Below are 212,497 nucleotides of genomic sequence, written 5' to 3' on the forward strand. Positions count from 1 at the left end.
CGACGCACTTTTGGTTGCGCACAAGGGCAGCGCGCAACAAGTCAAGAATGTCGTCGATGCGCTCAAGGCGCGCCAGCACGAAACGGTGCAGTCGCCTGCAGTGGTCAACCGCCCATGGGGCACCTACACGGCACTCAAAGAAGAAGAGGGCTACAAGGTGAAGCGCATCACGGTCATGCCGGGCGCATCACTCTCGTTGCAATATCACCATCACCGCGCGGAGCACTGGGTCGTTGTCCAGGGGCGGGGTATCGTGCAAATCGGCGAAACCGAGCACGAGACTCTATCGGGCCAGTACCGCTATATCCCATTGAAAGAGAAACACCGCTTGACCAACATCGGCGACGAAGAACTGGTGCTCATCGAAGTCCAGTGTGGCAGTTACCTGGGCGAGGACGACATCGTCCGCCTGGCAGACACTTACGGACGGGTATGAGTCAAGTTCAATCCAATCTACATCGAAGCGCCCTATCTGACTGGTGGGAAGGCACGCGCCGCACGGACATCTGGTGGACGCTGGCCTGGTTCGACATCGTTCTGCGCTATCGGCGCTCGATGCTAGGCCCATTGTGGCTCACGCTGAGCATGGGCGTCATGATCAGCGGGATGGGGCCGCTGTATGCCTCGCTCTTCGGCACCAAGCTGAGCGAGTTCTTCCCTCACTTGGCGCTCGGGGTCATCTTCTGGGCGTTCTTCTCCAGTGTGGTCACGGATGCTTGCAATGCCTTCGTCGGGTCCTCCAACTACCTCAAGCAAGGCTACTTTCCAATCAGCCTTTTCGTCTGGCGCAGCCTGGCACGCAATCTGATCCAGTTCGCCCATCAGATCGTGCTTTACGTGCCGGTAGCGCTGTGGGCGGGCATCTCGCTGTCGTGGTCGACGCTGCTGGTGTTGCCAGCCTTCCTCATCTTGATAGTCAATGCCCACGCCCTCGGGCTCTTGCTCGGACTGATCTGCACGCGCTACCGCGACGTGACTCAGATCGTGACCAGCGTGATGCAAATGCTGATGTTTCTCACCCCAGTGTTCTGGGTGCCTTCGAGCCTGCCCGCACGCGCCAAATACATCCTCTGGAACCCCTTCGCCCAGATGCTGGACCTGCTTCGCACTCCGCTGATGGGCGGCGTCGCCGATGCCCATAACTGGTGGGGCATCCTGTGCTGGACAGCCGTCAGCCTCGTGATCGCCACCTTGCTGTTCGCCAAATACCGTCGCCGCGTTGTCTACTGGCTCTGATTCATGGCATTCATTTCTCTCAAAAACGTCGCCGTCAATTTCCCGATCTACGGTGCTGGCGCGGCATCGCTCAAAAAGACGCTCGCGGCCTCGGTCACCGGTGGACGCTTTGGCAAGGAAACCGGCGTTACCGTCGTGCAGGCGCTCAGCGACATCAACATCGAACTCAAGAGCGGTGACCGGCTGGGCCTCATTGGCCACAACGGTGCCGGCAAATCGACGCTATTGCGTACGCTCGCGGGCGTCTACGAGCCTTCGGTCGGCGAATTTACCCGACAGGGTTCGGTAGCCAGCCTGATCGACCCCTCGCTCGGCATCGAGATGGATGCCACCGGCGTCGAGAACATCATGTTGCGCGGCCTCGTGATGGGCATGAGCAAGAAAGAGGTCGACCGGCTCACGCCCGAGATCTGCGAGTTCAGCGGCTTGGGCGAATATGTCAACATGCCTGTGCGCACTTACTCCACCGGCATGATGATGCGGCTAGCGTTCTCGATCTCGACCAGCGTCCAGGCCGACATCCTGCTGATGGACGAATGGCTCTCGGTCGGCGACGCCGAGTTCACCGAGAAAGCCGAACAGCGCATGCGCGACGTGGTGTCCAAGTCCGGCATTCTGGTGCTGGCCTCGCATTCGCCGGAGCTGATCGCCAAGGAATGCAATCGCGTGATCCACCTGGAGCACGGACGGATCGTCGAGGCGTCCTGATCAGTCGTGCTGGCGCCCGCTGCGTGCGTCACGCCGCTGCGCACGGATCTCCGCCAGCCGGGCCGCGGCCTTCTGCCCTGCGACGTCGAGCGACAGAGAACTTTGTGCGCTGACCCTGGCCGCAGCGCCCAGTTCTGCCGCCCAGACCTTGTTGTCGAATACCCGCCGCATAAGTTCGGCCGCATGCGCCTCGGAAGGCTCAGCCCATTCAAGGTGCGCGTCATAAGGGGGAATCGACTTACCCAGCTTCACGAGCTCGTAGTCCACCAGCAGGCTATTGCTGTTGTCCATGAAGTCGACGTTGCCCGAGAAATTGGTGGCGATGACGGGCTTGCCCATGAGCATGGCTTCTGCCATGGTGAGACCCAGGCCTTCGCTGCGATGCAGCGACACGTAGGCATCGCAGGCATCCATCAACGAAAGCACATCGTCTGCACTGTAGACCTCGTTGATGATCGTCACGTTGGCCGCTCCAGCCGCAGCCGCCTGCAGGGCCGCGAACTGCTGCGGATGACGATCCCCAAACGATGTCTTGAGCACCAGTTGCACCTTGTCGTCAGCACCAAAGGCGCGCTTGAACGCCCGGATGAGTCCAATAGGGTTTTTGCGCTCCATCACGCTCATCATGTGGAAGGTGAACAGGAAGGTGTAGGGCTCGTCCTTCAGGCCGAAGTACGACCGCGGACGGCGCTCGAATGCCCCCAACTGCACGCCCGGGAATAGCGTGCGCACCGGCTGCGCAAGCCGAGCACGAAGGCCGCGCGCCACGAATTCGGTGGCAGCCCACACTTCGTCGAGATTCCCGGCATGCGCCACCCAGGACTCGGGGATGGAATCGAACTCCCAGTACCAGTAGCCGATACGGTAGGTGCGCGGCGAGCGCTCGTGGAGATCGCTGCGGGCGAACGCCTGGTCGAAGAAGGGCTCGGGTTGCACGTGAATCAGTGTGGTCTCGAAATCTTCGAAGCCATCAAACTTCGCATGCGTCGGGTCGTCCTTTCGGTCTGTTTTCAAGTCGCGCAGCGAGGTCCGCACCCCCACACGCTGCAGGCCTTCGACCAGCGCCTCGACCGACACGCGCAATCCCGAAGGATAGGAAAAATGCCCGATCACGTTGACACCGGGAGCAACCATCTCCGTCGCGACCTGCGCGATGTCGAGCGCGGCACACCATGCAGCAACCTCGGACGACTGCGCTGCTTGGGGTGTGCAAAGCCATTCGATCAACGCGGCAGCATGGCTCGCACTGTCGAGTGCGTACGGATGCTGCAGGCGCCAGTCCTCGCGCGCGAAGTAGGCCCTGCGGATCTGAACTGCGGGCGCGAGGTCCACGCGCCAATGGGCTGGATCGACCCACGCATCCTTCACGCGGTATGTCGCCCTAAACCACGCCTCAAACGCACGCTGGCCGAAAATGGTGAGGCCGTCTGGATAGAGCGACTGCCAAGCGGGAGTAAAGGCATAAGCCCGCAGCAACTCGACGGCAGGCTGCTCCGACGCCTGGCGAAACAACCACCAGATCTCTTCGAGCCGCAGTCCCATGAACTGACGCCCCACCCGCATGAACCACTGAAACAACTCGAACTGCCCCATCGGCAGCAAGCCGTGGGGCAATGCGTTTTTGATGTCGTCGTGAAAGAGATAGGCTTGGCGTGCACGAGCGCCAAGATCCATCGAAAGACACTCGGCAACCAAAGCCCGCGCGCCATCGGACAGGTGCAGCGCTTTACCCCCTTCGTTCGCAATCCAGCGACCAAATTCCCCATTGATGCCCCCGGACAGCGCTGCCGGAAAGCGCCGGGCGATATCGGGTCGTGTGCGCAACAGGTCAAGGCACCATCGCGCCGCAGACCACGTGTCGACGATTCGATGCGGTGGCTCCGGTGTCCACACAACGTCTCCCCGCGGCAGGCCCGCAGCCTCCAGGCAGGTGCGGTCGTTGGACAGATCGAGCACCGTGGCCGGCAACATCAAGGAGCCGAGAGCGCGCGTATCAGCCGTGAGACTCTCTCGCACCGTGGGCGCGCCACCCAGCCGCAACGCGGGAATCGCCTGGCGGGCATCGAGCTCCGGATGCAAGTAAGGATCTTCGTCAATGCCCAGCAAGCGAATGTCATCGGCGAGACGCTGCATGTCGGGCGCCGGATTGACTGTGCCACGCGTCGCCCCCTCATGGTGACGCAGCCGCGCATGTGGAGCATAGGCCGTGCGGTAGCCTGCACGCCAGATGTTCAGGCATAGCGCAACGTCACTGCAGGCCACCAGGTAGGCTTCGTCGAAACCACCTACGCGCTCGAAGGCCTCGCGGCTCACCAGTTGGCATGCGCCCATGATGGCCAGCCAGTTGCGGGGATGGTTCGCAGAACCGAAAACACCCCACGCTTGGTTCTGCGCTGTGCGGTACATAAGCCCGCACAGATGAACCCCTACGCCGACACCGCCATGCTGCAGCTGTCCGTCGAGATAGAGAAGCTGAGTGCCGACGACGCCAACCCCGGGACGCTGGGCAAAACGCACCATTTCCTGAAGCCAGTCGCGGGACAGGACCTCGATATCGTTGTTGAGGAACAGCAACAATTCGCCGCGCGCAAACGATGCACCGTGATTGCACGCCGCCGAGTAGTTGAATTTCTTGCTGAAGTGAACGATCGACACCTTCGCATGATGTCGGAGCTCTTCGTAGTAGGTCTGTGTCTGCGGCTCGACCGAGCCGGTGTCCACCAAGATGATTTCCGCGTTGTCGTAGTCAGTTCCGTTGAGCAGCCCATCAATGCAGATGCGCAGCAACTCGACCTTGTCCTTGGTCGGAATGATGATCGACACCAGCGGCGGATGGACCAGCCCCCATGTGGCGCGCTGCGTGCCGTCAGGCTGTGTCTCGATGGTGGCCTCAATGCCTTGACGCGCCCAGTGCCTGCGCAGTGCCTCGCGATGTCCGGCGGACGCTTCAGTCCGCGGGTTGGGGCGCTCCCCCGTGCTTCCGTTCTTCCGGTGGCACAGCACCTTGGGAACTCGCGTGATGATGCCAGCCTCTTCGCTGGTCCGGAGGTTGAGATCCCATTCGCTTCCCGCTTCGAGGGTCGGATCAATGCCACCTGCCGCCCGAGCCACGCTCGCGCGCAGCAGCGTCAGGCGCCCGAAGTAGTTGAATGCATAAAGTAGATCGGGAGACCAGCCAGGCTTGAAATACGGATTCTGGCGGAACCCCTCTGAGGAGATCTCGTCCTCGTCACCATAGACGATGTCGCTGTGCGGTGCGCGCGCCAACGCACCGGCAATTTCGTCGAGCGCACCTGCCGCCACGATGTCGCCAGCGTCGAGCAAGGCGATGAACTCGCCAGTCGCCAGCGCCGCACAAGCGGCCAGGCTGCGCGAGCGTGAACCTTGCTGGACCACAACGCGGAGGATGCGGGGATCCTTGGCCAGCGTGTCCAACGCACTCTGGATGGCCGCCTCGGTATCGTCCGCCTCAATGGCGACGACCGCCTCCCAACGCCTGGAGGCTTGGGAGCGCAGCGACGAAAGGGTTCGCAGAAGAGGCTCGGGATCGCGTCCTGCCGCCAAAAGAAAGGACAACTGCGACGCCTGGGACGCGTCGCCAATGACGGTTGATCGGGCCTCGGTGCTGGCGATCCATACACCATAGGCATCCGCGGGATCGGACGTACCACCGAGCGACTCTTCTTCTGGCCGCTTCGTGCGCAGGGCGCGAAGGCGCTCGGGCATCCGCCAGGGCGTCAACGCCCACCAGGCAGCCTTGGCACCACGCCGCAGGTTGTTGCGAACAGGCCCGGGCATCGCGTCAGCCGCCTTGCGCAACGGCGCCGTGATCCGCCACGAGATCGAGTTTTGGATCTCGCGCTGTTGAATCAACGCAGCATTCGCCCGCTCGTTCGCGGCCTCGAGCAAGACCTCGAAGGCAGACGCACTCCCGCCTTCGATCTTCTCGGTGTCAACAGTCGCCATCTTTCCCTCGAAGGTGGGACGGTTCTGGTTCGATTCGCTCTTGTTCATTGCAAAGGCGTGACGAGTCGAAGGCGAAAGCGTACGACTTTCTTAGTCGATTCGAGTCGGTTCCAGTTCACCGTTTTCCCTCATGATCTCTTCGAAGAACCGCTGCTGCCGGTACGCTTGCCGTGTGAACCAGGCACTGTCCGCCAAGGACAGTGCCTGCATGCAGGTCTTCAACGTGGCTGCCCTCGAGTAGTTCTGCTCGACATAGGTGAGTCCGGCCTCGCGCATGCGCAGCCATGACGATTCGTCTTGATAGATGCGCAACACCTCCGCGGCAAATTGCGCGGGATCATCCGTGATCGAAAGATGATCCTCGCCCGACGCGGCGATACCCTCCGCGGCAATCTGGGTCGCCACGCTCGGAACACCGTGGGCAAGCGCCGTTACAAGCTTTCCCTTGATGCCCGCCCCATAGCGAAGAGGCGCCACGAACACGCGCGACGTCAGAAAATATGGCTCGAGTTCCTCCACGAAGCCCGTCACGATGACACGCTCCGACGCCAGGTCCTGTACCTCCTTGGGCGGCCGATTGCCGACGAGGAGCAGCTTGGCGTGCGACGGCAAATCTCGCTGCAGCAGGGGCCAGATCGACTGCATGAAGAACAGCACGGAATCAACGTTCGGGGCATGCGGGAAGTTGCCCAAGAACATGATGTCCGCCCGCCTTGAGAAACCAGGGGTATTGCGAAACACCTCCGAGATCCAGGGCAGTACGACCATGTTGTCCAGCTGGCGCGGCAGCGAAACCTGGATCAGGTCCTTCTCGATCTGCGTATGGACGAACGAAGCGTCCGCGCGCAGAAACATCTCAAGTTCGTTCTTCTTGGTGGATTCGGACCGCAGCAGTGCCAGTTGATCGTTGGCGTTTTCGGCGGCACGTGCCTCGCGCAGAAAATGAAGATCGACGTTGGCGAAAATCAAGCGCGTGGCCGGAGCCCTCGCACGCAGTTCATCATGAACCACCTGCGCCACGTTGTAGCGATAGAGCAGCGCGTAGTCAAAGCAGTTGTCAAGTTCGACTGCTTCGCCGATGTCGTTGGAAAACGGCTTGTAGTGACAGCAGACGCCACGGCGCTGCAGCGTGGCGGTGTATTTTTTCGACCAGTACGGCGAATGCAGTGGAAAAAAGCTCTCGCCGAACCCGGCCTCACGGTAGGTGGCCATGACCTCGTTGGTCACGATCGAGCCTGAGTCCTGGTCCGGTGTAGGCGTCAGAGCATCGACGAAAAGAATATTGCGCCTGCTGCGCCAGTTGGCCGCACGCACAGAACTCGAGCCAGGCTGCGGGTGTCCCGCCAGCTCAGCGCTGAAGCGGTCGGCGAATTTTCTCAGGTTGGTGACCTGGTAGGCCTTGATGCCCTGCGTAACGTCGCGCCCGTGCGTGATGCCTTCGTAGTGGATCACGCGAGAAGTCGGGACGAACCACGTTTCGTAGCCGGCGCGGCGCAGCCGGAACGCGAGATCGGCGTCCTCGCAATAAGCCGGCTTGTAGACCGGATCGAAACCACCCAACGCATCCCAGACTGACTTGCGGATCGCGATAGAGGCGCCGGAGATGAAATCAGCCTGGCGCGCAAAACAGTATTGCGGCCGGTTGGGGTCGTCCCCCCGCCCGTAGTTATGAGCGGAGCCGTCACGCCAGAAGATGCCGCCAGCCTCTTGCAGCGTGCCGTCATCGTTGAACAGCTTCGAGCCGACCATGCCGGCCTTGGGAAACAGCTCAAAAGCCTCGACGAGCTCATCCAGCCAGCCATCAACGACCCGCGTGTCGCTGTTCAGCAGCACGATTACTTCCCCCCGTGCGAGCTGCACGGTCGAGTTGCAGCACTCGAGGAAGCCACCATTCTCGGCACGGCGCTCATAGCGGATCCAGGGAATGGCCTTGAGGACATCCGTGCGTGACGCTGCAGGCGACGCATCGTCTGCAACAATCACCTCGACCGAATACTTCGAGCGCAGCCGCGCAAGCGAATCGAGGCAATTTAACGCAAAGTGTGTCTGCCCATACACCGGGATGATGATCGAGACCTTGGGTGATGCGGCGTCGATGGTGAGAAGCGGCGTCCTCGATGCCATCGCCCTGGCCGCCTCTGCGACCGTGGCGCCGGCTTCGCGCTGTGCGAAGTCGAAGCCTGCACCGCCGAGGTACGCGCGGCCGGCCATCAGTTCGTAATGCACCCCGTCGTCGGGTAGAGGGTACGGCCTGTCATCTTCGAACCATGGAGTCTCGACGTCCGAGGCCTGCGGAAGAATGCGGCCATCTGTCTTTCCATAGCGCACCCAGTGCGCTAGCGGATTAAGGCCTGCTTGACGCACATCGGGATTCCTGCCGAGATAAGCCCGTACCGAAAATCGATCCGAGGGCTCCATCGCGTGTTTCCACCCGTGCGTCAAGTAGTGTCGCAAGGGGTCGGACACTGCGGCGGCAACGACGGGGTACTCGCGACGATAGAAATCGGCGTCGAACAGCCCTTGTTCCTTGATCCCACGAACAATGGAAGCCCTGAAGCCAAGGTTCCTGCCCAAGCTGCGCGCCTGCCTTCCCAAGCGTCGGACAACCTTCTTGAGTTGGTTGATCACTGTTCTTTTCCTTCGGCGTCTTGGTGCGCCTGTTTCGCGTTGCGGACGTGCGGGCCGGCCAATCCGGCCTCGATCAGAACGAGTGACCGCTCTTGTTGCGGCGAAGGTCTGCTTCCACCATCATCGTGCACAGCTCTTCGAGCGTTGTCGTGGGCTCCCAGCCGAGCTTTCGCTTCGCCCGCTCCGGGTTGCCGATGAGCAGGTCTACCTCGGATGGGCGATAGAACTTCGGGTTCACCTTGACCAGCGTCTTGCCGCTGGCGATGTCGATGCCGACTTCGTTCTGCTCTTCGCCTTCGAAGCGCAGCTCATAGCCCGCCGCCTTGAACGCGAGATCGACGAAGTGCCGCACCGTCTCGGTCCGGTTGGTGGCCAGCACGAAGGTGTCGGCTTCATCGGCCTGCAGCATGCGCCACATGCCTTCGACGTATTCCTTGGCGAAGCCCCAGTCCCGCTTGGCGCCGAGGTTGCCCAGCTCCAGCACGTCGAGCTTGCCCAGCTTGATCTTGGCCACCGAGTCGGTGATCTTGCGGGTCACGAATTCGCGGCCGCGCAGCGGGCTTTCGTGGTTGAACAGGATGCCGCTGCTGCCGAAGATGTCGTAGCTCTCGCGGTAGTTGATCGTCATCCAGTGCGCGAAGAGCTTGGCGACGCCATAGGGGCTGCGGGGATAGAACGGGGTGTCCTCGACCTGGGGGATGGCCTGCACCTTGCCGAACATTTCGGAGGTGGACGCCTGGTAGAAGCGGATGCTGCGGTCCGTGAGGCGGATGGCTTCGAGCAGGTGCAGCGCACCCATGCCGGTGATCTGCGCCGTGGCGTCGGGCTGGTTGAAGCTCACGCCCACGAAGCTCTGCGCCGCCAGGTTGTAGACCTCTTGCGGCTTGGCTTCCTTGATGAGCGTCAGCGAGCTCCCGAGATCGGTGAGGTCATGCTCCACGAGCACGAGGTTGGGATCGTCCTGAATGCCCAATTCCTCGATCCGCCAGAAATTGACGGAACTGGTGCGGCGGAAGGTGCCGTGCACGACATAGCCTTTGCTCAAGAGCAGTTGGGCCAGATAGGCGCCGTCCTGACCTGTAATACCGGTGACTACTGCGTGCTTTTTCATATTCAATCTCAATCTTCTTCAGTTCAGGGGCGGGGCATGTAATTGTGCCGTAATGCTTTGCGCTCCCCCGGCGAGGCGGCGCGCCCACCCGGCTACCCAGAATGCGCCTCGCAAGGCCGCGCCACGACAACAACGCGCCTGCCCGCCAAAGGGCTGTCAGAAAAACGTAATACGTGTGACGTTTTTGCCCAATCCTCCGATCTTCTGCCTTACCGCGCGATTCAGCGAACCCGCTTCAGGTACCCGTCGGGCGCCACGCTGATCATCAGCTTGTTGTCGACCGCGCGGTCGATCTCGAACTCCGGATGCGTCTTCAGGTATTCGTGGACGGCCGTTTTCGGGTTGTCACCCGGGCCCCAGGGGCGGTTGGGGTACATCTCCTTGGGAAGGTCTTCCACGATGGTGTCGAACACCACGCAGTAGCTGCCGACCGTCGCCAGGGGTGCGTAGGCCTCCAGCTCCGCCAGCACGTGGGCATGGGTGTGGTTGCTGTCCAGGCAAACCAGCACGCTCTTCCTGCCCGATGCGAACTGCCGTACCTGCTCGATCACCTCCGGCGCGGTGCTGGAGCCCTCGATCATCGAGATGCGGCGAGACATCGGATGCACCTCGATCGCCTGGCGGTTGTGCGCGCGGATATCGATGTCGAGCCCCAGGACCTTCGCATCCGCCGGGCCGCCGCAAGCCGCATTGAGCTCGAGCATCGCGGCCGAAAAGATCAGCGAGCCGCCGTGCGCGATGCCCGTCTCGATGATCAGATCGGGCTGTACCCGCCAGATGATCTCCTGCATCGCCATCACGTCCTGCGGATACTGGATGATCGGGCGGCCCATCCACGAGAAGTTGTACGAGTAGCCGGCCCTGATGGACGAATTCATCAGGTTCTGCGCATCCTTCTTGAGCGTCAGGTTGGTTTCGTTGGCCGCGACGCGTTGCGCGACCTCTGCTTCAAAAGTCATGTTGGTCTACCTTGACGAGATGGAATCGGTGATGAGATTGCTGCGCGATCTCATCGAAGTAGTTGGAGTTCATCACGAACACCAGCGAATTTGCGGGAAGGGTTTGGAGCGCGTCCGAGGGCGAGAGGATTCTGAGGCCGGTGCCGGCCATGTACCGCTGCTGCTTGACGGGGTTGATGTCGATCGCAAGGTCGAGCGTGATGCCCTCGCGCTCCAGGTGGTGCGCAAAGATCACGCCCTTGGACGATGCGCCCCAGATGGCCTTCGGGCCCTCGGTGCTGCGGGCGAGCGCCTTGCTTCGTTCGATGCCGCCCAGAAAATCTTCGGGCAGTGCGAACTCGCTCGCTTCGGGCGCGAGATCCTGCAACGTCGACAGGTCCGCCACGACGTACTGGTATTGCCCGCCGAAGAGATGACCCATCTCGTCGATCCGGCCGAACATGCGCCGGAAATCCGCCGCGCGAAAGTAGTTCACGTGCTCGTAGAAGATGTCGAACCAGGCACGCCGCTCGCAGATCCAGTCGAAGCAGGGCACCTCGATGTAGATCTTTCCCTGTCCGCCATTGGCACGGGCCACGGCGCGCAGAAACGACAGCGGATCCCGGATGTGCTCCAGCACGTGGCGCAACACGATGGCTTCGGCGGTCATGCCGAGCGCCTCGGAAAAGGCCGCCTTCACGACATGCGGGCTGTCGCCCTCGTAGGCCGGGTCGATGCCGGTGGCGTCATAGCCGGCCGCGCGCAGGTGCTCCAGGAAATAGCCCTTGCCGCAGCCGACCTCGATCAACGAAGGCGTACGGAAATGGCGCCGGACGATGCCGAGCACGTTGTCCAGGTGCTCACGGAACACCGGCGAGCACGCCTGCTCGTTCTGGTAGTCGGCGTCGTAGCTCAGCAGGTCGGGATCGAATGCACTGTTGAAGATCAGGCCGTTGGTCCGGCTCTGCGCGAGCACCATGCGGCCCCTGGGCGCGCTGCGGGCCGCTTCGGCATGCGGGTAGACCTTGTTCTGAAGCACCGGCAGGTCTTCGACGCGGAGCAATTCATGGTCCATCAACGGTTCTCCAGGCATTGCGTCAATCGCGCGTTGCTTCCCCAGAACGCCATCGGTTCGTAGGTGGGATAGGGAAAGTGTCCGAGCGCGAGCTTCATGGGCCACGCGTGCGCCGCGAGCCACCCTTCGACCAGCGCGCGGACCGACACGGGGCGCCCCGAGCAGACATTGACGACACCGGCCCCGCTGGTACGGCACGCTAGCGCAACCAGCGCCGAGGCAACCTCGGACACATGCAGGTAGTCGCGCAGCTGCTCGCCACCCGACATCTTGAAGACGTCGTCGCCGCGAAGACCTGCCGCCATGAACTGGCTGTAGAGCGAGTTGGGCGCCTGCCCTTCGCCGTACATGTAGAAAAGACGCGCCCAGGTCAGCTGGAGCTTGCTGCCGCTCTGCAGGAACTCGAGCTCGCGCCGCAAGGCATCCTTGGCAAAGCCGTAGGGATTGCGCGGGTCCGTCACCAGCGACTCGTGCAGCTCGCCCGACTGCATGCCGTACTCGAAGCAGGTGCCGGTACACAACAGCGATGGCAGGCCGGCATCGACAAGGCCTCGAAGGAAGCGGTACTGCTGCCCCAGCTGCAATTCGAAATGATGCAGCGCCTGGTAGTTGGGCAGTCCGTCCCAGGCCAGATGCATCACCACATCGGGACGCCCGAGCCTTGCGAACGCATCAGCGGGTGGCGCGGCGATGTCGAGCGAGACATGCCGCATGCCGGTAGGCAGCCAGTCGCCCGCAGGGCCGCGCGACGCGGCGACCACCTCGACGCCGTCGGTGCGGGAAAGCGCCTGCAGCACGTGGCGCCCCACGAAGCCGCTGGCGCCGGTGACCGCGATCTTCATGAGACCTCGATCCCAGGCACCGCCCACACGAACCGGCCGCCCCACTCGCGGATATAGGCCAGCTGACTCATGACTTCGGTCTTGAGATTCCAGGGCAGGATCAGCACATAGTCCGGGCGCTCGCGCTTCAGGTGCGCTTCATCAACGATCGGGATGCGGCTGCCGGGCATGAAGAGCGACTGCTTGGCCGGATTACGGTCCACCACCCAGGGCAGCAGGCCGGCGCGAACACCGGCGTAGTTGAGCAGCGTGTTGCCCTTGGCCGCGGCGCCATACGCGCCGGTGCGCTTGCCCGCGCGCCGTGCTTCGATCAGGAACGACATCAGCCCGTCGCGCACGTCGTCGGCGCGCTGCTGGAAGCCCTCGTAGTAGGCCGCCGTCGAGACGCCCGCCATGTCTTCCAGGGCCAGCACCCGGGCCACGGCGGGCTCGACCGCCCGCTTGCCCGTGTCCCGCCGCTGCGCGAACACGCGCAGGCTGCCGCCATGGGTTTCGAGCTGCTCGACGTCGAACACCTGGAGCCCATTCGCCTCGAACATCCGGCACACCGAGGTGAGCGAGAGGTACGAGAAATGCTCGTGATAGATCGTGTCGAACTGGCACTCTGACACCAGCCGCAGCAGGTGCGGAAACTCGAAGGTCGCCACGCCCTGCGGCTTGAGGACCGCGGCAAAGCCCGCGACGAAGTCGTTGATGTTCGGCACGTGGGCCAGCACGTTGTTCGCCGCGGTCAGGTCGGCGCTCTTGCCGGAGGCGACAAGCTGCTCGGCCAGGGCCACGCCGAAGAATTCCTCGACGATCTCGATGCCCTTCTCGCGCGCAGCCTTCGCGGTGCTGGCCGTCGGCTCGATGCCCAGGCACGGAATGCCCGCGTCCCGCACGTACTGGAGCAGGTAGCCATCGTTGGCCGCGACCTCGATCACATGGGCGCTGCGGTCCAGCGCAAAGCGCTTCACCATGTCGCGCACATAGCGCTGCGAATGCGCGAGCCAGCTGGACGAGAAGGAACTGAAGTAGGCGTACTCGCTGGAAAACAGGTCGGCGTGGTGCGCGTAGTCGTCGGTCTGCACCAGCCAGCATTGCGTGCAGGTGAAGACCCGCAGGGGATACCACTTCTCAGGCGCGTTGAGCTGATCGCCGTGCAGATAGGCATTGGAAGGCGGCGCCGTCGCAAGATCGATGAACGGCAGATTCAGCTCGGCGTGGCAGTGGCGGCATTTCATCCAGGAAGACCCGTGAACTCGTCGGTGATGAAGGGATGGCTGGCGTCCCGGTCCGACACATCGGTGAAGGCAAGAGGCCAGGCGATGGCGAGCGCGGGGTCGCGGGCGTTCAGTGCGCCCTCGGCCGCCGCGGCATAGGGCGCCGAATGAAGATACAGCAGTTCGGCGTCGTCGCTGAGCGCTTGAAAACCATGGGCAAAGCCCTTGGGAATGAGCAGGCTCGTGGCGTTCTCGGCGCTCAGTATTTCGCCGTGCCATTGAAGGAAGGTCGGCGAGCCCCGGCGCAGGTCGACCGCAACGTCGAAGATCTGGCCGTTGAGGCAACTCACCAATTTGTCTTCCGCGTGCGGCGGGTGCTGGAAGTGCAGCCCGCGCACCGCGCCGCGCCGCCGGGTCAGGGTGTGGTTGATCTGGGCAATGGGCTCGGAGAACCCTGCGGCACCCAATTCCTCCGCGCAGAAGAAGCGGCTGAAGAAGCCACGCGAGTCTTCGAGCTTCTGCCGCTGGATGCGCATCACGCCTGCGAGCGGCGTCGCATGGACATCAAACCTGACCATGCCCGCCGTCGCCCTGGTAAGCCCCGATCTGCGAACGGCAGACCTTCTGCATGTCTTCACCGGCGCGCCAGGCCCGATGCCACTCGACCGTCTTGTCGAGCGCGTCATCGAGCGTCCAGCGGGGACGCCAGCCCAGCGCCGCGCGCGCCTTGCTGCTGTCGAGCTTCAGGTAGTTGGCTTCGTGCACGCCGCCAGGGGATGTTTCCCGCCACTGCGCACCGGGCACGCGGCGCGCGAGCCGGTCCAGTAGGTCGCGCACCGGCACCGCATCGTCGTCGGCGGGGCCGAAGTTCCAGGCCTGCGCGAACGAGGGGTCGCCGCTTGCGAGGCGCTCCGCCAGCAGCAGGTAGCCGCCGAGCGGCTCCAGCACGTGCTGCCATGGCCGCGTGGCGCCGGCATGGCGCACCTCCAGCGGCAGGGCCTTGTCGGTGGCGCGAAAGAAATCCGGGACCAGGCGATCCTCGGCCCAGTCGCCACCGCCGATCACATTGCCGGCGCGCGCCGAGGCCACGGCCACGCCGGCCTCGGCGAGAAACGAGGCGCGGTAGGACGCGGTCACGAGTTCAGCGCACGCCTTGCTGCTGGCATAGGGGTCCAGCCCTCCGAGAGGCTCGTCTTCGCGATAGCCCCAATGCCATTCGCGGTTCTCGTAGACCTTGTCCGTCGTGACGCTGACCACGGCCCGGACACCACCAGCGGCGCGCACCGCTTCGAGCAGATGCACTGTGCCCATCACGTTGGTGGCGTAGCTTTCCACCGGGTCTTTATAGGAAGGACGAACCAGGGACTGCGCGGCCAGGTGCAAGACGATCTCCGGCGCGGCTTGCCGAACGACCTGCCGCAGCCCCGCGAGATCGCGTATGTCGCCCAGTGCGTGTCCCGCCATGAGATCGGCGACACGGGCCTCTGTGAACAGGTTGGTCGACGTCGGCGGCGCGAGCGAGTAACCGTGGACCTCGGCGCCGGCAGCCTGGAGCCAGAGCGCCAGCCAACTGCCCTTGAAACCCGTGTGCCCCGTGACCAGGACCCGCTTGCCGCGCCAGAACGCGGGGTTCACGCCCACACCTTCCAGGGCGCAGCCTGGGTCGCCCACAACTGCTCGAGGTGCATCTTGTCGCGCAGCGTGTCCATCGGCTGCCAGAAGCCCGCGTGTTCGAAGGCGCGCAACTGGTCGCCCTTCGCAATCTGGGCAAGGGGTTCGCCCTCCCAGCTCGCGCGGTCGCCTTCGATGTAGTCCAGGCACTTCGGGGACAGCACGAAGAAACCGCCGTTGATCCAGCCGCCATCGCCGCGCGGCTTTTCGACGAAGCCACGCACCGCGTCGCCATCGAGCTCGAGCGCGCCGTAGCGTCCGGCCGGCTGCACGGCGGTGACCGTCGCCAGGCGGCCATGGGCGCCGTGGAAAGCAATCAGCTTGCCGATATCGATGTCCGCGACACCGTCTCCATAGGTGAAGCAGAAGGCCTCCTCATCGCGCACGAACTCCGCGACCCGCTTGAGCCGCCCGCCCGTCATGGTGTCTTCGCCGGTGTCGACCAGCGTCACCTGCCAGGGCTCGGCCTTGCGCTGATGGACATGCATCTGGTTGCTGCGCATGTCGAAGGTCACGTCGGACATGTGAAGGAAGTAGTTGGCGAAGTACTCCTTGATCATGTAGCCCTTGTAGCCACAGCAGATGACGAAGTCGTTGATGCCGTGGGCGGAGTAGAGCTTCATGATGTGCCACAGCACGGGCTTGGCACCGATCTCCACCATGGGCTTGGGCTTGAGGTGCGTTTCTTCCGAAATCCGGGTGCCCAGGCCGCCCGCGAGGATGACAGCTTTCATCGGAGGAGCGCCTTTTGGGGATGGCCCGGCAGCCGGCGCGGACCTGCCTTACTGGCAGCGTACGCGCCGTCAATGGCTTTCGTCATGTTCACGAATTTCATAGGGCGACATTGTGCGCTGGACACGCTCTGCGGATCGCAGTTTTTCCAGCACTAGACTCGCATCAGGCGGAGCTTGCGAAGGATTCTGAAGAGCAGTTTGCCCTGGAGTGCCGACACCCTGGCATTGACGGCGTCGAACTTCGAGTGCCACTCATCGGCCTCAGCCCGAGTGACGGCGGTCTGCACCTTCTGATCAGCGAGGTCGGCTTCCAGGGCGGTGCACTTCTGTTGCAGTTGCACAGCCAGCGTCCTCTGCTCGGACAGGGCGAGCTCCTGTGTCGTGCAAGTGACCTCCAACTGCGCCGCAGTGCGCTTCGCGGAGGCGATCACCGAGCTGGCAGCCTTGAAACTCCACAGAACCGACGCGAGGAATCCCTGTGGACGGCTCGGCTTTGCGCCCTCAGCCACTACGTCTTCGGGCAGCAACAGGACCGAAGTCTCGTCGGAGCCATCCAGCCCCTGCGCACGGGGCTTCGCAGCAAGAAGGGTATCGATGAGCGAAAAAGCCAGCGGCCAATCGCCCAGCCGGAACCCGGCGGCGGAGGCGGACGATACCAGCTGCCGGGAATCGAGCTCTCCCTTGGCAGCGATGTTCCAGGTGCTCCGGTAACGCTGCTGCATCTTCGCGCGCAGAGGCAGATACTCCTCCACCGAAAAGAGGCCCCGGTCGAGGATCGCGCGGTCCAGCCGCTTGAACAGCGCTCCCCAAGACTTGATATGCGACAGGTCGTACCCCATGCTCGCCTGGTTCTCGTGCTGCGTGTAGACAGCGCCGAGCCGGTTGACGATGTAGACCGGATACGTGCAGAAGATCTGGGCCTGGAAGTCGACGTCGCTGGGCAATCCGACGTGCAGGTAGGGCGCCCCCGCTTCGGCGAGCACCCTCGAGCGCCAGAGGACCGAGCTCCAGCTGTAGTGCCCATGGTTGAGCCAGTCGCGCATGTGGTCATGCGGGTTCACCAGCCCGAGCCGTATCTTGTCGGGATGCTCCGGGTATGTCATCCCGATGGCGCCGTCGTCAGTGCGTGTTTCCGTCACGAAGACGGCCGCCCCCACGCTCTCATGCGCCTCAAGGATTCGATAAGAATCGTGCAGGAAATTGGGCAACAGGTAGTCGTCGTCGGCCAGCGGGACGAAGTAAGCAGCCTTGACGCTGTCGAGCGCCTTCACGTAGTTCGCGTGACCACCGATATTCGATGCATTGCGCGTATAGACCACCCGCGCATCGCGCACCGAAAGCTCGCGCGCGTAGAGCTCGGTTTCGTCCGACGAGGCGTTGTCGAAAATATGCAGGACGATCGGGATCCGCGTCTCCTCCAGCACACTTTCCACCGCACGCTGAAGGCGTTCGCGGCGATTGAATGTGGGGATGACAACGGCGATCGCATTCTGAGCGCCATGAAACATCTAGTTAACAGTTGTTTTTTGTTACGCACAGTTTATCCGCGAACCTTAGTTTTCAGTAATTCATCACAAATAGGCTTAAATTAAAAGCGATCACGCGCTTGCAATTTGCATATACGTGATATGCGCGACTCCTTCCAGGGCCGCCGGTCCGAGGACCGGGGCACCGGACGCGCTCAGCGCTCCCGTGGAGGGAGCGTCAATGCGATTCGCTGCAACTGCTCCCGATAACGCAGACCTTGCCTGCGGTACGAGAAATGCGTGCGCATGTGGATGCCAGCGCGCTTACCCACTTGCCGGCCGAACTCGGGGTTCTCGAAAAGGGACAGCACCTTCTGAGCCGCGTCATCGATATCGGCATCAGCCCACACTTGGTCTTGCCAGTACGGGTAGTCGCCCTCAACCAGCGGGACAAGGTTGTAGCGAACGCCGAACGAGTTGTCCGCCGTCATGTAGTCCATGTTGCCTGACCAAGCCGTTGCGACGACTGGCTTGTCGAAGAACATGGCCTCGGCCGGCCCGAGTCCGAAGCCTTCGGCGCGATGCAGCGAGAGGAAGCAATCGCAGACCCTGACGAGACTCTTCACCTCTTCTTCGGACACCGTCTTGTCGATCAGCGTGACCCGGTCGTGTATAGGCTCGATCGCCGCTTTCAGACGCTCCAGCGCTTTCGCATCGCGCGCCGAGTTGTTGACCTTCAGCACCAGCTGGAGCTTGGCGAGCGGCCGCTGCACAAGCACGCGCTTGAAGACATCGATCGCGGCCCACGGATTCTTGCGACTCGCAAAGGACAACGCGTCGAAGAAAAACAGCATGGCATAACGCGACTCCGGAATGCCGAAGTACTTGCGGTCGAACAACTCATGGACCCGTGGCTCGACGGCGATAGGCAGATGGACGATGGGCTTTTTCACCGTTGCACGCAAGGCCGCATCCACGTGAAGCGAGGGCGACCACACCTCGTCGAATTTCTCGAGCTGACGCGCCCACTCCTGCGGATATCTGGGTAGCTCCCACATTGGATAGATGATGTTGTAGCCCTTCGCGAATGCGCCTGGCTGCTTCTGCTCGATGGTGCGAATCACGGGTTCGACCTCGTCCCCATTGATGCAGAAGACTCGCACCGGCGCAGTGAACTGCTCGGTCAGCAGCGGCCCGAATTCACGCGCCTCTCTCGGCATGGGTTGCGTGTACTTATAGACATCGTGCACCGCGAGGCTGCCGTACGCAGCGGCCAGCGAACGCACCACGCCCCTGCAGTGAGCGCCCATTCCGATTGCCGTATACGGGTGGCCGACAATCAGGCAGTCCGGATTCCTGGGGTGGTCAGTGGCGGCCATGCTCATCCGTTTCTCTTCTGGTATTTGTGTGATTCGAGCGCATCCCGCAACGCGGTCAGGTAGGCGTGGCCATAGCGCTGGTCAGGTTCGAGGTAGGCCCCCTCCCCCCATTCGTTCCAGGCGTTGATGAAGACCATTCGGCGCTCTGGCGCATTGAAGTCTCGCGAAAACTCCAGCGCATGCTCCAGCCAGGCACGGAACGCGCCGGGACTGGGGTTGTCCAGAATGAAAGGCGCGTCCTGGCGGCGCGGCGTGTTGTCCCACCCCGGCAGCACGCCCGGAAAATGAGTGTGTGGTCGCAGGGGCAGTTCGGTTGCATAGCGCGTGCCCACAGTCTCGTAGTCGTCAATAGTCCCGGTGAAACTCGGACTGACTGCTGACGGCTTCTTGGGGACGGGCGAGCCCATGTTGTGAGGCGGAAAACCGATACTGGCATCGAGCCCGAAATCCGCCGCATCCTTGAGCTTCCAGGCCAAATCGAACGAGTCCACACTCGCAACGAAGATCTCGCCAATGCCAGCTTGCCTGCACTCCTCGCGCCAGACTTTCACCGTGTCCGCAATGGAGGGCAGCAGGTCCCATCGATAGATGATCACCAGCGGCTTACCTTCGACCCGTATATAGCGCGTGTCGCGCATGAATCGCATGAGATCCTGAATGATCGCCTTGTCGTCCTCGGTCGAGTATTCCTGCTTGAGCAGCAGGTCTTGGTCACGACCGTCCCAGCGCCGACTCCAATTCTCGTTGGCCCAGCACAGGCAGAACGGAAAATCGAGCGATTTGTCCTCTAGGTACAACTCCAGCGGCGCCTCCAGGATGCGGCGACCGTTGAACCAGTAGTAATAGAAGCAGAAGCCGTGCAACCCGTACTGCATCGCAAGCTCGATCTGCTTGCGGATGCTCTTGGGGCTCGTGAGGTCGTAGTGCCCCAAGTCCGCCGGCAGACGCGGCTGGTCGTGCCCCGGGTAGTTGGGCTTGGCCTTGGACACGTTGGTCCACTCGGTAAAGCCCGGTGCCCACCACAGGTCGTTCTCCGGAACCATGTGGTACTGCGGCAGATAGAAGGCGATGGCCTTGACCGCGTTGTTGGCCTCCAACTGGGCCTGCCAGCGTTCCGCGAAGTTCTGCGCGCTGCGCGCCGATTGCCCGTGCTTGTAGGCCGGTGCCAGCGATGACATCGTCTCACTCATCAAGTGGACAATGCGAGCGGTCGGCTCATACACCACGCGAAGGCCGCGCGCACGCACGCGGAAGCACAGGTCCACGTCTTCGTAGTAGGCCGGGTGAAATATCGGATCGAAGCCGCCCAGCTCATCAAACAGCGCCCGCTCGATCAGGAGGCAAGCGCCAGAGATGTACTCCACGTCGCGCCGATAGTTGAACCGCGGGTCCTCCGGACTCGCGCCATGCCCGACAAGTGCCGCGGAGCAATCCACGCGAATCCGGCCACCAGCCTCCTGCAGCCGGCCCGACGGGTAAAGCACTTGCGGGCCCACGATGCCGACGCCTGCCTCATGCGCAGCCACCATGGCATCCAGGAAGCCCGCCTGCACCAGCGTATCGTTGTTCAGAAACAGCACGAACTTGCCACGCGCAGCGGCGGCCGCCCGGTTGCAATTGCCGCCGAATCCCAGGTTTTCTTCCGAGCGCAAGAATCTGAGGCCGGAAACGCTGGCGAGTTCGAGGCAATCCGGGTCCACCGATGCGTCATCGGCGACGATCACCTCGTAGGGGGTCTGGCAGCCACTTTCGACGATGGTCCTCAGGCAGGTCCGCGTCAACGCCACCTTGTTGTAGACGGGAATCACGATCGAAACAAGCGGCTGCTCGAACGTCGGGATTACGAGGGCCCTGGTGGGCTCGCTCGCCGAGTCCTTGCAAACATCGAGCACCAGCGTCTGTGCACGAGGGTATTGCTCCGTGCGCCGCTGCTCGGCCTGCGCGAGCCGCGCTCTCATCGCGCCGTAACGAGACCACTCCCACTTTCCATTCGCGACGCGCGCCAGGCCCTCGTGCATCCGTGCGCGCGGAATACCGTCCTTGGCGAAGGCCTCGGCAAAGTCATCATCGACGACATAGGAGCTTTCCATCACTCGGAAATGAACGAGTTCATGCACCCTGTCAGTCCCGGCAGCCGGAAACTTGCGCGCATGCTCGACCAGGTCGGTCGACGAAGACGGATTCCTCAAGGTATCGTGCCGATGCGAGAGGAAATGCGCCAAAGGATCGACGCCATCATCGACGTCGCCATAAGTTGCACAGTACCACTCTGCATCGAAGCTCGGATGCGGCATCCTGTGCTCGGACGCACCGAACAACACATAGTGCAGTAGCGGATTGAGGCCTGCCGCCTTCACGTCCAGGTATTGATCCAGATACCACGTCGTGCTGAACAAAGGATGCGGATCGCGCCCCTCCTTCCAGCCGAAATCCAGGTAGTGCAACAAGGGGTTCCATCCAACCTTCGCGACATCCGGGTTTTGCGCCAGGTACCACGCCACGTCAAACAGCGGGTGGGGATTGCGCCCCTCCTTCCAACCGAAGCGCATGAAATGACGCATCGGATTTGAGCCGGCCTTCACGATATCTGGATTGCGCTTGGCGTACCAATCCGCGTCGAACAGCGGATGTGGTTCCGCCAAAGTCTTCTCTCCAAATGAAATGCGCCCCCTGGTCGCTCGACTTATTGCCCGGCCCGAAATTGACTTCAATCGACGATACCAATTAGTTGGATTTTTTTTCATATTTCTTCAGCCCGCACGCCATCCGCAAGGGTTGGCATTTTTGTGCGATGAGATTTGAATTAGTGATTGTATTTTTCAAAATCACTCTTCAGGTACGGTACAGATTTTTGGTCAAGCACAAATTCCAATTTTATTAAAATCAACCAATTGAAGCAAATGCAAGGTTGGAATTTTGAAATCTGAAATTTACCGAACTGATGGCACATGCAGACTCATTGAGTCGAATCGAAATTGAATTCAGCAAATCAACTCACCTCGGCCAAAACACCCACTCATTCAAAAAATCTCGTTGAAACACATCACACGGGACTCCTCTTCATGCGACAGCATTGAAGGCGCCGGCTCAAGGTTGCAACAAGGTCAAGGTTACGGTCGTTGACGATCATAGCAGCCAGACTTTGACCAGTTGAATCATCGTTGGAGCTTGACTGCGGGCAAACGAGCGATCTGCGGCAATATTTCGGCAACAATGCTCGCAGTCAGCGGAGGCTTTCGCCATGCACCTCCAACGCTGCGCCTCGATCTCCAGTCCAAGATTGGACTTCAGGTATAACACCAGACTACTCAACACCCTCCCGCAGGAATCGCATCAACGCAGCGAACTATTTGATGAATCTCAGGTTTACGCCACAAATTGTAAAAATAGCCACCATTGGCATATTCATTGTTTTCGCGCTTTGCATATATCCCGTTTCTCGCGCACACCCGTGGTCAGACGATTGGATTTACCCGGAAATTTACGGGGCGAGTTGGAGCGATTTTTTTCACTGGGTTATTGCGCAGCATGTCGATCACCGTATTCCGATCATCAAGCTCGCTCAATACACTCTATTGAAAATTAGCAAATTCGACTTTCGAGTACTGCTTCTTTTCAACGCAGCCATGGCAACCGCGGGCGCCTTGGCACTGGCCGGAGTGGCGCGTTTGCACAGGGGTTCGGCGCACTGGGGTGATCTGGTCATTCCATTGACGATTCTTAATTTCGGATTCGGTCTTTATGCATGGGCGTTCTCAGCCCAGTTCAGCTTCTGCATTGCGCTCAGCTTCTTGTTTCTATATCTGCTCATCAAGTCGCAATCCACGAACTCGAAGCTGCAGCTCTTGGCGGCAATGGCAGCCCTGTGGGCATGCGCTCTGTGCGGCATGAATGGCGCCATCGTCGCGACCGTGATCGCGGCAGCCATCCTGGCGTTTGCACTTCGTTGCAAGGCCTGGAAGACGCAGCCCGCCATGGTCTTCGGTCCCGCGCTCGTGCTTGTAATGAACGCAACGATCTTCCTCACCTGGCAACCATCAGGAGCAACGCTCGCTACACAGGCCGATCCCGCAGCACACATGCTGTCATGGGCGCGCCATCTCGTCGAATCCAGCTTCATCGTGGATAGCTGGCTACAGGGCGCCTGGCGCCCCATCCTCTGTGCGCTACTTTTCGCTGCGGCATTGGCGCGTGCGCTGATCTATCTGGTACAGACTCTGCGTCGCGGCAATGCCGATATGGCGAGGGTCGCGATCTACGCGACCATCCTTGCGTACGCAATGCTTTTTCTCTCGATCGTTCTCGGACGCTCTCGTAGCGGCGAATGGTCGCCGGGGCTGGAGATGCACTACGGCTACCTCGTCATAGCCCTGGTCCCGCTCTCCTGGATCATCGTGACGGAATCGGGACAAAAGTCCCTGGCGCGGTGGGCACTCGCGGCGGTGCTGCTCGTGGCCTATGGGCATGCCTTCAGATGGGGGGCGCTCTATCGCTTTCATGATGTGCGCGACAACAATGTCCAATACACCAACGCCACCCTTGCCATCGGATCGGAGGAGGCACCGCAGGCACTGGCCAAGCGCAAGATCGACAGCTACTTCTTCGTCGACACACCGGACACCCAGGAGACCGTCGCGCAGGGGATCGCCAAACTGCGCCAAGTGGGCGGCCCGCTCTACAAGGCGCCAGCCGCCGCATCGAACTGACCCTCGAGACACCACTCGCCCCCATGCACAGCAACGCCCCCCATCTCGTCACCACACGCTACGGCCGGATGCATCTGCTTGGAAAGGACTCCATCGTGTCGGAGTCACTGGCACTGTATGGCGAGTGGGCCCAGCGAGAAATTGACTTTCTCGCCCGGTTCATCGCGCCGGGATCCACGGTGCTGGACATCGGCGCTTTCATCGGAACGCATACGCTCGCCTTCTCCGCGCTGGTGGGCGAGCACGGTACTGTGATTGCGTTCGAGCCGCGTGCCGAGGCCTTCGACCTGCTTTCCAGGAACGTGCAGGAAAACCAGCGCGCGAACGTCCGCCTGCGCCAGCAAGGCGTTTGCGACGCACCGGCCAGCATCGAATTGCATCGGATACCGCCCGACGCGCTGACGAACTTCGCAGGGCTCGCGCTCGACGACGACGGCGGCTCGGCATCGGGGCTTGCATACGAGGTGCCGCTGGTGACCGTCGACAGCCTGGCGCTTGCCACGGTCGGCTTGCTGAAGATCGACGTAGAGGGCATGGAAAAGCAGGTGCTCGACGGCGCACGCGAAACGATCGCATCCTTCAAGCCAGCGGTATTCGCCGAGGCCAATTCGATCAGCGCCGGACTGAAAATCCTCGACTGGTGCCAAGCCAACAGCTACGAATGCCTCGGGCACCTGACAGACGCATTCAATCCGAACAACTTCAACGGTGAGGCGCGCAGCATCTTTGAAGGCGGCAAGGAACTCAACCTGCTCCTGCTGCCAGCGGGACGGGCATTGCCCGAGGGCCTGCCGCAGGTGTTCCCGATCGACAACGCGGACGATATCGCGGCCTTGCTGCTTCACAAGCCGCAATATCCCAACGAGGTACTAAGGCTCGCGAACAGGGCCGAGGGGCCAGGTCTGTCCTATCCCTCGCCAGCCGCACAGGCTGCGGTGCAAGCTCACAGGGAACTCGAGCAAGAAATGTCGGACCTTCGGTCCGAGTTGCAGGCTACTCAGACCACGCGGCTCGCTCAGACTACCGCCTTGCAAGCCGCGGCAGAGGCGGCCTCGCAGACGTGCGAAAAGCTGCGGGACGAACTGGAGACAAGGCAGTCCGCACTGGATGCGGCGCAAGGCAAGGCGGATGCGCTGACGACGCAATTGACTCAAGCGCTCATGGCCCAGGACCGTATTGGCCTCCAGCTCGCAGACGCCACGAGCGGCCTCGTGCATGCGAAGGCGCACCTCGAAACGCTGTTGAGCCAGCACCAAGCAGCACTGGCCGAATTGGCCGCCCTTCGCAACAGCCGCTCGTGGAAATTCACCGCACCGCTGCGCTATGTTGGGCGCAGGATCCGGGTTGTACTGAACCGTTTCAGGCGTCGCTGACGCGGGATGAAAGGCCGTGCGAGCCCGCGGCCGAGAGCTTGCACAGGGGGTTTCCCCCTCGGGCAATGCCAATAGAATCCCGGTTCCTGTTTCTCTTCCCGCGAATATGCGCACCGTCGCTGAAAACCAAGTCTTGCAGCCACGGCCGATCAACCCGTCGCGACGCCCTCGAGACGCCAAGGTTGCCCCTTTGCCATGAGCGCTTTGCCACACGTGCAAGATGGCAACGGCACGCTCCCGTCCTCCACGCGCCCCCCGATCGCGGGGCAACGGATCATCGCGGTCGACCTCGATGGAACACTGATCCGCTCGGACCTGCTGGTCGAGAGCGTTTTCCTGCTGCTGCGATACCACCCCCTGCTCTTCGTGAAAGCCTTGTTTTGGGTCCTGAAGGGCAAGGCTTATTTCAAGCGAAGAATCGCCGACGCGGTCACGCCGATCATTGAGACACTGCCGTACAACCAGCCACTCATCGCATGGCTACAGGCACAGAAGAAGACCACCGGCGCCCGCCTCGTGCTGGCGACCGCATCCGAGACACGTCTTGCCAAAGACGTCGCCGCGCACCTCGGCATCTTTGATGAAGTCCTCGGGACCGAGAACCAGAATCTCGCGTCCACCAACAAGCGCAAGGCGCTGGTCGCGCGCTACGGCGAACTGGGCTTCGAGTACGTCGGCAACTCGTCGGCTGACCTGAACGTGTGGGGCTCAGCAAGCGTCGTGCATGTGGTGAACCCAGAGTTCGGCGTGCTTGGGCGCGCGCGCCAGTTGAGCCGCATGGGACAGGTGTTCGATGATCGCGTGAGCTACCTGCGTGTGCTTCGCAAAGCGCTGCGCCTGCACCAGTGGGCAAAGAACCTGCTGGTTTTCGTGCCGTTGCTGGCGATCCATCAGATCACGAACCTCGACCTGTTGCTCAACGGCGTACTCGCCTTCATCTGCTTCGGCATGTGCGCTTCGAGCGTGTACATCCTGAATGACCTGCTCGACCTGAAGGACGACCGGCAGCATCGCACCAAGCGCAACCGACCTCTCGCGGCCGGCACCTTCCCGATGGTGCACGCCATGGTCTGGATGGTGGCGCTGCTTGTGGTGGCGTTCGGCGTGGCGCTCCTGTCGTTGCCGTGGCGGTTCGCGCTCGTGCTTTGCGCCTACTATGTACTGACACTGGGCTACTCGCTCTGGCTCAAGCGGCTGGTGATGGTCGACGTGATCACGCTGGCGATGCTCTACACAGTGCGCGTAGTTGCCGGCGCAGCGGCCATCGTCGCGCCCCTGACGTTCTGGATCCTCGCGTTCTGCATGTTCATGTTCCTGAGCCTCGCGTTCGTCAAGCGCTACACGGAGCTTTACGACGCCAAGGAACAGCGCAAGGGCGACGCCGTGCCCGGTCGCGGCTACCAGCTGCAGGACTTCGAACTGCTCGCGTCCCTCGGCGGCTCCTCGGGCTACCTGTCGGTGCTGGTGCTGGCACTCTACATCAACGACACCACCGCATTGACCCTCTACGGGCACCCCAAGCTCCTGTGGATGGCCTGCCCGCTGCTCCTCTTCTGGTTGAGCCGCGTCTGGCTGATCGCGCACCGCGGCCAAATGAACGATGACCCCATCGTCTTCGCGCTGCGCGACCGTGTGAGCCAGTTGATCGGCCTTGCGTTCGCAGGCACTTTCATCCTCGCTTCGCTTTGAACCCGCGCACTCGCCTGTCCTGGGGAAGGTACCCGCAGCACCCGCAGACGGTCCATCCTGTCCAGTGGCCTTCGGAAGTCGGCGGGGCCGTTACTGCCGCGCTCGAGGCCGGCCCAGGCGGCACCCTGGCTTTCGGCATGGGCCGCAGCTACGGCGACTCGTGCATGGCCGAATCGGACCACGTGGTCGCTACGGCAGGTTTCGACCGCGTGATCTCGGCGGACTGGGACACCGGCACGATCGTGGCCCAGCCGGGCTTGACCCTCGGCGCACTGATCGACATGGCCCTGCCGCGCGGCTGGTTCCTGCCCGTCACGCCCGGCACCAAGTTCGTCACGCTCGGCGGCGCGGTCGCCAACGACGTGCACGGCAAGAACCACCATGTGACGGGCACCTTCGGCCGCCATGTCAGGCGCCTCGCGCTGCTGCGGACCGACGAGGGCATCGTCGAGTGCTCGCCCGAAGTGAACACCGACCTGTTCGAGGCGACCGTCGGCGGGCTCGGGCTCACGGGCATCGTGCTGTCGGTCGAACTTCAACTGCGCCGCGTTGCATCGGCCTACGTGGACCAATGCGCCATCAAGTTCGGCGGCCTCGACGAGTTCTTCGCACTGTCGGCCGAGCTCGATACGCGCCACGAATACGCGGTCGCCTGGGTCGACTGCCTGGCCACAGGACGGCAGGCGGGACGGGGCCACTACATCGTCGGCAACCATGCAACCGACGGCCGGCTGCAGATCGCGGCACCACGGCCCAAGAGCATGCCGGTGGACCCGCCCTTCTCGCTGGTCAACGGGCTGACGCTCAAGGCCTTCAACGCCCTCTACTACCACCGCCAGCAAACGAAGCGCGTGACGTCGGTCGCGGGCTACGACCCCTTCTTCTATCCGCTGGACGGACTGCTGCACTGGAACCGCATGTACGGACGTGGCGGTTTCCAGCAATACCAGTGCGTGATTCCCCACGCGAACGCCCGGGACGCGATCCGCGCGATGCTCTCGGAGATCGCGCGCAGCGGCAGCGGCTCCTTCCTCGCGGTGCTCAAGCGCTGCGGCGACATCCGCTCGCCGGGCCTGCTCTCGTTTCCGCTGGAAGGCGTATCGCTCGCGCTCGACTTCGCCCAGCGCGACACCGCCAACGCCGCCCTGTTCACGACGCTCGACGCATTGGTCGACGAAGCGGGCGGACGCCTCTACCCGGCCAAGGATGCGCACATGGGCGCCGCCCATTTCCAAAAGGCCTACCCCGCATGGCCCCGCGTCGAAGCGCTTCGCGACCGCCATCTGCAATCCCGCTTCTGGAAGCGGGTCACCCAACAGGTCATCAGCACCTCATGACGATAAAAAACATCCTGATCATCGGCGCGACCTCCGGCATTGCCGAAGCCGTGGCGCGTCGCTATGCCGCGTCGAACTGCAACTTCGTGCTTGTGGGCAGGGACACCGCCAAGCTCGACGTCATCGCCGGCGACCTCGCGGCGCGCGGAGCGGCAAGTGCTCACGTGCTGCCCTGGGATGCGAACGACGTGTCGCAGGCCGGCGCGACGATTGCGAGCGCATGGCAAGTCCTCGGGACGGTGGACCTCGCGCTGATCGCGCACGGCTCGCTGCCGGACCAGGCACGTGCCGAGGAAGACCTCGCCTATGCCATCGAACAGTTCCGCCTCAACGGCGAGAGCGCCGTCGTCTGCATGCTGGCGCTGGCGCAGCATTTCCGCAAGCAAGGCAACGGCACGCTGGCGGTGATCGGCTCGGTGGCCGGCGACCGGGGCCGGCCGACCAACTACGTGTATGGCGCGGCCAAAGGCGCCGTGGAAGACTGTGCATCGGGCCTCCGGGCGAACCTCTTCAAGCAGGGCGTGCACCTGCTGCTCATCAAGCCGGGCTTCGTGGCCACGCCGATGACGGCGCATCTGGAACTGCCGGGTGCGTTGACGGCCTCGGCCGACCAGGTGGCGCAGGACATCCAGCGCGCGGTGGCGCGCGGCAGCGACGTGCTCTACACGCGCTGGTTCTGGCGCTGGATCATGCTGATCATCAAGAGCATCCCCACCAGGATCTTCAAGCGCCTGAGCCTCTGACGCGCTCCGCGCCCCCAAGACAAATCACGCACAACCCATGAACAAGAAAATCGTACTGCCCGGCGGCGCCGGCCTCGTGGGCCAGAACCTGGTGGCCCGGCTGCGGGCCCGCGGCTACACGGACATCGTCGTGCTCGACAAGCACGAGCACAACCTCGCCGTCCTGCAGAAGACACAGGCTGGCATCACCGTGGAGAACGCCGACCTCGCCAAGCCGGGCACCTGGCAGCGGCACTTCGAAGGCGCGCACACCGTCGTCATGCTGCAGGCGCAGATCGGCGGCATCGACTACCAGGAGTTCGAGGACAACAACGTCTCTTCGACCGAGCTCATCCTCGAAGAGATCCGCAAGCACAAGATCCCGCAGCTGGTCCACATCAGCTCGTCGGTGGTGGAGTCGGTCGCGGACGATTTCTACACGCGCAGCAAGAAGGAGCAGGAGCGCATCGTGCTGGAGAGCGGCATCGAGTGCCCGATCCTGCGGCCGACGCTGATGTTCGGCTGGTTCGACCGTAAGCACCTGGGCTGGCTGTCGCGCTTCATGGCGCGCGTGCCGGTGTTCCCGATTCCCGGCAACGGCAAGTTCATGCGCCAGCCGCTGTACGTGGGGGACTTCTGCAACGTGATCATCAGCTGCATCGAGAACAACGTGCGCACCGGCATCTTCAACATCACGGGCCATGAGCAGGTCGACTACATCGACATCATTCGCGAGATCAAGCGCGTGACCAAGGCCAAGGCGCACATCGTGAAGATTCCCTACAGCCTGTTCTACGCGCTGCTGTGGGTGTGGTCGCTGTTCGACCGCAACCCGCCCTTCACCACGCAGCAGCTGCAGGCGCTGGTAGCGCGCGACGAATTCGAGGTCATCGACTGGCCCGGCATCTTCGGCGTGCGCAGCACCCCCTTTGCCGAGGCGGTCGAGGAAACCTTCAATCACCCGGTCTACAGCCAGGTTGCACTGGAGTTCTGAATGACAGCGTCCTCCACCTCGACCTCCACCCCCACTTCAGCCGCGCCGTCCCAGCGCATCGCGGTGCTCGGCGCCGGCCCCATGGGCCTGGCGGTGGCGTACCAACTGACGCTCGAAGGCCATCGGCCGGTGGTCTTCGAAGCCGACGACCGCGTGGGCGGCATGACGGCGGCGTTCGACTTCAGCGGATTGCAGATCGAGCGCTACTACCACTTCCACTGCATCTCCGACGCGGCCTTCCTGCAGGTGCTCGGCGAGCTGGGCCTCGCCTCGAAGATGAACTGGGTCGCCACAAAGATGGGCTACTGGTACCAGAACCGCCTGCAGGCCTGGGGCAACCCGGTCGCGTTGCTGCGCTTCAAGGGCCTGGGCCTCGTGGCCAAGTTCCGCTACGGCCTGCATGCATTTCTCTCCACCAAGCGCAACGACTGGAAGCCGCTGGACCGCCTGGACGCTACGGAATGGATCAAGCGCTGGGTCGGCGCCGAGGCCTACGAGGTGCTGTGGCGGCGTTTGTTCGACTACAAGTTCTACGACTACAGTTCGAACCTCTCGGCCGCCTGGATCTGGAGCCGCATCCGGCGCATCGGGCGCTCGCGCTACAGCCTCTTCAAGGAGAAGCTGGGCTACCTGGAGGGCGGTTCGCAGACGCTGCTCGACGCGATGAAGAAGGCCATCGAAAGCAAGGGCGGCGAGATCCGCCTGTCGTCGCCGGCCTCGAAGGTCGTGATCGAAGCGGGCGCGGTCAAGGGCGTGCAGACCGCGGCCGGCATGGAAGCCTTCGACAAGGTGATCAGCACGGTGCCGCTACCCTACGTGCCGCGCCTCATGCCGGACCTGCCGCCCGAGGTGCTGGCGTCCTTCGCGGCCCTGAAGAACATCGCGGTGGTCTGCGTGATCGCCAAGCTGCGCAAGCCGCTGACCGAGAATTTCTGGCTCAACATCAACGACCCCGAGATGGACATCCCAGGCCTCGTGGAATACAGCAACCTGCGGCCCCTGAGCCCGCACGTGCTGTACGTGCCGTTCTACATGCCAGGCGAGCACCCGAAGTTCCAGGACGCCGACGAGGTGTTCCTGGCCAAGGTGCGCGCCTACTGCATGAAGATCAACCCGAGCCTCACGGCGGACGACTTCGTCGACATGCGCGCGAGCCGCTACCGCTACGCGCAGCCGATCTGCGACCCGGGCTATCTCGACCACCTGCCGCCGGCCGCGCTGCCGGTGAAGGGTCTGTGGGTGGCCGACACCTCGTACTACTACCCTGAAGACCGCGGCATCTCGGAGAGCATCGGATTCGGCCGCCAGCTGGCGACCTCCGCGGCCCTCGCCACGCTGCAGGCCGCCAACGCATGAGGCACATGCCGTGGTGATTCCCCAGTTCCTGCGCTTCCTTGTCGCCGGTGGCATCGCGGCGGCGGCCAACTACGGATCGCGCTTCGTGTTCAGCATCTGGCTGAGCTACAGCACCGCGATCGTGCTGGCCTACCTGGTGGGCATGATCGTCGCGTTCGCACTCATGCGGCACCACGTCTTCGATGCCAAGGCCGGCGACCTGCGCACGCAGGTCGCCAAGTTTGTCGTCGTGAATGTCTTCGCGGTGCTGCAGACGCTCGCCATCAGCCTGGTGCTGGTGCACTGGGTGTTTCCCGCCTTCGGCATCCAGAACCATGCCGAGGCCATCGCGCACCTGGTGGGCGTGCTGGTCCCCGCAGTCACGAGCTACTTCGGACATCGGATGCTGACGTTCAAATGAACTTCGGCGTTACTCAAACCCAGCGTTCCTTCTGGCCGACCCTCGTCTGCATCGGGGTCATGCTCTGCGTGATCGCTGGAGTTGCCACATCCGGCATCCCCGTCGTCCAGACGCTGAAAGACGCCAAGCCCTATGTACTGTTCTCGGTGGTGCTCGGGAGTGTCGCCCTCGCAGGCGCATGGTGGCGTGTGCACCCCTCCGGGCTTCTGCTCGCACTCTTCATCATCGTGTCAGCGCAGTTCATCGAGGTGTCCGCCTTCATTGCGATGCCGGCCCTTTTGCTGGCGTGTGCCGTCGTGGGGAGAAGAGTCGCCAAGCGCTTCGGGGTGGACGACCTGCTGCTCACCACATTCATCGGCATCTTCGTTCTAACCGGTGTCATCGGCTGGACGTTGCCTTACAAGGTCCACACTCGTTTTGTCTACACGGTCTTGCTGGTCGGGCTGCTCTGGCTGGAGCGCCGTGCGGCGCGCGACGTGCTTGCAGTGACATGGCGCGGATGTGCCCAGGCCCTATCGAGCTCCAGGACTGCCGCAAGCCTGGCTCTCGTCGTAGCCATCGCATCACTGTCCACCTCATGGCTGCCGAGCATCTTCTTCGATGACCTGGCCTACCACTCGATGCTGCCGACGCAGCTGATCCACCTGGGCTTCTACCGGTTCGACGTGGCAACACAGGTCTGGGCGATCGCACCCTGGGCCTCCGACATCGTGCACGCGGTGGTGGGTGTCCTGGCCAACACGGAATCGCGTGGGGCCGTCAACATCGGATGGTTCTGGCTCGCCTGCTGTGCGCTGTGGCGCTTCAGCACCCTCATCGGACTTGGCGACAAATGGAAGTGGCTGGCCATTGCCCTTTATGCCAGCCAGCCCTACATCAGCGGCCTCTTCGGGACTGCGCAGGTCGAGAACGAGCTGGTTCCTCTTACGCTCGCGCTGGCTATCCTCAGTGTGCAAATCTGCAGAGACAAAGACCCGAACGCGATCTATCTGGTCGTGATGCTCGCGGGATTGTTCGCCGCCCTGAAGGCATCGCAGGCGTTGGTGATTGCGCCCTTCATCCTTGTCTGCGCGCCCGCACTGTTCAGGGCCAACCTGCGCAAGCTGCTGATCGCAGCGGCCATCGCCCTCGCCTTGGGCAGCTCGAGTTATGTCTATGCCTGGCTTGCCACGGGCAACCCCCTACTGCCCCTGTTCAACGCCTACTTCAAGTCACCGTTTTTCCCGGTCACGAATTTTCATGATGGACGTTGGTCGCAAGGCGTGAACTGGCGCAGCGTGTGGGACCTCACATTCGCGACCGAGAGATACCAGGAGACCAGTGCTGGCGGTGCGGGGCTTTCGGTTCTCGCGCTGAGCGTCCCGCTGCTCGCGACGCTGGCCATTGCGGCGCTGCGCCGAACGACCCTCTGGCTGCTGCTTGCGCTGGTGGGCATGTTCGCCGCGATCCAATACCTGCGCTACATCGCACCGCTCCTGATTGTTGCGATTCCGCTCGCACTGTTCGCCGTCGACAAGTATGTGGCCCCGAAGATCGCGATGAGTGCCATCGTCGCCCTGGTCGCCGCCAACCTGGTACTCATCCCGACGTCGATCTACCTGCTCAGAAACAAGCTGCTTCACACCCAGCTGAGTTCGTTGGTCAAAAAATCAAAGGGCGATGCAAACGAACAGATTCTTCGGAACTACGCCTTCGAGACCATCGCCGCCGCACATCTGCTCAAGGACCCCACTGAAGCCAAGGCCGTCTTCCTTGCTGACAAGGAGCGCCCATTCACGGCACCGTTCGCAGGCCGCGCCTTTGCTGAAAGCTGGTACGACACCTACTTTTCGACAGCCGGCGCCCAGGCGGACATTGACCTCACGGGCGAGCGCTGGAAGCAGCTTCTGTCGCTCAACGGTGTCGGCTTCGTGCTGGCGAAGAACGACCCGGCCGATCGCCCTGCCCTGCGCGCCATGCTGCAGACGGAGGCCGTGACCACACTGGTGGGCCCGACCCACACGCTCTATTGCCTGTGCAAGCCGCAGTCTGCGGCCGCCGGTGACACGCTCTACAAAACCCGAGACCTGAGCGCCCGACTCAGGCTGTTCTGAAACCCATGCGGCAACTCTTCCTCTTCGGCGTGGTCGGCGTGACGCAGCTCGTTGCCGACACGTTGATCTTCTACCTGCTGCTCAAGCTGTCGCTCACACCGTGGATCGCGAACTCGCTCTCCAGGTTTCTCGCGCTGACGCTCGGGTTTGCATTGAACGGTGCCATCACCTTCAGGCAGCCCGACAACACCGCATCGACCTCGAAGAAGAGCTTCGTGCGCCTGCTGATCCTGTGGTGCGTGCTGACCCTGGTGAGCTCGGGACTGGTCACTTTGGCAAGCCACCATGTCTCGGACCATCGCCTGCTCGCGGCCAAGCTGCTGGTCGAGCTGGTGCTGGCGTTCGTCTCGTTCCTCATTTCAAAGACCTGGGTCTACCGATGACGCCAACACCCGACACCCCCACCTCGCGCGCCATCGCAGTCGTCATCCCGTGCTACCGGTCGGGCGAACTGGCGCTCGACGTCATACGGCGCGTCGGCCCGGAGGTTGGCTGGATCTTCGTCGTCGACGACTGCTGCCCAGTCCAGACCGGCCAGACAGTGTCGAAGCACAGCACCGACCCACGGGTCAGCGTGCTTTTCCACAGGGAGAACCAGGGCGTGGGCGGCGCCGTGATCACCGGCTACGTCGCGGCGATGAAGACGGGTGCCTCGGTCGTCGTCAAGATCGACGGCGACGGGCAGATGGCACCGGAACGCATTCCACAGCTTTGCAGCCCGATCCTTTCGGGACAGGCGGACTACGTGAAAGGCAACCGCTTCCACATCGCGGGCGGCGTCGCTGCGATGCCGCCGCTTCGCCTCATCGGGAACGTCGCGCTCTCGTTCATCACCAAGGCGTCCAGCGGCTACTGGCAGCTGTTCGATCCGACCAACGGATACACCGCGATCCACACCCGTGTGCTTGCCGAACTGGACACGGAAAAGATCGCGAAGCGCTACTTCTTCGAGTCCGACATGCTGTTCCGGCTGAACCTGCTGCGGGCAGTGGTTTCCGAGATGCCGATGAAGGCGGCCTACGACGGCGAACCATCAAGCCTGAGCCCAATGAAGGTGATCGCCCCCTTCCTCAAGGGCAACACGCGCAACTTCTTCAAGCGCGTGCTCTACCGCTATTTCGTCTCGGACTTCTCGCTCGCCTCGCTGGAGCTGTTGTGTGCGATACCGCTGCTGGCGTTCGGCATCCTCTATGGTGCAGAGCATCTGCTCTCGAACCGCATCAGCGGCGGCATGGCCTCGGCCGGGACGGTGATGGCATCGGCCTTGCCGATCATCTTGGGGTTTCAGCTGCTGCTGTCGTGGCTCAACTACGACGTGTCGAGCCAGCCCACGCAGGCATTGCACCCGCAGCTGCCGCCGCTGATGGACGACGCACGGCAGCAAGGGGAGCAGCGCCCGCAAGCGCCACTCTGACCAGATCGATCAGTCGAACAGCGAGGCATTCGCCAGCAGCGAGGCCGCGGCGTCCTTGCCCGACAACTGCGGCTCGACGCCGGTCGCGGGCCATTCGATGGCCAGCTGCGGGTCGTTCCAGACAATGGCGCGCTCGTGGGCGGGCGCGTAGTAGTCGGTGGTCTTGTAGAGAAACTCCGCAGTCTCGCTCAGCACCAGGAAGCCGTGCGCAAACCCGGCAGGCACCCAGAGCTGCTTGTGGTTGTCTTCGCTCAGCTCGACACCCACCCACTGGCCAAAAGTCGGCGACGACTTGCGGATGTCGACGGCCACGTCGAACACCGCACCGCGCACCACCCGCACGAGCTTTCCCTGCGGTTGCTGGATCTGGTAGTGCAGCCCACGCAGCACGCCCTTGGCAGAGCGCGAATGGTTGTCCTGGACGAAATCGACATGCTTGCCGATCGCTTCGTCGAATGCTTTCTGATTGAAGCTCTCGAAGAAAAAGCCGCGCGCGTCGCCGAACACCTTGGGTTCGATCACGAGCACTTCGGGGATCGCGGTGGGCGTGGCCTTCATGAACGCACCTCGTCGCTCAGCAGGTGCTTCAAGTATTTGCCGTAGCCACTCTTCTCGAGCGGTGCGGCAAGCTTTTCGAGCTGCTCGGTCGAGATGAAGCCGTTGCGCCACGCGATTTCTTCGGGGCATGCGATCTTCAGGCCCTGCCGATGCTCCAGCGTGGCGATGAACTGCCCCGCTTCCAGCAGGCTGTCGTGCGTGCCGGTGTCCAGCCACGCATAGCCGCGCTGCATGATCTGCACGTTGAGCTGATCGCGGTCGAGGTACGCCTGATTGACCGCGGTGATCTCGAGCTCGCCGCGCGCGCTCGGCTTCACAGCCTTGGCGATGTCGACGACCTGGTTGTCGTAGAAGTAGAGGCCCGTGACCGCATAGCTGCTCTTTGGCTTGAGCGGCTTTTCCTCGATGCTGCTCGCCCTCCCCTTGGCATCGAAGGCCACCACGCCGTAGCGCTCGGGATCATGCACGTGGTAGGCGAACACCGTTGCACCCGAGGTCTTGGCGTCCGCATCGGCCAGCAGGTGGGCAAAGTCGTGGCCATAGAAGATGTTGTCGCCCAGTACCAGCGCACTCGGGTCATTGCCCACAAACTTGTCGCCGATGATGAATGCCTGCGCCAACCCATCCGGACTCGGCTGCACCGCGTACTGCAGGTTGATGCCCCACTGGCTGCCGTCGCCCAGCAGTTGCTGGAAGCGCGGCGTGTCCTGCGGCGTGCTGATGATCAGGATGTCGCGCATGCCGCCGAGCATCAGCGTGCTGAGCGGGTAGTAGATCATCGGCTTGTCGTACACCGGCAGCAACTGCTTGCTGAGCGCCAGCGTCGCAGGATGTAGACGGGTGCCCGAGCCACCGGCGAGGATGATGCCTTTGCGTTGCGTCGTCTTGGTCATGGATGTTCGTGTCTCTTGGCTTGCTCTGAGGATCTCAGAAGGTTTCGCGCAACATGCGAGCGACGCCGGACTGCCAGTCGGGCAGCACGAGGCCGAAGGTCGATTGCAGCTTGGAGGTGTCGAGGCGCGAGTTGTGCGGCCGCTTGGCCGGCGTCGGGAATGCGGTGGTGGGCACGGGCTCGACCGCTTCGGGGCTTGCCTTGAGTTCCACGCCTGCCGCCTTCGCCTGCTCGATCACGAAGCGCGCATAGCCGTGCCATGTGGTGATACCACCGGCCACCGCGTGATAGAGCCCGGACTTGGACGGGTCCTGCAGCGTCGCCCGAATGGCATGTGCCGTCACGTCGGCCAGCAGTTCCGCGCCCGTGGGCGCGCCGAACTGATCATCGATGACGGTCAGCTTGTCGCGCTCCTTCGCCAGCCGCAACATGGTCTTGGCAAAGTTGCCACCGCGCGCCGCATACACCCAGCTGGTGCGAAAGATCAGGTGCTTCGCACAGTGCTTGGCCACCAGTTGCTCGCCTTCAAGCTTGGTCTGGCCGTACACGCTGAGCGGCCCGGTTGCGTCGTCTTCCTTCCAGGGCTTGCTGCCACTGCCATCGAAGACGTAGTCGGTGGAGTAGTGAACCATCAGCGCGCCGATCTGCTGCGCGGCCTCGGCCACGACGCCCGGCGACGTGGCGTTCAGCTTGCGCGCGAACTCGGGCTCGCTTTCGGCCTTGTCGACGGCGGTATGCGCCGCTGCATTGACAACCACGTCAGGACGCACCTTGAGCACCGTTTCGGCCAGTTGCTCGGGACGGCTGAAGTCGGCGTTGAAATCCGTGCTGTCGAAATCAAGAGCAACCAGCTCACCCAGGGGCGCCAGGCTGCGCTGCAGCTCCCAACCGACCTGACCACCCTTGCCCAGCAGCAGCAACTTCATGCCGCAGCCTTCGTGTCGTACTGCTTCTCGACCCACTCGCGGTACGCGCCGCTTTGCACGTTGCGCACCCACTCACCGTTCGCGAGGTACCACTCGACGGTCTTGCGAATGCCGCTGTCGAAGGTTTCGGCTGGCTTCCAGCCCAACTCGGCCTCGAGCTTGCGCGCATCGATGGCATAGCGGCGATCGTGCCCCGGGCGATCGGTCACGTAGGTGATCTGCTCCTTGTATGGCTTGCCGTCGGCCTTGGGACGCAGTTCGTCGAGCAGCGCGCAAACGGTGTTGACGATCTCGATGTTGGGCTTCTCGTTCCAGCCGCCCACGTTGTAGGTCTCGCCGAGCTTGCCTGCTTCGAGCACGCGGCGGATGGCGCTGCAGTGGTCCTTCACGTAGAGCCAGTCGCGCACCTGCATGCCGTCGCCGTACACGGGCAGCGCCTTGCCGGCCAGCGCGTTGACGATCATCAGCGGGATCAGCTTCTCGGGGAAGTGGAACGGGCCGTAGTTGTTCGAGCAGTTGGTGGTCAGCACCGGCAGGCCATAGGTGTGGTGCCAGGCGCGCACGAGGTGGTCGCTGGCAGCCTTGCTGGCCGAATACGGGCTGTTGGGCTCGTACTTGTTCTCTTCGGTGAAGGCCGGGTCGGTCTTGGAGAGCGAGCCGTAGACCTCGTCGGTCGAGACGTGCAGGAAGCGGAAGGCAGCCTTCTGGTCGGCCGGCAGCGCGCTCCAGAAACCACGCACGGATTCGAGCAGGCGGAAGGTGCCGAGGACGTTGGTCTGCACGAAGTCTTCCGGGCCGTGGATCGAGCGGTCGACGTGGGACTCGGCGGCGAAGTTCACCACGGCGCGCGGCTTGTGCTCTGCCAGCAGGCGGTCGAGCAGCGCGCTGTCGCCGATGTCGCCCTGCACGAAGATGTGCTTCGGGTTGCCCTTGAGCGACGCCAACGTTTCCAGGTTGCCCGCGTAGGTCAGTTTGTCGAGGTTCACGACCGGCTCGTCGCTGTTCGCGATCCAGTCGAGTACGAAATTGGCGCCAATGAAGCCGGCGCCGCCGGTAACCAGGATCATGGAGTCCCCTGTTGTTGTGGAACGATTGCCCTTCGGCAGATCAACGGGCGATTATCCCATTGGCCAGAGGGGGCCAAGTCGCAGGTTTGGCGTCCACGCAAGCCCCGCCTACAATCGCGCCCAATGCAGGAGAGCGGGCCACCCAGGTGGCCCTACCGAAGGCGCAAACTCCCATAAACGCTCAGGTCGGTCCGAACAAGGGATCTGTACTGCACCAACTGATACAGCCGTCTGGAGAGCCACCACCCCACGAAACATGGCGGTGGTGCACCGAAGGAGCAAACCCGCTGCGGGTGCAGCAGGGTGAATCTCTCAGGTACCGAGGACAGGGGGAGCGGCAACTTGGACGGCGGCCGCCCGGTTGCTTGCTATTGAAAAAATAGCAAACCACGCCCGCCATTCAAGCGCTGCAACCTCAAAGGTACTTGAAATGCGCGTGATCGTTCTTGGCGCCGGCCTGCTCGGCGTGACTTCGGCTTACTACCTCCAGCAACTCGGCCACGAAGTGACCGTCATCGACCGGCAGGCCACGCCCGCCGCCGAAACCAGCTTCGCCAACGGCGGGCAGATCTCTGTCAGCCATGCCGAACCCTGGGCCAACCCGAGCGCACCGCTCAAGGTGCTGCAATGGCTGGGCAAGGAAGACGCGCCGCTGCTGTTCCGCATCCGCGCCGACATGCGCCAGTGGCTCTGGGGCCTGCAGTTCCTGCGCGAATGCACGCCGGCGCGCACAAAACACAACATCGAGCAGATCGTTCGCCTGGGCACCTACAGCCGCGACACGTTGCAGCAGTTACGCCGCGATACCGGCCTGAACTACGACCAGCGCACCCAGGGCATCCTGCATTTCTATACGACGCAGAAAGAATTCGACGGTGCCCTCAAGCCCGCCGAGCAGATGCGCGCCCTGGGCTGCGAACGCCTCGTGATCTCCGCCGACGAAGCCGTGAAGATCGAGCCCGCCCTCGCCCACATCCGCCCGAAGCTGGCCGGCGCCACCTATACGGCCGAAGACGAATCGGGTGACGCCAACCGCTTTGCGCGCGAACTCGTGGGCCTGGCCGCCGCGGCCGGCGTCAAGTTCCTCATGAGCCACACGGTCACCGCCCTGCGCGAAGCCGGCGGCAGCATCGACCACGTCGAAGCCACCGACGCCGAAGGCCGCTTCCAGCGCATCCGCGGCGACGCCTTCGTGCTCGCGATGGGTTCGCTGAGCCCGCTGTATGCCGCGCCGCTGGGCATCCGCCTGCCGATCTACCCGGCCAAGGGCTACTCGGTGACGCTGCCCGTGAAGGACGCCTCCAAGGCCCACCAGGTCTCGCTGACCGACGACGAATTCAAGCTCGTGTTCTCGCGCTACACCTCAGAGTCGGGCGACCGCCTGCGCATCGCCGGCACGGCCGAGCTCAACGGCTACGACCGCGACCTGAACCGCGTGCGCTGCGAAGCCATCGTGCGGCGCGTCGAAGAGCTGTTCCCCGGCGCCGGCGACACCACGCAGGCCCAGTTCTGGACCGGCCTGCGCCCCGCCACGCCGAGCAACGTGCCGTTGATCGGCAAGACCAAACTGCCGAACCTGTACCTGAACACCGGCCACGGCACGCTCGGCTGGACGCACGCCTGCGGCTCGGGCAAGTCGATCGCGCGGATCGTGAGCGGGCTGGTGCCCGAGGTCGATTTCGCGTTCACCGGCATGCCCGCACCCCAGCCGCGCATTTCGCAGCCCGCGATGGGCTGATCCGCCATCGAGCCCCAGGTCACGCCTTGAACGTGACCCAGGGCTTGAGCCGCACGGCGCAGCGGATCAGCCCCGCGCGCTCCTGTGCATCGATCACGGCGCCGATGGGCTTGTAGGCCTGCGGCGCCTCTTCGATCCGGCGCTCCTCGCGCAAGGTGACGCATTGCCAATCGGCGCTCTCGTCGCCGGGCGTTGGCCGCATCGCGCGCACCTCCTGCCGCCGCATGCGCCGCCCGGCGCCATGGCTGCACGACCACAGCCAGTCGTCATGGCCCAGCCCGGTCGCGAGATACGAGTGATCGCCCATCGAACCAGGAATCAGCGCGAGGTCCCCCTCGTGCGCCGGCGTCGCGCCCTTGCGGTGGATGTTCATGCCGTGCTCGCGCAGCACCACGTTGTGCGGCATGTCGACCACGAGCCTCGACGCGGTGGCACCGAGCAGTTCCGCAAAGTCCTTGCGCACCAGCTCGGCCAGCACAACACGGTTGGCCCACGCATAGCGTGCCGCCACGCCCATCGCCTCCAGGTACTCCTGCGCCAACGGTCCCGTCAGGCCGTACAGGCCGCTCTTCGGATGGCGCAGGCCCTTGGGCCATTCGTTGCGGGCGCGATCCATCCATCGGCCGCCGACATGAAAGCCGATGTCGCGCGAGCCGCTGTGGATCATCACGACCACCTCGCCCGCCTTCAAACCCGCACGGTAGGCCGCGTGCCGGTCCATCACCTGGTCAACCACCTGGAGCTCGACGAAATGATTGCCGCTGCCCGGCGTGCCCAGGCACGGGTCGCGGAACACTTCATGCCGCGCACCGGTGTAGGCCTCGGGCGCATGCTGGGCGCTGCCGCCGAAGCTCGCCAGGCCAATGCAAGCGTCGATCTCGGCCTGCATCCGCTCGCGGTCGCACGAAGACCACAGGCCATCGCTTCGCACAGCCTCCAGGAACGCCGATGGCCCCACGTCGAACAACGCCTTGAACGCCGTCGTGTGCACCGGCACATCGCGCCCGTTGTCGAGCAGGCTGCGCGTGAGCCGCTCGATCAGCCGCGTCTTGTGCGGCGCCACCTGGTCCAGCGTGAGGCCGGTGGTCAGCAGCCGCATGCCGCAGTTGATGTCGGTGCCCACCGCAGCGGGAATGACGAAGTCGGCGTCGGTCGCCACGACGCTGCCGACCGGCGCGACCGAGCCCGGATGAAAGTCCGGCGTCGCGCAGGCCTTGCACACGCCCTGCGCGCCGTCGGGCGAGCGCACGCTGGCAAAGGCCAGCAACTGGTTGACCGCCTTTTCTTCCAGCGGAAGGCTGGGCGGCAGGAGCACCGTGGCCTGCGAAGCCTCGTTGTGCAGGTGATAGACGCCGTCGCGGTAATCGACGGCAATGCCCGCGCGCGAAAAGGCACGCTGGAGCCTGGAGAAATGAGGGTTGCTCATGGCTGCTGTTCCATTGCGGAAACCGTGTCGGTTTCCTGCCCCGGACCACATCGCGTGGCGAGGCGAAAGAGATCGACCGCGCGCTTTTTCAGAACACGCGGTTGGCTCTTTCTTGCAGCAGCAGAGATTCAAGAAAGCGGGCGGATTTTAGCGACGCTTGCCGCCGTCCGAAACCCGCCCGTCGTTTTTTTGCCCGTCGAAGGCGCCAGGTCAGTCGGGCGCCGTAAACACCGTCAGCACACCCGTATACCCATACAGATGGTGCCGGGCGATCTCGCCCGCCGCGAAGAAGCCGACCAGCGGCACGTCGCCGAGTGCGTGGCGCACGATCTGCAACTCGGCGCCGGGTGCGCCGAAGTGCGGCCCGCCGCGCCCGGAGCAGCTCACGTACACCGCCCCCGCGATGCGTCGCGCCGGATGCGGCGCCGCTTCGGCCTCGCCCGCTGCGACCGCGCGCGCGGTCGCCAGCGTCTGCTCTTCCGGCTCCAGCTCCTCGCGGATTTCCGCGCAGATGCGCATCAGGTCGGCGCGCGCGGCCTGCGCATTCCGGCGGCAGAAAGTCAGCCGCATGCCGGCTTCGGCGTTGTCGGCAATCGCGATGCCGCGCCGCGTGGGGTCCAGGCCGATGATGTGGCGCACCAGCACGTCGGCCCCCAGGTCGCCGGTGCGGCGAATGCCGTCGCTGCCCGCGTCGGCCAGGCCGACCAGCGTGCTGCGCACCGCGTCGATGGCCTCCTGTGGCCGGTCGAGCGACACCTGCAGGTCGGCCAGCAGCACGTCGAGCGCGGGCTCGCCATCGAGCTTGAGCAGCAGATTGCCGTCAGCCTCGGTGATTTCGCGTTCGCGCACGGCGCCCGAGCGCAGCGGCTGGCAGCCCTGCGTGACACGCGACACCAGCCGCACGCCCTCGCCGAACACCACCCCCGACAGGCCGCCCGAGAACACACCACCCGCCGCGCCATGGCCGCGGATGTTGCCGTTGCCGCCGACCGCGAACTGCAGCGCGCTGCCGCGGCCCGACGAGAGCCCGCCGAACAGGTAGCCGGTGTCGGTGCGGCCCGCCATCTCGGCGATCAGCTCCGACAGGTCGGGCGTGGCCGGGTCGGCGTGCACGAGCGCGGTGTGCGCCTCGAAACCGCTCATTTCGGAATTGCCCAGCGGCGCCACGCCCGAGAACACCCGGTACTGGTCGCTCGGCAAGGCGCAGAGCATCAGGCTCATGCCGGGTTCGTCGAAATACTCGGCGTTGTTGGCCGACACCCCGATGCCGACCGTGCCCGACCAGTCGGTCACCTCGGGCAGCTCGGCGCTCAGGTGGTCGAGGATTTCCTGCGCATCGCTCGCATAGTGATCGGTGATGTAGAGCAGCCCGAGCGTCGGCGACGGCGCGTAGTCGGGCAGCGCCATCTGCGCGCGCAACTGGGCCAGCACGAGGCCGGCCGCCATGCGCCATTGCGGATGGGTGGCATGACCGGAGGGAAACAACTTCATGATGCGTGCCGACCCGTTCTCTTCAAAAAATATAGGTGTATGACGTCAGCGCCGGCTGGAGGTTCGCTTGCGCGCGGCCGTCGACGTCTTCTTTTTGGCGGCGACCGGCGCCGCCGCTTTCTTCGCAGCCGCGGCTGGCCTGCGGGCCGCCGCTGCCGGCTTGCCCATCACCTTGCCGACCGCGTCAGCCAGCGGCTGGGCCATGGCCGGCACCTTGAGCTGGGCCGCGTCCTGCAGCGCCGAGCTGGCGATCTGCTGGAACTGTTCGGTAAGCGAGCCCCACCACTGCATCGGATCGACCACACCGGCGCCATCGGCAGCGGCAGCCGCCTTGGCCGCTGGCCTGCTGCGCGGCTTTTTCGGCGCTGGCGCTTCCTCGGGTTCGGCGTGGTCCTCAGCCTCGACCTCGGCCGGTTCAGGCTCTGGTGCTGCCGCAGCCGTCGCGGCCGCAGCAGCCGCAGGTGCCATCGCGGCCGCCTGCTTGGTGAACGCACTAGCGATGTCTTCCATCCGCACGTTCATGCCGCGCAGGGTCGACAGCGTCATCTTCTGCACTTCGAGCGCCTGGATCGTGGCCTTGAGCGCATGGCCGTTCTGTTCGAGCCAGTACTGGACGGTCTTCAGTTCCTGGATGCGCTTGTCGACCTCTTCCACGCTCAGCGTGGGCGCGACCCAGCTTGCAAGGCTCGGAATACCGGGCACCGAGCCGGTCCCGGCACCTGCCGCCGCGCCGCCGGCGAGGTTCTTCAGGAAGTCGAATCCGGGAACGAACTGGCTGAAGTCGAAGGGTTGATTGGCTTTGCTCATGCGGGAGGTCTCCTGGCTGGGTTTTCTTGTGTTGCCAGCTTACTCCAAGCCCCTGGCCATTGACCTCCACGCGCCGCCTTTTGGCAACGGCCCCATCCCTTGGCGAAACACCACGGAACCGGCTCTGCCGGGCCGTCGGTGTTGCCCCCGGCAGGGGGCTGGAGAAGCAACACGAAGTGCGCGAAGCCTGGGGCGAGTCAGAGCTCGCTGCGAACCTTGCTGAAAACCTTCCAGAACGTGGCGTCCTGCGAAGTCGCGAAGTTGATCCGCATCATGGTGCTCGGCGGCCGCCGCGCATGGAACAGCGAGCCCGGTGCCAGCAGGTAGCCCTGGTCGAGCATGCGCTGGGTCAGCGCGTCCGTGTCGACGCCGGTGTCGACCCAGCCGAACAGCCCCGCCGGCTCCGATGCGAAGGTGCAGCCATGTGACATCGCCAGCTTCACCGCCCGCCCCCGCGCCCCGTCGAGCCGGATGCGCACGCGCTCCGAATGCCGGCGCAGCTGCCCCTGGTCGATGCACCACGACAAGGCCCGCTCGAACAGCGTGGGCGAGGTCAGCGTGGCCAGCAGCTTGGTCTCGAGCAGCCGCTCCTTCAGCGCGGGCGGCGCGGCCAGGAAGCCGATGCGCCAGTTGGGCGCCAGGATCTTCGCGAAGCCGCTCACGTAGATCGTGCGCTGCAACCCGTCGAGCGCACTCAGCCGCGTGGCGTGCTCGGGCGCGAGGTGGCTGTAGGTGTCGTCCTCGACGATATGGAAGTCGTGCTCGTTGGCCAGCTTCAGCACGCGGTGCGCGCTGCCGGGCGTCAGGCTGTAGCCGGTCGGGTTGTGCAGCACGCTCACGCTCACGAACAGCTTGGGGCTATGCAGCTTGCAGTACTGCGCCATCACTTCCAGGTCGGGCCCGTCGGCGCGGCGCGGCACCGGCAGGATGCGCATGCCCAACGCCTCGAGCCGCGCGAATTCGAGCGCCCATCCCGGCTCTTCGACCATCACCGGATCGCCCGCGCGCAGCAACGTGCGGCTCACGATGTCCAGCGCGTGCGTGGCGCCGATGGTGGTGACGATCTGGTCGGGCGTGGCCGGCACGTTGATGCCTACCAGCTTTTGCGACAGGCTGCGGCGCAGGCTGATGTCGCCGGACGGCTCCCCGTACTGGAGCGACAGCTCCTGCAGCGCCGCTGTACTGGTCATGCGCCGCACGGCCGTCGGCATGAAGGTCGATGCCATCCAGTCCGGCGGAAAAACGCCCATGCCCGGCTGCGGCTTGTCGCTCGGGCGGTGGAACATGCTGCGGATCAGCGAGCTGGCGTCGGCCGGTACACGCGAGGCCATCATCTGCACCGCCAGCGCCGCCGGCATAGCGCTCACGCCGTTGGCATCCGCGCCGTGGCCGGAAGGGCGGCCGTCCTGTGCCGGCGCGGAGTCCCGCACGTAAAAGCCGCGCTGCCGGCGGGCCTCGACCAGCCCCTGCGCCAACAACTGGTCATATGCCGCGACCACCGTGTAGGGGCTCACGCCCTGCTGCCGCGCGCACTCGCGCACCGAGGGCAGGCGGGCCCCGGGCGGCAGCAGGCGGGTGCGGATGCGCTCGGCCAGCCGGTCGGCCAGTTGCCCGGTCAGCGACTGTGTGGAGGTGCGTGTCAGCATGCGGCTCGGGGGAGAAAAGGCGCTGTGTCGAAAGAATGACCAATACAGATGCCGTGATTGTTCGACCATCTGTACCGGAACTGTAATGGTCGCAAGTTTAGAGTGTGTGTCATGAACTGGCAAGAATTCACCGCGCTGCTGGTGCTGGCCACGGCGATGAGTTTTTCGCCCGGGCCCAACACCACGCTGTCCACCGCCCTCGCGGCCAATGGCGGCCTGCCGCGCGCCATGCGCTTCGTGGTCGCGGTGCCGATCGGCTGGACCTTGCTGCTGGTGCTGTGCGCCGCCGGCCTTGGCGCGCTGGTGGTGGCGGTGCCGTCGCTGCGCCTGGCCATCAAGGCCGTGGGCATCGGCTACCTGCTGTGGCTGGCCTACAAGCTCAGCGGCAGCGCCACGCTGGGGCGCGCCGACGGCGCCAAGCTCAGCGTCGGCTTCGGCCAGGGCGTGATGCTGCAGTTCGTCAACATCAAGGCCTGGCTGCTGGCGCTCACGCTGGTGGCCGGCTGGATCGCGGGCCAGTCCGACGCGCTCGGCCGCTTCGCCATCGTGGCGCCCGTCATGCTGTTCTATGCCTTCGTCAGCAACTTCACCTATGCGCTGGTCGGCGCGCTGCTGCGCGAATGGCTGGCCAAGGGCGCGCGGCTGCTGTGGTTCAACCGCGCAATGGGCCTGGTGCTGGTGCTCACCGCCTGGTGGATGGTGAGCGTATGAAGCTCGACATCAAGGACGAAACGCTGGGCATGTGGCTCGGCGTTCTCGGGGTGGCCATGTTCGCCATCACCCTGCCGATGACGCGGCTGGCCACCGGCACGCAGGCCGCGCCGCAGCTGTCGCCGTGGTTCGTCACGCTCGGGCGCGCGGCGCTGGCGGGCCTGCTGTCGGCCATCTTCCTGTTGATCACGCGCTCGCCGCGGCCTGCATCGCACCAGTGGAGGCCACTCGGCATCGCGGTGCTGGGCAACGTCATCGGCTTTCCGCTGCTGCTGGGCTACGCGCTGCGCGTGGTCACGGCCAGCCATGCGGCGGTGGTGACGGCGCTGCTGCCGCTGGTCACGGCCGCCGTGGCGGCCTGGGTGCTGCACCAGCGCGCGCGGCTGGGTTTCTGGCTCTGCGCCATCGCGGGCAGCCTGCTGGTGGTGGTGTTCTCGGTGCTGCGCGCCAGCCAGAGCGGACACGGCTTCGGCTTCGAATGGGCCGACCTGCTGCTGGTGGGCGCGGTCATCGCCGCGTCCTTCGGCTACATCTACGGCGCGCAGGTCACGCCGTCGCTGGGCGCCGAGCGCGTGATCTGCTGGGTCTGCGTGATGGCGCTGCCCGTCACGCTGCCGGCCACGCTGGCGATGTGGCCAACGCAGCCCATCGCCACGTCGTCCTGGCTGGGCTTCGTCTACGTCGGCATGTTCTCGATGTGGATCGGCTTCTTCGCCTGGTACCGCGGCCTGGCGCTCGGCGGCGCGCTGCGCGTGAGCCAGACGCAGCTGCTGCAGCCCTTCCTTTCGATCCTCGTGTCCATTCCGCTGCTGGGCGAGCCGCTCGACGTGGTGACGCTGGGCTTTGCGATCGCCGTGGTGGGCACGGTGCTCATCGGCAAGAAGCTGTCGCAGCCGCAGGCCGCGCCTGCACCCGGCGCATCCGCAGCATCCACCGCCGCGCCGCGCGCCGGCGTCGTCGGCCAGGGAAGAAGCTGATGTTCAGCCACATCACCGTCGGCTGCACCGACCTTCCCCGCGCCGCCGCCTTCTACGACGCGCTGCTCGCGCCGCTCGGCCTGAAGCGCCGCGCCGTCACGCCCGACGGCGGCCCCGAGGCGGCCTGCTGGGTCGCGCCGGCGCAGGCGCTGCCGCGTTTCTATGTGTACATCCCGCTGGACGGCGAACCCGCCAGCGTCGGCAACGGCAGCATGGTCGCGTTCAGCGCGCCGGCGCCGCATGCCGTCGATGCCGCCCACGAGGCGGCCCTGCGCCACGGCGGACGCGACGAAGGCGCGCCTGGCCCACGCCCACGCTACGGCCAGGGCTATTACGGCGCCTACCTTCGCGACCCGGACGGCAACAAAATCCATGTTGTGTACCGTGGCGACCTCCCGCCGGACTGAAAAACCCCGGCCAGCCCCGATCCGACTCTTTTTTGAATCTCACCTCACCGACTGAAAGAAGAAAACCATGAACTGGAAACTCGCCGCCCGCGCCGCCAAGATGAACCCCTCGGTGCTGCGTGAAATCCTCAAGGTCACCGAGCGCCCCGGCATCATCAGCCTGGCCGGCGGCCTGCCCTCGCCCAAGACCTTCCCGATCCAGGCCTTTGCCGATGCCTGCGCCGACGTGCTGCACAACGACGGCCAGGCCGCCCTGCAGTACGCCGCCAGCGAAGGCTACGCGCCGCTGCGCCAGGCCGTGGCCGACATGCTGCCGTGGGACGTCGACGCCTCGCAGGTGCTGATCACCACCGGCTCGCAGCAGGGCCTGGACCTCGTGGCCAAGGTGCTGATCGATCCGGGCAGCAAGGTGCTGGTCGAAACGCCCACCTACCTTGGCGCGCTGCAGGCCTTCGGCCCGATGGAACCCAACCCCGTGGGCGTGGCAAGCGACGACGAAGGCGTGATCGTCGACGACCTCGTGGCCAAGGCCAAGGACGCGCGCTTCGTCTACCTGCTGCCCAACTTCCAGAACCCGACCGGTCGCACCATGACCGAGGAGCGCCGCGCCGCCGTGTCGGCCGCTGCCGCAGCCGCCAACCTGCCGATCGTCGAAGACAACCCGTATGGCGAGCTCTGGTTCGACGAAGCCCCGCCGCTGCCGCTGGCCGCGCGCAACCCCGAAGGCGTGATCTACCTGGGTTCGTTCTCGAAGGTGCTGGCACCCGGCCTGCGCCTGGGCTTCCTGGTGGCGCCGAAGTCGATCTACCCCAAGCTGCTGCAGGCCAAGCAGGCCGTCGACCTGCACACGCCGATCTTCACGCAGCGCATGGTGTCGGCCGTCATGAAGGACAAGTTCCTCGACCGCCACGTGCCCACCATCCGCGCGCTCTACAGGCGCCAGCGCGACGCGATGATCGCCGCGCTCAAGCGCGAGATGGCGGGCCTGGACGTGAAGTTCAACGCGCCCAAGGGCGGCATGTTCCTGTGGGCACGCCTGCCCGAGGGCATCGACACCGTGACGCTGCTACCCAAGGCCGTCGAGCGCAACGTGGCCTTCGTGCCCGGCGCGCCGTTCTACGCGGGCCAGGGCGATCCGCGCACGCTGCGCCTGTCCTTCGTGACGGCCAGCGTCGAAGAGATCGACGTGGCCATCGCCGCGCTGGCGCAGACGCTGCGCGAAGAACTGGCGCTGCTGGGCGGCAAGCAACTCGCGGCCGCGCAGGCTTAGGCCCCCTCCACCGCCCCTGGCCATGACGACCGTCACGGCCAGGGCGGCCCGACAACAGACCCGGACCAGGATCATCCTCATGATCGGACTCGCAACCCTCTCGCTCTTCCTGCTCGCGGTGCTGGCGCTGTTCCTCTCGCCGGGCCCGAACATGGCTTTCGTGATGTCGCATGGCGTGGCCCACGGCCCGCGCGGCGGCTTCGCGGCGGCCGTCGGCATCACGGCCGCCGACCTGGTGCACACGCTGTTCGCCGCCACCGGCGTGACCGCGCTGATCGCCGCATGGCCGCCCTCGTTCGACGTGCTGCGCTATGCGGGCGCGCTGTACCTGGTCTGGCTCGCGGTGCAGGCGCTGCGCAGCGGCAATGTCCTTCGCACGGGTGCGCAGGCAGAGGCCGCCGGCTTTGGCCGCATCGTGCGCATGGCGCTGCTGAACAATCTCGTCAATCCGAAGGCGCTGCTGTTCTTCATGGTCTTCCTGCCGCAGTTCGTCGATCCGGCGCGCGGCAGCGTGCCGCTGCAACTGGTGCAGCTCGGCGTGGTGCTGTCGATGGCCGCATTGGCCTTCAACACGCTGCTTGGCGCCTGCAGTGGCCAGGTCGGCCGCTGGCTGGAACGCCGCCCCGGCGCCGCCAGGCTGCAAAGCAACCTGCTCGCCGTCGTGATGCTCGGACTGGCCGTGCGCCTGCTTTTCCTCGACCGACCCACGCCCCGCTGAAGGCGAACACCCCATGAACGTTCTGAAGATCGCAGCCTTCTCGGATGGCGAGACGGGCGGCAACCCTGCCGGCGTCGTCATTGGCGATGCATTGCCGCCTGAAGCCCGGATGCAACGCATCGCGGCAGAGGTCGGCTTCTCTGAAACCGCCTTCGCCGCACCCATCGGCAACGGCTGGCGCGTGCGCTACTTCTCGCCGCAATCCGAAGTGCCGTTCTGCGGCCACGCCACCATTGCGCTGGGCGCCGCACTCGCACTGCAACGCGGCGACGGCGTGTTCGCACTGACGCTCAACCAGGCGCAGATCACCGTGGAAGGCCGGCGCGATGGCGATGTGATCGCGGCCGCGCTGCAGTCACCGCCCACGCACAGCGCGCCCGCGGCGCCCGAACTGGTCTCCGACGCACTCGCCCTGTTCGGCTATGCGCCAGGCGATCTCGATCCCCGCATTCCACCGGCCGTGGCCCATGCCGGCGCGAACCACCTGGTGCTGGCGCTCCGGAGCCGCAAGGCGCTGTCCGCCATGCACTACGCGCTGGAGGCCGGCCGCGCGCTGATGCAGCGCGCGGAGTTGACGACCATCGTGCTGGTCCATGCCGAAAGCCCGCAGCGCTTTCACACGCGCAACCCCTTCGCCTCCGGCGGCGTCTATGAAGACCCGGCCACCGGCGCCGCGACGGCCGCGCTCGCCGGCTACCTGCGCGACATCGCGTGGCCCCACGGCGGCGCCATCGACGTGGTGCAGGGCGAAGACATGGGCATGCTGTCGCGCCTGCACGCCGACATTCCGCCCACGCCGGGCAGCTCGATCCGCGTGTCGGGCACGGCGCGCGTCATGGCCGCCTGAGCCCCCGTTGAACCGAACGAACAAACAAAGAAACAAGCAAGGAAAGAACCTCATCCATGCTCAACATCTGGGGCCGCATCAGCTCGATCAACGTCCGCAAGGTGGTGTGGTGCGCGCAGGAACTCGGGCTCGATTTCCAGCGCACCGAGGCCGGCGGCAAGTTCGGCGTGGTGCAGACGCCTGAATACCTCGCGCTCAATCCGAATGCGATGGTGCCCACCATCGACGACGGCGAAGGCGCCGGGCACGTGACGCTCTGGGAGTCGAACGTGATCGTGCGCTACCTCTGCGCCCGGCACTCGCATGGCGAGTTCTATCCGGCCGAGCTGCCCGCGCGCTTCGACGCCGAGCGCTGGATGGATTGGCAGCAGACCACGCTGAACCGCGCCAGCCGCGATGCTTTCGTGCAATGGGTGCGCACGCCGCCGTCGGAGCGCCAGCCCGCGCTCATCGATGCCTCGGTGCGTCAGAGCGAAGCGCTGTTCGCGATGCTCGATGCCCACCTCGCGCAGCGCCCCTACATGGCCGGCGAGCGCTTCACCATGGCCGACATTCCCGTCGGCTGCGAAGCCCACCGCTGGTTCGGCCTGCCGGCCGCCGAGTACCACCGGCCGAGCTGGCCGAATGTCGAGCGCTGGTACGCCGATCTGCTTTCCCGCCCGGGCGCACGCGGTGTGCTCGACCTGGGACTGGAATGACCCCCAGTCTTCGCGCACTTCGTGTCGCTTCGCCAACCCCCTTGCAGGGGGCGACACCAGTGGCCCGGCAAAGCCGGTTCCACGGTGTCCCCCTGACTGACATTGCCCATTGACCTGACCCGTTTGAATTCGATGAAATCCCGCCCCTTCCAGCAAGTCGACGTCTTCACCGCCACGGCCTACCGAGGCAACCCGCTTGCCGTGGTGGTCGACGGCACCGACCTCGACGATGCCGCGATGCAGCGCTTTGCGCAGTGGACCAACCTGTCCGAAACCACCTTCCTGCTGCCGCCCACGGCACCGACCGCCGACTACCGCGTGCGCATCTTCACGCCCGGCGGCGAGCTGCCCTTTGCCGGCCATCCGACCATCGGCAGCTGCCATGCCTGGCTGCGCGCCGGCGGCAAGCCCAAGGCGGCCGGCCTGGTGGTGCAGGAATGCGGCGCGGGCCTCGTGCCGCTGCGGCGCGAAGGCGAACGGCTGGCCTTTGCCGCGCCGCCGCTCAAGCGCAGCGCACCGAGCCCCGCGCTGCTGGCCAAGGTGGCCGGCGCGCTGGGCCTGAAGGCGCAGCAGATCATCGCGGCGCAGGTGCTCGACAACGGCCCGGTCTGGTTCGGCCTGCTGGTCAATGACGCAGACGCGGTGCTGCAGTTGCAGCCCGACCACCGCACGCTCCGCGAACTGGGTGTGAAGGCTGGCGTGGCCGGCGTGCCCACGGCGCTCGACACCTCGCCGCTGATCGGCCGCTCGAACCGCGAGGCGCGCGCCTTCGGCAACCGCCGTGCCGCCGAGTACAACGACGGCGCGAAGATCGACCTCGAAGTGCGCGCCTTCGCCGAGCCGGTCGGCGTGCAGGAAGACCCGGTCACCGGCAGCCTCAACGCCAGCCTGGCCGAATGGCTGATCGCCGACGGCCACATGCCCGAGCGCTACCTGGCCGCGCAAGGCCAGTGCCTGGGCCGCGCCGGCCGCGTGTACATCGAGCGCGACGCCGAAGGAAAGATCTGGGTCGGCGGCGACGCCGTGACCTGCATCGACGGCACCGTCACGCTATAGCCCGCACCGCGCCATGCACGCCCGCATCGACCACCTCGTGATCGCCGCCGCCTCGCTCGCCGAAGGCGTGGCGTGGTGCGAAGCCACGCTCGGCGTCGTGCCGGGGCCGGGCGGCTCGCATCCGCTGATGGGCACGCACAACCGGCTGCTGAACATCGCGAGCGACGCCTTTCCGGCCACCTACATGGAGCTCATCGCGATCGAGCCCGGCAAGCGGCCCTCGCGCCCGGGCACGCGCCGCTGGTTCGATCTCGACGATGGCGCGCTGCAAGCGGGCCTGGCACAACGCGGCCCGCGCCTGATCCACTTCGTCGCGCGCGTGCCCGATGCGCATGCCGCGTTGCACGCGCTCGCGCACGACGAGCACGCGCACATCGACCGCGGCCCCTTGCTCGAAGCCTCGCGCGACACGCCGGCCGGCCGGCTCGAATGGCAGATCAGCGTGCGCGACGACGGCCAGCGGCTCTTCTACGGCGCGCTGCCCACGCTGATCCAGTGGGGCCCGGTGCACCCGACCGACACGCTGCCGGACGTGGGCCTTGCGATGCGCGCGCTGCGTGCCGCGCATCCGCGCGCGGCCGACCTCTCGGCGGCGCTGTCGACCATCGGCATGACCGACATGGCGGTCACCGCCGGCCCGCCCAACCTCGTGGCCGTGCTCGACACGCCACTCGGCCCTGTCACCCTCGAATCCCAAGGACTCTGACCATGTTGAGCCTCACAGAAATCGCCTGGTTCGCCCTCGCCTCGCTGCTGCTCGCGCTCACGCCGGGGCCCAACATGATCTATTGCGTTTCGCGCACGCTGATCCAGGGCCGCCGCGCCGGCTTGATCTCGCTGGGTGGCGTGCTGATGGCCTTCCTGGTGCACCTGCTCGCGGCGGCGCTCGGCCTCACCGCGTTGCTGCTGGCCGTGCCGATCGCGTTCGACGCCATCCGCCTTGCCGGCGCGGCCTACCTGCTGTGGCTCGCATGGCAGGCCGTCAAGCCCGGCGGCAATGCGCCCTTCGAGGCCCGCGTGCTGCCGGCCGATCCGCCGGCCAAGCTGTTCCGCATGGGCTTTCTCACGAACCTGCTGAACCCGAAGGTGGCGATGTTCTACCTCTCGTTCTTTCCGCAGTTCATCCACCCCGAGCGCGGCTCGGTGCTGCTGCAGAGCCTGCAGCTGGGCATCGCGCAGATGACCACCAGCGCGGCGGTCAACACGGTGATGATCGTCGGTGCCGCGAGCATCACCGCCGTGCTGTCGCAAAGCGCGGGCTGGCTGCGCGCGCAGCGCTACGTGATGGGCAGCGTGCTGGCCGCACTGGCCGTGCGCGTGGCGCTGACCGAACGCAAGTAACTCCCCCGACCAAGGACGCCCGTGAGATTCACCCGTGAAGAGATCGAAGCCGCGCAGCGCACCGTGCACGCGGCCATGCCACCCACGCCGCAATACGCATGGCCGCTGCTCGCGCAGCGCCTGGGCGCCAAGGTCTGGGCCAAGCACGAGAACCACACGCCGGCCGGCGCCTTCAAGATCCGCGGCGGCCTGACCTACTTCGAGACCGTCGCGCGCGAGCAGCCCCAGGTGCGCCACGTGATCAGCGCCACGCGCGGCAACCATGGCCAGTCGGTCGGCTTCGCGGCGCGGCGCCACGGGCTGGCCGCCACCATCGTGGTGCCGCACGGCAACTCGCTCGAAAAGAATGCCGCGATGCGCGCGCTGGGCGTCACGCTGATCGAGCATGGCGACGACTTCCAGGCCGCCGCCGAACACGCGGCCGTGCTGGCCGAGCGCGATGCGCTGCACCGCGTGCCTTCGTTTCACCGCGAGCTGGTGCGGGGCGTGTCGACCGCGTATGTGGAGTTCTTCAGCGCACTGCAAGACACGCCGCCCGACGTGCTTTTCGTGTCCATCGGCCTGGGCTCCGGCTTTGCCGCCGCGGCCGCCGCGCGCGCGCATTGCGGCGCAAAGACAAAGCTCATCGGCGTGGTGTCCGCGCATGCCACGGCGTACCGCGATTCCTTCCGCGCGCGCAAGCCCGTCGAATCGCCGGTGACGACGCGGCTGGCCGACGGCATGGCGTGCCGCACGCCGGTGCCCGAATCGGTCGAAGTGATCCTGCGCGAAGCGGACGACGTCATCACCGTCACCGACGACGAGATCGCCGAAGCCATGCGCATCCTCTTCAGCGACACGCACAACGTGGCTGAAGGTGCGGGTGCTGCTGCGTTGGCTGCCGCGCTTCAGCAGCAGGAGCGTTGGCGCGGCAAGACGGTGGGCATCAGCGTAAGCGGCGGCAATGTCGATTCGGACATGTTCGCCGGCGTGCTGGGGCGCAGCGCGTCTTAAAGCATCGACTCGGGAATCACCAGCGACTGCAGATAGAGCTTGGCGCGCGTCGCCAGGTCCGCGCCGGGCTCTTCGTCGGTCTCCTTCACCGGCGGGTCGCTGTCCACGCGCCACCACTCCAGCGCGCTGTCGCTGCCCGGCTTGAGCCGGACCTGGAAGGCCGCGTGCTGCATCAGTTCGCCGAAGAAGGCGTGCGCCTCCTCGGCCAGCGCGGGGCAATCGATGCGCAGGCCGAACTCGGTGTTCAGTGCGTCCGAGCGCGGGTCCATGTTGACCGAGCCAAGGAAGAGAGTCTGGCGGTCGATCACCAGCGCCTTGGTGTGCAGCCGCACCTGAGCGCCCGCGCCGATGTTGCCGACGAACAGCGCCCGGCTCGCGTTCGGATGGATCTCGTAGATCTGCATGCCGTCCTGCAGCAGGCGGGCGCGATAACGGCGGTAGCCGGTGTGGACCACCGGCTCGTCGGTGGCCGCCAGCGAATTGGTGATGAGGGTCTGGCGGATGCCCCGCGCCGCGTTGCGGCGCATGCCCTCGAGTGCCGCCGCGCCCGGCACGAAGTACGGCGACGACGTGAGGATTTCGGATTGCGCCTGCTGCGCCGCCTCGCCCAGCAGCCGGCGGCTGGTGTCGACGAGCGCACCGCTGGGCAGGCGCCGCGTCTCCATCTGGCCCCAGGCCTTGGCCGGCGAATCGGCGAAAGCCTGCGCCGTGCCGAAGGCGAGCTTCACGCGGCCCGCCTTCAGTTCGTCGCCCAGGGTGACGCGACCCGACGGATCGGCCGTGCGAAACGGCACCGGCTCGGGTGTGTCGGGGCCATCCACCCGCGCGTCGAAATCGCGGTGGGCCGCACCGGGGTCGGCCGGCGCGTGCAGCACCGATGCCGCGATGCGCACCTGCGGCGCGTTCCAGTATTCGTCGAAGAGGCTCCCCATCTGCGGCAGCACCGCGCCCGCCACCAGCACGTCGTAGTCGAAGAAGTTGTCGTCGGCATCGCGCATGAAATACACGTCGCCGAGGTTGCGCCCGCCGGCCACGGCCAGCACGCCATCCGCCACGAACAGCTTGTTGTGCATGCGGCGATTGACGCGCGCGAAGTCGAACAGCGCAAGGCCGAAGCGCGTGGCCGTGGCGCCGCGCGTGGGGAAGGGATTGAAGATGCGCACTTCCACGTTCGGGTAGGCGCCCAGCCCTTCGAGCAGGGCGCCGATGTCTTCCGTGTAGAGGTCGTCCACGAGCAGCCGCACGCGCACGCCGCGCTGCGCCGCATTGCGCAGCTCCCGCAGCACCAGCCGGCCGGTCGCGTCGTTGTGCTGGTGGTAGTACTGCAGATCGAGCGAGCGTTGCGCGCCGCGCAGCAGCACGAGGCGCGTGTCCATGCTGGCCAGGCCCAGCATCAGCCGAAAGCCGCTGGCGCCGGGGTCGGCCCTCTCCATCGACGCGGCGGCGATGCGGTCGAGCGGCGTGGCCGGGCCCTGCACGGGCAACGAGGTGCTGGCGGTGCGTGGCCCTTCGTCGGGCAATGTCGCGCACCCGGTGAGCCACAGGACGCCGCACACCGCAACGGCCAGCAGGAGCTTGCGCGTCAGCGTGGCAATCAAGGCAGAGGCGGCGGCGTGCATGGCAAGGTGGCGGCGCGTGGCAACGCCGCCATTCAAGCATGCACCGGCAAGCCCGGCAGCAGCTTGTCGAGCGTGATCGGGTAGTTCCGCACGCGCACGCCGGTCGCGTTGTAGATCGCATTCGCCACCGCTGCGCCCGAGCCGCAGGTGCCCAGCTCGCCGATGCCCTTCGACTTGATCGGGCTCGCAAGGTCGTCGGCGTCTTGCAGGTACACGGCGTCGATGTCCGGAATGTCGGCGTGCACCGGCACCAGGTACTCGGCCATATCGTGGTTGACGAAGTAACCGTGGTGCACGTCGACCACCGCCTCTTCGGTCAGCGCCGCGCCCACGCCGAACACCATGCCGCCGATGGCCTGGCTGCGCGCGGTCTTCATGTTGAGGATGCGCCCCGCCGCGAACACGCCGAGCATGCGGCGCACGCGCGTCTCGCCGGTGTCGATGTCCACGCCCACCTCGCAGAAATGGGCGCCGAACGCAGCCTGCGCATAACGGCGGTGCAGGTCGCCGGGCTCGACGTTGCCGAGCACGCTGAGGCCTTCCACGCCGGCCAGTTCGCCGAGCCCGTGCGAGCGGCGCCCGAACGCGATGCGGCCACGCTCGAAGCGCGCCTTCTGCACGTCGAAGCCGGCGCGCTGCGCGAGCAGGCGGCACAGCTGCTGGCAGCCATCGAACACCGAGGCACCCGCGCTCGACGCACCCACCGAAGCGATCGACCCCGCGCCCATGGGAAGCGCCGTGTCGCCCAGCCGCACGCCGATGTGGTCCATCGGAATGCCGGTCATCTCGGCGGCGATCTGCGCCAGCACGGTGTAGGTGCCGGTGCCGATGTCGGTCATCGAGGTTTCGATCAGCAGCCGGCCCTGCGCATCGAGGCTCAGCTTCGCGCTCGACGGCCGCACCGTGTGGTGATGGATGGCGCTGGCCACGCCCATGCCGACCAGCCAGCGGCCATCGCGCATCTGCGCGGGCACGGGGCTTCTCTGGGCCCAGCCGAAGCGCCGCACGCCTTCGCGCAGGCACTCGATCAGCTTTCGCCCCGAGTACGGGCGCGAAGGCCCGCGCTCGGGGTCGTGTGGGCTGTCGTTGAGGATGCGCAGTTGCACCGGGTCGATGCGCAGCTTTTCCGCGAGTTCGTCGAGCGCCACCTCGAAGGCCATCTGGCCGCTGGCGGTGGCCGGCGCGCGCATCGCGGCAGCTTCGGGCAGGTCGAGCGCGGCCACGCGGTGCGCCGTCATGCGGTTCGGGGCGGCATAGAGCAGGCGCGTCTGGCGCGATGCGCCCTCGTAGTAGCTGCGGCCTGGCAGGTTGCTGGTCCAGGTCTCGTGGCCGATGGCGGTGAGCCGGCCGTCGCGCGTGGCACCGAGCCGCACGCGCTGGATGGTCGCGGCGCGGCGTGTCGTGTGGTTGAGCAACTGCTCGCGCGCCAGCGCCGTCTTCACCGGCCTTCGCAGTTCGCGCGCGGCGAAGGCCGAGAGCACCGCGTCGGCATGCGTGCGCAGCTTGGAGCCGAAGCCGCCACCGACGAAGGCCGAGACCACGCGCACCTGCTCGGCCGGCACATCGAGCATCGCGGCCACGTCGCTCGCGGCCCAGTTCGGCATCTGGTGCGAGGTGTAGAGCGTGAGCCGGTCGCCGTCCCAGCGCGCGGTGGTGGCCTGCGGCTCCATCATCGCGGGATGCTGGTCAGGCGTGGTGTAGGTCGCATCGAGCGTGACGGGCGCCGTGTCGAACGCGCCCTGGAAGTCGCCCACCGCCGTGTCGGCCGCGCTCTCGCTGCCGGCGCTGGGGTCGTCGCCGGGCTTCGGGGCACTCGCCTGCGCGGCCGCGAGGTCGAAGCGGCCCGCGCCGCGCTCGTAGTCGATGCGGATCAGGAACGCCGCCGCGCGCGCCTGCTCGAAGGTCTGCGCCACGACGAAGGCCACTGCCTGGCCGTGCTGCTGCACTTCCGGCCCCGAGAGCTGCGACACCACGTTGGCGCGCCCCTTCGGTGCCATGCGCGGCACGTTGGCGTAGGTGTAGACCAGCAACACGCCCAGCGCGCGCTGTGCTTCGGCGGTGTCGATGCGCGCAATGCGGCCCTTGCCGATGCCCGCGAGCACGATCCAGCCGTAGGCGGCATCGGGCACTTCGTCGTGGTACTCGTAGCTGTAGCGGGCCTTGCCGCTGACCTTGAGCGGCCCATCGATACGGTCCAGTGGGCGACCCAGCACGCGCTCACGGTCCAGGGCGCTCGGCCCTGTGGCTTCGGTGAATTGCATGGTGCCTGCTCTTTTCTTCTTCAGGTGGTTTCTGCGATCGCCTGCGCCAGCGTGGCATGCAGGGTGCGGCGCAACAACGGGATCTTGAAATCGTTGTGCCCGTGGCCGCGCGCGTCGGCGAGCAGCACGTCGGCAACGGCGTCGCGTGCCTGCGTGCCGCCATCGGTGCCGATCAGCCGCCGTTCGGCTTCCTCGTTGCGCCACGGCTTCGCGGCCAGGCCGCCGAAGGCCAGCCGAGCGCCTGTGACCGTGCGGCCCTCGCGCACCACCACGGCCGCGACCGAGACCAGCGCGAAGGCGTACGACGCGCGGTCGCGCACCTTGCGGTAGCGCTGCGTGCCGCCGAGCGGCGCGGGCAGGGTCACGCCGGTGATCAGTTCGTCGGGGGCCAGCACAGTCTCGATGCCGGGCGTGTCACCGGGCAGGCGATGCAGCTCGGCGATGGGAATGCGGCGCGCGGTGCCGCTGGCCGACACGGTCTCCACCTGCGCATCGAGCGCACGCAGCGCCACCGCCATGTCGGACGAATGCACCGCGATGCACTGCGCACTGGCGCCGAGGATCGCGTGGATGCGGTTGAAGCCCGCCATCGCCGCGCAACCACTGCCGGGCGTGCGCTTGTTGCAGGGCTTGGTCGTGTCGTAGAAGTAGAAGCAGCGCGTGCGCTGCAGCAGGTTGCCTGCGGTGGTCGCCTTGTTGCGCAGTTGCGCGCTGGCACCGGACAGCAAGGCGCGCGACAGCAACGGATGCTCGCGCCGCACGCGCGGGTCGGCGGCAAGGTCGCTGTTGCGCACCAGCGCGCCGATCTTCAGTCCGCCGCCGGGCAACGCCTCGATGCGGTCGAGCCCGAGGCGATTGACGTCGATCAGGTGCGTGGGCTGCTCGATGTCGAGCTTCATCAGGTCCAGCAGGTTGGTGCCGCCCGCGATGAAGCGCGCGCCCGGATGCTGCTGCATCGACAGCGCGGCAGCGGCGGGTGTCGGCGCGCGCTCGAAGGTGAAGGCTCTCATGTCGCTGCTCCTTCCACTTCGCGGATGGCCGCGATGATGTTCGGATAGCCCGCGCAGCGACAGATGTTGCCGCTCATGCGCTCGCGCATTTCCTCGTCGCTGAAGACCACGGGCGCCGCAAGATTCCGCGTGACATGGCTGGGCATGCCGCCGCGCATTTCGCCCAGCATGCCGACCGCCGAGCAGATCTGGCCCGGCGTGCAGTAGCCGCACTGATAGCCGTCGTGCTTGACGAAGGCCGTCTGCATCGGGTGCAGCTTCTTCGGCTCGCCCAGGCCTTCGATGGTCGTCACCTCGTCGCCCTCGTGCAGCACCGCCAGCGTGAGGCAGCTGTTGATGCGTCGCCCGTTGACCAGCACCGTGCAGGCGCCGCACTGGCCGTGGTCGCAGCCCTTCTTGGAACCCGTGAGGTGCAGTTGCTCGCGCAGCAGGTCGAGCAACGTGACCCTCGGGTCGATGGACAGCGTATGCGGCTGGCCATTGATGCGCAGCGCGACATCGGCCAGCGGCAAGCCTGCAGTTGCGGCCGTCGCGGGCACCGCCGGCTGTTGTGCCTGCGCCTGCCCCGCATGCGGCAGCGTGGCGGCGGCCACGCCGGCCGCGCTGGTGATCAGCACGGTGCGGCGCGTGTAGCCGTCCTTCTGTTGTTCGGCATCCATCGTGGGTTCCTTGGGCGCCTGGGCGTCAGAAGCGGCTGGCCGGGGCCTCGCCGATCGCCGAGCGCACCGGCGGCATCGTGGAGATGACGACGCTGTTCACACGCGAGCCGCTGGTCACGTTCTGGTCGGGCGCATGGGCCGCCGCCACCGCGACCTGGCGCATCGCTTCGCGCGAGACGGTGGGGGTGAAGGGATCGGCCCCGCGCGAGCCGCGCGTCACGTTCTGGTCGGGCGCGTGGGCCGCCGCAACCGCCTGGGCCGCCACGTCGCCGCGCTCGAGCAGGCCGGGGCCCCGGTGCACGCCGTCGTAGGTTTCGGCGTGAGCCGCAGCACCGGCCAGGGCAAGGATGGCCAGGAGGCCGAAGGTCTTTCGCATGTGAACTCCTCGTTGAACACTGGGTTGGCGCCTTGCGGCGCGGCCGTTGTCGCGGCTGGAGTCACTGTAGGAAGGCCGTTTTATGCGACCTTTAAGCGAGAGTTACCTGAGCGTTAAGCCGACGCGCGGCCCGCCACGCCATCGCGCAGGTACACGCGGGCCTGCAGCCCGGCCAACCGGCCCTGCGCGTCACGCCGGTTGGCCAGCTCGATGCGCAGGCCATTGCGTTGCGCGGCCATGCGGGCGATGGCAAGGCCCAGGCCGCTGCCTTCGGCCACGGTGCCCGGCACGCGAAAGAAACGGTCGAAGGCGCGATCGATCAGCGCGGGCGGAATGCCCGGCCCGTTGTCCACCACGTCGACCACCGCTTGCCCTTCCACCTCGTGCAGCCGCACATCGACCACGCCGCCTTCGGGCGAATGGCGCAGCGCGTTGTCGATCAGGTTGTCGAAGATGCTGCGCAACTCGGCCGGTGGCGCGGTCACCGTTGCACTGGTACTGCCTTCGAAGCCGATGTCGATGCGGCGGCGGTCGGCAATGACCATCAACTGCGCCACGCTGTCGCGCAGCACCGAAGCCACGTCGAGCGGCACCGGCGCCTCGGCCTCGGTGCTGCTTTCCTGGCGCGACAGGCGCAGCAGTTGCTCGATCAGGTGCTGGGCACGCGTCACGCCGCCCTTCAGGTGCACGTAGTGCTCGGCGACGGCCTCTACCGGCACTTCGGCGCGCATGTTGTCCAGTTGCAGGCCGATGGCGGCGATGGGCGTGCGCAGCTCGTGCGCGGCGTCCTGCACGAAGCGGCGCTGCACGGCGAAGGCCTGGCGCAGGCGCCCGAGCAGGCTGTTGAAGGCCTCCACCAGCGGCGCGATCTCGTCGGGCACGCGCGACACCGACAGCTCCGACAGGCTGCGCTCGTCCTGCGCCGCCACGTCGAGCGCCACGCTGCGCAGCTTGCGCGACGATGCCCACACCACCAGCCACAGCGCCGCCAGCGACAGCGGCAACAGCAGCGCGATGGGCGCGGTCGACGACAGCGCGCGCTTGGCCACCATGCGGCGCACGAAGCCGCCGTTCTGGATCACCTGCACCTGGAAGCGGCCCGCTTCGGCCACCGGCGCGGTGGAATAGATGCGCCACACGCCGTCGTCGCCGGGGCCCATGCGCACGGTGGTCAGCCCTTCCGATGGCTGACGGGCCACGGCCAGCGCGGGCCACGAACTCACCAGCAGTTCGCCCTGCCCATTCCATACCTGGATGACGAAGGCGCCGCGCTCGAAGATGCTGCGCTCGTCGGCCGGTCGCAGCTCGGGCACGACCACGTTGCTGGCGTAAGAGTCGGCCAGCATCTGCATCTGGTCGTCCTTGAAGGTGACGATGAGCCTGTCGTAGCTGGCGTAGGTGAACCAGGCCACGCCCACCGCCGCCAGCAGGTGCACCAGCACCAGCCACATCAAGAGCTTGTTGCGCAGCGAACCCGGCGAGTACCAGGGCCGGCCGTGCGTCGCACGCATGTTCATGAATCCACCACGCGCCAGCCCAGGCCGCGCACATTGCGGATGGTGTCGGCACCGAGCTTGCGCCGCATGTTGTGGATGATCACGTCGACCGCGTTGCTCATCACTTCCTCGCCCCATCCGTAGATGCGGTTTTCCAGCTGCTCGCGCGAGAGGATGGCGCCCGGGCGTTCGAGCATGGCGTGCATCAGCGCGAACTCGCGGGCCGAGAGCGTTTCGCGCGTGCCACGAAAAAGCACCTCACGCGTGGTGAGGTCGAGCTGCACGCTGCCACTGCCGATGATGGAGTTGGACGCGCCATGGCGCCGCCGCACCACCGCGCGCATGCGCGCCAGCAGCTCGGGCAGCTCGAAGGGCTTGAGCAGGTAGTCGTCGGCGCCGAGGTCGAGCCCTTCCACGCGCTGGCCGAGGCCGTCGCGCGCGGTGAGGATCAGGATCGGCGTGTCGTTCTTCAGGCCGCGCGCCTGGCGCAGCACCTCGATGCCGTCCATGCCGGGCAGGCCTAGGTCGAGCAGCACGCAGGTGTAGTCGCCATCGGCCAGCGCGCTGCGCGCGAGCAGGCCGTCGCGCACCCAGTCGACCGCCCAGCCCGATCGTTCGAGGCCGCGGACCAGGCTCTTCCCGATCATTTCGTCGTCTTCGACAAGCAGCACGCGCACGCCGGCTCCCGTGGGTTGATTGGTTGGTTGATGCGCCGGGAAGGTAGCGCAGAACCGTTAGGTCAACGTTAACGCTGCACGGTCATCGAGGCGAGCCCTTGCCGTGCCGTGCTGTGCCGCGTCGGGTCAGGGTAGCGGGCCGGTGTTGGCCGTATCGAGCGGCAGGCGCGACACCTCGGCCAGCAGCAATGCCAACTGCTGCGCGGCGGCATCGATCACCGCCTGGCCGCTCGCTGCGGTGGCCGCGGCGGCGTTGCCTGCCGCGCCGTGCGCGTTGTAGTCCTCCATCGCCCAGCCGAGCTTGGCGCTCTTGCCGTTGCCGAGGATCGCGTAGTTGGCCGCGCGCTGCTCCGACGTCGAGCGGAAGTCTTGCGCCTCGCCCATGCGCACCAGTTGCGGCGTCAGCGCCAGCATCATCGAGGTCTCGATCTCGCCCGCATGCACGCCGAAGCGATGCTCCTGCGCGCTGAACTGCGCGCCCGCATCGCCCAGCGGCAGGTTGAACCAGCTCACGCTGTAGACGATGAGCCCATGCGCCGCGCGCAGCTCGCGCGCCACGATGTCCATCGCGCCCACGTGGCCGCCGTGTGCATTGAAGAGCACCAGCTTCTTCACACCGGCGCGCGCCACGCCCGCGCCAATTTCATTCCACATGCGGATCAGCGTTTCGGCCGACAGCGTGAGCGTGCCCGCGAAGCGCGCGTGCTCCGGGCTCAGGCCGATCTGCTGCGTCGGCAAGAACAGCACCGGCAACGCAGCCGGCAGCAGCGGCAGCGACGCGGCCACGATGCCGTCGGCCAGCACCGTGTCCACACCCAGCGGCAGGTGCGGACCGTGCTGCTCGGTCGCGCCCAGCGGCAGCACCGCGACGGTGGCCGACGCATCGAGCGCGGCGAAATCGCGCGTGGTGAGTTGGGACCAGAAGCGGGGCAAAAGGGCTGCAGGGACGTTCATCGCGCGATCTTAGGCCGGACACCTATCCGCATAACGAGGCGTTGTCCGACATGGCTTGCTGACAGCGACGGAAATATCGCCAAACACTTCACAGTTATAACGATTTCAGAGCACTTTGGTTTGCGATTATTAACAATCGTGAATAAAGTCGTTCGCAAAGTCATCTTTCAGAACCGCCCGCTCTGATCTTTTCCAGAGGGGTGGTTCGGCTTCCATCGCGGCAGCTTGCCGCAGGAAGGCCTCGGTCAAAGGGAGCAGTGTGTTCATCCAGAAAAAACCTGGAGGCACGGTCACGGCTGGGCGCAATTCGGCGCCCTGCCGTTCGTTGTCTCAACACCTCGCATCGGCTGCGCGGGGATTTCCATCGATAGTTTGCGTACTGGCCTTCGGCGCATCGCCGGCATTGGCCCAGTCACTTGCCGCGACCCCACCTGCCGCCGATCGCGGCACGGTCGCTTACGGCCCGCAGGCGCACGACGCGCTGATCCTTGCGCGCCGTGCCGGACGCGTCACGCCGGCGCAGGCATTGCAGCAGTTGAAAGACTGGCTCGCGGCGCCGCTGGGCGAAGCCGACCGGCAACGCGTGGCGTCCGACGCCATCGCGATCGCCACCGGTGACAGCCAATTCGCAGAAGCCGCGGCCCTGGGCCGTCAACAATCGCCGGCCAGGCTGCGCGACTACGCACTCGGCCCGCTCGCGCTGGCCGCCCGGCGCACGCACGACACCGCGCTGCAGGGCGACACCATCGCCGTCTGGCGCGCACGGCAACCGGCGGCGCGCGAGCCGCGCCTGCACGAAGCCTTCTGGCGGCTCGACAGCGGCGATGTCGCAGGCGCGAAGGCGATCTGCGACGCGCTCTCACGTGAGCCCGCCCGACAGATCGAAGACCGCGTCGCGCTGCTCGAACTGCGCGCGGCCGTGAACCGCGCCGAGGGCAAGCCGCTGCAGGCACTGGCGGCCTACACCGAGGCCGGCGCGCTGCGCCCCGAGCGCCGCGACCTGCGCCGCGAAACCGACTTCCTGCTCGCCGACAACGGCGCCGCATCGACCGCCTTCGACGACGCCGAGGCGGCCGAGCGCGCGAACCCCGGCAGCTTCTCCGCGCTGGCCCTGTCCACGCTGCAGCAGAAGGCGCTGGCGCAACGGCTGCACTGGGCCATCGAGGAACGCGACCAGCGCCTGGGCCCGGCCCGCGTGGTTGCGCTCGACCGCGTGCTGGCAGACCAGGACGTCGCACTGGCCCGGCTCGACGCCGCCGCGCAGCAAGCCGGCGTCACTGGTGCGGACGCCGACACCGATGCATGGCGCGCCCTCCGCGTGCGCCTGCAGTCCGACCGCATGCTCGCGCTGGTCGAACGCGGCCGCCCCGCCGACGCCATCGCGCTGTACGACACGCTGCGCGCCGCCGGCACCGACCTGCCGTTCTACGGCCTCGGCGCCGCGGCCCGCGCCTTCGCGCAGGAGCGCCGCTCGGTCGAGGCCGTGCCGCTGTACGAAGCGGCCGTCATCAAGGGCGGCGTCGATCTGCCGATGCCCGACGACATCCACTTCGGCCTGGTCTACGCCTACCAGGACACCGGGCGCTTCGAAGAAGCCGAAGCGCTGCTCAAGCAGATCGAAAACGGCACGCCCGCCCTGCTGCGCCTCACGCCCGAAGCCGGCCGCCCCAACGGCCAGTACACCGACGTGAGCGGCATGCGCGCGCTGATGCAGCTGTACACCGACCGGCCCGCGCTCGCACAGCAGCGCTTTGCCACGCTGACGCAGGAAGCACCGCTCAACGCCGGTTACGCCTACGGCGCGGGCCTCACCGAGCGGCTGCGCGAGCACCCCGAGGCCGCGCTCGCGCGCTTCGAGGCACAGGCGGCCGACCAGCCTTACGACACCAGCGCGCGCGTCGGCCATGTCGAGGCCTTGCTCGACGCAGGCTGGTACGGCAACGCCCGCCAGCGCGCCGAATCGCTCGTGGCCGATGCGGCCGACAGCGCCGAGGTGCGCGACATGGAGCGCAAGCGGCGCGCCGTCGTCGGCCCGCGGCTCGACGTGGACGCCGAAGCCTCCAGCGGCGGCGCGGCCATCGCCAGCCACGAATGGCGCATCGACAGCCGGCTCAGCTCGGGCCTCATCAACGACGAATGGCGCGTGTTCTACGACCAGACGCTGGGCCGCGGCAGCACCGACATCGGCAACGCGAACTGGGCACGCGGCGGCATCGGCCTCAACTGGCAACGCGGCCCCTGGCTGGCCGAAGGCGCGCTGCAGCACGCCAATGCCGGCCCCTACCGCAACAGCGTGGCCGGCCGGCTGGACTACCGCGTGAGCGACGCATGGCGCCTGTCCGCCACCTACGACGGCGACAGCAAGGAGCTGCCGTGGAAGGCGCGCGTGGCCGGCATCGGCGCACGCGAAACCGCCGCCAGCGTGGGCTACGTGGTGAACGAATCGCGCCGCTTCGACCTGCAATGGCAGCGCCTGGACTTCAGCGACGGCAACGTGCGCGACGGCCTGGGCCTGGGCTGGCGCGAACGCTGGATCAGCACGCCGCGCTTTCAGCTCGAGACCCGGCTCGAAGCCGACACCGGCCGCGGCCGGGCGATGGACACGCCCTACTTCAACCCGTCGCGCGACGGCAGCGTGCAGCTCACCGCGCGTGCGCAATGGCTCAACTGGAAGAGCGACGACCGCCAGTTCTTCCAGGCCGTCGAACTCGCCGGCGGCAGCTACCACCAGGCCGGCTTCGGCAGCGGTCCGATGTGGACCCTGCGCTACGAACACCGCTGGAACCTCGGCCCGAAGCTCACGCTGCGCTACGGCCTGAGCATTTCCAGCCACCCCTACGACGGCGTGCGCGAACGACAACGCGGCGTTTTCCTGAACCTCTCGATGCCCCTGCCGTGATGCCAACGAAGAACCCATCCACCTTCCTGCGCGTGGCCATGCTGTGGCTGCTGCTGGCGCTCGCCCTCGGCGCCCTGCCCCGCCTTGCCCTGGCCCAGCCGCTGCCGCCGGCCGACCCCGACGACGGCGTGAGCTTTCGCGTGCTCTCCTTCCACGACGTGCGCACCGGCGTGCGCGCCAGCTTCGAGACCTCGCCCGACGAGACCGCCATCGACGACCGCTCGCTGATCGAAGTGTTCGCATGGCTGCAGCAGAGCGGCTACCACCCGGTGAGCCTGCAGCAGATCGTGGACGCACGCGCCGGCGGCAAGCCGCTGCCCGCCCGGCCGGTGCTTCTGACCTTCGACGACGGCTACCGCAGCGCCTACACCAAGGTGTTTCCGCTGCTCAAGCGCTACAACTACCCGGCGCTGTTCGCGCTGGTGACGAGCTGGCTCGACGTGCCGGAAGGCCAGATGGTGCATTGGGGCGACAAGCCCGCGCCGCGCGAGAACTTCCTGCTCTGGAGCGAGGCCGCCGAGATGGTGCGCTCGGGCCTGGTCGAACTCGCGAGCCACAGCGACGCCATGCACACCGGCATCCAGGCCAACCCGCAGGGCAACATGCTGCCGTCCGCGGCCACGCACCGCTACGACCCCAAGACCGGCCGCTACGAAGACGACGACGCCTACCTGCGCCGCGTCGAAACCGACCTGCGCCGCAGCCGCGAGATCATCGAGGCGCGCACCGGCGCCAAGGTGCGCGCCACCGTCTGGCCCTACGGTGCCTACAACGCGATGGCGCTGAAGGCGTCGGAGCGCGCGGGCATGCCGATCACCTTCACGCTGGACGACGGATCGAACACGCCGGCCGTGCCGCTCACGCGCATCCGCCGCGCACTGGCCGCCTACGACAACACCGCGCCCGAATACGCCCAGCTGCTGCGCAGCCCGGTGGGCGGCGAAGTGCGGCCGGTCAACCGCGTGATGCACGTCGACCTGGACTACGTGTACGACCCCGACCCGGCCCAGCAGGAGCGCAACCTCTCGGCGCTGATCGACCGCGTGGCCGCCGTGCGCCCGCGCTCGGTGTTCCTGCAGGCCTATGCCGACCCCGACGGCGACGGCGTGGCCGACGCGCTGTACTTTCCCAACCGCCACCTGCCGATGCGCGCCGACCTGTTCAGCCGCGCGGCCTGGCAACTGCGCAGCCGCACCGGCGTGAAGGTCTACGCCTGGATGCCGGTGACGGCCTTCCGGCTGCCCGCATCGAACCCGCTGGCCACCCACACGGTGACCACGCAGGGCGGCAAGATGCCGGCCGACCGCTACCACCGGCTCACGCCCTTCGACCCCGAAGTGCGCAAGCTGGTCGGCGACATCTACGAAGACCTGGGCCGCCAGGCTTTCTTCGAGGGCCTGCTGTTCCACGACGATGCGATGCTGTCCGACGACGAAGACGCCAGCCCCGCCGCACTCGCCACCTATGCGAAGTGGGGCCTGCCGCCCGACGTGGCCGCGATCCGCGCCAACCCGGAACTGATGGCGCGCTGGACCACCGCCAAGACCCGCTACCTGATCGAGTTCACGCAGGAGCTGATGGCGCGCGTGGGCGTGTGGCGGCCCAACCTGGAGACCGCGCGCAACCTCTATGCGCGGCCGGTGCTCGAGCCCGAGGCCGAGCAGTGGTTCGCGCAGAACTACGAAGCCTCGCTCGCGGCCTACGACTACGTGGGCCTGATGGCCATGCCGCGCATGGAAGGCGAAGCCCGCAGCGCGGCCGCGAGCGACGCTTGGCTCGCACGCTTGGCGCGCCGCGCCGCCGACACGCCGCGCGGCCTGGACGGCACCGTGTTCGAGCTGCAGGCACGCGACTGGCGCACCGGCAAGCCCGTGGCCGACGACGAACTGACGCGCCAGTGGACGCTGCTGCAGCGCGCCGGCGTGCGCCACCTGGGCTACTACCCCGACGACTTCCTGAACAACCAGCCTTCGCTGGACGTGGTGCGCCGCGCGATCTCGGTGCGCACGCTGCTGCCGCGCGCGCTGCGCTCGCCCGGTGCCGCCGCCGCGGAGACACCGCCGCAAACGGCACCGGCAACCGCACCGGTGCAACCCGTGCAGGGAGAGCGACGGCCATGACCACCAGCCACTTCCTCCTGCAGACGCTGCCCTCGCTGCTGTTCGGCTTCGTCTTCTACTACCCCTTTTTCATGGCCTATGTGTGGATGGCCGGCGGCCTCTCGCATGCGATGGTGTTCGAGCGCAAGCGCGACGTCGACGTCGATCCGCTCGAGCTGCTGCCCGTCCGTCCGCTGGTCACCGTGGTGGTGCCGTGCTTCAACGAAGTGCCGCACCTGCGCGAGGTGATCGAGCAGCTGATGCGCACGCGCTACCCGAACTACGAAGTGATCGCCGTCAACGACGGCAGCACCGACGGCACCGGCGAGCTGCTGGACGAGATGACGAAGGAATACAGCCGCCTGCGCGTCATCCACAACGCCAGCAACCAGGGCAAGGCCGTCGGCCTCAACACCGCCTGCCAGCTCGCGCGTGGCGAATACATCCTGGGCATCGACGGCGACGCCTTGGTCGACGCCGACGCCATCGCCTGGATGCTGCAGCCCATGCTGGCTTCGGAGCGCATCGGCGCGGTCACCGGCAACCCGCGCATCCGCACCCGCACCACGCTGCTGGGGCGCATGCAGGTGGGCGAGTTCTCTTCGATCATCGGGCTCATCAAGCGCTCGCAGCAGCTGGTGGGCACGCTGTTCACGGTGTCGGGCGTGCTGGCGATGTTCCGCCGCCGCGCCGTGATCGAGGTCGGCTTCTGGAGCCCCGACGTGCTCACCGAAGACATCGACATGAGCTGGAAGCTGCAGCTCTCGGGCTGGCAGCTGCGCTTCGAGCCGCGCGCGCTGTGCTGGATCCTGATGCCCGAGACCTTGCGCGGTCTCTGGAAGCAGCGCCTGCGCTGGGCCATCGGCGGCATCCAGACCATGCTGCGCTACACGCCGCGCATCCTGCGGCCGCGCAACTGGCGCATGTGGCTGATCTATGCCGAGTACATGACCAGCGTGGTGTGGGCCTATGCCATGGCGCTGGTGCTGGCCATCAGCGTCGTGCGGCCCTTTCTGCCGACCGATTCGCCGTGGCACTCGGCGCTGCTGCCGCACTGGCAGGGCACCTTGCTGGCCATGACCTGCATCCTGCAGATGCTGCTGAGCCTGTGGATCGATCGCCGCTACGACCGCGACCTGATGCGCTATTTCGCCGGAACGATCTGGTACCCGATCGCTTTCTGGACGCTCACGATGGCGACCACCGTCATCGCCCTTCCCAAAGCCCTGATACGCCGACGCGGCAAGCGCGCGGTGTGGACGAGCCCCGACAGAGGAATCTCCGATGCCCCACCATGAGTCCCACGCCCATTCCCTGCCACCCGAGACGCACGCCGACGTGAGCCCGCCCACGCGGCGGCGCTCCTGGGGCCAGCCCGCGGGGGAAGAACCGATCATCGACGCCGCGCGCATTCCGCTGCGCGCCTTCGGCAACGGCCGCTCGCCGCAGCGCACGCTGGCCATGTACCTGTGGCTGCGCGTGCTGCGCCCGGCAGTCACCGTCGCGATCTGGTTCTGCGCCATCTGGTACGCATGGCCCTACGTGCTGGGCGCGCGCTCGCAACCCGAAGTGCTGCACCTGCTGGGCCTGTACGCGGTGGTGATCGGCGTGATCCTCGTGTCGATGCTGGTCATCGCGCCGTGGCGCCGACGCCAGCAAAAGCGCGAGGCACCGCCGGATCAGGAGCAGTCGTCGCTGTTCGCGCTGGCTTCCTACATCGAGGTGCCGCCGGCGCGCCTGTCGACCTGGCAGCGCACGCGCCAGCTGCTGGTGCACCACGACCACGACGGCCAGCTGCGCGACGCCACCGACACCACGCCCGGCGCGCTGGAGCCCGAGCCCCCGCGGCGCGCGGCGGGGCAGCGCTGACACGGCGCTGCGGCGCTCTCCAATTCCTTCCAAATCTTTCCGGTCCTTGAGCGAATGTGTGCGTTCGGCCGCGGGCGTGCAGGGGCTTCGCGACCATGCTGCAATCGCCGCCCAACCCCACCCACCAAGGACACTTTCATGGATCTCCAGCTTCAGGACCAGCACGTACTCATCACCGGCGGCAGCAAGGGCATCGGCCTGTCCTGCGCGCTGGGCTTCCTGCGCGAAGGCGCACGCGTGAGCCTCGTGTCGCGCGATCTGCAGAACCTGCAGCAGGGACTGCAAACGCTGATCGAGGCCTTCCCACAGGCCGAAGGCCGCGTGTCGCTGCATGCCGCCGACCTCAAGGACCCGGCCAGCGCCGTGGCCGCGCTCGATGCGGCCGAGAAGGCCTTCGGCGCCGTCGACGTGCTCGTCAACTCGGCCGGCGCCGCGCGCCTCACCCTGCCCGACGACCTGGCGCCCGCCGTCTGGCACGACGCGATGGACGCCAAGTACTTCACCTACATCCACATGATCGACCCGGTGGTCAAGCGCATGGGCCAGCGCGGGCGCGGCGCCATCGTCAACGTGATCGGCCATGGCGGCAAGGTCGCAAGCCCCGTCCACATGGCCGGCGGCGCGGCCAATGCGGCACTGATGCTGGTGAGCGCCGGCATGGCCGCGGCCTATGCGGCCAAGGGCGTGCGCGTGAATGCGGTGAACCCCGGCGTCACGCTGACCGAGCGTCTGCAGGAAAGCGTGAAGGCCGATGCGAAGCTCAAGGGCATCGGCGCCGACGTAGCGTTGGAACACATCACCGCGCGCCTGCCGCTGGGCCGCATCGCAACGCCGGAAGAAGTCGCCAACACGGTGCTGTTTCTGGCGTCGGCAAAGGCCAGCTACGTGACGGGCGCGATCGTGGCGATGGATGGGGCGGTCACGCCGATGATCTGATCCGCTAGGCGGTAGCCGCCGTCAGCGCCTCGAACTTCACCGCCAGGAAATCGACCAACGCCCGCACGCGCGCCGGCACGAAGCGGCCGCTGGGCAGCAGCGCATGCAGCGGATAGGGCTCGGTGTCCCATTCGGGCAGCAGCCGCACCAGCCGGCCTTCGCGGATGTCGTCGCGCACATCCAGGGCCGACTTCAGCGTGATGCCGTGGCCGGCCACCGCCCATTCACGTGCGAGCGAGGCGTCGTCCACGCTGCGGTTGCCGGTCACGCGCACCTCGGTCCACTGGCCGTTCTGCGCGAAGCGCCAGACGCGATGCATGCGCCCGCCGCGGTTGAAGGCCAGGCAGTTGTGGTGCACCAGGTCTTGCGGCGTCTGCGGCGCGGCATGGCGGCGCAGGTAGTCGGGCGAAGCGGTCAGCAAGGGGTTGGTCATGGCGAAGGGGCGCGCGACCAGGCGCGAATCGGCGAGCGCGCCATAACGCAACGCCACATCGACCTCGTCGCGCATCACGTCGAGCGGCCGGTCACCCACCGACAACGAAAGCTGCACGCCGGTGTGCAGCGCGAGGAATTCGTCGAACCACGGCAGCAGTGTGCTGCGCGTGAGGTCCGAGGGCGAGGCCACGCGCAGCGTGCCTACCAACTCGCCGCGGTCGGCAGTGACCAGCGATTCACCCTCGTCCAGCAGCTCGAAGGCGCGCACCGCGTAGTCGAGCAGCGTCTGGCCCTGCGGCGTGAGGCGCATGGCACGCGTGGAGCGCTCGAACAGGCGAGCACCGAGTTGCGCTTCGAGCCGCTTGAGCGTGGCGCTGGCAGCGGCCGGCGTGATGCCCAGCGCATGGGCCGCGGCCGTGAGCGTGCCGCCGCGCGCGGTTTGCACCAGCACCTGCAGGTCCGAGGTATTTTCAATTTTCATTTGAAAGTATTGCTGGTTTCGCGGGACTTATCAAACCATCCTTGCGATCCTACAGTTCAGGCATCGTTCCAGAAAGGTCCATTGCCATGAAAGCCATCGGCTACTACCAGCCCCTTCCCATCGACAACGCCGAATCGCTGCAGGACATCGAACTGCCCGCGCCCGTGCCCGGCACACGCGACCTGCTGGTGCGCGTGAAGGCGGTGTCCGTCAACCCGGTCGACACCAAGATCCGCAAGAACGCCGCGCCCGAGGCCGGCCAGGCCAAGGTGCTGGGCTGGGATGCCGTCGGCACGGTCGAGGCCATCGGCAGCGGCGTGCAGAACTTCAAAGTGGGCGACCGCGTGTACTACGCCGGCTCGATCGTCCGGCCCGGTGCCAACTCGGAGCTGCACGCGGTCGATGAGCGCATCGCCGCCCTCGCACCGAAGAGCCTCGATGACGCGCAGGCCGCTGCCTTGCCGCTGACCACCATCACCGCCTACGAACTGCTGTTCGACCGCCTGCAGGTGCCAAAGGGCGGCGGCGAAGGTCAGACGCTGCTGATCACCGGCGGTGCGGGCGGTGTGGGTTCCATCCTGATCCAACTTGCGCGCCAGCTCACGAAGCTGCGCGTGATCGCCACCGCCTCGCGCGCCGAAACGCGTGCGTGGTGCCTGGCGCTGGGCGCGCATGCGGTCATCGACCACTCGAAGCCGCTCGCGGCCGAACTCAAGGCGGCCAGCATCGGCGAGGTCGATATGGTCGCCAGCCTCACGCAGACCGAGCAGCACTACGCGCAGATCATCGAAAGCCTCAAGCCCCAGGGCCAGTTGGCGGTGATCGACGACATGAAGGTCTTCGACGCGATGCCGCTGAAGACCAAGTGCATCTCGCTGCACTGGGAAATGATGTTCACACGCTCGCGCTTCGAAACGCCCGACATCGCCGAGCAGGGCGCGCTGCTGGCCGAAGTGGCCGCGCTGGTCGATGCGGGGCGCATCCGCACGACGGCGAATGCGAGCTTCGGCACGATCAACGCGGCGAACCTCAAGAAGGCGCATGCGCTCATCGAGAGCGGCAAGGCGCAAGGCAAAGTCGTTCTGGCCGGGTTCTGAGCTAGGTCGACTGCCACGGCAGTCCGCGCATGCGCTCGCGCTTTTCCTCTTCGTCGAAATGCGCGAGCGATGGCTTGATGAGGTCGCTGCGCGCCACGATGCCGGCCAGCGCGAGCGACTGCGCATCCTTCACCACGGGCAGCCGTTCGAGCCGGTGGCGCGCCAGGCGCGTGGCGACGGCGCGGCAGTTCTCGCCCGGCAACGCGTAGTACAGCGGCGCATCGGCGCATGCGTCACCGACGGTGCCGATCGGGTCGCGGGTGCCATGCGCGGCCAGCATCGCGCGGTCGGCCACGCCGATCACCGCGCCATTGCGCAGCACCGGAAACGCGCGGTGCGCCTGCCCTTCGCCGAAGTACTCGAACAGCGCCTGCGCCACCGGCAGGGCCGCGTCGATGCTGCGCACCTCGCGCGTCATCACCTCTTCGACCGAATGCCGCTCCAGCGGATCGATGCCGTATTCGCGGTAGATGTGATAGCCGCGGCGCGCGATCTTCTCGGTGAGGATCGAGCGGCGCATGGTCAGCACCGTGAAGCCGTAGGCCACGGCCGAGGTGGTGAGCAACGGCAGCAGCGCGTTGCTGTCGTGCGTGAGGCCGAAGGCGAAGATGGTGGCGGTGAGCGGCGCGCGCATCACGCCGCCGAGCGTGGCCGCCATGCACACCAGCGGCCACAGCATCGGGTCGTTGCCGGGCAGCACGTGCGACAGCACCGCGCCCAGGCCGGCGCCCATCATCAGCAGCGGTGCGAGCACGCCGCCCGAGGTGCCCGAGCCCAGCGAGATGACCCAGATGACGGCCTTCACCGCCAGCAGCGCGGCCACCACGCCGAGCGCGAGGTGGTTGTGCAGCAGGTCGCCGATGACGTCGTAGCCCACGCCCAGCGCGCGCGGCTGGAAGTACCCGCCGATGCCGACCGCCAGGCCGCCGATGGCGGGCCACCACATCCAGTGCACCGGCAGCTTGCCGAACCAGTCCTCGACCTTGTAGAGCGAGAGCGACAACGAGGCCGACAACGCACCGCACAGCACGCCGGCCACCACGCACGACAGCATGGCCAGCGGGCCGGGCACGGCCGTCTGCAGCGGGAACAACGGGCCTGCGTCCATCAGCAGTGGCCGCGTGAAGCCCGCCACCGCGCAGGCCACGGCCACCGGCAGCAGGCTGCGCGGGCGCAGCTCGAAGAGCAGCAGCTCGACGGCCAGCAGCACGGCCGCCACCGGCGTGCCGAACACCGCCGTCATGCCGGCCGTGGCGCCGGCCACCAGCAGCGCCTTGCGCTCGGCCGCCGTGAGGTGAAAGTGCTGCGCGATCAGCGAGCCGATGGCGCCGCCGGTCATGATGATCGGCCCTTCGGCGCCGAATGGGCCGCCGCTGCCAATGACGATGCCCGACGACAGCGGCTTGAGCAGCGCGACCTTGGGCGACATCTTGCTTTTGCCGAACAGGATCGCCTCGATCGCTTCGGGGATGCCGTGGCCGCGGATCTTGTCGGAGCCGTAGCGCGCCACCACGCCGACGATGAGCCCGCCGATCACCGGCACCCCGATCACCCAGAGCCCCAGCGTGTTCGTGGCCGGCGAGTGGTCGGCCAGCGAGAAGGTCTGGAAGAAGAACAGGTTGGTGAAGAAACGGATCAGGTCGAGCAGCACGCGCGCGGCCACGGTGCTGATGGCGCCGATGACGGCGGCCATGACGGTGATGCGCAAGAGGCGCGTGTTGAGCGCGAAGTCGCCACGCGGCGGATGGGCAGAAGAAGAAGCCTTGGAGGTCATGGTTGCTCAGTGGGCATCGGGAAGATCGATCTGCGGCACGTCGAACACGCCCTTGAGCGAGCGCAGTTCCGCGCGGTGAAGTTCGGCCAGCCGCAGCAGCAGTTGCTCGCCCTTGGCCAGCAGGTGCACCTCGACCTGCCTGCGGTCGGTTTCGCTGGGCCGGCGCTGCACGAGTTCGAGCGCCTCACAGCGCGTGACGAGCGCGACCACGCCGTGCGGCTGCAGTTGCAGGCGCTCGGCGATCTCGCCCACCGAGGCCCACTCGCGCCCCGGCACGCCCTTGATGTGCAGCAGCACCAGGTACTGCTGCGGCGTGAGGCCCTCGCCCTGCGCGGCGCGCTCGGAGAAGCGCTCGAAGCGGCGCATCTGGTAGCGGAACTGGGACAGTGCCTCGAAGTCTTTCTTGGCGAGCTTGCGTGATGAGGCCATGTCTTGGGGTGCGATCGGAACGGTCGCGAATATATCACGTCACGATATATATGCGCTGCGACACAATCGGCGGCATGAAGACAGAACTCATTGAATTCGAAACCGAACGCCTGCGGCTGCGCCAATGGCGCGACAGCGATCGTGCGCCTTTCGCGGCACTGGCCGCCGACCCGCTGGTCATGGAGTACCTGCTCCAGTTGCCCACACGCGCCGACAGCGACGCGCTGGCCGAGCGCATCAAGACGCGCATCGCCGACAACGGCTGGGGCTTGTGGGCCGTCGAAGACAAGGCGTCGGGCGAATTCATCGGCTTCACGGGGCTCAACGTTCCGGTGGCCGAACTTCCCTTCTCGCCCTGTGTCGAGATCGGCTGGCGCTTTGCCCGGCAGGCATGGGGCAAGGGCATCGCGAGCGAAGCGGCACGCGGCGCGCTTCAGGTCGGGTTCGACCGCCTCGGGCTCGACGAGATCGTGGCCTTCACCGCCGTCGGCAACCTGCGCTCGGCCGCGGTGATGGAGCGCATCGGCATGCACGAAGACGTGGCCGGCGCCTTCGACCATCCAGCCGTGCCCGAGGGCCACGCGCTGGTGCGCCACCGGCTCTACCGCATCAGCCGCGCGGCATGGCTGGCTTCGTCGCGCAGCGCCTCAGAATGAATGCAGCAGCAGCGCCGCGCCCGACACGATCGCGAAGACCTGCACGAAGATGCGCAGCACGCGGCCGTTGATGCGGCGATGCACCACGCGGCTGAGCACCGCGCCCACGACCAGCGCGGGCAGCAACTCGGCCGCTGCATAGAGCTGTGAGCCGCCGATGCGGCCGGCCACCATCAGCGTGACCAGCGACACCAGTTCGCCGACCAGAAAGCACAACGCGATGGTCGAGCGCATGGTGGGCGCCGGCTGGTGCTGGTAGACCAGCGCGAGCGGCGGGCCGCCGATACCGGTCGCGGTTTCGGTGATGCCCGTGACGAGCCCCGCCGCCACGAAGGCGCTGCGGCCCGGCGAGAAGGCCGGCATCATCAAGGTGACCAGCGCGGCCGCGATGGTCGAGGCGCCGACGAACAGCGACAGATGGCTCGCGCTCAGCGCCGCCAGCACCCACAAGCCACCGAGGGTGCCGAGCATGCGCCCACCGGTGATCCAGCTCGCGCCGACACGGTCGATGGCGCCGCGCTCGCGCCACATCACATAGAAGTTCAGCGGCAGCATCAGCACCAGCACGCACACGGGCAGCAGGTCGGGTCGCACGATGCCGATCACCGGGGCGGCGATCAGCGCAAAGCCGACGCCGGTCGCGCCCTGCACGAAGGCGGCGATCAGCACGGCGATGGAAACCAGAAAGAGGTGCTGCGCGCTCACTGCGAGTTCCGTGCGCTGGTGGCGGCTGCCATGGTCAGGCGGCGGTGTTCGGCCGCCGTGGGGTGCAGGCGCACGATGGGTGCGCGCTCCATCGCCGCATGGGCGACACGCGCGAGCCGCTCCTGCAGCGCGCGCGCGTCCCAGTCGGGCGGCCAACCTTCCCACAGGCGCAGGCGCCCCGCGACGAACACGGCGGTGATCTGGTCGCGGTTGCCCAGGCGCACGAGGTCCCATGTGAGGTCGACAGACGTGCACATCTCGGGCGTGTCGACATCGACGATGAGGAAGTCGGCCGCCTTGCCCACGGCGATCTCGCCGGTCAGGTGATCGAGACCCACGGCGCGCGCGCCTTCGTGCGTGGCGTGGTCGAACCAGGTCCAGCCGCCACCGCTCGATGCGTCGCCGATGGCCATGCCGAAGGCCAGCTTCTGCGCGGCCTCGGCCGCATCCATCAGGCGGAAGGCGTCGCTGCGCGTGGCGTCGGTGCCGAGCCCGAACCTGATGCCCATGGCGGCCATCAGGTTCGCGGGCGCCACGGCGTTGCCCTTCCACTGGCTGGCGACGGGGTTGTAGCTCACGGCGGTGTCGGTGTCGCGCAGCAGCACGAGTTCGGACGGCGTGACCAGCGTGCCGTGTGCAATGAGCACCTGCGGGCCGAGCGCGCCCAGTTGCGCCAGCAGTTCGAGCGGCCGCCTGCCGCGCTGCACCACCGAGCGCTCGACCGATGCGAGGTGTTCGTTGACGTGCGTCTGGAAGATGGTGCGCGCCTCGGCACACAAGGCCGACACGGCTACCAGCATCTGGTCGGACGCGGCCTCGGGCACCGAGATGGCGAGCGAGGGATGCACCAGCTCTGCATCCGACCACTGCCGCAGGAATTGCGCGGCGTGCGACTGGATGGCCTGCCGATCGGCGGCGGTGCTGTCGTTGCCGCCGTCGTTGCAGATCAGGCCCAGCACGCAGCGCAGCCCGGCCTCTTGCACGGCGGCCGCGACGGCGCCGATGTCGCCCGGCGCACGCGTGCCCGCATCGCAGACGGTGGTGAAGCCGCCGCGCAGCGATTCGAGCGCCGCGAGCTTGGAGGCCATGTAGACGAACTCGTCGTCCAGGCTCGATTCGAGCGGCACCCACACGCGCCGGAAGATTTCAGACGGCTCGCCATAGGCCAGCGACTTGCCGAAGGACTGCGTGAGGTGGTGGTGCGCGTCGATCATTCCCGGCATCAGCAGCTTGCCGGGCAGGTGCAGCGGCGTGAGGTGTGGGTGGCGGGCGATGAGCGCATCGGCGGGCCCGACGTCGCGGAACCGGCCGCCCGCCATCAGCACGGCATGGCCGGTTGCGGGGCCATCGCGCAGCATCAGGTGATCGGGAACGAGCAGCAGCTCGTCGGCCGCGAAGAGCGCGGCATCGAGTTCAGAAGACATGGTGAAGAGAGAAAGAGAGAGGCAGGAAAGAGAAAGAAGGAAGAAGCGGCGCGGCGCCTCACTGCGATGCAGGTGCTACCACGGGGCTTTCGGCGCTATCGGCAGGCACGCGGTTGAACACCATGTTGAGCACCACCGCCGTGAGCGAGCCCATGGCCAGGCCGTTGCCCAGCACGAGCTGCAGCGTGTCGGGGAAGCGGCTGTACAGGCCCGGCACCACAATGGGCAGAAGGCCCATGGTCAGCGCGCCGGCCAGCACGAACATGTTGCCGCGCTCGTGCAGGTCGACCTTGCGCAGCATGTCGATGCCCATGGTGCCGATGATCGCGAACACCACCATCGCGGTGCCGCCGACCACGGCGGAGGGAATGGCGCTGGCCAGCCGGCCCAGCGGCGCCGACAGCGCGATGAGGATCAGGATCACGCCGGCCGTTGCCGTGACGTAGCGCGAGCGCACGTTGGTGGCGCGCACGATGCCGATGTTCTCGCCGCTGGTGATGATCATCGAGGTGCCGAAGAGCCCGCCCGCCAGCGACATCAGCGCGTCGCCGCGGATGGTGCGCGGCACCACGTCGCGCGCATCGATCTTGCGGCCCACCACTTCGGCCACCGCCACGGTCTGCCCCGTGGCCTCGACCATCGAGATGACGCTGAAGATCAGCAGCGGCACGGCCGCCACCAGGTCGAAGCGCGGCATGCCGAAGGGCAGCAGCGTCGGTGCGCTCCAGAAGGGCCCGGCCGCCACGGTGCCGAAGTCCATCAGCCCGCAGACGGCCGCCAGCACCGTGCCGGCCAGCAAGCCCAGCAGCACCGAGAGCTGGCCGAGCGTGCCCTTGAACATGCGCGCGAACAGCACGGTGAAGCCGATGGTCGCGAGCGCCAGGCCGATGTTCACCGGGTCGGCAAAAGCGGGCGAGCCGGCCTTGCCCGCGATGATGCCGCCGTACACCTTCACGAGGTTGATGGACACCAGCAGCAGCAAGGTGCCGATGACGATCTTCGGAAAGTAGCGCAGGCAGCGCGCGAACACCGGCAGCACCAGGAAATAGAACAGCGCCGTGAGGATCACCGCGCCCGAGGCGGTCTGCAGGTCGCGCTGCTGGGCGATGGTCACGAACATCACGATCGGCGCGCCGCCCGGCACCATCACGAAAGGCAGGCGCGCACCGAACTTCCACGGCCCGAACGACTGCAGCAGCGTGCCCACGCCGCACAGCAGAAAGGTGGCGCTGATGAGGTTGACCGTGAGCGCGGACGGAAGGCCCAGCGCTTTCGCCACCAGAAACACGGACGTGATGGGCACGGCCGCCATCACCAGCACATGCTGCAGGCCGAACAGGAGCAGTTGCGAAACGGGCAGCACTGCGTCGACGGCGGGGGCGTCGCAAGCACGGGACATGATTCGAATCCTTTGAGCTGGCTATGCCCAAATCGATTTGGGCGCACTGGCAAAAAAAGCCGCCGAAGCGGGTGAAGTACATTCCGGAACAGCGAGCCCCAAAACGATTTGGGAATTGAATCACCGCTTTTTGAAAAGGTCAACGGGATGAGCCCCAATCCACCGCCGCGGGTCACCATCAAGGACGTGGCCCGGGAAGCGGGCGTGTCGCCGACCACCGTATCCCATGCGCTCAACGCCCGGGGGCAGGTCGATGCGGAAACCCGCGCGCGCGTCGAGAAGGCGGCGCTGACGCTGGGCTACCGGCCCAATCGCAATGCGCAACGGCTGCGCACCGGCGAGGCGCACATGATCGTGCTGCTGTCGTCGATGCCGTTCGCGGTGGCGGGCGGCCCGTCGCGGCTCGGCTTTCTGATGGAGGTGGCGGCGGTGGCCGCCGCGGCGGCGCTCGACCGCCGCCTGGCGCTGGTGCTGGCGCCGCCCATGGAAACCGGGCGGGTGCCGATGGAGCTGCTGGACGTGGACGGTGCGCTGGTCATCGAGCCTTCGGCGGGCGACCCGAACATGGCCTACCTGCTGCGGCGCGGCCTGCCGGTGGTGGCCATCGGCAAGCCAGCGGAGGAAGCCGCCGACGGGCTCGCTTTGCCCCCGTATGTCGACATTCACTCGGGGCACACGACGCGCCTGCTGCTCGAACACCTGCAGGCGCAGGGCGCGCGCAAGGTCGCGATGATCCTCGGCTCGGCGCAGCGCAACTCCTATGTGGAAGGCCAGGCGGCTTACCTGGCGTTCGTCGCTGCGCGCGGGCAGGCGCCGATCCTGTCGCTGGTCGACGAGGTGAAGGGCGAGAGCGGTGGCCGCGAAGCCGCGCTCGCGCTGCTGGCGGCGCACCCCGACATCGATGCCTTCTGCGTGCCTGTGGATGCCTTCGCTACGGGCGCGGTCGCGGCCATCCTCGAATCGGGCCGGCGCATTCCCGACGACGTGATGGTCGCCACGCGCTACGACGGCGTGCGCGCCCGCACCTGCGTGCCGCCGCTAACGGCCGTGGACCTGCACCTGGATGAGATCGCACAGCAAGCCATTGCGCTGCTGTTCGACCACCTGCGCGGCGACACCAGCCAGCGGCGGGTCGACGGGCCGGTGGCGCAGCTGGTGCCGCGCCTGTCGTCGGCGCGCCGAGGCTGACGCCAGCTCGGGCTCAGTTGGGCCTGGTGCGCGCCACGCGCCACACGGCGTTACCCACGTCGTCCGCCACCAGCAGCGCGCCGCTCTTGTCGAGCGCCACGCCCACCGGCCGGCCCTGGGCCTTTTCATCGGCGGTCAGGAAGCCCGTGAGCACATCGACCGGCGGCCCGCTCGGCTTGCCGCCGATGAAGGGCACGAACACCACCTTGTAGCCCGACTTGGGCGTGCGGTTCCACGAACCGTGCTCGCCGATGAAGACGCCGCTGGCGAACTGCTCGGGCATGCCGCCCGGGCGCGAGAAAGCCATGCCCAGCGGCGCGACATGCGAGCCCAGCGCGTAGTCGGGCGCGATGGCCTTGGCCACCATGGCGGGGTTCTGCGGCGTGACGCGCGCATCGACGACGCCGCCGTAGTAGCTCCAGGGCCAGCCGTAGAAGGCGCCGTCTTTCACCGAGGTGAGGTAGTCGGGCACGAGGTCGCTGCCGATCTCGTCGCGCTCGTTGACCACGGTCCACAGCGCGTTCGTGTCGGGGTCCCAGCCCATGCCGTTGGGGTTGCGCAGGCCGCTGGCGAACAGGCGCTTCTCGCCGGTCTTGGTGTCGACCTCCCAGATGGCGGCGCGGCCTTCTTCGGCCGCGAGGCCGTTCTCGCCGATGTTGCTGTTGGAGCCGACCGTCACGTAGAGCTTGCTGCCATCGGCGTTGGCGATGACGTTCTTGGTCCAGTGGTGGTTGATGCCCGCGGGCAGCGGCGTCACCATCGTGGGCGTGGCGGTGATGGCGGTCTGGCCCTCGGTGTAGGGCACCTTCACGAGCGCATCGGCGTTGGCGATGAAGAGTTCGTTGCCCACCAGCACCATGCCGTAAGGCGACATCAGGTTGGACATGAACACTTGCTTCACCTCGGCCACGCCGTCGCCATTCGCATCGCGCAGCAGGGTGATGCGATTGGCGCTGGGCACGCCGGCACCGGCGCGGCCCATGATCTTGCCCGTGACCCAGTCGCGCACCTTGGCGATGGGGCCGCTGCCGCCGTCGGTGCTGCCGGCGGGCCGGGGCGGCTTGTTGCTCTCGGCCACCAGCACATCGCCGTTGGGCAGGGTGTAGACCCAGCGCGGGTGGTCCAAGCCGCGCGCCAGTGCGGTCACGCGCAGGCCGTCGGCGGGGATGGGCGTGGCGGCGTCGGTCCAGCCGACGGCGGGGGCCACGTTGATGGTGGGAATGAGGGTCTTGTTCGGCTCGGCCAGTTGCGGGCGCGGGCCGACCGTGAGCTCGGGCGAGAGCTTGGCCGCCTCGCCGCAGCCGGCCACGAGCAGCGCCGTGGCGACGGCAGCGATGGCGGTGAGGGCCACAGCCGGCATCCGCCACGCGGAATCGGCCCTGCAGGTGGGTGCTTGCTGCGGTGCTTTCATGCGTAGTCCTTGCGCGGCCTGGCGCCGCATACCGGGCGGATCATCCACAGCCGGCGCGCCCGGGATTGTCGGCCGTGGGCGCTTTCGGGCGTGGGTGCACCTTGTTTGCGCATCGCCGCTACCATCGCCGCATGACCGACGACCTGTTCCGCGCCGACGCCTATCTGCGCACCTGCGAAGCCCGCATCCTGCGCATCGACGACACCGGCATCGTGCTGGACCGCACCGTGTTCTATCCCCTGGGCGGCGGCCAGGCCGGGGACACCGGCGTGCTGGTGCTGGCCGATGGCCGCGAACTGGCGATCGCCGACACCCGCAAGGCCAAGAACGAAGAAGGCCAGCCGACCGACGAATTCGTCCACGTGCCGGCGCCCGAACAGGCCGAACTGCTCGCCGCGCTGAAGCCCGGCGACAGCGTCACCGCCCGCCTCGACTGGGAGCGCCGCCACCGGCTGATGCGCTTTCACACCGCGTCGCACCTGCTGTGCCACCTCGTGCCGGTGCCGGTGAACGGCTGCTCGATCACGCCCGACTACGCGCGCATCGACTTCCACATGACCGACCCGCTCGACAAGGAAGCGCTCACGGCCGGCCTTGCGCGGCTGGTCGAGGCGGCCCATCCGCTGGTCGTCGGCGCCATCACCGACGAAGAACTCGACGCCAACCCGGCGCTGGTCAAGAGCATGAGCGTGCAGCCGCCGCGCGGCTCGGGCACGGTGCGCACCATCCGCATCGGCGGAACGGGCGAGGGCGACGCGCAGATCGACTTCCAGCCCTGTGGCGGCACGCACGTTGCCAACACCGCGGAAATCGGCGCGGTGATCGTCACCAAGATCGAGAAGAAAAGCGCCAACAGCCGGCGCGTGGTGCTGGGCTGGGCGCCCGCCACGGCCTGAGAACAGCCGGAACTTCGCCCCCACTGAATGCTCCGACTGACGGCATGATCTTTTCGCGCATCCATTTCGCTACGCTTCTGATAGCAACAGCCGCAACCTGCATGCCGGCTGCGGCCCAACTGACGCCCAAGGCCGGCGCGGTGGTCACCACCCCCCATGTGCGCGCCGAACTGATCGCACATGCGCCCGACGGCGTGGCGCCCGGCTCGCCGGTGTGGGTGGGCCTGCAGATCACGCACCAGCCCGAGTGGCACACCTACTGGAAGAACGCCGGCGATTCGGGCCTGCCCACCGAAATGACCTGGACGCTGCCCGCCGGCGTCTCGACCGGCGAGATCGCCTGGCCCGTGCCAGAGAAGATCCCGGTCGGCAGCCTCGCCAACTACGGCTACGAAAACACCGTGCTGCTGCCGGTGCCGCTGGAGGTATCGACGCTCTACAAGCCGCCCGTGGCGCTCGCCGGCGGCACGCCGTCGATGGACATCCAGCTCAAGGCATCGTGGCTGGTGTGCCGCAAGGAATGCATTCCCGAAGAGGGAGAGTTCACGCTCTCGCTGCCGTTGCAGGGCTCGACCGCGCTGCACAAGGCCGATTTCGACACCGCGCAGGCCGCCCAGCCGCAGCCGCTGGCCAAGCCGGGCGCCATCGAGGTCAATGGCAACAACCTGCAAGTGCGCCTCGAAGGGCTGCCCGCCGCCGCGCAGGGCAAGACGCTGGCCTTCTTCCCCGAGACCCCCGAGGTGATCCGCACCGCGGCCGTCTCCGGCAAGGACTGGACCCAATCCTGGCAAGGCAGCACCTGGACCGCCACGCTGCCGCTGGCCGACCAGCGCAGCGCCAGCCCCACGGTGATGCCGGTGGTGGTGGCGCTGGCCCCGGCCGACCGGCAGGCCGGCCAGCCGGTCGCGTGGCGCGCCGAATCGCCCGTTACGGGCAACTGGCCCGCCGCGCCGCAGCGCGCCGAGGTGTCGCCGGCGCTGCAGGCCGCGCTGACCGCCAACGCGGCCAATGCAGCCGCCGCCACACAGCCCACCCCCAACACCACCCCGTCTTCGACCACCTTCATGGCCGCCCTGCTGGGCGCCCTGCTCGGTGGCCTGCTGCTGAACCTGATGCCCTGCGTGTTCCCGATCCTTGCGATCAAGGTGCTGGGCTTCGCGCGGCAGGCGGGCAACGCCAGCGCGCACCGCAAGGCCGGGCTGGCCTACACGGGCGGCGTGATGCTGTCCTTCCTCGCGCTGGGCGGCGCCATGCTTGCGCTGCGCGCGGCCGGTGCCGGGCTCGGCTGGGGCTTCCAGCTGCAGTCGCCGGGCGTGGTGGCGGCGCTGGCGGCGCTGTTCACGCTGATCGGCCTGAACCTCGTGGGCGTGTTCGAGTTCGGCCGCGCCGCGCCGTCGTCGCTCTGCAGCGCCCAGGCCAAGCACCCGCTGGCCAACGACTTTCTTTCGGGCGTGCTCGCTGTGGTGATCGCCTCGCCGTGCACCGCGCCCTTCATGGGCGCATCGCTGGGCTTCGCGATCGGCCTGCCGGCCGGGCAGGCGCTGCTGTTGTTCGCGGCGCTGGGCTTCGGGCTGGCGCTGCCTTATCTGGCGGCCAGCTTCGTGCCGGCCATTGCACGCCTGCTGCCCAAGCCGGGCCTGTGGATGCACACGCTGCGCCGCCTGCTGGCCTTCCCGATGTTCGCCACCGTGGCCTGGCTGGTCTGGGTGCTGGGCCAGCAAAGCGGCATCGACGGCGCGGGCACGCTGCTGGCGCTGCTGGTGTGCATGGCCGCGATCGTCTGGGCGCTCACGCTGCGCGGCCGCACGCGGGTCGTGATCGCGACCGTGCTGATCGCCTTCACCGCCCTGCTGACCGGTGCCATCGGCCGCAATGTGCTGCAAGTGGTAGAGCCCGCGAAGCTGGCTTCTGCCAATGGAGGCAGCACGCAGCGCTGGCAGCCTTGGTCGGCCGAGCGCGTGGCCGAACTTTCGGGCGCCGGCCAACCGGTGTTCATCGACTTCACCGCCGCCTGGTGCGTGACCTGCCAGTACAACAAGAAGAGCACGCTGTCCGATGCCGAGGTGCTGGCCGACTTCGACGCCAAGAAGGTCGCGATGCTGCGCGCCGACTGGACCCGGCGCGACCCCGCCATCACGGCCGCGCTCACCACGCTCGGCCGCAGCGGCGTGCCGGTCTATGTGCTGCAGGCACCGGGCAAGGCACCGGTCGTGCTGACCGAGATCCTGAGCAAAGACGAAGTCCGCGCCGCACTCGCCGCGCTCTGACTTGACCACCGTCGTGACATGGCTTGTCACACGCACTTGAAGAAACCGTTCTAAGCTGCAGTTGTTGTTTGGAATTTTGTTTTGGAGTTCAAGCTGGCCATGTCTCTCTCGCCATCCACCGACTCGCGTTCCCTGCGCGCTGCGCGCCATGCCCGTGCGGCCCTGAGCCGCGCTTCCCGCCGCGCCGTCGTCGCCGCCGCCGTGGCGCTGGGCGCCACCTTCCTGATGGGCACCCCCGCCTTCGCCGCGCCCGCCGTGGGCCAGCAGGCGCCCGACTTCGTGGCCGTCGACACCACCGGCGCCAAGCACAAGCTGTCTGATTTCGCCGGCAAGTTCGTCGTGCTCGAATGGACCAACCCCGGCTGCCCCTTCGTGCGCAAGCACTACGGCAGCGGCAACCTGCCCGCCACGCAAAAGGCCGCCACCGACAAGGGCGTGGTGTGGCTCGCCATCAATTCCACCGAGCGCGCCTCCACCGATTACCTGCAGCCCGCCGCGCTCGATGCGTGGATGAAGTCGCAGAAAGCCGCGCCCACCGCCGTGCTGATGGACGAAGACGGCCTCATCGGCCAGGTCTACGGCGCGCGCACCACGCCGCACATCTTCATCATCGACCCCAAGGGCACGCTGGTGTACGCGGGCGGCATCGACAGCATCGCGTCGGCGCGGGTCGAAGACATCAAGACCGCCACCAACTACGTCAACCAGGCACTGGGCGAGGCCTTCGGCGGCAAGGCGATCTCGGCGGCCACCACGCGGCCCTACGGCTGCTCCATCAAGTACAAGACCTGACGACGGCGGCGCCCCTTGGCGCGTCCCGCAGCGCGTGACAGCTACCTGACTCGCGCAGTCAGGCAGCGGTCGGGAAGCCCGCCTACCCTTGGCAAACACACACACGCCACAGGGGACAACAAGATGAATCCCGCGCCTTCCGCCGCGCAAAAGGGCACTGCCACCGCGCACGCCTCGCCCGCACCCTCCTCGAAATTCGCCACCGTCCTTCGCGTGACCGGCGGCAACTTCATGGAGATGTTCGACTTCTTCCTGTTCGGCTTCTACGCCACGCAGATCTCGAAGGCGTTCTTCCCGGCCGGCAACGAGTTCGCCTCGTTGATGCTCACCTTCATGACCTTCGGCGCAGGCTTCCTGATGCGGCCGCTGGGCGCAATTTTTCTCGGCGCGTACGTCGACCGCGTCGGCCGCCGCAAGGGCCTGATCGTCACGCTCGCGCTGATGGCAACGGGCACGCTGCTCATTGCCTGCGTGCCGGCCTACGCCACCATCGGCCTGGCGGCGCCCTTCCTGGTGCTGATCGGCCGGCTGCTGCAGGGCTTCTCGGCCGGCGTCGAACTCGGCGGCGTGTCGGTGTACCTGTCGGAAATGGCCACGCCGGGCCACAAGGGCTTCTACGTGAGCTGGCAGTCGGCCAGCCAGCAGGTGGCCATCGTCGTCGCGGCCGCGCTCGGCTACTGGCTCAACGTGACCTTCACCCCGCAGGAGATCGGCGACTTCTACTGGCGCGTGCCCTTCTTCGTGGGCTGCCTGATCGTGCCGGTGCTGTTCATCATCCGCCGCTCGCTGCAGGAGACCGAAGAGTTCATGGCGCGCAAGCACCGCCCCGATGCGCGCGAGATCTTCCAGTCGATGATCAGCAACTGGGGCCTCGTGGTCGCCGGGATGATGCTGGTGTCGATGACCACCGTGTCGTTCTACCTGATCACGGTCTACACGCCCACCTTCGGCAAGGCTGTGCTGCACCTGAGCACCACCGATGCGCTGGTCGTCACGCTGTGCGTGGCCATCTCCAACTTCATCTGGCTGCCGATCATGGGCGCGCTGTCGGACCGCGTGGGCCGCAAGCCGCTGCTGATCCTGTTCACGGTGCTGACCATCCTGACCGCGTACCCCTCGCTCAAGTGGCTGGTCGGCGCGCCGAGCTTCGCGCGCATGCTCGAAGTCGAGCTGTGGCTGTCCTTCCTCTACGCCAGCTACAACGGCGCGATGGTCGTGGCGCTCACCGAGGTGATGCCGGTCAACGTGCGCACCGCCGGCTTCTCGCTGGCCTACAGCCTGGCAACGGCCCTGTTCGGCGGCTTCACGCCAGCGATTGCGACCGGCCTGATCGAGATGACCGGCGACAAGGGCGCGCCGGGCCTGTGGATGACGGCCGCCGCCGTCTGCGGGCTGATCGCCACGCTGGTGCTGTACCGGCGCAACGCGAACCCGGCCGATGCCGGACGCGTGCCGGCGGTCTGACGCTTTTCAAATTTTTTCAGACCAGCCGCAACCCGCCATCGCACTCGATCACGGTGCCGGTGGTGTAGCCGTTCTCGATCAGGAACTGGATCGCATGCGCCACGTCCTGCGGCTGCCCCACGCGGCCGACGGGCAGCGTCTCGACCTGCTGGCGGAACAGTTCGCTCTTGAGCGCGGCGGGCACGCGGTCCCACCACGGCGTATCGACCAGGCCCGGTGACACCGCATTCACCCGGCTCGGCTTCAACTCCCGCGCCAGGCTGCCCACCATCGCTTCGAGCGCGCCGTTGATCGCAGCCAGCCCCGCCGTGCCGGGCAACGCATTGCGCGCCGAGATCGCCGTCACGAAGGTGATGCTGCCGCCCTTGCGCAGCACCCGCGCACCCGCCTGCGCCGCTTCGAGCTGCGGCCAGAACTTGGCCTCGAAGCCGCGCCGCAGCGATTGCAGGTCGAGCTGCGCGAACTCGCCCGCACCCTCGCCGCCGCTGAGCGTGAGCACGAGGTGGTCGACCGGCCCCGTCTTTGCGAAGAAGGCGTCGAGCGCCACCCGGTCGCCGGCATCGAAGGCCGCGCCGCTCACGTTCGCTCCCATGCCGCCGATGGCGTCCTGCAGCTTGCCGTTGTCGCGCCCCGTCGCGATGACGCGCGCACCCGTCGCCGCGAGCCGGCGCACGGTTTCCAGGCCCACGCCCGACGAGCCACCGAGCACCACCACTGTCTGTTGTTCCGAAGCCATGTCGATTCCTTTGGTTGACTGATGAGCCTTCAGGTTAGGGATCGGCGGCCTATCATTCAAATCGTTTGAAACCATGAAAAGCATCAACGAAAGTGATTTCAGGCGGCTCGACCTCAACCTGCTGCTGGTGTTCCACGCGCTGCTGCACGAGCGCAACGTCACCCGCGCGGCCGCGCGCCTGTTCATCGGCCAGCCGGCGCTGAGCGGCGCGCTCAAGCGGCTGCGCGCGGCCGTCGGCGACGAACTGTTCGTGCGCACCTCGCACGGCATGACACCCACGCCACGGGCACTCGAACTCGCCCAGGTCATCGAGCCGCTGCTGCTGTCGCTGCAGCAAGCCTTGCAGGCCCGCCCGGCCTTCGACCCCGCCCGTGCCGAGCGCGTGTTCCGCATCGGCCTGAGCGATGCGCTCGAAGTCGCGCTGATGCCGCCGCTCATGCAGCGGCTGGCCACCGAAGCCCCGGGCGTGCGGCTGATCGCCAGCGCGGCCGATCGCACCACCGCGCCCGGCCAGCTCGATGCGGCCGACATCGAACTGGCCGTGGGCGTGTTCCCCGGCTGCGCCGCATGGCACCGCCAGCGCGCGCTGTTCGACTGGCACTTCGTCTGCGTCTACAACCCTGCGCTGGTCAAGGCGCGCGGCAAGCGGCTCACGCTGAAGGAATACCTGCGCCACCCGCACCTCCTGACCTCGTTCAGCGCCGACCTGAGCGGGCTGGTCGACGAACTGCTGCACGAGCAGGGGCTCACGCGCCAGGTGGTCTTTTCAAGCCGCAACTTCGCGACCAACCCGTTCATCGTGCGGCAGATGGCCGCCATCACCACCGTGCCCACCTTCGCGGCCGCCACCTGGCGCGACGCGCTCGGGCTGGCGGTGAGCCCGCTGCCTTTCGACACGCCGCGTTACGCCGTGTCGCTGCTGTGGACGGCGGCCCGCGACGGCGACCCCGGGCTGAAATGGCTCATCGCGCTGATCGGCGAGGTCTTCGGCGGCAAGCCCGTCGATTGATCCAGCGCGCACCCGTTGTTTACCGGGAACGCACCGCCGCGCCGGTCCGGGTGGAAACACCGATGATGGCGAGCCCCCGCATGCCTATCCTGCGCAAGCGCCTTCGGCGTGCCCACAGAGACCCCACGGCATGAACGCACACCACTTCAGCACGCTGCTCGAACACCCCGCCGACCGGCAGGCCTGCTGGGGCCGCATCAACGAGTCGTACTTCGGCGCGCTGCGTGTGCAATGCCTGGACACCGGCACCTTCGATGCGCGCATGGACGCCTACGAACTCGGGCCGCTCGGCATGTTCATGATCGAGGCGCCCTCGCACCGCGTGGCCCGGCCCGACACGCGCCACGAGATCGTGCTGGACGAGCACTACAAGCTGGTGCTGCAGCTCGAAGGCCACGGCCACATCTCGCAGCGCGACCGCGAGTTCCACCTGCACCCCGGCGACTGGAGCCTGTACGACCCGCGCGTGCCCTACGCCATCACCAACCCGGAACGCTCGCGCCTGCTCGCCATCACCATTCCGCGCCAGCAGTTCAAGGGCATGAAGATTCCCGACCTGCACACCTGCGAGGCGCACACACCCGCCATGCAGGGGCTCTACGCGGTGCTCGGCTCGTTCCTGACCTCGCTGGCCGACCAGTTGCCTTCGTTGCCCAACGCGGTCGGCCGCTCGGTCAGCGACACCGTGCTGGGCCTGCTGGCCTCCACGCTCGCCACGCATTCCGACGAGCAGTTCGGCATGCACCCGGTGCCGGGCGTGCTGAAGGCGCGCGTGAAGCAGTTCGTGCACGCGCACCTGGCCGACCCCGCGCTGTCGCTCGACCTCATCGCGCAGCAGCTGCGCTGCTCCAAGCGCTACCTGCACCGCGTGTTCGAGGACGAAGACCAGACGCTCGACCGCTTCATCTGGCAGATGCGGCTGGAGCGCTGCAGCGAGGCGCTGCGCAACGCGGCGGGCCGCCGCACTTCGGTGTCGGAGATCGCCTTCGCCTGGGGCTTCAACAGCAGCGCGCATTTCTGCCGCGTGTTCAAGGCGCAGTACGGCGTGTCGCCGCGCGAGTTCCAGCGGCGCGAGGCCGAGCAGGCAGCGTCGCCCGCGCTCACGCACTGACCTGCTCCGTTCCGCAAAGGGCCACGCACACCTGCGCGGCATGACAAAACCGTAATCGCAGTGACGGCCAGCGAGCGGTTGGCCTTTCTAGAGTTGGGGCGTGATGTGTTTCGTTGAGGAAACGGCCACATCACACAGCCATATCCAACACAGAAAGGACCTCCTCGTGAAACGCACCCTGCTCGCCTTGGGCACCCTCGCCTTCTTCTCCACCGCCTTCGCGCAGCAACCGCACAGCCACAGCGCGGAAGCCGAGGCCGACTTCGACAGCAAGCCGCAGGCCGCCGCCGAAGCGAAGAAGAACAACAAGCAGCCGGGCGCCGTGCGCATCAAGGACGGCGGCACCGCACGCGGCGAAGGCTCGGCCGTGGCAACGCCCAGCAAGACGGAAAAAGCCGGCGAAGCCCGCGCCGAGGCGCGCGAAGCCAAGCCCCACTCCGTGCCCACGCCCGGCGGCACGCCGAAGTAAGCAGCGCCAGCAGGCGTTCTTCAGGCCGCCGCGAGATAGCTGCTGTGCAGTATCTCCGGCCGGCTTCGCAGTTCTTCCGATGAACCCGCGAAGGCCATGCGGCCGCGCTCCAGCACATAGGCGCGGCTCGACACAGCCAGCGCCACCGTCGTGAACTGCTCGATCAGCAGCACGCCCACGCCTTCGCGCGCGACCTGCTGCACCACCTCGACCAATCGCTTGACCACGGTGGGCGCGAGCCCCAGCGAGAGTTCGTCGATGGCCAGGTAGCGCGGCTTGCCGATCAGCGCCTGCGCGATGCACACCATCTGCTTTTGCCCGCCCGACAGCGATCGCGCGGGCAGCGCGAGCTTCACGCGCAGTTCGGGGAACACCGCGAGCACCTGCTCGACCGCCTCTGCCACGCGCGATGCCGGGAGCGACGTCGCAGCGGCGCGCAGGTTGTCGAGCACCGACAAGTCACCCAGCACGCGGTGCCCTTCCGGCACCACCGCGACGCCCAGCGCGCGCACGCGCTCAGGCCGCTGGCCGTGCAGCGCGTGGCCTTCGACCTCGATGCGTCCGCTGGTGAGCGGCAGCACGCCACCGATGGCCATCACGGTGCTCGACTTGCCCGCGCCATTGGCACCGAGCAGGGCGGTCACTTCGCCGGGCGGCACCTGCAGGTCGATGCCGTGCAGCACGGCCTTGCCGCCGCGCTGCAGGCGCAGGTCGTTCACGCTCAGCATGGTGTGAAAGCTCCGTGGTTCATTCCGTTCCCAGGTAGGCCTTGCGCACGGCCGGGTCGTCGAGCACCGCGCGCGTCGGGCCGAGCGCAAGGCGGCGGCCGAAGTCGAGCACCAGCGTCTGCGAGCAGGTGGCGGCGATGAGGTCGACGTCGTGGTCGATCAGCAGCACCTGTGCACCGCAGAAGGCATGCACAGAACCGATCACGCGGCGCAGCGCACCGGCCTCCTGCTCGGTCAGGCCCGCGCCGGGTTCGTCGAGCAGCAGCAGGCGCGGCGCGCCGACCAGCGACTTCGCGATTTCGAGCATGCGGCGCTGGAACAGGTTCAGGCGATGGCCCATCACCGTGGCCACGTCGAGCAGGCCGGTGTGCGACAGCGCACGCGCCACCTGCGCCACCGCTTCGCCGCGCGCATGCGGCACGTGGTCGAGCAGCGCGCGCACGTTGTCCCACACGCTGAGGTCTTCCACCACCTGCTCGGTCTGGAACGAGCGGCGCAGGCCGAAGCGCACGCGCTCGATGGGCTTCAGGTCCAGCAGGTCGGTGCCGTCCACCGCGACGGTGCCGGCACGCGGCAGCACGAGGCCGCTGAGCACGTTGACCAGCGTGGTCTTGCCCGCGCCGTTCGGCCCGATGAGGCCGCACACGGGTGCGTCGAGTTCGGCGCTGAGTCCGTCGATGGCCTTGACGCCGCCGAAGGCGACGGTGAGATCGCTCACGCGGATCATGGGGTGGCCCCCTTGCCATCGCGCGTGAGACGCCTGCGCACCGCATCGAACGCCCCCGCCAGTTGCCCGGCGATGCCGCTCGGCGCGGTGATGAGCGCATGCAGCAGCGCCACGCCGAAGAAGATCATCGCCAGGTAGCCGTTCACGCCGAAGTCGGTCAGCAACGCAGGCACTGCGCGCAGCAACAGCCCCGCGATCAACGCGCCGGCCCAGTGGTACACGCCGCCCACCACGGTGAGCGCGAACAGCATCACCGAATCGCCCGCGGTGAAGGCGCGCCCGTCGAGCTGGCCCACGCCGCCCGCGAGCAGCGCGCCCGCCACGCCGGCGCAGAAGCCGGCCAGGCCGAAGGCCCAGGTCTGGTAGCGCAGGATGTTCACGCCGGCCGCCACGGCCGCCGCTTCGCCGCGTCGGATCAATGCCCACGAGCGGCCCGCGCGCGTGCGCCGGTGCAGCTCGATCAGCGCCAGCACCGCCGCCAGCCACACGGCCACGTAGCGGAAGTACGCCGCGTCGGACAGCGCCAGCGCGGGGCGCGGCATCATCAGCCGCTCGCTGCCGAACACGCGGCCCAGCCAGCCTGCGCCGCCATCGGGAAAGCCCATGACGTTGATGACGACCTGGAAGCCGCCCGCCATCATCATCGTGACCAGCGCGAGGTACAGCCCCTTGAGCCGCAATGCAGGCAGGCCCGCGAGCATGCCCACCACGCACGACAGCAAGCCACCCGCGAGCACCGACAGCTCGAAAGGCCAGCCCAGCCCGTGGCCCGCGCGCAAGGCGATCCAGCCGCCCGCGCCGAGCAGCGCGTACTGGCACAGCGACACCAGCCCCAGTTGGCCGTAGAGCAGTGCCACGCCAGCCGCGGCAATCGACAGTGCCAGCGACGACGTGAGCGTCTTGATCCAGTAGGCATTGGCCAGCCACGGCACCACGAGCCCGATGAGCAGCACGCAGCCCACCATCACGGCCAATGAAATGCGGGCACGGCGCGTTGCCTCGGCCAGCGAGGCCGGCAGTTGCGCGATGTCGTCGGGTGCTTGTGCCGCCCCGGTGAAGATCGAAGCGCTCATGCCTGCCGCGTGCCCGTGCGAAAGAAGACGATCATCGCCAGCGCGATCAGGAACGGCGTCGCCGTGCGGAAGGCCGCGAAGCCCGGCACGGTGATCGCCAGCGCCTCCAGCACGCCGATGGCGATACCGCCCGCCACCGTGGCCGGCAGCGAATGCAGGCGGCCGATGATGGCGGCGGCAAAGGCCGGAATCACCAGGAAGGTCAGCAGCGTGGCCTGCAGCCGCACGATGTTGGCGAGCAGCAGCCCGCACACACCGGCGAAGGCGCCGCTGAGTATCCAGGCCACCGTGTCGACACCGAGCACGCGGATGCCGAGCAGCGCGCTCAGGTCGCGGTCGTTGGCCAATGCGCGCATCTTCAGACCCACGCGCGTCTTCGACAGCAGCAGGCCGACGCCGCCCATCATCAGCACCGCAAGCGCAAGCCCCAGGGCACGCGTGTGGGTGAGGCGCACCTCCACCTCGCCCAGCACGAAGTCGATGGCGCCCGAGTCGGTAGGCAGCACCAGCCGGCGCGGCTGCTCGCCCCAGTACCACTCGGTGAAGCCCACCACCACCAGCGCAAAGCCCAGCGTGGCGATGCTGCGGATGGTCGGGTCGCGGTGCGACAGCCGCGGCGCCAACAACCGGCCATAGGCCAACGACAGCAGCATCGAGGTGACGATGGCCGCGCACCACGCCAGCCCCTGCGGCCAGTCGGCTTCGAGCATCGACCAGGCCACGTACGCACCGATGGCGCCGATGGCACCGAAGGCGAAGTTCAGCACGCCCGACGAGCGGTAGAGCACCACCAGCCCCACGCCCGAGAGCGCATACACCGCGCCCAGGCCCAAGCCCGAGATGACGAAAGGCAGGTAGTCCTCCATGGCCCGGCGCGCTTACTTGAGGCCCATCTTCTGTTCGTCGGCGCGGATGTCGACCAGCTCCGGGTCTTCCGCCGTCAGGCAGCCGCCGGGCGCGAAGCGCCAGCCGTTGCCGTCGGGGCTGGCGACAGGGCCGCTGTTGTTGGCGTTGTGGCGGTTGCCGTTGCCCACGTAGAAGGGCTTGCACAGGATGTCGCTCTTGAAGTCGCTCACCTTGCGCAGCGCATCGGTCACGCCGGCGCGGTCGATCTTCTTCGGGTCCATCTTCAGCAATGCTTGCGTCACGATGCGCGCGGCCACGTAGCCGCCTTGCGAGAAGGTGTCGCGCGGATCGCTCTTGGCGCCGTACTTGTCCATGACCGCCAGCCAGTTCTTGTTGTCGGGCCCGGCCGATTCGAGCGGGTTGAATTCGAGGTTGACGTCGAAGTTGCCCTTCCAGTAGGGGCCGATGGCCTTGGGCACGTCGGTGTTGTAGGCCGGCGCGGCAGAGACGAAGTGGATCTTCTTGCCCAGGTTCTGCTGCTCGGCGGCGGCCAGCATCGGCACCAGGATGCCCTTGGGCACGTTCATGATGATGGTGTCGGGCTTCTTGGCGGCGGCCTGCAGCATGGTCGAGGTGGCATCGGCCGAACCGGGGTCGATGGTGATGGTCTCGACCTCCACGCCGTTCTTCTTTCCCCATTCCTTCGGCCCTTCGCAGGCCCAGTTGCCAAGGCTCGGAATGTTCGGAATGACGCAGACCATCTTCTTCGCCTTGTACTTCTGCGCGGCGTACATGGCGGCGATGGTGGCCGACACGCGCGGCCCCGCATTCACCGGCACGTAGTTGCGCGCGTTGAAGCATTCGCGCGGCACGCCGGTGCCGGCGATGACCATCACGCCTTCGTCGGCGTACATCTTGGCGTTGGCGCCGCACTCCACGAAGCTGGTGCTGCCCGCAAGCGCGACCACCTTGCGGTCTTTCACGAGCTTGGACGCGACCTGCGCGGCGGTCTCGGGGTTCCACTGGTCGTCGACCACGATGTAGTCGACCGGGCGGCCGTGGATGCCGCCGTTGGCGTTCACGCACTTGAAATACGCGGCCGCCGCCTGTCCCGAGGCGCTGAAGTCGTCGGGGCCGGTCTTGCCGACCACCGCGCCGACGGGGATGGGCTCGCCGGTGGCGGGCTTGCCGGTGTTGAGGCCGCAGTCGGGGCCCGATTGCGCCCATGCGCCGCCAGCGCCCGCAAGGCCGAGGGCACCGACCAGCGCACCGAGTGCGGAACGCGCGATCTTCTTCTGCTTGAACATGCTCTTGTCTCCTGTTGTGATCGGAACCGTTGCAGTGCCTACACCGCCATGCACACGCTCTTGAGCTCGGTGAAGCTCTCGACCGCCGCGCGCCCCAGGTCGCGCCCGTAGCCCGACTGCTTGACGCCGCCCAGCGGCAGCGCGTTGTCGAGCACGTTGTGCGCGTTGACCCAGACCACGCCCGCCTGCAGGCGCGGCACGATGCGATGCACGGCCGAGAGGTTGTTCGACCAGACGCTCGCGGCCAGGCCGTAAGCGCTGTCGTTGGCCAGGCGGATCGCGTCCTCGACGTCGTCGAAGGGCACCACGGTCGCGACCGGCCCGAACACTTCCTCGCGCACGATGCGCATCGAAGGCCGCGTGTCGACGAACACGGTCGGCCGTACGAAGCAGCCGCCGTCGAAGGCGCGGCTGCCGCCGGTGACCAGCGTCGCGCCCTCGGCCACCGCGCCGTCGATGTGCGCCATCACGCGGTCCACATGGCGCTTGGAAACGAGCGGGCCGAACTGCGCCTGCGGATCGAAGCCCGAGCCGATGTGCAGGCCTTCGGCCGCCTGCGCCAGTTGCTTGACGACCTCATCGAAGATGCCGCGCTGCACGTACACGCGCGAGCCCGCCGTGCACACCTGCCCCTGGTGAAAGAAGATGCCGTTGGCCGCGCCCTGCGCCGCTGCCACCGGGTCGGCATCGTCCAGCACGATGAGCGGCGACTTGCCGCCCAGCTCCAGCGTGAAGCGCGCCATGTTGTCGACCGCCGCGTGGCCGATGCGCTGGCCCACGGCGGTCGAGCCGGTGAAGCTGATCTTGCGGATGTCCGGGTGCGCGGCGAGCGCGGCACCGGCGGTGGCGCCGCGTCCGCACACCACGTTGAGCACGCCGGGCGGAAAGCCCGCCTCGATGGCCAGCTCGGCCAGCCGCAGCGCGGTAAGCGGTGTTTCTTCCGAAGGCTTGAGCACCACCGTGCAGCCGGCCGCGAGCGCGGGCGCCACCTTCCACAGCGCGATGGCCAGCGGAAAGTTCCACGGCACGATGGCGCCCACCACGCCGACGGGTTCGCGCCGCGTGTACGTCACCCATTGCGGGCCGGGGATGCCGATGGAGTTGTCGAGCGTCTGCCCTTCGAGCTTGGTGGCCCAGCCCGCCATGTAGCGCACGAACTCGGCACCGCCGCCCACGTCGACCATGCGCGCGATGCCGCGCAGCTTGCCGCTTTGCAGGGTTTCAAGCGCGCTCAATTCATCGGCGTGCGACTCGATGAGCGTCGACAGCGTGTACAGCATGCGCTCGCGGTCGGCGGGGCGCAGCGACTTCCACGCGGCGCTCTCGAAGCTGCGGCGCGCGCTGGCAACGGCGGCGTTCACGTCGGCCGCGTCGCTGTCGGGGGCTTCGGCCACCGTCATCTCGGTGGCCGGATCGACCACCGGCAGGTAGGTGCCGTTGGCGGGCGCCACCTCGCGGCCGTCAATGTGGTTGCCGCGCCGGCGCTGCGCCAGCAGGCCCACCTGGCCGAGATGCTCGATCGACAGGTCTCGCAGATTCATGGGTTGGCTCCAGGGCAATGCGTTGAATGGAAAAAAAGAGGGGCAACTCAGGACATGGCCCGCGCCACGAGCAGCGTGTCGGTGAACTGCTCGAAGCGGCGCACCTTGCCGCCCTGCACCTGCCACACATGCGTCACGCGGGCGTGCATGGTCTTGCCGGTGGCACGGTGGCGGCCGTGGTAGTCGCCGATGCCGACCACGGTGTCGCCGCCATTGACCAGCCGTTCGAGCACGAAGCGGTAGCCCTCCCATTCGGTGCCCAAGACCTTGAAGACCTTCTCGACCACCTGGGCCGGCCCGACGTGCGTGCCGGCACACGGAAAGCCGGCCATCTCGGTCCACTGCACGTCGTCGGCCACGTCGGCGAACATGGCTTGAAGGTCGTGGCGGTCGGAGGCGGCGTAGTGATCGGCAACGATCTGATAGGGGGTGCGCATGAAGAAAGGCTCCTGGTGTGACAGCAAGAAATGAAGGAAATCAGACCGGCCCGAACTCGGGCGGATAGAAGGTCTGCGAGGCCTTGCGCATGAAGGCGCCGGCCGGGTTGTTGGCCACCTCGCCGTTGCCGGTCACGCCGAGGAACTTGCCGGTGGAGCGGCCGCTCGCGAAGTCGAAGAAGAACACCGACGCGACGGGAATCAGGAACTCGCGGAAGGTGAAGACGTACTGGTCGTCGTCGAACTTGTAGTAGCTCGCGAGGTCGACGTCGCCATGCCCGCGCTGCACGCCCACCAGGCATTGCCAGGCGTAGCGCTCGGCGCTCAGGTAGGTGTGCTCGTAGGTGTGGTTGGGGCTGTAGGTCTGCCAGGTGCGCAGGCCGATCAGGTCGCGCGTGGGCTGTGGCACGGGGCCGCTGGCGGTACCACCCTCCAGCGTGCCGACCCAGAAGTCCTGCGGCACGCGCGGCTGGCCTGCGGCTTCTTCGACGCTGACGATGCGGCAGCGGATCGCGAGCACGCGGTGGGTGCGCGTGTTGAGCACGATGCTCAAGGCTTCGGTCGGGCGGCTGGCCTGGGTGATGTCGAGGAAGAAAGTGTCGGGTGCGACCTCGATGGCTTCGTACCAGTCGCCTGTGCCTTGTCCGCCGCGCGCGCCCTGCTCGCTCCAGTCCAGCACATGCTGCGAACGCGGCTGCAGCGTGAGCTGGAAGCCGGGCAAGGCGAGCTTCAGTGTCTGGCCGGCGAGTGCGTCGGTGGCGGGCAGGCGGTTGGTGGCGATGCCGAGGGCGAACTGGTCGTAGGTCTTCCAGTCGGCGGGCCTGGTGGCTTCGTGGGTGCTCATGGCGTTTTCTTTCCTGCCCTCTCAGGCGTCGTGCGCGAAGGCGATGGTGGGCAGGTCGACGGCAGAGGCACCGCCATCGACCATGAGCGAACTGCCGGTGACCATCGCGGCCAGCGGCGAAGCGAGGAACAGCACGGCGTTCGCCACGTCTTCGGGGCTGGCGGCGCGGCCCATGGGCACGTCGCGCGTGACGAGGTCGTAGGCCGCATCGGCACCCGGCAGCCGGTACTTGTCGACCAGCACCTGCATCTGCTCGTCGGCCATCTCGGTGCGCACCCAGCCGGGGCACACGGCGTTCACGCGCACGCCCTGCTTGCCGTAGTCGCGTGCCAGCGAACGCACGAGGCCAATGAGCGCGTGCTTCATCGTCACGTAGCCGACGACGCCCGGCCCTGCGAAGTGGCCGGCGAGCGAAGAGAGCACGACGATGTTGCCGCGCCGCTCGATGAGTTCGGGCAACAGCTCGCGTGCGCAGACGAAGGCGGTGTCGAGGTTCAGGCGCGTGGAGAGCGCCCACGACGCGTCGTCGGTGGAGAGCGCATCGCCCACCCCATGGCCGCCCGCGTTGGCGACGAGCACGTCGATGCGGCCGAACTTTTCGCGCGCGGCCTTGAGCGCGTGCCGCACATCAGCGGTGCTGGCGGCATCGCCTGCAACGGCGAGGCCGCCGAGCTTCGAGGCAACCGCTTCGAGCTGCGCGAGGCGGCGCCCCATCAGCACGACACGGCCGCCCGCCGCGACGAACTGCGCGGCCACCGCCGCGCCGATGCCGGTGCCGCCGCCGGTGATGAATGCGACCTTGCCGGCCATTGAATTCGTGGACCCTGTGGAACTCATTCGCTCTGTCTCCTTGTTGGAAAGGACTCTAGGTTTCAGCGCACATCGGCGATTGACCGAACGCGCAGTGTTCGTTGCCCGACAGCGCGGCCTTGGCCGAGCGCGGTCACGCCGTCTGCCCCAGCACGAAGGCCGCGCAACGCTCGGCCAGCATCACGGTCGGCGCATTGGTGTTGCCGCTGACCAGCGACGGCATCACCGAGGCATCGCACACGCGCAGCCTTGCCACGCCATGCACGCGCATCTGCGCATCGACCACGGCCATGTCGTCGCTGCCCATGCGGCAGGTGCCGCTCGGGTGGTAGACGGTCTTGGCGCGTTGGCGCACATAGGCCTCGATGGCGTCGTCGGCCATGTCGTCAGCCGCTGAAGGTGCGAGTTCCTCGGACACCACTTCACGCAAGGCCGGCGCACGCAGGATGCGGCGCGCCAGCTTCACGCCGCGCACCAGCGTGTCGACGTCTTCCTGCGCGCGCAGGTAGCCGCCGTCGAACAGGATGGGCGCCATCGGGTCGGGGCTGCGCAGCCGCACGCTGCCGCGCGATTTCGGCCGCAGGAAGCAGGGGTTGATCGACATGCCGTGGCCGGCCAGCGGCTCGCGGTCGACGTCGCCCACGAGCACCGGCAGCACATGGAACTGCAGGTCGGGCCGGCCCGCGCCGGTGGTGTCGACGAAACCGCCGCTCTCAACTACGTTGGAGGTGAGCAGGCCGGTGTTGAAGAAGGTCCATTGCAAGCCATGCCTGAGGGCAGCCAGGCCGCGGTCGTTGCCCAAGAGGCTGATGGGCTCGCGCGTGCGGCCGTAGACCGACACCTCCAGGTGGTCCTGGAAGTTCTCGCCCACGCCGGGCAGCGCGTGCGTCACCGGAATGCCGTGCGCCTGCAACTGCGCGCCGGGGCCGATGCCCGACAGCATCAGCAGCTTGGGCGAGGCCAGCGCGCCGGCCGAAAGAATCACCTCTTCGCGCGCGGTGGCGACGACTTCTTCGCCACTGGCGTCGCGGCCGGTGCGATAGACGACACCGGTCGCGGCGCCGTCCTGCGTCAGCACGCGCATGACGTGCGCGCCGGTGACCACCGTGAGCTTGGGGTTGTCGCGCACCGCCGCAAGGTAGGTGGCGGCCGTGCTGGCGCGGCGGCCTTCGAAGGTGGTGGTCTGGTAGAAGCCCACGCCAGCCTGCTCGGCGCCGTTGAAGTCGTCGTTGTAGGGCAGTCCGGCCTGCTGCGCGGCGCGCAGGAAGGCCAGGCTCAGCGGATGGCGAAAGCGGGTGTCGCTCACCTTCAGCGGGCCGGTGGTGCCGTGCAGCCCGCAGGCCAGCCGTGCATTCGACTCGGCCTTGCGGAACCACGGCAGCACGTCGCGCCAGCCCCAGCCTTCGCAGCCCTGCGCCTCCCAGCCGTCGTAGTCGGCCGGCGTGCCGCGGATGTAGACCATGGCGTTGACGGAGCTGCCGCCGCCCAGCGTGCGGCCCTGCGGCACGAACATCCTGCGGCCGCCGGCAGCCGCCTGCGGTTCGCTCTCGTAGGCCCAGGTGCGCTCGGTGCCGATCACGCGCACGAAGGTGGCGGGCATGTGGATGAAGCGGTCGTTGTCCGGCGGGCCGGCCTCCAGCAGCAGCACGCTGCGCCCCGCCAGCACCAGCCGGTGCGCCAGCACGCAGCCGGCCGAGCCGGCCCCCACCACCACGAAGTCGAAGACCTGTTGCGCCATGTTGCTTGTCCCGTTCCTTGATCCGAAGTTCTTTTGTTGTCTCGAAGGTGGATGCTCGGGGCTGCGGCGCGCCGTGGCGCACCGGGGCGGGTTGGTGCAACTCAAATTGCGCTGTCGGTCAATGCGCGGGCCCCTGCGACAATCGCGGGATGCCTTTCGCCCCATTGCAAAACGACACTTTCCTGCGGGCCTGCTGGCGCCAGGCCACCGATCACACGCCCGTCTGGCTGATGCGCCAGGCCGGCCGCTACCTGCCCGAGTACGTCGCCACGCGCGCCAAGGCGGGCAGCTTCATGGGCTTGGCGACCAACACCGACTACGCCACCGAAGTCACGCTGCAGCCGCTGGAGCGCTACCCGCTCGACGCGGCGATCCTGTTCTCGGACATCCTCACCGTGCCCGACGCCATGGGCCTGGGCCTGTCGTTCGAGGCCGGCGAAGGCCCGCGCTTTGCCCGTCCATTGCGCGACGAAGCGGCGGTGAACGCGCTCGAAGTGCCCGACATGGACAAGCTGCGCTATGTGTTCAGCGCCGTGGCCTCGATCCGCAAGGAACTGAACGGCCGCGTGCCGCTGATCGGCTTTTCGGGCAGCCCGTGGACGCTGGCCTGCTACATGGTCGAAGGCGCGGGCTCGAGCGACTACCGGCTGGTCAAGGGCATGCTGTACAGCCGCCCCGACCTGATGCACCGCATCCTCGCGGTCAATGCCGATTCGGTGGCCGCGTACCTCAATGCGCAGATCGACGCCGGCGCGCAGGCCGTGATGATTTTCGACAGCTGGGGCGGCGTGCTGGCTGACGGCGCGTTCCAGGAATTCAGCCTCGCCTACACGGCGCGCGTGCTGGCGGGCGTGAAGCGCACCGGCGCCGACGGCCAGCCTGTGCCGCGCATCGTGTTCACCAAGGGCGGCGGCCTGTGGCTGGACGCCATGCGCCCGCTCGATTGCGAGGTGCTCGGCGTCGACTGGACGGTGAACCTGGGCGCCGCGCGCCGCCAGGTCGGCGAAGGCACCGACGGCAAGGCCAAGGCGCTGCAGGGCAACATCGACCCGAACGTGCTGTTCGCGCCGCCCGCGCAGATCGAAGCCGAAGTGGCCAAGGTACTGCAGGCTTTCGGCAAGCCGCACGCCGACCGCCACACCACGGGGCCGACCCACATCTTCAACCTGGGCCACGGCATCAGCCAGTTCACGCCGCCGGACCACGTGGCAGCGCTGGTCGAGGCGGTGCACACCCAGTCGCGCGCGCTGCGCGGTTAGAACTGTCACAAAAAGGGCCGAACCGCGTGCAAGCCGCACCGGCCCTCAAAAGTGGGTTCGCAGCCGTTTGTCAAGCGCAAAAACGGCATATGGGTCCCGACTTATGCACAAAACCCGTGTTGCAGTGCGCAAGATTATCTGAGGCGGCCCTCTCTTTGCTACGAAAGAGATAGCGACGCTAAGTTGTTGATTTATATAGGATTTGAACTTTGCTTTTTTTCCGGGCAATCCAGTCAGAGCCTTGATTTTCAAGGCTTGCCAGCGTGTCGAGCCCGGTTGTCAACAAAGTTATCCACAGAAACTCTGGATGGCCGCCAAAGCACTGAAAAATCAACGACTTAAGTGAAGTTGCTCAAAGTCGCATTAACAAACCTTTCCAACAGGCACCTCCATTTCCAAAGCCAGCCCAGCCCCTGAAACGGGCGCCACGACGACCGACGGCAGCGCTGCGCCGGCGGCCCTGTCCTGGCGGCTCGACATCGCGGTCCAGACGCCGGCACATGCCGCGCTCGGCGACCTGTTGAGCTACGCCAGTGCCGCGCCGCTGGTGCCCGGCACGCTGGTGCGGGTGCCGCTGGGCCGGCGCGAGGTGCTGGGCGTGGTCTGGAACGAGCCCACATCGCTGGCGGGCGCGGAGCCCGACATGGCGCTCAAGCCCGTGGGCGCGGCGCTCGACGCACTGCCCCCACTGGGCGAGGCCTGGCGCGACCTCGTGGCCTTTGCCGCGCGCTACTACCAGCGCTCGATCGGCGAGATCGCGCTGGCCGCCCTGCCGCCGCAATTGCGCGACCTGACGACCACGCAACTGGCCCGGCGCCTGAAGCGCAAGACGACGGCCGGCCCGGTCGCCGAGACGGCGGAGGCCGCCAACCTGATCGCGCTGAGCGCGGAACAGACGGCTGCCCTCGCCCGCATCGAAGCGGAAAGCGGCACCTTCCTCCTGGTCGGCAGCACCGGCAGCGGCAAGACCGAGGTCTACCTGCGCTGCGTGGCCGACCTGCTGGCGCGCGACCCGGAAGCGCAGGCGCTGGTGATGGTGCCCGAGATCAATCTCACGCCGCAATTGGAAGCACGTTTCAAGGCGCGCTTCGGCGACGAGGCGGTGGTGTCGCTGCACAGCGGCATGACGAACCCGCAGCGCCTTGCAAGCTGGCTGGCGGCGCACAGCGGCGCCGCGCGCATCGTGCTGGGCACGCGCATGGCGGTGTTCGCATCGATTCCGGGGCTCAAGCTGATCGTGGTCGACGAGGAACACGACCCCAGCTACAAGCAGCAGGAAGGCGCGCGCTATTCGGCACGCGACCTCGCCGTGTGGCGCGGGCAGCGCGAAGGTGCGAAGGTGATCCTCGGCTCGGCCACGCCCTCGCTCGAAAGCTGGCACCAGAGCCGCCCCGCCGAAGGCGAAGACCCGGGCGGGCGCTATGTGCGGCTGGCCATGCCCTCGCGCATCGGCGCGGGCGAGCTGCCGGCGGTGCGGCTGGTCGACATGAACCTGCAGCCACCAAAGACGGTGATCTCAGGAGCGCTGCTCGACGCCATCGGCCAGCGCATCGCGCGCGGCGAGCAGAGCATGATCTTCCTGAACCGGCGCGGCTATGCGCCGGTGCTGGCCTGCAGCGACTGCGGCTGGAAGAGCGAATGCCCGCACTGCAGCGCCTACCGCGTGTTCCACAAGATCGACCGCACGCTGCGCTGCCACCACTGCGGCTTTACGGAACGCGTGCCGCGCGCCTGCCCGGCCTGCGGCAACCCCGACATCGCGCCCGTGGGCCGCGGCACCGAGCGGCTCGAAGAGCACCTGGCAGAGCTGTTCGCCACGGTGAAGCGGCCCGACGGCCATGCGGTGCGCATCGCGCGCATCGACGCCGACAGCACCAAGAAGCAGGGTGCGCTCGAATCGCAGCTTGCCGCCGTGCATTCGGGCGAGGTCGATGTGCTGGTCGGCACGCAGATGATCGCCAAGGGCCACGACTTCCGGCGTATCACGCTGGTGGCCGCGGTCAACCCCGACGGGGCGCTGTTCTCCAGCGACTTCCGCGCACCCGAGCGCCTGTTCAGCCTGCTGATGCAATCGGCGGGGCGGGCGGGCCGCGACGCCGCCTACCTCGCGGCGCAGGGCGCCACGGCCGAGATGTGGATCCAGACGCACCATGCGCAGCATCCGCTGTTCATAGCGCTGCGCAGGCACGACTACGCGGCGTTCGCGCAGCAGCAACTCGACGAGCGCCGTGCCGCCGGCATGCCACCCTTTGCGTTCCAGGCGCTGCTGCGTGCGGATGCGCGCGAACAGTCGGTGGCGCAGGCCTTCCTGAACATCGCCGCCGACCAGGCCGAGGCGCTGCCCGGTGGCGATGTCGTCACGCGCTATCCGGCGGTGCCGCTGACCATCCAGCGCGTGGCCAATGTGGAACGCGCGCAGATGCTGATCGAAAGCCCTTCGCGCGCCGCACTGCAGCGCCTGCTGGCGGGCTGGCAGCCGCTGCTGCATGCGCTGCGCCGCACGCCCGAGGGCAAGGGCGTGATCCGCTGGCTGATCGACGTCGATCCGCACAGCATCTGAGGCGGCTGTGTTGTTGCAAGGCATGCCCCGGCGGGTCCGGCGGCATTCCTGATGCTCCGATGGTCAGTGGTAGCCCGTCGGTTCCTTGCCCATGTCGACGTAGCGCAACTCGTCATGTCGTCGCCGCGCAATGCCGTGGGGCCACGCGAACACCACGAGGCTCAGCGCGGCGATCGCGATCGCGCTGGCGGTGCCGACCTTGCCGGCATGCCAGAACCAGCCCGCGCCAGCGAGCCAGACCACCCACACCAGGATGCGAACCAGTATTGCCATGTCGCGCCCCATTCACATCTTTGACTGGCAACCACTGTAGCAGCGCGCCTGCAAACTGAAGCATTCAACTGAAGTGGTAGCGGCCTCTATGCCTTCTGGCCTGCCCTTCGTCCTACCCCAAAATTTCCGAAAAAACAGTTGACGGCACGGCATGCGGCTGCACAAGCTGTAAAGGTGCGAACTCATCCCGGCTCGCACGTTCCAAACATGCTCGCTCATCGCAAAGGTCGCCGTGAAACCGTCGTCTTTTTCTGGTTGGGTTTTGTCATTCGCGTGCCTCGCCTGCGCCATGGGCGCACCCGTTTCCGCGGCCGAGCTCGAGCTTCAGGGCAGCCGGCTGGTGGTGTCCGGCGCGCTCGACGGCAGTGCGATCAAGGACTTTACAGAGCAGCTGGGCGGCGGCGCGGTGCACACCGTCGTCTTCCAGGACTCGTTCGGCGGTACTGCTGAAGCGGCCGGCGCCTTTGCCGATGCGATCCGCCTGAGCGGCGTGCAGACCGAGGTGCGCGGCCAGTGCATGGCCGCCTGTGCCTACGCCTTCCTGGCCGGCAAGACCCATCGCTTCGGCTATGGCCTGCAGGTCAACGGCATCCTGCTGCCGGTGGCGACGCGGCCCACGGCGGCCGAACTGGCGGTGCGCTGGCGCGGCGACGAAGCCCACAAAACACTGGCCGACTTCACGCCGCCCGCCGCCGGCACTGCCACTGCCACGACGGTGGCCTCGGCCTCCACGGCGCCCAAGCCGGTCGAGGCCAGCGCCCCGCCCGCCAAGGACAACTGGCAGCCCGACCACGGCGTGCTGTTCACCGCCAGCCCTTCGCTGTTCGGGCGCATCTACAACACCTACTACTGCGACGGCACGCAGGGCCGCGACTTCTCGAAGTGCGAGCGCCTGCCCGATGCCGACCCGTACAAGCTCGGCGTGCTGACGCCGTAGCCGCCCATCGGTTCAGCGCAATGCGCCGACCGCCAGCGGAAAACTGAAGAACGCCACCACCGTCGTCCACAGGATGATGCGGGCGATGCGGCCGTTGTCCGCGCCGAAGCGCTCGGCCAGCATCGACACATTGCTCGCGCTCGGCAGCGCCGCGACCAGAACGATCACCACCAGGGCGGCCGGCGTCAGCGGCAGGCTCAGCGCGATGGCACCGAGCCCCAGCCCCCACACCAGCAGCGGGTGCACCAGCAGCTTGACAGCCACCACCGGCAGCACGTCGCGCCAGGGCGCCTTGCCCGGCGCCGGGCTGGCCGTGCCCATGGCCTCGGCCACGGCCGCGCTGGCGCCGTGCTCGCGCGCCAGCAACGCCGAGCGGGCCAGCACCGCGCCGATGGTGAACAGCGCCACCGGCGACGCGGCATCGGCCAGCATCGCCACCGTGCGTTCGAGCGGCCCCGGCAGACGCCAGCGCATGGCCGACAGCAACACGCCCAGCAGGATCGACCACGGCATCGGATTGACCAGAATGCCCCGCAGCGCCTTGCGCGCCGCCTGCGTCGCGCCGTGCCGGCCCGCACCGCCGGCGCCATCGAGCCGCGACAGCGCAATGCACAGCGACGAGGTGATGACAAGGTCGAACGCGATCGTGATGATCATCGGCCCGGCCGCCTGTGCCCCCAGGATCGCCACCAGCAGCGGCACGCCCATGAAGCCGGTGTTCGGAAAAGCCGCGACCAGCGCGCCGAAGGCGGCGTCGTTCCAGCCGACGCGCGCGTTGCGGGTGAACACGACCACGCCCGCCACCACCGCCAGCGCGCTGATGCCCCAAACCAGTGCCACGCTGCCGTCCAGCAGCTGCCCGATGGGCGTGCCCGCGCCGAAGCGCAGCAGCATGCACGGCAGCGCGAAATACAGCACGAAGGTGTTGAGGCCGGCAATCGCGTCCAGCGGCAGGATGCGGGCGCGCGCCGCGCCGTAGCCGGCCGCGATCAGCGCGAAGAAAGGGAAAGTAACAAGGAATACAGGCAGCACGCGGCGATTGTCGTTGGCGGCCCGGGAACGCGTCTTGCGATGCCCGCTGACACTGCGGCCGAAGCCCGCCCCCGTATCATTGCCCGCTTTTGCGCCTGCCGTTCCCCACGGCGTTTTCCGGTTCCCTCTCCCCCATGTCCCACGGTCTCAATCTCGCGCAGCAAGAAGCGGTCAACTACATGCACGGTCCCTGCCTGGTGCTTGCCGGCGCAGGCTCGGGCAAGACGCGCGTGATCACCCACAAGATCGGCCGGCTGATCCAGTCGGGCCTCGACCCCAAGCGCATCGCGGCCATCACCTTCACCAACAAGGCCGCCGCCGAAATGCGCGAGCGCGCCAAGGACCTCATCGGCAAGGACGCGCGCAAGGTGGTGGTCTGCACCTTCCACGCGCTGGGCGTGCGCATGATGCGCGAAGACGGCGCGGTGCTGGGCCTGAAGCCCGCCTTCAGCATTCTCGACAGCGACGACGTGACGAAGATCCTGAAGGACGCCGGCGGCACCACCGACATCGCCACCGCGCGCATCTGGCAGTGGACCATCAGCAAGTGGAAGAACATGGGCCTGAACGCCGAGCAGGCGGCGGCCATTGCGGTGGACGACAACGAGCGCATCACCGCCGAAGTCATGGGCCACTACCAGGAGCGCCTGCAGGCCTACCAGAGCGTCGACTTCGACGACCTGATCGGCATGCCGCTCAAGCTGCTGCACGACTTTCCCGAAGTGCGCGCCAAATGGCAGGCCGCGCTCGGCCACATCCTGGTGGACGAATACCAGGACACCAACGCCACGCAGTACGAAGTGCTCAAGGCCCTGGCCGGCGAGCGCGGCCGCTTCACCGCGGTGGGCGACGACGACCAGTCGATTTACGGCTGGCGTGGCGCCACGCTGGACAACCTGCGCAAGCTGCCGGTCGACTACCCGACGCTCAAGGTCATCAAGCTGGAGCAGAACTACCGCTCCACCAGCGCCATCCTGCGGGCCGCCAACAACGTGATCGGCCCCAACCCCAAGCTGTTTCCGAAGACGCTCTTTTCCGAGCTCGGCGAAGGCGAGCCGGTGCGCATCGTCGATGCCGACAGCGAGCTGCACGAAGCCGAGCGCGCGGTGGCGCGCATCGTCAGCCTGCGCGCGGGCGACGCCACCACACAGGGCAAGCAGTACAAGGAGTTCCGCGACTTCGCCATCCTGTACCGCGCCAACCACCAGGCCCGCGTGTTCGAGCAGGCGCTGCGCAAGGCGCAGATTCCGTACAAGGTGTCGGGCGGCCAGAGCTTCTTCGACCGCGCCGAAATCAAGGACCTGTGCGGCTGGTTCCGCCTGTGGGTCAACAACGACGACGACCCTGCGTTCCTGCGTGCCATCACCACGCCCAAGCGCGGCATCGGCCACACCACGCTGGCCAGCCTGGGCACCTTCGCGAGCCAGTACAAGCTGAGCCTGTTCGCGGCGCTGTTCAGTCCGTCGCTGCCGAGCGTGATTCCCAAGCGCACGCTGGAAGGCGTCTACGAATTCGGCCGCTACATCAACGACCTCGAATACCGCGCGCGCCGCACCATGGGCGCGGAAGATTCGCGCGCGTTCATGCTCGAGTGGCTCAAGGAGATCGACTACGAGCAGCACCTCTACGAGGGCGAAGACAGCGAAGCGGCGGCCGCCTCGCGCTGGAACAACGTGATGGAGTTCGTCGACTGGATGTCGCAGCGCGCCGGCGGCTCGCTCGACGACGCCTCGGGCGCCAACGACAACGAGACCGAGCGCAAGAGCCTGCTCGAAGTGGCGCAGACCATCTCGCTGCTGTCGACCATCAGCGAGCGCGAGCAGGACCAGGACGTGGTCACGCTTTCCACGCTGCATGCCTCCAAGGGCCTGGAGTGGCCGCACGTGATCCTGATCGGCGTGACCGAAGGCCTCTTGCCCTTCAAGCTCGACGACGACAACGGCCGCCAGAAGATGGTCAGCGACGACACCTTGCAGCGCCTGCAGGAAGAACGGCGCCTGATGTACGTGGGCATCACCCGCGCACAACGCAGCCTGGCCGTGAGCTGGACCAAGAAGCGCAAGCAGGGCCGCGACATGGTGCCCTGCGTGCCGAGCCGCTTCATCGCCGAGATGGGGCTGGACAAGGAAACGACGAAGGAAGACCCGCGCGAAAAGCTCAAGGCGCTGCGCGCCGAGTTCGCGCGCAAGGCACAGGACAGCGCGGCCGCCAAGGCGGCTGCCGCCGCATCATGAAGGCGGTCATCGCGGCACTGTTCGTTGGCACCGCCTGCGTGCTTGCGGGTTGCGCCACCGGCCCCGTCGGCGGGAGCGGAGGCGGCGATGCCAACTGCCCCGCCGACGCGCGCGAGCTGCCGCTGCAGTCGCTCTACGGCCGCTGGGACGCACGCTTCGACGACCTGCCCGCCGTGGCCACCGTGCAGCTGGGCAAGCACCCCGACTACGAGGGCGTGCGCGGCACCATCACGCGCAACACCGGCAACCCACCGAAGGCTTCGGTCTCGCAGCTGGCGGGCGATGTCGACGACGAAGGCGCGCTCTCCATCGACGAGTCGAAGGACGGCCGCGCCATCAGCGGCGTCTGGTCGGGCAAGCTGCAGGCCGGCTCGTGCGGCCGTGAATTCAGGGGGACGTGGCGCGATGCCGCGAACGAGAGCACGCACCCGTTCGTGCTCCGCAAGACGGGAGGTCCGGAAGGAAAGCCATGACGACACGACCACACTTCAACCTCGGTGCGCTGGCGGCCGTCGTCGCCTGCCTCGGCGGCGGCGCGGCACACGCGCAGGCCGTCGACAAGCCGGCGAGTCCGCTGGCCGATGCGCAGCTCACCTGGCAGCAATGCACGGCACTGGGCGCCAACAACGAGGCACGGCTGGCCTGCTTCGACCGCTGGGCGCAGCAGCAGACGCTGCCCTCGGCATCGGTGCCCGTCGCGCCGCCGGTGCTCGCGAGCACGCAGCCGCCGGTGGACAGCTCGATTCCCGCCACGCGCGTGGTCTCGGTCGCCACCACCGAAGGCTGCCGCGACCGCCAGTACTCCACGCTCTCGCGTTTTTGGGAACTCGAGAACGCCACCGACTGCGGCACCTTCGGCTTTCGCGGCTACCGCCCGCTGAACGTGTCGGTCTCGGCGGCCACCAAGAAGCCGCAGACACCGACCTCGCCTTCGCCCGACCACACCGGCGAGCCCATCGCCTACCAGGCCAACGAGATGCGCATCGGCCTGTCGGTGCGCACCAAGCTCGCGCAGGGCATGCTCACGCAGAACGACCCGGTGCGCAAAGACTCGCTGTGGTTCGCCTACACGCAGCAGTCGACGTGGCAGCTGTTCAACGGCGCGATCTCGCGGCCGTTCCGCACCACCGACCACGAGCCCGAGCTGATGTATGTCTACCCGACCGACTTCAAGCTGCCGGGCGGCTGGCGCTGGCGCTATGCCGGCGTGGGCATCGTGCACCAGTCGAACGGCCAGAGCCTGCCGCTGTCGCGCAGCTGGAACCGCGTGTACCTGATGGGCGGCGCCGAACTGGACGACCGCTTCACCATCACCGGGCGCGTCTGGAAGCGCATCTCGGAGAACCCGCTGAGCGACGACAACCCCGACATTGCCGACTACATCGGCCGCGCCGAGGTCACCGGCCGCTGGAACCTGAACCGCGACAACCAGCTCGGCATCACCGTGCGCAACAACCTGCGCGCCAGCGGCCGCGGCTCGGTGCGGCTCGAATGGCTCAAGGCCATTGGCGATCCGACCAAGAGCAACCTGCGCTTTCACACCCAGCTGTTCTCGGGGTACGGCGACACGCTGGTCGACTACAACCGCAAGCGCACGGTCCTGAGCATCGGCCTGAGCCTTGTGGATTTCTGATTCCTTCTTTCCGTCTTTCTTCACACGCAGGCAAACCCATGAGTGCAGATCTGTCCCCCGTCGATGCCACGCAGCGCGAGATCATCGCGGCGCTGCACGTTGCGCCCGTCTTCGATGCCGCGCGCGAACTGGAGCGGCGCGTCGACTTTCTCGCCGGCTACCTGAAGCAGACCGGCCTGAAGACATTGGTGCTGGGCATCAGCGGCGGTGTCGATTCGCTGACCGCCGGCTGCCTGGCGCAACGCGCCGTCGAGAAGCTTCGCGCCACGGGCTACGACGCCACCTTCATCGCGATGCGCCTGCCTTATGGCGTGCAGAAGGACGAGGCCGAAGCGCAGGCCTCGCTGGTGGTGATGAAGCCCGACCGCACGATCACCGTCGACATCCGCCCCGCGGCGGACGGCATGCTCGCCGCGCTGAAGGCCGGCGAGCTGAAGTTTCGCGATGCGGCGCACGAAGACTTCGTGCTGGGCAACATCAAGGCGCGCCAGCGCATGATTGCGCAGTTCGCTGTGGCGGGCGCGCACGACGGCCTCGTGATCGGCACCGACCACGCGGCCGAGGCGCTGATGGGTTTCTTCACCAAGTTCGGCGACGGCGCGGCCGACATCACGCCGCTGACCGGCCTGAACAAGCGGCGCGTGCGCGCGGTGGCGCAGCTGCTCGGCGCGCCCGATGCACTGGTCTACAAGGTGCCCACGGCCGACCTCGAATCGCTGGTGCCGGGCAAGCCCGACGAAGACGCCTTCGGTGTGAGCTACGAGCAGATCGACGATTTCCTCGAAGGCAAGCCGGTGTCGGCGGCGGCGCGCGCCATCATTCTTTCGACGCATCGCAAGAGCGCGCACAAGCGGGCGTTGCCGGTCGAGCCGCCCGTTACCGACAACTGAGCGGCGGCCGAGGCCTCAGTCGGCCGTTCCCGGCTCCGCCTCGGCGGGCGCGGCAGGCTCGCGCGGCTCGATCACCTCGGGCAGGAAGGTGCGGCAATAGGCCACCGCGACGGCCAGCGCCTCTTCCTCGAACTGCGCCGTGATGGTCCGGTGCTTGCTGAATGACAGGCTCCAGACCGAGTCCACCAGCGTGAGCATGATCAGGAACTTGTGCTCCGCATCGCGGATGTGCGGCATGTGGAAGAACTGCTCGTAGAAACCGAGCATCCGCCGCGCCAGCAGCTCGTTGAAGCCCGCCTCCGACTGCACCAGCTCGCGCGTGGTGTGGCTGCCCAGGAACAGCTTCTGGATCGGCGGGTTCTGGTTGTAGATCTGCACAGCCGCCGACAGGCGCAACTGCAGCAGGGCCTGCCAGCTCTTCACTCCGCGCGTGTCGACCTTGCGCGCAAGCTCGCTGAACTCCTCGTGGTAGCGCTCGGCCAGCGCCAACAGCAGCGCCCCCGGCGTGGGGAAGAAGTGATACGCCGACGCGGGCGGCACGCCGGCCTTCTTCGCGGTCTGGTAGAGGCCGATCTCGTCCAGTTCGTTCTCGATCAGCAGGGCATGCGCCGCGTCGAGCAGCTTGTTGTAGCGCGCCACGCCGCGCTCCTGCGAGGGGCGCTTGCGCGGGGTGGGAGGGCTTTTCTCGCCAGGGCGGGGGTCGTCGTTCATTTCAGGCAAATCGGGCGGCCACGAAAGGCTCGCATCTTCACACGGGGCCACCGGAATCCGGCGCGTCGGGTTCGACACGGTGCAGGGTGCACTCTTTTGTCAAAAATCGATATTAATCGGTTTCCCTAATGCCACCCTTCCTATCGCTGGCTACGATCCTTCTTGAAACACGATAAATATCGTATTTAAGAAATCCTGCATCCGAAGAAGCAATGCAGGAAACGATCAACTTCCAGCATGGAAAGAGGTGTCCGGATGGTTTGGAGCAACCAGCGCAACAAGGCCTTGCAGGAGCGCGCGCAGCGCGTGATCCCGGGCGGCATGTATGGCCACATGTCGACCGGGCTGCTGCCGCAGGAATTTCCGCAGTTCTTCCAGCGCGGCAAGGGCTGCCGCATCTGGGATGCCGACGGCAACGAGTACGTCGATTTCATGTGCGCCTACGGCCCCAGCCTGCTGGGCTACAACGATCCGCAGGTCGATGCCGCCGCCGCCGCACAGCAGAAGCTGGGCGATGCGCTCAACGGCCCCGGCGAGGTGATGGTCGAACTGGCCGAGGCCTTCGTCTCGCTGGTGTCGCACGCCGACTGGGCCATGTTCTGCAAGAACGGCACCGACGCCACCACGATGGCGATGGTGACGGCCCGCGCCCACACCGGCCGCCGCGTGATCCTCGCGGCCAAGGATGCGTACCACGGCGCCGACCCGTGGTGCGTGCCGGCACCGCGCAGCAAGGGCACGCTGCCGGAAGACCGCGCGCATGTCGCCTACTACGAATACAACAACGCGCAGAGCCTGGCCGATGCAATGAAGGCGCATGCCGGGGACGTGGCCGCCGTCTTCGCCGTGCCCTTTCGCCACGACGTCTTTCGCGACCAGGAAGCGCCTGACCTTGAATACGCCGCCGCCGCGCGCCGCCTGTGCGACGAGACAGGCGCGCTGCTGGTGGTGGACGACATCCGCGCGGGCTTCCGGCAAGCGCGTGACTGCAGCTGGTCGCTGATGGGCATCGAGCCCGACCTGAGCTGCTGGGGCAAGTGCTTTGCCAACGGCCATCCGATCTCGGCCCTGCTCGGCGCCGAGCATGTCCGCGAGGCGGCCCGCAGCATCTTCGTGACCGGCTCCTTCTGGTTCTCGGCGGTGCCGATGGCCGCGGGCATCGAAACGTTGCGGCAGATCCGCGACACCGATTACCTGGAGCGCCTGCAAAGCGCCGGCCAGGCCCTGCGCGAAGGCCTGGCCCGGCAGGCCGCCACGCACGGCTTTGCGCTGCGCCAGAGCGGCCCGGCGCAGATGCCGCAGATCTTCTTCGACGAAGACCCGGACTTCCGCATCGGCTACGCCTGGACCGCCGAGTGCCTGAAGCACGGCGCGTACTTCCACCCGTACCACAACATGTTCCTGTCGGCCGCGCACACGCCGGCGGACATCGCACGTGCGCTGGAGGCAACGGACCAGGCCTTCGAAGCGGTGCGCCGCCGGCGCGACGCGCTGCAGCCGGCCCCGCAGATCAGGCCCGTCCTCGACCTGCTCGCCCGCGCCTGACCGCACCCGACCACGCCTGAACACGCCCCGTTCCCCGAAGGAGTACGCCCCATGACCCCCTCACGCCTCCTGTCCGCCGTCGGTGCCGCGCTGCTGGCCGCGGTGCTTCACCAGCCGGTGCATGCCGGCAAGGCCGACGACACCCTGCGCATGCCGGCCGACCAGGTCCTGCCCGACATCGATCCCTACTTCAACAATGAACTGCTGGGCTCGATCATCGGCCAGCAGGTGTGGGACACCCTGGTCACGCGCGATCCGGCGACGGGTCAGTTCAAGGGCCAGCTGGCCACCGCGTGGCGCGTCATCGACGACACCACGGTGGAGTTCGACCTGCGCCAGGGCGTCAAATTCCACAACGGCCAGCCCTTCACCGCGGACGATGTGGTCTACACGATCAACTTCATCGCCAACCCGGCCTCGGGCGTGACCAACCAGCGCAACGTCAACTGGCTCAAGGGCGCGGAGAAGATCGACGACTTCAAGGTGCGCCTGAAATTCAAGGCCCCCTTCCCGCCGTACCTGGAGTACCTCGCGGTGCCGATCGTGATCCACCCGCATGCCTACTACGCGAAGGAAGGCCGCAAGGGCCAGAACGTGAAGCCGGTCGGCTCAGGGCCTTACAAGATCACGCGCTACGAGCCCGGCAAGATCATCGTGATGGAGCGCAACACCGCCTACTACGGCGGCACGCCGAAGTCGAACGCGAAGATCGGCAAGATCGAGATCAGCTTCGTGCCCGACGTGCAGACGCAGCTCGCGGGCCTCATGACCGGCAGCGCCGACCTCATCACCACCACGGTGCCCAAGGACATGGTCGACAACATCGCGACCAACCCCGCGCTGCAGGTCTTCACCGTGCCGACCATGCGCGTGAACTTCCTGCAGTTCAACGTGCTCGACACCACCGCGAGCCCCGCGCTGAAAGACGTGCGCGTGCGCAAGGCGATCATGCATGCGATCGACCGCGAAGCCATCGCCAAGGCGACCATGGGCAAGGGCTACACGCTGCTAGGTGCCTTCTGCTATCGCGACCAGTTCGGCTGTACCGACAAGGGCGTGCCGACCTACGAATACAACCCGCAGAAGGCCAAGGACCTGCTGAAGGAAGCCGGCCACGCGAACGGGGTCGACGTGGTGCTCAACGCCTTCTTTTCGCGCGAAGCCGGCGAGATGATCCAGGGCTACCTGGCCAAGGTGGGCATCAAGGCCAACCTGGTCTACGAACAGTACCCGGCCGTGCGCGAGAAACAGCGCAAGGGCACCTCGGGCATCACCTTCGCGAGCTGGGGCTCCTACTCGATCAACGACGTCTCGGCGCTGCTGCCGGTGTACTTCGGCATGGAAGGCGACGACACCGCGCGCGACAAGGACATCGCCACGCCTGTCAACCGCGCGAACACCACCATGGACCCGGCCGCGCGCGCCAAGGACTACGCGCAGGCGCTGCAACTCATCGGCGACCGGGCGCTGGTCTATCCGATGTATTCGGTCGGCCGCAACTTCCCCGCCACCAAGGAGCTGAACTTCGGCCGCCAGACCAGCGACCGCGTGCAGTTCTACGAGATGAGCTGGCGCTGAGCACCGCATGACACGCTATCTGCTCGGCCGCATCGCGCTTGCGCTGATGGTGGCCCTTGCCGTGTCCGCACTGGCCTTCCTGGTGCTGCGCCTGTCGGGCGACGTGGCCATCGCCATCGCCGGCGAAGGCGCGCGCGACGAAGACCTGCAGCTCATCCGCAACACCTACGGCCTCGACCGGCCGCTGCTGGTGCAGTACGCCGCGTGGCTCTGGCAGACGCTGCGTGGCGACTTCGGCAGCTCGATCTACTTCAAGGTACCGGTGTCCGAACTGGTGCTGCAGAAGCTGCCCACCACCGTGATCCTGGGCCTGAGCTCGCTGGCCTTCGGGCTGCTGCTGGCGGTGCCGCTGGGCGTGGCCGCCGCGCTGTGGCGCAACAGCTGGATCGACCGCATGGCCATGGGCATCACGGTGATCGCACAGGCGCTGCCCACCTTCTTCGTGGCGCTGGTGCTCATCATGGTGCTGGCGGTGTGGGCACGCTGGCTGCCCGTGTCCGGCAGCGGCAGCTGGCTGCATTTCGTGATGCCGACCATCGCGCTGGGCTACTACGTGATGCCCCCGTTCATGCGGCTGATCCGCTCCAACATGATCGAGGTGCTGTCGGCCGACTACGTGCGCACCGCGCGCGCCAAGGGCCTGCCGGCCTCGCGCGTGATCTTCCGGCATGCGCTTCGCAATGCGATCGTGCCGGTGGTGGGTCTGGCCGCGGTGCAGCTGGGCTTTCTGCTCGGTGGCTCGGTGGTCATCGAGTCGGTCTTCGCGCTCGACGGCCTGGGCTACCTCGCCTTCCGCAGCATCTCGTACAAGGACTTCCCCGTGCTCCAGACCATCGTGCTGCTGCTGTCGGTGCTGTATGTGGCGCTGACCACGCTGTCGGACATCGCGAACGTGTGGCTCGACCCACGCCTGAGGAACGCCTGAGATGGCTGCCGTCGCGCCCCCGTCCTCCATGCCGCCGGCCGCCGCCGTGCCGGCCGTGCCACCGGCGCTTTCGCGCCGCCGCCAGCTCTGGCGCCGCGCATGCGCCAACCGGCCCTTCATGTTCGGCCTGGGCCTGCTGGTGCTGATCGTGCTGCTGGCCCTGGCGGTGCCGCTGTTCTACCCGCACGACCCCTACGCACAGGACCTGACCCGGCGCACCGTGCCGCCGGCCTGGTACGCGCGCGGCACCTGGGAACACGTGCTGGGCACCGATGCCCTGGGCCGCGACTACCTTGCGCGGCTGCTGCACGGCGGCCGCGTGTCGCTGCTGATCAGCCTGTCGGTGGTGCTCATCTCGGGCTCCATCGGCACCACGCTGGGCGTGCTGGCCGGCTACTTCGCCGGCAAGGTGGACCTGGGCATCACCTTCCTCATCACCGCCTTCCTCGCGATGCCGAGCATCCTGATCGCGCTGGTGATCGTGTCGATGGTGGGGAGCTCGCTCACCGTGGTGATCCTGGTGCTTGGCCTGCTGATGTGGATCCGCTTCGCGGTGGTCACGCGCACCGCGACGCAGCAGATCCGCGCGCTCGACTACGTCGCTGCGGCACAGGCCGTCGGCGCCTCGCGCTGGCGCATCGTGTTCGGCGAGGTGCTGCCCAACGTGATGCCGCAGGTGATCGTGGTGGCAACGCTCGAGGCTGCCAGCGCGATCATGGTCGAGGCCGCGCTGTCGTTCCTCGGCCTGGGCGTGCAGCCGCCCACGCCGTCGTGGGGGCTGATGATCGCGGAAGCGCGCAGCTACATGTTCTTCTCGTTCTGGCTGATCGCGATCCCCGGCATCTCGCTGGGCCTGCTCGCGCTGGCCATCAACCTCGTCGGCGACGGCCTGCGCGACCTGTTCGCCGCGGGCAGCAGGAACTGATCGCGATGGCAGCCGTTCTTTCTCCTTCTCCCGGTGCCTCGGCACCCGCGCTCGAAGTGCGTCATCTCAGTGTCGACATCGGCACGGGCCACGGCACGGTGCATGCCGTGCGTGACGTCTCGTTCTCGGTCGATCCCGGCCAGACGCTGTGCATCGTCGGCGAATCGGGCTGCGGCAAGTCGATGACATCGCTGGCCGTCATGGACCTCTTGCCCGGCAGCGCGCGGCGGCGCGCGCAGACGCTGCGCGTCGGTGGGCAGGACCTGGCCACGGCCAGCCGGCGCACCGTCAACGCGCTGCGCGGCGAACGCATGGCGATGATCTTCCAGGAGCCGATGACCGCGCTCAACCCGGCACTGACCATCGGCGACCAGATGACCGAGGTGCACCGCCACCATCGCCGCTCGTCGGCGGCCGAAGCGCGCGAGCGCGCCATCCACCTGCTGGGCCGCGTCGGCATCGCATCGGCGGCCGAGCGGCTCGGCCAATACCCGCACCAGCTCTCGGGCGGGCTGCGCCAGCGCGTGATGATCGCGATGGCGTTGATGTGCGACCCCGACGTGCTGATCGCCGACGAGCCCACCACCGCGCTCGACGTGACGATCCAAGCGCAGATCCTGCGGTTGCTGCTCGACCTGCAGCGCGAGCTGGGCATCGCGATCGTGCTGGTCACGCACGACCTCGGCGTGGTGGCGCGCGTGGCGCACAAGGTCGCCGTGATGTATGCCGGGCGCATCGTCGAGGAAGGCAGCACCGCGCAGGTCTTCGGCCAGCCGCGCCATCCCTACACGCGCGGACTGCTGCGCTGCATTCCGGTGCCTGGACGCACCGCGCCGGGCGGGCACCTGGGCATCATCCGCGGCACCGTGCCGGCGCTGACCGGCGAACTGCGCGGCTGCAGCTTTCGCGAGCGCTGCGAGTTCGCGCAGCCGCTGTGCGAGACGGCGCCGCCGCATCGCAGCGACGCGGCCGGCCACGCCTGGCACTGCCACCTCGACAAGGACACTGCCATGGGAGCCGAGCAATGAACACACTGATGTCCCTGCAGGGCCTGCACCGCGCCTTCCCGGTCGGTGGCGGCGTGTTCAGGCCCAAGCGCATGCTGCATGCGGTCAACGGCGTGTCGCTCGACATCCAGCGCGGCGAGGTGCTGGGCATCGTGGGCGAGTCGGGCTGCGGCAAGTCGACGCTCGCGCGCATGCTGCTCGGCCTGATGCCCGCTACCGCGGGCCAGGTGCGCTTCGATGGCGAAGACATCGCGAAGATCGACCGCAAGCAGCTCGCCCGCCGCGTGCAGCCGGTGTTCCAGGACCCGTACTCTTCGCTCAACCCGCGCCAGACGCTGCTGGAACTGGTGAGCTTTCCGCTGAAGGTGCATGGCATCGGCGACGCCGCGCAGCAGCGCCAGCGCGCGCTCGAGATGCTCGACCGCGTGGGCCTGCCGGCCCGCTTCGCCGACCGGCAGCCGGGCGAACTGTCGGGCGGCCAGCGCCAGCGCGTGGCGATTGCACGCGCGCTCGTCATGCGGCCGGAGGTGCTGGTGTGCGACGAACCGACCTCGGCGCTCGACGTGTCGGTGCAGTCGCACATCCTGAACCTGCTGGTCGACCTGCGCCGCGAGTTCGGCCTGACCTACATCTTCATCAGCCACAACCTGGCGGTGGTCGAGCACATCGCCACGCGCGTGGCGGTGATGTACCTGGGCCGCGTGGTCGAGCTGGCCGACGCCGCCACGCTGTTCCGCGCGCCGGCGCATCCGTACACGCAGGCGCTGCTGATGTCGGTGCTGACGCCCGAGCCCGGCCTCGGCATTCCCGACCCCGGCCTGGGCCTGGCCTACCCCGATCCGCTGAACCCGCCGAGCGGCTGCCCCTTTCACCCGCGCTGCGCGCACCGCCTTGCGCAATGCGACCGCGTGGTCCCGCAGCTGCAGCCCCACCCGGGCGGCGCCGTGAGCTGCCTGCTGGCGGACGCGCAGGCTGCGGCCCGTTCTTCCTGAGTCGACCCGAATCTTTCCGAAGCCTTGAAGCGAAACCAACGATTGCCATGAATCTTCCTGTCGTCGATGCCGCGCCGGCCCCGGTGCACGTGCCCGAAATCTGCCACCTGCCTGCGCGCCAGCTGGCCGCGATGATCCGCAGCCGCGCGCTGTCCTCGCGCGAGGTGGTCAGCGCCTTCCTGCAGCAGGTCGATGCGTTGAACCCGCGCTTCAATGCGATCGTCTCGATGGTCGATCGCGCGCAGGTGCTGGCGCAGGCCGATGCGGCCGATGCCGCGGTGGCCGCCGGCCAGGCGCTCGGTCCGCTGCATGGCCTGCCGCAGGCTATCAAGGACACGGCGGCGGCCAAGGGCATCCGCTCGACCTTCGGCTCGCCGCTGTTCGCGAACAACGTGCCGGCCGTCGACGCCATCATGGCCGAGCGCATGCGCGCGGCCGGCGCGATCTTCATCGGCAAGACCAACGTGCCGGAGTTCGGCCTGGGCTCGCACACCTACAACCCCGTGTTCGGTGCCACCGGCAATGCATGGAACCCCGACTTCAGCGCGGGCGGATCGAGCGGCGGCACGGCCGTGGCGCTCGCGCTGCGCATGCTGCCGGTGGCGGACGGCGCCGACATGGGCGGCTCGCTGCGCAATCCGGCGGCCTTCAACAACGTGCTCGGCTTTCGCCCTTCGCAGGGCCGCGTGCCCTTCTGGCCGCGCAACGAAACCTTCATGGGGCAACTGGTCACCGAAGGGCCGATGGGGCGCAGCGCCGACGACCTCGCGCTGCTGCTCTCGGTGCAGTCGGGCTACGACGCACGAGCACCGCTTTCGCTCGACAGCGCGGTGCCCGACTGGCACGGCCAGCTCGACGCCGACCTGAAGGGCAAGCGCATCGGCTGGCTCGGCGACCTGGGCGGCCACATGCCGTTCGAGGACGGCATCCTGGCGCTGTGCGAAACCGCGCTCGGCCGGCTCGATGCGGGCGGCGTGCGGGTCGAGGCGATCGCGCCAGACTTCGACTGGCACCGCATCTGGCGCGCCTTCGTGGTGCTGCGGCAGTTCGGCATCGGCAGCAACCTCGGCGCTGCCTACGACAAGCCCGAGGCACGCGCGCTGATGAAGCCCGAACTGCAATGGGAGATCGCGCAATGCCGCCAGCTCGCGGTGTCCGACGTGCAGCAGGCGCTGGTCGATCGCACCGCCTGGTACGACCACCTGCTGGGCCTGTTCGAGCACCACGATTTTCTGGCATTGCCGACGGCGCAGGTCTTTCCGTTCCCGGTCGAGCAGCACTGGCCACGTGAGATTGCGGGCCGCACCATGGACAGCTACCACCGCTGGATGGAGGTGGTCACGCCGGGCACGCTCTCGGGCTGCCCGGTCATCAGCCTGCCCGTGGGCTTCAACGCGAAGGGGCTGCCGATGGGCGTGCAGATCATCGGCCGGCCACGCGCCGACCTGTCGGTGTTGCGGCTCACGCGGCTCTACGAGCAGATCACGCCGTGGCTGCAGCAACTGCCGCCCGTGCTGCGGGCCGATGGCGCCAAACAAACTCATGGCGCGCAAGGAGCCCACCAATGACCGCCGCCACGCAACAACTGCCCGGCCTGCACGCGCCAGTCGATCTCTGGCGCGATGCCTGGGGTGTTCCGCACCTGCGCGCCAAGGGCGCCGACGATGCCTTCTTCGCGCTCGGCCATGTGCATGCGAGCGATCGGCTGTGGCAGATGGACGCGCTGCGCCGCCGCACGCTGGGCCGGTACGCCGAGTGGATCGGCCCCACGGCATTGCCCTCGGACATGCTCGCGCGCCGCATGGGCCTGGCCGAGTGCAGCAGGCGCGATGCCGCCGCAGCCAATGCTGAAACCCGCGCGATGCTCGCGGCCTACACCGCCGGCGTGAATGCCTTCATGACCAGCGGCCCGCTGCCGCCCGAGTACGCGCTGTTCGAAGAAACGCCCGAGCCGTGGGAAGACTGGCACTGCATCGCGGTGCTGCGCCAGACCAGCCTGCTGCTCAACCCGGTCTACCCCAAGCTCTGGCGTGCGATCGCGCTGCCGGTGGTCGGTGCACAGGCGCTGGGTGCGCTGCGCATGGACGACGGCGGCGACGAAATGCTCTGCATGCCACCTGGCAGCACCGCCGCGCGGCTGGCGCCCGACCTTGCGGCGCTGGCCGATGCGATGGCCACCTTCGTCGACGGGAACACGCCCGAAGCCACCGGCGGCGGCAGCAACAACTGGGCACTGCACGGCAGCCGCACGGCCAGCGGCCGGCCATTGGTCGCGGGCGATCCGCACCGGCTGCTCGACATGCCCAACATGTACCTGCAGTGCCACCTGGCCTGCGACGACTTCGACGTGGTGGGCCTGACCTCTCCGGGTGTGCCGGGCTTTCCGCACTTCGCGCACAACGCGCAGGTGGCGTGGAGCGTGACGGTGGCCTTCGTCGACACCGCCGACATCTATCTCGAACGCTTCGACGCGGACGCCGCGCGCTACCTGCTGCGCACCGAAGCCGATGGCAGCGGTGCGCAATGGGCCGACGTGGCGCGGCGCACCGAGCGCATCCGCGTACGCGGCCAGGACGCCGTCGAATGCGAAGTGCTCGTCACGGCGCGCGGCCCGGTGGTCGCGGGCGATGCGCGCAGCGGCACGGCGCTGGTGCTGCGCCACGCGCCCGACGTGGAGACCGACCGCTCCTTCGACTGCATGCGGCCGATGATGCGGGCCACGAGCGTCGACGCGCTCTACGAGGCCTGCCGCGGCTGGGGGCTGGTGGACCACAACCTGGTCGCGGCCGACACCGCCGGCCACATCGGCCACTTGGTGCGGGCCAAGGTGCCGCGCCGGCCGGCCGCCAACGGCTGGCTGCCTGTTCCCGGCTGGCTCGACAGCCATGCATGGCGGGGCTGGATCGAATGGGAGCGCATGCCGCGCCAGATCGACCCCGCACCGGGCGTGATCGTGACCGCCAACAACCGCGTGGTGGCCAAGCACGCCGACTACCTCTGCACCGATTGCCATCCGCCGAACCGTGCGCGCCGCATCTGGGAGCGCCTGGCCGAACTGGGGCCCGCCGGCGTGGACGACATGGCGGCCATCCACCGCGACACGCTGAGCCTGCCCGCGCGCGAACTTTGCGCACACCTGGCCGCGCTGCCGCTTGCCGATCTCACCGACCCCGATGCCGCCGCGCTGCGCGACCGGCTGCTGGCCTGGGACGCGCGCATCGACGCCGACTCAGCAGAGGCCGGCGACTACGTCTCGCTGCGGCTGGCACTGACCCGCGCGCTCGCGCAACGCAGCGGCCTGGCCGCGCTCGACCCGGCACAGCAGCGCACCATTCCGCCCGGGCTCGCGGTCGAGTACCAGCTCGGCTGGTGCCTGCCGCACCTGCTGCGCCACGACGACCGCCGCCTGCTCGGCGGTGCCACCTGGAACGAATTGCTGGCCGAGGCACTGGGCACCGTCGCGCGCGAATCCACCGCCACCTGGGGCGAACGGCATCACCTGGTGCTGCGCCATCCGCTGGCGGCGGCTTTCCCGAACGAAGACGCACTGGCGCCGCGCGACAAGGGCGCGGTCGACGGCGACAACGACACGGTCTTCACCACCGGCTACGTCCCGCACCTGGGCACGGATGCCGCGTATGCCTCGCTCGCGCGCTATGTCTTCGACGTGGGCGACTGGGCCGCCTGCCGCTGGATCGTGTTCCATGGCGCCTCGGGCGACCCGCGCAGTCCGCACTACGACGACCAGAGCGAGGCCTGGCGGCGCGGCGTGCTGGTGCCGATGCATTACGACTGGCGCGTCATCGCCGACGCGGCTTCCAGCCACACCCGGCTGCAGCCTGCCGCAAAGGCCGCGTCATGAAGACCGGCGATGCACGCGCGGGCTGGTCGCTCGTGACCGGTGGCTCCGAGGGCATCGGCCGCGCCATCGCGCTCGACCTGACCGGCAATGGCCACAGCGTGACCATCCTTGCGCGCGACACCGTGAAGCTGGCAGCGGCCATGGCCGCGATGGAGGCACGCCGGCAGGCCCCCACCCAGGTGCTGCAGGCGGTCTCGTGCGACATCGGCGACCACGCGGCGCTCGAGGCCCGCCTGCATGCGCTGATGGACGCGCACGGCACGCCCACGCAGCTCTTCAACGTAGCAGGCTATGCGCGCCCGGGCTTCCTCGACGAACTGCCGGTGGAAGACCTGGACCGCATGATGCGACTCAACTATCTCGGCACGGCCTATGCCTGCAAGATCGTCGCGCCCCGCATGGTGGCTGCGCGGCGGGGCCGCATCGTCAACACGTCGTCGATGGCGGGCTTTCTGGGCATCTTCGGCTACACCGGTTATTGCGCCTCCAAGTTCGCCGTGATCGGCTTCAGCGAAGCGCTCAAGCGCGAGCTGGCGCCCTTCGGCATCGAGGTGGCCGTGCTGTGCCCACCCAACACGCGCACGCCCGGGCTGGAACGCGAGAACCGCTTCAAGCCCGCCGCCGTGCTGGCCGAGGAAGAGCGCCACACCACGCTCACGCCCGAAGCGGTGGCCGCTGCCCTGTGGGCGCAGCTGGCGCGCAAGCGCTTCCTGATCGTGCCCGCCGCCGACGGGCGCCGCACCTATCACCTGAACCGGCTGTTTCCCCGCTTCATGGACCGCCTGATCCGCAGGCCGGCCTGAATCGGCAGCCCCGTTCGCTCCCCTCTTTCGCTTTCAAAAGGAACCCCACATGACAGACGCTCCGCGCAACGCCGCGCCGGCCGCCGGCTCCACTTCCGCGCTTGCTCAGACCCAAGCTTGGCTGGCCCGTTTCGATGACGCACTCACGCGTGGCGATGTCGATGCGGCATGCGAACTCTTCGATGCACAGGAATGCTTCTGGCGCGACATGGCCGCCCTGACCTGGAACATCCTCACCTGCGAGGGCCGCGCACAGATCGGCGACATGCTGCGCGCCACGCTGGCCCAAGCCAAGCCGGACCAGTGGCGCATCGAGGGCGAGCCGGAAGAACACGGCGGCGTGGTGAGCGCCATGCTGCACTTCGAGACCGCCTGCGGCCGTGGCCAGGGCGTGCTGCGGCTGCGCGAAGGCCGTTGCTGGACGCTGCTGACAGTGCTGGAAGAACTCAAGGGCTTCGAGGAGCAGTCGCGCCATCGTCGCATCAAGGGCGCCGAGCATGGCGCCAACCAGGCGCGCGTGACCTGGCTGGAGCAGCGCGAACAGGAGGCCAAGGCGCTCGGCCACACCGAGCAGCCCTATTGCCTGATCGTGGGCGGCGGCCAGGGCGGCATCGCGCTTGCCGCGCGGCTGCGTCGCCTGGGCGTGCCGACGCTGGTGGTCGAGCGCCATGCGCGTGCCGGCGACACCTGGCGCAAACGCTACAAGTCGCTGTGCCTGCACGACCCGGTCTGGTACGACCACCTGCCCTACATGCCGTTCCCCGACGACTGGCCGGTGTTCAGCCCCAAGGACAAGCTGGGCGACTGGCTGGAGGCCTACACGCGCCTCATGGAACTCAACTACTGGGGCTCCACCACGTGCCGCAAGGCGCGCTTCGACGAGGCCACCCGGACCTGGGAGGTCGAGGTCGAGCGCGAAGGACAGACCATCGTGCTGCGGCCCAGGCAACTGGTCTTTGCGCTGGGCGTGGCCGGCTACCCAGTCGTGCCCAGCCTGGCGGGTGCCGACAGTTTCGAGGGCGAGCAGCACCACTCCAGCCAGCACCCCGGTGGCGAGGCCTACCGCGGCAAGCGGGTGGTGGTACTGGGCGCCAACAATTCGGCGCACGACATCTGCGCCGACCTGTGGGAGCACGGTGCGGACGTGACCATGATCCAACGTTCGTCCACGCTGATCGCGCGCTCCGAGACCCTGATGGAGATGGCCTTCGGCCCGCTCTATTCCGAGCAGGCCGTCGACGCCGGCATCACCACCGAGAAGGCCGACCTGCTGCAGGCCTCGATGCCGCACCGCGTCTCCCCGCGCCTGGGCATTCCGCTGTTCAAGGCCATCGCCGAGCGCGACAAGGACTTCTACGCGCGCCTCGAGGCCGCCGGCTTCATGCTCGACTTCGGCGAAGACGGCTCAGGCCTGCACGCCAAGTACGTGCGGCGCGGTTCGGGCTACTACATCGACGTGGGCGCCTCGGAGCTGATTGCGGACGGCCGCATCAAGCTGCGCAGCCGCGCCAGCATCGAGCGCGTGTTGCCGCGTTCGGTGTTGCTGACCGACGGCAGCGAACTGCCGGCGGACGTGCTGGTCTACGCCACCGGCTATGGCTCCATGAACAGCTGGCTGGCCGACCTGGTGTCGCCCGAGGTAGCCGACCGCGTGGGCAAATGCTGGGGCCTGGGCTCGGCCACCACGAACGACCCCGGCCCATGGGAAGGCGAACTGCGCAACATGTGGAAACCAACGCAGCAGGAAGCGCTGTGGATCCATGGCGGCAACCTGAGCCAGTCGCGCTTCTATTCACGCACATTGGCGCTCCAGATCAAGGCGCGTATGGAAGGCCTCGCCACCCCGGTCTACGGATTGGCGCCGGTTCACCACAAGCGCTGAAACCCCACCCAAGGCATCCATGCGCATCTTCATCGGCGGCTTCAACACGAGCTCGGTGCATTTCCGCGCCGACTTCGCACCGATCGCCAGCGCGATCCTGGTGGCAAAGGCCGCCGGGCCGATGGCGGCCGATCCGGCCGACCTGGCATGGAGCCGGCCGCCGGCCAACATGGCACGCGGTGCCGGGGCCTGAGCGCGCGCAGCATTCACAGCCAGGCAATCAAGAATCGCACAGGCCTCCACGCGAGGCACCGGAGGAGACACGAATGACGATCCGTTGGGCACTTACCGCGGCACCGCCACACAACCCGCGCACCGCCACCCGCGCGGGCCTGCTGGCGATGCTGCTGGCCATCTCGGCCTGCGGCGAAGGCGCCGCACCCGCCCCCTCCGCAGCGGACATCCGGCAGGCGGAATCGCTGCGGCCCGCGTCGGCCGAGTTGCGCGCGAAGTACGAGCGGGCGTGTATGGCCTGCCACACATCCATCGACGCCAAGGCCCCACTGACCGGTGCCGTTGCGCAATGGAAGCCGCGCCTGGACAAAGGCATGGACCTGCTGGCCAGGCATGCCATGGAAGGCTTCAACGCCATGCCGCCGAAGGGCCTGTGCATGGACTGCAGCGAGGCCGACATGCGCGCATTGATCGTGTTCATGAGCCAAGGGAAGGATGAGCCGAAATGAATGACGCTTCTTCATCGGCAGACCGAGAAGGCCGACGTTCCGTGTTGAAGGCCGGTGCGGGTATCGCCGTGGTCGCGGCACTGGGCAGCCATGGCGTTGACGCCCATGCGGCAGCGCCCGCTACATCGACGGCCAGCCCGCCGCCCACCGCAACACCCGCATGGACGAACTGGTCCGGCATCCAGCACTGCACGCCGAAGGCCCTCGAAACCCCGGGCAACGAGGCCGAGCTGGCCGAGGTGCTGCGCAAGGCCGGCCCGGCCGGCGTGCGCTGCGTCGGCGCCGGCCATTCGTTCACCGCGCTGGTGCCCACCGACGCGACGCTGGTCTCGCTCGACCGCATGTCGGAGTTGGTCGCCTTCGACACGCAGGCGCAGACCGTGACGCTGCAGGCCGGTGCCCGCCTCGCGCTGCTGTCGCGCCAGCTCGACGCGCAGGGCTTCGGCCTGCGCAACCTGCCGGACATCGACACGCAGTCTTTTGCGGGTGCCATCGCCACGGCCACGCACGGCACCGGCAAGACGCTGCCCGCGCTGCATGCCGATGTGCTCGCGCTGCGGCTCATGACGCCGAACGGCGAAGTGCTCGAGTGCAGCGGGGAGCGCAACCCCGAGCTGCTCGCGGCCGCGCGCGTGTCGCTCGGCAGCCTCGGCGTGATCACGCAGGCAACGGTGCGCGTGGTGCCGGCCTTCAATCTGCATCGCCGTGTGTTCCTGCGGCCGCTGCAGGCCATGCTCGACGAGGCGCCCGCACTGGCGGAAAAGCATCGCAACTTCGAGTTCTATTACCTGCCCCACACCGGCTATGCCGCCGGCATCGTCAACGACCTGTATGCGGGCACCGACACCGTGCAGTCGCCCTCGGCCGACGAGGAGATGCTGCGCGACCTGCGCCGTCTGCGCGACTGGCTCGGCTGGTTCCCGCAACTGCGCCGCTGGGTGGCCGGCAAGCTGATCGATGTCGACCAGACCGAAGAGGCGAAGAACCGCTCGTGGAAGCTGCTCTCGACGCAGCGCCCCACCAAGTTCAACGAGACCGAATGCCATGTGCCGCAAGCCGATGGCCTGGCCTGCGTGCGCGAGGTGATCGCGGCGCTGGAGCGGCGCAACGACGTGTTCTTTCCGCTCGAATTCCGCTTCGTGCAGGCCGACGATGCGTGGCTCAGCCCCTTCCATGCACGCGACAGCTGCTCGATCGCCGTGCACGCCGCGCAGGGCGAGGCTTACGACTACCTGCTGTCGGAGATCGGCCCGATCTACCGCAAATACCAGGGCCGCCCGCACTGGGGCAAGCTCCATGACCTGGGGCCGGCGCAACTCGCTACGCTCTACCCGCACTGGAAAGACTTTCTCGCATTGCGTGCCCAGCTCGACCCCGAAGGGCGCATGCTCAACCCCTATCTGCGCCAACTGTTCGGAGTGAATGCATGAGCCGTCGAAAGATCCTGCTGGGAACCCTGGGGGTGGCCGCCGTCGGTGCCTTCGCGCTGCGGCCCGGCGACCACGGCGCACCGTACGACGACTACTTTCGCGCGCTCAACGAAGAGCTGAAGAAGAACGGCCCGATGCGCCCCTGCATGGTCATCGACCTCGATCGCATGGACCGCAACCTCGACCTCGTGATGCAGAGCCTGAAGCAAGGCGGCAAGCACTACCGCATCGTCGAGAAGTCGCTGCCTTCGCATGCACTGATCGACTACGTCGCGAAGCGTTCGGGAACGAAGCGGCTGATGTCTTTTCACCAGCCCTTCCTGAACATCGACGCGCAGATCTTTCCGGATTTCGACATCCTCATGGGCAAGCCGCTGCCCGTGCAGTCGGCCGAGCTTTTCTACAAGCAGCACAAGGGGCCTTTCGATGCATCGCGCCAGTTGCAGTGGCTGCTCGACACACCCGAGCGGCTGCAGCAGTACCTCGCGCTCGCCAAGGGGCTGGGTACGAAGATGCGCATCAACATCGAGATCGACGTGGGCCTGCACCGCGGCGGCGTTGCCGACAACGCCACGCTGGGCCGCATGCTCGATCTGATCGCGGCCAACCCGCAGCAATTGGAGTTCGCGGGCTTCATGGGCTATGACGCGCACGTGGGTTTCGGCGTGCCGAAGGTGCTGGGGTCGCCCGAGGAACTGCTGGGCAAGGCCATGGCGATCTACCAAGGCTTCGTCGATCACGTGCGCGGGCAGTACCCGGCGCTGTGGAACGAAGGCCTCACGCTCAATACCGGCGGCAGCCCGAGCTACAAGCTGCACGAGGCCGAGAAGCTGAGCACCGAGGTCAGCACCGGCACCGCCTTGCTCAAGCCCACGCACTACGACATCGACACGCTGGCCGCGCATGTGCCGGCCGCCTTCATTGCCACGCCGGTGATCAAGGCCACGGGGCCGGTGATGATCCCGGCGCTCGACGGCAAGTCGAAGATCTTCTCGTGGTGGGACGTGAACCAGCGCGAGACCTTCTATGTCTACGGGGGCTACTGGCTGGCCGAGTACGAGTCGCCGAAGGGGCTGCAGTTCAACGGCATCCTGGGGCACAGTGCGAACCAGGAGAATGTCACCGGCTCGCCGGCGGTGGGCCTGAAGGTGGACGACCAGGTGTTCCTGCGGCCGGCCATCGTCGAAGGCGTGCTGCTGCAGTTCGGCGACCTCGTCACACTGCGCGGTGGCAAGGTCCAGGATCACTGGCCGGTGTATCAACAGGTGGGCTGAAAGGCCCTGGCGAAGAACCCATGACACAAGACATGCGACAGACCTTCGATGCCATGCGGGCCGCAAGCCTGCATGCCCAGACGCCGCCCTGGAGCGAGCGCGCCGACCGCTTGCGGCGCCTGCGCGCACTGGTCAAGGACAACCGCCGCGAGATCGCCGCCGCCATCAGCGCCGACTTCTTCAACCGCCCGTTCCAGGAAACCGAACTGGCCGAGGTGTTCCCCGCCATCGAGGGCATCAACCATGCGTTGAGCCACGGCAAAAAGTGGATGCGTGTGCGGCACCGCTCGACCGGTTTGTGGTTCAAGCCCGCGTCGTCGCGGATCATGCCGCAGCCGCTGGGCGTGGTCGGCATCGTGGTGCCGTGGAACTACCCGCTGAACCTGGCCGTGGGGCCGATGACCGCGGCGCTGGCCGCGGGCAATCGCATCATGCTCAAGCAGTCGGAGTTCACGCCGCGCTTTGCCGAGCTGTTCGCGACACTGGTGCGCGCGAGCTTCGCGGCCGACGAGATCGCGGTCGTCAACGGCGACGCCGAGGCGGCGCGCGAATTCTCCAGCCTGCCCTTCGACCATCTGCTGTTCACCGGCTCGACCGCCGTTGGCCACCACGTGATGCGCGCCGCGAGCGAGAACCTCACGCCGGTCACGCTGGAGCTGGGCGGCAAGTCGCCGGCGATCATCGGGCCCGACGCCAATTTCGAGAAAGCCGTGGAACGCATCCTCGTGGGCAAGACGCTCAATGCGGGCCAGACCTGCATCGCGCCCGACTACGTGCTGGTGCCCGAAGGCCAGCAACAGCGCTTCATCGACAGCGCGCGGCGCGTGTTCGCGGCGATGTACCCGAACCTTGCCACCAACACCGACTACACGAGCATCGTCAGCCCACGCCATTTCTCGCGGCTGCAGGAACTGGCGGCGCTGGCGCAACAAGATGGCGCGATGGCCACGCCGCTGTCCGACATGGCGCCCGACGCGGCCACGCGGCGCTTTCCGCCCGTGCTGCTGACTGGCGTGCAGGACGGCATGCGCGTGATGAAGGAAGAGATCTTCGGCCCGCTCCTGCCGGTGATGGGCTACGGCGCGATCGATGAAGCCATCGCTTACGTCAACGCGCATCCGCGCCCGCTGGCGCTGTACCTGTTCGAGAAGAACCGCACGACCATCGACCGCGTGATGCACGACACCGTGGCCGGCGGCGTGTCGATCAACGACACCCTGCTGCACATCGCCCAGGACGACCTCCCCTTCGGCGGCGTCGGCGCGAGCGGCATGGGGGCGTACCACGGGGAGTACGGCTTCGAGACCTTCTCGAAGATGAAGCCGATCTTTCATCAGTCGGCGTTCAACGGGCTGGGGCTGTTCAAGCCGCCTTATGGGAAGACGTTCGAGCGGATGATGAAGTTGCTGGTGCGTTGAGCTGCACAGCTTCGCTGCCTGCCTGCGGGATGAGGCGGGCATGAAAAAAGCCCCAGGCTGTTGATTGCTTGGGGCTTTTTTGTGCTTTCCCGCAAAAGGGAAAGCGGAATATGGTGGCCTGGGGCGGAATCGAACCACCGACACGCGGATTTTCAATCCGCTGCTCTACCAACTGAGCTACCGGGCCTCGGCTGCATTGTGTGCAGCCTCAAATTATACAGCGCTTCTGCGCCCTCTTGAAAGATCCACGCCAAGTTGTTTGAGTTTGCGATAAAGATGGGTGCGTTCCAGGCCGGTTTTCTCGGCAACGCGGGTCATCGAACCGTTCTCCATTGCAAGGTGGAACTCGAAGTACGCTTTTTCGAAACCGTCGCGTGCATCGCGCAGCGGGCGGTCGAGGTCGAAGCTCTGGGTCGACTGCGGGCCGGCGTCGGGCACGGGCACCGAGGCGAGCGACGCCATCAGCAGGCTGTCACCCGTCGTCGTGATGGCCGCCGGCTGGTGGCCACCCACCGGCGCGGGCACCACGCCAGCGGCGGCGCGGCGTGCGCTCTCGCGGGCCAGGCCCTGCTCGACGGCCTTCAGCAGCTTCTGCAGCGTGATCGGCTTTTCGAGGAAGGCGAAGGCGCCGATGCGCGTGGCATCGACTGCCGTGTCGATGGTGGCGTGCCCGCTCATCATGATGACGGGCATGCTCAGCAGGCCGGCGGTGGACCATTCCTTGAGCAGCGTGACGCCGTCGGTGTCGGGCATCCAGATGTCGAGCAGCACGAGGTCGGGCCGCGCACGCTGGCGCGCAGCGCGGGCTTCGGCGGCGTTTTCCGCGAGCTCCACGTTGTGACCTTCGTCATTGAGAATTTCGAAGAGCAGGTCCCGGATGCCCAGCTCGTCATCGACCACGAGAATGTTTGCCATGAGTGCTGCTTGTTGTATGCGCTGGTGTCTGCAAAGTAGGTAGGGTCCGCTGGCCCGTCCATCGCCCGAGCGATGTATTTGCTCGCGCTCAGACGGCGGAAGACTTCGAATCTTCGGTGTGAGCGGCCGCTGCGCGCGACTCGCTTGCCAGCGCGAATGATAGCGAGACTTGCGCCCCTGCCACAGCCCCGTCGACAACGCGGTTCGAAAGCTCGATGCGCGCGCCGTGCTCGTCGGCGATCTTCTTGACGACGGCAAGGCCCAAACCGGTACCTTTTGTTTTCGTCGTGACGTACGGCTCGAAGGCGCGCTTGAGAATGTTCTCGGCAAAACCCGGGCCGCTGTCCTGCACGGTCAGCCGCACGCGCTGGCCCGAATCGCCCAGCCGCGTGCGAACGACCACTTCGCCCGTCTTGCCCGTGCCGCTCGCGGCGGCCTCGGCGGCATCCTGGGCGTTCTGCAACAGGTTGTGTATGACCTGGCGGATCTGCTGCGCGTCGCCGCGAATGGGCGGGCAGCGCTCGTCGAGCTCGGAGCGCAGCGTGATCGGCAGGCTCTCGGCGTTGTAGAGCTGGAGCACGTCGACCAGCAGGGCATTGAGGTCGACCGGCTTGAGGTCGGCTGCGGGCAGGCGCGCGTAGTCGCGGAACTCGTTCACCAGCCGCTTCATGGCATCGACCTGGTCGACGATGGTCTTCACCGACTTCACAAGGATGGCCTGCTCGGGCGGCGCAACCTTGCCCGAGAGCTTCATCTCGAGCCGCTCAGCCGACAGCTGGATGGGCGTCAGCGGGTTCTTGATTTCGTGCGCGAGCCGGCGCGCCACTTCGCCCCAGGCCTGCGCGCGCTGGGCCGACACGATCTCGGAGATGTCGTCGAACACCAGGAGCCGTGCGGCACCGGGCAGCTCCGCGCCGCGCGCGACGATGTTGATGGCGCCGTCTTGCTGCGGCAGATCGGCGCCGCTGGCGTGCAGCTCGAAGGCATGCTGCCAGTGGTCGAGGCCGTGCTGCATGCGCTCGACCTGGAACTCGTCGAACTGCTGCTGCACCTTGGCACCGAAGTCGGCCAGGCCCGGCACGTCGATCAAGGCCTGCCCTTCGTAGGCCGCCAGCGGTGCGCGCAGCACGCGGGTCGCGCCCGGGTTGGTCGAGAGCACGGTGCCCTTGGCGTCGAGCACGATCACGCCCGACGTGAGGTTATCCAGAATGGTCTGCAGGTTGGCCCGGGCGGCATCGAGTTCACCCATGGTTTTTTCGACCACGCCGCGGGCGTCCGCCAGTTGCTGGGTCATGACGGCGAAGGAGCGCGTCAAGCCGCCCAGCTCGTCCTTCCCTTGCAGCACCGCGGTGGGCCGCAGGTCGCCGGCGGCCACCTGGCGCACGCCGTCGGCGAGCACGAGCAACGGCCGAGCGAGCTGGTTGCCGAACAGCACGGCCAGCAGCACCGCGCCGAACACGGCAAGAAACAGGCTCAGCGTGAGCGTGCCGATGTACATGCGGCGCAGCCCGCCACGTGCGAGCGCGCGCTCCTGGTATTCGCGGTTCGCCTCCTGCACATCCAGCGCGTTCTTGACCACGGCCGGCGGCAGCGGTCGCGTGACCTGCAGATAACGCGGCGCGGTGTCGAAGTCGAAGCCCGGCCGCTGCACCATGGCCAGTGCCCGCACGCTCGCGATGGGCGCCGCGGCGCCGGGCACCGCGGTTTCATCGAGGCCCTCGATGTGGGCGATGGCCCGCTCCGGCCGGACCTGGCGAAACTGCTGGGTGGTCGGCCGCTCGGGGTTGAGCTGGAAGCGCGAGGCGCCGGCACCGGCGATCAGCTGTCCGGAACCGGTCCAGAGCACCACATCGCTGGCTTCGAGCTGGTCGCGGATGCGCTCCAGCACCAGGCCCGCGCTCGCATCGGGCACCTGGGCCAGTTGCGCGCTAGCACTGCGGGTCTTCACGGCCAGGTCGTCGGACAGCGAATCGAGCGTGGCGCGGCCGAGGTTCAGGCCCGCGTCGAGCGCGCCTTCGACCTTGACGTCGAACCAGCTCTCGATCGAGCGTTCGACAAACTGGTAGGACACGACGTAGACCAATGCCCCCGGCACCACCCCCACCAGCGCGAAGATCGCAGCCAGCTTGATCAGCAGGCGGCTGCCGAACTTGCCCTGGCGCAAGCGCCGCAGCAACCGGAAGGCCACCCAGCCGATCACAAGCACCAGCAGCACCGCCACCACGACGTTGATGCCGAACAGGCGCACGTAGTTGCGCTCGTACAGCTCGCGGTTGTTGGTGGCCTGGGCCAGCAGGAACATCAGCACAAGGCCGATGGCCGTCACCATGGCGGCCCCCACGCCCACGGCCCAGCGCATCGCGCGCGAGCGGCTGGCGGCGGGCGTGGCCGCCGCGCCGCTGCGCGGTTTGGTGCTCACCGTTGTTTCTCCAGTGCCAGGCGCGCGGTGCGCTCGGCCGAGATGTTCCAGTCGGCCAGGCCGACGACGCCGATCTGGAAGGGGCGCGGCAACTGCGAGGTGTCGAGCCGGAAGCGGAAGGTCACCTGGTGCAGCGGCTCGTCGCCGATCTCGGCCACGTCGCCCAGCCGCAGCCGGCCGATGCGCTTGATGGCATCCAGCGCGTCGCTGAGGGTGTCGAAATTCTGATTCAGCGAGATGCCCATGCCCACCGCGCCGGTGATGGGCAGTGGCGACACATTGAGCCGCCAGCGCCGCGTGAGTGGCTGGTAGGCCAGCCGCATGTGACGCTGCACTTGCGCCACCTTGCGATCGGTCCAGTACCAGCGCTCCTGGAAGAGCTCGGCCTCGGCCACGAAGTAGATGGCGATGCCCTTGTCGAGCACCTCCTCGACCAGCGAGGGCAACTCGAACTGCACAGCCGCGCCGAGGTACACACCGTCATCGGCCTGCTCCAGGCGCATCTGCGTGATCGTGGCACCTGGCCGGCTCTGGGCCGCCGCCGGCGCGGGCAGGCATGCCGTCCAGATTACCCAGACCCAGAGCAGCACGGCCAGCAGGACCGGCCAGCGCCGCTCAGTGCGGGTGCTTTTCAAGCAGGGCGTAGAAGAAGCCGTCGTGGTCACCAGAGGGATTGTCCGGGACGCCACGGGCATTCGCCCCGCTTTGAGGCAGCAAATGGCCCGGCGACGGCTGCAATCGTGCGTTGGTGTTGTGTACAAGAAACGCATCAATTTGTTGCGAACCCTCTTCACGGAAGACGGAGCAGGTGCAGTAAAGAAGACGGCCGCCGGGCCGTACCAGCGGCCAGAGCGCGGCCAGGAGCGCGGCCTGCTGGACGGCCAGCTGGGCGGTGTCGCTCTCGCGGCGCAGCCAGCGGACGTCGGGATGGCGGCGAACGATGCCCGAAGCCGTGCACGGCGCGTCGAGCAGGATGGCGTCGAAAGGCGTGCCGTCCCACCAGTCGGCGGGACGCGCGGCATCGGCCACCACCACCTTGGCCTTCAGGCCGAGGCGGGCCAGGGTTTCGTCGATCCGGCGGCTGCGGACGGCATCGACCTCCAGGGCGGTCACTTCGACGGCATCCGGGCCGGCCAGCTCGAGCAGGTGCGCGGTCTTGCCGCCGGGTGCGGCGCAGGCGTCGAGCACGCGCAGCGGCGCGGCGCCCGACTTGGCGGGCAGCAGGCCTTCGAGCAGCAGGGGCGCGGCCATCTGGGCGGCGGCGTCCTGTACCGAACAGGCCCCGTCGGCGAAACCGGGCAACTGCTGCACCGGCCGCGCGCGGGCCAGTTGCAGGCCGCTGGGGCCGACACGGGTGGCGGCAAGGCCCACGGCTTCCAGCTCCGACAGATAGGAAGCCGCGTTGGATTTCTGGACATTGACGCGCAGCGTCATCGGCGCCTGCGCGTTGTCGGCCCCCAGCACGCGCTGCCATTCGCGGGGGTGGTCACGCTTGAGGCGTTCGATCCACCAGCGCGGATGGTTCCATTGCGCGACCGGCTCGCTGTCGGTGATGGCGACGAGTTCGTCGCGCTCCCGCAAAAAGCGGCGCAGGCATGCATTGATGAAGCTGGCCTGCGCCCGGGTGGCGGGGTTTCGCTTGGCCGCCTCGACCGCCTGATCGACCAGCGTGAAGGGCTCGTAGGGCGCGCGTTCGGCATCCCAGGCCAGCGCCAGCGCGGTGCACAGCAAGGCATCGGGCAATGGCGGCGGCGTGCGCTTGGCCAGGTGGCGGCGTAGCGCTTCGGCACGGCCGAGCCAGCGAAGCACCTGGAAACCGAGCGCCTGCACGCCCGGCCGCAACGCGGGCTCGACAGCATCGAACGCCACGGAGCCCGAGGTGCCCGCGCGGATCGACGCCAGCGCCGCCGCGGTCAATTGCAGTTGGCGCCACAGCGGCGGTTGCAGCAGCGGCGCGGCGTTGCTGGAAGGGTCGGAAGGTAGTTCAGCCAAGTTGGGGCGATGGTAATGGGCGAGCCAAAGGCAGGACGCCGCAAAAGGTAAAGAAAAAAGTCCGCGTCAAAGCAAAGGCGCGGCCGCGCGCAGACGCACGGCCCATGCCACCAGCAGCGCCGGAAATTGGGCGATGGCGGCGTTGTAGTGCTTCACCGCGATATTGAACTGGCCACGTGCAATCTCTGCGGCAGCCGACGGCTCGGGCCATGCGATCGGTTCGGTGGTGCTGGACACCACCGCCGCCGTCACAGCACCGGGCTGCGGTTGCGCCGGGCGCGAGAGCGTGCCGTCGGCCTCGAAGACCGTCACCGCATCCGGATGCTGGCGCTGCCATGCGCCGATCCACACCCGCAGCGCGGTGGCCAGGGCGGCCATGCCGCCCGCATCGAGCGGGCGCTGTCGCGTCGCACCCAGCAGCGTGGCCAACTGGGTGGTGGAAGCCTGCAGCGGCGCGATCGACGACAGCAGCTCGTTCGACGGCGCCTCGGCCGGCGCCGCGGCGGTGATGCTCGCCTGGACAAAGTCCAGTTGCTTGCTCAATGCGGCATCGAGCGTGACGTAAGACTGCAGCACGGCCGCGCGCAAACGCACCAGCCGGTTGTAAGCGCCGACAAACCAGAACAACAGCGCCGCGATCACGATCCAGCTGGCCAACGATTCGGGCAACAGGCTCATCGACAAAGTCCCATGGAGAACACAAAGAAAAACGCCCCCCAACCGTGAGCGGTCGGGGGGCGTGGGGTACCGGTCATGGCCGGTGATGCTAACCAGTTATTCGGTCGCGGCGCCTTCGCTGGCGTCGGCCGTGCTGGTCACATCGCTCTCGCCGGAGCCTGCCAGTTCGGCAGCTTCCGACTCGGCGATGGCGCGGCGCTCGGCCTCGTCCATGGCGTCCTTGACCTTGCGGGCCTGGTGGTACGCCATGCCGGTGCCTGCGGGAATCAGGCGGCCGACGATGACGTTTTCCTTCAGGCCGCGCAGCTCGTCGCGCTTGCCCATGATCGCGGCTTCGGTCAGCACGCGCGTCGTTTCCTGGAACGAAGCAGCCGAGATGAACGAGTCGGTCGACAGCGACGCCTTCGTGATACCCAGCAGCAGGTTGGTGAACGTCGCGGGGATCTTGCCTTCGGCGCGCAGGGCGTCGTTGGTGTTGAGCATTTCGCTGCGTTCGACCTGTTCGCCGGAGATGTAGCCGGTCTCGCCGATGTTGTCGACCACGACGCGGCGCAGCATCTGGCGAACGATCACCTCGATGTGCTTGTCGTTGATCTTCACACCTTGCAGGCGGTACACGTCCTGCACTTCGTCCACGATGTAGCGCGCCAGTTCTTCCGAACCCAGCAGGCGCAGGATGTCCTGCGGGTCCGCCGGGCCGTCGACCACGGATTCGCCCTTGTTCACCACCTGGCCTTCGTGCACCAGGATGTTCTTTTCCTTCGGCACGAGGTCTTCCCAGACCGTGCCTTCCGGATCGGTGATCTGCAGGCGGATCTTGCCCTTCGTTTCCTTGCCGAACGACACGGTACCGGTCATTTCGGCCAGCATGCCCTTGTCCTTCGGCGAACGGGCTTCGAACAGCTCGGCAACGCGCGGCAGACCGCCGGTAATGTCGCGGGTCTTCTGGCCTTCGACCGGAATACGCGCCAGCACTTCGCCGGGGCCCACGTCCTGGCCGTCGCGCACCTGCACCAGAGCGCCGATCGGGAAACCGATCGTCACCGAGTGGTCGGTACCCGGGATCTTCACTTCCTGGCCTTGCGCGTCGATCAGCTTGACCTGCGGGCGAACGACCTTGGCAGCGCCGCGGCGCTTCGGGTCGATCACGACCAGGGTCGACAGACCGGTCACTTCGTCCACCTGCTTGGCGACCGTGAGGCCTTCCTCGACGTTTTCGAACTGCGTCTTGCCGGCGAATTCCGTGATGATCGGGCGGGTCAGCGGGTCCCAGTTGGCCAGCACGTGGCCAGCCTTGATCTGCTGGTCGGCCTTGACCGTCAGGGTCGCACCGTACGGCACCTTGTGGCGCTCGCGCTCACGGCCGTGTTCGTCATGGATGACGATCTCGCCCGAACGCGAAATCACGACCAGCTCGCTCTTGCTGTTGGTCACGTAGCGCATCGTGGCATTGAAGCCGATCGAACCGTTCGACTTGGCTTCCACGCTCGAAGCGATGGCAGCGCGCGAAGCGGCACCACCGATGTGGAAGGTACGCATCGTCAGCTGCGTGCCGGGTTCGCCGATGGACTGCGCAGCGATCACACCGACGGCTTCGCCGATGTTGATCAGGCCGCCGCGGCCCAGGTCGCGGCCGTAGCAGGTCGCGCAGATGCCGAAGCGGGTTTCGCAGGTCAGCGCGGTACGCACCTTGACCTCGTCGACGCCTTGCGCCTCGAGTTCTTCGATGGTGTCCTCGTCGAACATCGAACCGGCCTTCAGCAGCACCGCACGGTTTTCCGGATGCAGCACGTCGTCCGCAGCCGTACGGCCCAGGATTCGGTCGCGCAGCGACTCGATCACTTCACCGCCTTCGACGATCGCGCGCATCAGGTAGCCGTTGTGCGTGCCGCAGTCCTGTTCGGTCACGACCAGGTCTTGCGTCACGTCGACCAGACGACGGGTCAGGTAACCCGAGTTCGCCGTCTTCAGCGCCGTGTCGGCCAGACCCTTACGGGCACCGTGGGTGGAGATAAAGTACTCCAGCACGTTCAGGCCTTCGCGGAAGTTCGCGGTAATGGGCGTCTCGATGATCGAGCCGTCCGGCTTGGCCATCAGGCCCCGCATACCGGCCACCTGGCGAATCTGCGCAGCGGAACCGCGGGCACCCGAGTCGGCCATCATGTAGATGGAGTTGAACGACTCCTGCTCGACGTCCTTGCCGTGGCGATCGATGACGCGCTCCTTGGAGAGCTTGGCCATCATGACCTTCGACACTTCGTCGCCGGCCTTGCCCCAGATGTCCACCACCTTGTTGTAGCGTTCGCCGGAGGTCACGAGACCGGACACGTACTGCTGCTCGATCTCCTTCACTTCCTTGGCCGAGCGCTCGATGATGCCGTGCTTCTCAGCGGGCACCAGCATGTCGTCGATGGCGATCGAGATACCGGCCTTGGTTGCCAGGCGGAAGCCGTTTTGCAGCAGCTTGTCGGCGAACACGACGGTCTCTTTCAGGCCGCACTTGCGGAACGAGACGTTGATGAGCTTGGAGATTTCCTTCTTCTTCAGCGCCTTGTTGATGTTCGAGAACGGCAGGCCCTTCGGCAGGATCTCGGACAGCAGCGCGCGGCCCACGGTGGTGTCCACGAGCGAGGTCGACGGCGTGAATTCGCCGGTTTCCTTGTTCTTCGTGTACTCCGTGATACGCACGGCGACGCGGGCGGTCAGCTCGACTTCGTTGGCGTCGAGCGCGCGCTGCACTTCACCGATGTCGGAGAAGATCAGGCCCTCGCCCTTGCCGTTGATGCGGTCGCGGGTCGTGTAGTACAGACCCAGCACCACGTCCTGCGAAGGAACGATCGACGGTTCGCCCGAAGCCGGGAACAGCACGTTGTTGGAGGCCAGCATCAGCGTGCGGGCTTCCATTTGCGCTTCCACCGACAGCGGCACGTGAACGGCCATCTGGTCACCGTCGAAGTCGGCGTTGAATGCCGCGCAGACGAGCGGGTGCAGCTGGATGGCCTTGCCTTCGATCAGGATCGGCTCGAAGGCCTGGATGCCCAGACGGTGCAGCGTAGGCGCACGGTTCAGCATGACCGGGTGCTCTTTGATGACCTCTTCCAGGATGTCCCAGACCACCGGCGTGCCCGATTCGACTTCCTTCTTGGCAGCTTTGATCGTCGTCGCGATGCCCATGGCTTCGAGGCGCGAGAAGATGAAGGGCTTGAACAGCTCGAGCGCCATCAGCTTCGGCAGGCCGCACTGGTGCAGCTTGAGCGTCGGGCCCACCACGATGACCGAACGGCCCGAGTAGTCGACGCGCTTGCCCAGCAGATTCTGGCGGAAGCGGCCGCTCTTGCCCTTGATCATGTCGGCGAGCGACTTCAGCGCGCGCTTGTTGGCGCCCGTCATGGCCTTGCCACGGCGGCCGTTGTCCAGCAGCGAGTCGACAGCCTCTTGCAGCATCCGCTTTTCATTGCGCGCGATGATTTCCGGAGCCTTCAGCTCCAGCAGGCGGCGCAGACGCGAGTTGCGGTTGATGACGCGGCGGTACAGGTCGTTCAGGTCGGAGGTCGCGAAGCGGCCGCCGTCCAGCGGCACCAGCGGACGCAGGTCCGGCGGCAGCACGGGCAGCACGTCCAGCACCATCCACTGGGGCTTGATGCCCGACTTGCGGAAGGCTTCCAGCACCTTCAGGCGCTTGGAGTTCTTCTTGACCTTGACTTCGGAACCGGTCAGGTCACCGCGCAGGCGTTCGATCTCGCTGTCGAGCTCGATGCCTTCGAGCAGGTCTTTGATGCCTTCGGCGCCCATCTTGGCAACGAATTCGTCGCCGTATTCCTTGCGCTTCGCGTCGTAGTCGTCCTCGGACATGATGCCGAACTTCTTCAGCGGGGTCATGCCGGGGTCGGTGATCACGTAGGCTTCGAAGTACAGCACGCGTTCGATGTCGCGCAGCGTCATGTCGAGCACGAGGCCCAGACGCGACGGCAGCGACTTCAGGAACCAGATGTGGGCGCAGGGCGCGGCCAGGTCGATATGACCCATGCGCTCGCGACGCACCTTGGTCTGCGTGACTTCAACGCCGCACTTCTCGCAGATCACACCGCGGTGCTTCAGGCGCTTGTACTTGCCGCACAGGCACTCGTAGTCCTTGATGGGGCCGAAGATCTTGGCGCAGAAGAGACCGTCGCGCTCGGGCTTGAACGTGCGGTAGTTGATCGTCTCGGGCTTCTTCACTTCACCGAAAGACCACGAACGGATCTTCTCGGGCGAAGCCATGCCGATCTTGATGGCATCGAAATGCTCATCGGGAGTGAATTGCTTGAACAGGTCGAGTAGCGATTTCATAAGACTCTTTCCCTTTTCAAATTAAGAACGCTCGAGCTCGATGTCGAGCCCCAGCGAACGAATTTCCTTGACCAGCACGTTGAACGATTCCGGCATGCCGGCTTCGATCGAGTGCTCGCCCTTGACGATGCTCTCGTACACCTTGGTACGGCCTTGCACGTCGTCGGACTTCACGGTCAGCATTTCCTGCAGGACGTAGGCGGCGCCGTAAGCTTCCAGCGCCCACACTTCCATTTCCCCGAAACGCTGGCCGCCGAACTGCGCCTTGCCGCCCAGCGGTTGCTGCGTGACGAGCGAGTACGGGCCGGTCGAGCGGGCGTGCATCTTGTCGTCGACCAAGTGGTGCAGCTTCAAGAAGTGCATGTAGCCGACGGTGACGGGACGCTCGAACTGGTCGCCGGTGCGGCCGTCGAACAGGTACGCCTGCGTGCGCGTATCGGTCAGGCCCTTGAGCTTGGCGATGTCATCCGGGTAGGCGAGCTTCAGCATGCCGCGGATTTCTTCTTCCGACGCACCGTCGAACACAGGCGTCGCGAAGGTCGCGCCGTTCTGCAGGTTCGCTGCCATTTCGAGCAGTTCGGAGTCGTTCAGCGAGCTGATGTCTTCCTTGCGGCCCGAGCCGTTGTACAGCTGCTCCATGAACTTGCGCAGCTCGGCCACCTTGGCCTCTTGCTGCAGCAGGTCACCGATGCGCTGACCGATGCCCTTGCCGGCCCAGCCCAGATGCACTTCGAGCACCTGGCCCACGTTCATCCGCGAAGGCACGCCCAGCGGGTTCAGGCAGATGTCGCACGGCGTACCGTCGGCCATGTGGGGCATGTCTTCGACCGGAACGATCTTCGACACCACACCCTTGTTGCCGTGGCGGCCGGCCATCTTGTCGCCGGGTTGCAGGCGGCGCTTGACGGCCAGGTAGACCTTGACCATCTTCAGCACGCCCGCGGGCAGCTCGTCGCCCTGCGTGAGCTTCTTGCGCTTTTCTTCGAACGCGAGGTCGAAGCTGTGGCGCGTCTGCTCCAGCGAGTTCTTGATCGACTCGAGCTGCGTCGCCACTTCGTCTTCCGCCGGACGGATGTCGAACCAGTGGAACTTCTCGACCGACGACAGGTAGGCCTTGTCGAGCTTGGTGCCCTTGGCCAGCTTGTTCGGGCCGCCGTTGGCGACCTTGCCAGTCAGCAGCTTTTCGATACGGTCGAACGCGTCGGCTTCGACGATGCGAAGCTGGTCGTTCAGGTCGAGGCGGAAGCGCTTGAGTTCGTCGTCGATGATCTGCTGGGCGCGCTTGTCGCGCGTGATGCCTTCGCGGGTGAACACCTGCACGTCGATCACGGTACCTTGCGAACCCTGGTCCACGCGCAGCGAGGTGTCCTTCACGTCGGAAGCCTTCTCGCCGAAGATGGCGCGCAGCAGCTTCTCTTCAGGCGTCAGCGTGGTCTCGCCCTTCGGCGTGACCTTGCCCACCAGCGTGTCGCCCGGCTGCACTTCGGCGCCGACATAAATGATGCCGGATTCGTCGAGGCGGTTGAGCTGCTGCTCGGCCAGGTTCGGGATGTCGCGCGTGATTTCTTCGGCACCCAGCTTCGTGTCGCGGGCCATCACCACCAGTTCCTCGATGTGGATCGAGGTGTAGCGGTCTTCGGCGACGACGCGTTCCGAGATCAGGATCGAGTCTTCGAAGTTGTAGCCGTTCCAGGGCATGAAGCCGATCAGCATGTTCTGGCCGAGGGCCAGTTCGCCGAGGTCGGTCGATGCACCGTCGGCCACCACGTCGCCCTTGGCGATCTTGTCGCCGCGCTTGACGATCGGACGTTGGTGGATGTTGGTGTTCTGGTTCGAACGCTGATACTTGATCAGGTTGTAGATGTCCACACCGACTTCACCGGCTGCCGCTTCGGCGTCGTTCACGCGCACCACGACACGGGTCGCATCGACGTAGTCGACGATACCGCCACGGGTGGCCGTGACCACGGTGCCCGAGTCGACCGCGGAGACGCGCTCGATACCGGTACCGACCATCGGCTTTTCGGGGCGCAGCACAGGCACGGCCTGACGCTGCATGTTGGCGCCCATCAACGCGCGGTTCGCGTCGTCGTGCTCCAGGAACGGCACGAGCGAAGCAGCCACCGACACGATCTGCGCGGGCGACACGTCCATGTACTGGATGCGCTCGGCACCGACCAGGATCGATTCGCCGGCTTCACGCGCCGAGACCAGGTCGCCGGTCAGCACGCCGTCCTTGTCCAGGGTCGCATTGGCCTGGGCGATGACGTACTTGCCTTCTTCGATGGCCGACAGGTAGTCGATGTCGTTCGTGACCTTGCTGTCCACCACGCGGCGATACGGCGTCTCGATGAAGCCGTATTCGTTCAGGCGGGCATACAGGGCCAGCGAGTTGATCAGACCGATGTTCGGGCCTTCAGGCGTTTCGATCGGGCACACGCGGCCGTAGTGGGTCACGTGCACGTCGCGCACTTCGAAGCCTGCACGTTCACGCGTCAGACCACCCGGGCCAAGGGCCGACACGCGGCGCTTGTGGGTGATTTCGGACAGCGGGTTCGTCTGGTCCATGAACTGCGACAGCTGCGAAGCACCGAAGAATTCCTTCAGCGCGGCCGAGATCGGCTTGCTGTTGATCAGGTCGTGCGGCATCAGCGGCTCTTGCTCCGCTTGGCCCAGACGTTCCTTCACGGCCTTCTCGATACGGGCCAGGCCGGTGCGGTACTGGTTTTCGGCCAGCTCGCCGACGCAACGCACGCGGCGGTTGCCCAGGTGGTCGATGTCGTCGACTTCGCCGTTGCCGTTGCGCAGGTCAACGAGGATCTTGACCACGGCCAGGATGTCTTCGTTGGTCAGCACCATCGGGCCGGTCGATTCGTCGCGGCCGACCTTGGCGTTGAACTTCATGCGGCCGACGCGCGACAGGTCGTACGTGTCCGGGTTGTAGAACAGGCGCTGGAACAGCGCTTGCACGGCGTCTTCCGTCGGCGGCTCGCCGGGGCGCATCATGCGGTAGATGGCCACGCGCGCTGCGAACTCGTCGACGGTTTCGTCGATGCGCAGCGTTTGCGAGATGTACGCGCCCTGGTCCAGTTCGTTGGTGTAGATCACCTGAACGTCTTGAACGCCGGCGGTGCGCAGCTTCTTCAGCAGCGCTTCGGTCAGCTCGTCGTTGGCCTTCGCCAGGATTTCACCGGAGTCGGCGTCGACGATGTTGCGTGCGATCACGCGGCCGATCAGGAAGTCTTCGGGCACGCTGATGTGCGTGGTGCCGCCTTGTTCCAGTTCGCGCGTGTGGCGCGCGGTGACGCGCTTGTCCTTGGCGACCACGACCTTGCCCGATTTGTCGGTGATGTCGAAGCGCGCGACTTCGCCGCGCAGGCGCTCGGAGACGAACTCCATCTGAGCGCCGCTGTCCATCAGACGGAAGTTGTCGTTCACGAAGAAGTTCGCGAGGATCGATTCCGGGTTCAGGCCGATGGCCTTCAGCAGGATCGTGACCGGCATCTTGCGGCGACGGTCCACGCGGAAGTACAGCATGTCCTTCGGATCGAATTCGAAGTCGAGCCACGAACCGCGGTAAGGAATCACGCGGGCCGAGAACAGCAGCTTGCCCGAGCTGTGCGTCTTGCCCTTGTCGTGTTCGAAGAACACGCCCGGCGAGCGGTGCAGCTGCGACACGATCACGCGTTCGGTGCCGTTGATGATGAACGAACCCTTGTCGGTCATGAGCGGCACTTCGCCCATGTAGACCTCTTGTTCCTTCACTTCCTTGACCACCTTCGACTGCGACGTCGACGACTCGCGGTCATAGATGATGAGCTGGACCTTGGCGCGCACGGCCGAGGCGAAGGTCAGACCACGGGTCTGGCATTCACGCACGTCGAAAGCCGGCTTCGCGAGGTTGTACTCGAGGAACTTCATCTCGACAAAACCGTTGTGCGAGACGATCGGGAAGGCGGCGTCGAACGCGGCCTGCAGGCCTTCGACGGTGCGCTGTTTGGGAGCGATGCCGGCTTGCAGGAACGCGGTGTACGCGTCTTTCTGCATCTGCAGCAGGTAGGGGATTTCGACGACGCTGTCGCGGTTACCGAAACTTTTTCGGATGCGCTTGCGTTCGGTGTAACTGTACGCGGACGATTGGGCCATGAGAGCTCCGGTGCTTGAGATCTTCAGCGACTTGTCAGCAGTGCCGAGGCACCACTGCTTGGCGGCTGGCCACTACCAGCCGTTGGCGGACAGCGATGCGTTGCACATCGCCCGAACCAAGGGGTCTTCTGCAGTCGGGGTCAGAAGACACTCAAAAAACGTCTCGTTCTTGGCTTTTCCGGAGCCTTTCGGGTCTCCGGGAAAGCCGGCGACGAGCCGGCTTTTGGGTGCGCTCTGAAAGCGGCAAAGGCTGGAGGGCCTTTTCAGGCACCTCCAGCCCTCTAGGGGGTCTGAATTACTTCAGTTCCACCTTGGCGCCGGCTTCTTCCAGCTTCTTCTTGGCGGCTTCAGCGTCAGCCTTCGACAGGCCTTCCTTGACAGCCTTGGGAGCGGCTTCCACCAGGTCCTTGGCTTCCTTGAGGCCCAGGCCGGTGATTTCGCGCACTGCCTTGATCGCCGAAACCTTGTTCGCGCCAGCATCCATCAGCATGACGTTGAATTCGGTTTGCTCTTCGGCAGCAGCAGCGGCACCACCGCCACCACCAGCGGCCGGAGCAGCCATTGCAGCGGCGCTCACGCCGAACTTCTCTTCGATGGCTTTCACCAGGTCGTTGAGTTCCAGGACCGTCATGCTGTCGAGCGCGGTCAGAAATGCGTCTTTATCGAATGCCATTTTTGTTTCCTAACAATTGGGTTGAATATTTCAAACGCGAGGCTCAGGCGGCCTGCGCTTCTGCCGGTGCATCGGCAGCGGGTGCAGCTTCGCCACCACCACGCTTCTCGGCCAGCGCCGCGAGCACGCGGGCGGTACGAGAGATCGGGGATTGCATCAAGCCCAGCAATTGCGCCAGCAGCACTTCCTTGGAAGGGATGTTGGCCAGTTGCTTCACGCCGTTGACGTCCAGGGCCTTGCCGCCAAACGCGCCACCGCGAATCACCAACTTGTCGTTGGTCTTCGCGAAGTCGGCCACCACCTTGGCGGCAGCCACTGCGTCTTCGGAAAAGCCGTAGATCAGCGGACCGGTCATCTGGTCGCCGACGACTTCAAATGCGCTACCAGCGACAGCACGGCGTGCCAGCGTGTTCTTCAACACGCTGAGGGTCACACCCTTGCTGCGAGCTTCGCTGCGCAGTTTGGTCATATCGGCAACCGTGATGCCACGGTATTCCGCCATCACGAGCGTTTGAGCTTTAGCGGCGAGGCTGGTCACATCACTGATGACCGCTTCTTTCTCACTGCGATTCAGACTCAAGGTCTACTCCTTTTAATGCGATCTTCGGCCGGGGCCTTGGATCGCGCTTCATGCAGCGACCAACTGTTCGGAACAAAAAATCAAATTCCTTGATTCCTTGCAGTGGGATCGCCATCTGCGCTGGATACCGGAAGGATCGATCCGGCGATTAAGTGCAGCGCCCTGCACACCAGCGGTCTTGGATGGCCCGCGGCAACCGAAGCCGCCGCGACCCACCACATCCGCCCTTCCCCTTCACGTCAGCTCAGGGGTCGGGCAAATCTCTTCAGCTCGCCGAGATGGTTTGCGTGTCCACGCGGACACCCAGACCCATGGTCGACGACACAGCCACCTTGCGCAGGTACACGCCCTTGCTGGTCGTCGGCTTGGCCTTGACCAGAGCGTCGATCAGCGCAGCCAGGTTGCCCTGCAGCTTGTCGGTATCGAACGAACGACGGCCGATCGTGCCGTGGATGATGCCGGCCTTGTCGACGCGGAACTGGACCTGGCCAGCCTTGGCGTTCTTGACAGCGGTCGCAACGTCGGGCGTCACGGTGCCAACCTTCGGGTTGGGCATCAGGCCGCGCGGGCCGAGGATCTGGCCGAGCGTACCGACGACGCGCATCGCGTCAGGGGCAGCGATCACGACGTCGAAAGGCATGTCGCCAGCCTTGACCATGGCAGCCAGGTCGTCCATGCCGACGATGTCGGCGCCGGCAGCCTTGGCTTCTTCAGCCTTGGCGCCTTGGGCGAACACAGCCACGCGCTTGGTCTTGCCGGTGCCGTTGGGCATCACGACGGCGCCACGCACCACCTGGTCCGACTTCTTCGCATCGATGCCGAGCTGCACGGCCACGTCGATCGATTCGTCGAACTTGGCGGTAGCGGCTTCCTTCACGAGGTCGATGGCTTCAACGAGGGCGTACAGCTTGTTGCTGTCGACCTTGCCGGCGAGCGACTTTTGCTTCTTGGTGATCTTGGACATTTACACGCCCTCCACATTCACGCCCATCGAGCGGGCAGAGCCGGCGATGGTGCGAACTGCTGCGTCCAGATCGGCAGCAGTCAGGTCCTTCATCTTGGCCTTGGCGATTTCTTCGAGCTGAGCGCGGGTGATCTTGCCGACCTTGTCGGTGTGCGGGCGGGCCGAGCCCTTTTCCAGCTTGATGGCCTTCTTGATCAAGGTGATCGCCGGGGGCGTCTTGATGATGAAGGTGAAGCTCTTGTCAGCGAACGCGGTGATGACCACCGGCAGCGGCAGACCCGGCTCGACGCCTTGGGTTTGCGCATTGAACGCCTTGCAGAACTCCATGATGTTCAAACCACGCTGGCCCAGTGCGGGACCGATGGGTGGTGACGGGTTGGCCTTACCAGCTGGCACTTGCAGCTTGATGAAGCCGACGATTTTTTTCGCCATGCTTTGCTCCTTGCGGGTGATATCGCCTTGGCTCTCGCCGAGGCTCCCCGGGGTTTAACGACTCTTCGATCAAGGCCGCGCGCCGAGTCGGACAACGCGCAGCCGGAATGGGTTCGGGCCTTTCGGCCCGAGGCTCAGGTCTTTTCGACCTGGCTGAATTCGAGTTCGACAGGCGTCGAGCGGCCGAAAATCATGACCGACACGCTCACCTTGCTCTTCTCGTAGTTCACATCCTCGACGGTGCCGTTGAAGTCCGTGAACGGGCCTTCCTTGACGCGCACGAACTCGCCGACGATGAACTCCACCTTGTGGCGGGGCTTTTCGGTGCCCTGCTGCATCTGGCTGACGATGTCCTCGACCTCTTTCTGCGAGATCGGAGCCGGACGGTTCTTGGCACCGCCCACGAAACCCGTCACCTTGTTGGTGTGCTTCACCAGGTGCCAGCTCTCGTCGTCCATGATCATTTCGACCAGCACGTAGCCCGGGAAGAAGCGACGCTCGGTCGTGCGCTTCTGGCCGTTCTTGATTTCGACCACTTCCTCGGTCGGAACCAGGATGCGACCGAACTTGTCCTGCATGCCGGCGCGGTTGATGCGCTCGGTGATGTTGCGCTCGACGGCCTTTTCCATGCCCGAATAGGCATGCACCACGTACCAACGCAGGTCGGGATTGGCGGCAGGAGCCAGAATCGGAGTGTTCTCTTCTTCCGGCGTGGTTTCAACTACGTCGTCGGTCATTACTTACTTTCTCCAGCCCAGAATGAGGTCGAAAAACACCCATTCGAGCGTCTTGTCGGTGAGCCAGAGGAAGACGGACATGATCGCCACGAAGGCGAACACGTAAGCCGTCATCTGCATTGCTTCCTTGCGGGTCGGCCACACGACCTTCTTGACCTCGCGCCACGAGTCGCGGCCGAAGGCCCACAACTGACGGCCATTCTCCGAACTGCCAAAGGCACCCACCGCGGCGGCCAAGCCGACCAGCAGCGCAGCCCACTGAACCAGCGAGCCCTGGCGCGAGAGCAGGTAGAACGCCACGATGGCGCCCACTGCCAGCACAACAGCCGCAGCCAACTTGGCCTTGTCTGCGCCGGTGCTCACGGTTTCGATTTGAGAAGTGGCCATGGTTGGCTGATTTCCTGTGCCTTTCGGCCTTCAATTCAATGCGCCTTCTTGAGACGCCGAAGCCCGTCGGGACGCGACGGGCTTTTTCGGGGTGCCACCTAGGTGGCAGGGGCAGTAGGAATCGAACCTACAACCTTCGGTTTTGGAGACCGACGCTCTGCCAATTGAGCTATACCCCTCCGGTACTCTTTACGCTTGGCTTAGATGTCGAGGATCTTGGCCACGACGCCCGAACCCACGGTACGGCCGCCTTCACGGATGGCGAAGCGCAGGCCTTCTTCCATCGCGATCGGGTTGATCAGCTTGACGGTGATGCTGACGTTGTCGCCAGGCATGACCATTTCCTTGTCCTTGGGCAGCTCGATCGCGCCGGTCACGTCCGTCGTGCGGAAGTAGAACTGCGGACGGTAGTTGTTGAAGAACGGCGTGTGACGGCCACCTTCGTCCTTGGACAGCACGTACACCTCAGCGGTGAAGTGCGTGTGCGGCTTGATCGAGCCGGGCTTGCACAGCACTTGGCCGCGCTCGACTTCTTCGCGCTTGGTGCCGCGCAGCAGCACGCCGACGTTGTCGCCAGCCTGACCCTGGTCCAGCAGCTTGCGGAACATTTCCACGCCGGTGCAGGTGGTCTTGACGGTCGGGCGGATGCCGACGATCTCGATTTCTTCACCGACCTTGATCACGCCACGCTCGACGGCGCCGGTCACCACAGTACCGCGGCCCGAGATCGAGAACACGTCTTCGACGGGCATCAGGAACGTGCCGTCCACGGCGCGCTCGGGCGTCGGGATGTACGTGTCCAGCGCTTCAGCCAGCTTCATGATGGCTTCTTCGCCCAGCTTGCCCTTGTCGCCTTCCAGGGCGAGCTTGGCCGAGCCGTGGATGATGGGGGTGTCGTCGCCAGGGAACTCGTACTTGTCGAGCAGCTCGCGCACTTCCATTTCGACCAGCTCGAGCAGCTCGGCGTCGTCGACCATGTCGCACTTGTTCAGGAAAACGATGATGTAGCCCACGCCCACCTGGCGAGCCAGCAGGATGTGTTCACGGGTCTGGGGCATTGGGCCGTCAGCGGCCGAGCACACCAGGATCGCGCCGTCCATCTGGGCAGCGCCGGTGATCATGTTCTTCACATAGTCGGCGTGGCCGGGGCAGTCCACGTGAGCGTAGTGGCGGTTGGCCGTTTCGTACTCGACGTGTGCGGTGTTGATCGTGATGCCGCGAGCCTTTTCTTCGGGCGCTGCGTCGATCTGGTCGTAAGCCTTGGCTTCGCCGCCGAACTTGGCCGACAGAACGGTTGCGATCGCAGCCGTCAGCGTCGTCTTGCCGTGGTCAACGTGACCGATCGTGCCCACGTTCACGTGCGGCTTGGTGCGGGTGAATTTACCTTTTGCCATTTTTCGACTCCGAAAAAAACGATTTCAACGTATGCAGATGGGTTGCAAAGCTGCCGTTGCAACCCCCAAAAACTGGTGCCCTTTGCGGGAATCGGACCCGCGACCTCTCCCTTACCAAGGGAGTGCTCTACCACTGAGCCAAAAGGGCTTTATCTAACCAAATCGCTTTCCGGCGCCGAACCGGGTCTCTGGAGCGGGAGACGGGAATCGAACCCGCGTCATCAGCTTGGAAGGCTGGGGTTCTACCATTGAACTACTCCCGCATCGGGGGCACTTCAAGGCACCCAAAGCGCTAGATCCAATCGCTCTTAGAAACCAAATTCATCGCTGGTGGAGAGGGCTGGATTCGAACCAGCGTACTCGTAAGAGGGCAGATTTACAGTCTGCTGCCATTAACCACTCGGCCACCTCTCCGGCGAACCTCGAAATATAGCACGATTTTGTGACTACTCAGAAATCCCGGCATCAAGAAGATGCGGAAGAACTGCTCGAGGCGTGAGCCCACGATTATCGCCCAAGTTCACCCCTGCGCCCGCTGCGCCTCCCGCCACGCGCGCGCTTTGCCGAAATGTCCGCAGCCGATGAACGGCACGGGCGGGCGCAACGCAGAAAGTGGCGACGGATGATTCGACATCAGCACCTTATGGCGCTTAACGTCGATCAACGCCCGCTTACTCTGCGCGTGCGAGCCCCATAGCATAAAAACAACAGACTTCTCGCCGCCTGAAACATGACGGATGACGGCGTCCGTCAGCACCTCCCAGCCACGGCCGGCATGGCTGGCCGGCTGCGCCTCTTCGACCGTCAGGCAGGTGTTGAGCAGCAGGACGCCATGCGTCGCCCACTTCACCAGGCTGCCTCCCGGATTCGGAAATGGCGGCGGGGCCGTGCCGAGGTCGCGCTGCAGCTCCTTGAAGATGTTGCGCAGCGACGGTGGCAGCGCCACGCCGGGCGCCACCGAAAACGCCAGCCCTTCGGCCTGTCCGCGTCCGTGGTACGGGTCCTGGCCCAGGATCACCACGCGCACGTCTTCAGGCGGCGTCAGTTCCAGCGCCCGCAACGGCTGCGGCGGAAAGATCACCGCGCCGGCATCGAGGCGCTCGCGCAAGAAGCCCTGCAGCTTCTGCCCAACGGCACCCGCGAAGAACTCGTCGACCAGCGGCTGCCAGCCCGGCGCCACCGGCCAGTCGGCAGGATCGCTGCTCGACAGCTGATCGGGCCGGCTCATTTGAACAACGCAGCGAGGGCCTCGCCGGGTTCCTTGGCACGCATGAATGCCTCGCCGACCAGGAAGGCGTTGACGCCGGCCGCGCGCAGCGTGGCGACGTCCTGACGCGTGCCGATGCCCGATTCGGTCACCGGCAGGCGATCGGCCGGCAGCCTGGGCAACAGGTCGATGGTGGCCTGGATCGACACCTCGAAATTGCGCAGGTTGCGGTTGTTGACGCCGACCAGCGCCGTCTTCAGCTTCAACGCGCGATCGAGCTCGGCTGCGTCGTGCACCTCGACCAGCACCGCCATGCCCAACCCGCGCGCGATGGCTTCGTAGTCTTTCATCTGCGCATCGTCGAGGCACGCGGCAATCAGCAGGATGGCATCGGCGCCCATCGCGCGCGATTCGTACACCTGGTAGGCATCGACGATGAAGTCCTTGCGCAGCACCGGCAGGTCGCACGATGCGCGGGCCTGCTTGAGATAGTCGACACCGCCCTGGAAGAACTGCTTGTCGGTCAGCACCGAGAGGCAGGCCGCGCTGACCTCGCCATCGCCTTCGGCATAGCTTTGCGCGATGTCGGCCGGAATGAAGTCTTCACGCAGCACGCCCTTGCTCGGGCTGGCCTTCTTGACCTCCGCGATCACGGCTGCGTGCCCGGCGGCGATCTTCGCGCGCAGCGCGGCTTCGAAGTCGCGCGTGAGCACGCGGCTTTCGGCGTCGAAGCGAACCGCTTCGAGCGGCGCACGCTTCTGCGCGGCCGCGATCTCCTGGCGCTTGACGGCAACGATCTTGTCGAGGATGTCTGACATGGCTTGTTCTGCTTTCGGTTTCTCTGCGGGGCTCAAACGGTCGCGGAGGCCCGGACCAGCTCTGCCAGCTTGGCTTTTGCCGCGCCGGAGGCAATGGCTGCACGCGAGCGATCCACGCCGGCCGCCACCGAATCGACCACGTTCGCCGCATACAGCGCCGCACCGGCATTGAGCAGCACGATGTCGAGCGCGGGGCCGGCCTGATTGTCGAGCACCCCCAGCAGCATCGCCTTCGACTGCTCGGGCGTTTCCACGCGCAGCGCGCGGTTGCTCGACATGGCGAAGCCGAAGTCTTCGGGATGCAGTTCGTACTCGCGGATCTCGCCGTCTTTCAGCTCGCCCACCATCGTGGCCGCGCCGAGCGAGATTTCGTCCATGCCGTCGCGCCCGTAAACCACCATCGCGTGCTCGGTGCCCAGGCGTTGCAGCGCACGCACCTGGATGCCCACGAGGTCGGGGTGGAACACGCCCATCAGGATGTTCGGTGCACCGGCCGGATTGGTCAGCGGCCCGAGGATGTTGAAGATCGTCTTGATGCCCAGTTCCTTGCGCACCGGCGCGACGTTCTTCATCGCCGGATGATGGTTCGGCGCGAACATGAAGCCGATGCCGACCTGCTCGATGGAGCGCGCGATCTGCTCGGGCTTCAGGTTGATGTTGACGCCCAGCGACTCCAGCACGTCGGCACTGCCCGACTTGCTCGACACGCTGCGCCCGCCGTGCTTGCTGACCTTGGCGCCCGCCGCGGCCGCGACGAACATCGAGCAGGTCGAGATGTTGAAAGTGTGCGAGCCATCGCCGCCGGTGCCGACGATGTCCACGAGGTTCGTGGTGTCGGTGACGGGCACCTTGGTCGACACTTCGCGCATCACCTGCGCGGCGGCGGTGATCTCGCCGATGGTTTCCTTCTTCACGCGCAGGCCGGTGATCAGCGCGGCCATCATCACGGGCGAACACTCGCCGCTCATGATGAGCCGCACGATGTGCAGCATCTCGTCGTGGAAGACTTCGCGGTGCTCGATGGTGCGCTGCAGCGCTTCCTGGGGGGTGATCATGATGAGTCTCCTCGGTAGGTGTCAGTGGCCGATGCGAACGGCCGGCGCGTCGGTGAACGCGAGCTTGAGGCCGAAGCCGATGAACAGGACGCCGGCGACGCGGTCGAGCCAGTGCATGCCCTTCTGCACGGCACCGCGATGCGCCATCCAGCCCGCTGCCAGAGCCCATCCCACGTTGACCGGGATCGCGTTGAGGTTGAACAGCACGCCCAGCAGCACGAAGTACAGCGCCTTGTTGTCGGCACCGGGCGCAATGAACTGCGGCACGAAGGCCAGGAAAAACAGCGCCACCTTCGGGTTGAGCACGTTGGTCCAGAAGCCGCCGAGAAAGATCGCCTTGAGGCTGCGCTCCCCGCTCACCGCTGCCGCCGCCGCATCGAGATCGGCAGGCGGCTTGGCGCGCGAAAGCACCATGCGCACGCCAAGGTAAAGCAGGTAGGCGGCGCCGATGTACTTGAGCACGGTGAACGCCGTCGCGGAAGTCGCCATCAACGTGCCGACACCGACGGCTGCGGCAAAGATGTGAACGAAGCAACCCGCCGTGATGCCGAGCCCGGCCACGATGCCGGCACGCACGCCGGAGCGCAGCGAGTTCGTCACGACGTAGAGCACGTCAGGTCCCGGCGTCAGGTTCAGCAGCCAGCCGGCGGCAATGAAAGCGAGCAGATGCGGAAGATCGGGCATCGCAGCTCCTTCGGGTCAGGCGTTGAAGAAGCCCCGGATCGCGGCAACGGCGCGGTCGACGCCGGCCGCATCCACGTCGAGGTGCGTCACGAAGCGCAGGCGATACAGCCCCGTTGCAAGAATGCCCTGCTGGTTGAGGCTCGCGATCAGCTCCGACGAGCGTGCCTGCGCCGCACCCGTGAGGTCGGCGAACACGATGTTCGTGTGCGGCGCCTCGACCGTCAGGCCCTCGATGCCTTCGAGCCCCTGTGCCAGACGCTGCGCCAGCGCGTGGTCGTCGGCCAGCCGGTCGATGTGGTGGTCGAGCGCATGCGAAGCCGCCGCCGCCAGCAGGCCCGCCTGGCGCATACCGCCACCGGCCATCTTGCGGATGCGATGCGCCCGCGCAATGAACTCGCGCGAACCGACCAGCGCCGAGCCGATCGGCGCGCCCAGGCCCTTGCTGAAGCAGACCGAGACACTGTCGAAGCATTGCGCGATGCGGTGGGCTTCCGCGCGGATGTCGCTGCGCTTGTTCTGCGCGGCCTGCGCGGTCGCGGCATTGAAAAGACGCGCGCCGTCGAGGTGCCGCTGCAGGCCCTTGCGCTTGGCCAGGTCGGTCGCGGCCTGCACGTAGTCGAACGGCAGCAGCTTGCCGCCCAGCGTGTTCTCCAGTGCCAGCAGCTTCGTGCGCGCGAAGTGCGCGTCGTCGGGCTTGATGGCCGCTTCGATCTGCGCGAGCGGCAACGTGCCGTCGGGCGCATGGTCGAGCGGCTGCGGCTGCACGCTGCCGAACACCGCTGCACCGCCGCCTTCCCAGCGGTAGCAATGCGCCTGCTGGCCGACGATGTATTCGTCGCCGCGGCCGCAATGCGAGAGGATCGCGCAGAGGTTGCTCTGCGTGCCGGTCGGCACGAACAGCGCGGCCTCGAAGCCCAGCAGCGCAGCGATCTTTTCCTGCAGCGCGTTGACGCTCGGGTCGGTGCCGAAGACGTCGTCGCCCAGCGGCGCGGCCATCATGGCCTCGCGCATCGCGGGCGTGGGTTGCGTGACGGTGTCGCTGCGCAGATCGACGAGAGAAGAGCGTTCGGTCATGGTGGGTCAGTCCAGGAAGTTCTTGAGCATGGCGTGGCCGTGCTCGGTGAGGATCGATTCAGGGTGGAACTGCACGCCTTCGATGCGCACGTCATGCGCAAACCCGGTGTGCCGCACCCCCATGATCTCGCCGTCGTCGGTCCACGCGGTGACAGCCAGTGCCTTCGGGCAGCTCTCGCGTTCGATCGACAGCGAGTGGTACCGGTTGACGATGAACTTCTCGGGCAGCCCCGCGAATACGCCTTCTTGCGTGGTCGTGATCTCGCTGGTCTTGCCATGCATCAGTTGCTGTGCGCGAACGATCTTGCCGCCGAAGGCCGCACCGATGGCCTGGTGGCCCAGGCACACGCCAAGAATGGGCAGCTTGCCCGCGAAGGCCTCGATGGCCGCCACCGACACGCCCGCCTCCGCCGGCGAGCAAGGCCCCGGCGACACCACGAGCCGCGTGACGCCCGAGGCGATCAGCTCGCCGATCTGCGCCACCGTGATCTCGTCGTTGCGGTGCACTTGCACGTCCGCACCCAGTTCGCCGAAGTACTGGACGATGTTGTAGGTGAAGCTGTCGTAGTTGTCGATCATCAGCAGTTTCATGGCTTGCTCACAATCCGGTGCACGCCCTTCACCACGGGAAAGACGTTGAAGTTGATCAGAAGGCCCAGCTTGAGGCCCGACAGCCGCAGCGCGGCCAGCACCTGCGAACGATGCAGGTCGGTCAGCACATCGACCGCCTTGAGCTCGACGATGACCGACTGTTCGATCACGAAGCCCGCACGGTACACCTCGCCCAGCGAGCGGCCCTTGTAGGTGGCCGACAGCGCCACGTCGCGCGTGAAGCCGATCTCGCGCTCGGCCAGCTCGATGGCCAGCGCGGCGGCATAGGCGCCCTCGTCGAGCCCCGTGCCGAGCACGCGCTGAACCTCGACGGCGGCGCCGATGATCTCGTGCGAGAAGTCGTTTTGAATATCGGGTGCTGCGCTCATTCCAGGCCTTCCTCGACCAGTTCGGCCGCGCGCAGGAGTGCGCGCGCCTTGGCCTCTGTTTCTTTCCACTCCAGCTCGGGCACCGAATCGGCGACCACGCCGGCCGCGGCCTGCACGTGCAGCATCTGGTCTTTCACGATGCCGGTGCGGATCGCGATGGCCACGTCCATGTCGCCCGCGTAGCTGATGTAGCCGCAGGCGCCACCGTACAGGCCGCGCTTGGTGGGCTCCAGTTGGTCGATGAGTTCCATCGCATGCACCTTGGGCGCGCCGGTCAGCGTGCCGGCCGGGAAGGTGGCCTTGAGCACGTCGATGGCGGTCATTCCGTCCTTCAGCGTGCCTTCGACGTTGCTCACGATGTGCATCACGTGGCTGTAGCGCTCGACCGCGAAGGCCTCGGTCACCTTCACGGTGCCGGTCTTGGCGATGCGCCCGATGTCGTTGCGCGCAAGGTCGATCAGCATGACGTGCTCGGCGCGCTCCTTCGGGTCGTTGATGAGCTCCACCTCGGCGGCCTTGTCGAGTTCGAGCGATGCACCGCGCGGGCGCGTGCCGGCCAGCGGGCGGATCGTGATCTTCTGTTCGCCCTCGCCCGTGTTCTCCTGGCGCACCAGGATCTCGGGCGACGCGCCCACCACATGGAAGTCGCCCAGGTTGTAGTAGTACATGTAGGGCGAGGGGTTCAGCGAACGCAGCGCGCGGTACAGCGACAGCGGCGACTCGGTGTAGCGCTTGCTGATGCGCTGGCCCACCTGCACCTGCATGAAGTCGCCGGCGGCGATCATTTCCTTGGCACGCTCGACGGCCGCGATGTAGTCGGCCTTGGCAAAGCTGCGCTCGGGCGGATGCGGCTGCGTGGGCTTCACAACGGGTGCGCTCACCGAGTACTTGAGCTTTTCCTTCAGCTCGCGCAGGCGGCGCTTGCCCACGGCATAGGCCTCGGGCTGCTTCGGATCGGCATAGACGATCAGGTAGAGCTTGCCCGAGAGGTTGTCGATGACGGCCAGCTCTTCGCACTGCAGCAGCAGGATGTCGGGGCAGCCCAGCGCATCAGGGGGGCAGCTCTTTTCGAGCTTGCGCTCGATGTGGCGCACGGTGTCGTAGCCGAAGTAGCCGGCAAGGCCACCGCAAAAACGCGGCAGGCCGGGCCGCAGCGCGACCTTGAAGCGCTTCTGGTAGGCCGCGACGAAGTCGAGCGGATTGCCGGAGGCGGTCTCGACCACCTGGCCATCGGTCACCACTTCGGTCTTTGCATCGGCACCGAAGCCGGTGGCGCGCAGCAGCGTGCGTGCGGGCAGGCCGATGAAGCTGTAGCGGCCGAAGCGCTCGCCGCCCACTACGGATTCAAGCAGGAAGCTGTGCTTGCCGCCGCCCTGCGAATGAGCCAGCTTGAGGTAAAGGGAAAGGGGGGTCTCGAGGTCGGCAAAGGCCTCGGCCATCAGCGGAATACGGTTGTAGCCCTGGGCGCTGAGGCTCTTGAATTCAAGTTCGGTGATCACGGATTCGTTCTCCAGTTGCCGCCCGGCGCTCCTTTGGCCGGTGACAAGGTCATTCACAGGTGGTCCGGCGTCGTGGTGTGCGTCGACTCGGAACCGCGGGCGCACGGCGTGCGCCGTGCAATCAAACAGTCAGCGATGTATGGCGACGCCAGGGCCAGGCTCCCCGGCTGCCTTCACCTGTTTGATTGATGTGATGAACGAACATGGAAAGCCGAGTTTAGCCCACGAAAACGCGCCAGCGTGCAAGAGAACCATCTTGCATCACCTTCAGGGTTCCCCCGAAGGCCGCGTCGTAAAACAAAAAGATACATTCGCACGACCGTTCGCAAATTCCAGGAGGCTCACTTGCTCGCACCTTCGCTCCCGACCGTGTTCTCCCTGTTTTCCCAGTGCGCTCGCTGGGCCGTGCTGGCCTGTCTTGCCACGGCGCTCGGCGCCTCGGCCGCGCAGGTCGACGTGGCCGGCGTCAAGCTCGAAGACCGCATGGATCTGCGCGGCAGCCCCTTGCAGCTGAACGGTGCAGGCATTCGCTACAAGGCCATCTTCAAGGTCTACACGGCCGGCCTCTATGTGGGCAAGAAGGTGTCGACGCCCGAAGAAGCGCTGGCCGCGCCGGGCCCCAAGCGCGTGGCCATCACGATGCTGCGCGACATCGACGCCAACGAACTCGGCAAGCTCTTCACCAAGGGCGTGGAAGAGAACTCGCCCAAGAGCGAAATGGTCCACCTGATCCCGGGCCTGCTGCGCATGGGCCAGATGTTCGCGGACCAGAAGCAGCTGAAAACCGGCGACACCTTCACCATCGACTGGCTGCCGGGCACCGGCACCGTCATCACCGTGCGCGGCGTGCCGCAGCCCGATCCGGTAAAAGAGCCCGCCTTCTTCAATGCGTTGCTGCGCATCTGGCTGGGCCCGAACCCGGCCGACTGGAAGCTGAAGGACGCACTGCTCGGCAAGCAGTAGCCCTGCGCCCAGATCCCACTGTCTTTACGCGGCCGTGCCCGCGAGTTCGGCCAGCGAATCCACGAAGCCGTCAGCATCCACGCCGCGCACCGGCTCGCCGTGGTTGTAGCCATAGCTCACGAGCACCACCGGGCAGCCCGCCGCGCGTGCGGCGCGCGCGTCGTTGCTCGAATCGCCGACCATCAGCGTGCGCGCCGGCGCCGTGCCCAGCGCCTCGCAGGTCTTCAGCAGCGGCAGCGGATCGGGCTTCTTGCGCTCGAACGCATCGCCACCGAACACTCGCTCGAAGAAACCGTCGAGCCCTTTCGCGGCCAGCAGTGGCTTGGCGAACGAGGTCGGTTTGTTGGTCAGGCAGGCCAGCCGAAGGCCGCGCGCACGCAGCGCCTTCAGCCCTTCGATCACGCCCGGGTACACCGCCGAATGCTGGCCGTTGATGGCCAGGTAATGGTGCTGGTAGCGCGCCCATGCACGGTCGAACAGCGCCTCGGCCTTCGCCTTCAGCGCGCCCGCTTCGGCAGCCGAGGGCGTGGTGCCGGCAGGCGTCATCACGTGTACCAACGCGGAAAGAATCAGATGCTCCGAGCCCTTGCCCACCATCACTTCGATGGCGGCCGGGGCCACATGAGGCAGCGAGAGATCGCCAAGCATGCCATTCAGAGACGCGGCGAAATCGCCGAGCGTGTCGACCATGGTGCCGTCGAGGTCGACGATGGCGGCGTCGAAGCGGGAGAGGTCTGGGGAAAAAGCGTCCAAGGCAGTCTGACCGGCTGAAAAGAGAAGAAGAAAGGGAAGGGGCGAATTCTGCCTCCCCGGTTTTTTGCGCTCCCCTTTACGGGTTTCGGCGGCCTCGTTCGGCAACAGGATGAATTCACCTGCCACCGACAGAGGACCTCATCCGCCATGTGCCCAGAAATCCCCTCTCGTGCCCGCCTCGTGCCGCCTGATGGGCGCCCCGCGCACCACATCGCCCTGTTCGCGCTGCCCCCGGTGTTCTGGATCGCGCTCACGCTCGCCACGCCGATCGCGGGCCTCGTCGGCTTGCACTTCTTCGGGCACGGCGACTTCGGCAACACCCCCGGCAACTGGGCCATGGACGCTCTCGAGCGCTGGCTGATGGGGGCTTCCGCCGCGCTGGTCCTGCAGCTGCATGTCGTGATGCTGGTGATGTTGCTTGCAGAACCGAAGCAGCCGCCGGACGCCGCGAAGCCCACGAACCCCTGACGCATTTTTTTTGCCCACGCCATTACGGGTTTCGGCACGCCCGTTCGGCATACGGATGCATTGACCTGAAACCCAAGAGGAGCCACCTCGCCATGCTTCAGAAAAATTTCCTCGCCACCGTCCGCACCAAGGCTGCAGCCCGATGAGCGCCAGCACCACCGGCCTCGTCCGGCCGTCGCTCCTCGCCCTCGGCGCCGCCTGGCTGACGGGCAAGGCGTTCGGCCTGCGCCCCCCTTTGTCATCGCGCGCACCCGACCCGCACTTCCACCGGCAAGAGCCCGCCGCCGGCCGCGAGCCCATCGACCTGCGGCAGCCGCTGCGCGCCATGCCACAAGCCCACGGACCGATGCTGGCGCGCCGGGGCATCCACCTCGACCTCTTCCTGCCGGACGAGGCGCTGACCGTCGCCGTCGTCCCGGGCGACCTGCCCCGCTTCATCGCCCACATCCTCGACGTGGCCGCCGGCACGCTGCAGCAAGGCACCACGCTGCACGTGCTGGCCCGCGCCGAAGGGCAGCACGCGGTCATCAACTGGCGCGACGCCAGCGCGGGCGCAACGCGCCTCTCGCACGCCTTTGCCACGGCCGACCACGCCACGGCCGCGCGCGTGCTGGCCTGCCAGACGATCGCGGCGCGGTACGGCGCGCGCATCTACGCCGCGCCCTCGCCGCTGGGCGATGGCTGCCTCACGGTGCGGTTTCCGCTGCACGGCCAGCGCGAGGCGCATGCATCGGCAACGGACCTCTGATGTCGATGCGAGGCATGACCATGACGCTGCGATGCATCCCTTCGCCCCCATCCACCGCCACCGGCGACGACGCGGCCGGCCCGCCCACCGCGCCTCGCCTCTCGCGCCTGCGGGACTGGTGCTGCATCGGCGCCGCGGCCATCGGCCTCATCGTTTCCCTCAACCTCGGCACCTGCGAGCCCGACAGGCGCCCCGTGAACCGCTTCGCGCCACCGGCCAGTACCAGTCTTTCCACGCTCGCGCCGATCATGCAGACCAGTCCACGCAAGGGCGGCGAAGGCACGCCGCGCCAGGGCCTGCGCTGCCCCGCACCCAAGGCCGCGCGCGTGGCCGTGCGGATGGCCTCCTTGCCCAAGGCGTACGGGTTCGCTGTTTAAATATGTCAACCCAGTGAGATAGATTCATGCTCGCGACCCTCGCTGCGTTCCCAAACGACTTGCATCCCCCCTTCATGCCGGACCGCCCCACCGACCGCGACGTAGAGACGCTCTACGGCGACCACCATGGCTGGCTGGTGGGCTGGTTGCGCCGCAAGCTCGGCCATGCGGGCGATGCCGCCGACCTCGCACAAGACACCTTCCTGCGTGTGCTCGGCCGCCCCCGCGAGGCCACCGAGGCGCGCGAGCCCCGCGCCTGGCTCACCACCATCGCGCACGGCCTCGCGGTCGATCACATCCGGCGCCGCACGCTCGAGCGCGCTTGCCTCGAAGCTATCGCCAGCCTGCCCGAGCCGCAGGCGCCATCGCCCGAAACGCAGCTGCTGCTGGTCGAGGCGCTCATGCGCATCGACGCCATGCTCGACGGGCTCGCGCCCAAGGCGCGCAGTGCCTTCCTGCTGTCGCGGCTCGACGGCCTGAGCTACCCGGAGATCGCGCAACGCCTGGGCGTGAGCCTGAGCTCGGTCGAAAAGTACATGGCAGGCGCGATCCGCCACTGCCTCTCGCTGCGATGAAACCCGCATTCCCCTCCTCCTCCGCGCCCGGCAGCGAAAGCCCGCACGAACTGCTCGACCAGGCCATCGCCTGGGCGGTGCGCCTCGGCTCGGGCAGCGCCGACAGCCAGGTGCACGAAGCCTGCAACGCCTGGCGTGCCGCCCACCCCACGCACGAGCAGGCCTGGCAGCAGGTGCAGTCCGTCGAAGACGCCTTTCGCCAGGTGCCGCCCGCGAATGGCGCGCTGGCCCACGGCGCGCTGCAGGCCGCCACCCGCATGCGCACCGCGCAGGGCCGGCGCCGCGCACTCGGCGTGATGAGCGTATTGGGCCTTGCCGTCACCGGCGGCGCGCTCGGCCTTGTCGTCTGGCACGAGGCGCCCTGGGTGCAGCGCGCCGACTACGCCACCGCCATCGGCGAGCGCAAGCGCGTGATGCTGGCCGACGGCACCGAGCTGAACCTCAACACCGGCTCCGAAGTGCAGGTGGTGTTCTCGCCGCGCCGGCGCGTGATCGTGCTGCGCCGTGGCGAGCTGTTCGTGCGCACCGGTGCCGACACCGGCGCGATGCTCGGCCACCGCGCCTTCTGGGTCGAGGCGCCGCATGCGCGCTTCGAGGCACTGGGCACGCGCTTCGGCGTGCGCCAGGAAGAAAGCGAAACGCGGCTCTCGATGACCGAAGGCCGCGTGGCCATCCACGCCGGCGATGCACCCGCCGTGATCGCGCAGGCCGGCGACGGCTACGTCATCCGCGCCAACACCGCCGAGCCCCAGCGCATCGTCGATCGCAGCTTCGAAAGCGATGCCTGGACCGACGGCGCGCTGGTGGCCAAGCAGATGCGGCTCGATGCCTTCGTGGCCGAACTGGCCCGCTACCGTGGCGCGCCGCTGCTGTGCGATGCCGACGTGGCATCGCTGCGGGTGTCGGGCGTCTTCCAGCTCAACGGCCCCGATCCGGTGGGCCGCGCACTCGAAGCACTGGTACGGACGCTGCCCGTCCGGCTCCAACACGGCACGGGGGACACGTTGACTGTTTCCAGGCGTTGAGAGGACCTGTTCAAGGCCGCCCTCCCGGGTTCTGGCGGTCCCTTGCGGCAAGGCCCATCCTGCTTCCCGCGATGCTGCTCGGCATCGCGGCGGGATGGGCCGCGCCTGCCCGACACGCTTGCGCGCAGGCGGGCGATGCCGCGCGCGCCGCTTTCGAGGTGCCCGCGGGCCCGCTCGAAGACGCACTCAACCGGTTCGCGCGGCAGGCCGGCATCACGCTGTCCTTCGACCCCGCGCTGGTGCGCGGCAAGCAGGCCGATGCGCTCACGGGCAGCCGCACCGTGCCCGAGGGCCTGGCCGCGCTGCTGTCGGCCCACCGGCTGGCCGCCGTGCGCGGCGACGGCGGCGCCTACACGGTGCAACCCGCGCCGGCCGCCACAGCCGAAGCCACGGGCAGCGCCGCATTGCCCACGCTCACCGTGACCGCCGAGACCGAACATGCCGACGGCCCCGTGCACGGCTACGTCGCGCAGCGCAGCGCCACCGCCATGCGCACCGACACCCCGTTGATCGAAACGCCGCGCGCCGTCACCGTCGTCACGCGCGAGCAGATGGACGACCAGGCCGTGCACACCGTCGAGCAGTCGCTGCGCTACTCGGCCGGCGTGCTGACCGAGGTGAAGGGCTACGACCCGCGCCTGTCGTCGCTGACGGTGCGCGGCTTTGCGCCGGCGGAGTTTCTCGACGGCTTCAAGCTCTACACCTCGAACGCCTACTCCGGCTGGCTGATCGAGCCGCAAGGGCTGGAGCGCGTCGAACTGCTGAAAGGGCCGGGCACGGTGTACGACCCGGCCGCACCGGGCGGCGTGATCAACATGGTGTCCAAGCGCCCTTCGGCGGAAGCGGTGCGCGAGGTGGGGCTGTCGATCGGCAACAACAACCGCTACCAGGGCAGCTTCGACCTGGGCGGCGCGCTGAACGACGACGGCAGCCTGCTGTTCCGGCTCAACGGCCTGTTTCGCAGCAGCAGCGGGCAAACCGACTTCTCGCGCGACGACCGCAACTTCCTGGCGCCGGCCCTGACGTGGAAGCCTTCGGCGCGCACCAAGGTCACGCTGCTGGCCGAGGTCACGCGCGACCGCATGACGCCCGAGAGCGCGTGGCCGGTGGGTGCGCTCATCACGCCCAACCCCTACGGCCGCATCTCCAGGAGCCGCTTCATCGGGGAGCCGGGCGTGGACCACTACAACCGCAATGCGTCCTCGGTCACCTACCTGTTCGAGCACCAGCTCAGCGACAACTGGACCCTGCGCCAGAACGCGCGCTACGCCAAGCTGGACATCGACTACCAGCAGGTCTACGGCCTGGCTTTCGAGAGCGATCAGCGCACGCTCGATCGCGGCATCCGGCGCCTGGTCGACAAGAGCCGCACGTCCGCGTTCGACATTCAGGTCGAGGGCCGCCTTCGCACCGGCCGCGTCGCGCACACGTTGCTCATCGGCATGGACTACCAGCGCTATGTGAGCGACAAGAAGATCGGCGCGGGCCCCGCGTCTTCCATCGATGCCTTCGCGCCGGTCTACGGAGCGCCGGTGACCGTGCCGACCGTCGGGCCCGTGTTCGGCTCGGCCATCGCAAGCGACGGGCTGAGGCAGCACGGCATCTATGTGCAGGACCAGATGCGCTCGGGCCCGTGGTCGCTGGGGCTGGCCGTGCGCCGGGACCAGTCTCGCAACTCCTACACCGGCGGCGTGCTGACGGCGCAGGGTCCGGACACCAAGACCACCTACAACGCAGGCCTGCTGTACCTCGCGCCCAACGGCCTGGCGCCCTACTTCAGCTACTCGACCTCCTTCACGCCGCTGCCCGGGGCCCTGGCGAACGGAAGCCTCTTCAAGCCCGAACTCGGGCGGCAGCTGGAGGCGGGACTGAAATACCGGCCGCCGGGCATGGACGCGCTGTTCACGGTCTCGGTCTTCGACCTGCGCAGGAACAACGTCGCGACCATCAACCCGTACCTGTTCACCCCCTCCGCGCAGATCGGCGAAGTGCGCTCGCGCGGACCCGAGTTCGAAGCCCGGACCGCGCTGACGAAGCAGCTCAAGCTGGTGGCCAGCTACACCTTCCTCGATGCCAAGGTCACCCGCAGCCTGAACCTCGCCGAAGTGGGCAGGCAGCCGGTGCAGACCGCGCGCAATACCGCGTCGCTGTGGCTCGACTACCGGCTCGGCAGCCCCGAGTGGCGCGGCTGGAGCGTCGGCGGCGGCGTGCGCTATGTCGGCAAGGTGCCGGCCAGCGCGGACAACAGCTTCTACAACCCGGCCTACACGCTGGTCGATGCGGCCTTGCGCTACGAGCGCGGCCCCTACACCTTTGCGCTGAACGCGACCAACCTCTTCAACAGGACCTATGTCGCGGGCAACGGCCAGTATTTCGGCCAGGGCCGCGCGCTGCAGGCCAAGGCCACCTTCCGCTGGTAGCCGAAAGGCTCAGGCCTGCTGCGCCTCGGTCAGCGCCTGCGCCGCCACCACCGCCTCGGTGCGGTTGCGCACATTCAGCGCGCGAAAGATCGCGGCCAGGTGGATCTTGACCGTGCCCTCGCTGATGCCCAGGCTGCGCCCGATCAATTTGTTCGGCTTGCCCTGCGACAGCAATTGCAGCACCTCGACCTGGCGCTCGGTCAGCACGCTGCGCAGGTGCTCCAGCGTCTGGTTGCCGCTGCCGCCGCCGCGCGCCATGGCTTCGGCGCCGGGCTGCGGCGCCACGCCCGCGACGATGCCGGGCGGCAGCGCCGTCAGCATCATCGGCGGCACGTACACGCCACCGGCCAGCACGAGGCGCACCGCCGACAGCATGACCTCGGGCGAGTAGGCCTTGGGTATGAACCCGAGCACGCCGCGTTCGAGGGCACTGCGCATGATGGCGGGGTCTTCGTAGCCAGACAGCACGATCACCGGAACCGCCGGATGGCGATGCCGGATTTCGTCGATGTGGGCCTGGCCGTCGGCGCCAGGCATGTTCAGGTCGATCAGGGCCAGGTCGAGGTCATCGGTGGCCCCGGCAAGCAATTCGTCGACGCTCATCGCCAGGACGAATTCGATACCGGGTGCCAGCTCCGACAACTTGGCTTTGACCGCCTCGATGACGAGCCGGTGGTCGTCGGCGATCAGGATTTTCATGGCTTTTCCCCGTGTCCCAGCATGCATTCAGCTGGCGGATGCCGAAGATAACGGCGATTGCCCCGCGCAGCAAGGCCGCGGGCCCCACCCAACGGCATAGACCCCAAGCGGTATGGCGCCTGCCGCGACCCCTTTGAAAGAATGAACACCCACTCGAAGGAACCGGGGACATGGGCATGTGCCATCGCTGCAGACGCCGGTGCAAGGCATCCTTCGCATTTGCCACGCACGACTGAGCGGGCGCAGTCATGGCCCGTCTGTTCGACTGCTTCTCGGCATTCATCGCATTCGGTCTTGCGCTCGATGCCGCGCTGGCAGGCGGCCGCCCCGCCCCACCGCACGACGCGGCGCAGCAACAGGCGCGCCGGCTGCTCGACGCCGCGCGCGCCGAGGCCGAGGCATCGGGCACGCCCGCGACGCAGATCGAATCGGCCGCCTTCGCGATGGTCGCGTGGATCGACGAGATCCTCGCGCGCCACCCCGGCGCGGCCAGCGGCGCGCCGCCGCTGCAGGCGCAGCTCTTCAACTCCAGCAACGCGCACAGCGAGTTCTTCCACCACCTCTCGGCACTGACGGCGCAGGACGACGAAGTGCGCGAGGTCTACTGGCACGCGCTGGCGCTCGGCTTCAAGGGCCAGTACTACTTCGAGGACGGCGACCAGGGCGAGCTCGGCAAGCTCAAGGACCTGCACGGCCACCAGCTGCGCACACCGCCGCTGGCCACCGGCAGCCTTGCGCAGGACCACATCACGCCGCAGCCCTACGGCGTGCCCGATCCGCGCGGGCCCTACGACACCCATCGGCGCGACCGCGCATTGCTGCGCAGCGGCGCGGCCCTCGCCCTGCTGCTGCCGCTGCTCTACCTGCTGTGGCTCTGGTCCACCGGGCCACCGGCGGCGGACACCGCGCTCACGCAGCGCATCGAGCAGCACCTGCAGAGCTTTGCCTGCGCGGACCTCACGGCGACGACCGACAAGGAGGGCCGCACGCACGTGAGCGGCTTCGTCTCGCTGCCCGCCGACCTGCCGCGGGTCGAGCGCGACGTGCGCGCGATGCCCGGCGTCAAGGCGCCGCGCTTCGACGTCGGCCTGCGCGTGTGGCCGCACTGCGAGGTGTTCTCCATCCTCAAGCCCTACCAGGCGCGCAACCACGAGAAGGCCTACGGGCTCGACGTGAGCGCGCCGTCGGCCCGCGACGGCAAGCTGCGCGAAGGCGACAACGTGCGCGTGCAGATCGTGGCGCCGCGCCACGACAGCTACATCTGGGTCGACTACTACACCGCCGACGGCTCGGTCATGCACCTCAATACCGGGCAGGCGCCCACGCAGCTGCGCGCCGGCCAGACGCTGGAGCTGGGCCGCGACATTCCGTCGAGCTGGCTCGTCAGCCCGCCCTTCGGCAACGTACTCATCACCGTGCTGTCGGCGCCGATGCCGTTCAGCGAAACCTCCGACCGGCCGCCCTACGAGCTGGCCTCCGACTACCTGCTGCGGCTGCGCGAGGTGCTCGCGGCCAGCAAGAACGGCGACCGGCTGATCGCCGACTTCGTGTTCCTTGAAACGGTCGCGCGATGAACGCCCTGCTGTCGCCCACCCATCGCTTCTGGCTCCTGCTGGCGCTGTGCGCGATCGGCTTCGCGCTGCTGTATGCCGTGGTGCACGACGCGGGCCGCGGTGCGCGCCGCCGTGCGCTGCGCCGCCGCATCGAGGCATTGGGCGCACCGGCCGACGACACCGGCGAGGCCGCCCTCGACGCCCTCAAGGAAGACATGGCGCAGACGCAGCAAGCCACGCGCCGCACGCCATGGCGACGAACCGCCGCGCCCGTGCCGTGGTTTCTTTTCTTCGGCGATGCCGCCGCCAACCTGCTGGGCCTCTTTGCGACCGCGCATGGCGAACGTGCGCACGCGTACGAACGTGCACACGAACGTGCACACGAACATGCGCCCGAACATCCACATGCCCCCGACAGCGAATCCGCCAGCGAGGCCTGGTGGTGGCGCTGGTGGCTGACCGGCGCCACCGTGGCCATCGAGGTCCACCCCGATGCGGTCGGCGACGCGGCCGCCACGCCCACACAGCGCAGCCTGTGGCTGCAATCGCTGCTCGCGCTGGCGCAGCGGCGCGAGCGCCTGCCGCTGAACGGCCTCGTGGCCTGTGTCGGCGCCAGCGAGCTGCTGCACGCGGACGCCACCGAGCTGATGCCCCTGGCCGCCCGGATGCGCCACGCGCTCGACGAAGCAAGCGACACCCTGCGCCTGCAGCTGCCCACCTACCTCGTCGTGACCGGCCTCGAACAGCTCGCGGGCTACGCCACGCTGCGCGGCGCGCTGCCGCCCGAAGTGCTCGCACAGGTGCTGGGCCATCGCCTGACCGATCCGTCCCCCGTCATCGACACGCCGGCCGGCGAGCGCTTCGATGCGGTGTTCGACCCCATCGCCCGGCAACTGCATGGCCTGCGCATGGCGTTGCTGCGCGAGCAGGCCGGGCCCTCGGGCCGGTTGGCGATCCATGAATTCGTGGAAGCGGTGCGTGCATTGCAGCCCGCATTGCGCGCGTTCGCGCAGGTGCTCTTCGAGGGCCACGGCAAGAGCAGGCGCGCGCCGCGCTGGCGGGGCCTCTACCTCACCGCATCGGCATCGCAAGCCACCGGCGGCGCCTTCGTCGGCGACCTGTTCGAGCGCTTCCTGCCGGTCGACCAGCCGCTGGTGCGGCCAGGGCGCCCAGCATCGAACACCACGGCGGGCGCACCGTGAAAACCGGCGCGCCGCGCCTACTTCGCGTCGATGCGGATCTGGCGCGCGCCGAAGGTCACGTTGAGCGTTTGCGGCTTGCCCGGCTCCACCGCGCGCACCTCGCGCCAGCGTGCGCGGTCGAGGTCGCGAAACGCCGCCATCACGCCGATGGCCTTGGCGTCCGCCGGCAGCGTGAGGTCGATCTTCTTGCTTTCGCCGGGCCGCAGCAGCGCTTCTTCGCGTTGCACGAGTTCGGCGCCGAGCGTGGCCTGGTCCTTCTCGAACAGCGAGAAGAAGTCGGCGCTTTCGAAGGGCCCCGACGACTTGAGTGCATACACGCGCACCGTGAGCGGCGATGCGCGCCCGCGTGCATCGGGGTTGGCATCGGCGCCGGCCGCCAGCGTGATCGACACCGGCGTGACCACCGGCTTGCTCGCGCAGCCCGCGATCAAAAGACCCGCTGCAGCAAGGCCGAAGGCTGCGATGCGTCGCCGCGAAGCAGCGGCCAGAAAGCCTCCATAGGACGAATGGTGTGTACCGAGCGTGCGCATGCTATTCCCTTCGTTGCATTGACCGGTCCTGACGCATCTTTGATTATCACCAGCGAACTCCAACAGGCAACATGCTGACTCACGAACTTGTCGAAGCACTGCTCGCGCCCATCGGCGAGGCCTCGCCATGCGGCGACGACCTGGAGTACGACCCGGACTTCATCGCGCTCGTGGCCGCCGCGCAAGGCAAGCCCGAGCAGCAGTTCGGCGACACCGTGATCCCCGCGGTCGAGCCCGAGTGGCGCGCGGTGGCCGAACAGTGCGACGCGATCCTGCGCCGCAGCAAGGACGTGCGCGTTGCCGTGCTGCTGCTGCGCGCCGCCACGCGCATGCAGGGCGTGGCCGGCTTCGTCGCCGGGCTCCAGTTGCTGAACGGCCTGCTCGACACCTTCTGGGAAGGCATACATCCAAAGCTGGATGCCGACGACGACAACGACCCGACGATGCGGCTGAACGCATTGGCCCCCTTCTGCGACGAAGGCCAGACGATGCTGCGCGAGCTGTACGACGCGCAGGTGGGCATGGCCCCCGGCGTGGGGCCGATCCGCGTGCGCGACATTGCCGTGGCCCACAACATCCTGGACGCGGTGGGCGGCGAGGCCACCTACTCGGCCTCGCAGGTGCAGGGCGGCATCGAGGCCATCCAGGCATCGAGCCCCGAGCTGCTGCAGGCCGCGACGAACGTGCTCGCGCTGCTCGACAGGCTGCAGGCCTTGCTGGTCGATCGCACCGGCCGCTCCGACGCGATCGACCTGACACCGCTTCGCACCGTGGGACGCGTGCTGAAGAAGGCCTGCGGCGTCGGCGCCGGTGCTGCAGGCGATGCAGCCACCGATGCCAACGCCGGAGCCGACGGATCGCAGGCGGCCGGCACCACGGCCCGCCCTGCCGCCCCGAGCGGCGAGATCCAGAGCCGGCAGGACGCGGTGCAGATGCTCGACCGCGTGATCCGCTACCTCGAGCAGTCCGAGCCCGGCAACCCCGCGCCGCTGCTGATCGAGCGCGCCAAGAAGCTCATCGGCGTGAGCTTTCTCGAAATCATGGCCAACCTCGCGCCCAACGCGATGGACACCATCGAAACCGTGACGGGCAGGCGCCCTTCCGAGTAACCGCGACAGCACCCGACCCGCACCCCATTTACACCCGCAAGGAGCATCTCCATGGCCAAGAGCAGTCAGAAATTCATCGCCCGCAACCGGGCGCCACGGGTCCAGATCGAATACGACGTGGAGCTGTACGGCGCCGAGAAGAAGATCCAGCTGCCCTTCGTGATGGGCGTGCTCGCCGATCTCTCGGGCAAGCCGGCCGACCCGCTCGCGCCGGTGGCCGACCGCAAGTTCCTGGAGATCGACGTCGACAACTTCGACGCACGCATGAAGGCCATGAAGCCGCGCGCCGCATTCGCTGTCGAGAACTCGCTCACCGGCGAAGGCGACCTGAAGGTCGAACTCACCTTCGAGAACATGGACGACTTCTCGCCCGCCGCCGTGGCACGCAAGGTCGGCGCGCTCAACAAGCTGCTGGAGGCGCGCACGCAGCTGTCGAACCTCGTGACCTACATGGACGGCAAGGGCGGCGCCGAAGACCTGCTGGCCAAGGTGCTCGAAGACCCGGCCCTGCTGCAGACCCTGGCCGCGAGCAAGAAACCCGAAGACGGCACCACCCCGGCCGCCTGAATCCCATTTGAGCAACGAGGAGTAGATCACCATGGCCGAAGCACTCGAACAGAGCGCGCTGAAAGATGTCGCGTACGCGGGCAGCGACTTTTCGTCGCTGCTGCAAAAGGAATTCAAGCCGCGCAGCGACGAAGCCAAGAGCGCCGTCGAAGCCGCCGTGCTCACGCTCGCGCAGCAGGCGCTGGCGAACAGCACCGTCATCGGCAAGGACGTGACCAAGTCGATCCAGGCCATGATCGCCGCGATCGACGCCAAGCTCACCGACCAGGTGAACCGGATCATTCACCACCCCGACTACCAGAAGCTCGAGAGTGCATGGCGCGGCCTGCACTACATGGTGAACAACACCGAGACCGACGAGCACCTGAAGATCCGGGTGATGGACATCTCGAAGACCGAGCTGGCCAAGAACCTCAAGAAGTTCAAGGGCGCGGCCTGGGACCAAAGCCCGATGTTCAAGAAGATCTACGAGCAGGAGTACGGCCAGTTCGGCGGCGAGCCCTTCGGCGCGATCGTCGGCGACTACCACTTCGACCAGAGCCCGCCCGACGTCGAGTTGCTCGGCGAGATGGCCAAGATCGCGGCCTCGGCGCACGCCCCCTTCATCACCGGGGCCAGCCCCAACCTGATGCAGATGGAGTCGTGGCAGGAGCTGGCCAATCCGCGCGACCTGACCAAGATCTTTCTCACGCCCGAGTACGCCGGCTGGCGCAGCCTGCGCGAGTCGGACGACTCCAAGTACCTGGGCATGTGCATGCCGCGCTTCCTGGCGCGCACGCCCTACGGCGCCAACACCAACCCGGTGGAAGAGTTCGACTTCGAGGAAGACACGGCCGGCGCCGATCACAGCAAGTACGCATGGGCCAACGCGGCCTATGCCATGGCGACCAACATCAACCGCTCGTACAAGCTCTACGGCTGGGGCTCGCGCATCCGCGGCATCGAGTCGGGCGGCGCGGTGGAAAACCTGCCGCTGCACACCTTCCCGAGCGACGACGGCGGCGTCGACCAGAAGTGCCCCACCGAGATCGCCATCAGCGACCGGCGCGAGGCCGAGCTGTCGAAGGCCGGGCTGCTCTCGCTGATCCACCGCAAGAACTCCGACTTCGCGGCCTTCATCGGCGCGCAGTCGCTGAACAAGCCCGCCGAGTACGACGACCCCGACGCCACGGCCAACGCCAATCTGGCCGCGCGCCTGCCCTACCTCTTTGCCTGCAACCGCTTTGCGCACTACCTGAAGTGCATCGTGCGCGACAAGGTCGGCAGCTTCAAGGAGCGCGAGGACATGCAGCGCTGGCTCAACAAATGGATCATGAATTACGTCGACGGCGACCCCGCCAACTCGTCGGAAGAAACCAAGTCGCGCAAGCCGCTGGCCGCCGCCGAAGTGGTGGTGGAAGAGGTCGAGGGCAACCCCGGCTACTACACCTCCAAGTTCTTCCTGCGCCCGCACTACCAGCTCGAGGGCCTCACGGTCTCGCTGCGGCTGGTGTCCAAGCTGCCCTCGGCCAAGGGCGCCAAGTAAGCCGGAAAAGAGCGCCTGTTTTTACGGGCCGGCGCTTCAAACCGGCGCCCCCTTTTTCGTTCTCCATGTAGCTCCCGCAACGCAGCTTCGGCGAACGGACCGGGGGCAGTCACCTCACAGTCGATCAACCACCCGCCCGCAACCCATGGGCATCATCAAGGAGCATTGAAATGGCAGCTTCAGACTTTTACGTCAAGCCCAAAGGCGTCGAAGGCGAGTCCGGCAAGGAAAACCACGAAAAAGAAATCGAGATCACGAGCTGGACGTGGGCCGTGAGCAACCACAGCAGCGCCCAGAGCGGCGGCGGCTCCGGCAGCGGCAAGGCCGAACCGGCCGACCTGACCTTCACCGCCCACTACGGCAAGCAGTCGCCCAACCTGGCGCAGCGCTGCGCCTCGGGCACGCACCTGGACGAGCTCAAGCTCACCGGCCGCAAGGCCGGCGGCAAGCAGGAGGACTACATCATCATCACGCTGGAGCACGTCTTCATCACCAGCGTGCAGGTCAGCGGCATCCAGAACGGCGAGGTGTCGGAATCGGTCTCCTGCTCCTACAAGAAGATCAAGTTCGAATACAAGGTCCAGGACAGCACGGGCAAGCTCAGCGCGGGTCCGGAGTTCAAGTGGGACACCGAAAAGGGCAAGGCGGAAAACTGAAGCCACCCATCGGGCAGCGCGCCGGCCTGGCCGCTGCCCGGGTGCCTGCCAGCCCGACGCAAGGAGCGATCCCATGTCCAACTACTCATGCACCAGTTGGCTGTTCTATGGCGACCAGCGCCTGAACGCCGCCGCCAACCACAACTCCGCCCACATCCTGCCGAACTACAACGGCAAGGGTCCGCACGTGCGCAAGATCCACGAGCTTCTGAAAGACTACTTCAGCGGCACCTTCGGCGGCGAGAAGCTGCCCTACGGAGACGCCCTGACGGGCGACGTGTACAACCAGGACACGTCCGTCGCCGTGTGGTTCTACAAGTACCAGCAGGACAAGAACGGCGAAGACCTGAAGAACTACGCCGGCAAGATCGATTCGATCTGCGGCATCAAGACGGTTCGCTCGATGGACGCGTGGCATCGCGCCCAGAACCCCTTCAATCCCTGATTGCACCGTGCAGGGCGTTGCCTGAAGCGAGCCTCTTTGCGGGGCACGCTTCAGGCAACTTTGCCGTTTGCGCGGCTACGGCGCCGGTGCCGGCATCGTCTCTCCCTCTTCATCATCCACGCTCGCCGGCAGCAGTTGGGTGACGTCATCGCCGTCGTCCTCGATCACCCACAGGGTCAGTGCCGTGTAGTTGTCGTGGCCCGGCTTGGCATGGGCCTTGATCTGCGCGTCGAGCAGCTCGGTCCACTGGCTCGGCGTGCGCGCGGCGTGCAGCGTGTCGACCAGCAGCTCGTCGCCCAGCGGCTCCCACACGCCGTCGCTGCACAGCAGCAGCACGTCGCCGGGCAAAAGGCGCATGCGGTCCGACACCGCGATGTCGGGCGCCTCCTCGATGGAGCCCAGCGCCGACAGCAGCATGTTGCGCTGCGGATGCAGCCGCGCGCCTTCTTCGTCGAGCATGCCGCCGGCCACCATCTGCTGCACCAGGCTGTGATCGGTGGTGCGCGCCACGATGGCGCCGCCACGGAACAGGTAGGCGCGGCTGTCGCCGCTGTGCACCCAGGCCAGCGCCTGGCTTTCGAGGTCGATGGCCGCGAAGACGATGGTCGAGCGCATGCCTGCGAGCTTGCCGCCCTCGGCCTGACGCGCCACCACGTCGCGGTTGGCCTGCTCGACCAGCCCGCGCAATACCGCTTCGTCGAGGCCGGGCGCGGCCGAGAAGCCGCCCAGCACGCTGCTGCGCGCCGTGGCCGCCGCCACGTCGCCACCGCCATGGCCGCCCGCGCCGTCGGCCACCAGGCAGGCGACATAGCGCTCGTCGTGCCAGTGGCCGAACACGTCTTCGTTGTAGCTGCGGCCGCCCTGCCGGGAGAGCGTGACGATTTCGATTTCCAAGCGGGGTGCCTCGCGTGTGCTGTTGTTGTCGTTGTCGTGGCCGTGCGTCGTGGTCTTCTTCTCAGGTGTCCGACTTCAGGCGCGCCATCTGTTCTTCGTAGGCTTCGAGAAAAGCCTTGCCGAAGAGGCTGTGGAAGTCGTCTTCCGCCTCGCTCGCGATGCCGCCGTAGAGCGCCACGAACTGGTCCCACAGCTTGGCCTTGCGGTTGGCGCTGAAGAGCGCGTCGAGCGCCGACTTCGCGCTGATCTTCTTTTCCAGCTCGGCCGGCTCGAAGCGCGCGATGACGTGCGCCAGCGCCGCGCGCATGCCCACCATCACGCCGAACTGGTGTGCGCGCAGGTCGTTGAAGGCGTCGCGCATCGCGGCCTCGGGCGGCATGAAGCCGCGCACGCCGGGGCCCAGCAGATGGGCCAGCGCCACCTCGACCGTGGGCGAGAACTTGAGCGGGTTGTTGGCCTGCGCCGCGATCATCGTGACCTCGGCCCGCACCTCGCGCTTGAACTCCTGGCGCGTGAGCAGCAGCTGCAGCGTGCCTTCGGTGGCACTGCGCAGCATCGAACCGATGCGCTCCATCAGGCCGGGCGTGAGCATCTCGGGCGGCTGGTGCGTGCTGGCCAGGCCGCGCAGGAAGGCGGCGAGCAGTTCGTCGTCGGATGCGGCGCGTTCGGCGCGCGGTGCGGCTGGCGTTGCGATTGGCGCGGGAGCATGCTGCACGGGCATCGGTGCCGGTGCCGGTGCCGGTGCCGGTGCTGGTGCGGGCACAGGCATCGGCGGCAACGCCGGCGCCTCGGCAAGCTTGCCCGTGGGCTCCGGCCCGCTGATGCGGATCGGCAGCCCTGTCATGTCGTCGAACCGCGGCAGCTCTTCCGCAGGCAATGGTGCGGGCGGCACCGGCGGCGCCATGGCCTTCGGCGGCGTGAAGCCGAAGCGGTCGATCGGCAGGTGGTCCGATCGCGGTGTCGGCGTGGGCGGCGCGGTGCGCTGCAGCGCGGCCAGCGGATCTGCCGACGAGGCCGTGTTCGGCTGCAGCAAAGGGTCGGCCAATGGCGACAGCGCGAGCGGATCGCCGCCGATGCCACCACCGCTGTCCATGCCGCCGAACAGTGCATCGATGCCTGCCGCCTTGCCGTGCGCGGGTGGCGCGCCAAGATCGGAGAAGTCGTCGAGCGCACCCAGGCCGGCGGCGGGTGCCGATGCGGGCGTGGGCCCCAGCAGGTTCGCGAAGGGGTCGACCTGCGCGGCATGCGCGTTGCGCGAGCCGCTTTCCATCGGGTCGGGGAACAGCATCGCATCGGCTGGTGGCGCAGACGCCGCAGGCACGGCAGGCTTGGCCACGGCCGGCGAACCGAGGCCGGCGAGCAGGTCGGCAAAGGGATCGTCGCTCGATGGCGCTGCAACTGTCTGCGGTATCGCCTCGACGGCCGGCGCCGCGCCGGCACCGGCACCAGCGGCCACCGCGCGCACGCCCAGCTCGAAGCTGCCGATGACCAGGTGCGCGCCGTCCGTCAGCGCAGCCTCGTTGCCGGCCCCCAGCGACTGCCCGTTGCACTGCATCGGGTTGCTGCCCCGGTCGATGATGAAGTAGTGGCCGTCGCGGCACAGCACCTGCGCATGCACGCGCGACACGGTGCGGTCGGGGTCGTCGAGCACCAGCGTGTTGGTGTCGGCGCGTCCGATGGTGCCGCCCTGCGGTCCGAACTCGGCAACCATGGGCTGCCCCGCGGGCGTGCCTTGCCGGGTGATAACAGCGATTTGGATCATGAACCGGCCCCCGGGCGACGCCCATACACCCTTCGCACACGCGAACGAAAAGACTCACAGGGAGTATTCATTCCGGGGGACACGTTGGCAATCTCGCCGTAAGAGGTATGCCTTGCGCCATTGGATGTCGCGTGCCGCGTGCCGCGCCCGCTCACGGCGAGAGCAGCAGCAGCAAGGCCTGGCTCGGCACCACGCGCACGCCGGGGCAGTTGGTGCTGTTCTGTATCGACACGCTGGTCAGGCGCGTGGCCGGCATGCCCTGCAGCAGCACGGTGAAGGCGGCGGTGACGTGGCGGCTGGGCCCCATGACCGTGCCCGACGCCACGCCCAGCATCACGCCCGCGTTGTCGCCGTTGGTCATCGGGATGACGGTGCCCAGGTTGTGCGCCGGCGCGCCCATCACCAGGATGGTCGGGCAGTTGGGAATGGCCATCGGCCCCATGGCGATGTTGGGGTACGGCACCGGAATCGGCGAGGGCGCGGCCGGTGTGATGCACACATCGGGAAAACCCATGTCGGTGCCCATCATCTGGCAGTTGGCGAACACGATGGGCTCCTAGCCGAAATGGATCTGGCCGCCGCGCGTCTTGACCAGCTTCTCGCCGTTCACCAGCGTGTGCTCGCCCGACAGGCGCAGCAGTTGCTTTGCCTCGCACTCGACGTGCGTGGCGGCCACGCGGTCGGTGCCGTCGGTGGTGCGCACGTAGTGCCTGCTGTAGTGGCTCACGCGGTCCATCACCGTCGAGAGCACCGAGCCCACCAGCTTGACCACGCTGCCCACCACGCGCAGGTGGCGGCCGACGAGTTCGACCGACTCCACCGCCATGCGCCCTTCACGCGCGCGCACTTCGAGCTGGTCGCCATGCAGCGCGAGCCGCGGCGCCGCGAAGGTGAGCGCGCCGTCGTCGACCTGCACGCGCGTGTCGCCGGACAGGCGCAGCACGTGGGCCTGTCCGCCTTCGCGCTGCAGCACCGCAAGAATCCACAGCTCCTTGGGCGCCACTTCCATGCAGGCGACGCTGTCGCCCACGCGCGGCTCCAGCAGGCAGCTCGCGGCGCGGCGGCCGTTGCGCTGCAGCGTGCCGCTCAGCACGGCGAAGCCTTCGGGCCCGCAGGCGCTGACGGTACCCACGCACCAGCCGGCGGCAATCGCCTGCGGCTGTTGAGGCTGCTGCGCCTGTTGCGGCTGCGGCGATGCGGCCGCACGGGCCTTGCGGCGGCTGCGCGCGGGCGATGACGAAAGGGTGGCGTTCGATGGTGAGGTCATGAGGTCTGCTCCATGGGTTGCCAGCGTTCGGCGGCGGCCAGGTCGGGGTCTTCTTCGATGGCGCGGGCGCGATCGGTCATGCGCGCCTCCTGCGTGTTCGCGCCGTGCAGCACGGTGCGGAACATCGCGGCTTCGCGCAGGTCGGCACCCGACAGGTCGGCATGGCTGAGGTCGGCGTAGGTGAGTTCGGCCGAGGCCAGTTGCGCGCGCGGCAACCGGGCACCGGCGAAGTGCGTCTGGTAGAGGTCGGCGCCGGTGAAGTTGGCACCGGGCAGGCGCGCCCCGGTAAAGAGCGCCTGGCGCAGTTGCGCGGCGGCAAAGTCCGTCTTCTCGCCCTGCACTTCGCAGAACAGCGCGCCCGCGGCCCGCGCCTTGGCGAAGCAGGCGCCGTCGAGCGTCGCGCCCTGGAAGTTGCATTGGCGCATGCCGGCTTCGGAAAAATCGGCGCGCGCGAGTTGCGAATTCAGGAACTGGCAGCCTTCGACCTGCAGCCGCGCGAACGACTTGCCCTGCAGGTCGGTGCCGATGAAGGCCACGCGCAGCAGCGTGGCACCGGCCCAGGTCAGCAGCGTGAGGTCGCAGGCCGACACGGTGGTCTGGCGCCAGTGGGCACCGTCGGCGCACACGTCGAGCAGGCTCGTGGCGTCGAGCAGCGCCGAGTCGAGGTTCGCGCCGCGCAGCACGGCGTGGTCGAGCCGCGAGCGGGTCAGCGTCGCCATGCTCAATTGCGCGTCGGCCAGTTGCACATGCGGCGCCTGGCATTCGGTCCACAGCGCGGCATGCAGGTTGGCGCCGCGCAGGTCGGCATGGTCGAGCGTGCAGTGGTCGAACACCGCACGCCGCAGGTTGGCGCCCGCCAGCAGCACGCCGCGCAGGTCGCACTGCTCGAACACGGCTTCGCGCAAGTCGGCACCGCGCAGGTCGGCTTCGGCCAGCCGGGTGCGCGAGAACACGGCGCCGCCGAGCGCGGCGCGCGCATAGGCGCCCTTGCCCAGGTCCATGCCGACGACCGGTTCACCGATGGCGACGGCCATCGACAGCAGTTCGGGGCTCATCATGGCGCGGCCTGTTCTTCCGGCGTCAGGCGCGGCCAGGTGCGGGCGCGCTTGAGCATGGCGTCTTCAAAACGCACGTCGCCATCGAGCCGCACGCGCGACAGGTCGGCCCCGAAGAGATTGCTGCGGCGCAGGTCGGCGCCGCGCAGGTCGGCGTGGTGCATCACCGCGTTCGAGAGGTTCATGCCCGCCATCACAGCCTGCCGCAGCACGGCCTTGCGCAGCATGGCGCCCGCCGCGCTGGCCAGGCGCAGGTCGCAGCGCGCGAAGCGGGCGCCGGTGAGGTTGGCGCCGTCGAGCCGCGCCTGCACGAGCCGCGCGCCTTCGAGCTGGGTCTCGCCGAAATTGCAGCGCATCAGTTGTGCACCGCTCAGGTCGGCACCGGCGAGGCTGCAGCCCTGCACGAACACCGCGCCCTCGGCCTGAACGCCGGCCAGCCGCGCGCCGTCGAGCTTGCAGCCGACGAAGTTGCCGCGCTGCAGCCGTGCGGCGCGCAGGTCGCAGCCGCTCAGGTTGCACTCGATGAAGTTGCAGTCACTGAGTTCGGCCTCGGCCAGCACCAGGCCCTGAAGGTCGAGCTTGTAGAACACCTGGCGTGCCGCCTGCACGCCGCTCCAGTCGGCCGCGCCCCATTTCGTGTCGAGCAGTTGGGCGCCGGCCAGCTGTGCGCGACGCAACTGGGTGCCGGCGAGCAGGCAGCCGCTCAGCACCGCGCCGCGCAGGTCGGCTTCGTCGAACACCGCGCCGGCCAGTTGCGCGCCGCCGAGGTTGGCGTCGGCGAACTTCGCGCCCACGCCGACGGCACCGCGCAGGTCGGCATGCGCGAGCACGGCACCCGAGAAGTCGGCGCCCGACAGATTGGACTTCGACAGGTTGGCGCTCTCCAGCCACGCGCTCGCGAAGCTCACACCGCGCAGATCGAGGCCCGAGAGGTCGGCGCCCGTGAGGTCCATGTTCTCGAAGTAGCGCATGCCGCGGGCCGCGGCCCGCGCAATCTCGCCGCGCAGCGTTTGCGCCTCGGCTGCCGGCATGGGGTCGGCCGGTGCCTGCGCATGCGCCGACTGCCGGTAGGCCAGCCGCTCGGCAGCCTCCTGCTGCACGAGCGCGGGGTAGACGGCGGCGGCATTCACCGCCTTGCCCTGCGCCGCGAAGTCGGCGCGCATCGCGTCGAACCGCCCTTCGGCGCTGAAGCGCGGCGGCCCGCGATGCTGCAGCGCGGCCAGCGGCAGCTTGTGCTCGGCCGCGAAGGCCAGCGCCTTTTCTGCCTGCGTCACGGCGTCTTCGAGCGCGGCCCACTGCTGGCGCTCGGCCTCCTTCATCTGGCGTTCCACGTAGGGCGCGAGTTCCGCGCCGGTCGGCACCTTCTCGCGCACCGGCATCTTGATGCCGAGGGCATCGGGGTCGCGTCCCTGGGCACGGACCTCTTCGCGCGCCAGGGCCACGTCGGTCTCGGCACGCAGGAACTGCGCCTCGCCCTGCAGGCCGTCCATGGCGAAGGCCGCACGCGCGGCTTCGACGGCGGGATCGAAGGTGTCGAGCCCATCGGGCAGCAAGTCGCCGTCGTGCAGCATGTGGACGCTGCCGGTGCGCGGATCGGCGCGCCGCGCGATCGCGTCCGCATAGTGCGCGTCGCTCCGGCGCTCGCCGAGCCGCTCGACCGCGCCCATCAGCGACACGACATCAGCCCCGTCGTCGGTGGCCACTTCGGCCAGCCCCTGGAACAGCAGGATGGCGCGTTCCGCATGCGGAAAGAACCACGCGGTGGTCAGCCGCAGCGGCACCTCGCGCAGCTTGGGCTCGCTGCCCTCGCCCGTGCGATAGCCCGCGAACACGCGCGCGCAAAGGCCCGGCAGGCGGCCTTCGATGTGCGCCTGCGCCGCATGCATGTGATCGAAGGCAAAAGGCTCGTCGCCGCGCAACGGTTGGTCGAACCACTGGTCCGGCGGCGCGAGGTTGAAGTGGCGCCAGTCCAGGTCGGGCGGAAACCCGGGCGCATGCGCCTGCAGGTAGCCGGCGTCGTAGGTGCCCCGGTATTGCGCGCGCTGCGGATGCATGGGTTCGAGCGCGCCGAATCCCGCGGGCGGCACCGCGTGGTCGGGCCGCAGCAGGCGGGCGTCGGGCCGCTCGATGTTGGGCAGCCACTGCGCCCCACCCTGCGCCGCACGGCCCTTGCCCGCGGGGTTGAGGGCGAAGTCCGCGCCGCCGTAGGCATGCGCCCAGTCGATCGGCATCTGCGCGAAGGGCTCGGGGGCGGTGGCCTGTGCGCCGTCCCAGCGGCGCTCGCCGAAGACCAGCAAGGTTTTTTCACGCGTGCCCAGCCGCGCGCGCACGGCGCAGGCGGCGGGCTGCCCCGGTTGCGGAAAGGCGCGGCCATGCACCAGGAACTCGGCCGTGAGCTTGGCCACGCCTTCATCGATCAGCGGCACCGCCATCTCTTGCGACAGGAAGTCCCACATGGACTGCTCGCTCCACAGCGCGCCGCGCTCGCCCTGCGCAAAGGGCACGTGCAGGCAGGCGGTGACGCACAGGCCGAAGCGCTTTCGGTACTCCACCGGCCGGGTCGACAGGCCGAGCGCCTGGGGCTTGGTCACTTGCATGCGCGAACGGCCTCAGGAGCCGCCATGGGGTGGCGTGTAGGGCGGCGGAAGCGGGGGCATGTCCGGCACGGCCGGGATGACGGGCGCGGGCGGCGCGGCGGGGCGGGCGCCCGCCGAGGACTCGTTCGTTTTCAGGGCATCGGCGGTGCTGCTGGCATTGGTGCCGCCGAGAAGCTGGTCGTCGATCTCCATCGCCACGCCGCCGATGATAGGAATCATGGCCAACGCGCCTTCGGTCCCCCGCCGGTCTGCGATGGCCGCCATCCGGGTCAGCCGGCTGGCGAGATTCGTCAGGCCCTGGTCGCGCGCCTCCTGCGCGGCCGTCTCGAGGTCGGTCTTGGCCTTCTGGTACTGGTCGAAGGTGGCCTTGATGTCGAAGATGCCGTGAATGGCCGAGATCGCACCGAACACACCCGCCGCGACATGCCCGGCCACCGCCGCGCCGGACCCGGCCCCGGAACCGGCCCCCGAGTTGATGATCTTGACGGTGGCCAGGTCGATCGACAGCGGCTCCTGCGTCAGGTCGGGTCCACCCACGTTGCTCATCTTGACCGCGAGCGTGTTCTCCATCTGGATGCCGAGGAAGTTCGAGACGTCCAGGGCCAGCGCATTGCTCATGCTCAGGCCCATGAAGGTCGAGCGCGTGACGCCCAGGTTGGCCTCGCTGTTCGAGCCGATGTAGCCGCTCGAGTTGGAGCCCAGCACGGTGGTGTTGGAGCCGATGGAGGTGGTGTTGATGTCGCCCACGGCCATGACATCGAGCGAGGTGTTGCTCAACATCTTGATCTGGTTGGCCATGATCGAATGCTTGCCGGCCGTGACGTCGTTGCGCACGCCGCCGCTCTGCATCTTGGTGTTGCCACCGACAAGGTAGGCCATGTCGGCCCCCACCGAGGTGGTCTGGAAGCCGACCACGCCCACGTCCTGGTTCGCACCCACCACCGTGCCCTGGAAGCCGCCGATGGCCACGTTCTGGTTGGCCGTCACCGTGAGCGCCTGGAAGCCCACCACCGAGGTCTTCTGGCTCGCATGGAAGATGTTTTCCTGGAAGCCCTTCACCTGCGTCTTCTGGCCGCCCGCGCCGATGGTGTTGCTCTGCGAGATGCCCACCACGTTGGTCTGTATCTCCGCCACCGTGTTCTTCTCGTTGCGCTTGACCAGCGCGGTGCGGTCGCGGTCCACCGTTTCGCTCTGGTCGCGCCCGACCGAGAGCGAGTCGTCCACCTCCACCGAGGTCGACATGTTCCGCTCGGCATGAACGTTGACCAGCTCCTGACCCTTCTTGTCCTCGAACATGATCTCGTTGTAGTTCGAGGGCCCGCCGCCCGGCGTCGAGCGCGTCTTGAAGCCGCTCTGGGTGGGCGACTTGTAGGGAATCGGCTGGTCGTCGTTGTAGACCCGCCCGACGATGATCGGCCGGTCGGGGTCGCCGTTCATGAAGTCGACGATCACCTCCTGCTTGATGCGCGGCATGAAGTAGCCGCCCCACGCCTTGCCGGCCCAGGGCTGCGACACGCGGATCCAGCAGGTCGACTTTTCGCCGTGTTCCTCGCGGTCGTCGTAGCGGTCCCAGTGGAAGTGCACCTTGACGCGCCCCATCTCGTCCACGTCCAGCTCCTTGCCCTTGGCGCCGACGACGATCGCGCTCTGCGGGCCGGGCATGGTCACGCGCGGCGTGAGGCGCGGCGGGCGGAAGGCCTGCTTGGCCGACAGCGCGGTGATCAGGAAGGTGCTGGTGCCGCGCGTGCTGTCACTGAGCGCGGGCGTGGTGTCGATCATGGCGAGAAAGGCGTCGAGGCAGCCGGAGTTGACGGCGTCGTCGAGCAGCGCTTCCTGCAATACGCGGCGGATCGGCTGCACGGCGATCTCGGGGCCCAGGCCTTCGTAGCCGGGGTGCGTGGCCGCGAAGGTGCAGCCGGCAATGATGTAGTCGTCGTCGCGCGCGCCGTCGGGGTCGCCGCTGAAGGTGAAGCTGTGGCCCACCGCCACGTCGGGCCAGTGCGTCACGGCCCAGTGCGGTTCGTGGCGCGTGTCCAGTTCGTCGGCGCGCACCGCCAGCACGGCTTCGGCGTCGTCCGAGTTGAAGTAGCCGCCCGGGTATTCGAAGACCTCGAAGTCGGCCAGCTCGTGGTTGTCGGCCACGTCGGCGCCGGTGCTCAGCAGCCGCTTGATGGCCTTGTAGTCCACGTCGCGCGAGGCGTACTTGCCCGACTGCAGCTGGCGCGCCGTGGTCCAGCGCTCGATCTGGTTGAAGCGCGCCTCGCTCGCGCCGGCCGTCACGAACTCGAGCACGCCCTTCACCGGCAGGCCGCCGTGCGCCATGTCGGTCACGTCCGCCAGCATCATGGTGCCGGGCGCGGTGTGCGCATCGAACCAGTAGTAGATGCCCTCGTCTTCGAGGATGCGCGAGAGAAAGCGGTAGTCGCTCTCCTGGTATTGCACGCAGTAGCGGCGCAGCGCATGCGGGCCGGTCACGCCGTCGGTCTTGATCTTCTTGACGGCCTTGATCGGGCTGTCTTCGAACACGGCGTCGAGCACTTCGAGCACCGGCTTCTCTTGCAGGATGCGCGAGTTGGTGCGCTTGGTGAGCAGCCAGAACCACGAGCGCAGGCTGATGCGGTATTCAAAGAAGCGCCCGATCTGCGCGCCGCGCGCGAACCGCACCGCATGGCCCTGGGCATGGCGCTCGTGCTTGCCTTCGTCGGCATCCAGGAACTCGATCACCACGTCGAACGCACGCCCGAGAATCGCCCGCGGGTCGATGGCGCGGTTCGTCGACAGCACCGTGAGTTCGTAGCTCGACGGCCGCGAGAACGCCTCGTGGCCCACGATGCGCCAGAACATCAGGTCCTTGTTGGCGGGCGAATCGCTTTCGATGCGGAACTCGTGGTCGGCCATGTCGGTGTCTCTTGCGGGATTGGAGTGCGCCTAGTCGAAGGCGTAGGTGAAGTCGGCGTCTTTCACGTCGAGCGCGACGCGGCGGATCTCGCCGCCCGACGCCAGACGCTGCAGGTACTCGACCGAGATCGTGGGCAGCACGGTGTTGGTCAGGATCGCGTCGATCACGCGGCCGCCCGACTCCGGGTCCTGGCAGCGCGCGACCACCTGCTCGACCACCGCCTCGCTGTACTCGAAGGGCACGCCGTGGTTGGTCTCGACGCGCTTCTTGATGCGGCCCAGTTGCAGCCGCACGATCTTCTTCATCATGTCGGGCGACAGCGGGTAGTAGGGAATGGTGACGATGCGGCCCAGCAGCGCGGGCGGGAACACCTTCATCAGCGGTGCCTTGAGCGCATCGGCCAGCGCGTTCGAGTCGGGCAGCAGCTCGGGGTCGCGGCACATGCTCATCACCAGTTCGCTGCCGGCGTTGGTGGTCAGCAAAATGATCGTGTTCTTGAAGTCGATCATGCGGCCCTCGCCGTCTTCCATCCAGCCCTTGTCGAAGACCTGGAAGAAGATCTCGTGCACGTCGGGGTGGGCCTTCTCCACTTCGTCGAGCAGCACCACGCTGTAGGGCCGGCGGCGCACGGCCTCGGTCAGGATGCCGCCTTCGCCATAGCCCACATAGCCCGGAGGTGCGCCCTTGAGCGTGGAGACGGTGTGTGCCTCCTGGAACTCGCTCATGTTGATGGTGATGATGTTCTGCTCGCCGCCATACAGCGCCTCGGCCAGCGCGAGCGCGGTCTCGGTCTTGCCGACGCCGGAGGTGCCGCAGAGCATGAAGACGCCGATGGGCTTCTGCGGGTTGTCCAGCCGCGCGCGCGAGGTCTGGATGCGCCGCGCGATCATCTCCAGCCCGTGCTTCTGGCCGATGACGCGCTGGTTGAGCGTGTCGGCGAGCTTGAGCACCGCCTCCACTTCGTTCTTGACCATGCGGCCGACGGGAATGCCGGTCCAGTCGGCGACGACGGAGGCCACGGCCTGCTCGTCGACGGAGGGCAGGATCAGCGGCGACTCGCCCTGCACCGCATGGATCTTGGCCTGCAGCTCATGCAGTTCCGCAAGCAGCACCGCCCGGTCTTCGCTCCCTCCCCCGCTGGGGGAGGGTTGGGGTGGGGGCACGTCGGCCTTCGCACCACCGTCAGCATTCGATGCGCCGCTGCCCCCACCCTTGCCCTCCCCCGGAAGGGGAGGGAGTGAAGCAGCATCCACCGGCCTGTTCCCCGCCCGCAGCTTCGCGCGCAGCTCAAGCAGCCGGTCGACCAGCCCCTTCTCTTCCTTCCACCGCGCATTCAACGCCTCGAGCTGCACATTCGACTCGGCCAGCAGCGCCGCGACCTGCGCCGCGCGCTTGGTCACGTCGATGCCGATGGCCTCCTCGCGCCCGATGATCTCCTGTTCGACCGTGAGCCCTTCGATGCGGCGCATGCAGTCTTCCACCTCGGGCGGCGTCGCGTGCTGCGACACGGCCACGCGCGCACACGCGGTGTCGAGCAGGCTCACTGCCTTGTCGGGCAACTGCCGCGCGGGAATGTAGCGGTGGCTCAGCTTCACGGCCGCCTCGATGGCCTCGTCGAGCAACTGCACGCGGTGATGCTTCTCGAGCACGCTGGCCACGCCGCGCAGCATCAGGATCGCCTTGGTCTCGTCGGGCTCGGGCACCTGCACGACCTGGAAGCGCCGCGTGAGCGCCGGGTCTTTTTCGATGTACTTCTTGTACTCGGCCCAGGTGGTCGCGCCGATGGTGCGCAGGTTGCCGCGCGCCAGCGCGGGCTTGAGCAGGTTGGCCGCATCGCCGGTGCCCGCCGCGCCGCCCGCGCCCACCAGCGTGTGGATCTCGTCGATGAAAAGAATGATGGGCGTGGGCGAACTCTGCACCTCGTCGATCACCTGGCGCAGGCGCTGCTCGAACTCGCCCTTCATGCTCGCACCGGCCTGCAGCAGGCCGATGTCGAGCGTGAGCAGCTTCACGTCTTTCAGTTGCGGCGGCACGTCGCCGCGCGCCAGCCGCTGCGCGAAGCCTTCGACCACCGCCGTCTTGCCGACACCGGCCTCGCCGGTGAGCAGCGGGTTGTTCTGGCGGCGGCGCATGAGGATGTCGACGATCTGGCGGATCTCTTCGTCGCGCCCGGTCACCGGGTCCATCTCGCCCTTCTTGGCCTTCTCGGTGAGGTCGACCGCGAACTTCTTCAGCGCATCGCCCTTGCCCATGGCGGCCGGCGCCATCGCGCCCGAGTCTTCGCCGGGCGCGCCGCTGCCCATGCCGGTGCCGTCCTGTGCGCGCATCTGCGATTCGGGCGAGGCGTCGCAGATCTTTGCGAAGTTGTCGGCGAGGTCCTCGACCTTCACCTTCTCGAACTGCTTCGACAACCCGAACAACGGATTGCGCAGGCTCTGCGTCTTCAGCATGCCAACCAGGATGTAGCCGGTGCGCACCTGCGCCTCGCCGAACTGCAGGGTGGCGTAGGTCCATGCGCGCTCGATGGCGTTCTCGATGTGGGGCGAAAAGTCGCTGATGGCGGTGGCGCCGCGTGGCAGGCGGTCGAGCGCGGCCGTCATGTCCTTGGCGATCACCGACACGTCGAGGCCGTAGTGCTGGATCACGCGGTGCAGGTCGGAGTCCTGCACCTGCAGCAGCTGGGCGAACCAGTGCTCCAGCTCCACATACGGATTGCCCCGCATCTTGCAGAACACGGTCGCGCCTTCGATGGCCTTGTAGGCCAGCGAATTGAGTTTGCCGAAAAGGGCGGTGCGGCTGATTTCACTCATGAAGGACTCCGTATCTCGTCTAGACGAATGAAGCTGGAAGGATTGAAAGGCGAAGAAAGGTGGACTCGCATCAATGCGCTCCCGCCGGTTGACGGCCGATGCGAACGTCCGCCGCGTCGCGGCTGCGCGTGCGCTCGCCGAGCCACGAGACCCAGCCCAGGCGCGGCGCATTGCCCTTGGCATGGCCCAGGCGCGTGACGGGCACCTGTGCCTTTTCGAGCACCAGCTCGGCGTCCCATTCGAGTTCGTCGCCCAGCAGTTGCAGCATCCAGCGCTGCAGCACCGGCTGTGCATTGCCGACCTCGCGCGTGGGCAGGAACATGCGGTACTGGTCCAGCGTGAGCGGGCCCAGGTGCAGGCGCACGCGGTGCTGCCGGTCCCACGCGCGCGTGCCGAGCATCGCGCCCATGCCCATCGAACGCGAACTCTCGCCCTGTCCCAGCCGCGTCAGCTCGCCGGCCGGCAGGCTCATCCAGTGGCCGACCCAGCGCTCCAGCGTCACGGGCACGCCGAAGTAGCAGCACAGCACCGACGCCACGCTCTCGGCGTTGTGCACGCGGCGCGCAAGCCAGCCCGAGAAATGCAGGCGCGCGTCGTCGTGCACCTCGTCGCGCTCGATGCGCCCCGGCGCGCCGATGCCGACCAGCGCGCCGATCTGCAGCCGGAACCGGTCTTCGTCCGGCCGGTCGAGCGCCACCGCCGGGCGCGCCTGCGCCCAGGCCCGGTAGAAGTGCAGCGAGAAGCGATGCAGGAAGGTGTCGAGAAAGGCCAGCCAGGTCGGGTCGCCATGGTTCAGGCTGCGCTCGCGGATGAAGTCGCTCAGGTGCACCGGCAACGGGCCGTTGGGGCCGATGTAGCTGAAGAAATGCTGGCGCAGCCGCGGCGGCGAATACGCGCTCGCCGCCTCGAAGCGGCTGAAGCTGGCCGGTGCGAACGACAGCGAAGGCTCCTGCCCCACGCGCAGCGGCTCGGCGCTCGGCAGCAGCGCGCGGCCCCAGCGCGGCGTGGTCTTCGCCACCGACTCCAGCCGGCGCAGCGCCGCGAAGTAATCGAAGGACCACGGCTCGGCCGACCATGCGTGCACCGCGCCGGCGACCCGCGACGCCGCCGTGCCCGCTGGCACTGCTGCTGCCGATGCCGGCACGTCGGCTACAGGATCTGCCGTGTCCCGCACAGCGGTCTCCAGCGCATGGTCTCGCCCTTGCCCGCGATGCGAAGCACGGTCTCGACGAAATGATTGACCTCGACGTGGCGCGCCAGATAGCGCGCCAGCACGGCACCGAACAGGAACACGCTGTGGCCGTGAAAGGCGTCCTTGTCGACTTCGAGCGTCACTTCGAGCCCGCGCCCGAAGGCGATCGGCCCCTTCATCGGCAGGCGGCGCGCCACCGGCTTGCTCTTGACCGACAGCAGCCCGCGCACCTGGCCCTGGCGCATTTCATCGGCGTGCACCGCGTAGAGCATCAAGGTCTCGCGCAACGCCGCGGCGCCCTGCTGCGGCGTGCTGTCGGACAGCGAAAGGTAGTTGAGCGCGAGGTGATCGAGCACGCGCCAGCCCAGCCCCTGGCTGACCACCGGCGACACCGGCCGCGAAGGGCCGCGCACCATGCGCACGCGCTGCACGGGGAAGGAGTCGACGCAATCGAAGTCGTTGTCGCGGCCCACGGGCAGCAGCAGCGGCAGGTCGCGGTTGGTGCACAGCGCCGTCACCGCCAGCTGCCGCAGCGTGGCCGCATACGGCGCCTGCTGCGGGTCGACGATCTGCATGTAGACCTCGGAGCCGATGTGGCTGCTGCGATGGCCTTCGGTGCGCTGGCGCACCGAGAGCATGCGCGGCTCGCGCGTGGTCGTGAAGTAGGCCGGGTGGCTGTGCCGCGTGCCGTGGAAGGCCGAGTAGAACGGCCGGAAGACCTGCTCGACGGCAGCCGTGTCCGAGCCCGGCGCGCCATGGCCGATGGCCTCGGTGACGGTGTGCACCTCGAAGTCCTGCGGCCGCGTGCGGTCGGGCAGCAGGTGGAACTGGCTCACGCCTTCGGTCAGCGGCACGCGGTCCAGGCGCCGGCTGAACAGGTTGATGGCCGGCACGCAATGCAGCTGCACGTTGTCGGCGCTCACCAGCTTTTCGAGCGCGGCATCGCCACGCGAAAAGAGCAGCACGACCTCGACCTCGGTCACGGGCATGGCCGCCAGCAGCGGCTGCAGGCCAGCGATGCGCGCGAACTGGAAGCGCTGCGGAAAGGCAAAGTACTCCTGCAGCAGGCGAAAGCCCGAGAAGCCCGTGGCGGTGACGGGCAGCAGCGCCTCGTCGTCCTCGAAGCCCACGGCGCGGATCGCATCGGGCGGCAGGTGGCGCACCTCGCCCTGCAACGCACCCGAGGGCGACAGCGGCCGAACCATCACGCCGATGGGCTGGCCCAGCGTGCATTCGTGCAGTTGCCAGGCCACGTCTTCCCCGCCGCTGAAATGCAGCACGAGGTCGTCGAGCGCGATCTGGCTGAAGTCAAGGCCGGCGGTGGTGTGCAGCGCGATGCGCAGGCCGCCGCGAATGCTGCGCGCCTGCGGGTGCGTGTTCAGCGGCAGGTCGGGCGCATAGGTGAAGTACTGGGCGCGCTGGATCTCCAGCGGCCACACGCGCAACGCGGCGGCGGTGCGGAATTCGCAATGCGTGTTCTGCCCCACGGCCTGCCGTGCGCGCAGGCCGCTGCCGCGCGGCAGCGCCGGGCCGGTGGCCAGATTGGCGTCTTCCGGGTCGGGCGCGAAGGACACCACCGCCATCGACGGCGTGGGCGCCAGAAAGTGCGGATAGACGACGTCGAGCAGGTGCCCCGTGAAGCGCGGGTACTCGGCATCGAGCTTGAGGTTGACGCGCGCCGACAGGAAGGCCGTGGCCTCGATCAGGCGCTCGACATACGGGTCGGCGACCTCCTGGCCTTCGATGCCCAGGCGGTGCGCGATCTTCGGAAAGGCGCGCGCGAACTCCGACGCGCTTTCGCGGAAGTAGCGCAGCTCCTGTTCGTACAGGGTCAGCAGCCGGGGGTCCATGGCATGGGGCTCATGGTTTTTGCGCCATGTCTTGAATTTCGATGCGGCCCTCTTCCAGGTCGACCCGGCTGCGCATCAAGAACTCCAGCGGCACGGGCTGCGCCCAGAGCATGCCGCGTATCTGCAGGCCGATGCTGTTGTGGGAGTCCAGGGCGGAGCCTTCCATGATGAGTTCCACTTCGAGAGTGCGGGACAGGATGCGCGGCTCGAACTGCAGGATCGCGTTCTTCAAAGCCTGTTCCATGCTGACACGCTGCACCGACGAGGTGAACTGGCCAGACAGCATAGGCAATCCGTAGTTGACGACCGAGCGCGCCGCGTTCGGAAACTGCCGGTCGTCCATCGCGAGGCCATAGCCGGTGGCGTTGAAGAGCCAGCCCAGGTCGCGCAGCACGGCCGCGCGCAAGGCCTGGCGGGTCAGCGTGCGTTTCTCGTCGCTCTCGCGCTTCTCGCTGGGTGCGTTGTCGACGAGGCGGTCGAGCAGCGAAGGCTGCAGGCGCTCCTGGGCCGCGGCAACGTCAACCATGGCCGGCCTCGTTCGCTTCGTGCGCGCCTTGCGCGCCGTCCACGGCGCCGGGCGCATGCGTGAACAGGATCTCGCGCACGTCCATGAGCGCATATTCGCCCGCGTCGCTGCCGAGCACGCGCTGCCCGTAGCCAGCCCAGACCTCCGGCCGCAACTCGCGCCACTCGGTCTTGCGCGCGAGCCGCAGCTCGCCGTCTTCCATTTTCTCGGTGCCTTCGTAGCGCGTGGGAATCAGCGCGAGCGTTTCGCCGCCGTTCTCGAACTGCAGGTGCGCGGGCATCCACACGCAGTCGCGCAGGTCTTCGGGCGGCTCGATCTTGATGTGCGCCAGGCGCGCGTACGGAATCCAGTAGTACTTGCCGTTGACGAAGGCCTCGAGGACCGGGCCCAGCCGCATGTCGGCATCGGCCAGCCATTCGAAGGGCGTGCCGTCGATGGTGCCGCCGATGGCGGGCGCGCCGTCGAAGGCGCGCTGGCGCAGGTCTTCGGCCAGTGCCGCTTCGCCGCGCCCCTGGCGCAGCAGCGATTCGATGAGCAGCGCCAGCCATTCGTCGGGCTGGCCGAAGATCATCGGCGTGCGCGTGCCGGCGAACACTTCGGCGCGCAGGCCTTCGCAGCGCACGGCGTCGCCGTACACCTGCTTCATCGGCACGGCGAGCGCGTCGAGTTCGGCCGCGACGGTGAGCTGGTTGAGCGCGCGCTCCCACTGCCCCAGCACGCACAGCAGCTGCGCCATGAAGACGCGGTGCTTGCTGTCGGAAGGCCTGGCGCGCACCTCGTCGCTCAGTGCCTTGAGGGCGCCGACCGGATCGGCGGACTTGATGAGTTCGGCAGCGGTCATGGCGTGGCTTTCCTGATCGGGCTCAGTGGTTGACGAGCTTGGCGGCGCGCACCGCGCCGCGGATGCCGCTGACCAGCTGCGGCGCGCTCTTGATCTCGATGGCGCGGTAGCTGAACACGACGATCTCGCACGGCCGCTTGGGCACGCCGCCCGTCAGGATCGCGTGCTGGCTGACGCGGCCGCCGGTGAGTTCGATCTCGAAGAAGGGCTGCCGGTCGACGTTGTCGCCGCCGGCCTTGAAGACCAGGATGTTGACGATCAGGTCGCTGTCCTGGCTGTACAGCAGGCTGGCGATCGAGGCGGTGGCGGCATCGCAGTCGCGCACCACCGCCAGCGGCAGCCCCCGCGCGACGCCCTTGCCGGAGCCGGGCGCGGACGCGACCTCTGCCACATAGGAGTAGCCGCCAATTTCCAGCACCTCCATGTTGTCCGAGAAGAGGGTCTGGATCTCGCCCGCGACCTTCTTGCCCTTGCTCTCGACCGACATGTAGAAGTCGCTGCCCGATGCCTGCGACAGCAGGTCGAGCATGCGCAGCGCGTCGTCGGTCTCCAGGTACCCGCCGTTGTTGAATGACATTGCCATCTCCTGAAAAAACTACCGTGCGGGCGAGGCATCGCCCGCCCACCGGACCACCGCGGCAAAGGCCTGCCGCTCGCTGTCGGGCTGCAATGCCCCGCGCACCCGAACGTCGGGTGCCGTGTTGATGGCCACCGCGCCGGTGCCGAACAATCGCGGCGCGCTGTACGGCGCGGCCGGCGTGGCCAGCACGAGCAGCCGGCTGCCTTCCGCGTTGAACCACGGCAGCTCGAAGCGCTTGGCGGCGGGCGACTCGCGCGTGCCGCGCTTGAAGCGGTTGGTCTCGCCCGGGTCTTCGGGGTAGACCTGTCGCGCACCGCCCTGCGGGTCGATGCCGACGATGACGAGGTCCACCGAGCGCGCGCTGGTGTTGCGCACGTTGAGCACGGCGCGCTCGCCGCCGCGAAGCGGCAGAAGCTTTGCGTCGATCTGCTGCGCGGAGCCGCTGCGCACCAGGCGATCGCCGTTCCAGACTTCGAACACCGCGTCGAAGCCGTCGAACTGCGCGTCCTTGGCGATGGTGTAGAGCTGGTTGAGCCACTTGAGGCGGGCCAACACTTCGAGGCGCCGGCGCGCCACGGCCGCATCGGCGGGCACCGGCTTCGCACCCGCGCCCGCGCCGAGCTGCGGCGAGAGCACTTCGAGCCGGCCGGCGGACCAGCGGACGTCGGCGCCGTCCGCGTCGTTCACGGCAACGACGGAGGCCGGGTATTCGAGGCTCAGCCCGGTCGGCAGGCCCTGCTCCGCGCGCACGCGCAGCGCGACCGTGGCCGGCTCGCCCAGCGGCGTGATGTTCCAGAGCACGGCACCGGTGAGCTCGCGCAACGCGGGCGGCACCGCCATGCGCGCCTTGTCGGTGAAGGCCTGCGCGAGCGTGCCCTCGGCGCTGCGCACGGTGCCGTCGTCCATGGTGGCCAGCACGCGCAGCGGCTGCTGCGCCACCAGGCCGTCGAGCTGGCCGGCCTGCAGCGTGAGCGTGTCGCCGGAGCGCTGCGCGCGCCAGACCGGGCGGGTCGAGACGGCCGGCGCGCGGTTGGCGAACAGCGGTGCGTCGAGGTTGCCCTCGGCCACGGGCGACGGCAGCTCGCGCGTGGGAAAGCGCTGCGCGAGTTCGTCGATGACTGGCGGGTAGAGCGCGAGCACGCCGTCGAACAGGTCGCGCCAGGTGGCGGGCTTGCGCGACAGGGCCTCGACCACGGCCCATGTGAGCAGCCCCTGCGGCCGGGCGCTTCGGCTCTTGCGCGGCAGCCGCAGCTCGGGCGTGATCTGGTGGCTCTCGGAGGCGAAGAGCGCGACGTAGCGGGCGCGCGGCACGGTCTCGGCCGGCACGGGCGGCGTCACCGCGCGCACGGTCGTGGATGGGTCCGGTGCATTGCCTCCACCGCCACTGGCCAGTTGCACGGCACGCAGGCCGCGCCAGCGCACTTCGTCGTCGGCCGGGCCTTCGGCAGTGGCCGGCGCATCGACGGTGCCGCGCGTCATGGAGTTGGCGGAACAGGTGTCGAACACCGAGGCGACGAAGACGTTGCGGGCAAGAAAGGCCTGTATCCAGCCGTCGAAATCGACATCGCGCAGGTCGCCCGTCAGCACGTTGTCGCTGCCGAGCGTGCCGCGCACGTCGCGCGCGAGGAAGTTCTCCGACAGGCCATCGGGCTCCTGGTAGCGCTTGGCGGTGTCGCGCAAACGGGTGCCGTGGCCCGAGAAGTAGAGCAGCACGAAGTCGCCGCTTTTCGACTGCGCGAGCAACCGGGCCAGCGCCTCGTGGATGGCCTGCGCATCGGGCAACGCGGCACCGCTCACGCCATCGGCGAGCAGCACGATGTCGGAGGTCGCGAAGCCCTGCTTGAGCAGCGCGTCGCGCATGAGCATCACGTCGTTGCGCGGGGCCTGCAGCCAGAGGGCCTGCGGCTGGTTGACGAGTTCGGAGACGCCGACGAGCAAGGCGCGCTGGGTGGCGAAGGCGCTGCCTGATGCGAGCAGCATCAACGCCGTCAACACCCACAGGCAGCACAGCCGCTGCATGGCTCCTTCCCCCTCTGGGGGAAGGCTGGGATGGGGGCAGGCAGAGCGCCCCATGGATACGCCGCGTGCCCCCACCCCTGCCCTCCCCCAGAGGGGGAGGGAGAAAGGCGAACGCGCGGGCACTCTCATGGCCGCTCCGACGCCGGCCCCACCGACTCGACCAGCGGCGACGCCGCCAGCACCGACAGGCCTTCGACCGGGTCCGGCACGCGCAGGCGCCAGGTACCGCCAGCGCCGGGCCCGCCCACCACTTCCGCCGAGACCGACTGCAGCAGCCGGTCGGCCTCGTCCATGCGCACGCCGTCCTTCCATCGCACGAACAGGTCGGCGCGCACCGGTGCGGGCGCAGTCGGCACGGTGCGGTAGCGCACCTCGTCGTCTTCCGTGCCGCCACCGAGCAGGCCGATGTTCTGCACCACCACGCACAGGGCCAGCACCGCGAAGGCCGGGCGCACCCAGCCGTCGGCACCGAACCAGCGCCGGATGCTGCCCCACCAGCCGTCTTCGGGCTTGGGCAGCGGCGTGGCGCGCGCGGGCGGCACGGGCGCCGCGTTCGGTGATGGCACGGGCGATGGCACCGGCGACGGCGCCGCGCCCAGTCGCAGGCCCACGTCGCGGTACAGCGCCTGGTAGTCGGCGCGCGGGTCCTGCGGGCCAAGCGGCGTGCCCGTGAGCACCGAGAACGCGCCGCCCACGCTGCGCAAGGCGATGCGTCCGGGCTCGGGCGCAATGGCCAGCGCGGCCCGTGCGGCCCACTCGTCGTGCACCGCGCGAACCGCCGCGAGCCGCGTGGCCGAGATCTCGCCCTGCACGCGCGCGCACAACTGCGGACTGGCTTCGAGCGTGAGCAGGTTCCAGGCCTGGACCACGCCGAACATCGGCTCGAAGGGCTCGTCGTCGGGCTCCAGCAGCACGTCGAAGGCACTGGCCCAGTCGGCCTCGGCGGCGGCCATCCAGCCTTGCCACAGGTCGTCGTGGATGCAGCGGTCGAGCAGCACGCCCAGCAGCCGCCCTTCATGCACGACGCTGACGAGGCGGCCCGGCATCCAGCGCGCGGTGAAGGCGCGCCGGGCGACGGCCTCGCGGCGCCGGGCCAGTTCGGCGAGCGGCAGCAGCAGGTCCGACAGCGCTGGCGCGGGCGGAGGTTCGACCGCCGTTCCGGGCGTCGTCGAACCCGGCATGTCCACCGTGGCCACGGCGGGCATCGCCTCGCCGGGCGCGGGTGCGGCGGTCTCGAACGCGTTGCGGATCACGCTGAGCGGGGGCCAGAGTTCGGTGTTCATGGCGTCTGTTCCTGAATGGCTATGTCTTCAGGCGTAAGACGCTTCAGCGCCGAGGATTTTGAAAACCTGCAGGATCGCCGCCATGTTCTCGGCCTCGATGGCGATGCCCAGCGTCTGCTGGAGCCAGCCGCCGAGCCGGGTCTTGGCGTAGTCCGCCGTGAGCCCCTCGCGCTTGTGCACGAGGCCCAGCCGGCCTGCGCGGTAGTGGTACGAGGCGATGGCATGGCGCGAGGCGATGCCCGACAGGCCGCCTTCGGCTTCCTTGCCGAAGCCCTCGCACAGCAGCAGGCGCTCGGGCTCGGGCAGCTCGGCGATGAAGGCGCGCGCGGCCAGTTGCACGGCCTGCGCGCTCAGGCCGTGTTCGGCCAGGCAGCCTTCGAGGTCTTCGCCGGCGCCGATCTCGTCTTCGAGCTGGGCCTCGGTGATCTGCTCGCCGATCGAGAGCTTGCGGCGAAACGCGCTGGCGCGCGTGCAGTCGATCAGGTAGCGCCGGAAGTACGCGCACAGCGCGAACGCGGTCGACGGCGCGCTGTGGCCCGCGCGCTCTTCCGACTCGTCGGGGTCGGCGTCGAGCCGCAGCACCTTGACGTAGATGAACTGCGCCACCAGCTCCTGCCGCCCTTCGCCCAGCACCTGCAGCTCGGGCGGATTGCAGGCCACCAGCGCATTGCCGACGATGCGGTACATGGTGCCCATGTCGTTCGGGGACAGCGTCTGCCGCCGCCGCCAGAGGCGGACGAGTTCAGTGCTTTCCGCGGACGACAGGGTTTCTTGCATGGAGATTTCAGTCGTCTACGCACACGCCTTCGGTCGGGACAAGGCACTGCGGCAGGTTGGCGCCCACGGGCCCGCCGCGCGTGCGAATGGCCGACGACGCCGCGGCCTGCGCCACGGCCAGGCCGCGCGGCAGAAGAATCCACAGCTGGCCGCGCTCCTTCATGCGGCGCGCGTTGGTCGCGGCCTGCTGTCCGTTGCCGAAGAAGTAGTCGGCCCGCACCGCGCCGCGGATGGCACCGCCGGTGTCTTGCGCGATGGTCAGGCGCTGCATCGGCGCGCCGCTGCCGGGCGTGCGGGTCGAGACGAACACCGGGTAGCCCAGCGGCGTGCTGCGCGGATCGACCGCGATCGAACGCCCCGCCGACAGCGGCACGCCGAAGGCCCCCACCGGCCCGCCGACCGGCGAGGCGGCTTCCTTGAAGAACACATAGCTCGGGTCCTTGATGCCCGAGCCCGACACCGCGCCCGCCGCGTGCCGACCCGGCACCACGACCGCGCCGCTGCTCGCCGGCCGCACCAGCGTGAAGCCGCGCGTGCGGATGGTGCCGGGCGCGACGGCGCCGGTGTCGTCGTCGTCATCGCCGTCGTCCAGCTGCAGCTCGATGGACGAGCCGCGCACCTTGACCGCGCTGCGCGGCTTGCCGTTGGCGGCCTGCGCGAGCGTGGGGCGGAAGGGCTGGCCGTTCTGCTCGGCGTAGGCCACGCGGATGATCTCGCCGCTGGCCAGCTTGATGCGGCCCGAGCCCTGGATCTGCATTTCGTACAGCGCGGTGGCGCTGCTCACGAAGGCCAGCACCTTGGCGTTGGGCGCGCCCTTGGTCTCGATCTCTTCGCGCGTGTAGTACGGCAGCAGCTGCTTGCCCTCGACCCGCAGGCGCACCTTGCGGTCGATGGTGTCGCGCGAGATGCCCGAGAGGTCGAGCGCATACAGGCCCGGCGCGCCCATGTCGCGCGTGCTCAGGCCGGTCTGCACCACCACGTTGCGCCCTTCGACCCGGGCCGCCACCGTGCCGTTGCCCGCGGGCAGCTTGCGCGCATCGGCGAACAGCATGTCGTCGGGCTGGCCGTACACCGGGTAGATGAACGGCGCGGCGTACTGGCGGCTGCCCGCGATCTCGGGCTCGAAGTAGCCGGTGACCACGCCGTCGGGCCGGCGGTCGTCGTCGCGGATCTGGTAGGCCGAAAAGCCGTTCTCGAAGAAGCCGCGGATCGCGGTGTTGTTCTTGCCGTCGACCTTCTGGGCCCTGTCGCACACCTCCTTCCATTCGGCGCCGCGCGCGGTCAGCACCTTGCAGCTGCCGAGAAAGGCGGGCCAGCTTTCGGAGAAATCGTCGCGCGACCAGCCCGGCACCGCGTCGAAGCTGACCGAGGTGTAGGTAGCCAGTTGCGTCGAGAAGGTGCGCGCCTGGCCCGCCACGCTGGCCCCCGTGGGCGGCGGCCGCGAGGCGGCCGATGTGTCGGGGGCGGTGGCGCCGGTGTCGGGGGTCGTCGATGCCGGCGGTGGCGCGGCGCAACCCGCCAGCGAAGCGACGGCGGCGGCGACGGCCCAGCGAAGCAGTGCGGGTGTGAAGCGCGGCGGCTGTGAGGTGGTGTGCATGAAGGTCTCCTTGTCCGAGAAGCGGCGGCCCGTGGGGCCAACGCTCTACAGACGATTACTTCTCGACGATTTTGAAATTCGCGACGCCATAGACGTCGTTGCATGGCGCGCCGCCGGTCGGGCACACCGGCTTGCCCAGCAACGGCGACGGCCCGTTGCCGCGCGTGGCCTCGAGCGCGGCCAGCACCGGCAGCGGAAACACCGGGAACACGCCGTCGTTCTGCACGCCCGCCGCGCTGAAGTCGCGCTCGTGCTCGCTCACGAGCACCGCGAACTGGTCGGTGCCCGCGGGCCCGCCCGCGTCCATCGGCCACGACGCACGCGGCAGCGAGAGCGTGCCGCCGGCGGTGATCTTGTTGTACTTGTCGAGCAGGTTCGGGAACAGCAGGAACATCTCGCCGCCGCTGGACAGCAGGAAGACATAGACGAAGCCCTCGCGCTTGCTGCGGACCTCGAAGGCGAGCCGGTCCTTGCCGACGGCGACTTCGGCCTTCTTCGGCGCGGCCGAAACGTCGAAGCCTGCTGCTGCGCCGGCTGCGAGCGATTGCAGCGAATCGGTGGGCGTGCGTGGTGCCGGTGGGGGCGGTGGTGCAGGCGGTGCGGGGGGTGGTGCCGGAGGGGCTTCGGCGACCTTGACGTCGGGGGTGGGTGGTGGCGTGGGCGTCGTGCTCTGCTTGCCGCTGCTGCCACCACCACTGCTGTTGTTGCTGCTCACGTCGCCAGCCGGCGTACGGCCCTGCAGCCACCACCAGCCGCCACCCGCCACGACTGCGGCGATGGCGACCGAGGCGAGTGCGATCACGGTCTTGCTCTTGCCTGTGCCGTTGTTGTTCTTGCCGTCTTCAGAAATGGGCGCCGGTGGCGATGCCTTGCCGCTGCTGGTCTTGTTCTTGTTGCCGGTGCTGCCGCTGGCGATGACCGTGGCCGCATCGGCATTGTTGTTGCCGCCTGCATTGCTGCTGCGCGCCCCCGAAGGCGGCTGCGTGCGCGGCGTGGGCGCGATGCTGTGGCCCACGTCGAGGTCGAGCGCGGCGCGCAGCTCGGCCATCGACTGCGGCCGCTGCTCGGGCCGCACGCCCAGGCCCGCGTCGATCGCCTGCAGCAGCCGCAGGCTGTAGCGCTGGCGCAGGATGTCGTTGCCCGCCAGCGGCACGTAGCTGTCGGACAGCAGCCGCGCCACCGACGGCGGCGGCGCGCGGCCGCACACCGCCACGTGCATCACGGCCGCGAGCGCGTACACGTCGGTCCACGCGCCCTGGGACATGTCGGGCATCTCGGCGTACTGCTCGATGGGCGCATAGCCCGGCTTGAGGATGACGGTGATCGCCTGCGTCTTGTCGGTGATCACGCGGCGCGCGGCACCGAAGTCGAGCACCACCGGACGGCCCGAGCCTTCGAGCAGGATGATGTTGTCGGGCGCGATGTCGCGGTGGTAGCAATGGGCGTGGTGCATCACGGCCAGCGCCTGCGTGACGCCATCCATGATGCGGATGAGCCAGGCCTCGTCGACGCCTGCCGGAATGGCGACCAGCGCCTCTCGCAGCGTATCGCCCTTGTAGAAGGGCATGACCATGTAGGTGGTGCCCTTTTCCTGCCAGAAGCGGTAGACCTTGAGGAGCGACGGGTGGTCGAACTGGGCGAGCAGGCGGGCTTCGTTGATGAAGCTGCGCATGCCGAGGTCGAAGGTTTCCCTGTGGCGCTCGGACAGGGGGACTACGGTGCCGTCCTGCTGTCTTGTCGACAGCGAGGTTGGCAGGTACTCCTTGATGGCGACCACGCGTTCGAGGGTGTGGTCCCAGGCTTCGTAGACGACGCCGAAGCCGCCCTGGCCTATGACTCTGGTGATTTCGAACTCTGCGAGGCGGCTGCCTACGGGGAGGAGGCCGGCTTCGTGGCTGCCTGTGGCTGGGTTTGTGACTGGTACTGCGGGGCCTGTTCCGGACGGGCTGATGGTGGAGCCGGCTGTGATGACGGTTGCTGATGAGTCGCCGCTGCCTGTTGGCGGCTGGGCGGGTCTTGAGACGACGCGTGTGCGGTCGTCTTCTGGTTGCGGTTTTTCTGGGGAGTCGGTCATTGACTGGCTCCTGGTTGTTGAATGCCTTCGGGGTTGTTTTTGCTGAGGCTGAGGGGTTGCTTCGCGAGGCCGGGGGTTCGCGCTTCTTGCGAAGGGCGGAGGCCGGGTCTCGCCCCGGCGGGCGACCTACTTTTCTTTGCTTCGCCAAAGAAACGTAGGCAAAAGAAAGGCGACCCCACTGTCTGCGACCCCTGCGCTGCGCTACGGGGCAACCTGCGGTGCTCACGTTTCGCGGGGTCTCGCCCAAACTCGCTTCGCTCAAACAAGGGCGAGCCCTGATCCGCGAAACGCTCCGCTCCTCGGCGCAGCCAGAGGGGCTTGGATACCGAACGCGCCATCGCTTCGCTCGGCTCGGGCTCCCTCTCCCCAAGGGGAGAGGGAGCCGGACCCCAAGCCGAGCGAAGCGAAGGCTCGAACGAAACCCAAGGCCGAGCGCAGCGATGGCCCGAAGGCTTCCCCTCCCCTCTGGCTGCGCCGAGGAGCGGAGCGTTTCGCGGATCAGGGCTCGCAGCTGTTTGAGCGAAGCGAGTTCTGCGAGACCCCGCGAAACGTGAGCACCGCAGGTTGCCCGTAGCGAAGCGGAGGGTCGCAGACAGCGGGGTCGCCTTTTCTTTGCTTACTTTCTTTTGGCGAAGCAAAAGAAAGTGAGTCGCCCGCCGGGGCGAGACCCGGCCTCGGGAAAGAAAACGAATAGCGCGTTTCATCCCTCGCCCCCAAGAAGAAACAGCGCCTCGAACTCCCCATCCCGAGGCAACCCAGCAACCGCCATCCGAACTCCGCCTTCAACAGCCGGGTCCCCCATCCACAACGAAATCCCTTCCCCAGGCAACTCAAGCGATGCACCCACACCAGTCGCAGCAACAGCAGAAGCAACAACAAACAACCGCTCCAGCACAGCATCAAACCGCAGCGCATCCAGATCCCCATCGAGCCCTTCCAACGCAGCCTGCGTCCCCAGCCCCCACCACCGCAACGCAACACCCAACGCATCCCCTTCCAGCCGATCCGCCAACCCGTCCTCCAGCTCCACAGCCAGCGTGAACGGAAAGTACCGCCCCACCCCATCAACAGAAGGCATCAACACCCCAATCCACCGCCGCTCCCCCGCCACCCGCGCCCCCAGCGCAAAGCACCAGATCGGCGCCTCAAGGTAATGCGAGGTCCAGTCCGCATGCCGGTCCCGCAGCCGCGCCAACCCACGCTGCAGCCACAGGTCCCACACCGCACGAAACGACTCAGGCAAGCGCCGGTGCGCAAAGTCCCCCATGCCCGGCAACTTGCCGAACCACCCCGGCAACTCGGCCGATGCAAAGACGGAAGGCGTCACGACGTTCACAACCCCTCCGGGCAGGAAAACTCCCGCAGCTCGCGCAGCCGGATCGGATGCTGCACGCTGTTCGTCGTCACTTCGAAACGCGTCTTGCGCCCGCCGACTTGGAAGGTCATGAAGAACTTCTCGGGCGCGTCGCCCGCTTCGAGCTGCCCATCGTCGAGCGCACGGAACAGCGCCCACGGCCCATCGACCGCCGAGCCCGAACTGCCGGTGGTCGAAGGCGGGCTCACCTGGATACGCACCTGGTTGCTGCCCTTCGGCCCCGGCCACTGCACGGCCATCGGCACCACGGGGCCGTGCGCGTACTTCACGAGCTGGCCATCGACGTCGAGGATGAACTGGGTGATGCTCGCGTCCATCTCCACCGGCTTGAAGTCCATCCGCATCGACGGGCTACGGCCGCCGGCGCGAAAGAAGATGTCCTTGATGCGCGCAGCGCGCTCGAACTGCGCCAGCGCCTGCGTGGTGATGGCGCCGCGTTCGGCCACGGGCTTGTAGCGCCACGGCCGCGTGCTGGTGTCGACCAGCGCGGCCAGCCGCTTCTGGAAGAAGTCGTCCATCAGGCCGCCAGGGCCGAACATCTGGCCGAAGTCTTCGGGCAGCACGTCGCGCTTGCTGCTTGGCACGAAGGGGTAGCGGCCCGCAATGGCACGCGCGCAGAACTCGGCCACCGGGCGCAGATCCTGGCTCAGGTTGCCGCGCTCGGCCACCTGGGCTTGCGCGGCGCCCGACTGGCTCAAGTTCTCGACCATGGTGCGAACAGGCTCCGGCAGGCGACCCGCGTCGGACTTGAGCTTGCCAGCCACATCGCCGGGTGGCGGCGAGGTGCGGCCCTTGACCGCCGTGTCGACGGCGTTGAGGTACACGTACACCTCGTTGAAGAGCTTCAGTGCATCGTCGATGGGCGCGGGCTGGTTGGGGCCGCCGGCAGTCACGAGGCGGCGCAGCGGCTCGAAGCGGTCGTCGACGATGCTCTCTATGCGCTTGCCCGGCGCCACCTGCTTGCCGGGGTCGCCGCCGAACAGGTCTTCCAGGCCCTTGCGCGTGTTGCGCACGGTCTCGGTGGCCTTGCTGACCACGTCCTTGCCGGCGTCGCCCTGCGGGATCAGCGTGGTCTCTTTCACCACCGCGCGCAAAAAGTTGGCCAGCGGCGAGTCGACGCCCGAGAGGATGCGCGCGGTCTCGATGTTCTTCTCCAGCCCGTTGGCGCGAATCAGGCGCACGTCGGCGAGCAGTGCCTCCCACTGCTTGACGTACTCCTCCAGGTAGAGGCGACGCACGCGGTCGGTCAGCGCGCCGAGCGCGGCCACGTCGCGCAGGCGGTCGGCGGTGCCCTTGTCCTGACCGAGCACCCACGGGTCTTCGGCTGCCAGCAGGCCGGTGAGCACGGTCACCTCGCTCTGGAAGCGCTTGTGATAACCGTCGTAGGTGAACATGCCGGGCACGCCGTCGGTCAGCGGCTTGCCGCTGATGCGCTCGAACACCAGCGGCCCCGAAGGCCCGGTGGCGGTGGCGACGCTGAAGGCCGGAATGTCCTTGGTGGCGCGCTGGCGCTTGAGGCGGCTGAACACGCGCTGCTCCAGCGGATAGCTCGCAAGCACCGCGCGCACGCTGCGCACCAGGTTCTCGTCCATCTTCAGCGGCGAGCGCGGCGGGCCTTGCGCGATGAGCACGTCGAGCTGGTCTTCGAGCGCCTTGCGCTGGTCTTCGGGAATGCCGCGGTCCAGGCTGCGGGCCCAGTCGAGCGTGACCCAGGCCTTGAACGCCTCGGCATCGAAGTGCTCGGGCTGGTAGAGCATCAGGTAGCTCTTGAGCGCCTCGTAGGTGTACTCGAGGTTGTCTTTCTGCGCGGTGCGCAGCTGGTCTTCGATGCGCTTGGCGATCTGCGGCAGGAAGGCGTCGTTCAGCGCGCGCTGGTGCGTGAGCCTGGCGGCCGCATCGAGCTTGTCGCCCTGATAGAGCCCCAGCGTCATCGACAGCGGCTCGTCGCCCTGGTGGTTGTCGGGCGTCTTCCAGATGTCGCGCAGGCCCTGCAGCACGGGCGCGACCTCGACCAGGTTCTGCACGCTCGCCGGCAGCGCGGCCAGCGTCTGCTGCGCGGGCGCGACGCGGGCCTCGACCGACTTCAGGTAGTTCATGTTCTGCAGCGTGCTGTAGCCCCAGGCCGCGAGCAGGCCGACGGTGACGAGCGTCATCGCGGTGACGCCGATCACGCGCAGCGTGTGGCGGCGGCGCTCCAGCTTCACGTCGGCACCGGCCAGGCGCTGCTCGGGGAACACCACGTCGCGCAGCAGCGAGGTCAGGAAGTAGCTGCGCCCGCTGCTCTTTTGCGGCGCGAGCATCGCGCGCTCGATGCCGAAGCTGCGCGACAGGCTGCCCATCACGCGATCGATCGGGCTGCCTTCCTGCGTGCCGCTGGTGAAGTACACGCCGCGCACCCACGGCGGCTGCGCAAAGCGCGAGCCGGTGAACACCTGGTCGAGCAGGTCGGACAACAGCGAGCCGATGGAGCCGAACTGCGCCGGAAAACCGAAGATCGCCGCGCGGCGCGTGCCATCGGTCTCGCGCTGCATGCGCGCGATGAGCCCGTCGTTCACGCGGTTGTGCAGCAACGCGAACTCGCGCTGGAAGGCGGCCGACAGGCCCTTCTCGTCGACCTGCACGCCTTCTTCGGGCGGCTGCGTGAAGCCGAAGACCTGTGCGCGCTGTTCCTTGCCAAGGTCGTCGAAGTAGTCGGTGAAGCCGTACAGCAGGTCGCTCTTGGTGACGAGCACGTACACCGGCAGGCGCGTCGTGAGCTTGTTGTCGAGTTCGAGCAGGCGCGCGCGGATCGAGGCCGCGAGCTGCGTGCGTGCCTCGGGGCCCTGGCTCAACAGGTCGGCCACGCTGACCGTGAGAAACACGCCGTTCAGCGGACGGCGCGGACGCGCCTTCTTCAGCAGGCCGAGGAAGCCTTCCCACGCGCTCTTGTCTTCCGACTGATGGCTGTCCTGCGTGGTGTAGCGGCCGGCGGTGTCGATGAGCACGGCCTCGTCGGTGAACCACCAATCGCAGTTGCGCGTGCCACCCACGCCGCGAATGGCGCCGGGGCCGAACTTCTCGGCCAGCGGAAAGCTCAGGCCCGAGTTGACCAGCGCCGTGGTCTTGCCCGCGCCCGGCGCGCCGATGAACACGTACCACGGCAGGTCGTACAGGTAACTGCCGCCCGAGATCGACATCCAGTCGCGCCAGCCGGGCTTCTTGCCGGCGGCATGCAGGCGCATCTGCTTGAGCGTGGCGACGGCTTCGCTGAAGCGCGTGTCGAGGATCTTCTGCTCGCCGTTGACCGGTGCATCGGTCTTGGCGGCGGGCGCCTTCATGAGCCCATCGGTCAGGTGCTGGCTCGCGCGGCGCGCGCGCCAACGGCGGTACAGCGCGCGCAGCACCACGATCAGCACGATCACGCCGATGACGACGGCGCGCGTGGTCTCGCTTTCGAGCGGCGCCAATGTGCCGATCTTCACCAGCGGGCCGATCCACCAGATCAGCAGCGCGACGACGAGCAGCGCCAGCAGGGTCAGCAGCAGCGGGCTGAACAGGAAGCCGAAGATTTTCTTGATCATTTCGTTGCTCCGGGGACGGGAGCAGCCGGGGATGGCGACGACGACGAAGCCGCTGCAGCGGTGCGGTCGGGCTCGGTCAGCAGCACGATGTCGACGCGGCGGTTGCGCGCGCGGTTGGCCGGCGTGTCGTTGGGCGCGACTGGCTCGGCATCGGCCTTGCCGTCGGAGCGCATGCGTGCCGGATCGACCAGCGTGGTCAGCGCACCCTTCACCGCATCGGCGCGCGCGGCCGACAGGTGCCAGTTCGACGGATAGCGCAGCGAGCGGATCGGCTGGTTGTCGGAGTGGCCGGTGATGAGCACGTCGCCCTTCACCTCGGCCAGTGCCTGGCCGATGCGACGCAGCACCGGCAATGAAGACGCCATCGGCTCGGCGCTGCCGGAGCCGAAGAAGGAATCGCCGCGCAGGCGCACCACGCTGCGGTCGGCCTCGTCGGTCACCGTCACCAGGCCCTGCTTGATCTCGGGTTCGAGAAAACGCGCGAGCCGCGGCGACTTGGCCGGCGCAGCCGGTGGCGCGATCTGCAGGTTGGGCACGCGCAGGCCGGACACCGCCGAGTAGGTCGTGTCGGAGCGGTAGTTGAGCGTGAGCCGCAGGCCGAACCACGCAAGTGCGAGCAGCAGCGCAAAGCCTGCCGCGAACACCCACAGCGGCAGCGACTCGCGCAGCCGCACCGTGCCCGCGCCCTGCCCGCGCCAGTGCGGCGAGAGTTCGGCTTCGAGCGGCGGGCGGTCCTTGGCGATCAGGTCGGCCAGGCGCTGGCGCACCGAGTCGAGCTGCGCGCGGCCGTTGTCGACCACGCGGTAGCGGCCCTCGAAGCCGAGCGCGAGCACGCTGTAGATCAGCTCCAGCAACTGGCGGTGCGTGGGCACGTCCTGCGCGAGCTTGGCCAGCAGCTGGAACACTTTTTCGCCGCCCCAGGTCTCGTTGTGGAACTGCACCAGCAGGCTCTGCTTGTTCCATCCGGCCTGCACGCCCCAGGGCGTGTTGGCCACGGCCTCATCGAGCGCGGTGCACAGCACGTAGCGCGCGGCCAGCACCGACTCGTTGCTCACGCCCGCGCGGCGCGCGCCGGCATCGAACTGGTTGACGGCATCGGCGGTGGATGCGCGCAGCGCCGGCACGTTCGGCGGCTGCGCAAGGTTGCGCAGCTTGCCGATCAGTACCAGCAGCTTGCCCGCGGCCGACACGAGCGGATTGAGCAGGCCCAGCTCACCGACCTCCGCCGCCGGTGTCGGATCAGGGCCGCCAAAGAACGGCGCGGGCGCAGGCGCGGGTGGCGTGCCACCCGGCGTGCGCGGCTTGGGCTTGATGACCGTGCGCTCCGACTCGAAGGCGGCAAAGGGGTCCGGAGGTGTGCTGCTCATGATGGTGTTCCGTTTCCGTCAGCCCATGGGGCTAGGAACGAATGGCCCAGAACGCGAGGTCGAGGCCCGGGAAGTCGCCGGCGATGTGCATCGCGATGCCGCCCGACTGTTCGAGCTGCCGCCACAGGTCGCTGTTGCGCGTTTCGAGTTCGAAGTAGTTGGCGCCCGCGTGGAAGGGAATCTGCCGCGGCGCGACCGGCATCGGCGTCAGCGTGACGCCGGGCAGCGCGAGGTTCACGAGGTCGCGGATGCGCTCGACCGGGCCGATCTTCACTTGCGTGGGGAAGCGCGCGCGCAAGGCTTCGCTCGGCATGTGCGCGTTCACGGCCAGCACGAAGGTCGCGTTGCGCTGCAGCTCCACGTCGGTCACCACCGCCACGCGCACGCCGTGCTTGCGGTCGTGCAGTTCGATGCGGATGGCCGACTGCTCGAACACCATCGACAGGCTGCGGCGCAGGTCGTCCATGACCGGGCGGAAGCTCAGCGCCAGGTCGTCGTGGATGTAGGGGCCGAAGCGCGCCACGCGGCGCGAATCGCGAAAGCTCGCCAGGTCGCCGGCCAGCCCGAGCGCATGCTCGAAGAAGTGTTGCGGATGCAGCAGCGCGGTCTTGGCCAGGTGCGCAAAGATGGCCTCGTTGCGATTGACCGCCTGCAGCAGCATGAAGTCGGCGATCTCGGCCACGCCGCCGGTGCCACCCTGCGTCATGCGGCCCGCGAGCGCTTCGCCGCGCTGGCGCAGCAGGCCCAGCAGTTCGTCGAGCCACGCGCGGATGACGGCGTGCCCCGCCACGTCGAGCAGCGGCGGCAGCATGCCGCGTTCGAGCTGCACCTGGTTGTCGACGCGTCGCTCGACCACGCGCGCCACGCCCAGCGTGGTCCAGGCGTCGGTGGCTTCGCTGGCGCGCATCAGGCGCGTGTGGAGCTGGCCCAGTTGCAGCATCGCCGTGCGTTCGCCGGCGGTGTTGGAGTCGGGCACTTCGGATTCGAGCACGCGGTGGCGCACCAGCTCTTCGTAGTCTTCCGCATCGGCTTCACGCGCACCGGCACGGCGCAACGGCAGCGCCAGCACCACGGCTTCGTCGCGCATGGTGGAAGGAATGTCGATGGGCTCGGGCAGCGGATCGACCGCCGGCATGTCGAACACCGTACCGTCGCCGAACACGCCGACCGCGCGCACCAGCGCGAGCTTGCCCAGCGTGAGCGCGGCCGCGTCGATCTCCAGCTCGGCAAAACCCCAGGCGTAGGGGGTGGTCGTGCGCAGCAGCACATGCCGGGCATGGTCGGCATGGCGCTCGCTTTGCTGCAGGTGCTGAGGCTGCAACAGCATCCCCTCGCTCCAGACCACTTTTGTTCGCCAACTCATCCGCACTCCGTCAACGGCAAGGGTGCCTGAAAGAAACACGAAGTTTCCGGCGCGGACGGCGGATGGCAAATCCGCCTAATGGTCTAGACGGAGGGGTTTGGAGGTACGGCGAAGGGAGTAGACGGAAGCGCTCAGCGCGCGGCGCCCGACGAGGCGCGCAAGGTCTCGACCTGCTGCGCGTAGGTCTTCTCGATGCGTTGCAGCCGCTGCTCGCGCGCCGCCTCGTTGACCCACGACGCGGCCATGGCGCGCTGCTTGCCGAGCTGGTATTCGAGCTTCGCCTCGGGCAGCAGGGCGCTGTCGTCGGCCACGGCGTAGCCGTAGGCGGCGCGCAAGGTTTCCAGCACCTTGCGTTCGGCATCCGCGCGCGCGCCCTTGCCTTTGCCGTAGCCGGTCAGGAAGCCTTGCAGCCGCGCCTGGAATTCGGGCGGGTAGTCGCGGCGCACGACCATCGGGGCGCCGGGGGGCGGCTCGGATTCCCACACCACCTGCAGCCGCTCGGCCTCGATCGGAAACTGCTGCCTGAAGCGCTCGAAGTCGGTGGTGTTGTTGGTTGCCACGTCGGCATCGCCATTGGCGACGGCGAGCGCGGTGGCCTGGTGGGTGCCGACGAACTCGCTGCGAAAGCGCGTTTCCATCTCGATGCTGTGCGGCAGGAAGAGCTGGCTCTGCGGCACGATGAAGCCTGTCACGGAGCGGCTGTCGCCGCGCGCAAGGCGCCAGTGCTCGGGCTGGGCGAGCATGGCGTCGAGGGTGTTGAAGGGGGCGGCCTTGCGCATCAGCAGCACGGCGCGGTGCTCGGGCATGCCGGGGCGCCGCGCGATCTGCGCAACCACCTTCATGCGCCGCTGCATCACGGCGTCGAGCGCCATCTTGGCGGAGAGAAAGGCCATGTCGATCTCGTCGCGGCCGATGGCGCGGTCCAGCTCTTCGTACGAAGGCACGGAATACGCATCGACCGGCATGCCGATGGCACGGCTCATGTCGGCCATGAGCGGCGTCCACAGCGCGCGCGATTCGACGGTGCCACCTAACGGGAGCACGCCGAAGCGGATCGACTTGATGACTGCGGGGGGTGTGCTCTTCTCCGACGCTACGGCATTGACGGCTTGCGCAAGGGCAAGGGAAGGCAGGGCCGTCGCAGCGATGAAGCTGCTGAAGACCAGTACCGCTATCAGAAGCTGGGGTCGGAGGGGCATGTCAGGTGCCTTGCCGCTTTTTTTGTGAGGGGTCGTTCAGGGCGCGTGCACAGGACACCGGGTACTCCCCTCCGCGAATGTCCCCCGGGGCTGCGCCCCTCCTCCTTTATTTCGCTGCGGGGAGCACCCGATGCCCTGTGCACAAGAGACGCTGCCGTTGTGCTCGCCGATCAATGACCACTCTGAACGACGCCCACGCTGGCGGGGTGCCTTGCGCAGCGAAATAAAGGAGGAGGCCGCAGGCCGGGGGACATTCGCGGAGCAAGGCACCCCGTCGGCGTGAGCGCGCCCTGAACGGCAGCGCCCGAAAGAACGCATTCCAGACACCGCGCAACGAACAAAAAAACCGCGTTTCATCTCATCAAGGCGAAACGTCTTTCAGCACACCGACCTGCTCGGCATAGCTGCTGTCGATGCGCTGCAGGCGCGCCTCGCGCGCGGCGTCGTTCACCCACTGCGCCGTCATGGCGTTCTGCCTGGCGAGCTGGTAGGCCAGCTTGGCTGCGGGCTGCAGCGAGCTGTTGTCGGCCGCCACGAAACCGGCCAGGTCGTGCAGCGACTTGAGCACCAGCCGCTCGGCATCGCCGCGTGGTCCCTTGGCACGGCCGTAGTTGACCAGGAAGGTCTGCACGCGCGTGCGCAGTTCGGGCGGGTACTCGCGCCGCACCACGATCTGCGCATGCGGAATGAGGTCCGACTCCCACAGCACCTGCAGCCGCTGCGTCTCGGCCGGAAAGCGCAGCTTGAAGCGCTCGAAGTCGGCCGAGTTGTTGGTGGCCACGTCCGCCTCGTTGTTGGCCACGGCCAATGCGTTGGTCTGGTGGGTGCCGACGATCTCGCTCAAAAAGCGCGTTTCCATCGCGATGTGGTTCGGCAAGAAGAACTGCAGCTGCGGCACGATGAAGCCCGACACCGACTGCTTTTCGCCGCGCGCGATGCGCCAGCGCTCGGGCTGCTCGAGCAGGTCTTTCAGCGTGTTGAAGGGCGGCGTCTTGCGCGACAGCAGCAGCGCGCGGTAGCCGGGCAGGCCGTCGTGCCGCACGACCTGCGCCACCACCTTCATGCGGCGCTGGGTCACGGCGTCGAGCGCCATCTTTCCCGAGAGGAAGGCCATGTCGACCTCGTCGCGCTGGATGGCCTGCTCCAGCGCCTCGTACGAGTTGACCGACAGCACGCTCACCGGCCGGTTGATGGCGCGGCTGAGTTCGGCCAGCAGCGGGTCCCAGTCGCTGCGCGACTCGAAGGCACCGCCGAGCGGCAGGATGCCGAAGCGCACCGGCGCCTGCGACGACGGGCTGCTGCTGCCGGCCTGAGCCGCAGCCACCAGCGGCAGCGCCATGAGCAAGCCCAGCGCCGCCGCACGAAGGGCGCCCGGAACACCGGCGAATCGACGCAAGAAAACCTGCATTTTTGGACCGGAAGACATAGGGCCGCTGTGGACCAGCGGGTCTAACATGGGCTACGCGGACGCCATTAAATAGCAAATGCAGACATTCTTTGTGATGTTTTTCCTGTCTTCCATGTTCGGGGCGGGGCTCATAAGCTCGGCCTCCATGCGCCCTCCGTCGCCATGAACTGGAACTTCCGCGTCCTCCGTGGGCTTGCGCGCATGACTTTCGCGCAGCAGCTGATCCTGCTGGCGCTGGTGCCTGCCACGCTGGCCACGCTGGCGGCCATTGCCGTGCTGACGCGGCAGCACCTGGGCAACCTCACCGAGCTGATGCGCGCCAATGCGCAGACGGTGGCGATGCAGGTGGCCACGGTGGCGCAGGCGCCGCTGGCGCGCATGGACCGGCGCGCGCTGCAGCGCAGCGCGCAGTCGGGCACCTACCAGCCGCATGTGCAGCAGGTGCAGATCTGGACGGAAGACGGCGAGATCGTCGCCAACTCCGAAACCGTCGACCGCGCGCGCGGCCAGGGCCTGCAGGTGGTGGTGCCCATCGTCGGCGAGGACGGCCACCACAACGGCAAGGTGATGGTCGAGATCAGCCTGGGCGCGGTGCAGAGCGCGCGGCGCTCGGTCTGGCTCAACGTGGCGCTGGTGCTGGCGATCAGCCTGCTGGGCGTGGGGTTGGCGGGCTGGTGGGCGGCGCGGCGCATCAGCGAGCCGATCCGTGCGCTCGGCAAGGCGGTCGACCGCCTCGGCGCGGGCGAAGACGCGAGCGTGGCGATCGAGGGCACGTCCGAGGTACGGCACCTGCAGCACGGCTTCAACCAGGCGGCGCGCGCGCTCGCCGAAAGCCACCGCCTGCTGCAAAGCCGCATCGCCGAAGCCACGGCCGAACTGGCACGCAAGAACGCACAGCTCGAAGTGGCGAGCCAGGCCAAGACGCGCCTGCTGGCCGCCGCCAGCCACGACCTGCGCCAGCCGCTGCACGCGCTCACGCTGTTCTCCGACGGGCTGGCCAACGGCGAGACCGATCCGGTGAAGCTGCAGCGCATCGGCCACATCCGCGAGTGCGTGGATTCGCTCGACCGGCTGTTCTCGGAACTGCTCAACCTGTCGCAGCTCGACGCCGGCGTGCTGCAGCCGCAGTGGACCGACTTTCCGCTCGACCGCCTGTTCGACGAGATCAGCCGCAACTTCCGCCCGGTGGCCGAGCAGCAGGGCCTGCGGCTGGTGGTGCGCAAGACCGAGGTGTGGGTGCGCTGCGACTACGTGATGCTCTCGCGCATCCTCAACAACCTGGTGTCGAACTCGCTGCGCCACACCATCGAGGGCGGCGTGCTGATCGGCGCACGGCGGCGCGGCAAGGGCGTGCGCATCGACGTGCTCGACACCGGCGTGGGCATTGCGCTGCAGCATCAGGCGCGGGTGTTCGAAGAGTTCTACCAGGTGGAACCCACCGGCCGGCAGGCGGCACGCGGCGCGCGCGGCATGGGGCTGGGCCTGGCCACGGTGCAGCGGCTGGCCGAGCTGCTGAACACGCGCGTCGACCTCAGCTCCAGGCTGCACAAGGGCACCTGCGTGCGGGTGCTGGTGCGCTCGGCGCCGGCCGCGCTGCCGCCCCCGGCCAGCTCGCCCCTGGTCACCGGCCTGGAGGACGAAGCCAGCCTTGCGAACGTGCGCATCCTGGTGATCGACGACGAGCGCACCATCCTCGAAGGCCTGACGGTGGTGCTCGCCAACTGGGGCGCCGAAGTGCTGGCCGCGCAGACCCGCGCCGAGGCGCTGGCGCTGGCCGACACCTGGGAGCAGCCGCCCGACGTGGTGGTGAGCGACCTGCTGCTGCAGGGCGGCGACAACGGCCTCGATGTGATCACCGCGCTGGAGCGCCATCCGCGCGGCATCGGCCCCGGCACTGCGCGCCTGCTGGTGACCGGCGAGACCAAGCCCGATCGCCTGCGCGAAGTGGCCAGCGCGGGCATCACCGTGCTTTACAAGCCGGTGTCGCCGCGCGTGCTGCGCCAGGCCATCCAGACGCAGCGCGCCGCAGCACTGCAGACAGCGGCCGAGGTAGGTGCGTAGGTAGTCCATCGGACATAGGCCGAGCGGCCGCCGGGCTGTGTATTTCGTCACGCGGGCAGGCCCTTGCGAGGGCTGACATAAGCCCTCCGCCTTATCGCGCAAAGGGGGGGCCGTCCTTACATTGGATCATTGCCCCTTGCTGCGGAAGCAGTCCATGTTTGTTGCCGTGAATCCTCTTTTCTTGCGCGTCGCCGGATGCGCGCGCCCCGCCGTCCGCGCCCTGTTGGCCCTGGGCGTGGCGCTGGCCGGTGGCGCCGCCTCGGCCACCAGCCTCACGGTGCTGATGGGCGACGACAGCGCGGCGGCGTCCGAATTCGTGCAGCAGCTTCGCGCGGACCAGGAGCCCGGCGGCCGCTTCGAGCTGGTGCGCCTGGCGCCCGGCGGCGTCGATCCGCAACTGGCCGCCGATACCGCCGGCGCCGGTGCCGGCGCCGAGCCCGAGCGCGCGGCCA

Annotated in this window: 176 protein-coding genes, 5 tRNA genes, 3 pseudogenes and 2 riboswitches (1 of these 186 only partly in view); of the genes and pseudogenes, 79 read left to right on the forward strand and 105 right to left on the reverse strand. The window is 67.3% G+C overall.

Features of this window, described 5'->3' with window-relative positions; genetic code table 11:
- The 3 genes in view from ACGLHS_RS18970 to ACGLHS_RS18980 are tightly spaced (at most 3 nt apart) and all read left to right on the forward strand, a layout consistent with a single transcriptional unit that may run on beyond the window.
- Positions 1-436, forward strand: the final stretch of a protein-coding gene (locus ACGLHS_RS18970; protein ID WP_394482164.1) for a mannose-1-phosphate guanylyltransferase/mannose-6-phosphate isomerase. 983 nt of this gene lie to the left of the window's left edge; 436 of the gene's 1,419 nt are visible here — the last part of the coding sequence; its start codon lies beyond the left edge, outside the window; the stop codon is at positions 434-436.
- Positions 433-1,236, forward strand: a complete 804-nt coding sequence (locus ACGLHS_RS18975; RefSeq protein WP_394482166.1) for an ABC transporter permease — start codon at positions 433-435, stop codon at positions 1,234-1,236. Before ACGLHS_RS18970 ends, ACGLHS_RS18975 begins: the two co-directional genes overlap by 4 nt.
- A gap of 3 nt (positions 1,237-1,239) precedes the next feature.
- Positions 1,240-1,944 (forward strand): ABC transporter ATP-binding protein, encoded by a 705-nt coding sequence (locus tag ACGLHS_RS18980; RefSeq protein ID WP_394482168.1) that lies wholly within the window; start codon positions 1,240-1,242, stop codon positions 1,942-1,944.
- Here the strand turns inward: ACGLHS_RS18980 and ACGLHS_RS18985 are convergent, their stop codons facing one another.
- The 13 genes from ACGLHS_RS18985 to ACGLHS_RS19045 form a co-directional block, all read right to left on the reverse strand.
- Positions 1,945-5,958 (reverse strand): glycosyltransferase, encoded by a 4,014-nt coding sequence (locus tag ACGLHS_RS18985; RefSeq protein WP_394482170.1) that lies wholly within the window; start codon positions 5,956-5,958, stop codon positions 1,945-1,947.
- Between the two features lie 42 nt (positions 5,959-6,000).
- Positions 6,001-8,538 carry a glycosyltransferase gene (locus ACGLHS_RS18990; RefSeq protein ID WP_394482172.1) on the reverse strand — a complete coding sequence of 846 codons (2,538 nt, stop codon included), beginning with the start codon at positions 8,536-8,538 and terminating at the stop codon, positions 6,001-6,003.
- A 73-nt stretch (positions 8,539-8,611) separates the two neighbouring features.
- Positions 8,612-9,649: a GDP-mannose 4,6-dehydratase gene (gmd, locus tag ACGLHS_RS18995; RefSeq protein ID WP_394482174.1), complete on the reverse strand. Its 1,038-nt coding sequence runs from the start codon at positions 9,647-9,649 to the stop codon at positions 8,612-8,614.
- A 221-nt stretch (positions 9,650-9,870) separates the two neighbouring features.
- Positions 9,871-10,608, reverse strand: coding sequence for a cephalosporin hydroxylase family protein (locus tag ACGLHS_RS19000; RefSeq protein ID WP_394482176.1), 738 nt, complete (start codon positions 10,606-10,608; stop codon positions 9,871-9,873).
- The gene (locus ACGLHS_RS19005; RefSeq protein WP_394482178.1) at positions 10,598-11,662 is read right to left on the reverse strand and encodes a class I SAM-dependent methyltransferase; all 1,065 of its coding nucleotides are present in this window, start codon (positions 11,660-11,662) and stop codon (positions 10,598-10,600) included. The genes ACGLHS_RS19000 and ACGLHS_RS19005 overlap by 11 nt, the downstream gene beginning before the upstream one ends.
- A complete protein-coding gene (locus tag ACGLHS_RS19010; protein ID WP_394482180.1) occupies positions 11,662-12,504 on the reverse strand; it encodes an NAD-dependent epimerase/dehydratase family protein in 843 nt (280 codons plus the stop codon). The genes ACGLHS_RS19005 and ACGLHS_RS19010 overlap by 1 nt, the downstream gene beginning before the upstream one ends.
- Positions 12,501-13,727 carry a methyltransferase domain-containing protein gene (locus ACGLHS_RS19015; RefSeq protein WP_394482182.1) on the reverse strand — a complete coding sequence of 409 codons (1,227 nt, stop codon included), beginning with the start codon at positions 13,725-13,727 and terminating at the stop codon, positions 12,501-12,503. The genes ACGLHS_RS19010 and ACGLHS_RS19015 overlap by 4 nt, the downstream gene beginning before the upstream one ends.
- Positions 13,724-14,284: a dTDP-4-dehydrorhamnose 3,5-epimerase gene (gene rfbC / locus ACGLHS_RS19020; RefSeq protein WP_394482184.1), complete on the reverse strand. Its 561-nt coding sequence runs from the start codon at positions 14,282-14,284 to the stop codon at positions 13,724-13,726. The genes ACGLHS_RS19015 and rfbC (ACGLHS_RS19020) overlap by 4 nt, the downstream gene beginning before the upstream one ends.
- A complete protein-coding gene (gene rfbG, locus ACGLHS_RS19025; RefSeq protein WP_394482186.1) occupies positions 14,271-15,341 on the reverse strand; it encodes a CDP-glucose 4,6-dehydratase in 1,071 nt (356 codons plus the stop codon). The genes rfbC (ACGLHS_RS19020) and rfbG overlap by 14 nt, the downstream gene beginning before the upstream one ends.
- A complete protein-coding gene (rfbF, locus tag ACGLHS_RS19030; RefSeq protein ID WP_394482188.1) occupies positions 15,338-16,111 on the reverse strand; it encodes a glucose-1-phosphate cytidylyltransferase in 774 nt (257 codons plus the stop codon). The genes rfbG and rfbF overlap by 4 nt, the downstream gene beginning before the upstream one ends.
- 152 nt (positions 16,112-16,263) lie before the next feature.
- Positions 16,264-17,619 carry a glycosyltransferase family 2 protein gene (locus ACGLHS_RS19035; RefSeq protein WP_394482190.1) on the reverse strand — a complete coding sequence of 452 codons (1,356 nt, stop codon included), beginning with the start codon at positions 17,617-17,619 and terminating at the stop codon, positions 16,264-16,266.
- A 173-nt stretch (positions 17,620-17,792) separates the two neighbouring features.
- Complete coding sequence (locus ACGLHS_RS19040; protein WP_394482192.1) at positions 17,793-18,962, reverse strand: glycosyltransferase family 4 protein; 1,170 nt, start codon at positions 18,960-18,962, stop codon at positions 17,793-17,795.
- On the reverse strand, positions 18,959-21,598 hold the full coding sequence (locus ACGLHS_RS19045; protein WP_394482194.1) for a glycoside hydrolase family 99-like domain-containing protein: 2,640 nt from the start codon (positions 21,596-21,598) through the stop codon (positions 18,959-18,961). The genes ACGLHS_RS19040 and ACGLHS_RS19045 overlap by 4 nt, the downstream gene beginning before the upstream one ends.
- 711 nt (positions 21,599-22,309) lie before the next feature.
- Here ACGLHS_RS19045 and ACGLHS_RS19050 point away from each other — a divergent pair.
- The 11 genes from ACGLHS_RS19050 (at position 22,310) to ACGLHS_RS19100 (ending at position 35,040) form a co-directional block, all read left to right on the forward strand.
- Positions 22,310-23,662: a hypothetical protein gene (locus ACGLHS_RS19050; protein WP_394482196.1), complete on the forward strand. Its 1,353-nt coding sequence runs from the start codon at positions 22,310-22,312 to the stop codon at positions 23,660-23,662.
- A gap of 23 nt (positions 23,663-23,685) precedes the next feature.
- Positions 23,686-25,035: an FkbM family methyltransferase gene (locus tag ACGLHS_RS19055; RefSeq protein WP_394482198.1), complete on the forward strand. Its 1,350-nt coding sequence runs from the start codon at positions 23,686-23,688 to the stop codon at positions 25,033-25,035.
- 258 nt (positions 25,036-25,293) lie between these two features.
- Entirely contained in the window at positions 25,294-26,724 is a 1,431-nt protein-coding gene (locus ACGLHS_RS19060) for a UbiA family prenyltransferase (protein ID WP_394482500.1), read from the forward strand.
- On the forward strand, positions 26,721-28,061 hold the full coding sequence (locus ACGLHS_RS19065) for an FAD-binding protein (RefSeq protein WP_394482200.1): 1,341 nt from the start codon (positions 26,721-26,723) through the stop codon (positions 28,059-28,061). The genes ACGLHS_RS19060 and ACGLHS_RS19065 overlap by 4 nt, the downstream gene beginning before the upstream one ends.
- Positions 28,058-28,804 carry an SDR family oxidoreductase gene (locus tag ACGLHS_RS19070; protein ID WP_394482202.1) on the forward strand — a complete coding sequence of 249 codons (747 nt, stop codon included), beginning with the start codon at positions 28,058-28,060 and terminating at the stop codon, positions 28,802-28,804. The genes ACGLHS_RS19065 and ACGLHS_RS19070 overlap by 4 nt, the downstream gene beginning before the upstream one ends.
- A 37-nt stretch (positions 28,805-28,841) precedes the next feature.
- Entirely contained in the window at positions 28,842-29,777 is a 936-nt protein-coding gene (locus tag ACGLHS_RS19075) for an NAD-dependent epimerase/dehydratase family protein (protein ID WP_394482204.1), read from the forward strand.
- Positions 29,778-31,133: an NAD(P)/FAD-dependent oxidoreductase gene (locus ACGLHS_RS19080; protein ID WP_394482206.1), complete on the forward strand. Its 1,356-nt coding sequence runs from the start codon at positions 29,778-29,780 to the stop codon at positions 31,131-31,133.
- 10 nt (positions 31,134-31,143) lie between these two features.
- Positions 31,144-31,533: a GtrA family protein gene (locus ACGLHS_RS19085; protein WP_394482208.1), complete on the forward strand. Its 390-nt coding sequence runs from the start codon at positions 31,144-31,146 to the stop codon at positions 31,531-31,533.
- Positions 31,530-33,626 (forward strand): hypothetical protein, encoded by a 2,097-nt coding sequence (locus ACGLHS_RS19090; RefSeq protein ID WP_394482210.1) that lies wholly within the window; start codon positions 31,530-31,532, stop codon positions 33,624-33,626. The genes ACGLHS_RS19085 and ACGLHS_RS19090 overlap by 4 nt, the downstream gene beginning before the upstream one ends.
- 5 nt (positions 33,627-33,631) lie before the next feature.
- Positions 33,632-34,009, forward strand: coding sequence for a GtrA family protein (locus tag ACGLHS_RS19095; RefSeq protein ID WP_394482212.1), 378 nt, complete (start codon positions 33,632-33,634; stop codon positions 34,007-34,009).
- Positions 34,006-35,040, forward strand: coding sequence for a glycosyltransferase family 2 protein (locus ACGLHS_RS19100; protein ID WP_394482214.1), 1,035 nt, complete (start codon positions 34,006-34,008; stop codon positions 35,038-35,040). Before ACGLHS_RS19095 ends, ACGLHS_RS19100 begins: the two co-directional genes overlap by 4 nt.
- A 9-nt stretch (positions 35,041-35,049) precedes the next feature.
- On the opposite strand, the gene rfbC (ACGLHS_RS19105) is transcribed toward ACGLHS_RS19100, so the two are convergent.
- From rfbC (ACGLHS_RS19105) to rfbB, 4 genes are read right to left on the reverse strand one after another with little or no spacing between them, the layout of a single operon-like run.
- Positions 35,050-35,598, reverse strand: a complete 549-nt coding sequence (rfbC, locus tag ACGLHS_RS19105; protein ID WP_394482216.1) for a dTDP-4-dehydrorhamnose 3,5-epimerase — start codon at positions 35,596-35,598, stop codon at positions 35,050-35,052.
- Positions 35,595-36,491 carry a glucose-1-phosphate thymidylyltransferase RfbA gene (gene rfbA / locus ACGLHS_RS19110; RefSeq protein WP_394482219.1) on the reverse strand — a complete coding sequence of 299 codons (897 nt, stop codon included), beginning with the start codon at positions 36,489-36,491 and terminating at the stop codon, positions 35,595-35,597. Before rfbA ends, rfbC (ACGLHS_RS19105) begins: the two co-directional genes overlap by 4 nt.
- Positions 36,492-36,525: 34 nt before the next feature.
- Positions 36,526-37,416, reverse strand: a complete 891-nt coding sequence (gene rfbD / locus ACGLHS_RS19115) for a dTDP-4-dehydrorhamnose reductase (protein ID WP_394482221.1) — start codon at positions 37,414-37,416, stop codon at positions 36,526-36,528.
- Positions 37,413-38,483 (reverse strand): dTDP-glucose 4,6-dehydratase, encoded by a 1,071-nt coding sequence (gene rfbB / locus ACGLHS_RS19120; RefSeq protein ID WP_394482223.1) that lies wholly within the window; start codon positions 38,481-38,483, stop codon positions 37,413-37,415. The genes rfbD and rfbB overlap by 4 nt, the downstream gene beginning before the upstream one ends.
- Before the next feature lie 116 nt (positions 38,484-38,599).
- Positions 38,600-38,700: riboswitch (glycine riboswitch) on the forward strand.
- Between the two features lie 4 nt (positions 38,701-38,704).
- Positions 38,705-38,822: riboswitch (glycine riboswitch) on the forward strand.
- Between the two features lie 91 nt (positions 38,823-38,913).
- On the opposite strand from rfbB, the gene ACGLHS_RS19125 reads away from it, so the two are divergent.
- Positions 38,914-40,221, forward strand: a complete 1,308-nt coding sequence (locus ACGLHS_RS19125; RefSeq protein ID WP_394482225.1) for a D-amino acid dehydrogenase — start codon at positions 38,914-38,916, stop codon at positions 40,219-40,221.
- Positions 40,222-40,240: 19 nt separating this feature from the next.
- Here the strand turns inward: ACGLHS_RS19125 and ACGLHS_RS19130 are convergent, their stop codons facing one another.
- The 4 genes from ACGLHS_RS19130 to ACGLHS_RS19145 form a co-directional block, all read right to left on the reverse strand.
- Positions 40,241-41,647: an RtcB family protein gene (locus tag ACGLHS_RS19130; RefSeq protein ID WP_394482227.1), complete on the reverse strand. Its 1,407-nt coding sequence runs from the start codon at positions 41,645-41,647 to the stop codon at positions 40,241-40,243.
- 210 nt (positions 41,648-41,857) lie between these two features.
- The gene (locus ACGLHS_RS19135) at positions 41,858-43,138 is read right to left on the reverse strand and encodes an FIST C-terminal domain-containing protein (protein WP_394482230.1); all 1,281 of its coding nucleotides are present in this window, start codon (positions 43,136-43,138) and stop codon (positions 41,858-41,860) included.
- A 45-nt stretch (positions 43,139-43,183) separates the two neighbouring features.
- Positions 43,184-43,945, reverse strand: a complete 762-nt coding sequence (locus ACGLHS_RS19140) for a PhaM family polyhydroxyalkanoate granule multifunctional regulatory protein (protein WP_394482232.1) — start codon at positions 43,943-43,945, stop codon at positions 43,184-43,186.
- A 197-nt stretch (positions 43,946-44,142) separates the two neighbouring features.
- The gene (locus ACGLHS_RS19145) at positions 44,143-45,591 is read right to left on the reverse strand and encodes a PLP-dependent aminotransferase family protein (RefSeq protein ID WP_093244029.1); all 1,449 of its coding nucleotides are present in this window, start codon (positions 45,589-45,591) and stop codon (positions 44,143-44,145) included.
- A 111-nt stretch (positions 45,592-45,702) separates the two neighbouring features.
- Between ACGLHS_RS19145 and ACGLHS_RS19150 the strand changes: the two genes are divergently transcribed.
- The 11 genes from ACGLHS_RS19150 (at position 45,703) to ACGLHS_RS19200 (ending at position 54,609) form a co-directional block, all read left to right on the forward strand.
- Positions 45,703-46,302, forward strand: a complete 600-nt coding sequence (locus tag ACGLHS_RS19150; protein WP_394482234.1) for a LysE family translocator — start codon at positions 45,703-45,705, stop codon at positions 46,300-46,302.
- The gene (locus ACGLHS_RS19155; protein WP_394482236.1) at positions 46,299-47,279 is read left to right on the forward strand and encodes a DMT family transporter; all 981 of its coding nucleotides are present in this window, start codon (positions 46,299-46,301) and stop codon (positions 47,277-47,279) included. Before ACGLHS_RS19150 ends, ACGLHS_RS19155 begins: the two co-directional genes overlap by 4 nt.
- Complete coding sequence (locus tag ACGLHS_RS19160; protein ID WP_394482238.1) at positions 47,279-47,686, forward strand: VOC family protein; 408 nt, start codon at positions 47,279-47,281, stop codon at positions 47,684-47,686. The genes ACGLHS_RS19155 and ACGLHS_RS19160 overlap by 1 nt, the downstream gene beginning before the upstream one ends.
- A gap of 67 nt (positions 47,687-47,753) precedes the next feature.
- Positions 47,754-48,956, forward strand: coding sequence for a PLP-dependent aminotransferase family protein (locus ACGLHS_RS19165; protein ID WP_394482240.1), 1,203 nt, complete (start codon positions 47,754-47,756; stop codon positions 48,954-48,956).
- Positions 48,957-49,035: 79 nt separating this feature from the next.
- Positions 49,036-49,674 (forward strand): LysE family translocator, encoded by a 639-nt coding sequence (locus ACGLHS_RS19170; RefSeq protein ID WP_394482242.1) that lies wholly within the window; start codon positions 49,036-49,038, stop codon positions 49,672-49,674.
- A gap of 13 nt (positions 49,675-49,687) precedes the next feature.
- Positions 49,688-50,521, forward strand: coding sequence for a PhzF family phenazine biosynthesis protein (locus ACGLHS_RS19175; protein WP_394482244.1), 834 nt, complete (start codon positions 49,688-49,690; stop codon positions 50,519-50,521).
- 56 nt (positions 50,522-50,577) lie between these two features.
- Positions 50,578-51,219: a glutathione S-transferase family protein gene (locus tag ACGLHS_RS19180; RefSeq protein WP_394482247.1), complete on the forward strand. Its 642-nt coding sequence runs from the start codon at positions 50,578-50,580 to the stop codon at positions 51,217-51,219.
- 132 nt (positions 51,220-51,351) lie between these two features.
- The gene (locus tag ACGLHS_RS19185) at positions 51,352-52,275 is read left to right on the forward strand and encodes a PhzF family phenazine biosynthesis protein (RefSeq protein ID WP_176801194.1); all 924 of its coding nucleotides are present in this window, start codon (positions 51,352-51,354) and stop codon (positions 52,273-52,275) included.
- A 13-nt stretch (positions 52,276-52,288) separates the two neighbouring features.
- On the forward strand, positions 52,289-52,981 hold the full coding sequence (locus tag ACGLHS_RS19190) for a VOC family protein (protein WP_394482249.1): 693 nt from the start codon (positions 52,289-52,291) through the stop codon (positions 52,979-52,981).
- Positions 52,982-52,983: 2 nt separating this feature from the next.
- Entirely contained in the window at positions 52,984-53,616 is a 633-nt protein-coding gene (locus tag ACGLHS_RS19195; protein WP_093244000.1) for a LysE family translocator, read from the forward strand.
- 21 nt (positions 53,617-53,637) lie between these two features.
- Complete coding sequence (locus ACGLHS_RS19200) at positions 53,638-54,609, forward strand: threonine dehydratase (RefSeq protein WP_394482252.1); 972 nt, start codon at positions 53,638-53,640, stop codon at positions 54,607-54,609.
- Here ACGLHS_RS19200 and ACGLHS_RS19205 read toward each other — a convergent pair.
- From ACGLHS_RS19205 to ACGLHS_RS19245, 9 genes are all read right to left on the reverse strand, one after another.
- Positions 54,606-56,228 carry a phospholipase D family protein gene (locus ACGLHS_RS19205; RefSeq protein ID WP_394482254.1) on the reverse strand — a complete coding sequence of 541 codons (1,623 nt, stop codon included), beginning with the start codon at positions 56,226-56,228 and terminating at the stop codon, positions 54,606-54,608. The genes ACGLHS_RS19200 and ACGLHS_RS19205 overlap by 4 nt on opposite strands.
- 32 nt (positions 56,229-56,260) lie before the next feature.
- Positions 56,261-58,489, reverse strand: coding sequence for a molybdopterin cofactor-binding domain-containing protein (locus tag ACGLHS_RS19210; RefSeq protein WP_394482256.1), 2,229 nt, complete (start codon positions 58,487-58,489; stop codon positions 56,261-56,263).
- A 20-nt stretch (positions 58,490-58,509) separates the two neighbouring features.
- Positions 58,510-59,499, reverse strand: coding sequence for an FAD binding domain-containing protein (locus ACGLHS_RS19215; RefSeq protein ID WP_394482258.1), 990 nt, complete (start codon positions 59,497-59,499; stop codon positions 58,510-58,512).
- The gene (paoA, locus tag ACGLHS_RS19220) at positions 59,496-60,158 is read right to left on the reverse strand and encodes an aldehyde dehydrogenase iron-sulfur subunit PaoA (protein WP_394482260.1); all 663 of its coding nucleotides are present in this window, start codon (positions 60,156-60,158) and stop codon (positions 59,496-59,498) included. Before paoA ends, ACGLHS_RS19215 begins: the two co-directional genes overlap by 4 nt.
- A 25-nt stretch (positions 60,159-60,183) precedes the next feature.
- Complete coding sequence (locus tag ACGLHS_RS19225) at positions 60,184-60,534, reverse strand: DUF4148 domain-containing protein (protein ID WP_394482262.1); 351 nt, start codon at positions 60,532-60,534, stop codon at positions 60,184-60,186.
- 113 nt (positions 60,535-60,647) lie between these two features.
- Positions 60,648-62,045 carry a sensor histidine kinase gene (locus ACGLHS_RS19230; protein ID WP_394482265.1) on the reverse strand — a complete coding sequence of 466 codons (1,398 nt, stop codon included), beginning with the start codon at positions 62,043-62,045 and terminating at the stop codon, positions 60,648-60,650.
- Between the two features lie 2 nt (positions 62,046-62,047).
- The gene (locus ACGLHS_RS19235) at positions 62,048-62,707 is read right to left on the reverse strand and encodes a response regulator (protein ID WP_394482267.1); all 660 of its coding nucleotides are present in this window, start codon (positions 62,705-62,707) and stop codon (positions 62,048-62,050) included.
- Between the two features lie 126 nt (positions 62,708-62,833).
- Positions 62,834-63,661 (reverse strand): creatininase family protein, encoded by an 828-nt coding sequence (locus tag ACGLHS_RS19240; protein WP_394482269.1) that lies wholly within the window; start codon positions 63,659-63,661, stop codon positions 62,834-62,836.
- Between the two features lie 129 nt (positions 63,662-63,790).
- Complete coding sequence (locus tag ACGLHS_RS19245; RefSeq protein ID WP_394482271.1) at positions 63,791-63,928, reverse strand: hypothetical protein; 138 nt, start codon at positions 63,926-63,928, stop codon at positions 63,791-63,793.
- 136 nt (positions 63,929-64,064) lie between these two features.
- Between ACGLHS_RS19245 and pgaA the strand changes: the two genes are divergently transcribed.
- From pgaA to ACGLHS_RS19270, 5 genes are all read left to right on the forward strand, one after another.
- Positions 64,065-66,560 carry a poly-beta-1,6 N-acetyl-D-glucosamine export porin PgaA gene (gene pgaA / locus ACGLHS_RS19250; protein WP_394482273.1) on the forward strand — a complete coding sequence of 832 codons (2,496 nt, stop codon included), beginning with the start codon at positions 64,065-64,067 and terminating at the stop codon, positions 66,558-66,560.
- On the forward strand, positions 66,560-68,680 hold the full coding sequence (gene pgaB, locus ACGLHS_RS19255; RefSeq protein WP_394482275.1) for a poly-beta-1,6-N-acetyl-D-glucosamine N-deacetylase PgaB: 2,121 nt from the start codon (positions 66,560-66,562) through the stop codon (positions 68,678-68,680). Before pgaA ends, pgaB begins: the two co-directional genes overlap by 1 nt.
- A complete protein-coding gene (gene pgaC, locus ACGLHS_RS19260) occupies positions 68,677-69,957 on the forward strand; it encodes a poly-beta-1,6-N-acetyl-D-glucosamine synthase (protein WP_093243965.1) in 1,281 nt (426 codons plus the stop codon). The genes pgaB and pgaC overlap by 4 nt, the downstream gene beginning before the upstream one ends.
- On the forward strand, positions 69,944-70,528 hold the full coding sequence (pgaD, locus tag ACGLHS_RS19265; protein ID WP_394482278.1) for a poly-beta-1,6-N-acetyl-D-glucosamine biosynthesis protein PgaD: 585 nt from the start codon (positions 69,944-69,946) through the stop codon (positions 70,526-70,528). Before pgaC ends, pgaD begins: the two co-directional genes overlap by 14 nt.
- Positions 70,529-70,666: 138 nt before the next feature.
- Positions 70,667-71,464 (forward strand): SDR family oxidoreductase, encoded by a 798-nt coding sequence (locus ACGLHS_RS19270; protein WP_394482280.1) that lies wholly within the window; start codon positions 70,667-70,669, stop codon positions 71,462-71,464.
- A 4-nt stretch (positions 71,465-71,468) separates the two neighbouring features.
- Here the strand turns inward: ACGLHS_RS19270 and ACGLHS_RS19275 are convergent, their stop codons facing one another.
- Entirely contained in the window at positions 71,469-72,380 is a 912-nt protein-coding gene (locus ACGLHS_RS19275; protein ID WP_394482282.1) for a LysR family transcriptional regulator, read from the reverse strand.
- 86 nt (positions 72,381-72,466) lie between these two features.
- On the opposite strand from ACGLHS_RS19275, the gene ACGLHS_RS19280 reads away from it, so the two are divergent.
- Positions 72,467-73,477, forward strand: coding sequence for a zinc-binding alcohol dehydrogenase family protein (locus tag ACGLHS_RS19280; RefSeq protein ID WP_394482284.1), 1,011 nt, complete (start codon positions 72,467-72,469; stop codon positions 73,475-73,477).
- A 1-nt stretch (position 73,478) separates the two neighbouring features.
- Here ACGLHS_RS19280 and ACGLHS_RS19285 read toward each other — a convergent pair whose 3' ends face one another.
- Together ACGLHS_RS19285 and ACGLHS_RS19290 are read right to left on the reverse strand one after the other, a co-directional pair.
- Positions 73,479-75,251, reverse strand: coding sequence for a chloride channel protein (locus tag ACGLHS_RS19285; protein WP_394482286.1), 1,773 nt, complete (start codon positions 75,249-75,251; stop codon positions 73,479-73,481).
- Positions 75,252-75,257: 6 nt separating this feature from the next.
- Positions 75,258-75,680 carry a MarR family winged helix-turn-helix transcriptional regulator gene (locus tag ACGLHS_RS19290; protein ID WP_093243950.1) on the reverse strand — a complete coding sequence of 141 codons (423 nt, stop codon included), beginning with the start codon at positions 75,678-75,680 and terminating at the stop codon, positions 75,258-75,260.
- A 74-nt stretch (positions 75,681-75,754) separates the two neighbouring features.
- Here ACGLHS_RS19290 and ACGLHS_RS19295 point away from each other — a divergent pair, with 74 nt between their 5' ends.
- The gene (locus ACGLHS_RS19295; protein ID WP_394482289.1) at positions 75,755-76,336 is read left to right on the forward strand and encodes a GNAT family N-acetyltransferase; all 582 of its coding nucleotides are present in this window, start codon (positions 75,755-75,757) and stop codon (positions 76,334-76,336) included.
- Here the strand turns inward: ACGLHS_RS19295 and ACGLHS_RS19300 are convergent.
- Genes ACGLHS_RS19300 through ACGLHS_RS19310 form a run of 3 tightly spaced genes read right to left on the reverse strand, consistent with a single transcriptional unit; the run spans position 76,328 to position 79,864 of the window.
- On the reverse strand, positions 76,328-77,041 hold the full coding sequence (locus ACGLHS_RS19300; RefSeq protein WP_093243949.1) for a sulfite exporter TauE/SafE family protein: 714 nt from the start codon (positions 77,039-77,041) through the stop codon (positions 76,328-76,330). The genes ACGLHS_RS19295 and ACGLHS_RS19300 overlap by 9 nt on opposite strands.
- Entirely contained in the window at positions 77,038-78,465 is a 1,428-nt protein-coding gene (locus ACGLHS_RS19305) for an amidohydrolase family protein (RefSeq protein ID WP_394482292.1), read from the reverse strand. The genes ACGLHS_RS19300 and ACGLHS_RS19305 overlap by 4 nt, the downstream gene beginning before the upstream one ends.
- 58 nt (positions 78,466-78,523) lie before the next feature.
- Complete coding sequence (locus tag ACGLHS_RS19310; protein WP_394482294.1) at positions 78,524-79,864, reverse strand: uracil-xanthine permease family protein; 1,341 nt, start codon at positions 79,862-79,864, stop codon at positions 78,524-78,526.
- Positions 79,865-80,011: 147 nt separating this feature from the next.
- Between ACGLHS_RS19310 and ACGLHS_RS19315 the strand changes: the two genes are divergently transcribed.
- Positions 80,012-81,052 (forward strand): LacI family DNA-binding transcriptional regulator, encoded by a 1,041-nt coding sequence (locus tag ACGLHS_RS19315; protein WP_394482296.1) that lies wholly within the window; start codon positions 80,012-80,014, stop codon positions 81,050-81,052.
- Positions 81,053-81,065: 13 nt separating this feature from the next.
- On the opposite strand, the gene ACGLHS_RS19320 is transcribed toward ACGLHS_RS19315, so the two are convergent.
- Positions 81,066-82,463 (reverse strand): PQQ-dependent sugar dehydrogenase, encoded by a 1,398-nt coding sequence (locus ACGLHS_RS19320; RefSeq protein ID WP_394482298.1) that lies wholly within the window; start codon positions 82,461-82,463, stop codon positions 81,066-81,068.
- A gap of 131 nt (positions 82,464-82,594) precedes the next feature.
- Between ACGLHS_RS19320 and ACGLHS_RS19325 the strand changes: the two genes are divergently transcribed.
- From ACGLHS_RS19325 to ACGLHS_RS19340, 4 genes are all read left to right on the forward strand, one after another.
- The gene (locus ACGLHS_RS19325; protein WP_394482300.1) at positions 82,595-83,359 is read left to right on the forward strand and encodes an alanyl-tRNA editing protein; all 765 of its coding nucleotides are present in this window, start codon (positions 82,595-82,597) and stop codon (positions 83,357-83,359) included.
- A gap of 44 nt (positions 83,360-83,403) precedes the next feature.
- Positions 83,404-85,626 carry a protein-disulfide reductase DsbD family protein gene (locus ACGLHS_RS19330; protein WP_394482302.1) on the forward strand — a complete coding sequence of 741 codons (2,223 nt, stop codon included), beginning with the start codon at positions 83,404-83,406 and terminating at the stop codon, positions 85,624-85,626.
- 99 nt (positions 85,627-85,725) lie between these two features.
- Positions 85,726-86,418 carry a redoxin domain-containing protein gene (locus tag ACGLHS_RS19335; RefSeq protein WP_176801190.1) on the forward strand — a complete coding sequence of 231 codons (693 nt, stop codon included), beginning with the start codon at positions 85,726-85,728 and terminating at the stop codon, positions 86,416-86,418.
- 123 nt (positions 86,419-86,541) lie between these two features.
- Entirely contained in the window at positions 86,542-87,882 is a 1,341-nt protein-coding gene (locus ACGLHS_RS19340) for an MFS transporter (protein ID WP_093243932.1), read from the forward strand.
- 16 nt (positions 87,883-87,898) lie between these two features.
- Here ACGLHS_RS19340 and ACGLHS_RS19345 read toward each other — a convergent pair whose 3' ends face one another.
- Complete coding sequence (locus ACGLHS_RS19345; RefSeq protein ID WP_394482305.1) at positions 87,899-88,618, reverse strand: SDR family oxidoreductase; 720 nt, start codon at positions 88,616-88,618, stop codon at positions 87,899-87,901.
- Between the two features lie 73 nt (positions 88,619-88,691).
- Here ACGLHS_RS19345 and ACGLHS_RS19350 point away from each other — a divergent pair, with 73 nt between their 5' ends.
- From ACGLHS_RS19350 to ACGLHS_RS19360, 3 genes are all read left to right on the forward strand, one after another.
- Complete coding sequence (locus tag ACGLHS_RS19350) at positions 88,692-89,627, forward strand: LysR family transcriptional regulator (RefSeq protein WP_394482307.1); 936 nt, start codon at positions 88,692-88,694, stop codon at positions 89,625-89,627.
- A gap of 130 nt (positions 89,628-89,757) precedes the next feature.
- Positions 89,758-90,738 (forward strand): helix-turn-helix domain-containing protein, encoded by a 981-nt coding sequence (locus tag ACGLHS_RS19355; RefSeq protein WP_093243926.1) that lies wholly within the window; start codon positions 89,758-89,760, stop codon positions 90,736-90,738.
- A gap of 166 nt (positions 90,739-90,904) precedes the next feature.
- Positions 90,905-91,207: a hypothetical protein gene (locus ACGLHS_RS19360; RefSeq protein WP_394482310.1), complete on the forward strand. Its 303-nt coding sequence runs from the start codon at positions 90,905-90,907 to the stop codon at positions 91,205-91,207.
- A 20-nt stretch (positions 91,208-91,227) separates the two neighbouring features.
- On the opposite strand, the gene ACGLHS_RS19365 is transcribed toward ACGLHS_RS19360, so the two are convergent.
- The 10 genes and pseudogenes from ACGLHS_RS19365 to ACGLHS_RS19410 form a co-directional block, all read right to left on the reverse strand.
- Positions 91,228-91,935, reverse strand: a complete 708-nt coding sequence (locus ACGLHS_RS19365) for an ABC transporter ATP-binding protein (protein WP_394482312.1) — start codon at positions 91,933-91,935, stop codon at positions 91,228-91,230.
- A 19-nt stretch (positions 91,936-91,954) separates the two neighbouring features.
- Complete coding sequence (locus ACGLHS_RS19370; protein ID WP_394482314.1) at positions 91,955-92,662, reverse strand: ABC transporter ATP-binding protein; 708 nt, start codon at positions 92,660-92,662, stop codon at positions 91,955-91,957.
- The gene (locus tag ACGLHS_RS19375) at positions 92,659-93,735 is read right to left on the reverse strand and encodes a branched-chain amino acid ABC transporter permease (protein ID WP_394482316.1); all 1,077 of its coding nucleotides are present in this window, start codon (positions 93,733-93,735) and stop codon (positions 92,659-92,661) included. The genes ACGLHS_RS19370 and ACGLHS_RS19375 overlap by 4 nt, the downstream gene beginning before the upstream one ends.
- On the reverse strand, positions 93,732-94,601 hold the full coding sequence (locus tag ACGLHS_RS19380) for a branched-chain amino acid ABC transporter permease (protein ID WP_394482318.1): 870 nt from the start codon (positions 94,599-94,601) through the stop codon (positions 93,732-93,734). The genes ACGLHS_RS19375 and ACGLHS_RS19380 overlap by 4 nt, the downstream gene beginning before the upstream one ends.
- Positions 94,602-94,613: 12 nt before the next feature.
- Complete coding sequence (locus tag ACGLHS_RS19385) at positions 94,614-95,888, reverse strand: ABC transporter substrate-binding protein (RefSeq protein ID WP_394482321.1); 1,275 nt, start codon at positions 95,886-95,888, stop codon at positions 94,614-94,616.
- A 38-nt stretch (positions 95,889-95,926) separates the two neighbouring features.
- Positions 95,927-97,429 carry an aldehyde dehydrogenase family protein gene (locus ACGLHS_RS19390; RefSeq protein WP_394482323.1) on the reverse strand — a complete coding sequence of 501 codons (1,503 nt, stop codon included), beginning with the start codon at positions 97,427-97,429 and terminating at the stop codon, positions 95,927-95,929.
- A 47-nt stretch (positions 97,430-97,476) separates the two neighbouring features.
- Complete coding sequence (locus ACGLHS_RS19395) at positions 97,477-97,866, reverse strand: nuclear transport factor 2 family protein (RefSeq protein WP_394482325.1); 390 nt, start codon at positions 97,864-97,866, stop codon at positions 97,477-97,479.
- Between the two features lie 40 nt (positions 97,867-97,906).
- On the reverse strand, positions 97,907-98,710 hold the full coding sequence (locus ACGLHS_RS19400) for a MoaF C-terminal domain-containing protein (RefSeq protein ID WP_394482327.1): 804 nt from the start codon (positions 98,708-98,710) through the stop codon (positions 97,907-97,909).
- A gap of 21 nt (positions 98,711-98,731) precedes the next feature.
- The gene (locus ACGLHS_RS19405; RefSeq protein WP_394482503.1) at positions 98,732-99,520 is read right to left on the reverse strand and encodes an SDR family NAD(P)-dependent oxidoreductase; all 789 of its coding nucleotides are present in this window, start codon (positions 99,518-99,520) and stop codon (positions 98,732-98,734) included.
- Between the two features lie 148 nt (positions 99,521-99,668).
- Positions 99,669-101,258: pseudogene (locus tag ACGLHS_RS19410) on the reverse strand (GMC family oxidoreductase); the annotation flags it as partial.
- 149 nt (positions 101,259-101,407) lie between these two features.
- Here ACGLHS_RS19410 and hemE point away from each other — a divergent pair.
- Both hemE and ACGLHS_RS19420 read left to right on the forward strand, forming a co-directional pair.
- Positions 101,408-102,517 (forward strand): uroporphyrinogen decarboxylase, encoded by a 1,110-nt coding sequence (hemE, locus tag ACGLHS_RS19415; RefSeq protein WP_394482329.1) that lies wholly within the window; start codon positions 101,408-101,410, stop codon positions 102,515-102,517.
- Positions 102,518-102,977: 460 nt separating this feature from the next.
- Complete coding sequence (locus ACGLHS_RS19420; RefSeq protein ID WP_394482505.1) at positions 102,978-105,077, forward strand: primosomal protein N'; 2,100 nt, start codon at positions 102,978-102,980, stop codon at positions 105,075-105,077.
- A 63-nt stretch (positions 105,078-105,140) separates the two neighbouring features.
- On the opposite strand, the gene ACGLHS_RS19425 is transcribed toward ACGLHS_RS19420, so the two are convergent.
- Positions 105,141-105,350 (reverse strand): hypothetical protein, encoded by a 210-nt coding sequence (locus tag ACGLHS_RS19425; protein WP_394482331.1) that lies wholly within the window; start codon positions 105,348-105,350, stop codon positions 105,141-105,143.
- A gap of 289 nt (positions 105,351-105,639) precedes the next feature.
- On the opposite strand from ACGLHS_RS19425, the gene ACGLHS_RS19430 reads away from it, so the two are divergent.
- A complete protein-coding gene (locus ACGLHS_RS19430; protein ID WP_394482333.1) occupies positions 105,640-106,287 on the forward strand; it encodes a hypothetical protein in 648 nt (215 codons plus the stop codon).
- Between the two features lie 12 nt (positions 106,288-106,299).
- Here ACGLHS_RS19430 and ACGLHS_RS19435 read toward each other — a convergent pair whose 3' ends face one another.
- Positions 106,300-107,319, reverse strand: coding sequence for an AEC family transporter (locus ACGLHS_RS19435; protein ID WP_394482335.1), 1,020 nt, complete (start codon positions 107,317-107,319; stop codon positions 106,300-106,302).
- Between the two features lie 134 nt (positions 107,320-107,453).
- Here ACGLHS_RS19435 and ACGLHS_RS19440 point away from each other — a divergent pair, with 134 nt between their 5' ends.
- From ACGLHS_RS19440 to nadE, 4 genes are read left to right on the forward strand one after another with little or no spacing between them, the layout of a single operon-like run.
- Positions 107,454-109,553, forward strand: a complete 2,100-nt coding sequence (locus ACGLHS_RS19440; protein ID WP_093243880.1) for an ATP-dependent helicase — start codon at positions 107,454-107,456, stop codon at positions 109,551-109,553.
- On the forward strand, positions 109,550-110,026 hold the full coding sequence (locus ACGLHS_RS19445; RefSeq protein WP_394482338.1) for a hypothetical protein: 477 nt from the start codon (positions 109,550-109,552) through the stop codon (positions 110,024-110,026). Before ACGLHS_RS19440 ends, ACGLHS_RS19445 begins: the two co-directional genes overlap by 4 nt.
- Complete coding sequence (locus ACGLHS_RS19450) at positions 110,023-111,186, forward strand: phospholipase A (RefSeq protein WP_093243875.1); 1,164 nt, start codon at positions 110,023-110,025, stop codon at positions 111,184-111,186. The genes ACGLHS_RS19445 and ACGLHS_RS19450 overlap by 4 nt, the downstream gene beginning before the upstream one ends.
- A 38-nt stretch (positions 111,187-111,224) precedes the next feature.
- Entirely contained in the window at positions 111,225-112,076 is an 852-nt protein-coding gene (gene nadE, locus ACGLHS_RS19455; protein WP_394482341.1) for an ammonia-dependent NAD(+) synthetase, read from the forward strand.
- Between the two features lie 15 nt (positions 112,077-112,091).
- Here the strand turns inward: nadE and ACGLHS_RS19460 are convergent, their stop codons facing one another.
- Positions 112,092-112,787, reverse strand: coding sequence for a TetR/AcrR family transcriptional regulator (locus tag ACGLHS_RS19460; RefSeq protein ID WP_394482343.1), 696 nt, complete (start codon positions 112,785-112,787; stop codon positions 112,092-112,094).
- A 255-nt stretch (positions 112,788-113,042) separates the two neighbouring features.
- On the opposite strand from ACGLHS_RS19460, the gene ACGLHS_RS19465 reads away from it, so the two are divergent.
- The 15 genes and pseudogenes from ACGLHS_RS19465 (at position 113,043) to ACGLHS_RS19535 (ending at position 131,111) form a co-directional block, all read left to right on the forward strand.
- On the forward strand, positions 113,043-114,332 hold the full coding sequence (locus ACGLHS_RS19465) for an aminotransferase class III-fold pyridoxal phosphate-dependent enzyme (protein ID WP_394482345.1): 1,290 nt from the start codon (positions 113,043-113,045) through the stop codon (positions 114,330-114,332).
- A gap of 51 nt (positions 114,333-114,383) precedes the next feature.
- Positions 114,384-115,910, forward strand: coding sequence for an ABC transporter substrate-binding protein (locus ACGLHS_RS19470; RefSeq protein WP_394482347.1), 1,527 nt, complete (start codon positions 114,384-114,386; stop codon positions 115,908-115,910).
- Between the two features lie 7 nt (positions 115,911-115,917).
- The gene (locus tag ACGLHS_RS19475; protein ID WP_394482349.1) at positions 115,918-116,835 is read left to right on the forward strand and encodes an ABC transporter permease; all 918 of its coding nucleotides are present in this window, start codon (positions 115,918-115,920) and stop codon (positions 116,833-116,835) included.
- A gap of 1 nt (position 116,836) precedes the next feature.
- On the forward strand, positions 116,837-117,760 hold the full coding sequence (locus ACGLHS_RS19480; protein WP_394482352.1) for an ABC transporter permease: 924 nt from the start codon (positions 116,837-116,839) through the stop codon (positions 117,758-117,760).
- A 5-nt stretch (positions 117,761-117,765) separates the two neighbouring features.
- Positions 117,766-118,788 carry an ABC transporter ATP-binding protein gene (locus ACGLHS_RS19485; RefSeq protein WP_394482354.1) on the forward strand — a complete coding sequence of 341 codons (1,023 nt, stop codon included), beginning with the start codon at positions 117,766-117,768 and terminating at the stop codon, positions 118,786-118,788.
- Complete coding sequence (locus ACGLHS_RS19490) at positions 118,785-119,759, forward strand: ABC transporter ATP-binding protein (protein ID WP_394482356.1); 975 nt, start codon at positions 118,785-118,787, stop codon at positions 119,757-119,759. The genes ACGLHS_RS19485 and ACGLHS_RS19490 overlap by 4 nt, the downstream gene beginning before the upstream one ends.
- A gap of 47 nt (positions 119,760-119,806) precedes the next feature.
- Positions 119,807-121,327: an amidase gene (locus tag ACGLHS_RS19495; protein ID WP_394482358.1), complete on the forward strand. Its 1,521-nt coding sequence runs from the start codon at positions 119,807-119,809 to the stop codon at positions 121,325-121,327.
- Positions 121,324-123,621, forward strand: coding sequence for a penicillin acylase family protein (locus ACGLHS_RS19500; RefSeq protein WP_394482361.1), 2,298 nt, complete (start codon positions 121,324-121,326; stop codon positions 123,619-123,621). The genes ACGLHS_RS19495 and ACGLHS_RS19500 overlap by 4 nt, the downstream gene beginning before the upstream one ends.
- Positions 123,618-124,424, forward strand: a complete 807-nt coding sequence (locus ACGLHS_RS19505; RefSeq protein WP_394482363.1) for an SDR family oxidoreductase — start codon at positions 123,618-123,620, stop codon at positions 124,422-124,424. The genes ACGLHS_RS19500 and ACGLHS_RS19505 overlap by 4 nt, the downstream gene beginning before the upstream one ends.
- Before the next feature lie 49 nt (positions 124,425-124,473).
- The gene (locus ACGLHS_RS19510; RefSeq protein WP_394482365.1) at positions 124,474-126,306 is read left to right on the forward strand and encodes an NAD(P)-binding domain-containing protein; all 1,833 of its coding nucleotides are present in this window, start codon (positions 124,474-124,476) and stop codon (positions 126,304-126,306) included.
- 43 nt (positions 126,307-126,349) lie between these two features.
- Positions 126,350-126,499: pseudogene (locus ACGLHS_RS19515) on the forward strand (MlrC C-terminal domain-containing protein); the annotation flags it as partial.
- A gap of 73 nt (positions 126,500-126,572) precedes the next feature.
- Entirely contained in the window at positions 126,573-126,989 is a 417-nt protein-coding gene (locus tag ACGLHS_RS19520) for a c-type cytochrome (RefSeq protein ID WP_394482367.1), read from the forward strand.
- Positions 126,986-128,419 carry a D-arabinono-1,4-lactone oxidase gene (locus ACGLHS_RS19525; RefSeq protein ID WP_394482369.1) on the forward strand — a complete coding sequence of 478 codons (1,434 nt, stop codon included), beginning with the start codon at positions 126,986-126,988 and terminating at the stop codon, positions 128,417-128,419. Before ACGLHS_RS19520 ends, ACGLHS_RS19525 begins: the two co-directional genes overlap by 4 nt.
- Positions 128,416-129,693: a DSD1 family PLP-dependent enzyme gene (locus ACGLHS_RS19530; RefSeq protein WP_394482371.1), complete on the forward strand. Its 1,278-nt coding sequence runs from the start codon at positions 128,416-128,418 to the stop codon at positions 129,691-129,693. The genes ACGLHS_RS19525 and ACGLHS_RS19530 overlap by 4 nt, the downstream gene beginning before the upstream one ends.
- Before the next feature lie 32 nt (positions 129,694-129,725).
- Entirely contained in the window at positions 129,726-131,111 is a 1,386-nt protein-coding gene (locus ACGLHS_RS19535) for a coniferyl aldehyde dehydrogenase (RefSeq protein WP_394482373.1), read from the forward strand.
- A gap of 111 nt (positions 131,112-131,222) precedes the next feature.
- Here the strand turns inward: ACGLHS_RS19535 and ACGLHS_RS19540 are convergent.
- From ACGLHS_RS19540 to trpE, 27 genes are all read right to left on the reverse strand, one after another.
- Positions 131,223-131,298: transfer RNA gene (locus ACGLHS_RS19540), tRNA-Phe, on the reverse strand.
- Positions 131,299-131,324: 26 nt separating this feature from the next.
- A complete protein-coding gene (locus ACGLHS_RS19545; RefSeq protein WP_093243528.1) occupies positions 131,325-132,026 on the reverse strand; it encodes a response regulator in 702 nt (233 codons plus the stop codon).
- A gap of 88 nt (positions 132,027-132,114) precedes the next feature.
- Positions 132,115-134,445, reverse strand: a complete 2,331-nt coding sequence (locus tag ACGLHS_RS19550; RefSeq protein WP_093243526.1) for an ATP-binding protein — start codon at positions 134,443-134,445, stop codon at positions 132,115-132,117.
- Positions 134,442-135,080 carry a DUF4390 domain-containing protein gene (locus ACGLHS_RS19555; protein WP_394482377.1) on the reverse strand — a complete coding sequence of 213 codons (639 nt, stop codon included), beginning with the start codon at positions 135,078-135,080 and terminating at the stop codon, positions 134,442-134,444. Before ACGLHS_RS19555 ends, ACGLHS_RS19550 begins: the two co-directional genes overlap by 4 nt.
- The gene (gene rsmB / locus ACGLHS_RS19560; protein WP_394482507.1) at positions 135,061-136,392 is read right to left on the reverse strand and encodes a 16S rRNA (cytosine(967)-C(5))-methyltransferase RsmB; all 1,332 of its coding nucleotides are present in this window, start codon (positions 136,390-136,392) and stop codon (positions 135,061-135,063) included. Before rsmB ends, ACGLHS_RS19555 begins: the two co-directional genes overlap by 20 nt.
- A 111-nt stretch (positions 136,393-136,503) precedes the next feature.
- A complete protein-coding gene (locus ACGLHS_RS19565) occupies positions 136,504-137,115 on the reverse strand; it encodes a lema family protein (RefSeq protein WP_394482379.1) in 612 nt (203 codons plus the stop codon).
- A 96-nt stretch (positions 137,116-137,211) separates the two neighbouring features.
- Positions 137,212-141,444 carry a DNA-directed RNA polymerase subunit beta' gene (rpoC, locus tag ACGLHS_RS19570; RefSeq protein WP_093243518.1) on the reverse strand — a complete coding sequence of 1,411 codons (4,233 nt, stop codon included), beginning with the start codon at positions 141,442-141,444 and terminating at the stop codon, positions 137,212-137,214.
- 21 nt (positions 141,445-141,465) lie between these two features.
- Positions 141,466-145,590, reverse strand: coding sequence for a DNA-directed RNA polymerase subunit beta (rpoB, locus tag ACGLHS_RS19575; RefSeq protein WP_093243515.1), 4,125 nt, complete (start codon positions 145,588-145,590; stop codon positions 141,466-141,468).
- Positions 145,591-145,885: 295 nt separating this feature from the next.
- Entirely contained in the window at positions 145,886-146,263 is a 378-nt protein-coding gene (rplL, locus tag ACGLHS_RS19580; RefSeq protein ID WP_093243512.1) for a 50S ribosomal protein L7/L12, read from the reverse strand.
- A 43-nt stretch (positions 146,264-146,306) separates the two neighbouring features.
- On the reverse strand, positions 146,307-146,843 hold the full coding sequence (gene rplJ, locus ACGLHS_RS19585; RefSeq protein WP_093243510.1) for a 50S ribosomal protein L10: 537 nt from the start codon (positions 146,841-146,843) through the stop codon (positions 146,307-146,309).
- 265 nt (positions 146,844-147,108) lie between these two features.
- Entirely contained in the window at positions 147,109-147,807 is a 699-nt protein-coding gene (gene rplA, locus ACGLHS_RS19590) for a 50S ribosomal protein L1 (protein ID WP_093243507.1), read from the reverse strand.
- On the reverse strand, positions 147,808-148,239 hold the full coding sequence (rplK, locus tag ACGLHS_RS19595) for a 50S ribosomal protein L11 (RefSeq protein ID WP_007831051.1): 432 nt from the start codon (positions 148,237-148,239) through the stop codon (positions 147,808-147,810). It abuts the gene before it with no gap.
- A gap of 134 nt (positions 148,240-148,373) precedes the next feature.
- Positions 148,374-148,976, reverse strand: a complete 603-nt coding sequence (nusG, locus tag ACGLHS_RS19600) for a transcription termination/antitermination protein NusG (RefSeq protein WP_093243504.1) — start codon at positions 148,974-148,976, stop codon at positions 148,374-148,376.
- Between the two features lie 3 nt (positions 148,977-148,979).
- Positions 148,980-149,363 (reverse strand): preprotein translocase subunit SecE, encoded by a 384-nt coding sequence (gene secE / locus ACGLHS_RS19605; protein WP_007831049.1) that lies wholly within the window; start codon positions 149,361-149,363, stop codon positions 148,980-148,982.
- Between the two features lie 103 nt (positions 149,364-149,466).
- Positions 149,467-149,542, reverse strand: a tRNA-Trp gene (locus ACGLHS_RS19610).
- A gap of 21 nt (positions 149,543-149,563) precedes the next feature.
- A complete protein-coding gene (gene tuf / locus ACGLHS_RS19615) occupies positions 149,564-150,757 on the reverse strand; it encodes an elongation factor Tu (protein ID WP_012745744.1) in 1,194 nt (397 codons plus the stop codon).
- A 73-nt stretch (positions 150,758-150,830) separates the two neighbouring features.
- Positions 150,831-150,905 (reverse strand) — tRNA-Thr (locus ACGLHS_RS19620).
- A 41-nt stretch (positions 150,906-150,946) separates the two neighbouring features.
- Positions 150,947-151,020 (reverse strand) — tRNA-Gly (locus ACGLHS_RS19625).
- Positions 151,021-151,085: 65 nt separating this feature from the next.
- Positions 151,086-151,171: transfer RNA gene (locus ACGLHS_RS19630), tRNA-Tyr, on the reverse strand.
- A 106-nt stretch (positions 151,172-151,277) separates the two neighbouring features.
- Positions 151,278-151,985, reverse strand: coding sequence for a uracil-DNA glycosylase (locus ACGLHS_RS19635; RefSeq protein ID WP_394482387.1), 708 nt, complete (start codon positions 151,983-151,985; stop codon positions 151,278-151,280).
- A complete protein-coding gene (gene trpC, locus ACGLHS_RS19640) occupies positions 151,982-152,782 on the reverse strand; it encodes an indole-3-glycerol phosphate synthase TrpC (protein WP_394482389.1) in 801 nt (266 codons plus the stop codon). The genes ACGLHS_RS19635 and trpC overlap by 4 nt, the downstream gene beginning before the upstream one ends.
- Before the next feature lie 32 nt (positions 152,783-152,814).
- Entirely contained in the window at positions 152,815-153,837 is a 1,023-nt protein-coding gene (gene trpD, locus ACGLHS_RS19645) for an anthranilate phosphoribosyltransferase (RefSeq protein WP_093247443.1), read from the reverse strand.
- A gap of 21 nt (positions 153,838-153,858) precedes the next feature.
- On the reverse strand, positions 153,859-154,521 hold the full coding sequence (locus ACGLHS_RS19650; RefSeq protein ID WP_093247442.1) for a LysE family translocator: 663 nt from the start codon (positions 154,519-154,521) through the stop codon (positions 153,859-153,861).
- A gap of 15 nt (positions 154,522-154,536) precedes the next feature.
- A complete protein-coding gene (gene ltaE, locus ACGLHS_RS19655) occupies positions 154,537-155,595 on the reverse strand; it encodes a low-specificity L-threonine aldolase (RefSeq protein WP_394482393.1) in 1,059 nt (352 codons plus the stop codon).
- Positions 155,596-155,601: 6 nt separating this feature from the next.
- Complete coding sequence (locus ACGLHS_RS19660) at positions 155,602-156,186, reverse strand: aminodeoxychorismate/anthranilate synthase component II (protein WP_093247440.1); 585 nt, start codon at positions 156,184-156,186, stop codon at positions 155,602-155,604.
- Entirely contained in the window at positions 156,183-156,575 is a 393-nt protein-coding gene (locus tag ACGLHS_RS19665; RefSeq protein ID WP_394482396.1) for a GxxExxY protein, read from the reverse strand. The genes ACGLHS_RS19660 and ACGLHS_RS19665 overlap by 4 nt, the downstream gene beginning before the upstream one ends.
- Positions 156,572-158,074: an anthranilate synthase component I gene (gene trpE, locus ACGLHS_RS19670; RefSeq protein ID WP_394482398.1), complete on the reverse strand. Its 1,503-nt coding sequence runs from the start codon at positions 158,072-158,074 to the stop codon at positions 156,572-156,574. The genes ACGLHS_RS19665 and trpE overlap by 4 nt, the downstream gene beginning before the upstream one ends.
- 345 nt (positions 158,075-158,419) lie before the next feature.
- Between trpE and ACGLHS_RS19675 the strand changes: the two genes are divergently transcribed.
- Positions 158,420-159,037, forward strand: a complete 618-nt coding sequence (locus tag ACGLHS_RS19675; RefSeq protein ID WP_394482401.1) for a chalcone isomerase family protein — start codon at positions 158,420-158,422, stop codon at positions 159,035-159,037.
- Positions 159,038-159,061: 24 nt separating this feature from the next.
- Here ACGLHS_RS19675 and ACGLHS_RS19680 read toward each other — a convergent pair whose 3' ends face one another.
- On the reverse strand, positions 159,062-159,727 hold the full coding sequence (locus tag ACGLHS_RS19680; RefSeq protein ID WP_394482510.1) for an HAD family hydrolase: 666 nt from the start codon (positions 159,725-159,727) through the stop codon (positions 159,062-159,064).
- 210 nt (positions 159,728-159,937) lie between these two features.
- On the opposite strand from ACGLHS_RS19680, the gene ACGLHS_RS19685 reads away from it, so the two are divergent.
- The 6 genes from ACGLHS_RS19685 (at position 159,938) to ACGLHS_RS19710 (ending at position 165,403) form a co-directional block, all read left to right on the forward strand.
- Positions 159,938-160,258, forward strand: coding sequence for a hypothetical protein (locus ACGLHS_RS19685; protein WP_394482403.1), 321 nt, complete (start codon positions 159,938-159,940; stop codon positions 160,256-160,258).
- Positions 160,259-160,400: 142 nt separating this feature from the next.
- Positions 160,401-161,006 carry a hypothetical protein gene (locus ACGLHS_RS19690; protein ID WP_394482405.1) on the forward strand — a complete coding sequence of 202 codons (606 nt, stop codon included), beginning with the start codon at positions 160,401-160,403 and terminating at the stop codon, positions 161,004-161,006.
- Positions 161,006-161,383, forward strand: coding sequence for a hypothetical protein (locus ACGLHS_RS19695; RefSeq protein ID WP_394482407.1), 378 nt, complete (start codon positions 161,006-161,008; stop codon positions 161,381-161,383). The genes ACGLHS_RS19690 and ACGLHS_RS19695 overlap by 1 nt, the downstream gene beginning before the upstream one ends.
- A gap of 74 nt (positions 161,384-161,457) precedes the next feature.
- On the forward strand, positions 161,458-161,958 hold the full coding sequence (locus tag ACGLHS_RS19700; protein WP_093247432.1) for a sigma-70 family RNA polymerase sigma factor: 501 nt from the start codon (positions 161,458-161,460) through the stop codon (positions 161,956-161,958).
- Positions 161,955-162,983 carry a FecR domain-containing protein gene (locus ACGLHS_RS19705; protein WP_394482410.1) on the forward strand — a complete coding sequence of 343 codons (1,029 nt, stop codon included), beginning with the start codon at positions 161,955-161,957 and terminating at the stop codon, positions 162,981-162,983. Before ACGLHS_RS19700 ends, ACGLHS_RS19705 begins: the two co-directional genes overlap by 4 nt.
- 71 nt (positions 162,984-163,054) lie before the next feature.
- Positions 163,055-165,403, forward strand: a complete 2,349-nt coding sequence (locus tag ACGLHS_RS19710; protein ID WP_394482412.1) for a TonB-dependent siderophore receptor — start codon at positions 163,055-163,057, stop codon at positions 165,401-165,403.
- Between the two features lie 9 nt (positions 165,404-165,412).
- Here ACGLHS_RS19710 and ACGLHS_RS19715 read toward each other — a convergent pair whose 3' ends face one another.
- On the reverse strand, positions 165,413-166,102 hold the full coding sequence (locus ACGLHS_RS19715; protein ID WP_394482414.1) for a LuxR C-terminal-related transcriptional regulator: 690 nt from the start codon (positions 166,100-166,102) through the stop codon (positions 165,413-165,415).
- 248 nt (positions 166,103-166,350) lie between these two features.
- Between ACGLHS_RS19715 and ACGLHS_RS19720 the strand changes: the two genes are divergently transcribed.
- Both ACGLHS_RS19720 and ACGLHS_RS19725 read left to right on the forward strand, forming a co-directional pair.
- Complete coding sequence (locus tag ACGLHS_RS19720) at positions 166,351-167,676, forward strand: DotU family type IV/VI secretion system protein (protein ID WP_093247428.1); 1,326 nt, start codon at positions 166,351-166,353, stop codon at positions 167,674-167,676.
- Positions 167,673-168,857 (forward strand): type VI secretion system protein, encoded by a 1,185-nt coding sequence (locus ACGLHS_RS19725; RefSeq protein WP_394482417.1) that lies wholly within the window; start codon positions 167,673-167,675, stop codon positions 168,855-168,857. Before ACGLHS_RS19720 ends, ACGLHS_RS19725 begins: the two co-directional genes overlap by 4 nt.
- A gap of 17 nt (positions 168,858-168,874) precedes the next feature.
- Here ACGLHS_RS19725 and tssJ read toward each other — a convergent pair whose 3' ends face one another.
- Positions 168,875-169,387: a type VI secretion system lipoprotein TssJ gene (gene tssJ, locus ACGLHS_RS19730; RefSeq protein ID WP_394482419.1), complete on the reverse strand. Its 513-nt coding sequence runs from the start codon at positions 169,385-169,387 to the stop codon at positions 168,875-168,877.
- Positions 169,388-169,458: 71 nt separating this feature from the next.
- Between tssJ and tssA the strand changes: the two genes are divergently transcribed.
- The 5 genes from tssA to ACGLHS_RS19755 all read left to right on the forward strand — a co-directional run bounded on the left by tssA (position 169,459) and on the right by ACGLHS_RS19755 (position 173,689).
- Complete coding sequence (gene tssA / locus ACGLHS_RS19735) at positions 169,459-170,496, forward strand: type VI secretion system protein TssA (RefSeq protein WP_394482421.1); 1,038 nt, start codon at positions 169,459-169,461, stop codon at positions 170,494-170,496.
- A gap of 51 nt (positions 170,497-170,547) precedes the next feature.
- Entirely contained in the window at positions 170,548-171,063 is a 516-nt protein-coding gene (gene tssB / locus ACGLHS_RS19740) for a type VI secretion system contractile sheath small subunit (RefSeq protein WP_093247424.1), read from the forward strand.
- A gap of 31 nt (positions 171,064-171,094) precedes the next feature.
- Entirely contained in the window at positions 171,095-172,588 is a 1,494-nt protein-coding gene (gene tssC, locus ACGLHS_RS19745; protein ID WP_093247423.1) for a type VI secretion system contractile sheath large subunit, read from the forward strand.
- Positions 172,589-172,758: 170 nt separating this feature from the next.
- Complete coding sequence (locus ACGLHS_RS19750; RefSeq protein WP_093247422.1) at positions 172,759-173,244, forward strand: type VI secretion system tube protein Hcp; 486 nt, start codon at positions 172,759-172,761, stop codon at positions 173,242-173,244.
- Between the two features lie 73 nt (positions 173,245-173,317).
- Positions 173,318-173,689, forward strand: coding sequence for a hypothetical protein (locus ACGLHS_RS19755; protein WP_093247421.1), 372 nt, complete (start codon positions 173,318-173,320; stop codon positions 173,687-173,689).
- Between the two features lie 75 nt (positions 173,690-173,764).
- On the opposite strand, the gene ACGLHS_RS19760 is transcribed toward ACGLHS_RS19755, so the two are convergent.
- From ACGLHS_RS19760 to phnD, 24 genes are all read right to left on the reverse strand, one after another.
- A complete protein-coding gene (locus ACGLHS_RS19760) occupies positions 173,765-174,583 on the reverse strand; it encodes a PP2C family protein-serine/threonine phosphatase (RefSeq protein WP_394482425.1) in 819 nt (272 codons plus the stop codon).
- Positions 174,584-174,644: 61 nt separating this feature from the next.
- Positions 174,645-176,345 (reverse strand): type VI secretion system-associated FHA domain protein TagH, encoded by a 1,701-nt coding sequence (tagH, locus tag ACGLHS_RS19765; RefSeq protein ID WP_394482427.1) that lies wholly within the window; start codon positions 176,343-176,345, stop codon positions 174,645-174,647.
- A gap of 151 nt (positions 176,346-176,496) precedes the next feature.
- Positions 176,497-176,892: a DUF4150 domain-containing protein gene (locus ACGLHS_RS19770; RefSeq protein WP_394482429.1), complete on the reverse strand. Its 396-nt coding sequence runs from the start codon at positions 176,890-176,892 to the stop codon at positions 176,497-176,499.
- A gap of 9 nt (positions 176,893-176,901) precedes the next feature.
- Complete coding sequence (locus tag ACGLHS_RS19775) at positions 176,902-177,612, reverse strand: DUF3540 domain-containing protein (protein WP_394482432.1); 711 nt, start codon at positions 177,610-177,612, stop codon at positions 176,902-176,904.
- Positions 177,609-178,667, reverse strand: coding sequence for a pentapeptide repeat-containing protein (locus ACGLHS_RS19780; protein WP_394482434.1), 1,059 nt, complete (start codon positions 178,665-178,667; stop codon positions 177,609-177,611). Before ACGLHS_RS19780 ends, ACGLHS_RS19775 begins: the two co-directional genes overlap by 4 nt.
- Positions 178,667-181,264: a DUF2169 domain-containing protein gene (locus ACGLHS_RS19785; RefSeq protein WP_394482436.1), complete on the reverse strand. Its 2,598-nt coding sequence runs from the start codon at positions 181,262-181,264 to the stop codon at positions 178,667-178,669. The genes ACGLHS_RS19780 and ACGLHS_RS19785 overlap by 1 nt, the downstream gene beginning before the upstream one ends.
- 12 nt (positions 181,265-181,276) lie before the next feature.
- Positions 181,277-184,162 (reverse strand): type VI secretion system Vgr family protein, encoded by a 2,886-nt coding sequence (locus tag ACGLHS_RS19790; RefSeq protein ID WP_394482438.1) that lies wholly within the window; start codon positions 184,160-184,162, stop codon positions 181,277-181,279.
- 30 nt (positions 184,163-184,192) lie between these two features.
- Positions 184,193-186,973: a type VI secretion system ATPase TssH gene (gene tssH / locus ACGLHS_RS19795; RefSeq protein ID WP_394482441.1), complete on the reverse strand. Its 2,781-nt coding sequence runs from the start codon at positions 186,971-186,973 to the stop codon at positions 184,193-184,195.
- Between the two features lie 70 nt (positions 186,974-187,043).
- Positions 187,044-188,147 carry a type VI secretion system baseplate subunit TssG gene (gene tssG, locus ACGLHS_RS19800; protein WP_394482443.1) on the reverse strand — a complete coding sequence of 368 codons (1,104 nt, stop codon included), beginning with the start codon at positions 188,145-188,147 and terminating at the stop codon, positions 187,044-187,046.
- Positions 188,123-190,015: a type VI secretion system baseplate subunit TssF gene (gene tssF, locus ACGLHS_RS19805; protein WP_394482445.1), complete on the reverse strand. Its 1,893-nt coding sequence runs from the start codon at positions 190,013-190,015 to the stop codon at positions 188,123-188,125. The genes tssG and tssF overlap by 25 nt, the downstream gene beginning before the upstream one ends.
- A 10-nt stretch (positions 190,016-190,025) precedes the next feature.
- Positions 190,026-190,541: a type VI secretion system baseplate subunit TssE gene (tssE, locus tag ACGLHS_RS19810; RefSeq protein WP_394482448.1), complete on the reverse strand. Its 516-nt coding sequence runs from the start codon at positions 190,539-190,541 to the stop codon at positions 190,026-190,028.
- Positions 190,534-191,382 carry a type VI secretion system accessory protein TagJ gene (locus ACGLHS_RS19815; protein WP_394482450.1) on the reverse strand — a complete coding sequence of 283 codons (849 nt, stop codon included), beginning with the start codon at positions 191,380-191,382 and terminating at the stop codon, positions 190,534-190,536. The genes tssE and ACGLHS_RS19815 overlap by 8 nt, the downstream gene beginning before the upstream one ends.
- Before the next feature lie 22 nt (positions 191,383-191,404).
- Positions 191,405-191,959: a type VI secretion system tube protein Hcp gene (locus ACGLHS_RS19820; RefSeq protein ID WP_394482452.1), complete on the reverse strand. Its 555-nt coding sequence runs from the start codon at positions 191,957-191,959 to the stop codon at positions 191,405-191,407.
- A gap of 18 nt (positions 191,960-191,977) precedes the next feature.
- On the reverse strand, positions 191,978-193,981 hold the full coding sequence (locus ACGLHS_RS19825; protein WP_394482455.1) for a caspase family protein: 2,004 nt from the start codon (positions 193,979-193,981) through the stop codon (positions 191,978-191,980).
- Positions 193,982-194,106: 125 nt separating this feature from the next.
- Positions 194,107-195,264 (reverse strand): hypothetical protein, encoded by a 1,158-nt coding sequence (locus ACGLHS_RS19830; RefSeq protein ID WP_394482457.1) that lies wholly within the window; start codon positions 195,262-195,264, stop codon positions 194,107-194,109.
- Positions 195,265-195,291: 27 nt separating this feature from the next.
- Positions 195,292-196,041, reverse strand: a complete 750-nt coding sequence (locus ACGLHS_RS19835; RefSeq protein ID WP_093247406.1) for a hypothetical protein — start codon at positions 196,039-196,041, stop codon at positions 195,292-195,294.
- A 7-nt stretch (positions 196,042-196,048) separates the two neighbouring features.
- Positions 196,049-197,638 carry a murein transglycosylase A gene (locus ACGLHS_RS19840; protein ID WP_394482459.1) on the reverse strand — a complete coding sequence of 530 codons (1,590 nt, stop codon included), beginning with the start codon at positions 197,636-197,638 and terminating at the stop codon, positions 196,049-196,051.
- Between the two features lie 55 nt (positions 197,639-197,693).
- Positions 197,694-199,712 carry a protein kinase gene (locus ACGLHS_RS19845; protein ID WP_394482461.1) on the reverse strand — a complete coding sequence of 673 codons (2,019 nt, stop codon included), beginning with the start codon at positions 199,710-199,712 and terminating at the stop codon, positions 197,694-197,696.
- Between the two features lie 700 nt (positions 199,713-200,412).
- Complete coding sequence (tagF, locus tag ACGLHS_RS19850; protein WP_394482463.1) at positions 200,413-201,048, reverse strand: type VI secretion system-associated protein TagF; 636 nt, start codon at positions 201,046-201,048, stop codon at positions 200,413-200,415.
- Positions 201,045-204,647: a type VI secretion system membrane subunit TssM gene (gene tssM, locus ACGLHS_RS19855; RefSeq protein ID WP_394482466.1), complete on the reverse strand. Its 3,603-nt coding sequence runs from the start codon at positions 204,645-204,647 to the stop codon at positions 201,045-201,047. The genes tagF and tssM overlap by 4 nt, the downstream gene beginning before the upstream one ends.
- Positions 204,644-206,014 (reverse strand): DotU family type VI secretion system protein, encoded by a 1,371-nt coding sequence (locus ACGLHS_RS19860; RefSeq protein ID WP_394482468.1) that lies wholly within the window; start codon positions 206,012-206,014, stop codon positions 204,644-204,646. Before ACGLHS_RS19860 ends, tssM begins: the two co-directional genes overlap by 4 nt.
- Before the next feature lie 31 nt (positions 206,015-206,045).
- Complete coding sequence (gene tssK, locus ACGLHS_RS19865; protein WP_394482470.1) at positions 206,046-207,377, reverse strand: type VI secretion system baseplate subunit TssK; 1,332 nt, start codon at positions 207,375-207,377, stop codon at positions 206,046-206,048.
- A gap of 131 nt (positions 207,378-207,508) precedes the next feature.
- Positions 207,509-208,576, reverse strand: coding sequence for a phosphate/phosphite/phosphonate ABC transporter substrate-binding protein (locus ACGLHS_RS19870; RefSeq protein WP_394482472.1), 1,068 nt, complete (start codon positions 208,574-208,576; stop codon positions 207,509-207,511).
- A gap of 361 nt (positions 208,577-208,937) precedes the next feature.
- On the reverse strand, positions 208,938-209,984 hold the full coding sequence (gene phnD, locus ACGLHS_RS19875) for a phosphate/phosphite/phosphonate ABC transporter substrate-binding protein (protein ID WP_394482474.1): 1,047 nt from the start codon (positions 209,982-209,984) through the stop codon (positions 208,938-208,940).
- A gap of 162 nt (positions 209,985-210,146) precedes the next feature.
- On the opposite strand from phnD, the gene ACGLHS_RS19880 reads away from it, so the two are divergent.
- Complete coding sequence (locus ACGLHS_RS19880; protein WP_394482476.1) at positions 210,147-212,045, forward strand: ATP-binding protein; 1,899 nt, start codon at positions 210,147-210,149, stop codon at positions 212,043-212,045.
- 166 nt (positions 212,046-212,211) lie between these two features.
- A pseudogene (locus ACGLHS_RS19885) lies at positions 212,212-212,497 on the forward strand (hypothetical protein); the annotation flags it as partial.

It is taken from the genome of Variovorax sp. VaC1 (assembly GCF_043658315.1).
In the GTDB taxonomy this organism is placed as follows: Bacteria; Pseudomonadota; Gammaproteobacteria; order Burkholderiales; family Burkholderiaceae_C; genus Variovorax.

What these genes read in the sequence shown, in the direction of transcription:
- ACGLHS_RS18975 (WP_394482166.1), top strand. Translation starts at nt 433, where the DNA reads ATGAGTCAAGTTCAATCCAATCTACATCGAAGCGCCCTATCTGACTGG.
- ACGLHS_RS18980 (WP_394482168.1), top strand. Translation starts at nt 1,240, where the DNA reads ATGGCATTCATTTCTCTCAAAAACGTCGCCGTCAATTTCCCGATCTAC.
- ACGLHS_RS18985 (WP_394482170.1), bottom strand. Translation starts at nt 5,958, where the DNA reads ATGAACAAGAGCGAATCGAACCAGAACCGTCCCACCTTCGAGGGAAAG.
- gmd (WP_394482174.1), bottom strand. Translation starts at nt 9,649, where the DNA reads ATGAAAAAGCACGCAGTAGTCACCGGTATTACAGGTCAGGACGGCGCC.
- ACGLHS_RS19000 (WP_394482176.1), bottom strand. Translation starts at nt 10,608, where the DNA reads ATGACTTTTGAAGCAGAGGTCGCGCAACGCGTCGCGGCCAACGAAACC.
- ACGLHS_RS19005 (WP_394482178.1), bottom strand. Translation starts at nt 11,662, where the DNA reads ATGGACCATGAATTGCTCCGCGTCGAAGACCTGCCGGTGCTTCAGAAC.
- ACGLHS_RS19010 (WP_394482180.1), bottom strand. Translation starts at nt 12,504, where the DNA reads ATGAAGATCGCGGTCACCGGCGCCAGCGGCTTCGTGGGGCGCCACGTG.
- ACGLHS_RS19015 (WP_394482182.1), bottom strand. Translation starts at nt 13,727, where the DNA reads ATGAAATGCCGCCACTGCCACGCCGAGCTGAATCTGCCGTTCATCGAT.
- rfbC (WP_394482184.1), bottom strand. Translation starts at nt 14,284, where the DNA reads ATGGTCAGGTTTGATGTCCATGCGACGCCGCTCGCAGGCGTGATGCGC.
- rfbF (WP_394482188.1), bottom strand. Translation starts at nt 16,111, where the DNA reads ATGAAAGCTGTCATCCTCGCGGGCGGCCTGGGCACCCGGATTTCGGAA.
- ACGLHS_RS19035 (WP_394482190.1), bottom strand. Translation starts at nt 17,619, where the DNA reads ATGTTTCATGGCGCTCAGAATGCGATCGCCGTTGTCATCCCCACATTC.
- ACGLHS_RS19040 (WP_394482192.1), bottom strand. Translation starts at nt 18,962, where the DNA reads ATGAGCATGGCCGCCACTGACCACCCCAGGAATCCGGACTGCCTGATT.
- ACGLHS_RS19050 (WP_394482196.1), top strand. Translation starts at nt 22,310, where the DNA reads ATGAATCTCAGGTTTACGCCACAAATTGTAAAAATAGCCACCATTGGC.
- ACGLHS_RS19055 (WP_394482198.1), top strand. Translation starts at nt 23,686, where the DNA reads ATGCACAGCAACGCCCCCCATCTCGTCACCACACGCTACGGCCGGATG.
- ACGLHS_RS19070 (WP_394482202.1), top strand. Translation starts at nt 28,058, where the DNA reads ATGACGATAAAAAACATCCTGATCATCGGCGCGACCTCCGGCATTGCC.
- ACGLHS_RS19075 (WP_394482204.1), top strand. Translation starts at nt 28,842, where the DNA reads ATGAACAAGAAAATCGTACTGCCCGGCGGCGCCGGCCTCGTGGGCCAG.
- ACGLHS_RS19080 (WP_394482206.1), top strand. Translation starts at nt 29,778, where the DNA reads ATGACAGCGTCCTCCACCTCGACCTCCACCCCCACTTCAGCCGCGCCG.
- ACGLHS_RS19090 (WP_394482210.1), top strand. Translation starts at nt 31,530, where the DNA reads ATGAACTTCGGCGTTACTCAAACCCAGCGTTCCTTCTGGCCGACCCTC.
- ACGLHS_RS19095 (WP_394482212.1), top strand. Translation starts at nt 33,632, where the DNA reads ATGCGGCAACTCTTCCTCTTCGGCGTGGTCGGCGTGACGCAGCTCGTT.
- ACGLHS_RS19100 (WP_394482214.1), top strand. Translation starts at nt 34,006, where the DNA reads ATGACGCCAACACCCGACACCCCCACCTCGCGCGCCATCGCAGTCGTC.
- rfbC (WP_394482216.1), bottom strand. Translation starts at nt 35,598, where the DNA reads ATGAAGGCCACGCCCACCGCGATCCCCGAAGTGCTCGTGATCGAACCC.
- rfbA (WP_394482219.1), bottom strand. Translation starts at nt 36,491, where the DNA reads ATGACCAAGACGACGCAACGCAAAGGCATCATCCTCGCCGGTGGCTCG.
- rfbD (WP_394482221.1), bottom strand. Translation starts at nt 37,416, where the DNA reads ATGAAGTTGCTGCTGCTGGGCAAGGGTGGTCAGGTCGGTTGGGAGCTG.
- rfbB (WP_394482223.1), bottom strand. Translation starts at nt 38,483, where the DNA reads ATGATCCTGGTTACCGGCGGCGCCGGCTTCATTGGCGCCAATTTCGTA.
- ACGLHS_RS19125 (WP_394482225.1), top strand. Translation starts at nt 38,914, where the DNA reads ATGCGCGTGATCGTTCTTGGCGCCGGCCTGCTCGGCGTGACTTCGGCT.
- ACGLHS_RS19130 (WP_394482227.1), bottom strand. Translation starts at nt 41,647, where the DNA reads ATGAGCAACCCTCATTTCTCCAGGCTCCAGCGTGCCTTTTCGCGCGCG.
- ACGLHS_RS19135 (WP_394482230.1), bottom strand. Translation starts at nt 43,138, where the DNA reads ATGAAGTTGTTTCCCTCCGGTCATGCCACCCATCCGCAATGGCGCATG.
- ACGLHS_RS19140 (WP_394482232.1), bottom strand. Translation starts at nt 43,945, where the DNA reads ATGAGCAAAGCCAATCAACCCTTCGACTTCAGCCAGTTCGTTCCCGGA.
- ACGLHS_RS19145 (WP_093244029.1), bottom strand. Translation starts at nt 45,591, where the DNA reads ATGCTGACACGCACCTCCACACAGTCGCTGACCGGGCAACTGGCCGAC.
- ACGLHS_RS19150 (WP_394482234.1), top strand. Translation starts at nt 45,703, where the DNA reads ATGAACTGGCAAGAATTCACCGCGCTGCTGGTGCTGGCCACGGCGATG.
- ACGLHS_RS19155 (WP_394482236.1), top strand. Translation starts at nt 46,299, where the DNA reads ATGAAGCTCGACATCAAGGACGAAACGCTGGGCATGTGGCTCGGCGTT.
- ACGLHS_RS19160 (WP_394482238.1), top strand. Translation starts at nt 47,279, where the DNA reads ATGTTCAGCCACATCACCGTCGGCTGCACCGACCTTCCCCGCGCCGCC.
- ACGLHS_RS19165 (WP_394482240.1), top strand. Translation starts at nt 47,754, where the DNA reads ATGAACTGGAAACTCGCCGCCCGCGCCGCCAAGATGAACCCCTCGGTG.
- ACGLHS_RS19170 (WP_394482242.1), top strand. Translation starts at nt 49,036, where the DNA reads ATGATCGGACTCGCAACCCTCTCGCTCTTCCTGCTCGCGGTGCTGGCG.
- ACGLHS_RS19175 (WP_394482244.1), top strand. Translation starts at nt 49,688, where the DNA reads ATGAACGTTCTGAAGATCGCAGCCTTCTCGGATGGCGAGACGGGCGGC.
- ACGLHS_RS19180 (WP_394482247.1), top strand. Translation starts at nt 50,578, where the DNA reads ATGCTCAACATCTGGGGCCGCATCAGCTCGATCAACGTCCGCAAGGTG.
- ACGLHS_RS19185 (WP_176801194.1), top strand. Translation starts at nt 51,352, where the DNA reads ATGAAATCCCGCCCCTTCCAGCAAGTCGACGTCTTCACCGCCACGGCC.
- ACGLHS_RS19190 (WP_394482249.1), top strand. Translation starts at nt 52,289, where the DNA reads ATGCACGCCCGCATCGACCACCTCGTGATCGCCGCCGCCTCGCTCGCC.
- ACGLHS_RS19195 (WP_093244000.1), top strand. Translation starts at nt 52,984, where the DNA reads ATGTTGAGCCTCACAGAAATCGCCTGGTTCGCCCTCGCCTCGCTGCTG.
- ACGLHS_RS19205 (WP_394482254.1), bottom strand. Translation starts at nt 56,228, where the DNA reads ATGCACGCCGCCGCCTCTGCCTTGATTGCCACGCTGACGCGCAAGCTC.
- ACGLHS_RS19210 (WP_394482256.1), bottom strand. Translation starts at nt 58,489, where the DNA reads ATGCAATTCACCGAAGCCACAGGGCCGAGCGCCCTGGACCGTGAGCGC.
- ACGLHS_RS19215 (WP_394482258.1), bottom strand. Translation starts at nt 59,499, where the DNA reads ATGAGAGCCTTCACCTTCGAGCGCGCGCCGACACCCGCCGCTGCCGCG.
- paoA (WP_394482260.1), bottom strand. Translation starts at nt 60,158, where the DNA reads ATGGATGCCGAACAACAGAAGGACGGCTACACGCGCCGCACCGTGCTG.
- ACGLHS_RS19225 (WP_394482262.1), bottom strand. Translation starts at nt 60,534, where the DNA reads ATGCGAAAGACCTTCGGCCTCCTGGCCATCCTTGCCCTGGCCGGTGCT.
- ACGLHS_RS19230 (WP_394482265.1), bottom strand. Translation starts at nt 62,045, where the DNA reads ATGCGTGCGACGCACGGCCGGCCCTGGTACTCGCCGGGTTCGCTGCGC.
- ACGLHS_RS19240 (WP_394482269.1), bottom strand. Translation starts at nt 63,661, where the DNA reads ATGAACGTCCCTGCAGCCCTTTTGCCCCGCTTCTGGTCCCAACTCACC.
- ACGLHS_RS19245 (WP_394482271.1), bottom strand. Translation starts at nt 63,928, where the DNA reads ATGAACACACTGCTCCCTTTGACCGAGGCCTTCCTGCGGCAAGCTGCC.
- pgaB (WP_394482275.1), top strand. Translation starts at nt 66,560, where the DNA reads ATGCCAACGAAGAACCCATCCACCTTCCTGCGCGTGGCCATGCTGTGG.
- pgaC (WP_093243965.1), top strand. Translation starts at nt 68,677, where the DNA reads ATGACCACCAGCCACTTCCTCCTGCAGACGCTGCCCTCGCTGCTGTTC.
- pgaD (WP_394482278.1), top strand. Translation starts at nt 69,944, where the DNA reads ATGCCCCACCATGAGTCCCACGCCCATTCCCTGCCACCCGAGACGCAC.
- ACGLHS_RS19270 (WP_394482280.1), top strand. Translation starts at nt 70,667, where the DNA reads ATGGATCTCCAGCTTCAGGACCAGCACGTACTCATCACCGGCGGCAGC.
- ACGLHS_RS19275 (WP_394482282.1), bottom strand. Translation starts at nt 72,380, where the DNA reads ATGAAAATTGAAAATACCTCGGACCTGCAGGTGCTGGTGCAAACCGCG.
- ACGLHS_RS19280 (WP_394482284.1), top strand. Translation starts at nt 72,467, where the DNA reads ATGAAAGCCATCGGCTACTACCAGCCCCTTCCCATCGACAACGCCGAA.
- ACGLHS_RS19285 (WP_394482286.1), bottom strand. Translation starts at nt 75,251, where the DNA reads ATGACCTCCAAGGCTTCTTCTTCTGCCCATCCGCCGCGTGGCGACTTC.
- ACGLHS_RS19290 (WP_093243950.1), bottom strand. Translation starts at nt 75,680, where the DNA reads ATGGCCTCATCACGCAAGCTCGCCAAGAAAGACTTCGAGGCACTGTCC.
- ACGLHS_RS19295 (WP_394482289.1), top strand. Translation starts at nt 75,755, where the DNA reads ATGAAGACAGAACTCATTGAATTCGAAACCGAACGCCTGCGGCTGCGC.
- ACGLHS_RS19305 (WP_394482292.1), bottom strand. Translation starts at nt 78,465, where the DNA reads ATGTCTTCTGAACTCGATGCCGCGCTCTTCGCGGCCGACGAGCTGCTG.
- ACGLHS_RS19310 (WP_394482294.1), bottom strand. Translation starts at nt 79,864, where the DNA reads ATGTCCCGTGCTTGCGACGCCCCCGCCGTCGACGCAGTGCTGCCCGTT.
- ACGLHS_RS19315 (WP_394482296.1), top strand. Translation starts at nt 80,012, where the DNA reads ATGAGCCCCAATCCACCGCCGCGGGTCACCATCAAGGACGTGGCCCGG.
- ACGLHS_RS19320 (WP_394482298.1), bottom strand. Translation starts at nt 82,463, where the DNA reads ATGAAAGCACCGCAGCAAGCACCCACCTGCAGGGCCGATTCCGCGTGG.
- ACGLHS_RS19325 (WP_394482300.1), top strand. Translation starts at nt 82,595, where the DNA reads ATGACCGACGACCTGTTCCGCGCCGACGCCTATCTGCGCACCTGCGAA.
- ACGLHS_RS19330 (WP_394482302.1), top strand. Translation starts at nt 83,404, where the DNA reads ATGATCTTTTCGCGCATCCATTTCGCTACGCTTCTGATAGCAACAGCC.
- ACGLHS_RS19335 (WP_176801190.1), top strand. Translation starts at nt 85,726, where the DNA reads ATGTCTCTCTCGCCATCCACCGACTCGCGTTCCCTGCGCGCTGCGCGC.
- ACGLHS_RS19340 (WP_093243932.1), top strand. Translation starts at nt 86,542, where the DNA reads ATGAATCCCGCGCCTTCCGCCGCGCAAAAGGGCACTGCCACCGCGCAC.
- ACGLHS_RS19345 (WP_394482305.1), bottom strand. Translation starts at nt 88,618, where the DNA reads ATGGCTTCGGAACAACAGACAGTGGTGGTGCTCGGTGGCTCGTCGGGC.
- ACGLHS_RS19350 (WP_394482307.1), top strand. Translation starts at nt 88,692, where the DNA reads ATGAAAAGCATCAACGAAAGTGATTTCAGGCGGCTCGACCTCAACCTG.
- ACGLHS_RS19355 (WP_093243926.1), top strand. Translation starts at nt 89,758, where the DNA reads ATGAACGCACACCACTTCAGCACGCTGCTCGAACACCCCGCCGACCGG.
- ACGLHS_RS19365 (WP_394482312.1), bottom strand. Translation starts at nt 91,935, where the DNA reads ATGCTGAGCGTGAACGACCTGCGCCTGCAGCGCGGCGGCAAGGCCGTG.
- ACGLHS_RS19370 (WP_394482314.1), bottom strand. Translation starts at nt 92,662, where the DNA reads ATGATCCGCGTGAGCGATCTCACCGTCGCCTTCGGCGGCGTCAAGGCC.
- ACGLHS_RS19375 (WP_394482316.1), bottom strand. Translation starts at nt 93,735, where the DNA reads ATGAGCGCTTCGATCTTCACCGGGGCGGCACAAGCACCCGACGACATC.
- ACGLHS_RS19380 (WP_394482318.1), bottom strand. Translation starts at nt 94,601, where the DNA reads ATGGAGGACTACCTGCCTTTCGTCATCTCGGGCTTGGGCCTGGGCGCG.
- ACGLHS_RS19385 (WP_394482321.1), bottom strand. Translation starts at nt 95,888, where the DNA reads ATGTTCAAGCAGAAGAAGATCGCGCGTTCCGCACTCGGTGCGCTGGTC.
- ACGLHS_RS19390 (WP_394482323.1), bottom strand. Translation starts at nt 97,429, where the DNA reads ATGAATCTGCGAGACCTGTCGATCGAGCATCTCGGCCAGGTGGGCCTG.
- ACGLHS_RS19395 (WP_394482325.1), bottom strand. Translation starts at nt 97,866, where the DNA reads ATGCGCACCCCCTATCAGATCGTTGCCGATCACTACGCCGCCTCCGAC.
- ACGLHS_RS19400 (WP_394482327.1), bottom strand. Translation starts at nt 98,710, where the DNA reads ATGAGCACCCACGAAGCCACCAGGCCCGCCGACTGGAAGACCTACGAC.
- ACGLHS_RS19405 (WP_394482503.1), bottom strand. Translation starts at nt 99,520, where the DNA reads ATGGCCGGCAAGGTCGCATTCATCACCGGCGGCGGCACCGGCATCGGC.
- hemE (WP_394482329.1), top strand. Translation starts at nt 101,408, where the DNA reads ATGCCTTTCGCCCCATTGCAAAACGACACTTTCCTGCGGGCCTGCTGG.
- ACGLHS_RS19425 (WP_394482331.1), bottom strand. Translation starts at nt 105,350, where the DNA reads ATGGCAATACTGGTTCGCATCCTGGTGTGGGTGGTCTGGCTCGCTGGC.
- ACGLHS_RS19430 (WP_394482333.1), top strand. Translation starts at nt 105,640, where the DNA reads ATGGGCGCACCCGTTTCCGCGGCCGAGCTCGAGCTTCAGGGCAGCCGG.
- ACGLHS_RS19440 (WP_093243880.1), top strand. Translation starts at nt 107,454, where the DNA reads ATGTCCCACGGTCTCAATCTCGCGCAGCAAGAAGCGGTCAACTACATG.
- ACGLHS_RS19445 (WP_394482338.1), top strand. Translation starts at nt 109,550, where the DNA reads ATGAAGGCGGTCATCGCGGCACTGTTCGTTGGCACCGCCTGCGTGCTT.
- ACGLHS_RS19450 (WP_093243875.1), top strand. Translation starts at nt 110,023, where the DNA reads ATGACGACACGACCACACTTCAACCTCGGTGCGCTGGCGGCCGTCGTC.
- nadE (WP_394482341.1), top strand. Translation starts at nt 111,225, where the DNA reads ATGAGTGCAGATCTGTCCCCCGTCGATGCCACGCAGCGCGAGATCATC.
- ACGLHS_RS19460 (WP_394482343.1), bottom strand. Translation starts at nt 112,787, where the DNA reads ATGAACGACGACCCCCGCCCTGGCGAGAAAAGCCCTCCCACCCCGCGC.
- ACGLHS_RS19465 (WP_394482345.1), top strand. Translation starts at nt 113,043, where the DNA reads ATGGTTTGGAGCAACCAGCGCAACAAGGCCTTGCAGGAGCGCGCGCAG.
- ACGLHS_RS19470 (WP_394482347.1), top strand. Translation starts at nt 114,384, where the DNA reads ATGACCCCCTCACGCCTCCTGTCCGCCGTCGGTGCCGCGCTGCTGGCC.
- ACGLHS_RS19475 (WP_394482349.1), top strand. Translation starts at nt 115,918, where the DNA reads ATGACACGCTATCTGCTCGGCCGCATCGCGCTTGCGCTGATGGTGGCC.
- ACGLHS_RS19480 (WP_394482352.1), top strand. Translation starts at nt 116,837, where the DNA reads ATGGCTGCCGTCGCGCCCCCGTCCTCCATGCCGCCGGCCGCCGCCGTG.
- ACGLHS_RS19485 (WP_394482354.1), top strand. Translation starts at nt 117,766, where the DNA reads ATGGCAGCCGTTCTTTCTCCTTCTCCCGGTGCCTCGGCACCCGCGCTC.
- ACGLHS_RS19490 (WP_394482356.1), top strand. Translation starts at nt 118,785, where the DNA reads ATGAACACACTGATGTCCCTGCAGGGCCTGCACCGCGCCTTCCCGGTC.
- ACGLHS_RS19495 (WP_394482358.1), top strand. Translation starts at nt 119,807, where the DNA reads ATGAATCTTCCTGTCGTCGATGCCGCGCCGGCCCCGGTGCACGTGCCC.
- ACGLHS_RS19500 (WP_394482361.1), top strand. Translation starts at nt 121,324, where the DNA reads ATGACCGCCGCCACGCAACAACTGCCCGGCCTGCACGCGCCAGTCGAT.
- ACGLHS_RS19505 (WP_394482363.1), top strand. Translation starts at nt 123,618, where the DNA reads ATGAAGACCGGCGATGCACGCGCGGGCTGGTCGCTCGTGACCGGTGGC.
- ACGLHS_RS19510 (WP_394482365.1), top strand. Translation starts at nt 124,474, where the DNA reads ATGACAGACGCTCCGCGCAACGCCGCGCCGGCCGCCGGCTCCACTTCC.
- ACGLHS_RS19520 (WP_394482367.1), top strand. Translation starts at nt 126,573, where the DNA reads ATGACGATCCGTTGGGCACTTACCGCGGCACCGCCACACAACCCGCGC.
- ACGLHS_RS19525 (WP_394482369.1), top strand. Translation starts at nt 126,986, where the DNA reads ATGAATGACGCTTCTTCATCGGCAGACCGAGAAGGCCGACGTTCCGTG.
- ACGLHS_RS19530 (WP_394482371.1), top strand. Translation starts at nt 128,416, where the DNA reads ATGAGCCGTCGAAAGATCCTGCTGGGAACCCTGGGGGTGGCCGCCGTC.
- ACGLHS_RS19535 (WP_394482373.1), top strand. Translation starts at nt 129,726, where the DNA reads ATGCGACAGACCTTCGATGCCATGCGGGCCGCAAGCCTGCATGCCCAG.
- ACGLHS_RS19545 (WP_093243528.1), bottom strand. Translation starts at nt 132,026, where the DNA reads ATGGCAAACATTCTCGTGGTCGATGACGAGCTGGGCATCCGGGACCTG.
- ACGLHS_RS19565 (WP_394482379.1), bottom strand. Translation starts at nt 137,115, where the DNA reads ATGAGCCTGTTGCCCGAATCGTTGGCCAGCTGGATCGTGATCGCGGCG.
- rpoC (WP_093243518.1), bottom strand. Translation starts at nt 141,444, where the DNA reads ATGAAATCGCTACTCGACCTGTTCAAGCAATTCACTCCCGATGAGCAT.
- rpoB (WP_093243515.1), bottom strand. Translation starts at nt 145,590, where the DNA reads ATGGCCCAATCGTCCGCGTACAGTTACACCGAACGCAAGCGCATCCGA.
- rplL (WP_093243512.1), bottom strand. Translation starts at nt 146,263, where the DNA reads ATGGCATTCGATAAAGACGCATTTCTGACCGCGCTCGACAGCATGACG.
- rplA (WP_093243507.1), bottom strand. Translation starts at nt 147,807, where the DNA reads ATGTCCAAGATCACCAAGAAGCAAAAGTCGCTCGCCGGCAAGGTCGAC.
- rplK (WP_007831051.1), bottom strand. Translation starts at nt 148,239, where the DNA reads ATGGCGAAAAAAATCGTCGGCTTCATCAAGCTGCAAGTGCCAGCTGGT.
- nusG (WP_093243504.1), bottom strand. Translation starts at nt 148,976, where the DNA reads ATGACCGACGACGTAGTTGAAACCACGCCGGAAGAAGAGAACACTCCG.
- secE (WP_007831049.1), bottom strand. Translation starts at nt 149,363, where the DNA reads ATGGCCACTTCTCAAATCGAAACCGTGAGCACCGGCGCAGACAAGGCC.
- tuf (WP_012745744.1), bottom strand. Translation starts at nt 150,757, where the DNA reads ATGGCAAAAGGTAAATTCACCCGCACCAAGCCGCACGTGAACGTGGGC.
- ACGLHS_RS19635 (WP_394482387.1), bottom strand. Translation starts at nt 151,985, where the DNA reads ATGAGCCGGCCCGATCAGCTGTCGAGCAGCGATCCTGCCGACTGGCCG.
- trpC (WP_394482389.1), bottom strand. Translation starts at nt 152,782, where the DNA reads ATGTCAGACATCCTCGACAAGATCGTTGCCGTCAAGCGCCAGGAGATC.
- trpD (WP_093247443.1), bottom strand. Translation starts at nt 153,837, where the DNA reads ATGATCACCCCCCAGGAAGCGCTGCAGCGCACCATCGAGCACCGCGAA.
- ACGLHS_RS19650 (WP_093247442.1), bottom strand. Translation starts at nt 154,521, where the DNA reads ATGCCCGATCTTCCGCATCTGCTCGCTTTCATTGCCGCCGGCTGGCTG.
- ltaE (WP_394482393.1), bottom strand. Translation starts at nt 155,595, where the DNA reads ATGACCGAACGCTCTTCTCTCGTCGATCTGCGCAGCGACACCGTCACG.
- ACGLHS_RS19660 (WP_093247440.1), bottom strand. Translation starts at nt 156,186, where the DNA reads ATGAAACTGCTGATGATCGACAACTACGACAGCTTCACCTACAACATC.
- ACGLHS_RS19665 (WP_394482396.1), bottom strand. Translation starts at nt 156,575, where the DNA reads ATGAGCGCAGCACCCGATATTCAAAACGACTTCTCGCACGAGATCATC.
- ACGLHS_RS19680 (WP_394482510.1), bottom strand. Translation starts at nt 159,727, where the DNA reads ATGGTCGACACGCTCGGCGATTTCGCCGCGTCTCTGAATGGCATGCTT.
- ACGLHS_RS19685 (WP_394482403.1), top strand. Translation starts at nt 159,938, where the DNA reads ATGTGCCCAGAAATCCCCTCTCGTGCCCGCCTCGTGCCGCCTGATGGG.
- ACGLHS_RS19690 (WP_394482405.1), top strand. Translation starts at nt 160,401, where the DNA reads ATGAGCGCCAGCACCACCGGCCTCGTCCGGCCGTCGCTCCTCGCCCTC.
- ACGLHS_RS19695 (WP_394482407.1), top strand. Translation starts at nt 161,006, where the DNA reads ATGTCGATGCGAGGCATGACCATGACGCTGCGATGCATCCCTTCGCCC.
- ACGLHS_RS19700 (WP_093247432.1), top strand. Translation starts at nt 161,458, where the DNA reads ATGCCGGACCGCCCCACCGACCGCGACGTAGAGACGCTCTACGGCGAC.
- ACGLHS_RS19705 (WP_394482410.1), top strand. Translation starts at nt 161,955, where the DNA reads ATGAAACCCGCATTCCCCTCCTCCTCCGCGCCCGGCAGCGAAAGCCCG.
- ACGLHS_RS19710 (WP_394482412.1), top strand. Translation starts at nt 163,055, where the DNA reads ATGCTGCTCGGCATCGCGGCGGGATGGGCCGCGCCTGCCCGACACGCT.
- ACGLHS_RS19715 (WP_394482414.1), bottom strand. Translation starts at nt 166,102, where the DNA reads ATGAAAATCCTGATCGCCGACGACCACCGGCTCGTCATCGAGGCGGTC.
- ACGLHS_RS19720 (WP_093247428.1), top strand. Translation starts at nt 166,351, where the DNA reads ATGGCCCGTCTGTTCGACTGCTTCTCGGCATTCATCGCATTCGGTCTT.
- ACGLHS_RS19725 (WP_394482417.1), top strand. Translation starts at nt 167,673, where the DNA reads ATGAACGCCCTGCTGTCGCCCACCCATCGCTTCTGGCTCCTGCTGGCG.
- tssJ (WP_394482419.1), bottom strand. Translation starts at nt 169,387, where the DNA reads ATGCGCACGCTCGGTACACACCATTCGTCCTATGGAGGCTTTCTGGCC.
- tssA (WP_394482421.1), top strand. Translation starts at nt 169,459, where the DNA reads ATGCTGACTCACGAACTTGTCGAAGCACTGCTCGCGCCCATCGGCGAG.
- tssB (WP_093247424.1), top strand. Translation starts at nt 170,548, where the DNA reads ATGGCCAAGAGCAGTCAGAAATTCATCGCCCGCAACCGGGCGCCACGG.
- tssC (WP_093247423.1), top strand. Translation starts at nt 171,095, where the DNA reads ATGGCCGAAGCACTCGAACAGAGCGCGCTGAAAGATGTCGCGTACGCG.
- ACGLHS_RS19750 (WP_093247422.1), top strand. Translation starts at nt 172,759, where the DNA reads ATGGCAGCTTCAGACTTTTACGTCAAGCCCAAAGGCGTCGAAGGCGAG.
- ACGLHS_RS19755 (WP_093247421.1), top strand. Translation starts at nt 173,318, where the DNA reads ATGTCCAACTACTCATGCACCAGTTGGCTGTTCTATGGCGACCAGCGC.
- tagH (WP_394482427.1), bottom strand. Translation starts at nt 176,345, where the DNA reads ATGATCCAAATCGCTGTTATCACCCGGCAAGGCACGCCCGCGGGGCAG.
- ACGLHS_RS19775 (WP_394482432.1), bottom strand. Translation starts at nt 177,612, where the DNA reads ATGACCTCACCATCGAACGCCACCCTTTCGTCATCGCCCGCGCGCAGC.
- ACGLHS_RS19780 (WP_394482434.1), bottom strand. Translation starts at nt 178,667, where the DNA reads ATGAGCCCCGAACTGCTGTCGATGGCCGTCGCCATCGGTGAACCGGTC.
- ACGLHS_RS19785 (WP_394482436.1), bottom strand. Translation starts at nt 181,264, where the DNA reads ATGCAAGTGACCAAGCCCCAGGCGCTCGGCCTGTCGACCCGGCCGGTG.
- ACGLHS_RS19790 (WP_394482438.1), bottom strand. Translation starts at nt 184,162, where the DNA reads ATGGCCGACCACGAGTTCCGCATCGAAAGCGATTCGCCCGCCAACAAG.
- tssH (WP_394482441.1), bottom strand. Translation starts at nt 186,973, where the DNA reads ATGAGTGAAATCAGCCGCACCGCCCTTTTCGGCAAACTCAATTCGCTG.
- tssF (WP_394482445.1), bottom strand. Translation starts at nt 190,015, where the DNA reads ATGGACCCCCGGCTGCTGACCCTGTACGAACAGGAGCTGCGCTACTTC.
- tssE (WP_394482448.1), bottom strand. Translation starts at nt 190,541, where the DNA reads ATGGTTGACGTTGCCGCGGCCCAGGAGCGCCTGCAGCCTTCGCTGCTC.
- ACGLHS_RS19815 (WP_394482450.1), bottom strand. Translation starts at nt 191,382, where the DNA reads ATGACCGCTGCCGAACTCATCAAGTCCGCCGATCCGGTCGGCGCCCTC.
- ACGLHS_RS19820 (WP_394482452.1), bottom strand. Translation starts at nt 191,959, where the DNA reads ATGTCATTCAACAACGGCGGGTACCTGGAGACCGACGACGCGCTGCGC.
- ACGLHS_RS19825 (WP_394482455.1), bottom strand. Translation starts at nt 193,981, where the DNA reads ATGCAGCGGCTGTGCTGCCTGTGGGTGTTGACGGCGTTGATGCTGCTC.
- ACGLHS_RS19830 (WP_394482457.1), bottom strand. Translation starts at nt 195,264, where the DNA reads ATGAACACCGAACTCTGGCCCCCGCTCAGCGTGATCCGCAACGCGTTC.
- ACGLHS_RS19835 (WP_093247406.1), bottom strand. Translation starts at nt 196,041, where the DNA reads ATGCAAGAAACCCTGTCGTCCGCGGAAAGCACTGAACTCGTCCGCCTC.
- ACGLHS_RS19840 (WP_394482459.1), bottom strand. Translation starts at nt 197,638, where the DNA reads ATGCACACCACCTCACAGCCGCCGCGCTTCACACCCGCACTGCTTCGC.
- ACGLHS_RS19845 (WP_394482461.1), bottom strand. Translation starts at nt 199,712, where the DNA reads ATGACCGACTCCCCAGAAAAACCGCAACCAGAAGACGACCGCACACGC.
- tssM (WP_394482466.1), bottom strand. Translation starts at nt 204,647, where the DNA reads ATGATCAAGAAAATCTTCGGCTTCCTGTTCAGCCCGCTGCTGCTGACC.
- ACGLHS_RS19860 (WP_394482468.1), bottom strand. Translation starts at nt 206,014, where the DNA reads ATGAGCAGCACACCTCCGGACCCCTTTGCCGCCTTCGAGTCGGAGCGC.
- tssK (WP_394482470.1), bottom strand. Translation starts at nt 207,377, where the DNA reads ATGAGTTGGCGAACAAAAGTGGTCTGGAGCGAGGGGATGCTGTTGCAG.
- ACGLHS_RS19870 (WP_394482472.1), bottom strand. Translation starts at nt 208,576, where the DNA reads ATGCCCCTCCGACCCCAGCTTCTGATAGCGGTACTGGTCTTCAGCAGC.
- phnD (WP_394482474.1), bottom strand. Translation starts at nt 209,984, where the DNA reads ATGCAGGTTTTCTTGCGTCGATTCGCCGGTGTTCCGGGCGCCCTTCGT.
- ACGLHS_RS19880 (WP_394482476.1), top strand. Translation starts at nt 210,147, where the DNA reads ATGAACTGGAACTTCCGCGTCCTCCGTGGGCTTGCGCGCATGACTTTC.